The 230686-nt window shown below is 55.5% G+C and carries 203 protein-coding genes, 2 tRNA genes, 3 rRNA genes, 1 other RNA gene, 3 pseudogenes and 1 other annotated feature (1 of these 213 running past the window's edge); of the genes and pseudogenes, 118 read left to right on the top strand and 94 right to left on the bottom strand.

The window, feature by feature from the left end:
- On the top strand, positions 1 to 998 hold the 3' portion of the coding sequence (gshA, locus tag AC6I8I_RS14910) for a glutamate--cysteine ligase (protein ID WP_312057286.1). The gene continues 610 nt to the left of window position 1, outside the view; the window shows 998 of its 1608 coding nt (coding positions 611–1608); its start codon lies off the left edge, out of view; the stop codon is at positions 996 to 998.
- 150 nt (positions 999 to 1148) lie between these two features.
- A complete protein-coding gene (gene luxS / locus AC6I8I_RS14905; protein WP_312057284.1) occupies positions 1149 to 1664 on the top strand; it encodes an S-ribosylhomocysteine lyase in 516 nt (171 codons plus the stop codon).
- Between the two features lie 54 nt (positions 1665 to 1718).
- On the opposite strand, the gene AC6I8I_RS14900 is transcribed toward luxS, so the two are convergent.
- Together AC6I8I_RS14900 and AC6I8I_RS14895 are read right to left on the bottom strand one after the other, a co-directional pair.
- Positions 1719 to 3005, bottom strand: coding sequence for an HlyC/CorC family transporter (locus tag AC6I8I_RS14900; RefSeq protein WP_312057283.1), 1287 nt, complete (start codon positions 3003 to 3005; stop codon positions 1719 to 1721).
- A 15-nt stretch (positions 3006 to 3020) separates the two neighbouring features.
- Positions 3021 to 3821, bottom strand: a complete 801-nt coding sequence (locus AC6I8I_RS14895) for a cytochrome C assembly family protein (protein ID WP_312057281.1) — start codon at positions 3819 to 3821, stop codon at positions 3021 to 3023.
- Between the two features lie 165 nt (positions 3822 to 3986).
- On the opposite strand from AC6I8I_RS14895, the gene ffh reads away from it, so the two are divergent.
- The 5 genes from ffh to rplS all read left to right on the top strand — a co-directional run bounded on the left by ffh (position 3987) and on the right by rplS (position 7495).
- Positions 3987 to 5348, top strand: a complete 1362-nt coding sequence (ffh, locus tag AC6I8I_RS14890) for a signal recognition particle protein (RefSeq protein ID WP_312057280.1) — start codon at positions 3987 to 3989, stop codon at positions 5346 to 5348.
- A gap of 141 nt (positions 5349 to 5489) precedes the next feature.
- On the top strand, positions 5490 to 5738 hold the full coding sequence (rpsP, locus tag AC6I8I_RS14885) for a 30S ribosomal protein S16 (RefSeq protein WP_003849041.1): 249 nt from the start codon (positions 5490 to 5492) through the stop codon (positions 5736 to 5738).
- Positions 5739 to 5756: 18 nt separating this feature from the next.
- Complete coding sequence (rimM, locus tag AC6I8I_RS14880; RefSeq protein WP_046289605.1) at positions 5757 to 6305, top strand: ribosome maturation factor RimM; 549 nt, start codon at positions 5757 to 5759, stop codon at positions 6303 to 6305.
- A 35-nt stretch (positions 6306 to 6340) separates the two neighbouring features.
- The gene (gene trmD / locus AC6I8I_RS14875) at positions 6341 to 7105 is read left to right on the top strand and encodes a tRNA (guanosine(37)-N1)-methyltransferase TrmD (protein WP_031374777.1); all 765 of its coding nucleotides are present in this window, start codon (positions 6341 to 6343) and stop codon (positions 7103 to 7105) included.
- Positions 7106 to 7147: 42 nt separating this feature from the next.
- Positions 7148 to 7495, top strand: coding sequence for a 50S ribosomal protein L19 (rplS, locus tag AC6I8I_RS14870; protein WP_031374778.1), 348 nt, complete (start codon positions 7148 to 7150; stop codon positions 7493 to 7495).
- Between the two features lie 74 nt (positions 7496 to 7569).
- Here rplS and AC6I8I_RS14865 read toward each other — a convergent pair whose 3' ends face one another.
- The gene (locus AC6I8I_RS14865; protein ID WP_312057278.1) at positions 7570 to 8130 is read right to left on the bottom strand and encodes a GNAT family N-acetyltransferase; all 561 of its coding nucleotides are present in this window, start codon (positions 8128 to 8130) and stop codon (positions 7570 to 7572) included.
- Positions 8131 to 8419: 289 nt separating this feature from the next.
- Here AC6I8I_RS14865 and AC6I8I_RS14860 point away from each other — a divergent pair, with 289 nt between their 5' ends.
- A complete protein-coding gene (locus AC6I8I_RS14860; RefSeq protein WP_031374780.1) occupies positions 8420 to 9499 on the top strand; it encodes a 3-deoxy-7-phosphoheptulonate synthase in 1080 nt (359 codons plus the stop codon).
- Between the two features lie 5 nt (positions 9500 to 9504).
- Positions 9505 to 10626 carry a bifunctional chorismate mutase/prephenate dehydrogenase gene (gene tyrA / locus AC6I8I_RS14855; RefSeq protein WP_312057277.1) on the top strand — a complete coding sequence of 374 codons (1122 nt, stop codon included), beginning with the start codon at positions 9505 to 9507 and terminating at the stop codon, positions 10624 to 10626.
- Positions 10627 to 10659: 33 nt separating this feature from the next.
- Here tyrA and pheA read toward each other — a convergent pair whose 3' ends face one another.
- The 4 genes from pheA to bamD all read right to left on the bottom strand — a co-directional run bounded on the left by pheA (position 10660) and on the right by bamD (position 13411).
- Entirely contained in the window at positions 10660 to 11823 is a 1164-nt protein-coding gene (gene pheA, locus AC6I8I_RS14850) for a bifunctional chorismate mutase/prephenate dehydratase (protein ID WP_312760597.1), read from the bottom strand.
- Between the two features lie 22 nt (positions 11824 to 11845).
- Positions 11846 to 11970, bottom strand: a sequence feature (Phe leader region).
- Positions 11922 to 11969 carry a pheA operon leader peptide PheL gene (gene pheL / locus AC6I8I_RS14845; RefSeq protein WP_193387678.1) on the bottom strand — a complete coding sequence of 16 codons (48 nt, stop codon included), beginning with the start codon at positions 11967 to 11969 and terminating at the stop codon, positions 11922 to 11924. It overlaps the preceding feature by 48 nt.
- A 93-nt stretch (positions 11971 to 12063) precedes the next feature.
- Positions 12064 to 12399 (bottom strand): ribosome-associated translation inhibitor RaiA, encoded by a 336-nt coding sequence (gene raiA, locus AC6I8I_RS14840; RefSeq protein ID WP_312057274.1) that lies wholly within the window; start codon positions 12397 to 12399, stop codon positions 12064 to 12066.
- Between the two features lie 280 nt (positions 12400 to 12679).
- Positions 12680 to 13411, bottom strand: a complete 732-nt coding sequence (gene bamD / locus AC6I8I_RS14835; RefSeq protein ID WP_312057272.1) for an outer membrane protein assembly factor BamD — start codon at positions 13409 to 13411, stop codon at positions 12680 to 12682.
- 130 nt (positions 13412 to 13541) lie between these two features.
- On the opposite strand from bamD, the gene rluD reads away from it, so the two are divergent.
- The 9 genes from rluD to AC6I8I_RS14790 all read left to right on the top strand — a co-directional run bounded on the left by rluD (position 13542) and on the right by AC6I8I_RS14790 (position 25327).
- Entirely contained in the window at positions 13542 to 14519 is a 978-nt protein-coding gene (gene rluD, locus AC6I8I_RS14830; RefSeq protein WP_312057270.1) for a 23S rRNA pseudouridine(1911/1915/1917) synthase RluD, read from the top strand.
- Positions 14519 to 15247: a purine nucleoside phosphorylase YfiH gene (gene yfiH, locus AC6I8I_RS14825; protein ID WP_312760600.1), complete on the top strand. Its 729-nt coding sequence runs from the start codon at positions 14519 to 14521 to the stop codon at positions 15245 to 15247. Before rluD ends, yfiH begins: the two co-directional genes overlap by 1 nt.
- 113 nt (positions 15248 to 15360) lie before the next feature.
- Positions 15361 to 17946 (top strand): ATP-dependent chaperone ClpB, encoded by a 2586-nt coding sequence (clpB, locus tag AC6I8I_RS14820; protein WP_176035899.1) that lies wholly within the window; start codon positions 15361 to 15363, stop codon positions 17944 to 17946.
- A gap of 473 nt (positions 17947 to 18419) precedes the next feature.
- Positions 18420 to 19959 (top strand): 16S ribosomal RNA (locus AC6I8I_RS14815).
- A gap of 73 nt (positions 19960 to 20032) precedes the next feature.
- Positions 20033 to 20109: transfer RNA gene (locus AC6I8I_RS14810), tRNA-Ile, on the top strand.
- A 142-nt stretch (positions 20110 to 20251) separates the two neighbouring features.
- Positions 20252 to 20327: transfer RNA gene (locus AC6I8I_RS14805), tRNA-Ala, on the top strand.
- A gap of 210 nt (positions 20328 to 20537) precedes the next feature.
- Positions 20538 to 23444, top strand: a 23S ribosomal RNA gene (locus AC6I8I_RS14800).
- A gap of 210 nt (positions 23445 to 23654) precedes the next feature.
- Positions 23655 to 23770: ribosomal RNA gene (rrf, locus tag AC6I8I_RS14795) — 5S ribosomal RNA — on the top strand.
- The 16S, 23S and 5S rRNA genes sit together here with 2 tRNA genes alongside, the layout of an rRNA operon.
- 267 nt (positions 23771 to 24037) lie before the next feature.
- Positions 24038 to 25327: an MFS family transporter gene (locus AC6I8I_RS14790; RefSeq protein ID WP_312057546.1), complete on the top strand. Its 1290-nt coding sequence runs from the start codon at positions 24038 to 24040 to the stop codon at positions 25325 to 25327.
- Positions 25328 to 25349: 22 nt separating this feature from the next.
- Here the strand turns inward: AC6I8I_RS14790 and AC6I8I_RS14785 are convergent, their stop codons facing one another.
- The 5 genes from AC6I8I_RS14785 to trxC all read right to left on the bottom strand — a co-directional run bounded on the left by AC6I8I_RS14785 (position 25350) and on the right by trxC (position 31140).
- Positions 25350 to 25667, bottom strand: coding sequence for a YfiM family lipoprotein (locus AC6I8I_RS14785; RefSeq protein WP_312057548.1), 318 nt, complete (start codon positions 25665 to 25667; stop codon positions 25350 to 25352).
- Positions 25668 to 25693: 26 nt separating this feature from the next.
- Positions 25694 to 27049, bottom strand: coding sequence for a CDP-diacylglycerol--serine O-phosphatidyltransferase (gene pssA / locus AC6I8I_RS14780; RefSeq protein ID WP_312759143.1), 1356 nt, complete (start codon positions 27047 to 27049; stop codon positions 25694 to 25696).
- A gap of 117 nt (positions 27050 to 27166) precedes the next feature.
- Entirely contained in the window at positions 27167 to 29824 is a 2658-nt protein-coding gene (locus AC6I8I_RS14775) for a bifunctional acetate--CoA ligase family protein/GNAT family N-acetyltransferase (protein WP_312759124.1), read from the bottom strand.
- A gap of 137 nt (positions 29825 to 29961) precedes the next feature.
- Complete coding sequence (locus AC6I8I_RS14770; RefSeq protein WP_497828015.1) at positions 29962 to 30639, bottom strand: tRNA-uridine aminocarboxypropyltransferase; 678 nt, start codon at positions 30637 to 30639, stop codon at positions 29962 to 29964.
- An 81-nt stretch (positions 30640 to 30720) separates the two neighbouring features.
- On the bottom strand, positions 30721 to 31140 hold the full coding sequence (trxC, locus tag AC6I8I_RS14765) for a thioredoxin TrxC (RefSeq protein WP_312057556.1): 420 nt from the start codon (positions 31138 to 31140) through the stop codon (positions 30721 to 30723).
- Positions 31141 to 31298: 158 nt separating this feature from the next.
- Here trxC and AC6I8I_RS14760 point away from each other — a divergent pair, with 158 nt between their 5' ends.
- The gene (locus AC6I8I_RS14760) at positions 31299 to 32480 is read left to right on the top strand and encodes a tRNA/rRNA methyltransferase (protein ID WP_312759120.1); all 1182 of its coding nucleotides are present in this window, start codon (positions 31299 to 31301) and stop codon (positions 32478 to 32480) included.
- Positions 32481 to 32516: 36 nt separating this feature from the next.
- Here AC6I8I_RS14760 and emrB read toward each other — a convergent pair whose 3' ends face one another.
- The 12 genes from emrB to AC6I8I_RS14700 all read right to left on the bottom strand — a co-directional run bounded on the left by emrB (position 32517) and on the right by AC6I8I_RS14700 (position 45770).
- Complete coding sequence (emrB, locus tag AC6I8I_RS14755; RefSeq protein ID WP_312057558.1) at positions 32517 to 34052, bottom strand: multidrug efflux MFS transporter permease subunit EmrB; 1536 nt, start codon at positions 34050 to 34052, stop codon at positions 32517 to 32519.
- Between the two features lie 16 nt (positions 34053 to 34068).
- A complete protein-coding gene (emrA, locus tag AC6I8I_RS14750; RefSeq protein WP_312055195.1) occupies positions 34069 to 35241 on the bottom strand; it encodes a multidrug efflux MFS transporter periplasmic adaptor subunit EmrA in 1173 nt (390 codons plus the stop codon).
- A gap of 150 nt (positions 35242 to 35391) precedes the next feature.
- Positions 35392 to 35922, bottom strand: a complete 531-nt coding sequence (mprA, locus tag AC6I8I_RS14745) for a transcriptional repressor MprA (protein ID WP_031376453.1) — start codon at positions 35920 to 35922, stop codon at positions 35392 to 35394.
- Between the two features lie 306 nt (positions 35923 to 36228).
- The gene (locus tag AC6I8I_RS14740) at positions 36229 to 37416 is read right to left on the bottom strand and encodes an MFS transporter (RefSeq protein WP_312759116.1); all 1188 of its coding nucleotides are present in this window, start codon (positions 37414 to 37416) and stop codon (positions 36229 to 36231) included.
- A 146-nt stretch (positions 37417 to 37562) separates the two neighbouring features.
- Complete coding sequence (proX, locus tag AC6I8I_RS14735; RefSeq protein WP_312055193.1) at positions 37563 to 38561, bottom strand: glycine betaine/L-proline ABC transporter substrate-binding protein ProX; 999 nt, start codon at positions 38559 to 38561, stop codon at positions 37563 to 37565.
- 61 nt (positions 38562 to 38622) lie between these two features.
- A complete protein-coding gene (gene proW, locus AC6I8I_RS14730) occupies positions 38623 to 39717 on the bottom strand; it encodes a glycine betaine/L-proline ABC transporter permease ProW (RefSeq protein ID WP_497828014.1) in 1095 nt (364 codons plus the stop codon).
- On the bottom strand, positions 39714 to 40910 hold the full coding sequence (proV, locus tag AC6I8I_RS14725; protein WP_497828013.1) for a glycine betaine/L-proline ABC transporter ATP-binding protein ProV: 1197 nt from the start codon (positions 40908 to 40910) through the stop codon (positions 39714 to 39716). The genes proW and proV overlap by 4 nt, the downstream gene beginning before the upstream one ends.
- A 503-nt stretch (positions 40911 to 41413) precedes the next feature.
- The gene (nrdF, locus tag AC6I8I_RS14720) at positions 41414 to 42373 is read right to left on the bottom strand and encodes a class 1b ribonucleoside-diphosphate reductase subunit beta (RefSeq protein ID WP_497828012.1); all 960 of its coding nucleotides are present in this window, start codon (positions 42371 to 42373) and stop codon (positions 41414 to 41416) included.
- An 8-nt stretch (positions 42374 to 42381) separates the two neighbouring features.
- Positions 42382 to 44520, bottom strand: a complete 2139-nt coding sequence (nrdE, locus tag AC6I8I_RS14715) for a class 1b ribonucleoside-diphosphate reductase subunit alpha (RefSeq protein ID WP_497828011.1) — start codon at positions 44518 to 44520, stop codon at positions 42382 to 42384.
- Positions 44490 to 44903 carry a class Ib ribonucleoside-diphosphate reductase assembly flavoprotein NrdI gene (gene nrdI, locus AC6I8I_RS14710; RefSeq protein ID WP_312759110.1) on the bottom strand — a complete coding sequence of 138 codons (414 nt, stop codon included), beginning with the start codon at positions 44901 to 44903 and terminating at the stop codon, positions 44490 to 44492. Before nrdI ends, nrdE begins: the two co-directional genes overlap by 31 nt.
- A 4-nt stretch (positions 44904 to 44907) precedes the next feature.
- Positions 44908 to 45150, bottom strand: a complete 243-nt coding sequence (locus AC6I8I_RS14705) for a redoxin NrdH (RefSeq protein WP_312055189.1) — start codon at positions 45148 to 45150, stop codon at positions 44908 to 44910.
- A gap of 302 nt (positions 45151 to 45452) precedes the next feature.
- On the bottom strand, positions 45453 to 45770 hold the full coding sequence (locus AC6I8I_RS14700; RefSeq protein ID WP_031376460.1) for a DUF883 family protein: 318 nt from the start codon (positions 45768 to 45770) through the stop codon (positions 45453 to 45455).
- Between the two features lie 153 nt (positions 45771 to 45923).
- On the opposite strand from AC6I8I_RS14700, the gene AC6I8I_RS14695 reads away from it, so the two are divergent.
- The 4 genes from AC6I8I_RS14695 (at position 45924) to AC6I8I_RS14680 (ending at position 49247) form a co-directional block, all read left to right on the top strand.
- Positions 45924 to 46259: a DUF2002 family protein gene (locus tag AC6I8I_RS14695; RefSeq protein WP_031376461.1), complete on the top strand. Its 336-nt coding sequence runs from the start codon at positions 45924 to 45926 to the stop codon at positions 46257 to 46259.
- 136 nt (positions 46260 to 46395) lie between these two features.
- Positions 46396 to 47805, top strand: a complete 1410-nt coding sequence (gene mmuP, locus AC6I8I_RS14690) for an S-methylmethionine permease (protein ID WP_497828010.1) — start codon at positions 46396 to 46398, stop codon at positions 47803 to 47805.
- The gene (mmuM, locus tag AC6I8I_RS14685; protein WP_497828669.1) at positions 47795 to 48730 is read left to right on the top strand and encodes a homocysteine S-methyltransferase; all 936 of its coding nucleotides are present in this window, start codon (positions 47795 to 47797) and stop codon (positions 48728 to 48730) included. Before mmuP ends, mmuM begins: the two co-directional genes overlap by 11 nt.
- A 97-nt stretch (positions 48731 to 48827) precedes the next feature.
- Positions 48828 to 49247: a hypothetical protein gene (locus tag AC6I8I_RS14680; protein ID WP_031376463.1), complete on the top strand. Its 420-nt coding sequence runs from the start codon at positions 48828 to 48830 to the stop codon at positions 49245 to 49247.
- Here the strand turns inward: AC6I8I_RS14680 and speG are convergent, their stop codons facing one another.
- A complete protein-coding gene (gene speG / locus AC6I8I_RS14675) occupies positions 49248 to 49793 on the bottom strand; it encodes a spermidine N1-acetyltransferase (protein ID WP_009088567.1) in 546 nt (181 codons plus the stop codon). It abuts the gene before it with no gap.
- A gap of 278 nt (positions 49794 to 50071) precedes the next feature.
- Between speG and AC6I8I_RS14670 the strand changes: the two genes are divergently transcribed.
- Genes AC6I8I_RS14670 through AC6I8I_RS14660 form a run of 3 tightly spaced genes read left to right on the top strand, consistent with a single transcriptional unit; the run spans position 50072 to position 52618 of the window.
- Positions 50072 to 50968 carry an ABC transporter substrate-binding protein gene (locus AC6I8I_RS14670; protein ID WP_497820691.1) on the top strand — a complete coding sequence of 299 codons (897 nt, stop codon included), beginning with the start codon at positions 50072 to 50074 and terminating at the stop codon, positions 50966 to 50968.
- A gap of 13 nt (positions 50969 to 50981) precedes the next feature.
- On the top strand, positions 50982 to 51836 hold the full coding sequence (locus tag AC6I8I_RS14665) for an ABC transporter permease (protein WP_497828009.1): 855 nt from the start codon (positions 50982 to 50984) through the stop codon (positions 51834 to 51836).
- The gene (locus tag AC6I8I_RS14660) at positions 51833 to 52618 is read left to right on the top strand and encodes an ABC transporter ATP-binding protein (RefSeq protein WP_497820424.1); all 786 of its coding nucleotides are present in this window, start codon (positions 51833 to 51835) and stop codon (positions 52616 to 52618) included. Before AC6I8I_RS14665 ends, AC6I8I_RS14660 begins: the two co-directional genes overlap by 4 nt.
- Before the next feature lie 35 nt (positions 52619 to 52653).
- On the opposite strand, the gene AC6I8I_RS14655 is transcribed toward AC6I8I_RS14660, so the two are convergent.
- The 5 genes from AC6I8I_RS14655 to AC6I8I_RS14635 are packed head-to-tail and all read right to left on the bottom strand — an operon-like array spanning position 52654 to position 57618.
- Positions 52654 to 53331, bottom strand: a complete 678-nt coding sequence (locus tag AC6I8I_RS14655; RefSeq protein ID WP_312055187.1) for an ABC transporter ATP-binding protein — start codon at positions 53329 to 53331, stop codon at positions 52654 to 52656.
- Positions 53324 to 54154, bottom strand: coding sequence for an ABC transporter ATP-binding protein (locus AC6I8I_RS14650; RefSeq protein WP_497828008.1), 831 nt, complete (start codon positions 54152 to 54154; stop codon positions 53324 to 53326). Before AC6I8I_RS14650 ends, AC6I8I_RS14655 begins: the two co-directional genes overlap by 8 nt.
- Complete coding sequence (locus AC6I8I_RS14645) at positions 54144 to 55001, bottom strand: ABC transporter permease (RefSeq protein WP_094119797.1); 858 nt, start codon at positions 54999 to 55001, stop codon at positions 54144 to 54146. The genes AC6I8I_RS14650 and AC6I8I_RS14645 overlap by 11 nt, the downstream gene beginning before the upstream one ends.
- A complete protein-coding gene (locus AC6I8I_RS14640; RefSeq protein WP_312055185.1) occupies positions 54998 to 56050 on the bottom strand; it encodes an ABC transporter permease in 1053 nt (350 codons plus the stop codon). Before AC6I8I_RS14640 ends, AC6I8I_RS14645 begins: the two co-directional genes overlap by 4 nt.
- The gene (locus AC6I8I_RS14635) at positions 56050 to 57618 is read right to left on the bottom strand and encodes an ABC transporter substrate-binding protein (RefSeq protein WP_312055184.1); all 1569 of its coding nucleotides are present in this window, start codon (positions 57616 to 57618) and stop codon (positions 56050 to 56052) included. The genes AC6I8I_RS14640 and AC6I8I_RS14635 overlap by 1 nt, the downstream gene beginning before the upstream one ends.
- A gap of 659 nt (positions 57619 to 58277) precedes the next feature.
- Between AC6I8I_RS14635 and mgtA the strand changes: the two genes are divergently transcribed.
- Both mgtA and mgtU read left to right on the top strand, forming a co-directional pair.
- Entirely contained in the window at positions 58278 to 60980 is a 2703-nt protein-coding gene (gene mgtA / locus AC6I8I_RS14630; RefSeq protein WP_312759098.1) for a magnesium-translocating P-type ATPase, read from the top strand.
- Positions 60981 to 60987: 7 nt separating this feature from the next.
- Positions 60988 to 61077, top strand: coding sequence for a magnesium transporter protection protein MgtU (gene mgtU / locus AC6I8I_RS14625; protein ID WP_312055182.1), 90 nt, complete (start codon positions 60988 to 60990; stop codon positions 61075 to 61077).
- Between the two features lie 91 nt (positions 61078 to 61168).
- On the opposite strand, the gene AC6I8I_RS14620 is transcribed toward mgtU, so the two are convergent.
- From AC6I8I_RS14620 to AC6I8I_RS14550, 15 genes and pseudogenes are all read right to left on the bottom strand, one after another.
- On the bottom strand, positions 61169 to 62023 hold the full coding sequence (locus AC6I8I_RS14620; protein ID WP_497828007.1) for a PA4780 family RIO1-like protein kinase: 855 nt from the start codon (positions 62021 to 62023) through the stop codon (positions 61169 to 61171).
- A 350-nt stretch (positions 62024 to 62373) separates the two neighbouring features.
- The gene (locus AC6I8I_RS14615; protein WP_031378050.1) at positions 62374 to 62862 is read right to left on the bottom strand and encodes a cold-shock protein; all 489 of its coding nucleotides are present in this window, start codon (positions 62860 to 62862) and stop codon (positions 62374 to 62376) included.
- Between the two features lie 320 nt (positions 62863 to 63182).
- Positions 63183 to 63428 carry a YmjA family protein gene (locus AC6I8I_RS14610; protein ID WP_497828006.1) on the bottom strand — a complete coding sequence of 82 codons (246 nt, stop codon included), beginning with the start codon at positions 63426 to 63428 and terminating at the stop codon, positions 63183 to 63185.
- Between the two features lie 228 nt (positions 63429 to 63656).
- A complete protein-coding gene (locus AC6I8I_RS14605) occupies positions 63657 to 64619 on the bottom strand; it encodes a ribokinase (protein ID WP_497828668.1) in 963 nt (320 codons plus the stop codon).
- Positions 64619 to 65512, bottom strand: coding sequence for an allose kinase (gene alsK, locus AC6I8I_RS14600; protein ID WP_031376605.1), 894 nt, complete (start codon positions 65510 to 65512; stop codon positions 64619 to 64621). Before alsK ends, AC6I8I_RS14605 begins: the two co-directional genes overlap by 1 nt.
- Positions 65509 to 66201: a D-allulose 6-phosphate 3-epimerase gene (gene alsE, locus AC6I8I_RS14595; protein ID WP_031376606.1), complete on the bottom strand. Its 693-nt coding sequence runs from the start codon at positions 66199 to 66201 to the stop codon at positions 65509 to 65511. Before alsE ends, alsK begins: the two co-directional genes overlap by 4 nt.
- Complete coding sequence (locus tag AC6I8I_RS14590; protein ID WP_031376607.1) at positions 66201 to 67250, bottom strand: ABC transporter permease; 1050 nt, start codon at positions 67248 to 67250, stop codon at positions 66201 to 66203. Before AC6I8I_RS14590 ends, alsE begins: the two co-directional genes overlap by 1 nt.
- 15 nt (positions 67251 to 67265) lie before the next feature.
- Positions 67266 to 68255, bottom strand: coding sequence for an ABC transporter permease (locus tag AC6I8I_RS14585; protein WP_312759095.1), 990 nt, complete (start codon positions 68253 to 68255; stop codon positions 67266 to 67268).
- Positions 68248 to 69753 carry a sugar ABC transporter ATP-binding protein gene (locus AC6I8I_RS14580; RefSeq protein WP_256150930.1) on the bottom strand — a complete coding sequence of 502 codons (1506 nt, stop codon included), beginning with the start codon at positions 69751 to 69753 and terminating at the stop codon, positions 68248 to 68250. The genes AC6I8I_RS14585 and AC6I8I_RS14580 overlap by 8 nt, the downstream gene beginning before the upstream one ends.
- A gap of 1 nt (position 69754) precedes the next feature.
- Positions 69755 to 70738 carry a substrate-binding domain-containing protein gene (locus AC6I8I_RS14575; RefSeq protein ID WP_312055179.1) on the bottom strand — a complete coding sequence of 328 codons (984 nt, stop codon included), beginning with the start codon at positions 70736 to 70738 and terminating at the stop codon, positions 69755 to 69757.
- A 12-nt stretch (positions 70739 to 70750) separates the two neighbouring features.
- Complete coding sequence (locus AC6I8I_RS14570) at positions 70751 to 71587, bottom strand: DeoR/GlpR family DNA-binding transcription regulator (protein ID WP_312055178.1); 837 nt, start codon at positions 71585 to 71587, stop codon at positions 70751 to 70753.
- A 317-nt stretch (positions 71588 to 71904) separates the two neighbouring features.
- Positions 71905 to 72308, bottom strand: a pseudogene (locus AC6I8I_RS14565) (phage integrase central domain-containing protein); the annotation flags it as partial.
- A 612-nt stretch (positions 72309 to 72920) separates the two neighbouring features.
- Entirely contained in the window at positions 72921 to 73268 is a 348-nt protein-coding gene (locus AC6I8I_RS14560) for a DUF1493 family protein (RefSeq protein ID WP_312055177.1), read from the bottom strand.
- A complete protein-coding gene (locus AC6I8I_RS14555; RefSeq protein WP_312055176.1) occupies positions 73253 to 73702 on the bottom strand; it encodes an STM2901 family protein in 450 nt (149 codons plus the stop codon). Before AC6I8I_RS14555 ends, AC6I8I_RS14560 begins: the two co-directional genes overlap by 16 nt.
- A gap of 11 nt (positions 73703 to 73713) precedes the next feature.
- Positions 73714 to 74196: pseudogene (locus tag AC6I8I_RS14550) on the bottom strand (Hcp family type VI secretion system effector).
- A 214-nt stretch (positions 74197 to 74410) separates the two neighbouring features.
- Between AC6I8I_RS14550 and AC6I8I_RS14545 the strand changes: the two are divergent.
- From AC6I8I_RS14545 to AC6I8I_RS14525, 5 genes and pseudogenes are all read left to right on the top strand, one after another.
- Positions 74411 to 75524, top strand: a pseudogene (locus tag AC6I8I_RS14545) (IS3 family transposase).
- Between the two features lie 117 nt (positions 75525 to 75641).
- The gene (locus AC6I8I_RS14540; protein WP_497828005.1) at positions 75642 to 77489 is read left to right on the top strand and encodes a YaaW family protein; all 1848 of its coding nucleotides are present in this window, start codon (positions 75642 to 75644) and stop codon (positions 77487 to 77489) included.
- A 1228-nt stretch (positions 77490 to 78717) separates the two neighbouring features.
- The gene (locus AC6I8I_RS14535; RefSeq protein WP_129063576.1) at positions 78718 to 79626 is read left to right on the top strand and encodes a hypothetical protein; all 909 of its coding nucleotides are present in this window, start codon (positions 78718 to 78720) and stop codon (positions 79624 to 79626) included.
- 95 nt (positions 79627 to 79721) lie between these two features.
- Positions 79722 to 80105, top strand: coding sequence for a serine/threonine protein kinase (locus tag AC6I8I_RS14530; protein WP_497828004.1), 384 nt, complete (start codon positions 79722 to 79724; stop codon positions 80103 to 80105).
- A gap of 1 nt (position 80106) precedes the next feature.
- Positions 80107 to 82137 (top strand): hypothetical protein, encoded by a 2031-nt coding sequence (locus AC6I8I_RS14525; RefSeq protein WP_497828003.1) that lies wholly within the window; start codon positions 80107 to 80109, stop codon positions 82135 to 82137.
- A gap of 453 nt (positions 82138 to 82590) precedes the next feature.
- Here AC6I8I_RS14525 and AC6I8I_RS14520 read toward each other — a convergent pair whose 3' ends face one another.
- From AC6I8I_RS14520 to AC6I8I_RS14495, 6 genes are read right to left on the bottom strand one after another with little or no spacing between them, the layout of a single operon-like run.
- Complete coding sequence (locus AC6I8I_RS14520; protein WP_497828667.1) at positions 82591 to 84906, bottom strand: primase-helicase zinc-binding domain-containing protein; 2316 nt, start codon at positions 84904 to 84906, stop codon at positions 82591 to 82593.
- A 14-nt stretch (positions 84907 to 84920) separates the two neighbouring features.
- A complete protein-coding gene (locus tag AC6I8I_RS14515; protein WP_285720155.1) occupies positions 84921 to 85262 on the bottom strand; it encodes a DUF5375 family protein in 342 nt (113 codons plus the stop codon).
- A complete protein-coding gene (locus tag AC6I8I_RS14510; RefSeq protein ID WP_497828002.1) occupies positions 85249 to 85515 on the bottom strand; it encodes a hypothetical protein in 267 nt (88 codons plus the stop codon). The genes AC6I8I_RS14515 and AC6I8I_RS14510 overlap by 14 nt, the downstream gene beginning before the upstream one ends.
- Complete coding sequence (locus AC6I8I_RS14505; protein WP_497828001.1) at positions 85512 to 86039, bottom strand: host cell division inhibitor Icd-like protein; 528 nt, start codon at positions 86037 to 86039, stop codon at positions 85512 to 85514. The genes AC6I8I_RS14510 and AC6I8I_RS14505 overlap by 4 nt, the downstream gene beginning before the upstream one ends.
- 13 nt (positions 86040 to 86052) lie before the next feature.
- Positions 86053 to 86301 (bottom strand): hypothetical protein, encoded by a 249-nt coding sequence (locus AC6I8I_RS14500; protein WP_497828000.1) that lies wholly within the window; start codon positions 86299 to 86301, stop codon positions 86053 to 86055.
- Positions 86298 to 86555 carry a helix-turn-helix transcriptional regulator gene (locus AC6I8I_RS14495; RefSeq protein ID WP_497827999.1) on the bottom strand — a complete coding sequence of 86 codons (258 nt, stop codon included), beginning with the start codon at positions 86553 to 86555 and terminating at the stop codon, positions 86298 to 86300. The genes AC6I8I_RS14500 and AC6I8I_RS14495 overlap by 4 nt, the downstream gene beginning before the upstream one ends.
- Before the next feature lie 521 nt (positions 86556 to 87076).
- Between AC6I8I_RS14495 and sid the strand changes: the two genes are divergently transcribed.
- Both sid and AC6I8I_RS14485 read left to right on the top strand, forming a co-directional pair.
- Positions 87077 to 87793: a capsid size-determining scaffold Sid gene (gene sid / locus AC6I8I_RS14490; RefSeq protein WP_497827998.1), complete on the top strand. Its 717-nt coding sequence runs from the start codon at positions 87077 to 87079 to the stop codon at positions 87791 to 87793.
- On the top strand, positions 87790 to 88041 hold the full coding sequence (locus AC6I8I_RS14485) for an ogr/Delta-like zinc finger family protein (protein WP_497827997.1): 252 nt from the start codon (positions 87790 to 87792) through the stop codon (positions 88039 to 88041). Before sid ends, AC6I8I_RS14485 begins: the two co-directional genes overlap by 4 nt.
- Positions 88042 to 88334: 293 nt before the next feature.
- Here the strand turns inward: AC6I8I_RS14485 and AC6I8I_RS14480 are convergent, their stop codons facing one another.
- The 3 genes from AC6I8I_RS14480 to smpB all read right to left on the bottom strand — a co-directional run bounded on the left by AC6I8I_RS14480 (position 88335) and on the right by smpB (position 90606).
- Entirely contained in the window at positions 88335 to 89525 is a 1191-nt protein-coding gene (locus AC6I8I_RS14480) for an integrase domain-containing protein (protein WP_497827996.1), read from the bottom strand.
- A gap of 193 nt (positions 89526 to 89718) precedes the next feature.
- Positions 89719 to 90080, bottom strand: a transfer-messenger RNA (tmRNA) gene (gene ssrA / locus AC6I8I_RS14475).
- Between the two features lie 43 nt (positions 90081 to 90123).
- Positions 90124 to 90606, bottom strand: coding sequence for an SsrA-binding protein SmpB (gene smpB, locus AC6I8I_RS14470; protein ID WP_046288168.1), 483 nt, complete (start codon positions 90604 to 90606; stop codon positions 90124 to 90126).
- Between the two features lie 158 nt (positions 90607 to 90764).
- Between smpB and AC6I8I_RS14465 the strand changes: the two genes are divergently transcribed.
- Together AC6I8I_RS14465 and AC6I8I_RS14460 are read left to right on the top strand one after the other, a co-directional pair.
- Positions 90765 to 91199: a type II toxin-antitoxin system RatA family toxin gene (locus tag AC6I8I_RS14465; RefSeq protein WP_031376296.1), complete on the top strand. Its 435-nt coding sequence runs from the start codon at positions 90765 to 90767 to the stop codon at positions 91197 to 91199.
- Positions 91192 to 91485, top strand: coding sequence for an RnfH family protein (locus AC6I8I_RS14460; RefSeq protein WP_312055162.1), 294 nt, complete (start codon positions 91192 to 91194; stop codon positions 91483 to 91485). Before AC6I8I_RS14465 ends, AC6I8I_RS14460 begins: the two co-directional genes overlap by 8 nt.
- A 79-nt stretch (positions 91486 to 91564) precedes the next feature.
- On the opposite strand, the gene bamE is transcribed toward AC6I8I_RS14460, so the two are convergent.
- The 3 genes from bamE to nadK form a co-directional block, all read right to left on the bottom strand.
- Entirely contained in the window at positions 91565 to 91912 is a 348-nt protein-coding gene (gene bamE / locus AC6I8I_RS14455; RefSeq protein WP_031376294.1) for an outer membrane protein assembly factor BamE, read from the bottom strand.
- A gap of 186 nt (positions 91913 to 92098) precedes the next feature.
- Positions 92099 to 93760: a DNA repair protein RecN gene (recN, locus tag AC6I8I_RS14450; RefSeq protein ID WP_233987349.1), complete on the bottom strand. Its 1662-nt coding sequence runs from the start codon at positions 93758 to 93760 to the stop codon at positions 92099 to 92101.
- An 84-nt stretch (positions 93761 to 93844) separates the two neighbouring features.
- Positions 93845 to 94723 carry an NAD(+) kinase gene (gene nadK / locus AC6I8I_RS14445; RefSeq protein WP_031376292.1) on the bottom strand — a complete coding sequence of 293 codons (879 nt, stop codon included), beginning with the start codon at positions 94721 to 94723 and terminating at the stop codon, positions 93845 to 93847.
- 122 nt (positions 94724 to 94845) lie between these two features.
- On the opposite strand from nadK, the gene grpE reads away from it, so the two are divergent.
- Positions 94846 to 95427: a nucleotide exchange factor GrpE gene (gene grpE / locus AC6I8I_RS14440; RefSeq protein WP_031376291.1), complete on the top strand. Its 582-nt coding sequence runs from the start codon at positions 94846 to 94848 to the stop codon at positions 95425 to 95427.
- A 57-nt stretch (positions 95428 to 95484) separates the two neighbouring features.
- On the opposite strand, the gene ung is transcribed toward grpE, so the two are convergent.
- Positions 95485 to 96165: a uracil-DNA glycosylase gene (ung, locus tag AC6I8I_RS14435; RefSeq protein WP_312759046.1), complete on the bottom strand. Its 681-nt coding sequence runs from the start codon at positions 96163 to 96165 to the stop codon at positions 95485 to 95487.
- 243 nt (positions 96166 to 96408) lie between these two features.
- Between ung and grcA the strand changes: the two genes are divergently transcribed.
- Entirely contained in the window at positions 96409 to 96792 is a 384-nt protein-coding gene (gene grcA, locus AC6I8I_RS14430) for an autonomous glycyl radical cofactor GrcA (RefSeq protein ID WP_312055155.1), read from the top strand.
- A 216-nt stretch (positions 96793 to 97008) separates the two neighbouring features.
- Here the strand turns inward: grcA and srmB are convergent, their stop codons facing one another.
- Positions 97009 to 98337 (bottom strand): ATP-dependent RNA helicase SrmB, encoded by a 1329-nt coding sequence (gene srmB, locus AC6I8I_RS14425; RefSeq protein ID WP_312055153.1) that lies wholly within the window; start codon positions 98335 to 98337, stop codon positions 97009 to 97011.
- Positions 98338 to 98493: 156 nt separating this feature from the next.
- On the opposite strand from srmB, the gene trmN reads away from it, so the two are divergent.
- Entirely contained in the window at positions 98494 to 99243 is a 750-nt protein-coding gene (gene trmN / locus AC6I8I_RS14420; RefSeq protein WP_312055151.1) for a tRNA(1)(Val) (adenine(37)-N(6))-methyltransferase TrmN, read from the top strand.
- Here the strand turns inward: trmN and nadB are convergent.
- Positions 99228 to 100850, bottom strand: a complete 1623-nt coding sequence (gene nadB, locus AC6I8I_RS14415) for an L-aspartate oxidase (protein WP_069728760.1) — start codon at positions 100848 to 100850, stop codon at positions 99228 to 99230. The two genes, trmN and nadB, sit on opposite strands and share 16 nt — an antisense overlap.
- A gap of 412 nt (positions 100851 to 101262) precedes the next feature.
- On the opposite strand from nadB, the gene rpoE reads away from it, so the two are divergent.
- The 11 genes from rpoE (at position 101263) to acpS (ending at position 110729) form a co-directional block, all read left to right on the top strand.
- Positions 101263 to 101841: an RNA polymerase sigma factor RpoE gene (rpoE, locus tag AC6I8I_RS14410; RefSeq protein ID WP_031376285.1), complete on the top strand. Its 579-nt coding sequence runs from the start codon at positions 101263 to 101265 to the stop codon at positions 101839 to 101841.
- 27 nt (positions 101842 to 101868) lie between these two features.
- Positions 101869 to 102522 carry an anti-sigma-E factor RseA gene (gene rseA, locus AC6I8I_RS14405; protein WP_031376284.1) on the top strand — a complete coding sequence of 218 codons (654 nt, stop codon included), beginning with the start codon at positions 101869 to 101871 and terminating at the stop codon, positions 102520 to 102522.
- The gene (gene rseB / locus AC6I8I_RS14400; protein WP_312055148.1) at positions 102522 to 103478 is read left to right on the top strand and encodes a sigma-E factor regulatory protein RseB; all 957 of its coding nucleotides are present in this window, start codon (positions 102522 to 102524) and stop codon (positions 103476 to 103478) included. Before rseA ends, rseB begins: the two co-directional genes overlap by 1 nt.
- On the top strand, positions 103475 to 103939 hold the full coding sequence (gene rseC / locus AC6I8I_RS14395) for a SoxR-reducing system protein RseC (protein ID WP_312055146.1): 465 nt from the start codon (positions 103475 to 103477) through the stop codon (positions 103937 to 103939). Before rseB ends, rseC begins: the two co-directional genes overlap by 4 nt.
- Positions 103940 to 104158: 219 nt before the next feature.
- A complete protein-coding gene (lepA, locus tag AC6I8I_RS14390; RefSeq protein ID WP_312055144.1) occupies positions 104159 to 105958 on the top strand; it encodes a translation elongation factor 4 in 1800 nt (599 codons plus the stop codon).
- Positions 105959 to 105967: 9 nt separating this feature from the next.
- The gene (lepB, locus tag AC6I8I_RS14385) at positions 105968 to 106942 is read left to right on the top strand and encodes a signal peptidase I (protein WP_312055142.1); all 975 of its coding nucleotides are present in this window, start codon (positions 105968 to 105970) and stop codon (positions 106940 to 106942) included.
- Between the two features lie 133 nt (positions 106943 to 107075).
- Positions 107076 to 107756: a ribonuclease III gene (rnc, locus tag AC6I8I_RS14380; protein ID WP_069728695.1), complete on the top strand. Its 681-nt coding sequence runs from the start codon at positions 107076 to 107078 to the stop codon at positions 107754 to 107756.
- A 150-nt stretch (positions 107757 to 107906) separates the two neighbouring features.
- Positions 107907 to 108812 (top strand): GTPase Era, encoded by a 906-nt coding sequence (era, locus tag AC6I8I_RS14375; RefSeq protein WP_031376278.1) that lies wholly within the window; start codon positions 107907 to 107909, stop codon positions 108810 to 108812.
- A 4-nt stretch (positions 108813 to 108816) separates the two neighbouring features.
- Positions 108817 to 109545 carry a DNA repair protein RecO gene (gene recO, locus AC6I8I_RS14370; RefSeq protein WP_312055139.1) on the top strand — a complete coding sequence of 243 codons (729 nt, stop codon included), beginning with the start codon at positions 108817 to 108819 and terminating at the stop codon, positions 109543 to 109545.
- A 72-nt stretch (positions 109546 to 109617) separates the two neighbouring features.
- Positions 109618 to 110349 (top strand): pyridoxine 5'-phosphate synthase, encoded by a 732-nt coding sequence (gene pdxJ, locus AC6I8I_RS14365; RefSeq protein ID WP_312055137.1) that lies wholly within the window; start codon positions 109618 to 109620, stop codon positions 110347 to 110349.
- Positions 110349 to 110729: a holo-ACP synthase gene (gene acpS / locus AC6I8I_RS14360; RefSeq protein WP_031376275.1), complete on the top strand. Its 381-nt coding sequence runs from the start codon at positions 110349 to 110351 to the stop codon at positions 110727 to 110729. Before pdxJ ends, acpS begins: the two co-directional genes overlap by 1 nt.
- Here acpS and AC6I8I_RS14355 read toward each other — a convergent pair.
- Positions 110726 to 110974 (bottom strand): YfhL family 4Fe-4S dicluster ferredoxin, encoded by a 249-nt coding sequence (locus AC6I8I_RS14355; RefSeq protein WP_031376274.1) that lies wholly within the window; start codon positions 110972 to 110974, stop codon positions 110726 to 110728. The genes acpS and AC6I8I_RS14355 overlap by 4 nt on opposite strands.
- Before the next feature lie 55 nt (positions 110975 to 111029).
- Complete coding sequence (locus tag AC6I8I_RS14350) at positions 111030 to 111869, bottom strand: MurR/RpiR family transcriptional regulator (protein WP_031376273.1); 840 nt, start codon at positions 111867 to 111869, stop codon at positions 111030 to 111032.
- Between the two features lie 154 nt (positions 111870 to 112023).
- Here AC6I8I_RS14350 and yfhb point away from each other — a divergent pair, with 154 nt between their 5' ends.
- The gene (yfhb, locus tag AC6I8I_RS14345) at positions 112024 to 112662 is read left to right on the top strand and encodes a phosphatidylglycerophosphatase C (protein WP_312055134.1); all 639 of its coding nucleotides are present in this window, start codon (positions 112024 to 112026) and stop codon (positions 112660 to 112662) included.
- 63 nt (positions 112663 to 112725) lie between these two features.
- A complete protein-coding gene (gene tadA / locus AC6I8I_RS14340; protein ID WP_312055132.1) occupies positions 112726 to 113220 on the top strand; it encodes a tRNA adenosine(34) deaminase TadA in 495 nt (164 codons plus the stop codon).
- Between the two features lie 2 nt (positions 113221 to 113222).
- Here the strand turns inward: tadA and mltF are convergent, their stop codons facing one another.
- Entirely contained in the window at positions 113223 to 114680 is a 1458-nt protein-coding gene (gene mltF, locus AC6I8I_RS14335; protein ID WP_312055130.1) for a membrane-bound lytic murein transglycosylase MltF, read from the bottom strand.
- 268 nt (positions 114681 to 114948) lie between these two features.
- On the opposite strand from mltF, the gene purL reads away from it, so the two are divergent.
- The 5 genes from purL (at position 114949) to glnB (ending at position 123310) form a co-directional block, all read left to right on the top strand.
- Entirely contained in the window at positions 114949 to 118839 is a 3891-nt protein-coding gene (gene purL / locus AC6I8I_RS14330) for a phosphoribosylformylglycinamidine synthase (RefSeq protein ID WP_312759034.1), read from the top strand.
- Between the two features lie 572 nt (positions 118840 to 119411).
- Complete coding sequence (locus AC6I8I_RS14325; RefSeq protein ID WP_312055125.1) at positions 119412 to 120839, top strand: sensor histidine kinase; 1428 nt, start codon at positions 119412 to 119414, stop codon at positions 120837 to 120839.
- 3 nt (positions 120840 to 120842) lie between these two features.
- Positions 120843 to 121511, top strand: a complete 669-nt coding sequence (gene qseG, locus AC6I8I_RS14320; protein WP_497827995.1) for a two-component system QseEF-associated lipoprotein QseG — start codon at positions 120843 to 120845, stop codon at positions 121509 to 121511.
- Positions 121511 to 122845, top strand: a complete 1335-nt coding sequence (gene glrR / locus AC6I8I_RS14315; protein ID WP_409519781.1) for a two-component system response regulator GlrR — start codon at positions 121511 to 121513, stop codon at positions 122843 to 122845. Before qseG ends, glrR begins: the two co-directional genes overlap by 1 nt.
- Before the next feature lie 126 nt (positions 122846 to 122971).
- Positions 122972 to 123310, top strand: a complete 339-nt coding sequence (glnB, locus tag AC6I8I_RS14310; protein WP_003848647.1) for a nitrogen regulatory protein P-II — start codon at positions 122972 to 122974, stop codon at positions 123308 to 123310.
- A gap of 52 nt (positions 123311 to 123362) precedes the next feature.
- Here glnB and hmpA read toward each other — a convergent pair whose 3' ends face one another.
- Positions 123363 to 124547, bottom strand: a complete 1185-nt coding sequence (gene hmpA / locus AC6I8I_RS14305) for an NO-inducible flavohemoprotein (RefSeq protein WP_497827994.1) — start codon at positions 124545 to 124547, stop codon at positions 123363 to 123365.
- A 329-nt stretch (positions 124548 to 124876) separates the two neighbouring features.
- On the opposite strand from hmpA, the gene glyA reads away from it, so the two are divergent.
- Both glyA and AC6I8I_RS14295 read left to right on the top strand, forming a co-directional pair.
- Positions 124877 to 126130 (top strand): serine hydroxymethyltransferase, encoded by a 1254-nt coding sequence (glyA, locus tag AC6I8I_RS14300; protein WP_031376264.1) that lies wholly within the window; start codon positions 124877 to 124879, stop codon positions 126128 to 126130.
- A gap of 128 nt (positions 126131 to 126258) precedes the next feature.
- Positions 126259 to 127407: a 3-phenylpropionate MFS transporter gene (locus tag AC6I8I_RS14295; RefSeq protein WP_497827993.1), complete on the top strand. Its 1149-nt coding sequence runs from the start codon at positions 126259 to 126261 to the stop codon at positions 127405 to 127407.
- On the opposite strand, the gene csiE is transcribed toward AC6I8I_RS14295, so the two are convergent.
- Complete coding sequence (gene csiE, locus AC6I8I_RS14290) at positions 127389 to 128657, bottom strand: stationary phase inducible protein CsiE (RefSeq protein WP_312055117.1); 1269 nt, start codon at positions 128655 to 128657, stop codon at positions 127389 to 127391. The genes AC6I8I_RS14295 and csiE overlap by 19 nt on opposite strands.
- Before the next feature lie 156 nt (positions 128658 to 128813).
- Here csiE and AC6I8I_RS14285 point away from each other — a divergent pair, with 156 nt between their 5' ends.
- From AC6I8I_RS14285 to AC6I8I_RS14275, 3 genes are all read left to right on the top strand, one after another.
- On the top strand, positions 128814 to 129440 hold the full coding sequence (locus tag AC6I8I_RS14285) for a DUF1007 family protein (protein ID WP_312055115.1): 627 nt from the start codon (positions 128814 to 128816) through the stop codon (positions 129438 to 129440).
- Complete coding sequence (locus AC6I8I_RS14280; RefSeq protein WP_497827992.1) at positions 129431 to 130408, top strand: nickel/cobalt transporter; 978 nt, start codon at positions 129431 to 129433, stop codon at positions 130406 to 130408. Before AC6I8I_RS14285 ends, AC6I8I_RS14280 begins: the two co-directional genes overlap by 10 nt.
- 206 nt (positions 130409 to 130614) lie before the next feature.
- Positions 130615 to 131628: a TIGR04086 family membrane protein gene (locus AC6I8I_RS14275; RefSeq protein ID WP_312055112.1), complete on the top strand. Its 1014-nt coding sequence runs from the start codon at positions 130615 to 130617 to the stop codon at positions 131626 to 131628.
- 62 nt (positions 131629 to 131690) lie between these two features.
- Here the strand turns inward: AC6I8I_RS14275 and suhB are convergent, their stop codons facing one another.
- Entirely contained in the window at positions 131691 to 132494 is an 804-nt protein-coding gene (gene suhB / locus AC6I8I_RS14270) for an inositol-1-monophosphatase (protein WP_031376258.1), read from the bottom strand.
- Between the two features lie 132 nt (positions 132495 to 132626).
- Here suhB and trmJ point away from each other — a divergent pair, with 132 nt between their 5' ends.
- From trmJ to sseB, 5 genes are all read left to right on the top strand, one after another.
- Positions 132627 to 133379: a tRNA (cytosine(32)/uridine(32)-2'-O)-methyltransferase TrmJ gene (gene trmJ, locus AC6I8I_RS14265; RefSeq protein ID WP_031376257.1), complete on the top strand. Its 753-nt coding sequence runs from the start codon at positions 132627 to 132629 to the stop codon at positions 133377 to 133379.
- Between the two features lie 130 nt (positions 133380 to 133509).
- Entirely contained in the window at positions 133510 to 134007 is a 498-nt protein-coding gene (gene iscR / locus AC6I8I_RS14260) for a Fe-S cluster assembly transcriptional regulator IscR (protein ID WP_312055106.1), read from the top strand.
- 88 nt (positions 134008 to 134095) lie between these two features.
- Positions 134096 to 135250 carry an IscS subfamily cysteine desulfurase gene (locus AC6I8I_RS14255; protein ID WP_312055104.1) on the top strand — a complete coding sequence of 385 codons (1155 nt, stop codon included), beginning with the start codon at positions 134096 to 134098 and terminating at the stop codon, positions 135248 to 135250.
- A gap of 170 nt (positions 135251 to 135420) precedes the next feature.
- Positions 135421 to 136707: an aminopeptidase PepB gene (gene pepB, locus AC6I8I_RS14250; RefSeq protein ID WP_312055102.1), complete on the top strand. Its 1287-nt coding sequence runs from the start codon at positions 135421 to 135423 to the stop codon at positions 136705 to 136707.
- A 47-nt stretch (positions 136708 to 136754) separates the two neighbouring features.
- The gene (gene sseB, locus AC6I8I_RS14245) at positions 136755 to 137519 is read left to right on the top strand and encodes an enhanced serine sensitivity protein SseB (RefSeq protein ID WP_497827991.1); all 765 of its coding nucleotides are present in this window, start codon (positions 136755 to 136757) and stop codon (positions 137517 to 137519) included.
- 33 nt (positions 137520 to 137552) lie between these two features.
- Here sseB and sseA read toward each other — a convergent pair whose 3' ends face one another.
- Entirely contained in the window at positions 137553 to 138395 is an 843-nt protein-coding gene (sseA, locus tag AC6I8I_RS14240; protein ID WP_497827990.1) for a 3-mercaptopyruvate sulfurtransferase, read from the bottom strand.
- A gap of 145 nt (positions 138396 to 138540) precedes the next feature.
- Here sseA and AC6I8I_RS14235 point away from each other — a divergent pair, with 145 nt between their 5' ends.
- From AC6I8I_RS14235 to AC6I8I_RS14175, 13 genes are all read left to right on the top strand, one after another.
- Positions 138541 to 143433 (top strand): alpha-2-macroglobulin family protein, encoded by a 4893-nt coding sequence (locus tag AC6I8I_RS14235; protein WP_497827989.1) that lies wholly within the window; start codon positions 138541 to 138543, stop codon positions 143431 to 143433.
- A gap of 62 nt (positions 143434 to 143495) precedes the next feature.
- Entirely contained in the window at positions 143496 to 145763 is a 2268-nt protein-coding gene (gene pbpC, locus AC6I8I_RS14230) for a peptidoglycan glycosyltransferase PbpC (protein WP_497828666.1), read from the top strand.
- 175 nt (positions 145764 to 145938) lie between these two features.
- Positions 145939 to 146370 carry a nucleoside-diphosphate kinase gene (ndk, locus tag AC6I8I_RS14225; RefSeq protein WP_003848684.1) on the top strand — a complete coding sequence of 144 codons (432 nt, stop codon included), beginning with the start codon at positions 145939 to 145941 and terminating at the stop codon, positions 146368 to 146370.
- 185 nt (positions 146371 to 146555) lie between these two features.
- Entirely contained in the window at positions 146556 to 147725 is a 1170-nt protein-coding gene (gene rlmN / locus AC6I8I_RS14220) for a dual-specificity RNA methyltransferase RlmN (RefSeq protein WP_031377788.1), read from the top strand.
- Between the two features lie 80 nt (positions 147726 to 147805).
- On the top strand, positions 147806 to 148540 hold the full coding sequence (gene pilW, locus AC6I8I_RS14215) for a type IV pilus biogenesis/stability protein PilW (protein ID WP_312055202.1): 735 nt from the start codon (positions 147806 to 147808) through the stop codon (positions 148538 to 148540).
- Positions 148530 to 149552 (top strand): cytoskeleton protein RodZ, encoded by a 1023-nt coding sequence (gene rodZ, locus AC6I8I_RS14210; protein WP_312759015.1) that lies wholly within the window; start codon positions 148530 to 148532, stop codon positions 149550 to 149552. The genes pilW and rodZ overlap by 11 nt, the downstream gene beginning before the upstream one ends.
- A 37-nt stretch (positions 149553 to 149589) precedes the next feature.
- On the top strand, positions 149590 to 150711 hold the full coding sequence (gene ispG / locus AC6I8I_RS14205; RefSeq protein ID WP_312055092.1) for a flavodoxin-dependent (E)-4-hydroxy-3-methylbut-2-enyl-diphosphate synthase: 1122 nt from the start codon (positions 149590 to 149592) through the stop codon (positions 150709 to 150711).
- Positions 150712 to 150816: 105 nt separating this feature from the next.
- Entirely contained in the window at positions 150817 to 152091 is a 1275-nt protein-coding gene (gene hisS, locus AC6I8I_RS14200) for a histidine--tRNA ligase (RefSeq protein WP_312055090.1), read from the top strand.
- Between the two features lie 39 nt (positions 152092 to 152130).
- On the top strand, positions 152131 to 152748 hold the full coding sequence (locus AC6I8I_RS14195) for a YfgM family protein (protein ID WP_312759013.1): 618 nt from the start codon (positions 152131 to 152133) through the stop codon (positions 152746 to 152748).
- Between the two features lie 19 nt (positions 152749 to 152767).
- Positions 152768 to 153949 (top strand): outer membrane protein assembly factor BamB, encoded by a 1182-nt coding sequence (bamB, locus tag AC6I8I_RS14190; protein ID WP_031376481.1) that lies wholly within the window; start codon positions 152768 to 152770, stop codon positions 153947 to 153949.
- A gap of 172 nt (positions 153950 to 154121) precedes the next feature.
- Positions 154122 to 155612 carry a ribosome biogenesis GTPase Der gene (der, locus tag AC6I8I_RS14185; RefSeq protein WP_312055087.1) on the top strand — a complete coding sequence of 497 codons (1491 nt, stop codon included), beginning with the start codon at positions 154122 to 154124 and terminating at the stop codon, positions 155610 to 155612.
- 58 nt (positions 155613 to 155670) lie between these two features.
- Complete coding sequence (locus tag AC6I8I_RS14180) at positions 155671 to 155889, top strand: zinc ribbon domain-containing protein (protein ID WP_497827988.1); 219 nt, start codon at positions 155671 to 155673, stop codon at positions 155887 to 155889.
- 307 nt (positions 155890 to 156196) lie between these two features.
- A complete protein-coding gene (locus AC6I8I_RS14175) occupies positions 156197 to 158638 on the top strand; it encodes a glucose/quinate/shikimate family membrane-bound PQQ-dependent dehydrogenase (RefSeq protein WP_312055083.1) in 2442 nt (813 codons plus the stop codon).
- A gap of 43 nt (positions 158639 to 158681) precedes the next feature.
- Here the strand turns inward: AC6I8I_RS14175 and AC6I8I_RS14170 are convergent, their stop codons facing one another.
- From AC6I8I_RS14170 to xseA, 3 genes are all read right to left on the bottom strand, one after another.
- Complete coding sequence (locus AC6I8I_RS14170; RefSeq protein WP_312055082.1) at positions 158682 to 159014, bottom strand: protealysin inhibitor emfourin; 333 nt, start codon at positions 159012 to 159014, stop codon at positions 158682 to 158684.
- Positions 159011 to 160024 (bottom strand): M4 family metallopeptidase, encoded by a 1014-nt coding sequence (locus AC6I8I_RS14165; RefSeq protein WP_312055081.1) that lies wholly within the window; start codon positions 160022 to 160024, stop codon positions 159011 to 159013. Before AC6I8I_RS14165 ends, AC6I8I_RS14170 begins: the two co-directional genes overlap by 4 nt.
- A gap of 125 nt (positions 160025 to 160149) precedes the next feature.
- Positions 160150 to 161523: an exodeoxyribonuclease VII large subunit gene (gene xseA / locus AC6I8I_RS14160; protein ID WP_312055079.1), complete on the bottom strand. Its 1374-nt coding sequence runs from the start codon at positions 161521 to 161523 to the stop codon at positions 160150 to 160152.
- Between the two features lie 168 nt (positions 161524 to 161691).
- On the opposite strand from xseA, the gene guaB reads away from it, so the two are divergent.
- The 6 genes from guaB (at position 161692) to AC6I8I_RS14130 (ending at position 171616) form a co-directional block, all read left to right on the top strand.
- The gene (guaB, locus tag AC6I8I_RS14155) at positions 161692 to 163158 is read left to right on the top strand and encodes an IMP dehydrogenase (protein WP_312055077.1); all 1467 of its coding nucleotides are present in this window, start codon (positions 161692 to 161694) and stop codon (positions 163156 to 163158) included.
- A 72-nt stretch (positions 163159 to 163230) separates the two neighbouring features.
- Entirely contained in the window at positions 163231 to 164811 is a 1581-nt protein-coding gene (gene guaA / locus AC6I8I_RS14150) for a glutamine-hydrolyzing GMP synthase (RefSeq protein WP_069728709.1), read from the top strand.
- A gap of 789 nt (positions 164812 to 165600) precedes the next feature.
- Positions 165601 to 167040, top strand: a complete 1440-nt coding sequence (locus AC6I8I_RS14145; RefSeq protein ID WP_312759132.1) for an MFS transporter — start codon at positions 165601 to 165603, stop codon at positions 167038 to 167040.
- 62 nt (positions 167041 to 167102) lie between these two features.
- Complete coding sequence (locus tag AC6I8I_RS14140; protein ID WP_497827987.1) at positions 167103 to 168782, top strand: glycoside hydrolase family 43 protein; 1680 nt, start codon at positions 167103 to 167105, stop codon at positions 168780 to 168782.
- Positions 168783 to 169120: 338 nt separating this feature from the next.
- Positions 169121 to 170500, top strand: a complete 1380-nt coding sequence (locus tag AC6I8I_RS14135) for a carbohydrate porin (protein ID WP_312759005.1) — start codon at positions 169121 to 169123, stop codon at positions 170498 to 170500.
- Positions 170501 to 170842: 342 nt separating this feature from the next.
- Positions 170843 to 171616, top strand: coding sequence for a DUF3750 domain-containing protein (locus AC6I8I_RS14130; RefSeq protein ID WP_497827986.1), 774 nt, complete (start codon positions 170843 to 170845; stop codon positions 171614 to 171616).
- Positions 171617 to 171649: 33 nt separating this feature from the next.
- Here AC6I8I_RS14130 and AC6I8I_RS14125 read toward each other — a convergent pair whose 3' ends face one another.
- A complete protein-coding gene (locus tag AC6I8I_RS14125; RefSeq protein ID WP_497827985.1) occupies positions 171650 to 171829 on the bottom strand; it encodes a GDFGVC terminal motif YodC-like protein in 180 nt (59 codons plus the stop codon).
- 193 nt (positions 171830 to 172022) lie between these two features.
- Here AC6I8I_RS14125 and AC6I8I_RS14120 point away from each other — a divergent pair, with 193 nt between their 5' ends.
- Positions 172023 to 172268 (top strand): hypothetical protein, encoded by a 246-nt coding sequence (locus AC6I8I_RS14120; RefSeq protein WP_072051000.1) that lies wholly within the window; start codon positions 172023 to 172025, stop codon positions 172266 to 172268.
- Between the two features lie 20 nt (positions 172269 to 172288).
- Positions 172289 to 172786, top strand: coding sequence for a helix-turn-helix transcriptional regulator (locus AC6I8I_RS14115; RefSeq protein WP_069728712.1), 498 nt, complete (start codon positions 172289 to 172291; stop codon positions 172784 to 172786).
- Between the two features lie 3 nt (positions 172787 to 172789).
- On the opposite strand, the gene mgtE is transcribed toward AC6I8I_RS14115, so the two are convergent.
- The 5 genes from mgtE to ppk1 all read right to left on the bottom strand — a co-directional run bounded on the left by mgtE (position 172790) and on the right by ppk1 (position 178880).
- Positions 172790 to 174223, bottom strand: a complete 1434-nt coding sequence (mgtE, locus tag AC6I8I_RS14110; RefSeq protein WP_497827984.1) for a magnesium transporter — start codon at positions 174221 to 174223, stop codon at positions 172790 to 172792.
- 124 nt (positions 174224 to 174347) lie between these two features.
- Positions 174348 to 174533 carry a YfgG family protein gene (locus AC6I8I_RS14105; RefSeq protein ID WP_031375371.1) on the bottom strand — a complete coding sequence of 62 codons (186 nt, stop codon included), beginning with the start codon at positions 174531 to 174533 and terminating at the stop codon, positions 174348 to 174350.
- Positions 174534 to 174634: 101 nt separating this feature from the next.
- Positions 174635 to 175249, bottom strand: coding sequence for a tellurite resistance methyltransferase TehB (tehB, locus tag AC6I8I_RS14100; RefSeq protein ID WP_312055065.1), 615 nt, complete (start codon positions 175247 to 175249; stop codon positions 174635 to 174637).
- A 41-nt stretch (positions 175250 to 175290) separates the two neighbouring features.
- Complete coding sequence (gene ppx / locus AC6I8I_RS14095; RefSeq protein WP_312758999.1) at positions 175291 to 176814, bottom strand: exopolyphosphatase; 1524 nt, start codon at positions 176812 to 176814, stop codon at positions 175291 to 175293.
- A gap of 5 nt (positions 176815 to 176819) precedes the next feature.
- Positions 176820 to 178880, bottom strand: a complete 2061-nt coding sequence (gene ppk1 / locus AC6I8I_RS14090) for a polyphosphate kinase 1 (RefSeq protein ID WP_497827983.1) — start codon at positions 178878 to 178880, stop codon at positions 176820 to 176822.
- 150 nt (positions 178881 to 179030) lie between these two features.
- On the opposite strand from ppk1, the gene AC6I8I_RS14085 reads away from it, so the two are divergent.
- The 3 genes from AC6I8I_RS14085 to pstB are packed head-to-tail and all read left to right on the top strand — an operon-like array spanning position 179031 to position 183529.
- A complete protein-coding gene (locus tag AC6I8I_RS14085) occupies positions 179031 to 181118 on the top strand; it encodes an ABC transporter permease subunit (RefSeq protein ID WP_312758997.1) in 2088 nt (695 codons plus the stop codon).
- Positions 181115 to 182749 carry a phosphate ABC transporter permease PstA gene (gene pstA / locus AC6I8I_RS14080; protein WP_312055061.1) on the top strand — a complete coding sequence of 545 codons (1635 nt, stop codon included), beginning with the start codon at positions 181115 to 181117 and terminating at the stop codon, positions 182747 to 182749. Before AC6I8I_RS14085 ends, pstA begins: the two co-directional genes overlap by 4 nt.
- A gap of 12 nt (positions 182750 to 182761) precedes the next feature.
- Positions 182762 to 183529: a phosphate ABC transporter ATP-binding protein PstB gene (gene pstB / locus AC6I8I_RS14075; RefSeq protein WP_312055060.1), complete on the top strand. Its 768-nt coding sequence runs from the start codon at positions 182762 to 182764 to the stop codon at positions 183527 to 183529.
- Between the two features lie 285 nt (positions 183530 to 183814).
- Here the strand turns inward: pstB and purN are convergent, their stop codons facing one another.
- Complete coding sequence (gene purN / locus AC6I8I_RS14070) at positions 183815 to 184453, bottom strand: phosphoribosylglycinamide formyltransferase (RefSeq protein ID WP_497820390.1); 639 nt, start codon at positions 184451 to 184453, stop codon at positions 183815 to 183817.
- Positions 184450 to 185490 (bottom strand): phosphoribosylformylglycinamidine cyclo-ligase, encoded by a 1041-nt coding sequence (gene purM / locus AC6I8I_RS14065; RefSeq protein ID WP_031375378.1) that lies wholly within the window; start codon positions 185488 to 185490, stop codon positions 184450 to 184452. The genes purN and purM overlap by 4 nt, the downstream gene beginning before the upstream one ends.
- A 228-nt stretch (positions 185491 to 185718) precedes the next feature.
- On the opposite strand from purM, the gene upp reads away from it, so the two are divergent.
- The 3 genes from upp (at position 185719) to hda (ending at position 188597) form a co-directional block, all read left to right on the top strand.
- A complete protein-coding gene (upp, locus tag AC6I8I_RS14060) occupies positions 185719 to 186345 on the top strand; it encodes a uracil phosphoribosyltransferase (protein WP_031375379.1) in 627 nt (208 codons plus the stop codon).
- Between the two features lie 160 nt (positions 186346 to 186505).
- Entirely contained in the window at positions 186506 to 187789 is a 1284-nt protein-coding gene (gene uraA / locus AC6I8I_RS14055; RefSeq protein ID WP_312055200.1) for a uracil permease, read from the top strand.
- Positions 187790 to 187895: 106 nt separating this feature from the next.
- Positions 187896 to 188597, top strand: a complete 702-nt coding sequence (gene hda, locus AC6I8I_RS14050; RefSeq protein ID WP_180217190.1) for a DnaA inactivator Hda — start codon at positions 187896 to 187898, stop codon at positions 188595 to 188597.
- Here hda and arsC read toward each other — a convergent pair.
- Positions 188594 to 188941: an arsenate reductase (glutaredoxin) gene (gene arsC / locus AC6I8I_RS14045; protein WP_497827982.1), complete on the bottom strand. Its 348-nt coding sequence runs from the start codon at positions 188939 to 188941 to the stop codon at positions 188594 to 188596. The two genes, hda and arsC, sit on opposite strands and share 4 nt — an antisense overlap.
- A gap of 30 nt (positions 188942 to 188971) precedes the next feature.
- Positions 188972 to 190435, bottom strand: a complete 1464-nt coding sequence (gene bepA, locus AC6I8I_RS14040; protein WP_312055053.1) for a beta-barrel assembly-enhancing protease — start codon at positions 190433 to 190435, stop codon at positions 188972 to 188974.
- A 755-nt stretch (positions 190436 to 191190) separates the two neighbouring features.
- Here bepA and AC6I8I_RS14035 point away from each other — a divergent pair.
- The 4 genes from AC6I8I_RS14035 to AC6I8I_RS14020 all read left to right on the top strand — a co-directional run bounded on the left by AC6I8I_RS14035 (position 191191) and on the right by AC6I8I_RS14020 (position 195505).
- A complete protein-coding gene (locus tag AC6I8I_RS14035) occupies positions 191191 to 191796 on the top strand; it encodes a DsrE family protein (protein WP_497827981.1) in 606 nt (201 codons plus the stop codon).
- Positions 191797 to 191831: 35 nt separating this feature from the next.
- A complete protein-coding gene (locus AC6I8I_RS14030; protein ID WP_312055050.1) occupies positions 191832 to 192440 on the top strand; it encodes a DsrE family protein in 609 nt (202 codons plus the stop codon).
- A gap of 353 nt (positions 192441 to 192793) precedes the next feature.
- Positions 192794 to 194362, top strand: a complete 1569-nt coding sequence (locus tag AC6I8I_RS14025) for a sensor domain-containing diguanylate cyclase (RefSeq protein WP_312055048.1) — start codon at positions 192794 to 192796, stop codon at positions 194360 to 194362.
- Positions 194363 to 194446: 84 nt separating this feature from the next.
- Positions 194447 to 195505, top strand: a complete 1059-nt coding sequence (locus AC6I8I_RS14020) for an AI-2E family transporter (protein ID WP_312055047.1) — start codon at positions 194447 to 194449, stop codon at positions 195503 to 195505.
- 41 nt (positions 195506 to 195546) lie between these two features.
- Here the strand turns inward: AC6I8I_RS14020 and bcp are convergent, their stop codons facing one another.
- The gene (gene bcp / locus AC6I8I_RS14015; RefSeq protein ID WP_031375386.1) at positions 195547 to 196014 is read right to left on the bottom strand and encodes a thioredoxin-dependent thiol peroxidase; all 468 of its coding nucleotides are present in this window, start codon (positions 196012 to 196014) and stop codon (positions 195547 to 195549) included.
- 158 nt (positions 196015 to 196172) lie between these two features.
- Positions 196173 to 196754, bottom strand: coding sequence for a glycine cleavage system transcriptional repressor (locus AC6I8I_RS14010; RefSeq protein WP_409455984.1), 582 nt, complete (start codon positions 196752 to 196754; stop codon positions 196173 to 196175).
- A 143-nt stretch (positions 196755 to 196897) separates the two neighbouring features.
- Between AC6I8I_RS14010 and dapA the strand changes: the two genes are divergently transcribed.
- The 6 genes from dapA to ypfH all read left to right on the top strand — a co-directional run bounded on the left by dapA (position 196898) and on the right by ypfH (position 203392).
- A complete protein-coding gene (gene dapA / locus AC6I8I_RS14005) occupies positions 196898 to 197776 on the top strand; it encodes a 4-hydroxy-tetrahydrodipicolinate synthase (protein WP_031375388.1) in 879 nt (292 codons plus the stop codon).
- Between the two features lie 14 nt (positions 197777 to 197790).
- Complete coding sequence (bamC, locus tag AC6I8I_RS14000; protein ID WP_497827980.1) at positions 197791 to 198822, top strand: outer membrane protein assembly factor BamC; 1032 nt, start codon at positions 197791 to 197793, stop codon at positions 198820 to 198822.
- A 145-nt stretch (positions 198823 to 198967) separates the two neighbouring features.
- A complete protein-coding gene (purC, locus tag AC6I8I_RS13995) occupies positions 198968 to 199681 on the top strand; it encodes a phosphoribosylaminoimidazolesuccinocarboxamide synthase (RefSeq protein ID WP_497827979.1) in 714 nt (237 codons plus the stop codon).
- Positions 199682 to 199807: 126 nt separating this feature from the next.
- Positions 199808 to 200674 (top strand): KPN_02809 family neutral zinc metallopeptidase, encoded by an 867-nt coding sequence (gene ypfJ, locus AC6I8I_RS13990; protein WP_312758986.1) that lies wholly within the window; start codon positions 199808 to 199810, stop codon positions 200672 to 200674.
- Positions 200671 to 202638 (top strand): tRNA(Met) cytidine acetyltransferase TmcA, encoded by a 1968-nt coding sequence (locus AC6I8I_RS13985; RefSeq protein ID WP_497828665.1) that lies wholly within the window; start codon positions 200671 to 200673, stop codon positions 202636 to 202638. The genes ypfJ and AC6I8I_RS13985 overlap by 4 nt, the downstream gene beginning before the upstream one ends.
- Positions 202639 to 202711: 73 nt before the next feature.
- Positions 202712 to 203392 (top strand): esterase, encoded by a 681-nt coding sequence (gene ypfH, locus AC6I8I_RS13980; RefSeq protein WP_069728722.1) that lies wholly within the window; start codon positions 202712 to 202714, stop codon positions 203390 to 203392.
- 31 nt (positions 203393 to 203423) lie between these two features.
- Here ypfH and AC6I8I_RS13975 read toward each other — a convergent pair whose 3' ends face one another.
- The 3 genes from AC6I8I_RS13975 to AC6I8I_RS13965 are packed head-to-tail and all read right to left on the bottom strand — an operon-like array spanning position 203424 to position 205132.
- Positions 203424 to 203612, bottom strand: coding sequence for a YpfN family protein (locus tag AC6I8I_RS13975; RefSeq protein ID WP_031375834.1), 189 nt, complete (start codon positions 203610 to 203612; stop codon positions 203424 to 203426).
- Positions 203613 to 203634: 22 nt separating this feature from the next.
- Entirely contained in the window at positions 203635 to 204762 is a 1128-nt protein-coding gene (gene dapE, locus AC6I8I_RS13970) for a succinyl-diaminopimelate desuccinylase (protein ID WP_312055038.1), read from the bottom strand.
- A 1-nt stretch (position 204763) separates the two neighbouring features.
- Positions 204764 to 205132, bottom strand: coding sequence for an ArsC family reductase (locus AC6I8I_RS13965; protein ID WP_031375836.1), 369 nt, complete (start codon positions 205130 to 205132; stop codon positions 204764 to 204766).
- 402 nt (positions 205133 to 205534) lie between these two features.
- Between AC6I8I_RS13965 and ypfM the strand changes: the two genes are divergently transcribed.
- Complete coding sequence (gene ypfM / locus AC6I8I_RS13960; protein WP_139015967.1) at positions 205535 to 205597, top strand: protein YpfM; 63 nt, start codon at positions 205535 to 205537, stop codon at positions 205595 to 205597.
- 126 nt (positions 205598 to 205723) lie between these two features.
- Here ypfM and acrD read toward each other — a convergent pair whose 3' ends face one another.
- From acrD to narQ, 3 genes are all read right to left on the bottom strand, one after another.
- Positions 205724 to 208840, bottom strand: coding sequence for a multidrug efflux RND transporter permease AcrD (gene acrD, locus AC6I8I_RS13955; RefSeq protein ID WP_497820385.1), 3117 nt, complete (start codon positions 208838 to 208840; stop codon positions 205724 to 205726).
- A 171-nt stretch (positions 208841 to 209011) separates the two neighbouring features.
- Positions 209012 to 209644, bottom strand: a complete 633-nt coding sequence (locus tag AC6I8I_RS13950) for a response regulator (RefSeq protein ID WP_312055033.1) — start codon at positions 209642 to 209644, stop codon at positions 209012 to 209014.
- A 153-nt stretch (positions 209645 to 209797) separates the two neighbouring features.
- On the bottom strand, positions 209798 to 211483 hold the full coding sequence (gene narQ, locus AC6I8I_RS13945) for a nitrate/nitrite two-component system sensor histidine kinase NarQ (protein ID WP_312055031.1): 1686 nt from the start codon (positions 211481 to 211483) through the stop codon (positions 209798 to 209800).
- 253 nt (positions 211484 to 211736) lie between these two features.
- Between narQ and AC6I8I_RS13940 the strand changes: the two genes are divergently transcribed.
- The 4 genes from AC6I8I_RS13940 (at position 211737) to AC6I8I_RS13925 (ending at position 215772) form a co-directional block, all read left to right on the top strand.
- Positions 211737 to 212009: a YdgH/BhsA/McbA-like domain containing protein gene (locus tag AC6I8I_RS13940; protein ID WP_312055029.1), complete on the top strand. Its 273-nt coding sequence runs from the start codon at positions 211737 to 211739 to the stop codon at positions 212007 to 212009.
- Between the two features lie 281 nt (positions 212010 to 212290).
- The gene (gene ansP, locus AC6I8I_RS13935; RefSeq protein ID WP_312055028.1) at positions 212291 to 213787 is read left to right on the top strand and encodes an L-asparagine permease; all 1497 of its coding nucleotides are present in this window, start codon (positions 212291 to 212293) and stop codon (positions 213785 to 213787) included.
- Between the two features lie 144 nt (positions 213788 to 213931).
- Positions 213932 to 214510 carry a GDP-mannose pyrophosphatase NudK gene (gene nudK / locus AC6I8I_RS13930; protein ID WP_312055027.1) on the top strand — a complete coding sequence of 193 codons (579 nt, stop codon included), beginning with the start codon at positions 213932 to 213934 and terminating at the stop codon, positions 214508 to 214510.
- Positions 214511 to 214698: 188 nt separating this feature from the next.
- Entirely contained in the window at positions 214699 to 215772 is a 1074-nt protein-coding gene (locus AC6I8I_RS13925; RefSeq protein WP_312055025.1) for a DUF1176 domain-containing protein, read from the top strand.
- On the opposite strand, the gene ampH is transcribed toward AC6I8I_RS13925, so the two are convergent.
- From ampH to amiA, 6 genes are all read right to left on the bottom strand, one after another.
- The gene (gene ampH / locus AC6I8I_RS13920) at positions 215769 to 216932 is read right to left on the bottom strand and encodes a D-alanyl-D-alanine-carboxypeptidase/endopeptidase AmpH (RefSeq protein WP_497827978.1); all 1164 of its coding nucleotides are present in this window, start codon (positions 216930 to 216932) and stop codon (positions 215769 to 215771) included. The two genes, AC6I8I_RS13925 and ampH, sit on opposite strands and share 4 nt — an antisense overlap.
- 254 nt (positions 216933 to 217186) lie before the next feature.
- On the bottom strand, positions 217187 to 219187 hold the full coding sequence (gene tkt, locus AC6I8I_RS13915; protein ID WP_312055021.1) for a transketolase: 2001 nt from the start codon (positions 219185 to 219187) through the stop codon (positions 217187 to 217189).
- Positions 219188 to 219245: 58 nt separating this feature from the next.
- The gene (gene tal / locus AC6I8I_RS13910; protein ID WP_031375846.1) at positions 219246 to 220196 is read right to left on the bottom strand and encodes a transaldolase; all 951 of its coding nucleotides are present in this window, start codon (positions 220194 to 220196) and stop codon (positions 219246 to 219248) included.
- A gap of 624 nt (positions 220197 to 220820) precedes the next feature.
- A complete protein-coding gene (locus AC6I8I_RS13905) occupies positions 220821 to 221660 on the bottom strand; it encodes a class I SAM-dependent methyltransferase (protein ID WP_312055019.1) in 840 nt (279 codons plus the stop codon).
- A 213-nt stretch (positions 221661 to 221873) separates the two neighbouring features.
- The gene (gene hemF / locus AC6I8I_RS13900; protein ID WP_312055017.1) at positions 221874 to 222788 is read right to left on the bottom strand and encodes an oxygen-dependent coproporphyrinogen oxidase; all 915 of its coding nucleotides are present in this window, start codon (positions 222786 to 222788) and stop codon (positions 221874 to 221876) included.
- A gap of 88 nt (positions 222789 to 222876) precedes the next feature.
- Positions 222877 to 223728, bottom strand: coding sequence for an N-acetylmuramoyl-L-alanine amidase AmiA (amiA, locus tag AC6I8I_RS13895; protein ID WP_312055016.1), 852 nt, complete (start codon positions 223726 to 223728; stop codon positions 222877 to 222879).
- 207 nt (positions 223729 to 223935) lie between these two features.
- On the opposite strand from amiA, the gene AC6I8I_RS13890 reads away from it, so the two are divergent.
- From AC6I8I_RS13890 to cysM, 8 genes are all read left to right on the top strand, one after another.
- The gene (locus tag AC6I8I_RS13890) at positions 223936 to 224361 is read left to right on the top strand and encodes a GNAT family acetyltransferase (RefSeq protein WP_031375849.1); all 426 of its coding nucleotides are present in this window, start codon (positions 223936 to 223938) and stop codon (positions 224359 to 224361) included.
- Positions 224351 to 224818: a DUF2919 family protein gene (locus tag AC6I8I_RS13885; protein WP_312055197.1), complete on the top strand. Its 468-nt coding sequence runs from the start codon at positions 224351 to 224353 to the stop codon at positions 224816 to 224818. The genes AC6I8I_RS13890 and AC6I8I_RS13885 overlap by 11 nt, the downstream gene beginning before the upstream one ends.
- Positions 224819 to 224883: 65 nt before the next feature.
- Positions 224884 to 225504 (top strand): RpoE-regulated lipoprotein, encoded by a 621-nt coding sequence (locus tag AC6I8I_RS13880; protein ID WP_312055013.1) that lies wholly within the window; start codon positions 224884 to 224886, stop codon positions 225502 to 225504.
- Between the two features lie 249 nt (positions 225505 to 225753).
- Positions 225754 to 226770 (top strand): sulfate ABC transporter substrate-binding protein, encoded by a 1017-nt coding sequence (locus AC6I8I_RS13875; RefSeq protein WP_312055011.1) that lies wholly within the window; start codon positions 225754 to 225756, stop codon positions 226768 to 226770.
- Complete coding sequence (gene cysT / locus AC6I8I_RS13870) at positions 226770 to 227603, top strand: sulfate/thiosulfate ABC transporter permease CysT (protein ID WP_159861163.1); 834 nt, start codon at positions 226770 to 226772, stop codon at positions 227601 to 227603. Before AC6I8I_RS13875 ends, cysT begins: the two co-directional genes overlap by 1 nt.
- Positions 227603 to 228478, top strand: coding sequence for a sulfate/thiosulfate ABC transporter permease CysW (gene cysW / locus AC6I8I_RS13865; protein WP_312055008.1), 876 nt, complete (start codon positions 227603 to 227605; stop codon positions 228476 to 228478). Before cysT ends, cysW begins: the two co-directional genes overlap by 1 nt.
- Positions 228468 to 229556: a sulfate/thiosulfate ABC transporter ATP-binding protein CysA gene (cysA, locus tag AC6I8I_RS13860; protein WP_312055006.1), complete on the top strand. Its 1089-nt coding sequence runs from the start codon at positions 228468 to 228470 to the stop codon at positions 229554 to 229556. The genes cysW and cysA overlap by 11 nt, the downstream gene beginning before the upstream one ends.
- A gap of 84 nt (positions 229557 to 229640) precedes the next feature.
- Complete coding sequence (gene cysM, locus AC6I8I_RS13855; protein ID WP_312055004.1) at positions 229641 to 230522, top strand: cysteine synthase CysM; 882 nt, start codon at positions 229641 to 229643, stop codon at positions 230520 to 230522.
- The last annotated feature ends 164 nt before the right edge of the window (positions 230523 to 230686 follow it).

The following is a 230686-nucleotide window of genomic DNA, read 5'->3' as shown; positions in this document are numbered from 1 at the left end:
TTGGCTGGGTGATCCCGTATCTGTTCGGGGCGTCGCCTGCCATCAGTTCCAGCTTCCTGCAGGGGCGCGAGAGCGCGCTGCCGTTCGAAACCAACGATAAAGATACCCTGTGGCTGCCGTATGCCACCTCGCTGCGTCTGAGCGATTTGGGCTATACCAACAAATCTCAGAGCGCGCTGGGCATTACCTTCAATTCACTGGAAGGCTATGTCACTGCGCTGAAGAAAGCGATCAAGACGCCGTCGGAAGAGTATGCTGAGATGGGCACCAAAGATGCCGATGGCAACTGGCTGCAGCTCAACACCAACGTGCTGCAGATTGAAAATGAACTCTATGCACCTATCCGGCCGAAGCGCGTAACGCGCTCGGGTGAAGCGCCTTCTGACGCACTGCTGCGTGGCGGAATTGAGTACATCGAAGTACGCTCACTGGATATTAATCCCTTCTCGGCGATTGGTGTGGACGAAAACCAGGTGCGCTTCCTCGACCTGTTCCTGATTTGGTGTACGCTGGCTGACGCACCGGAGATGAGTGCGGATGAACTGCAGTGTACCCGTAAAAACTGGAACCGGGTGGTGCTGGAAGGGCGTAAACCGGATCAGAAAATTGCGGTCGGCTGTGGCGAGGCGGAGCATTCGCTGGTTGAAGTCGGTAAGACACTGTTTGCCGATCTGCGTCGGGTGGCGGAAGTTTTAGACAGCAACAACCAGGGCAGCACGCAATATCAACAAGTTTGCGATCAACTGGTGGCATCGTTTGACGATCCTGAGCTAACCTATTCGGCGCGTATCCTTCAGGCGATGAAGGACAATGGTGTCACCGGTACCGGCGTGGCGTTGGCGGAACAGTATCGCCATCTGCTGTGTGAAGAGCAGCTGGAAGTGTTAACCGAAGATGATTTCAGCCGTCAGGCGAAGGAATCTGTAGCGGCACAACAGGCGCTGGAAGCCGATGACAAGCTGGATTTTGAAGCTTATCTGGCGAGCCGGGAAGGGTAGAAAAGAAAAAGGCCACATCAATGTGGCCAAATTAACATCTCTGTTGTCAGGGATGATGATAACAAATGCGCGTCTTTCATATATTCAGACGTTGGGCGAACAGAAAAGTTTCATCGTTTTAAAAAAAATTCTTAAAACAGGAGGTGACGTATGCCACTACTGGACAGTTTTACCGTTGATCACACTATCATGGGCGCACCCGCCGTACGCGTTGCGAAAACCATGAAGACTCCGCATGGCGATACGATTACCGTTTTTGACCTGCGTTTTTGCCGCCCGAACATTGATATCCTCACTGAGCGTGGCATTCATACGCTGGAGCACCTGTTTGCCGGTTTCATGCGTAACCACCTGAACGGTGACGGCGTTGAAATCGTTGATATCTCGCCAATGGGTTGCCGTACTGGTTTCTACATGAGCCTGATTGGTACGCCAGACGAGCAGCGCGTAGCAAAAGCGTGGAAAGGGGCGATGGAAGACGTTCTGAAAGTTAAAGATCAGAACCAGATCCCTGAGCTGAACGAATACCAGTGCGGCAGCTACAAGCTGCACTCGCTGGAAGAAGCGCAGCAGATCGCCCGCAACGTGCTGGCGCATGATATCGGTGTTAACCGCAACGAAGATCTGAAACTGCCTGCTGAGAAGCTGAAAGAACTGCACATCTAGTCAGGACTTATCAGCTAAAAAAAACGCCGCATCATCGCGGCGTTTTTTTATGGCTTAAGAGCCGATGGATTTCTTTAACGGCGTGGTCGGTGTGATGCGGACCTGCTTAATCATGTTGTCCTGCACATCAAGAATGTCGATATTGTACTGACTGATTTGCACCCGGGTTTTCACCTCAGGAATCTCCTCCAGCGCTTCCAGCAGCATGCCATTGATGGTGCGGGCTTCCTGCTCCGGCAGATGCCAGTTAAACGCCTTGTTGATTTCACGCACGTTGGCGCTGCCTTCAACCAGTACTGAGCCGTCATTCTGCGGCATCACTTCTTCAGCCAGCGAGGGCGACATCGAGGTGGTGAAATCGCCGACGATCTCTTCCAGGATATCCTCTATCGTCACCAGTCCTTTGATATCGCCATACTCATCGACCACCAGTCCGGCTTTCTTCTTATTGCGCTGAAACTTCACCAGTTGGGTGTTGAGCGGCGTGCCTTCCGGGATGTAATAGATCTCATCGGCAGCGCGCAGCAGCGTCTCTTTGGTGAACTCTTTTTTCTCGGTCATCATGCGCCAGGCTTCACGCACCCGCAGCATGCCGACGCAGTCATCCAGCGAATCGCGGAACAGCACGATGCGGCCGTGTGGCGAATGACTTAACTGGCGCACCACCGACTTCCAGTCATCGTTGATGTTGATGCCGACAATCTCATTACGCGGCACCATGATGTCATCCACATTGACCTTTTCGAGATCGAGGACGGACAACAGCATGTCCTGATTGCGGCGTGATATCAGGTTACGCGATTCGTAAACGATGGTACGCAGCTCTTCTTTGCTTAGCGCCGAGTTGATTGAACCGTCAGTGCGAATACCTACCATCCGCATCAGCAGTCGGGTAATGGTGTTCAGTAACCAGACCAGCGGCAACATGATGTACTGCAACGGAGCCAGCAGAAAACTACTGGGATAGGCGACTTTTTCCGGGTAGAGCGCCGCCACGGTTTTCGGTAATACTTCGGCAAACACCAGCACCACGAAGGTCAGAACACCGGTGGCGATGGCGACACCGGCATCACCGTAGAGGCGCATCCCGACGATGGTACCGAGGGCGGAAGCAAGAATGTTGACCAGGTTATTGCCGATCAGCACCAGGCTAATCAGGCGGTCGGGGCGACGCAGCAATTTTTCGACGCGACGGGCAGCGCGGTGACCATTTTTAGCCTGATGGCGCAGCTTGTAGCGATTGAGAGTCATCATGCCGGTTTCAGAGCCGGAAAAATAAGCCGAAACCAGCACCATGATGATCAGCGTAACAATCAGCGTGGTGGTTGAAACATGTTCCAACGCAAAACTTCCTTTTTAACGAGAGGCAGGGATAAGCAGGTGCTGTAGGATGCGACTGCCAAAGTAGGCCATGGTTAATAACAATGCGCCGCTGCAGTTAAACCACACCACACGGCGTCCACGCCAACCTTCATGATAGTGCCCCCACAGCAAAACGATATAGACAAACCAGGCGATGATGGAGAGCACCGCTTTATCGACGTTTTCCGCGCTGAACAGATCCTGCATGTAAAACAGGCCGGTACACAGCACCAGCGTCAGCAATACTACGCCGACCTGGGTGATGTGAAACATTTTGCGTTCAATCGTCAGCAGCGGCGGCATATCCTGGGTAAAGGTCAGTCGCTTGTTTTTCAGCTGATAATCGATCCACGCCAGCTGCAGCGCATACAGCGCCGCGATGATCAGCGTCGCGTAGGCAAACAGCGAGAGGCCGATATGAATCATCATGCCGGGCGTGGTTTCCAGGTGGGTGATAAACGCATTGGGCACAAAAGTGGCAAAGGCGAGGTTAATCAGCGCGAAGCTATAAACAATCGGCAGCAGTAACCAGCCACGGTTGCGGGACGCCACAATGGTCATGATGGCACAGATCAACAGACTGACCAGCGAGCCGATATTGAGCAGGCTTAAGTTCTGCCCACTGTCGACGGCAAAAATCCGTTGCTGCAAGGCCACCGCGTGAGTAATCAACGCGACGCAGGCAGAGAGCATCGCCATTCGCCGCCAGCCGCCGTTACGTTTCAACAGGCTGGGAATGATCAGTGCAAGACTAAGGGAGTAGGCGAACAGCGCCACTATCGCGAAAACGAACATAGATCCTTTCGGGTATCAGTCAGATAAGGAAAACGGCAGTATAGCGCCAGCCGCAGCTGGCACCAAACGATCTGAGGGTCAATTGCAGAGATCGCTGAGGCTTCGTGTTATAATCCGCCGCATTCTGCCGATCAGGCGCCTCGCGATCTTTTTAAGTGAGAGACCATGTTTGATAATTTAACCGATCGTTTGTCGCAAACCCTGCGCAATATCAGCGGCCGCGGAAGGCTGACTGAAGAGAACATCAAAGAGACCCTGCGTGAAGTTCGCATGGCACTGCTGGAGGCAGACGTTGCGCTGCCGGTGGTGCGTGACTTCATTAATCGCGTGAAAGAGAGCGCGGTTGGGCACGATGTAAACAAAAGCCTGACGCCAGGTCAGGAGTTTATCAAGATCGTCCGTAACGAACTGGTTGCGGCGATGGGCGCAGAAAACAATGCGCTGGATCTGGCTGCGCAGCCGCCAGCCGTGGTGCTGATGGCCGGCCTGCAGGGTGCGGGTAAAACCACCAGCGTCGGTAAGCTGGGTAAGTTCCTGCGTGAGAAGCATAAAAAGAAAGTGTTAGTGGTTTCTGCCGACGTTTATCGTCCGGCGGCAATCAAACAGCTTGAAACGCTGGCGCAGCAGGTGGGCGTGGACTTCTGTCCATCCGATCTGAGCCAGAAGCCGGTCGACATCGTTAACAATGCGCTGCGCGAAGCACGCCTGAAGTTTTACGATGTCCTGCTGGTGGATACCGCGGGTCGTCTGCACGTTGACGAAGCGATGATGGACGAAATCAAGCAGGTTCATGCCGCGATTAATCCGGTAGAAACGCTGTTTGTGGTCGATGCCATGACCGGTCAGGATGCGGCGAATACCGCCAAAGCCTTTAACGAAGCGCTGCCGCTCACCGGGGTTATCCTGACCAAAGTGGATGGTGATGCGCGTGGTGGTGCGGCGCTGTCGATTCGTCATATCACCGGCAAACCGATTAAGTTCATGGGTGTCGGTGAGAAGACCGAGGCACTGGAGCCGTTCTATCCGGAGCGTATCGCTTCGCGTATCCTCGGTATGGGCGATGTGCTGTCGCTGATCGAAGATATCGAAAGCAAGGTTGACCGCGATCAGGCGGAGAAGCTGGCGAAGAAGCTGAAAACCGGTGACGGTTTCGACCTCAATGACTTCCTTGAGCAGCTGAAGCAGATGCGTAACATGGGCGGCATGGCCAGCCTGATGGGCAAACTGCCAGGCATGGGGCAGCTGCCGGATAACGTGAAGTCACAGATGGATGACAAGGTGCTGGTGCGCATGGAAGCGATCATCAACTCGATGACGCGCAAAGAGCGCCAGAAGCCAGAAATCATCAAAGGCTCGCGCAAGCGCCGTATTGCAACCGGCTCCGGTATGCAGGTGCAGGACGTTAACCGCTTACTGAAGCAGTTCGACGACATGCAGCGTATGATGAAGAAAATGAAGAAGGGCGGAATGGCGAAAATGATGCGCGGCATGAAAGGTATGATGCCGCCAGGTTTCCCTGGACGCTAAGTGTTCCACAAAAAAGCCCGAAAGGACGCGGTTTAGGTTGCTTTTTGCGCCAAAATGAGTAAAATTTTCGGGCTTTTTATACAGCACCCGGACCCCGTTCCTCGATGGGGGCCGGGTGTTTTATTAACTGAAGAGGATGTTATGGTAACAATTCGTTTGGCACGTCACGGCGCTAAAAAGCGTCCGTTCTATCAGGTCGTCGTTACTGACAGCCGCAATGCACGCAACGGTCGTTTCATCGAGCGCGTTGGTTTCTTCAACCCGATCGCATCTGGTCAGGCTGAAGGTCTGCGTCTGGACCTGGATCGTATCGAGCACTGGGTTGGCCAGGGCGCAACGCTCTCTGATCGCGTTAACGCGCTGGTCAAAGAAGCTAAGAAAGCAGCTTAATCTGTCACGGTGGTGAGCATGAGCAGACAACTTGCCGCACAGCCTCCCGTTAACCCACTGGTGTTGGGTAAAATGGGAGCCGCCTACGGTATTCGCGGCTGGCTCAAAGTGTTTTCCTCCACTGAAGACGCTGAAAGCATCTTCGACTACCAACCCTGGTTTATCCAGCGCGCCGGTAAATGGCAGCAGATCGAACTGGAGAGTTGGAAGCACCATAATCAGGACCTGATCATCAAAGTCAAAGGCGTTGACGATCGGGATGCGGCGGCTCAGTTAACCAATTGCGAAATTCAGGTTGACTCGACGCAGTTGCCATCGCTGGAAGAGGGTGACTACTACTGGAAAGACCTTATGGGTTGCCAGGTGGTTAACCTCGACGGCTACGAGATGGGCAAAGTCATCGATATGATGGAAACCGGCTCGAACGACGTTCTCGTCGTTAAGGCAAACCTGAAGGATGCGTTCGGTGTGCAGGAGCGGTTAATTCCGTTTCTTGATGAACAGGTTATCAGGAAAGTCGATCTCTCTACTGGCGTCATTGAAGTAGATTGGGATCCTGGTTTTTGATCTCCGAATCGAACGGTAACGTAACGGCGAAGACAATGTGGATTGGTGTAATTAGCCTGTTTCCAGAGATGTTTCGCGCTATTACCGATTACGGGGTAACTGGCCGGGCAGTAAAAAACGGTCTGCTCAGCATTCAAAGCTGGAGTCCTCGTGACTTCACGCACGACCGGCACCGTACCGTAGACGATCGTCCATACGGCGGCGGACCGGGAATGCTGATGATGGTACAACCCTTAAGGGATGCCATCTCCGCAGCGAAAGCAGCGGCAGGTGATGGGGCCAGGGTGATATATCTTTCACCTCAGGGGCGCAAACTGGACCAACAGGGCGTTTGCGAACTGGCGGCACGGGACAAGTTAATTCTGGTCTGTGGCCGTTATGAAGGGATAGATGAGCGCGTAATCCACGCCGAAATTGACGAAGAATGGTCAATCGGTGATTACGTCCTCAGCGGCGGGGAACTGCCAGCGATGACGATGATTGACGCAGTCGCCCGGTTTATTCCCGGCGTACTCGGCAAGCAAGCGTCAGCCGAAGAGGATTCGTTCTCGGAGGGACTGCTGGACTGTCCGCACTATACCCGACCTGAAGTGTTAGACGGTGTGGAGGTTCCGGCAGTATTACTGTCAGGCAACCATGCTGATATTCGCCGTTGGCGCCTGAAGCAGTCGCTAGGCCGTACCTGGCTGAGAAGACCTGAACTTCTGGAAAACCTGGCTCTGACTGAAGAGCAAGCAAGGTTGCTAAGTGAGTTCCAGCGGGAATTTCATCAGCAACAAAACGATGATGTGGAAGAGTGATCTTCCCCGACTATCAGTTTACCCAGGATATGAGATTTAATTATGAGCAACATTATCAAGCAAATTGAACAAGAGCAGATGAAACAGGACGTACCTTCCTTCCGCCCGGGTGATTCCGTGGAAGTGAAAGTATGGGTCGTTGAAGGTTCTAAAAAACGTCTGCAGGCATTCGAGGGCGTGGTTATCGCTATTCGTAACCGCGGTCTGCACTCTGCATTCACTGTTCGCAAAATTTCTAACGGCGAAGGCGTTGAGCGTGTATTCCAGACTCACTCGCCGGTTATTGACAGCATCACTGTCAAACGTCGTGGCGCTGTGCGTAAAGCCAAACTGTACTACCTGCGTGAGCGTACTGGTAAGTCTGCTCGTATTAAAGAGCGTCTTAACTAAGGTATCGCTAACGCGACATCTAAAAGTTAATAGCAAACAAGGGGTTGGCGTGATGCCAGCCCCTTTTTTTTAACTTACTGTCCAGCCAGTGACGCCGATTTAGTGGTATCCGGCCGCGGAAAATGATAAATCGCCGTATTTACCGCGCCATTTTCCAGCACAATCAGCCCGTAGCGGCAGCCAATAAACTCACCGCCACATTTCTCTGCCACCGCCCGACTGGCCAGATTCTCCTCGGCCGCCAGAATCTCAATGCCGCGCGTCTCAGGCCGTGAGAAGCCCAGCGTCAGCAATGCCATCACGGCCTGGCTGGCGATTCCCTGACGTTGTGCATCGCTGCGTACCCAGTAGCCTAACGCGCTGAAATCGCCGGGATGACGAGCGAACCGGATGCCGGCTCCCCCGAGCAGGCGATCGTATTGATCAACGATGGCAAATTCCTCTGCCTCCCCCTTAAGTCGTTGCCAGTGGGTGAAGCGGATCCAGCTTTCCGCTTCGTGTGGCTGATAATCCGGGTGTGCCCAGGGCATCCACGGCATCAGGCTTTCCAGCGAAGCGTTAACTGCGTGGGTGAATGTGTCTATGTCGTTGAGGGTAAAAGGGCGCAGGTGAATGTCTGCAGCGGTCTGTGGCATAACACGCTCGGGAGTCGTCAGGTTAATGACTTCATTCTGCCAGCGACGTGCGGGAATACAACACCCCTTAGTGTAAACTAAAGTGTACAAATAAATGACGATGCTAAAAGTAGGCCTTGTATTAATTGCCTGATATAAATCAATATTTTTTATTTATGGCGTAACGTCTGATTGTGGTGGTAATAAAAGTGTACGTTTAGAGTTGTATCGTGTATTTGCTGTGATACAGTGTGCTCCATCCTCCATGAGGATCCCATGACTGCATACACGAGCAAAAAGGATCGCCATCATGCAAAAAGACGCGCTGAACAATGTGCATATCGCCGACGAGCAGGTACTTATTACTCCGGAAGAGCTGAAAGCAAAATTTCCGCTGACCGCTGAGCAACAGGCGCAGGTTGCTGCCTCTCGTCAGACTATCTCCGATATCATTGCCGGCCGCGATCCGCGCCTGCTGGTGGTGTGCGGACCTTGTTCAATCCACGATACCGAAGCGGCTCTGGATTATGCTCGTCGTTTGCAAACTCTGTCTGAACAGCTGAAGGATCAGCTGTATCTCGTGATGCGCGTCTACTTTGAAAAACCCCGTACCACCGTCGGCTGGAAAGGGTTGATCAACGATCCTTACATGGATAACTCATTCGATATGGAAGCGGGCCTGCACATTGCCCGTAAGCTGCTAGTGAACCTGGTTGAAATGGGGTTACCGCTGGCGACAGAAGCGCTGGATCCTAATAGCCCGCAGTACCTTGGCGATCTGTTCAGCTGGTCAGCCATCGGCGCGCGTACCACTGAATCGCAGACGCACCGTGAAATGGCCTCTGGTCTGTCGATGCCGGTGGGCTTCAAAAATGGCACCGACGGCAGCCTGGGCACCGCGATTAATGCAATGCGCGCAGCGTCAATGCCGCACCGCTTTGTCGGCATCAATCAGGCGGGGCAGGTTTGCCTGCTGCAGACGCAGGGCAATCCGGATGGACACGTCATTCTGCGCGGCGGCAAAGCGCCTAACTACGGTCCGGAAGATGTTACGCAATGTGAAAAAGAGATGCTCAAGGCGGGACTGCGTCCGGCCTTAATGATAGATTGCAGCCATGGTAACTCTAATAAAGACTACCGTCGTCAGCCTGGCGTAGCGGAATCCGCTATCGCCCAGATCAAAGATGGAAACCGTTCAATTATTGGTTTGATGCTGGAAAGCCATATCAATGAAGGTAACCAGTCTTCTGAGCAGCCTCGCAGTGAAATGAAATATGGCGTCTCTGTCACCGATGCCTGCATCAACTGGGACGTCACTGAAACGTTACTGCGTGAGATGCATCAGGATCTGCAGGGAGTGCTGTCGGCGCGTCTGTCACACGAGGTGTAAGAGCAATGGTGGCTGAACTAAGCGCGTTACGCGATCAAATTGATAGTGTCGATAAGGCGCTGCTTGACCTGCTGGCCAGACGGCTTGAACTGGTCGCCGAGGTGGGCGAAGTCAAGAGCCGTTATGGACTGCCGATTTATGTCCCTGAGCGTGAGGCCTCTATGCTGGCCTCACGCCGTAAAGAAGCGGAAGCGCTCGGTGTCCCGCCGGATCTGATTGAGGATGTGCTGCGTCGGGTGATGCGCGAATCCTATACCAGCGAGAATGACAAAGGCTTCAAAACGTTATGTCCTGAACTGCGGCCAGTGGTGATCGTTGGCGGTAATGGTCAGATGGGGCGGCTGTTTGAGAAAATGCTACGGCTGTCGGGCTATACGGTGAAAACGCTGGATAAAGATGACTGGCCACAGGCGGAGAGTTTACTCAGCGATGCCGGCATGGTGATCATCAGCGTACCGATTCACTTAACCGAACAGGTGATTGCCCAACTGCCGCCGCTGCCAGAAGATTGTATCCTGGTCGATCTGGCGTCGGTGAAGAACCGGCCATTGCAGGCGATGCTGGCTGCTCATAGCGGGCCGGTGCTGGGTCTGCACCCGATGTTTGGCCCGGACAGCGGCAGCCTGGCAAAACAGGTGGTGGTCTGGTGTGACGGTCGTCAGCCCGAAGCCTATCAGTGGTTTCTGGAGCAGATTCAGGTCTGGGGCGCGCGCTTACACCGTATCAGTGCGGTTGAGCACGATCAGAATATGGCATTCATTCAGGCGCTGCGTCACTTCGCAACCTTTGCTTACGGCCTGCACTTAGCGGAAGAGAACGTTAACCTCGATCAGCTGCTGGCGCTGTCGTCACCGATCTACCGGCTGGAGCTGGCAATGGTCGGCCGATTATTTGCCCAGGACCCGCAACTCTACGCTGACATCATCATGTCATCAGAGAGCAACCTGGCGCTGATTAAGCGTTATTACCAGCGCTTCGGCGAGGCGATTGCCTTGCTGGAACAGGGGGATAAGCAGGCATTTATCGCCAGCTTCAATCGGGTCGAACACTGGTTTGGCGATCACGCGAAGCGCTTCCTGGTTGAAAGTCGCAGCTTATTGCGGTCGGCGAACGACAGTCGTCCTTAAACAGAAAGGCATCCCGCGGGATGCCTTTTTTGTCTATTCTCCCGGTTCGACCGGCACCACATTCTCACTGGGATAACAGCCCAGCACCTTCAGTGAACGGGTCATGGTCTGCAGCTCCTGCAGCGCCTGCTGCATTCTTTCCGACTGCAGGTTGCCCTGAACGTCGATATAAAACATCTCTTCCCATGGATTGCCGTTAATCGGCCGCGACTCCAGCTTGCTCATGATCAGATTATGCTGGCGCAGCACCAGTAAGGCATCAACCAGCGCACCCGCCTGCTGACCGGTTGCCATGATCAGCGTCGTTTTGGCCGGAACCTGATCAGAAACGTCGATCGCTTTGCGTGCCAGCACGATAAAGCGCGTATGGTTCTGTTGCTGGTTCGCCAGGTTACGCTCCAGCACCTGCAACTGGTAAAGTTCACCGCCGGCTTCACTGCCCAGCGCCGCCACTTTCGGTGAGTTAAGCGCCGCGACTTTCTCCATCGCTGCCGCGGTGCTTTCGGTATATTCGATTTTCCAGTGCGGGAATCGGTTAATGAACTGGCTACACTGCTGGAATGGCTGAGGATGGCTGTAGACCGTCTCGATCTGCTGCAAGTCAGTAGGGCCATTGACCAGTACGCAGTGGTCAATCGGCAGCGTCATTTCCCCGACGATCGATAAGCTGGTCTGCTGCAGTAAATCGTAAACGTCATTGATTGAACCTGAACTGGTGTTCTCAATCGGCATCACCGCGTAATCTGCGGTGCCGTTCTCTACCTGTTTAATTATGTCGTGAAACTTCAGGCAACCGCATTCAACCATATTGTCGAAATGACGGGCGGCATATTTGCGTGCCGCCAGATGCGAGTAAGAGCCTTTGGGGCCGAGAAAGGCGATGCGTGCCGCATGGGCATGAGGATGATTCAGATTTTTTTGTAATAACGCCTGTTGGGTTAACACCGAATCCTCGATCACCAGCTGAAACAGCCGGGTGATGTAATGCGCATCCAGATTATGCGCTTTGCCCAGCACAATCAGGTTTTCCAGCAGCGCGCGCTCACGTTCGACGTCGCGAATCGGGCGGTGGGTGGCCAGTTTGGCCTGCGCAACTTCCACTGCCAGCAGGCGGCGTTCGGCTAAAAGCGTCAGGAGTTTTTGATCAACTGCGCTGATTTTATCGCGTAGCGCCAGCAGTGGATTGTCGGGATTCATAAGGCTCACCTGTAAGCTGTCCAATAAAAAAGCCTCCCGGTTGGGAGGCTTTGTTGTTCGTCTTCGCTTTCGTTTTCACACGACGAATGGCCTCCCGTTCAGGGGAAGGTAAAAAAGAAAGCGAAGAAAAACAGGTCATGTTTCATAGGTATGTCCGGAAAAAGTCTGTTCTGAGAGTAACCGTACTGATTTAAAGCTGTCAATAAAAAACGCGCCCGCAGGCGCGTTAACCGAATCAGGTCAGGATTGTTCGTCCGCAGGGATAATGTCTTTCACGCTGGCACTGGCGCGGCGCGCTTCAGATTTATGCTGTACTTTATTCAGCTGGCGCTCGAGCTTGGCGATCAGATCGTTGATAGCGGTGTACATATCGTCGTGTTTGGCACTGGCCACCAGCGTCCCGTTAGGCGTATTGATGGTGGCATCGGCCACAAATTCTTTGGGTTCTTTAGACAGGACAATATGGGGATTAATCAGGTCGGTTTGCCATTTTTCAAGCTTGGCGAGACGGTCTTCAACATGGTTACGGATAGCCGCAGTGATTTCCATTTGTTTGCTGGTAATGTTCAGGATCATCAGTCTTACCTCTCTGTCATTTCCGTCTTGGTAGGTCCAGCATAGCGCGATAAAGGGTTAATTGCGTGATTTTGATCACGAAAAAATGTCACTTTTTGTCAAGCCAGACAATTTGTGAGAAAGGCAGAGAATGTGGCCGAAAAGCCTTGAAGCGAAGCGATTCTCGCGGCATCCTTGATGAGTTAACCTGCCAGCAAAATTCTGCGATTGGTTACGCAATAAGCAAAAAAAAAAGCAGCCCATTCAGGCTGCTTTTTTATGGCCGATAATCAACAGACCATCAGTTACTGTTCGCTGCAATGATTTTCGCTACTTTATCTGCTTCAGCGTTCAGCTGCAGATTGCGGTAAGCATTTTCCATCAACGGCAGCGCATCATGAGTTGCCTGCGTATCCGGATAATCGCGCATCATGCCTTCTACCCGGTTAACAACCGCGACATAAGCCTCACGCTTAGTATAGAATTGCGCCACTGAAAGCTCATATTTAGCCAGGCGATCTTTCAGGTAGACCAGACGTTTCTGAGCATCAGCCGCATACTGGCTGTTCGGGTAACCGCGCAGCAGCTGAGAGAAGTCGCGGAAAGCATCACGAGCGTGCGTCGGATCGCGGTCAGACCGATCGATACCAAAGAAGCCCTGCAGCGCCGAATCATCCAGCGCCATGTCCGTCAGACCTTTCATGTAGATGACATAGTCAATGTTCGGATGCGTCGGGTTCAGACGCATGAAGCGAGCGATAGCAGCCTGCGCCAGGGGCAGATCGGCATTTTTATAGTACGCGTAGATTAAATCCAGCTGAACCTGCTGCGAATAAGGACCGAACGGATAACGATTATCCAGCGCTTCCAGTTGCTTAATCGCGGCTTTAAAGTTACCGTCCTGCAGCTTTTGCTGCGCTGTAGCATAAATTTCAGAAGGCGGGCTGTCCGGTACCGCGTCATTTGAGCCGGAACAACCAACAAGTGCCAGGCTCAGTGTGGCAGCAGCCACCAGATGTTTCATACGCGTCATGACGAAGTGATTATCCTCAAAATGTTATGGCGGAAGCTGTCCGTATAGCTCCCGGTAATGACCAGGTACGATAGCACATTATATTAAACGGCATCGCCGTGAAAACCCAACGTTAACGAAGAAGCTGTATATGGCACAACAAGTTCAACTCACCGCAACGGTATCCGAATCACAACTCGGACAACGCTTAGATCAATCTTTGGCGGAATTGTTCCCTGATTATTCACGTTCTCGCATAAAAGAATGGATCCTTGATCGTCGCGTCACAGTCAATGGCGTAACGGTTGATACACCGAAAGAAAAAGTGTTGGGCGGCGAGCTGGTCGCCATTAACGCTGAGATCGAAGAAGAGCAGCGCTGGGAACCGCAAGCTCTGCCGCTCGACATTGTTTATGAAGATGAAGACATTATTGTCATCAACAAGCCGCGTGATTTCGTGGTGCACCCCGGCGCCGGCAATCCCGATGGCACGGTGCTAAACGCCTTACTTCATCACTATCCGGCGATTATGGATGTGCCGCGTGCCGGCATCGTTCACCGTCTGGATAAAGACACCACCGGTTTGATGGTGGTCGCGAAGACCGTACCGGCGCAGACGCACCTGGTGGAATCGCTGCAGATGCGCGAAATCACCCGTGAATATGAAGCGGTCGCGATTGGCAACATGACCGCCGGTGGCACCGTTGATGAGCCTATCAGCCGTCACTCGACCAAACGCACCCACATGGCAGTCCATCCGATGGGTAAGCCAGCGGTGACGCATTACCGCATCATGGAGCATTTCCGCGCGCATACCCGTTTGCGTCTGCGTCTGGAAACCGGTCGTACTCACCAGATTCGTGTGCATATGTCGCACATCAACCATCCGCTGGTGGGCGATCCGCTTTACGGTGGTCGTCCTCGTCCGCCAAAAGGGGCATCGGATGCGTTCATTGCCACCCTGCGCGGTTTCGATCGCCAGGCACTGCACGCCACCATGCTGCGTCTGTATCATCCGATCAGCGGTATCGAGATGGAGTTCCACGCCGCGATTCCGCAGGATATGGTCGATCTGATCGCAGCGCTGAAAGCCGATACTGAGGCTTTCAAGGACCAGATGGACTGGTGATGCAGATGATTATTCCTCAATGGCCGGCACCGGCGCGGGTCCGGGCTTGCTCGACGCAGCGCCAGGGCGGCGTCAGCCTGTCGCCCTGGGATGCACTCAATCTCGGCGGTCACGTGGGGGATAAGCCAGAGCACGTTGCACAGAACCGGCAGTTACTGGTTGAACAGGCGGGGTTGCCGGCGATGCCACAGTGGCTGGATCAGGTGCATGCCACTGATGTGGCGCGTCTGTCCTCGGGCGGCACGGTGCCGCTGCGGGCTGATGCCTGCATCACCGCCGAAGCAGGCGTGGTGTGCGCGATCATGACCGCTGACTGTTTGCCGGTGCTGTTCTGTTCGGCGGATGGCACCGAGGTCGCTGCGGCGCATGCGGGCTGGCGGGGATTGTGTGCCGGCGTGCTGGAAAATACTCTGGCGCAGTTCCGTGCGGCGCCGCACCAGGTTCATGCGTGGCTGGGACCGGCGATTGGTCCTGATGCGTTTGAAGTAGGGGCCGAAGTTCGTCAGGCGTTTATCGCACAGGACCCTCGCGCTGCTGCGGCATTTCGTCCAGTGGGTGAGAAGTTTTATGCCGATATCTGGCAGCTGGCGCGCTTACGTCTGCAGGCCGCTGGCGTGCAATCCATCAGTGCTGACAGCCGTTGTACCTTTACCGACGGTGACGATTTCTTCTCGTTCCGCCGCGATGGAATCACCGGGCGTATGGCAACTTTAATCTGGCTGTTATAACCTTACGCCATAAGACGGTCCAGTTAGCGTATTTTTTACTCAAATCTCAGGTCATTAACCTTGAAATTTTGAGGGATGACCTCATTTAATCTCCAGTAGCATTTTGACCTGTAATGGGAGGAATTATGCGTCTGGATCGTCTTACTAACAAATTCCAACTGGCTCTCGCCGACGCGCAGTCCCTGGCTCTGGGACACGACAACCAATTCATTGAACCTCTGCACCTGATGAGCGCACTGCTTAAACAGGAAGGCGGATCGGTTTCACCTTTATTGACGTCAGCAGGTATCGACGTTGCCTCATTGCGCACTCAGGTTGAGCAGGCTATCGATCGTCTGCCACAGGTGGAAGGCAGTGAAGGGGACGTACAACCCTCATCTGACCTGGTTCGGGTATTGAACCTGTGTGACAAACTGGCGCAGAAGCGCAACGACAACTTTATATCATCTGAATTATTTGTTCTGGCGGCCCTCGATTCACGGGGTTCACTGGCCGATCTGCTGAAAGCGGCAGGGGCAACCAGTGAAAAACTCACCAAGGCTATTGAACAAATGCGTGGAGGGGACAGCGTGAACGATCAGGGGGCTGAAGATCAGCGCCAGGCATTAAAGAAATACACCATCGATCTGACCGAGCGTGCTGAGAAGGGCAAGCTTGACCCGGTGATTGGCCGTGACGAAGAGATCCGTCGCACCATTCAGGTTCTGCAGCGCCGGACCAAAAACAACCCGGTACTGATTGGTGAACCCGGTGTCGGTAAAACTGCCATCGTTGAAGGGCTGGCGCAGCGGATTATCAACGGTGAGGTGCCTGAAGGCCTGAAAGGGCGGCGGGTACTGGCGCTGGATATGGGTGCGCTGGTGGCCGGTGCCAAATATCGTGGTGAGTTTGAAGAGCGTCTGAAAGGCGTGCTGAATGACCTGTCCAAACAGGAAGGCAACGTCATTCTGTTTATTGACGAGCTGCATACCATGGTAGGTGCCGGTAAAGCGGACGGCGCGATGGATGCGGGCAACATGCTCAAACCGGCGCTGGCCCGCGGTGAACTGCACTGCGTCGGCGCGACTACGCTCGACGAATATCGTCAGTACATTGAAAAAGATGCTGCGCTGGAACGACGTTTCCAGAAAGTCTATGTGGCTGAGCCCACAGTGGAAGACACCATCGCCATTCTGCGTGGGCTGAAAGAGCGTTATGAACTGCATCACCATGTGCAGATTACTGACCCGGCCATTGTGGCGGCCGCGACCTTGTCGCATCGCTATATTGCCGATCGTCAGTTGCCGGACAAAGCGATTGACCTGATCGATGAGGCCGCTTCCAGCATTCGTATGCAGATTGACTCGAAGCCGGAAGCGCTTGATCGGCTGGAACGCCGGATTATTCAGCTCAAGCTGGAGCAGCAGGCGCTGAAAAAAGAGGCGGACGACGCCAGCATTAAGCGTCTTGAAATGCTGGAAAGCGAACTCGACCAGAAAGAGCGCGAATACGCCGAGCTGGAAGATGAGTGGAAGGCGGAAAAAGCGTCTCTGTCCGGTACGCAGAACATTAAAGCCGAGCTGGAACAGGCGCGTCTGAATTTAGAGCAGGCACGTCGCCTTGGCGATCTCGCCCGCATGTCTGAGTTGCAGTACGGTAAAATTCCGGCGCTGGAAAAACAGCTGGCCGCAGCCACTCAGGCAGAAGGCAAAACCATGAAGTTACTGCGCAACCGCGTAACCGACGTGGAGATTGCCGATGTGCTGGCGCGCTGGACCGGTATTCCGGTGGCACGCATGATGGAAGGTGAGCGCGATAAACTGCTGCGTATGGAGCAGGATCTGCATGGCCGGGTGATCGGACAGGATGAAGCGGTAGAGGCGGTATCGAATGCGATTCGTCGTAGCCGTGCGGGCTTGTCAGATCCTAACCGTCCAATCGGTTCGTTCCTGTTCCTGGGGCCAACCGGTGTCGGTAAGACCGAGCTGTGTAAGTCGCTGGCTAACTTCCTGTTCGACAGTGATGACGCGATGGTGCGTATCGATATGTCCGAGTTTATGGAGAAACACTCGGTGTCGCGGCTGGTGGGTGCGCCTCCGGGATATGTCGGCTATGAAGAGGGCGGTTATCTTACCGAAGCCGTTCGCCGTCGTCCTTATTCTGTGATTCTGCTGGATGAGGTAGAGAAAGCGCATCCGGATGTTTTCAACATCCTGTTGCAGGTGCTGGATGATGGCCGCCTGACGGATGGTCAGGGACGCACGGTCGATTTCCGCAACACCGTGGTAATCATGACCTCTAACCTCGGATCGGATTTGATTCAGGAACGGTTTGGCGATCTGAACTACGCCGAGATGAAAGAGATTGTCATGGGCGTGGTCGGACATCATTTCCGTCCAGAGTTCGTTAACCGTATAGATGAAGTGGTGGTGTTCCATCCGCTGGCGGAGAAACACATCGCATCGATTGCCCAGATCCAGCTGCAGCGGTTGTACAAACGTCTGGAAGAGCGCGGCTATCAGCTGCATATCTCTGACGCGGCGATCAAGCTGCTGGGTGAGAACGGTTATGATCCGGTCTATGGCGCGCGGCCGTTGAAACGTGCGATACAGCAACAGATTGAGAACCCGCTGGCACAGCAGATTCTCTCGGGTACGCTGGTCCCCGGAAAAACTATCGAAATGGATGTGGAAAACGACGTTATCACCGCGCATCAATAAGGCAGCATGAAGAAAAACGGGCCTCTGGCCCGTTTTTCTTGTCTTTCAGCGGCTGTTTTGCTGGTTTTTTCGCCATGATGCACACAAAGTGAACGTTCAGTTAAAAAGTTTAAATTTGCACTTGTCAGCCTCCGGAAACTCCCTATAATGCGCCTCCACTGACACGGAACACCGGCTTACGGAGAGACGGGTCAGCAGGCACAGGAGACTGCGCCGCCGGAGAAAAGCTTCTGAAAAAGAAGTTGACTCTGAGGGAGGAAAGCGTAATATACGCCACCTCGCGACAGACGGTTAACCCGCTGTTCGCACTGCTCTTTAACAATTTATCAGACAATCTGTGTGGGCACTCGCAGGATTGATATCAGCGTCTCCGGACGTAAAAAATATCAAGTCTCACGAGTGAACACATAATGAAATTCATTATGACGTTTTACAGATGAGCACCGCTTAACTTGTTTAAGCAAATCAAACTTAAATTGAAGAGTTTGATCATGGCTCAGATTGAACGCTGGCGGCAGGCCTAACACATGCAAGTCGGACGGTAGCACAGAGAGCTTGCTCTTGGGTGACGAGTGGCGGACGGGTGAGTAATGTCTGGGGATCTGCCCGATAGAGGGGGATAACCACTGGAAACGGTGGCTAATACCGCATAACGTCGCAAGACCAAAGAGGGGGACCTTCGGGCCTCTCACTATCGGATGAACCCAGATGGGATTAGCTAGTAGGCGGGGTAATGGCCCACCTAGGCGACGATCCCTAGCTGGTCTGAGAGGATGACCAGCCACACTGGAACTGAGACACGGTCCAGACTCCTACGGGAGGCAGCAGTGGGGAATATTGCACAATGGGCGCAAGCCTGATGCAGCCATGCCGCGTGTATGAAGAAGGCCTTCGGGTTGTAAAGTACTTTCAGCGGGGAGGAAGGCGATGCGGTTAATAACCGCGTCGATTGACGTTACCCGCAGAAGAAGCACCGGCTAACTCCGTGCCAGCAGCCGCGGTAATACGGAGGGTGCAAGCGTTAATCGGAATTACTGGGCGTAAAGCGCACGCAGGCGGTCTGTTAAGTCAGATGTGAAATCCCCGGGCTTAACCTGGGAACTGCATTTGAAACTGGCAGGCTTGAGTCTCGTAGAGGGGGGTAGAATTCCAGGTGTAGCGGTGAAATGCGTAGAGATCTGGAGGAATACCGGTGGCGAAGGCGGCCCCCTGGACGAAGACTGACGCTCAGGTGCGAAAGCGTGGGGAGCAAACAGGATTAGATACCCTGGTAGTCCACGCCGTAAACGATGTCGACTTGGAGGTTGTTCCCTTGAGGAGTGGCTTCCGGAGCTAACGCGTTAAGTCGACCGCCTGGGGAGTACGGCCGCAAGGTTAAAACTCAAATGAATTGACGGGGGCCCGCACAAGCGGTGGAGCATGTGGTTTAATTCGATGCAACGCGAAGAACCTTACCTACTCTTGACATCCAGCGAACTTGGCAGAGATGCCTTGGTGCCTTCGGGAACGCTGAGACAGGTGCTGCATGGCTGTCGTCAGCTCGTGTTGTGAAATGTTGGGTTAAGTCCCGCAACGAGCGCAACCCTTATCCTTTGTTGCCAGCGATTCGGTCGGGAACTCAAAGGAGACTGCCGGTGATAAACCGGAGGAAGGTGGGGATGACGTCAAGTCATCATGGCCCTTACGAGTAGGGCTACACACGTGCTACAATGGCGCATACAAAGAGAAGCGACCTCGCGAGAGCAAGCGGACCTCACAAAGTGCGTCGTAGTCCGGATCGGAGTCTGCAACTCGACTCCGTGAAGTCGGAATCGCTAGTAATCGTGGATCAGAATGCCACGGTGAATACGTTCCCGGGCCTTGTACACACCGCCCGTCACACCATGGGAGTGGGTTGCAAAAGAAGTAGGTAGCTTAACCTTCGGGAGGGCGCTTACCACTTTGTGATTCATGACTGGGGTGAAGTCGTAACAAGGTAACCGTAGGGGAACCTGCGGTTGGATCACCTCCTTACCTGAAGATACCTTCCGGCGAAGTGCTCACACAGATTGTCTGATAAAAAGTAACGAGCAGAAAAAACCTCTACAGGCTTGTAGCTCAGGTGGTTAGAGCGCACCCCTGATAAGGGTGAGGTCGGTGGTTCAAGTCCACTCAGGCCTACCAAATTCGCACTCATGCTGCGTTATGTTTCCGGCTCGCATAGTTCACTATGCTGCGCGAAAACATGCCTTGCCTGAGCACGAATTGCATTTCTTACGGAATGTACTCGGTTGAGTGGTAGTAGTGGTCTCTGCAGTAACTGTATGGGGCTATAGCTCAGCTGGGAGAGCGCCTGCCTTGCACGCAGGAGGTCAGCGGTTCGATCCCGCTTAGCTCCACCATACCGTTTAACTGTTTTTTCTGAAAAATACTTCAGAGCGTACCGGCAACGGTGTGCTGCGAAGTATTATGCTCTTTAACAATCCGGAACAAGCTGAAAATTGAAACGACGCAGCGCGTTATTCCTCCGTAATAGGGAATAACAAGGCGATGCGTTCGAGTCTCTCAAATGCTTGCAGCACGCAGCGTTGAAAAACGCCTGTGGGTTGTGAGGTTAAGCGACTAAGCGTACACGGTGGATGCCCTGGCAGTCAGAGGCGATGAAGGACGTGCTAATCTGCGTAAAGCGACGGTAAGGTGATATGAACCGCTACAGCCGTCGATGTCCGAATGGGGAAACCCGGTGCACTCAGTGCATCATTGCAGCATGAATACATAGTGCTGCAAGGCGAACCGGGGGAACTGAAACATCTAAGTACCCCGAGGAAAAGAAATCAACCGAGATTCCCCCAGTAGCGGCGAGCGAACGGGGAGCAGCCCAGAGCCTGAATCAGCTTGTGTGTTAGTGGAAGCGTCTGGAAAGTCGCAGGGTACAGGGTGATACTCCCGTACACAAAAACACACAGGCTGTGAGCTCGATGAGTAAGGCGGGACACGTGGTATCCTGTCTGAATATGGGGGGACCATCCTCCAAGGCTAAATACTCCTGACTGACCGATAGTGAACCAGTACCGTGAGGGAAAGGCGAAAAGAACCCCGGCGAGGGGAGTGAAACAGAACCTGAAACCGTGTACGTACAAGCAGTGGGAGCCTTCTTTATGGGGGTGACTGCGTACCTTTTGTATAATGGGTCAGCGACTTATATTCTGTAGCAAGGTTAACCGTATAGGGGAGCCGCAGGGAAACCGAGTCTTAACTGGGCGTTAAGTTGCAGGGTATAGACCCGAAACCCGGTGATCTAGCCATGGGCAGGTTGAAGGTTGGGTAACACTAACTGGAGGACCGAACCGACTAATGTTGAAAAATTAGCGGATGACCTGTGGCTGGGGGTGAAAGGCCAATCAAACCGGGAGATAGCTGGTTCTCCCCGAAAGCTATTTAGGTAGCGCCTCGTGAACTCATCTTCGGGGGTAGAGCACTGTTTCGGCTAGGGGGCCATCCCGGCTTACCAACCCGATGCAAACTGCGAATACCGAAGAATGTTATCACGGGAGACACACGGCGGGTGCTAACGTCCGTCGTGAAGAGGGAAACAACCCAGACCGCCAGCTAAGGTCCCAAAGTCATGGTTAAGTGGGAAACGATGTGGGAAGGCACAGACAGCCAGGATGTTGGCTTAGAAGCAGCCATCATTTAAAGAAAGCGTAATAGCTCACTGGTCGAGTCGGCCTGCGCGGAAGATGTAACGGGGCTAAACCATGCACCGAAGCTGCGGCAGCGACACTTATGTGTTGTTGGGTAGGGGAGCGTTCTGTAAGCCGTCGAAGGTGGCCTGTGAGGGCTGCTGGAGGTATCAGAAGTGCGAATGCTGACATAAGTAACGATAAAGCGGGTGAAAAGCCCGCTCGCCGGAAGACCAAGGGTTCCTGTTCAACGTTAATCGGAGCAGGGTGAGTCGACCCCTAAGGCGAGGCCGAAAGGCGTAGTCGATGGGAAACAGGTTAATATTCCTGTACTTGGTGTTACTGCGAAGGGGGGACGGAGAAGGCTATATCAGCCGGGCGACGGTTGTCCCGGTTTAAGCGTGTAGGTGTGTGTTCCAGGCAAATCCGGTTCACTTTACACTGAGGCGTGACGACGAGGCACTACGGTGCTGAAGTGATAAATGCCCTGCTTCCAGGAAAAGCCTCTAAGCATCAGGTAACACAAAATCGTACCCCAAACCGACACAGGTGGTCAGGTAGAGAATACCAAGGCGCTTGAGAGAACTCGGGTGAAGGAACTAGGCAAAATGGTGCCGTAACTTCGGGAGAAGGCACGCTGGCGCGTAGGTGGAGGGACTTGCTCCCCGAGCCGAAGCCAGTCGAAGATACCAGCTGGCTGCAACTGTTTATTAAAAACACAGCACTGTGCAAACACGAAAGTGGACGTATACGGTGTGACGCCTGCCCGGTGCCGGAAGGTTAATTGATGGGGTTATCCGCAAGGAGAAGCTCTTGATCGAAGCCCCGGTAAACGGCGGCCGTAACTATAACGGTCCTAAGGTAGCGAAATTCCTTGTCGGGTAAGTTCCGACCTGCACGAATGGCGTAATGATGGCCAGGCTGTCTCCACCCGAGACTCAGTGAAATTGAACTCGCTGTGAAGATGCAGTGTACCCGCGGCAAGACGGAAAGACCCCGTGAACCTTTACTACAGCTTGACACTGAACATTGAGCCTTGATGTGTAGGATAGGTGGGAGGCTTTGAAGCGCGGACGCCAGTCCGCGTGGAGCCAACCTTGAAATACCACCCTTTAATGTTTGATGTTCTAACGTGGCCCCGTGATCCGGGGTGCGGACAGTGTCTGGTGGGTAGTTTGACTGGGGCGGTCTCCTCCTAAAGCGTAACGGAGGAGCACGAAGGTCAGCTAATCACGGTCGGACATCGTGAGGTTAGTGCAATGGCATAAGCTGGCTTGACTGCGAGAGTGACGGCTCGAGCAGGTGCGAAAGCAGGTCATAGTGATCCGGTGGTTCTGAATGGAAGGGCCATCGCTCAACGGATAAAAGGTACTCCGGGGATAACAGGCTGATACCGCCCAAGAGTTCATATCGACGGCGGTGTTTGGCACCTCGATGTCGGCTCATCACATCCTGGGGCTGAAGTAGGTCCCAAGGGTACGGCTGTTCGCCGTTTAAAGTGGTACGCGAGCTGGGTTTAGAACGTCGTGAGACAGTTCGGTCCCTATCTGCCGTGGGCGCTGGAGAATTGAGGGGGGTTGCTCCTAGTACGAGAGGACCGGAGTGAACGCACCACTGGTGTTCGGGTTGTCATGCCAATGGCATTGCCCGGTAGCTAAGTGCGGAAAAGATAAGTGCTGAAAGCATCTAAGCACGAAACTTGCCCCGAGATGAGTTCTCCCTGACCCTTTAAGGGTCCTGAAGGGACGTTGAAGACGACGACGTTGATAGGCCGGATGTGTAAGCGCAGCGATGCGTTGAGCTAACCGGTACTAATGACCCGTGAGGCTTAACCTTACAACGCCAGAGGCGTTTTTGAGGGACAGATTTTCAGCTTGTGACCGGATAAAGTTGTGTCCCGCGGAGTCATGTCCGCAGGATTCTGCGCTGAGGCAAGGCGGCAACCGAGCGATACGAAGGAGCATACTGACGTATGTGACGGAGTAGCGCGAGGGCGGCCAACGCAGCATCAGCACAGAAGACACAGGACAGAGCACAAAGAATTTGCCTGGCGGCTGTAGCGCGGTGGTCCCACCTGACCCCATGCCGAACTCAGAAGTGAAACGCCGTAGCGCCGATGGTAGTGTGGGGTCTCCCCATGCGAGAGTAGGGAACTGCCAGGCATCAAACAAGTGAAGAAGCCCCGCACGGAAGTGCGGGGCTTTTTTACGTCCGCAGATCGCTGATTTTCACCCCGTCTACCCATTCTGATACCACCTTTGTCAGGCAAAACTGGGGCAGGCAGCCCTGAACAACCCGCTGATTTTGCTGCAATTAGCGAGGCGGCTCACATTTATAATCTCAGAATAGACCGCCTTTACCTTCGGTGGGCTTAAATGCTTTACTCACTTCTTTAAATGCTGTTGATCAGCAAGGAACAGAGGCAAGGCATGACTCCTATAAATAATAAAGATCAGACAGACGATACGAAAAAGCGCATCTGGGCTATCGTTGGCGCGTCATCGGGTAACCTGGTCGAGTGGTTCGACTTCTACGTCTACTCATTCTTTTCACTCTATTTTGCCCACATCTTCTTCCCGCAGGGCGATACCACCACGCAGCTATTACAAACGGCTGGCGTCTTTGCGGCCGGATTCCTGATGCGTCCTATTGGCGGCTGGTTGTTTGGTTATATCGGTGACAAGCACGGGCGCAAGAGCGCGATGCTGATCTCAGTGTGCATGATGTGTTTCGGATCGCTGGTGATCGCCTGTTTACCCGGCTATGACGCCATTGGCATCGCGGCACCGATCATTCTGCTGCTGGCGCGAATGTTCCAGGGATTATCCGTTGGCGGTGAATATGGCACCAGCGCGACTTACATGAGCGAAGTGGCGCTGGAAGGACGCAAAGGTTTTTATGCCTCTTTTCAGTATGTCACCTTAATCGGCGGTCAGCTGGCCGCAGTGCTGACGGTAGTGGTGCTGCAGTTTGTGCTGAGCGATGCAGAGCTGCGCAGCTGGGGCTGGCGCATTCCATTTTTCCTCGGTGCTTTGCTGGCCGTGGTGGCGCTGTGGTTACGTCGCTCACTGGAAGAAACCTCAGACCAAAGCAGCCGTCAGCACCGCGATGCGGGCAGCGTGATAGGCCTGTTACGCAATCATACCCGCCCGTTCCTGATGGTGCTGGGCTTCACCGCTGGCGGATCGCTGAGCTTCTATACCTTTACCACCTATATGCAAAAGTATCTGGTCAACACTTCGGGAATGGATCCTAAGACTGCCAGCGGCCTGATGACCGGCGCGCTGCTGGTCTTCATGTTGCTGCAGCCGGCTATTGGTGCGCTGTCTGACAAAATTGGCCGTCGCACTTCAATGATGATTTTTGGTGCCGGTGCCGCTATTTGTACCGTGCCTGTTCTGACCTTGCTGCAAAGTGTCCAGAGTCCGGGCGTCGCGTTCCTGTTAATCATGCTGGCGCTGCTGATCACCAGTTTCTACACCGCCATCAGCGGCATTTTGAAAGCGGAAATGTTTCCTCCTCAGGTGCGGGCATTAGGCGTAGGGCTCTCTTATGCGGTAGCAAATGCCATCTTTGGCGGATCGGCGGAGTATGTGGCGTTATTGATGAAGCAGCAGGGGATTGAGACCACCTTCTTCTGGTATGTCTCCGCCATGGGCGCAGTGGCCTTTGTGGTGTCGTTGTTGCTGCACAAGCGGGGAAAAGGAATCAGCTTGTAACCGGCTCACTGGCTGAAACGGCTCACTGGCTGAGGTTCCATAAGGCGATGCCGCTGGCGGTACCGGCGGCATCCCAGGCAAAATCTTTCCAGCTCCAGCCGCTCCCTGATGGGCGGCTGTCATACCACTCTTTTCCCGCCCCGAGACTAAGCGAAAGCATAATCCCCAGCGTATGACTCTGACGGGTGGAGAGATGCTGACGCTGACCGTATTCAGTGCCCGCTGCGGCCAGAGCAGCAGAGGCAACAAAGTGTTGCGTTTTATCCCGCCCGGTCCACCGATCGTCTGCCATATGAGCACACCCACTACACAACAGCACAGCAAACAACAAAATTCGCATAGCGGATGCCTCGTCGGCGACGACGATTAAAGAATACGGCTGATTAACCGGTCGATGCGGATCCGGCGCAGACGACGTATCAACTTACGGACTTTAGCCGGGTAATCGGCAATGCTCTCCAGCTCGCGGAAATGCTTCACCACCGTGGTGTGCTGACGAATCAGCGTCAGCTCTTTTTCGCGTTGATCCGCCAGCTGTTGTAGTGGATCGTGGATCAACACCGCATTTTCCAGATCGAGCCGCCAGGCGCGCGGATTAAGGTTATTGCCGGTAATCAGCTGCCATTCGTCATCCACCCACATTCCCTTAAGGTGATAGCTGTTATCACCATCTTTCCATAACCGCACCACCAGCTGATCGTTAGTAACGTAGTACTGTAACCGGCTCATGAAGCGACGCAGGTTGATTTCATACAGATAGGGCAGCGCGCCAATAATTTTAAACGGCTGATCCGGGGCGATATAGAAGTCGTTGGCGGTCTTATCACCGACAATGATCTCAACCTGCTTACCCTGCCGCAGCAGATGGATAATATTGCGTACCAGTAAGGCTGGCAGGTTAAAGTAAGGCGTACAGATAGTCAGTTTCTGCTCGGCACAGGGCATCAGGTGGAAGATCGTTTTATTGAGCAGGCTATGCTTGCCCAGGCCGACCAGCGGCGTCACCGCCAGCTCTTCATTGCTGGCATTGCCCTCAAACTGATAGTTGAAGCCGCGTAAATCCTGTCGAAACTGACGCGTTTCATTTTTGATTTCCGGACTGGAAGGGCGCTCGGCAAAATCGAGCCGGTTGACGGCCTCAGCCTGCTTCAGGTTGAGGTTAATCCATGCATACATGGTGTCAGCCAGCTGCGGGTTGCGGATAATCTGGTAGCGGTCATAACGATATTTATCATGCTGATGCAGATAAACATCATTGATGCTGGCACCGCTGTAGAGCAGTTCGTCATCAATGATGAAACCCTTCAGGTGCAGCACGCCCAGCGCTTCACGCGTATTGACCGGAATGCCATACACCGGGATGGCAATATCAGCGTGTTGGGTCGCCAGATCACAATACCAGTCGGCATTGGTCAGGCCGCGCGCCGCGCCAATACGCCCACGCTGCGCCCGATGCCAGTCGACCAGGATAGAGATATCCAGCGCTGGCCGGGCCTGTTTTGCCGCATACAGGGCGTTCATCACCGCCCGACCCGCATCGTCGTTTTCAAGGTAAAGTGCAGCGATGCAAATACGGGACTGCGCTGCCGCGATTTTCTCCAGCAGCGTCTGACGAAATTCAGCAGGCGAGTAAAGCGTCGACACATCCGCAACGGATTGTGACAGTTTCGGCAACTGTGCGAGGTGTTGTTGGTGTTTATTACGTTTAAATTTAGACAACATCACAGTGCACTTCTTCTCTGTTCATTGCATGGCCTTTTGCCATTAAATCAGGGTCATAACGACAAATAATAACATCAACTGTCGCGATCCGGGCGTTTTTTACCTTTCTCTACAAGGTTAGCTTAACGCATCCTGCAGCGACAGTTTGAGGCTGACAATACCGTCATCCAGTTGAATATCAACATCAAAGTTGAGCTTGCGCGCCAGGGTAATCATGCCGCGATTATGCGGCATAGTGATACCGTTCAATTGTTGCAAGCCGTGATGCCGGGTGTAGCGGATCATCTTTTCCAGCAACCGTCGGCCCATGCCGAGGCCTTTGAGATCGGAGCGCACCAGCACCGAAAACTCGGCGTCAATATTGTCAGCATCGGAGATGGCACGCGTCACACCAATGATCTCCGACCGTCCCTGCTGCTGACGCACCGCCACAATCGCCATCTCACGGTCGTAATCGATTTGCGTCATATTGGCGAGGTCCTCATGGGTAAACTCGCTGATTTCACTGAAGTAACGGTAATAGAGATCTTCTTTGGTCACCTGGCTGATAAAGTCGCGCAGCAGCGGTTCATCTTCGGGCAGGATAGGGCGGAACAGGCAGCTTTGCCCATCCTTGAGCTGAACCTGCTCCTCAAGATGTTGCGGGTAGGGGCGTATTGCCAGGCGCGCTTCGTTATCGCCATGGAACGGTGCCAGCGTCAGGGTGACATCCAGCAGCGTAAAGTCGTTGCCCGCCGCCAGCAGCGGATGAATATCCAGCCGCTGAATCTCCGGGCAGTCAACCACCAGGTTGGAAACCTGCACCAATAGCTGGCTGAGGCCGGCAATATCCAGTGGATTCAGCGCGCTGCGGCTGCGAATTTTGCCGCTCTTGATTGCCTGAATCACCAGATAGCGCGCCAGGGTCATATTCAGCGGCGGCAGCGCAACGGCGGCTTGTTTATCGGCCTGCCACTCCACGCCGCCTTCGCCCAGCATAATGATCGGGCCGAATAGCGCATCCTGTTCTACCACCACCCGCAGTTCCTGAGCACCGGCACGGTTCGCCATACTTTGCACCAGCAGGCCTTCAATCCGCGCCTGCGGTAGCGTCTGCCTGACCCGATCAAAAATGGCTTCGGCCGCATGCGCTACCTCGCTGGCATTGCGCAGGTAGAGCATCACGCCCTGCACATCTGATTTATGCGCGATGTCCGGCGAGCGCAGCTTCAGCGCCACCGGATAGCCAATCTGATCGGCGATGGCTACCGCTGCGGCGCTGTCGCTGGCGATCCAGGTCGGCAGCGTTGCCAGCCCATAGGCCTGCAATACCGGCTGGACTTCGTGGGTATCGAGCGCCGTAATGCCGCGGTCGAGCGCCTGCGATAGCAGCTGGTGGGCATGGGCGCTGTCCTGGGTCAGGCTGGCCGGCAGGGCTGGGGTTTCACGCAGTTGCTTCTGGTTGCGTCGATATTCGACCTGATGCATAAATGCCGTCACGGTGCCTTCGGGCGTGCGCCAGGTCGGGATCCCGGCCTGGGTAAACGCACGACGCGCCGCCTGGGAGGAAAATTCGCCGCTCCAGTTAGTCAGCAGGGTGATTTGTTTGCCGCGCGGATGAGCAGCAATGGCGGCAATCAGACGCTCGGCGGTTTCAGTGGCGGGTGCCACCGCGCTCGGCGCATGAATAATCATCAGCGCATCCAGCTCATGACTGTCGAGCAGGCACTTCACGCAGGCCACGTAACGATCCGGCGTGGCATCATCCTTCAAATCCAGCGGGTTGCCGTGACCGGCACCGGCTGGCAGCAGGGTTTCCAGCTGTTGACGCATCTCATCGCTGAGCTGGGCCAGTTTACCGTTACGCGCGTACAGTTCATCCAGCGCCAGCGCGGCAGGTGCAGCACCGTTACTGATGATCATTAATCGCTCACCACGCAGCGGCCGCATGTGGCTCAGCGACTCGACGGCGGAGAACAGTTCATGAGTATCCTGCACCCGCAGCAGGCCAGCACGCTGAATGGCGGCATCCCAGGCCGCATCTAGCCCGCTGTGGCTGCCGAGCAGCGCCTGTGCCTGACGGCTGCGGCCGCTCTTGATCACCAGGATCGGTTTATTGCGTGATGCGCTACGCGAGGCGGAAACAAAGCGCCGTGCATCGCTGAGATGTTCGAGATAAAGCAGGATGGCGCTGGTTTTACCGTCGCGCGCCAGAAAGTCGAGCAGGTCATCGACATCGGTGTCAAGACTGTCGCCCAGCGCGATAAACCAGGAAAAGCCCAGATTACGCTGTTGCGCCCAGTCAAGAATGGTGTTGGAGACGGCGGCGGATTGTGAAATGAACGCAATGCGGCCTTTGGCAATCGGCACCGGCGAGAAGCTGGCGTTTAATCCCTGCCACGGTGCCAGCAGCCCGAGGCTGTTCGGCCCCAGCAGCCGGATCTGCCACTGGCTGGCGCAGGCCTGCAGCTCTTCCCGCTGACTGGCGGGAGCGGAGAGAATAATGCAGGCTTTGCAGCCTTTTTCACCCAGCTGCTGCAGCAGTGTCAGATTACGTTTTGAATGGGTGCAGATGATCGCCAGGTCCGGCGCGAACGGTAAACTGTCGATATCAGGCCAGGCCAGCACGCCGCTGACGGCTTTGTATTTTGGCGTCACCGGCAATACCGGGCCGCTAAAACCACCGGCCAGCAGATTGCGCATCATAAAGTAACCGGCACGTCCCGGCGTTACCGAGGCGCCGATTACCGCAATTGATTTGGGTCTTAACAGCGCTTCCAGTCCGCGTTGGCTCATCTCGCCCTCCAGAGATCGGGATTTGCGTGATTGTAAACGCTTTTCGCCGTCAGTGCTTTCGGGCAGATCGCAGGCTGAGCAACCGGAAGACCCTGCCGGATCGATCAACCGATCGATCCGCTGACTGACTGCATCGCTTACGCGGAGGGTGCGTGATGCGGTTTGCCCGCCAGATAGGCGGCACGGAACTGTTCAAAATGATGGGATAAAGCCCGAGCTGCCTGACTGTCGCCCGCCTGCTCCAGCAGCGCCGCCGCCACTTCAGCGGTACAGTGCTGGCCAACGCCGTGCGCCTCGCGCAGGGTATAGCGCGACGGGGCGGTAACCGTCAGCGACATCACCGGTAAGGCGTCGAGCCACGGACTTTTGCGGAACATTTTGCGCGCTTCGGTCCAGGTGCCGTCCAGCATGATAAACAGCGGTGGCTTGCCGCTCAAAGGCGGCGCGGTCAGCACCGGGCGATCGGCGTCGGCATAGGCGGCCGGGAACACCACCAGCGGCTGATAATCAGGATTGCGCACCGCCTCAAGCAGCAGCGGGTCCGGCTCAGTACGCGACCAGCCAAACGCCTGGGTATCGGGCAGGATATCGGCAATCAGGCGACCGGTATTACTCGGCTTCATCGGCTCGGTATCAAACATCACCAGGCAAAAGCGGCTGCGCGCGGTTTGCGGCACGATATCATCGCACAGACAGTTCTTCTCAGGCAGCAGACAGCCCTGGCAGCGTAACACGCGATTGCCGCGCGCAAGAAAAGGGCGGGTGGCACGGGCGAGGCGTTGGGTGCGCAAGCGCAAAACAGCATTATCAGACATGAGTATTCAGGGCAGGAAAAACCACAGTGTAATCGAAGCGCCGCCGAAAAGGAAAAGGCCAGCAGCGCTGGCCTTAGCGGATTAGAGTGACTCGTCCAGCCACTCGTTGAACGGCGCTTTGGGCATCGCGCCATTCAGCATGTCAACCATCTCACCGTTCTTAAACAGCATAATGGTCGGGATGCTGCGAATGCGAAAACGGCTGCTGAGTGCCGGTTCGGCCTCGGTATTCACTTTAATAAAGCGAACCTTGCCGCTGCGCTCGCTGGCAACCTCTTTAAACACCGGCGCGAAGTTGACGCACGGACCACACCACGGCGCCCAGAAGTCGACGACCACCGGCAAATCGTCCTGCAGTAACTTATCTAAGGTGGCGGCAGTCGCGCTCACCACTTCGCCATCAAATAATCCATTTCCACAGCGACCACATTTTGCGCCTTCGGCAAGCCGTTCTTCCGGAACGCGATTGGTTGCCTGGCAGGAAGCGCATACCGTATTCATAGAAACCTCTGATATTGGAATGTGTCATTCTGGTAATATTGTCCATTATGAAAGGGGGCGAATGCCCTCTCAATCTGGATCGCTCTATAGGTTCAATAGTTGATAGCTAAGCGCCAGCACATCAGGTAATCTGCGCGCTCTCAATGCAGGAGGAACATATGAACGACGAATTTAAAGGCAAAAGCGGCAAGGTCAAAGTGATGTACGTGCGTGGCGAGGATGATAGCAGCGCGCGTGCGCCAAATCCTCGTACCGGCAAAGGTGGCCGTCCCGCTGCCCGTCAGGATGATAATCGTCGTTCTTCTGGCCCCCGCACTGAACGTAATGAAGAGGGCGGACGCTCTGCCGGCCGTCGTAACGATGACGGTGCCCGCAGCGGTTCTGCCCGTCGCGACGAAGGCGGTCGTGGTGCGCCACGCCGTAGCGGTGAAGGTGCAGGCCGCCGTAACGAGCGCGCCGATGATAATCGCGGCGCTTACAGCAACAGCGACTCGCCGTGGCGTACCGTTTCGCGCGCGCCGTCAGAGCGTCCGGCTGCGACCGAAAGTGATAAGCCCGATCACGGTGGCATCAGCGGTAAGAGCTTTGTCGATCCCGAGCAGATCCGTCGTCAGCGTATGGAAGAGACGCGCGTCTATGGCGAGAACGCCTGTCAGGCACTGTTCCAGAGCCGTCCGGAAGCGATTGTGCGCGCCTGGTTTATTCAGGAAGTGACGCCGCGTTTCCGCGAAGCGCTGCGCTGGCTGGCGGCGAACCGCAAAGCTTACCACGTGGTCGAAGATGCGGAGATCACTAAAGCCTCTGGCACTGAGCATCACGGCGGCGTCTGCTTCCTGATCAAAAAACGTATGGGTATGGCCGTGTCAGAATGGCTGAGCCAGGCGAGCGCCAAAGATTGCGTGCTGGCGCTGGAAGACGTCAGCAACCCGCACAACCTCGGTGCAATCATGCGTAGCTGCGCGCATTTCGGTGTGAAAGGTCTGCTGGTCAACGATGCCTCACTGCTGGAATCGGGTGCCGCGGTGCGAACTGCTGAAGGCGGCGCGGAACACGTGCAGGCTATCAGCGGCGCGACCTTCGGTGAAGGTCTCGAAGCGTTCCGTAAAGCCGGTTACACCATCGTTACCACCTCCAGCCATCAGGGTACGCCGCTGGCGAAAGCGGAACTGCCGGCCAAAATGGTGCTGGTGCTGGGTCAGGAACGTGAAGGTCTGTCTGACAGCGCCTTCCAGCAGGGTGACATGAGCGTGTCGATTGGCGGCACCGGCAACGTTGAAAGCCTCAACGTTTCGGTAGCAACCGGCGTGCTGCTCGCCGAATGGTGGCGTCAGAACGCATAAAAAAACGGGCCGAAAGGCCCGTTTTGCTGTCTGAGGTTAGTGCGCGCCACCGCCGCCGCCGCCGGCACCAAACGGCGGACGGGCAAACCAAATCAGTATCAGCAGGATCAGGAACACCCCCGCCGACGCCCAGAAAATCTCATTTGCCGAGATAATCAACCCCTGATTGGTTATCTGCTGGGCGATATACGCTGACGCCTGCTGCTGCGTCATTCCCATACTTTCCAGCTGGCTGTACATCTGTTGTGAATTAACGTTGTACGGCGTAATCGACTCGGTCAGATAGCTATGATGCATCGACTCGCGATTGGTCCACATGGTGGTGGTGATCGAGGTACCAATCGAGCCGGCCAGCGTACGCACAAAGTTCGACAGGCTGGATGCCGCCGCCAGTCGCTCCGGGGCTAAGCCTGACAGCGTAATGGTGGTCAGTGGCATAAAGAAGCAGGCGACCGCAAAGCCCTGAATAAACTGCGGCCATGCCGATGCGCCAAAATCCATCCCCGGTTCAAAGGTGTAAGCGCGCCAGTAGAAGCAGACGGCATACATAATGAAGCTGAAGGTGACCAGCCGCCGCATATCGAGTTTATGGGCGAAACGACCAATAATCGGCGACAGGATCACCGGCAAAATCCCCACCGGTGCCGAGGCCAGTCCCGCCCAGGTGGCGGTGTAGCCGTAGACCTCCTGCAGCAGCTGCGGCAACAGTACGATCGAGCCGAAGTAGAGCATGTACGCCAGACTGATCGATAAGCAGCCGATGGTGAAGTTTCGCGACTTAAACAGCGACAGATCGACAATCGGGTGGTCGTCGGTCAGCTCCCACACCAGCAGCACAGCCAGCGCAATCACCGCCACCACCGCCAGAACGATGATCTCGGTTGAACTGAACCAGTCCAGCTCCTTACCGCGGTCCAGCATCACCTGCAGACAGCCAATCCCGACCACCAGCAACACCAGTCCGACCATATCGATCGGACGGATTTCAGTTTTGGTTTCCCGGCCACGCAGGGTTTGCAGCGTCAGCATCACCACCACTGCGCCAATCGGCACGTTGATGAAGAAGATCCAGCCCCAGTGATAGTTATCACTGATCCAGCCACCGAGTATCGGGCCGCAGATCGGGGCCACAATCACCGTCATCGCCCACAGCGACAGAGCGATACTGCGCTTGGCCGGCGGATAGTTGCTCAGCAGCAGACTTTGCGACAGCGGGATCAGCGGACCGGCAACGATCCCCTGCAGCACGCGGAAGAAAATCAGCATCTCAAGGCTTTCTGACATGCCGCACGCCCACGAGGCGATAGCAAACAGAATGGTAGCCCAGGTGAACAACTTCACTTCACCGATGCGTTTTGCCAGCCAGCCGGTAATCGGAATCGAAATGGCGTTGGCGACGCCAAACGAGGTGATGACCCAGGTGCCCTGCGAGTTCGAGGCACCGAGGTTACCGGCGATAGTGGGGATGGCGACGTTGGCGATGGTCGAGTCCAGTACCTGCATGAACGTCGCCAGCGACAGCGCAATGGTCATTAAGACCAGCGGCATCCCTTCAAGCGGTTTTTGTGCCATTACAGCCTCCGCGTCATCATCCGGCGTTGGCGCGGACGATATCGGTGATCAGCTGATTGACCGGCGCAAGGTCAATCGCCAGCGCATTGCTGCTGTAAGCCGCCTGCTGACGCACGCTGGTCGCCAGGGTGCTGCCCTCGGTGTTGGTGGTATCGATTTTCACCAGCGTCGACAGACCAATACGCAGCGGATGCTGCTCGATATCCTGCGGGTTAAGCTCGATACGAACCGGCAGACGCTGAACCACTTTGATCCAGTTACCGGTGGCGTTCTGGGCAGGCAGCAGGGAGAACGCGCTGCCGGTGCCCATATCTAACCCGACCACTTTGCCGTGATAAACCACGTCGTCGCCGTAGATATCAGCCACCACCGTAGCCGGTTGGCCGATGCGCACGCCCGCCAGCTGGGTCTCTTTGAAGTTGGCGTCGATCCACAGATTGGTCGCCGGCACCACCGCCAGCAGCGGTGTGCTGGGGGAGATTTGCGAACCGACCTGCACGCTACGGCGTGAGACAAAACCGTCCATCGGGCTGCGGATCTCGGTCCGCTGCAGCGCCAGCCAGGCGTCACGCAGTTCAGCGGCGCTCTGTTTAACCGCTGGCTGGTTTTCCAGCGAGGTATTGAGGATCATCGCCTGATTGGCGTTGTATTGCTGTACCGCCACGTCCAGCTCAGCTTTGGCAGAAGCCACTGCATCACGGGCGTGCTGTAACTCTTCACGGCCAATCAGATTCGAGGCACCCAGCGGCTCACGGCGTTTCAGATCCGCTTCTGCCTGAGCCAGCGCCGTCTGACGTAAGGTGATGGTCGCCTGATACTGCTTCGCGTTAATCATCAGCTGATGCGTCTGACGTACGCTGGTGGCCAGTGCGGTCTGTGCTTTTTCAAACGCCTGTTCCGCATCAGTTTTATCCAGCGAAACCAGCACATCGCCTTTTTTAACGAAGTCGGTATCTTCAAACCAGACTTTGTTCACGCTACCGGAAACCTGTGCCATCACCTGAACCTGGTTACCCGCAACGTAAGCGTCATCGGTCTCCTGAAAATGGCGCAGCACCAGGAACCAGTAGACGCCCCAGGCAATTCCAATCAGCACAAAGATCAGCGCCAGCACGATGAGCACACTTTTGCGCTTCTTCTTTTTGTTAGCTGACGGTTGCGGGCTTTGTGCTTCTGCCGTTGCACTCATGTCTTTCTCCACGTTTTCCATTTAGTCGGGATGCAGAAATCCATTCCCGCAAGCGCCCGAGTCGAAAAAGCCAGCGACTGAGCGCTGGCCGGATAAAAAAGGAAAGTAAAATAACGGTTTCGACAGGTGATTGTGTCGCACTTCTTGCTATTAGCGTGACAGCGAGGCGATCAATTGATCTTCGTCCATTTTATCGAGGCGGTTAAGTAACTTACGGGTGATACCTTCCAGCTGGGACTTCTCATCGACCGACAGTGACGACCAGAGATATTGCAGGCTCTGATGCTGTGGCGGCAGCAGCTGACGTAAGAACTCATTGCCTTTTTCGGTCAGGTGCAGGTGCAGACAGCGACGATCATGATCGCTTTCACGGCGCTCGATCCAGCCGCGTTTTTCCAGCTCATCAGCAATACGCGTGGCGTTGGTCCGTGATGATCCCAGGGCGGAGCTCAGCTCTGACGGCTGAATACTCTGGTTCTCCTGTGCATCCAGCGTAATCAATGCCATGAACAGGGTTTCGTTGATTCCCTGTGCCTTCAGCATCTTGTTGCGGTTGTCCAGCAGTTTACCCTGCATGTGCATACAGAGACGCGTAAGGATAATTTCCTGTAACGGAAAATCCTTATGGCGATTGGCACGGATGTTTAGCATCTGCTCAATGGGAGTAAACGAACTTTCCATTAAAAAAAACCTCACTAATTGCAACTTGTATAATAACTATGGTGACAGATTAAGCGTAGTCACATTTTCGGCAGATGAGTAGAACCAGGGTCACGCTGCCACCATCTGGCGATTCCAGGCCAATCCGTGGCCCTGGGTTAAAAACCCGTACGCCCGGCAACAGCGAATGCGCCGGGACGTGATCAATAAAAGGTGTCGAATTTAATAATTTCGCGAGGAAAAATAACTGAAGTGAATAGGTTTATCACTAACCATAACAAACCTAACCATATGTGACCAGACTCAATCAGCTGTCCGGCCTGCGCTTCAGCGCATTTTCGCTTGCTCATACCGCTGTCCGTTAAACCAAATCAACAGGTTAATCAGCGTCAGGACAGCGCCTGCGCTACACACACCGTACCAGCCGGACAGATGGTAGGCGGTGGCGGAAAGCAGCGAACCCGCTGCGCCGCCAATAAAATAACTGGTCATGTAGCCGGCATTCAGGCGGTTACGCGCGTCCGGCATCTGGGCATAAATCACACTTTGATTGGTGATATGGACCGCCTGCACCGCCAGATCCAGCAACAGAATGCCGATAATCAGTGCCGTAAGAGAGTGGGCACCGAAGGCAATCGCGATCCATGACAGCAGCATAATCAGCAAGCCGATGCGGGTAGTGAGCTTCGCCTTACCTTTATCTGCCAGCGAACCCGCCTGACGCGCCGCCAGCGCGCCGGCGGCACCTACCAGTCCCAGCAGACCAATTTCGCCCTCTGAAAAATGATAAGGCGCGGCTGAAAGCAAAAAGGCCATCGAGGTCCAGAGCAGGCTGAAGTTGGCAAACGAGAGGCAGCCGGTCCAGGCGCGGGTACGGATCACCCGATTGCTGGCGTAGAGCCTGAAAATTGACGCCAGCAGCTGGCGATAGCTCATCGTCACCGACACGCTGATGCGCGGCAGGAAGTGCCACAGCGCCAGCGCCATCACCGCCATCAACAGGCTGGCGGTCCAGTAGACCGTGCGCCAGCCGCCAAGTTGTGCCAGCCCGCCGGCGACGGTTCGCGCCAGCAGGATACCCAGCAGCAGGCCGCTCATCACCGTGCCGACAATTTTGCCGCGCCGCTCCGGCTCAGCCAGCGTCGCGGCCAGCGGCACCAGAATTTGCGCCGCCACCGAAAACAGACCGGTCATCAGCGTACCGAGCAGTAAAAACAGGAAAGAGCGGGAGAGGGCGATGATCACCATACCCGCTGCAGCCAGCAGGATCATGGTCACGATCAGGCTGCGCCGTTCGAATCGGTCACCGAGCGGCACCAGCAGCAGTAATCCGCAGGCATAGCCCAGTTGCGCGGTAGTAACGATAAAACCGGCGAGGCTGACTGAGAGATCGAACTGGTGAGCAATGGTACTGAGCAAGGGCTGAACGTAGTAATTGCTGGCAACGGACAGCCCGGTGGCTACCGACATCAACATTACTAAAGCAGGCGTCAGACCCTGACGGGAAGCATTCATAAACAACAACGGCAGCTAATAATCATAAGAGGTTAATAATAACTCAAAAAACTATTTCACACGCATCTTTATTAACAGGCCATACCAGTGTGTTTAACAGAAACAAAAAAGGGCGGAAAGATCCGCCCTGCAGGAAACCAGAAAACTTACTGCGCAGCCGCCTGAGCGTCGCTAACCCATTTATCGAATTCAGCCTGGTGTGCTTTGATCCAGCCATCGACGTGACCGTTGATCGCCTCTTCTGACGACTGGCCGGCATGCATCGCGGCGTTTTCAGCGTTGATATCCGCCAGCGGCAGCTTCATTTCAGCGAACAGTCTGGCCGCCGCCGGGTTTTTCTCAGCCCAGGCTTTGTTGGCCACAATGTGCATGGTATTCACCGGGAAGCCGTAGTTCGCGCCGTTTGGCAGTTTGGTATCGACATTTTTCTGCTCGCCCGGCATTGAGGAGAACGGCACCTGCAGCCAGGTGACATCGCGACCCGGCTTCATCACATCGCTGACCCAGTAAGGTGTCCAGGTGTAATAAAGGATAGGTTTAGCCTGCTTAAAGCGGGTAATGGTGTCAGCAATCATGGCGGAATAGTTACCCTGATTGTGTTCAACGGTTTTACTCAGGCCAAACGCCTCGATCTGATGATTAATCACCGCTTCACAGCCCCAGCCAGGGGTGCAACCGGTCAGATCCGCTTTGCCGTCACCGTTGGTATCAAACAGCGCAGCGATTTTTGGATCCTTTAACTGCTCAATATTGGTGATGTGATACTGCTCAGCGGTTTTTTTATCAATCAGATAACCCTGGGCGGCACCGGTGACGTAAGTGCCCTGACGGTAGAACTTCGCATCGCCGCCGGCGGCTTTGTACATATCATCGTGCAGCGGCTGCCAGTTGGTGGCGATAAAGGTCGCATCGCCAGCAGCGATGGTGGTGTAGCCGACGTTGTAATCCACTTCGCTCGGTTTTTCGACCTGATAACCGAGCTTTTCCAGCGCGCGGCTGACAATCAGGGTCTGAAAAGTCTCTTCAGAAATGGTGCTCTGAATCGGTTTCACCGTAATCCCTTTGCCGGGTAGATCGGCTGCAGAAACCTGTGAAACGGCAAAGGTGGCTAACACGGCGGCCAGCAGAGGAGCTGTCTTGCGCATAGTAATTCCTTATTTTTTCGATTGTAGCGGAGCGGGCGACACGCGGGTGTCGCCCGAAAACTCATTTCTTACGAAACGGGGAGAGGAGCAGACCAATCGGGCCGCTGTGGTACCAGTGACGGTTGCCACGACTGCGGTTATCACGGCCGAAGGATTGGGTCAGGCGATCGAGAATAATGGCGAGGATCACAATGCCGACGCCGCCGACCGTTGCCAGCCCCATATCGAGACGGCCAATGCCGCGCAGTACCATCTGGCCGAGTCCGCCGACGGCGATCATTGAGGCAATTACCACCATCGACAGCGCCAGCATCAGCGTCTGGTTAACGCCAGCCATAATGGTCGGCATCGCCAGCGGCAACTGCACTTTGAACAGCAGCTGGCGCGGACTGGCACCGAACGATTCGCTCGCTTCGATCAGGTCAGCCGGCACCTGCTTAATCCCGAGAATGGTCAGGCGAACAATCGGCGGCAGGGCGAAGATAATCGTCACCACCACCCCAGGCACGTTACCGATACCAAACAGCATCACGATCGGCACCAGATAGACGAAGGCGGGCGTGGTCTGCATCGCATCCAGCAGCGGCCGGATAATGCGTGCGGCGCGCTGACTGCGGGCCAGCCAGATCCCTAGCGGCAGGCCGATCAGAATACAGAACAGCAGCGCGGTGAGGACCAGCGCCAGCGTCACCATCGCCTGCGACCAGGCACCAATCGCGCCAATCAGTACCAGCGAAATCAGCGTGGCAACTCCCATCGCCGGGCTGGCGATCTGCCAGGCAATCAGCGCGAAAACCACAATCGCGACCGGCGCGGGCATGCCCAGCAGCAGTTGCTGAAAGGCGCTGAGAATGTAATCGACCGGCACCCGGATACCCTGGAACAGCGGCCGGAAATGATTCACCACCCAGTCGATACCGTCAGTTACCCAGTGATCGAGCGGAATCCAGGTTTTGTGGAACGGGTGCAGAATATTGAAGTGTTCAGGCTGGGCCGCCGGTGCGCTGTGCAGCCAGTCACTGCTGGCCGCATCCGGTGTTGTACTGCCATCCGGCGTGCCCCATGCATCGGTGCCGCCGCTGCTGGCGGGCGCGCTCTGACTGCTGGTGGAGGCGGCGCTGCCGCTTTCCCACGGATTGCTGGTGTCCTGACTCATGGCTGGGCTCCTTCACGATCTAATGCGCGCAACAGCGTGCTTTTGGAAATGATACCGACGTACTGATTCTCCTCACCGACCACCGGCACCGCGCAGGGGGCCTGGGCAACGTGAGAAAGTAAATCGTTCAGTGAGGTATCTGCGGGAACCGCAGCCGGTGCGTCGAGCAGCGCGCTGTCTATCCCTTCGCCGGCTGCCAGCGCGGCTTTCAGCGAATCGGTGGAGACGACGCCGATAAATTTCTGCTTTTCCAGCACGTAGCCGTAATCGCGATCTTCATCCTGCAGCAGTTTGATGGCGGAGCGTGGACCGAAACCGGCCGCCTTACGGATTAGCGCGCCGGCGCTGCGACGGGCGATATCTTTGGCGCTGAAGACATGGCTGATATCCACCCCACGGAAGAAGGTGCGCACATAGTCATTGGCCGGATTATTCAGGATTTCATCCGGGGTACCAACCTGGACTACTTCGCCGCCCTGCATAATGGCAATCCGATCGCCAATACGCATTGCTTCATCCAGATCGTGGGAAATAAAGACGATGGTACGCTGTTGCCGCGCCTGTAATTTGACCAGCTCATCCTGCATCTCGGTACGAATCAATGGATCCAGCGCAGAGAAGGCTTCATCCATTAATAATATATCGGGATTAATCGCCAGCGCGCGGGCTAATCCGACGCGCTGACGCATGCCGCCGGAAAGTTCATCCGGGTAGGCGTGGGCATAATTCTCCAGCCCGACCTGACGTAACGCGTCTAATGCTTTTTCCTGCCGTTCAGCCAGCGGTACTCCGGCTAATTCCATGCCGAACGCACTATTATTCAGTACATTCATGTGCGGCATTAACGCAAATGACTGGAATACCATACTGATTTTATTTCTGCGCACCTCGCGCAGTTCGCTGTCGGATATTTTTGCAATATCGACACCGTCAATAATCACCTGGCCGCGTGTCGGCTCTATCAGACGATTGAGAAGGCGAACCATGGTCGATTTTCCTGAACCGGATAACCCCATGATGACGAATATCTCGCCTTCTTCAATGGCCAGACTGGCGTTCTTTACCCCGAGAGAGAGACCGGTCTTCTCAAGGATCACTTCTTTGGTTGCCCCCTTTTCAATATATTTAAATGCGCGGTCCGGATTATCACCAAATATCTTATAGAGATTTTTTACTTCGAGTTTAATTGCCATGCAGTAATTAAATCCTGGTTGGTATATTTACTATTTATCTGCCTGTTCCACTGAAATTTGAGCAGGCCATACCGTAGCACACTGAGATCATCTGACAACCCTGCTGACCAATATTGGCGTGGCGTCAGGCCAGCCAATGCCGATTATCGTCAGTGCTCACAAGGGATCAGCGCAGATTAATTTTTTATGAATTGAACGCGAAATTATTGGCATTTCGGCCGCTTTTCCACGGCAAAGACGGAAAATGGGCGCTCGTAAACGGCAAATATTGCCAGAATAAAGGTGACCGATAGTAGGAAATAATCGTCTTAGTCATCGACTTTTTGCAGCAGAATAATCGCCGTTGAAAAACCGATATTATGCCAGTCTCAGTGTTGGTGAAAAAGGCCAATTACGGCAAGGCGGCGTGGAGTGAATACGCAGGGGTAAAACCGCAGCGGGCGGGCCGGGAAGGGGAATGAAAAGGGCAGTACCGGGCGCGGCATGGCTGCACCCGGCAGGGATCAGAAGTTCCAGTCTTCGTCTTCGGTTTCGACCGCTTTTCCCATCACATAGGAGGAGCCGGAACCGGAGAAGAAATCGTGGTTTTCGTCGGCATTTGGCGAGAGCGCCGACAGAATGGCCGGATTCACCGCCGTCAGCTCGGCCGGGAACAGCGCCTCATAACCCAGATTCATCAGGGCTTTGTTGGCGTTGTAGTGTAAGAAGGTTTTCACCTCTTCAACCCAGCCGACATCGGCATACAGCGCTTCGGTGTAGGCGATTTCGTTCTCATACAGCGCCAGCAGCAGGTCGTAAGCGAACTGTTGCAGCTCTTCGCGGCGCAGATCATCCGCCGTTTCCAGCGCTTTCTGGAACTTATAACCGATGTAGTAGCCGTGTACCGCCTCATCACGAATAATCAGACGGATCAGATCGGCGGTGTTGGTCAGCTTACCGCGGCTTGACCAGTACATCGGCAGCCAGAAGCCGGAGTAGAACAGGAACGACTCAAGGAACACGCTGGCAATCTTCTTCTTCAGCGGGTCATCGGCCCGGTAATGCTCAAGAATGATGCGCGCTTTATTTTGCAGCGGCGCATTCTCTTCGCTCCACTGATAGGCCGCATCGACATCCTGCGTGTTACACAGCGTCGAGAAGATCGAACTGTAGGAGCGGGCATGGACCGCCTCCATAAAGCTGATGTTCGACAGCACCGCCTCTTCGTGTGGCGTCAGCGCATCGTCCATCAGGCCCGGCGCACCAATCACATTCTGAATGGTATCGAGCAACGTCAGGCCGGTGAAGACCCGTATAGTCAGCTGCTGTTGCTGCGCATCCAGCGTCTGCCAGGCGGGCAGATCGTTGGAGAGCGGCACTTTTTCCGGTAGCCAGAAGTTGCTGGTCAGGCGGTTCCAGACCTCAAGATCTTTGTCATCCTGAATCCGGTTCCAGTTAATCGCTTGAATCTGTTTTAGTTGCATAGTTTTTATCACAGTGCGCAGGAGACGCAGCCCTGAACCTCTGTGCCTTGAAGCGCCATCTGGCGCAGTCGGATGTAATAGAGCGTTTTGATGCCTTTTTTCCACGCGTAAATCTGCGCTTTGTTGATGTCACGGGTGGTGACGTCATCGCGGAAGAACAGCGTCAGTGACAGGCCCTGATCGACGTGCTGCGTGGCTTCGGCGTAGGTATCAATAATCGCTTCCGGCCCAACCTGATACGCATCCTGATAGAGATCGAGATTGTCGTTGGTCATAAACGGCGCGGGATAATAGACGCGACCGGTTTTGCCCTCTTTGCGGATCTCAATGCGTGACACGATCGGATGAATGCTGGAGGTGGCATGGTTGATGTACGAGATCGAACCGGTCGGTGGAATCGCCTGCAGGTTCTGATTAAACAGACCGTGCTGCATTACCGCCTCACGCAGCGCCTGCCAGTCCGCCTGGGTTGGCAGCGTAATACCGGCATCAGCAAACAGTTGCGCCACCCGTTCGGTGCGCGGACGCCATGCCTGCTGAAGGTATTTATCGAAGTAGCGGCCGCTGGCGTACTGTGAATCAGCAAAGCCGTCAAAACTCTGCTGCCGTTCCCGCGCCAGCTGGTTCGAGGTGCGCAGCGCATAGTAGGTGATGCAATAGAAGTAGAGATTGGTGAAGTCCAGCGCTTCCGGTGAACCGTAGGCCATGCCTTCGCGCGCCAGATAGCCGTGCAGGTTCATCTGACCGAGGCCAATCGCATGTGAGCGGCGGTTGCCTTCGGCCACGGACGGCACCGAGCCGATCTCGCTCATCATGGAGACGGCGGTGAGGGCGCGGACCGCCACATCGACGGTGCGTGCCAGGTCACGCGAATCCATGGCGTGGGCAATATTCAGCGAACCGAGATTACAGGAGATATCTTTGCCGACCCGGCGATAGCTGAGATCGTCAAAATATTCGCTGGCGCTGTTTACCTGCAGAATTTCGGAGCACAGGTTACTCATATTGATGCGGCCGGCGATCGGGTTACTGCGGTTCACGCTGTCTTCAAACATGATGTAGGGATAGCCCGACTCGAACTGGATTTCGGCCAGCGTCTGAAAGAAGTCGCGCGGCTGAATATAGGTTTTGCGGATGCGATCATCCGTCAGCATCTCGTGATACTTTTCGCTGATGCTAATGTCGCCAAACGCCTGGCCGTAGATACGCTCCACGTCATAGGGTGAGAACAGCGCCATCGGCTGGTTCTCTTTCGCCAGCTGGAAGGTGATATCGGGGATCACCACGCCGAGCGACAGGGTTTTAATGCGGATCTTCTCATCGGCATTTTCACGTTTGGTGTCGAGGAAGCGGAAAATATCGGGATGGTGTGCGTTGAGCCACACCGCGCCCGCGCCCTGGCGTGCACCGAGCTGATTGGCGTAGGAGAAGGCATCTTCCAGCATTTTCATCACCGGGATCACCCCCGATGACTGGTTTTCGATGCGTTTGATCGGTGCGCCTGATTCGCGCAGGTTCGACAGCAGGAAAGCGACGCCGCCGCCGCGCTTCGACAGCTGTAGCGCCGAGTTCACCGCACGGCCAATCGACTCCATATTGTCTTCAATACGCAGCAGGAAGCAGGAGACCAGCTCGCCGCGCTGCTGCTTGCCGCAGTTAAGGAAGGTCGGTGTAGCGGGCTGGAAGCGGCCGCTGAGTATCTCTTCCAGCAGTGAACGCGACAGGTTTTCATCACCCTGCGCCAGCGTCAACGCGACCATACAGGCCCGCTGCTCAAAGCTTTCGAGGTAACGTTTGCCGTCAAAGGTTTTCAGCGTGTAGCTGGTGTAGAACTTCCAGGCACCGAGAAAGGTTTTGAATTCAAAGCCCCAATTTTCCGCCACAGCGTGCAGTTTAAGCAGGAAGTCAAAATCGTACTGGTTCAGCACCTCAGCTTCGTAATAGCCCTCCGCCACCAGATAGCGCAATCGCTCGGTGTTACTGGTGAAAGGCACGGTATTGGGCTGCACGTGCTGCAGGAAGAACTGACGCGTCGCTTCGCGATCCTTATCAAACTGAATCCGGCCATCGGCGTCGTACAGGTTGAGCATGGCGTTGAGCGCGTGGTAGTCCAGCGTCACGGTGTTGAGGGTATCTGTTGTTGCCAAAATTGGGTTACTCCCGCTTTAACTTTCGCGATATCGTCAGGCGTTCCCATCAGCTCAAAGCGGTAGAGACAGGGAACCTGACATTTTTTTGCAATGATGCTGCCGGCCAGGCAGTAACCGGCACCGAAGTTACGGTTACCGGCTGCGATCACCCCACGGATGCCGCGGCGGTTAGCTTCATCATTAAGAAACTGAATCACCTGACGTGGCACTGCGCCACGGCTGCTGCCCCCGCCATAGCTCGGCACCACCAGAATGTAAGGCTGGTCGGTGTGCAGTGACTGTGTCGCATCGAGCGGGATGCGCCGGGCCGGTAAGCCGAGGCGCAGGATAAACCGGTGGGTGTTTTCCGACTGGCTGGAAAAATAGACCAGTGGGAACATCGCTTTACCCTCCGACAGCGGCGAGCTGGCGCAGCGAGGCGATTTTGTCCGGACGGAAGCCGCTCCAGTGATCGTCATCCGCCATCACCACCGGCACCTGGCGGTATCCCAGTGATTTCAGGTTGTCGATCGCCTCTGGCTGGCTATCCAGGTTGATCAGCTGATAGGTAATACCCTGGCGATCCAGCGCGTTTTTGGTGGCGTTGCACTGGACACAATTATCTTTAGTGTAAATAATAATGCGCATGATTCGTATTTCCCTCTGTATGCGGAGCGGATGCCGGGAAACGAAGCAGGCGCCGCAGGTGGCGGGCTTCGTTCAACGGGACATCGGGCGTCGTGCTGATGAGATAAATACTAGATGTAGCGTTTTGTATGGTCAAGCCCACTAGATATAGGGTTTTGCGATTTGCATTTGCGTCAGTGCGGCAAAGCCAGTGGCAATGCGCCTTCAGGGGCAGGGAATTGATTTGTAAATTTTAACGCTCAAAAAACGGGCATAAAAAAGCCCCGCACGGGGCGAGGCTCGGATGATATAAGGCAGTGCGCTTAGCGGCGTGAAGCCAGCAGCACGCCGAATACCAGACCAATGGCGGCACCGACGCCGACACCGTGCCATGGTTTGTCATGCACATAAGTATCAACCTGCGCGCCAGCGTCACGGGCAACCTGAGCCACACGGTTGCTGCCGCCGTTCAGGCGTGCGCGCGTCTGCTTCAGCAACGCTTCTGCCTGGCTGCGTGCAGAATCGACTTCATCTTTAGCATCGCTGCCGTAAGATTTCAGCAGTGCTTCAAGTGAGTCAGCGAGTTCGTTAACATCCTGATTGATATCAATGTCATCGTTTTTTACGGTTCGATTAAACATTTTTTGGCTCCCTTTGATTTAAAACGTAATACTTAGTGTAGACGACCTTGCGATAAACGAGACGCGAGAATGGGCTTTAGGGAAAATTCCGAATGCCCACTCTGTCATGCTGAGGTAAGGTTGCGAAGCTTTTGAAAGAGGAGAGGATCGAGCATGTATTTACGACCAGATGAGGTAGCGCGCGTACTGGAAAAAGCGGGTTTCGAAGTGGATGAGATCACCCCACGGGCTTATGGTTATCGCCGTGGTGACAACTATGTTTATGTGAATCGTGAAGCGCGTATGGGGCGCACGGCACTGGTGATTCATCCGACACTGAAAGAGAAGAGCCAGCCGTTCGCTGAACCGGCTTCTGAAATGAAGACCTGCGATCACTACACCCAATTCCCTCTCTACCTGGCGGGTGATTCTCAGGAACATTACGGCATCCCGCACGGATTCAGTTCCCGCATGGCGCTGGAACGTTATCTACAGAGCGTTTTCGGCTAACGCATCAGGCCCCGCCGCGACGGGGCACTGAACCCCTCTCCCCAATCCTACCCCCGGCAATTCATTGCAATTCACCGCTGTGACGCGTATAAAACCCTTCACTATAGATGTTTAGACGTCCATACGGATAAAAGTGATGAGTGAACAGCAAACCCCCGCGCAGGATCAATTCAAACGCACTATGAAAGTGCGCCATCTGGTGATGTTATCGCTGGGCGGTGTCATCGGCACCGGGCTATTTTTTAACACCGGCTACATCATCTCCACCACCGGCGCGGCCGGTACGCTGCTGGCCTACCTGATTGGTGCCTTAGTGGTGTGGCTGGTGATGGTCTGCCTCGGCGAACTTTCTGTGGCGATGCCGGAAACCGGCGCGTTTCACGTCTATGCGGCGCGCAATCTGAGTCCTGCCACCGGTTATACCGTGGCCTGGCTCTACTGGCTGACGTGGACCGTGGCGCTTGGCTCCAGCCTGACGGCGGCCGGCTTCTGTATGCAGTACTGGTTTCCTCAGGTGCCGGTCTGGATCTGGTGTCTGGTGTTCTGCTGTGCCATCTATCTGCTGAATGTGATCTCAACCCGCTTCTTCGCGGAAGGGGAGTTCTGGTTCTCGCTGATTAAAGTGATCACTATTATTGCCTTCATCCTGCTCGGCGGTGCCGCAATGTTCGGTTTCATCCCGATGAAAGATGGCACTCCCGCGCCCGGCTTAAGCAATCTCACCGCGCACGGCTGGCTGCCGAACGGCGTGTTGCCGATTCTGATGACCATGGTGGCGGTTAACTTCGCTTTTTCCGGCACCGAACTGATTGGTATCGCGGCGGGTGAAACCCAGCAGCCAGAGAAAGTGCTGCCGCTGGCGATCCGCACCACCGTGGCGCGGTTGATCATCTTTTTTATCGGTACGGTGTTGGTGCTGGCAGCGCTGATCCCGATGGATCAGGCCGGGATCGTTAAGAGTCCTTTTGTGCTGGTGTTTGAAAAGATTGGTGTGCCCTGGGCTGCGGATATCATCAACTTTGTCATCCTGACCGCCATTCTGTCAGCCGCCAACTCCGGTCTGTATGCATCGGGCCGCATGCTCTGGTCACTGGCGAATGAAAATACGCTGCCGCGCGCTTTTGCCCGGGTGAATAAACGAGGCGTCCCGCTGCTGGCGATCACCGTCAGCATGATTGGCGGATTGCTGGCGCTGATCTCCAGCGTGGTCGCGCCCGATACGGTATTTGTGGCGCTGTCGGCGATATCCGGCTTTGCGGTGGTCGCCGTCTGGCTCAGCATCTGCGCCTCACATTTTGTCTTCCGTCGCCGCCACCTGCAGCAGGGAAAATCGCTGGCGCAGCTGGGCTATCGCGCGCCGCTCTATCCGCTGACGCCGGTGCTCGGGTTTCTGCTCTGTCTGCTGGCCTGCATCGGACTGGCGTTCGACCCGACCCAGCGCATCGCCCTGTGGTGTGGCATTCCGTTTGTACTGTTCTGCTACGCCGCTTACCATCTGACCCATAAATCATCGCCGAAGCCTGAGGAGGCCAATGATGTCGCATAATCCTGTCGCGCAGGCCCTGTATGAATCGCCGCTGCTGATCCTCGATGGCGCGCTGGCCACCGAACTGGAAGCGCGCGGCTGCCAGCTGGCCGATGCGCTGTGGTCAGCGAAAGTCCTGATGGAAAACCCGGAGCTGATCTACCAGGTTCACTACGACTATTTTGCCGCAGGCGCCCGCTGCGCGATTACCGCCAGCTATCAGGCGACGCCGCAGGGCTTTGCCTCTCGCGGGCTGGATCAGGCGCAGTCGCTGGCGTTAATTGCGCAGAGCGTCGAACTGGCGCGACGCGCGCGTGAAGATTATCTGGCTACCCAGCCGGACGCCAAAACTCTGCTGGTGGCTGGATCGGTTGGGCCATACGGTGCGTTTCTGGCGGATGGTTCGGAGTATCGTGGCGACTACGCGCTGCCGGAAGCGGAGATGATGGCGTTTCATCGCCCGCGCATCGCAGCGCTGCTGGCGGCCGGGGCCGACCTGCTGGCCTGTGAAACCCTGCCATCGTTTGCCGAAGCGCAGGCGCTGGCAACACTGCTGACTGAATTCCCGGACAGCACTGCCTGGTTCTCATTTACGCTGCGCGACGCGGGCCACATCAGCGACGGCACGCCGTTATCCGAAGTGGTCGGCTGGCTTAACACCCAGCCGCAGGTGGTAGCGCTGGGCGTCAACTGCGTGGCGCTGGAGAGCGTGACGCCGGCGCTGCAGCAGCTGCAGCAGCTGACCGACAAGCCGCTGGTGGTCTATCCCAACTCCGGCGAACAGTATGACGCCAGCAGCAAAACCTGGCATTCGGCGCCGTCGGGCTGCAGCCTGGAGCACAAGCTGGATGAGTGGCAGCGGGCAGGCGCGAAGCTGATTGGCGGCTGCTGTCGCACCTCACCCCAGGACATCGCGGCTATTGCGCACGCTTGTCAACCGCAATAAGGCGGTTGAATCGGGCGATGATAGCCCGATTGAGGCACGTGAAAAGGCGGGAAGGGCGGTTTACACTGTGCTTCCTGACCTTTTTGCGGAACCCTTCATGAAACAGCGAATTCTGGCTCTGGCCGCCGCGCTGCTGCTAAGCGGCTGTGCCACCATTGTCGGCAATGAAACCCAATCGGTACGCATCGACTCCCTGCCGCAGGGCGCGCGTTTTACCGTGCAGGATGAGCGCGGTTTCGCGGTCGCACAGGGTTTCACGCCGCAGACCGTTGAGCTGGAGAAATCCACCGGTCGCTACTTCGGCAAAAAACACTATCTGCTGATGCTGGAAAGCCCGGGCTATGTGCCGGTGACCATGCCGATCGAAGCGCGCGCCAACCTGTGGTATCTGCTGGGCAATATTCCGCTGGGCGGCTTCCCCGGCTGGCTGCTGGTCGATCCGTTCTATGGCGGCATGTACGACCTGAAGCCCGAGCATCCGCGTCCGTTTATGAATCCGGTCGGCGCGCGCGGCTGATTACTGCGCGGTCGGTTTCACCATGCCGCCTGGCGTTTTGTGGCGCTCCAGATACTGATGCTGGAAAATGCACATGCGGATGGTGTTACGGTATTCCCCGTTGATAAAAAACTCATGCTTTAGCACGCCTTCAATCTCGAAGCCGAGCTTGGTATAGATGTGGATCGCTTTCTCATTCTCCTGATCGACAATCAGGTAGAGCTTATACAGGTTCAGCACCGAGAAGCCGTAATCCATTGCCAGCTTTGCCGCCTGGGTCGCCAGACCTTTGCCCTGATGCGCCGGATCGATAATGATCTGAAACTCGGCGCGGCGATGCACATGATTAATTTCCACCAGCTCGACCAGCCCCGCTTTCTGCCCGTCATGCTCCACCACAAAGCGCCGTTCCGTTTGATCGTGAATGTGCTTGTTGTAGAGATCGGAGAGTTCAACAAAAGCCTCATACGGCTCCTCGAACCAGTAACGCATCACGCTGGCGTTGTTATCCAGTTGATGAACAAAATGCAGATCTTCCCTTTCCAGTGGACGCAGTTTTACCGTCATGCTCTTTTCCTTTCGTTAGGCGATTGCCGCGAGTATAACGCACCAGCCTGCGGCCGCGCTGCGCTCAGTTGCACCTTAACGGTGCGCGACGGCCTCTGCTGGCAGGTCTGAAACCATTTTTCAGGCGCGTTTGGCGTTCTGGCACAGCCATTGCTTGGCTTGTATAGATAAGACTATACAACCTTGAGATGTTCACCTTGTGACGGGAGTGAAAGATGAATCAGCAAATCAGGCGGGCGGTCAGTGCAGTGGCGTTATCGGTAGCGATCGGCAGCACGATGATGGCGCAGGCGGAAGAAACCCCGGTCGCCATCGGCATTTCGGGCTGGACCGGGTTTGCACCGCTGACGCTGGCGGACAAAGCGGGCATCTTTAAAAAGCATGGTCTGGCGGCGGAGGTCAAAATGATCCCGCAAAGCAGCCGTCACCTGGCCGTGGCATCCGGCACCATTCAGTGTGCCGCCACCACGGTGGAAACCTACATCTCGTGGAACGCGGCCGGTGTGCCGATCAAGCAGATTGTCCAGCTCGACAAATCCTACGGTGCTGATGGTCTGGCGGTGCGCGGCGGAATCAACAGCATCAGCGATCTCCGGGGCAAAGTGGTGGGCGTTGACGCACCCGGCACCTCACCTTATTTCGCGCTGGCGTGGATACTCGATAAAAATGGCATGACGATGAAAGATGTCCGGCTGGCCACCCTGTCGCCGCAGGCCGCCGCACAGGCATTTACCGCCGGGCGAAACGACGCCGCCATGAGCTATGAACCCTATCTCTCCACCATCCGCAAACAGCCAGCGGCCGGGAAAATTATCGCCACCACTCTCGACTATCCGATGGTGATGGACACGTTGGGCTGCACGCCGGCCTTCCTGAAAGCCCATCCGCAGGCGGCAAAAGCGCTGGTTGAGAGCTACTTCGATGCGCTGGAGATGATCAAACAGCAGCCGGAAAAATCGTACCAGATTATGGGCGCGGCGGTGAAATCGAGCGGCAAAGCGTTCGCCGAATCTGCGAGTTATCTGCGCTGGCAGGGACGTGAAGAGAACCGGGCATTCTTCAACGGCGGCATTCAGAGCTTCAGTGATGAAGCGGGCAAACTGCTGCTGCGCGCCGGCGTAATTAAAACCATGCCGGATATCAACAGCCTCTACGATGCCAGCTTTGTCCAGTAACCGGAGATCGCCGATGGAGATCAGTAAACCTCAGCCAGCCACGCCGCCGGACACGCTGCCGGACGCACCGAAGCGCTGGCACAATCCCTTAATGGCGCCGCTAAAACCGGTCGCTGTGCGGCTGCGTATCGGCCTCGGCATCGGTTTTTTCGTGCTGTTTGTCGCGGTCTGGGCGCTGGTGACGCTGGGCGGCATGGTGTCGCCCACCTTTCTCGCCGATCCGATCACCATGCTGCAACAGGGCGTGACGCTGTTCACCGAGTACAATTTTGCGCTGGATATCGGCATGACGGTGATGCGGGTGCTGTCGGGGTTTGTACTGGCGGCGGTAATCGCGGTGCCGCTTGGCATCATGATGGGCGCATTCAAAACCTGGGAAGCGTTTCTTGAGCCTTTCGTTTCGTTTTGTCGTTATCTGCCGGCGTCCGCCTTTGTGCCGCTGCTGATCCTCTGGGCAGGCATTGGCGAGATGCAGAAAATTTTGGTGATCTTCATTGGATCATTTTTCCAGATCGTCCTGATGGTGGCGGTAACGGTCAGCAGTGCCCGACGCGATCTGGTGGAAGCCGCCTATACGCTGGGCTGCAGCAACCGATCGATAGTGCGGCGGGTGTTGATCCCCGGCGCGGCACCCGGCATTGCGGAACTGTTGCGTCTGGTACTGGGCTGGGCCTGGACCTATGTGATCGTCGCGGAGTTGATCGGATCGGAAAGCGGCATCGGCCATATGATCGTCGACAGTCAGGCGCTGCTGAATACCGGACAGATCATCTTTGGCATTATCGTCATCGGCCTGATTGGGCTGCTGTCCGATTACCTGTTTAAGCGGGTCAATCGTCGGCTGTTTGCATGGAGTTACCCGGCATGAAACAGAGCAAACTTAACGTACGTGGCGTCGAACGCTGGTTTCCCGGGCCGCAGGGTGAGCAAACCCAGGCGCTGCAACCGATCTCCTGGCGGGTGGAGGAGAACGACTTCGTCACCATTCTCGGCCCGTCCGGCTGCGGCAAATCGACCCTGCTGCGGATTATCGCCGGACTGGACAGCCCGACGCGCGGTGAGATCTGGCTGGATGGCGCGCCGGTCGACGGGCCCGGCGCAGATCGTGGCATGGTCTTCCAGAGCTACACCCTGTTTCCGTGGCTGACGGTGGAAGAGAACGTCTGCTTCGGCCTGCGGGAACGCGGCATCAGTACCGCACAGCAGCGGCAGCGCTGTGACTACTATCTGCATCAGGTGGGGCTGCACGGCTTCGCCCGTCACTATCCGCGCCAGCTCTCCGGCGGTATGCAGCAGCGCACCGCCATCGCCCGGGCGTTAGCCAACGATCCGAAAGTGCTGCTGATGGATGAGCCGTTTGGCGCGCTGGATAACCAGACGCGGGTGATGATGCAGGAGCTGTTACTGTCGGTCTGGCAGCAGTCACGCAAAACGGTGCTGTTCGTGACTCACGATATTGATGAGGCGATTTTCATGGCCAACAAAGTGGCGATCTTCAGTGCGCGGCCGGGGCGGATTAAACAGGAGGTGGCGGTTAACTTCGGCATTGAGCGTGATTACACCCTGAAAACCTCGCCGGCCTTTATGGCGCTCAAGGCGGAGATTACCGAGTCGATCCGCAGTGAAACGCGGCAGGCGCTGGAGCACTAAGTGCCGGACGGCAGGTGAGCACCGTCCGGCCGCTTTCAGGCACCGATCTGTTCGATGATCCGACCCTGCGCCATCCGTACCGCCCGATCGCACATGTGATCGATAACGTCAGGATCGTGGCTGACCAGCACCATGGTTAAGCCATCCTGACGCTTCAGATCGTTGAGCAGATTGAGGATCTCCGCCTGTACCGACATATCCAGCGCCGAGGTGGGTTCATCCAGCAACAGGATCTTCGGCTGCAACAGCAGGGCTCGCACAATCGCCACGCGCTGGCGCTGACCGCCGGAAAGCTGGTGCGGATAGCGATCGGCCAGCGCCGGATCGAGCCCGACGTGGCGAAAGCCCTGGTCGATGCGATCGTTGATGTTGTCACGTTTAATCAGCTTCAGCGGCTCGGCCAGCGTCCGGCGCAGCCGATGACGGGGATGCAGTGAGGCATAAGGGTCCTGAAACACCATCTGCACTTCCTGACGCAGCGCGCCGGTAAAGGCTTTGCCCGGCTCCACCTGATGACCGGCTAATTGCATCCGGCCCTGCCAGTGGGGATTCAGACCGGCCAGCACCCACAGCAGCGACGACTTCCCGCAGCCAGAGGGCCCCACCAGACCAAAACATTCCCCGGCATTAACCTCAAGGTTGACCTCGTGAACCACGGTGCGCAGCTCGTAACCCTGCTTGTGGGCGACGCTGAGATCCTGCAACTTAATCATGGTGTGCCTCCAGCGCCGCACGATCCAGCACCGGCAGCTGCTGGCCGTGGGTCGCTTTACCCGGACGGCAGGCCCACAGCGTGCGGGTATAAGGATGGGTCGCCCGCGGCAGTTCGGCGGCGGGCAGGGTATCGAGCAGACGGCCTTTGTACATCACCATCACCCGCTCACAGTGTTCCGACACCTGCTGCAAATCGTGACTGATCAGCAGCAGCCCCATATTACGCGCTTCGACCAGACCGCGAATCAGCGCCAGCACCTGATCGCGCATTGCATGATCGAGTGCTGAGGTCGGTTCATCGGCGATCAGGAAATCAGGATCGGTAATCAGGGCGATCGCCAGCATCACGCGCTGGCCCATGCCGCCAGAGAGCTGATGAGGATAGTGCTGCATCAGGCGACGTGGATCGGGCAGGCCGACCGCGTCCAGCATCTCGCAGACCTTCTCTTTACGCTCGGCGCGGCTCAGGCGACGGTGCAGAATCAGCGGCTCTTCAACCTGCCAGCCAATGGTGCGCGTCGGGTTAAGCGCATATTTCGGGTCCTGCATCACCATCGCCACCCGGTTACCGCGCAGCTGGCCCCAGCGGCGCTCCGTCAGCGTCAGCGCATCCTCGCCCGCCACCTGCAGCTGCGTAGCCTGCAGATGCAGAGCGGGGGACAGCAGCCCCATCAGGCTGCGGGCGGTCAATGATTTTCCTGAGCCGGATTCACCCACCAGCGCCACGCGCTCGCGGCCCATAGAAAAACCAATGTTGTCGACCAGCAGCGCATCATCGCTACGGATGGTCAGCCCTTGGGCGTGCAGCAGATTATCTGGCATGACGGGTATCCAGTCGGTCGCGCAGGCCATCGCCTGTCAGGTTAAAGGCCAGGCTGGCAAACAGAATGGCAGCGCCCGGAGCAGCGGCGACCCACCATTGATCGAAAATGACTTTACTGCCTTCGGCCACCATCGATCCCCATTCGGCGGTTGGCGGTTGTACGCCCATGCCGAGGAAACCGAGACCGGCAGCGGCCAGAATGATGCCGCCAAGGCTCAGTGCCGCACGCACTACTGCGGTCGGCAGACAGAGCGGCAGGATATGGCCGAACATCAGACGAAAGCCGGTGATACCCTGCATCCGCGCGGCGGCAAGGTAATCGCTACGGCGCAGCGCCAGCGTTTCGGCACGCGCCTGGCGGGCAAACGGCGGCCAGCTGGTCAGCGCCAGCGCCAGTGCGCCGTTCATCAGGCCAGGACCGAGAATCGCCACCAGCGCCAGCGCAATCACCAGATTGGGCAGCGACAGGAAGATATCGGTAATCCGCATCAGCAGGCGCTCAGTCCAGCCGCCGACGTAACCGGCGGTAATGCCGATCAGCAGGCCGGCCGGAATGGTCAGCACCAGAATCAGCGACACCAGCAGCAGGGTCGGACGCGCGCCGTAAATCACCCGCGACAGCAGATCGCGACCAAAGCCGTCGGTGCCGAACCAGTGCTGCGCCGACGGCGCCAGCAGCCGGCTCGACATGGTTTGCAGATTAGGATCGAACGGCGCAATCAGCGGTGCCAGCAGCGCCATCAGGATCAGGATGGCGACCAGCGTCAGCCCAACGGTTAACGAGGTAACGCGTTGACGGCGACGGCGTGGCCGCAGCGTTTCGAGTTCAGAAAGTTGTTGCGTCATCGGGTTCTCGGGTCGGTTAACCAGGTTAAAACATCCGCCAGGGTGTTGATCAGGATAAAGCAGCTGCCGATCAACAGGGTGGAGCCGAGAATCGCCGGCACATCGCCGGAGAACAGGGCATTGGTCATATAGCGGCCGACACCCGGCCAGGCGAAGACGGTTTCTGTCAGCACCGAGCCTTCCAGCAGCGTGGCGTAGGAGAGGGCGATCACCGTCACCAGCGTGCCCAGCACGTTCGGGAAAATGTGGCGCAGCAGGATGCGGACCCGACCGGCGCCTTTGGCCCGTGCCAGTACCACATACTCTTTGCTGCTCTCTTCCAGCAGTGCGGCCCGCAGCAGACGGGTAATTCCGGCCATTGCCAGCAGCCCGAGGATCACCACCGGCAGCCAGAGGTGAGCGATAGCGTTGCGGAACATCTCCGGCTCACCCGACAGCCAGCTGTCGATCAGCACGAAGCCGGTTTTCGGCTCAAGGGTGTAGACCCAGATATCGTCCAGTCGTCCCGGTCCGGCAGACCAGTGCAGCACTGCATAAAACAGCAGCAGACCCAGCAGGCCGAGCCAGAACACCGGCACCGAATAGCCGAGCAGGGAGATGAAGCGGGCCAGATTATCGATCCAGCTGCCCGGTTTCCACGCCGCCAGCAGCGCCAGCGTGACGCCAAATACCACGGCGAAAATCATCGCGCAGGTTGCCAGCTCAATGGTGGCGGGGAAGGTGGTCATCAGATCGCTGCTGACTGACTGATTGGTCAGCCGCGACACGCCAAGATCGCCCTGCGCCAGATGCGCAATGTAGCGCCAGAACTGCACCAGCACCGGCTGATCCAGTCCGAGATCGTGGCGCACCTGGGCATAAGTCGCTTCACTGGCGTGATCGCCGGCGATCTGCTGCACCGGATCGATCGGCGACAGATGCGACAGCATAAAGGTGAAGGCGAGCAGGCCAAGCAGGGTGACCAGCAGCGACAGGATGCTGCCGATCAGTCGCCCGCCACGCTGCCAAAAAAGCCGGGCGAACCCGGCTGTAGCAACAGACTGTGCCATTACTTGGTGACCTGCGAGTAGTACACCATGTCAGGGTTGATGCCCTGGACATAGCCTTTCAGGTTGTCACGCAGGGCGATCAGGTTCTTCGCCTGCATACCAATCACGTAAGGGGAGTTTTTCATGACTTCACGCTGCATCGCTTCATACAGGGCGACGCGTTTTTTCGGATCGCTTTCCGCCGTCGCCGCCACCACCTGCTTGTTCAGCTCCGGAATGCGCCAGTCGGAACGGAAGGCGATGGTTTTGCTGCCATCTTCCGGGTTATAGGCAAACGAGGCGGCGTTGGTGTTGGGATCAAAATAGTCCGAACCCCAGGCGTTCAGCGTGGCTTCATACTTATGCGCTTTGACGTTGGTTGAGACTTCGGAGCTCAGGCCCGGAACCACCTCGACCTTCACGCCACCTTTGGCAAAACTGCCCTGCAGCGCCTGTGCGATGTCGAGATAAGGCGGCTGATTGCTGGTGGAGAGCTTAAAGCTGACGTTGGTCAGGCCGGCTTTTTTCAGAATCGCTTTGGCTTTCTCAGGATCGTAGCTGTAAGGCGTGTCGTTGATCGCACCGAGGAAGCCTTTCGGCAGGAAGCTCTGGTGCACGTCGAACTGGCCTTTCAGCAGCTCATTGGCGATGCCTTTGTAATCCCACAGGTAACGCGCCGCTTCCCAGAACGCCGGGTTCTTCATCGTCTCGTTGGCACCGATGTTGAACTGGATGTAGTAGAGCGAGGCCATCGGAATCGCTTCGGTCTTCACGCCTGGTTTGCCGTTCAGCGCCGCGATCTGATCGGCTCCGAGGTTGCGGGCGATATCGGCATCACCCTGTTCCAGCAGCAGACGACGCGCGGCCGGTTCCGGCACGTTCTTGATCAGGATGTTTTTCATTTTTGGCGCACCGGCTGGCGAGGTCGGGTTGGCGCTCAGCAGCACCACCTGATGCATCACCACTTTGCGGATCTGATACGGGCCGCTGCCGGCTGAATGGGTTGCCAGCCAGCCGTTGCCGAAATCGCCATTTTTCTGATTCGCCATCGCGGTTTTCTCGTCGACGATCGACGAAACCGGAGCCGAAAGCAGGCTCAGCACGTAGGTCGGGCTGACGTCGGCGGTCCAGCTGATCTGCACGTGATTGTCATCGACCTTCTTCAGGAAGCCATCGACGTTATCTTTGGTCCAGCCGAGCTGCGTCAGGATGAAAGAGGGATCGAGGTTCAGTTTCACTACCCGGCCCAGCGAGAAGATCACATCTTCCGGACGCAGTGGGTTGCCGCTGGAGAATTTCGCGTCTTTACGCAGTTCAAAGGTCAGGCTGCGGTTGTCGCTGCCGGGCTGCCATGAGGTGGCCAGCGTCGGTTTCAGGTCGACCGGATTCTGCGGGTCAGACTGGACCAGGCGTTGATAAATATTGGTAAAGGCCTGCACGCTGGTGAGTTCAAACCCTTTGGCCGGATCGAAGCTATCCGCATCGTCGGTGGACTGCGCAATCACCAGTGTATCTTTGGGCGTCGCAGCCTGAGCAGAGAAGGCGGCAGCCAGCGTCAGCGCCAGCAGTGATGGAATTATAGTTTTCATGAAATTTCCTTGCCTTAAAAAAGTTACGCGAGTTTACGAAAGGGCTGATGCGAAGAATAGTCGAATATGGGCTAATCATATGCCAAAAAGGTATAAGACAAAGGTTGTGGTTATAAGAAGGTAACGTATTTGTTGCGTTATTTCCGGCGGTGCAGAAACGGAACATCAACGAAACGGTAATTGCTATTATTTACGCTTTTACCACGACCCTGCGCTGATTATAATAGCGACAAATTATTTCAGGAGAATTCAGTTGGACAGTCACCCTCGATTTATCTTTATTCTGGCAAGCTGAATTCTTTTCGCTGCTTGCCAACCGGCGGGCAGCAATCCCCTCTGTTAGTGACGGTTGCGCTCCTTATTTATTATCCTGTTAGCTGAATGAGTGCGCGTTATGCTGCTGTTTATCTTAGCCCTTTTCCCTCCACCCCGACTGGCGTAGCCCAGGCTGCGCCCGATCTCTGCTTTCTGACACCTATTACGCTGCGCTAATTTCGCGTCGCGCGAAATTCTGCACGCCCTTATTTCTGAATACAGGAGGGATATATGGACGATCCCCGAAGGTCACCTAATTAAATAACCCGGCAACGCCAGGTCTTCTCCGCATACCTTATTGAGTGTGCAGGATAACTATTGCTTTAAATCAGGGAGATGTCGAAATGAGCGACATGAAACTGGAACAGGTTGTGATCAAATCTGACGATCAGCGCACAACCAGGAAAAACAAAAAACTTTTTGCTATCGCCGGTGAAGCGGTCCAGCCGGTCGAGGTTACGCTGGCCAACCTGCGCAGCGACCGTGACGGACTGACTCACGCAGAAGCCGCAGCCCGTCTGACACAGTTCGGCCCGAATGAGGTGGCGCATGAAAAAGCCCCTCCGGCGCTGATTCAGCTGCTGATGGCCTTCAACAATCCGTTTATCTACGTATTACTGGTGCTGGCGCTGGTCAGCCTGTTTACCGACTATCTGCTGCCGCTGCGCGCCGGGGAAGAAACCGATCTTTCGGGGGTGATCATCATTTCCACCATGGTGCTGCTGAGCGGACTGCTGCGCTTCTGGCAGGAGTTTCGTACCAATCGTGCGGCGCAGGCGCTGAAGTCACTGGTGCGCAGCCAGGTCACAGTGCTGCGGCGTGATAGCGCCAGTGAAACTGCACAGCGTCACGACATTGATATGCGCGAACTGGTGCCGGGCGATGTCATTCTGCTGAGCACCGGCGATCAGGTGCCTGCCGATGTCCGGCTGCTGAGTTCTCGTAACCTGTTTATCAGCGAAGCGGTGCTGACCGGGGAATCCCTGCCGGTGGAGAAACAGAGCGGCAATATCACCGTCGATCCGCACGGTAAATCTGCCCAGGAGCTGCTGGCGCTCAATAACATCTGCCTGATGGGCACCAGCGTCGCCAGCGGCACGGCGAGCGCAGTGGTAGTGGCGACGGGCGGCGACAGCTGGTTTGGATCGCTGGCCGCCTCGCTGGTGGGCAGCCGGCCGCAGACCGCCTTTGATCGCGGGGTTAACAGCGTCAGCCGGCTGCTGATTCGTTTTATGCTGGTGATGGTGCCGGTGGTGCTGCTGCTTAACGGCTTCAGTAAAGGCGACTGGATGGATGCCACGCTGTTTGCACTGGCGGTGGCGGTCGGCTTAACCCCGGAAATGCTGCCGATGATTGTCAGCGCCAACCTGGCCAAAGGCGCGATTGCGATGGCGCGACGCAAAGTGATCGTTAAACGGCTGAACGCCATTCAGAACCTCGGCGCGATGGATGTGCTGTGCACCGACAAAACCGGCACACTGACCCAGGACACTATCCTGCTGGCGCACCACCTCAGCCCGATGGGAGAGGAAGATGGGCAGGTGCTGTTGCTGGGCTGGTTAAACAGCGGCAGCCAGAGCGGCGCGAAAAACCTGATGGATCGGGCGGTGCTGATGGCGGGCGACAAAGTGATCTCGCAGACCCGGCGCAGCCAGTTTCATCTGATTGATGAGCTGCCGTTCGACTTCACCCGCCGCCGGGTCTCGGTGCTGGTTGAAGATCTGGCGCGCCATCGCTCGCTGCTGATTTGCAAAGGCGCGGTGAAGGAGATGCTGGCGGTGAGCAGCGCGATTCGTCAGGGTGAGACGGTGGTTGCGCTGGATGAGCGGCAGCGGGCGGAACTGCTGGCGCTGACCGAACGCTACCATCAGCAGGGCTATCGGGTATTGCTGGTGGCGACGCGCGAAGGTGATTTGCACGCGCCGCTCAGCAACAGTGACGAGCGTGAGCTGACGCTGGAAGGGCTGCTGACCTTCCGCGATCCACCAAAAGCCAGTGCCGGCAAGGCGATTCAGGCACTGCGCGACAGCGGGGTAGCGGTTAAAGTGCTGACCGGCGATAACCCGCTGGTGACCCGGCGCGTCTGTCAGGATGTCGGGCTGAGCGATCCGGCGATGCTGACCGGCGACCAGATTGAGGCGATGGATGATGCGCAGCTGGCGCAGGAAGCGGAGCGTTGTACCCTGTTTGCTCAGCTGACGCCGCAGCAGAAATCACGCGTGGTGCGCCTGCTGCAACACAATGGCCATACTGTGGGTTTCCTTGGCGATGGTATCAACGATGCGCCGGCGCTGCGGGCGGCCGACACCGGAATTTCTGTTGATAGCGCGGCGGATGTGGCGAAAGCCTCGTCCGATATTATTCTGCTGGAGAAAGATCTGCAGGTGCTGGGTGAGGGCGTGCTGAAAGGACGGGAGACCTTTGGCAATATCATCAAGTATCTCAACATGACCGCCAGCTCAAACTTTGGCAACGTGTTCTCGCTGCTGATCGCCAGCGCCTTTATTCCGTTTCTGCCGATGCTGTCGATTCATCTGCTGATTCAGAACCTGATGTATGACGTCTCCCAGCTGGCACTGCCGTGGGACAAAGTAGACCGGGATTTTCTGCGTAAGCCACGCAAATGGGATGCCGGTAACATTAAACGCTTTATGTTATGGATGGGGCCAACCTCGTCGATTTTTGACGTCACCACCTTTGCGCTGATGTGGTTCATCTTCAGTGCCAACCACGCTGAGGTGCAGTCGCTGTTCCAGTCAGGCTGGTTTATTGAAGGTCTGCTGTCGCAGACGCTGGTGGTGCACATGCTGCGGACCCAGAAGATTCCGTTCATCCAGAGTCGCGCCACCTTACCGGTGATGCTGACCACCCTGACGGTAATGGTGCTGGGCATTCTGATTCCGTTCTCGCCGCTGGGCGCGATGGTCGGACTGGTGCCGCTGCCATGGCAGTACTTCCCGTGGCTGCTGCTGACGCTGTTCAGCTACTGCCTGGTGGCGCAGGGGATGAAGCGTTGGTATATCCGCCGTTTCGGCCAGTGGTTCTGAGGAGGCGATGATGAAAAATGGCCGGATCGATAAGGTGTTCGTCGGCGTAATGACCCTCGGTGTTGTGCTGATCATGCTGACGGTAATTCTGCGCTAAACAGCAGCCGCGGGAAGACTCGCGGCCTGCAGCAATCAAAAAGGCGGCTCAGAAGGCCGCCTTTACTGTTGATTCACGCCGCTTTCAGCGTTTACTGCTCGTCGCGTTCCCGGCTGGCGCGCTGGCGTTCGTAGTATTCATCTTCTGCGGTAATGATCTCATCCAGCAGCGAATCCATATCTACGTTGTGCTCTTCTTCAACGAACAGACCGGTGAGCGGCGTTTCAGGGGTTAATTTGCCGTCTTCATACAGCAGCCAGATCTCTTTGGCATAGCGCGTCTGCAACAGCTGCGGGGCGAACTGACCGTAGTAGGCGGTGATATTGTTAACGTCACGCCCGAACATCGATTCGGCATGGTTGTTCGCCGCGGCATCGACCGCCTGTGGCAGATCGATAATCACCGGACCGTCGGCATCAAGCAGCACGTTAAATTCTGACAAATCGCCGTGCACGATACCGGCACAAAGCATGCGCACGATATTGCGGATCATGGTGTGGAAATCAGCGATGGCGTCCGCTTCTGACAGGGTGACATCACTCAGCCGTGGCGCAACCGCGCCGTCTGCATCGGTCACCAGCTCCATCAGTAACACACCGTCAATGCACAGATAAGGCTGCGGCACGCGGACACCGGCGTTGGCGAGGCGGAACAGCGCATCCACTTCTGCCGTCTGCCACGACTCTTCCTGCTGCTTGCGACCGAATTTAGTACCTTTCTGCATCGCACGCGCGTTACGGGTGTTACGGGTTTTACGTCCTTCCTGATACTGCACTGCCTGCTTGAAGCTACGCTGGGTTGCCTCTTTATAGACTTTGGCGCACTGGATCTTGTCACCGCATAACACAGTGTAGACGTCAGCTTCCTTGCCACTTTTCAGTCGCTGGAGCACGTCGTCAATCAGGCCATCATCGACCAGAGGTTGGATTCTGTTTGGGATTTTCATGCGGCTTTATACCTTATTTCAGCCCCTTTTCGTATCAATAACACCAACGGCGATAATAGAAAAAAATTGGCAACGTCTGAAGGAAGTGACTAATTCTACCCTGGAAAAAGGTTTTAGGAAGGTGATCCTTTATTGACCGGCCAGCATTAGGCGAGTTTAAGCGGAGTCAGGCAATTTGACGGGCTGATTGATGACAATCGGTAAAACGCTTTACCGTCGGCGGGCAATCCTGACGCTATCGCTTTTTAATCAGAATCAGGATTAGCGGAACGAGCAACAGAGTACCCTGAAGAAAAGGCTATGACGAAATCCTGCGGCTGAATGGCAGGATTTCGACCAGCGTCACCGGGTTACTTCAGACCTTTGAGCAGTTTCACCGTGCTTTCGATGTCGATCTCATCTTCGGTGAAGATTAAGGTCGAACCCTGGAAGGTAGTGATAGCCAGCTTCTTCAGCGATCGCATTTCACCGGGCTTCACGTCTGATTTCGGTCGGATATTGCTTAACAGCACGCCTACCGACAGCACCGGATTCTCTTTATCGATGCGGGTGTCGACCGGCACTTCTTCGCTGTAGACCAGGTAAGATTTGATCGCGGTGATCTTGATGCGCTCGCCGGCGATAAAGATGTATTTGCTTTCCGGCACCACTTTCACCGCATAGGCCGACAGACCTTTGTTGTTGGTGGTGGGTTCAAAGGTGACGGCAGCGTCTTTCTTGATCAGATCAGGGTTGGCGACCTTAATCACATGAAAATAGCGGTTCTCACCGTTTTCATCTTTGATAAAACCAAAACCCTTATCTTTGAACCAGGTTGTGATTGTTCCGTTCATCGCCATTACCGCCTGTTTAATCGTTTATCTACTCAGTTTTTTACAGCGCGCAGTGTAAAGCACAATGCCTGCGCAGACTATATCAGTGTGGATGATAAATTTTGGTCTGTAAGAGAGCAAGCCGGTGAAGCAGCGCTAAACGGTGCCGGGATAATCGCGGGTCAGGCGTTGTGAAAAAGTTCACCACGCAGTTGCAAAGAGAAGGGACGTTGGCCTGGTCTGGACAGTACGCGGATAAGCGCTGCAGATGATGATACCGGTCGCATGATCCGGGCAGGTGAGGTCACCATCGTAACCTGCCGCCTGCCCGGCGCGTTCGGGTAAGGTTACTCGTTACCCCATTGGTTAAGGAAGGTCGCGATCTCATCGATACGCTCTGCATCGATGCCCGCTTCAGTGGCCATCTGCTGCTGCGATTCTTCACTGATCTCTTCATTGTTCATCAGACGGGTGATCAGTAACTGGAAGTAGTGCGCCAGCGGTGTGCGTTCTGCGTCGCTCACCGGCTTAGCGGATTCGGTCGCATACTCATCTGCGACGTCATAGTACTTGAGGGAAATATCGTTAGTCATAAAGAGTCCGCTAAGTTGAGGTTCCGTTCAGGTGCTGCCTGCGCTATGTGGCGCAGATAGCCGGGGTATTATTTCGTGTTTGGGTTGGGGCTGTAAAGGGGGAGGGCTACAGCGGGCATTGTTGAATTCATCAGTAACAACAGCCCGGTAAGCGACCTCACTTAAAGTCATGCGCGAATTAGTCTGGTTCCAGAATTGAAATTCTGCAGAGCAGAATAGCGCGATGAATTATGCGGATACGTTCTCAATCTGTTCCACTTTACACTCCGGATGAGCCTGCAGTCGCGCTAAAGCCTCGGCATAAGAGGGCATCGAATCAGCGGCACCAGCGCGTTCAACGCAGAGTGAGGCAAATGCCGCAGCGAACCGCGCCGCCTGCGGCAAATCGTCGCCGGAAGCGAGCCTGGCGGCGAGCGCGCCATTGAACGCGTCGCCGGCGCCGGTGGTGTCGCGCGGCTGTGCCGGAAATAGCGGAATGCGCTGCTGTTGCGAGGGCGTGGATAGCAGGGCGCCGGCAATGCCTAGCGTAATGATTACCTGTCGCGCACCCTTACGATGCAACACCTCGGCGGCACGGCGCGCGCTGGCAAAATCCGTTACCGTTACGCCACTGAGTTGAGTCGCTTCGGTGCTGTTCGGCGTCAGCAGGTCAATTTTTGCCAGCAGCGCATCGTTGATTTTCTGCCACGGTGCCGGATTGAGGATCACAAACGTGCCGCTGGCGCGGGCGTTATCAATCATGCGCTGAATAGCGTTGAGGTTATTCTCCAGTTGTACCAGCAGAATATCTGCTGCGGCTACCGTGGGCTGGCAGCGCGTAACCTCAGCGGCGGTCACGGTGGTATTGGCACCCGGATAGACTGAAATCATATTTTCGGCGTCGTCGCCTGCTACGTAAATCAGCGCGTTACCGGTGGGCTTCTCTTTACAGGTAAACAGCGTAATCGCGTCAAAGCCGGTTTTCTCCAGATGACGTCGCGCAAAGAGGCCAAAATCGTCATTGCCCACTTTACCGATGTAGTGCACCCGCGCACCGGCACGCAGTGCCGCCGTGGCCTGATTTGCACCTTTACCTCCCGCACCCATCATACTGTGGTGCGCCGTCAGCGACTCTCCCGGCAGCGGAAAGCGACGCATGACTGCAACAATATCGAGATTAAAGGAACCGAAAACACACACTTTTCCTTTCATCATAGGCTCCTGAACCGGCGTTCAGCGGCGAGACAGGCACCGCGACAGCCCGTATAGTCGGTTGAGTGGCTGAATATAATCTTCAGATTTTCGCGCGTGACCGGTGGCCGCAAATGCTGTTGAATCTGGTTGCGCAGCAGCGCCAGCGGAAAATCAGCCATCGCCAGCACGCCGCCGCCGAGGATCAGATACTCCGGATCGAGAATATTCATCTCGGTGGCGATCAGCTGAGCCAGCCGCCGCACAAACGCCTGCAAATCCGGTTGTTCGCCGTGGCGGGTAAACAGCGCTGATATGGGCGTGTCGGCGGCGTTCAGTGCCGCCCAGTGGCTCAGCCAGTGCCCCGACGTCAGCGTTTCCGCACAGCCGTGGTTGCCGCACGGGCAGGGGAGATCGTTTCCCGCTACCGGCACATGCCCCAGTTCGCCCGCGCCGCCGTGCTCGCCGTGATAAAAGCGGCCATTCAGCCACAGACTGTTGCCCATCCCGGTGCCGGGGTAGAGGCCCACTGCGTTATCCGGCAGCTGCTCCAGCTGCAGCAGATCCCACAACATAAGATGGTTAACATCTTTGTCCATCGCCACTGGCATACTGAGTTGAGCTGCCAGGCGTGCCGCCACTGGCTGATGATCCAGCGCCTGAATAAAGGGCAGCGAGATCACCTGCTTTCTGTCGCGGCTGAGGATACCCGGCAGACCCAGCATAATGCCGCTGACCGGCTGCTGCTCCAGCGTCTCATCAATGAGCTGGCCAAGCGCCAGCAGCGCGTCAGGCTGCTGCGCCCAGCTGGCGGTAGGCACCTTGCGAAAGCTGCTCCAGACGCCTCCCTCTTCCATCAGCTGCAGCCGGGTACCGGTGCCGCCAATGTCGATACCAAGCCAGCGTGATCTCATGCGGACACCTGCGCCAGCCCCTGGGCCTCATCAATGCTGTCGCGCATCATCTCCCACGCGGTGGCTAAATCGTCATGGATGTTAAACAGGCCGGAGGTGCCGACAATCAGCACTTCGGCGCCTGCGCCGATCAGCGGGTTATAGGTGCGGGTATTGCAGGAGCCGTCAATCTCAATCAGATAGTGATAGCTGTGCTGTTGCTTCAGCGCTTTCAGCTCGCGTACCTTTTCAACCATCTCCGGAATAAAGGGCTGGCCGGCGTAGCCAGGATCCACCGTCATCACGGTGATCTTATCGAGCAGATGAATATAATGCTGAATGTAGGAAACCGGCGTGGCAGGATTCAGCACCACGCCCACTTTTTTCCCGAAGCTACGGATCAGGTTAATGACGCGAAATGCATCTCGGTTAATGGTCTCAGCGTGCGGACAGATAAAGTCAGCCCCTGCTTTTGCGACCGCCTCGATAAAATCAGTCGGCTCTTCCACCATCAAATGCACGTCGATCGCCACACGGGTATAAGGACGGATCTGCTCAATAAAGAAGGGGGAGAGCGTAATGTTTTTTACGTAGTGACCATCCATGATATCCACGTGAAGAAAGTCAGCGCGCGAGTCGAGAACCTGCAGCTGGTGCTTGATCTCCATCAGGTTCATACACATCAGTGACGGGGAGATTTGAGTACGCATCATACTTCCTTCTTTTCAGTCAGAGGATTAAGCACCGCGGCCAGCTTGCTGAGCTTTACTGCACGGTGTTCGTTGAATCGGGTTTTGAATTGTTTAAAAGCGAGTACCACAATCAGCACTGCCCCCCACATCGCCAGACTGACGTGCTGGCTGATGTTCATCAGATTGAAACCGGTGGAAAGCACCTGTAGCGCAATCAGTGCCAGCACCACGCCCGTGACGCGTCCGAAGCCGCCGTTGGGATCCGTGCCGCCAAGAATAATCGCCAGCACCGTCAGCAGCAGATAGGCGTCGCCGTAGCCCATGCGCGCGGAGTTAAAGCGCGCCATCATAATCAGGCCCGCCAGGACGCAGAGCAGGCTGGAGATCACGTAAACCAGCATCACCATGCGATGGGTATTGATGCCGCTGAACCAGGTAGCGTTGATGTTGCTGCCGCCCATGTAGATACATTTACCGGCGCGGGTTTTACCGAGAAACAGCGCCAGCAGCGCGGCGGCAATCAGGAACACCCAGAGCGGCAGCGGCATACCGAGCAACGTGTCCGCACCCAGTGCCTGCACCACCGGCGGCATACCGCTAATGGCGGCACCTTTGGTCAGCCAGATTCCAACGCCGTTTAGCGTCATCATCGTTGCCAGCGTTACCAGAATCGGGTGTGCGCCGATTCGCGTCACCATCAGACCCGTCACCACACCGATCGCGGCGGCGATCAGCATGGCGCCAATGATGGCGATAAACAGCCAGAGCAGCTGCAACGCCATGCCGGCATTGGCGGGCAGCGCGCTCATCAGCGTCCAGGCGACAAACAGTGCCGTGAGGTTAGCGGTAGCGATAATGGCAAGGTTCAGGCCGCCGCTGAGAATGGCGATAAACATCGCCAGCGTGAGTAAACCCAGTTCCGGCAGCTGAAACGCCATACTCATAAAGGTTGAGTCGGTCAGGAAGCGACCCGGTAACATTAGCGTAAAGGTGGCAAGCGCCAGCGCGATAAGCAGCATCAGGCCGATGTTGGTGCCGTCTGGGCGCAGTGCAGTCAGTGATTTCATCATCAGTGCCCTCTGTCACACGAAACTGACATCAGTTTCTTTGCGTTTTTTGTAGTGCGTCACGGCGATCGCAATCATGATGGTGCCGCCTACCACGATGTTCATGAAGTAATTCGATACCCCCACCAGGTTGAGGCCGTTCTTCAGAATGGCGATCAGGAAAACGCCCATCAGCGTGCCGCTGACTGTGCCTTTGCCACCCATCAGACTGGCTCCGCCCAGCACCGTAGCCGCCAGCACATCAAGTTCGCCGCCAACCAGCGCATTGGGAACGACTTCTCCCATACGATAGACTTGCACCAGCCCGCCAATCGCCGCCATTGCGCCCAGCCAGCCGTAGGCGAAAACGTGGATCAGGCCGACGCGGATACCAATACGGCGCGCAGACTCCGCATCACCCCCCACGGCATAGAGCTGGCGTCCGAGGTTGGTTTTGTTCAGCAGTAAGGCAGTAATGGCGGCAATCAGCAGCATAGTGGCCAGCGGCAGGCCGACCTGAAAGCTCTCCCCCTGCCAGCTGAACGGCAGTACATTGCGCAGCGTGATCCACCACTCCGGCAGTGAGTAGAGGCTACGACCACCGGTGACCCACATCAGTAGCCCGAACAGCAGCGACTGCATGCTAATGGTGATGATGATGGAGACCACCCGCAGCGTGGTGATCAGTAACGCGTTTATCACCCCGAACAGCGTGCCGCACACCACTGCCAGCAAAATGCTGAGCAGTGCATTATCGAACTGGTACTGTACAAACAGTGATGCGAGCAGGTACTGCACCACTGAGGCGACTGCCGCGAAGGAGATATCGATACCGCCGGTAACCAGCACGACAAACAGACCTAGCGCAAAGATGCCGGTGACCGCGTAGCTCTCCGCCAGATCCAGCAGATTCTGCATGGTAAGAAACTGCTCGCTGGCAACCGAGAAAAACAGAATGAACGCCAGTAGCACCCAGGCGAGCCAACCCTGACTGGAGCGCGGACGAAAACGAGAAAAGTCAGGCATTGATCACCTCCGCCAGCTGCTGCTGCTCGACGCTATCGGGTTGATACTCGGCATGGATCGTGCCATTACGGAAATGCAGAATGCGGTCGCAGTTGTACCAGACCTCTGGCACCTCATCGGAAATCAGAATGATCGATAGCCCCTCTTTTGCCAGCTCGTGGATCAACTGGTAAATACTGGCTTTTGCACCTACATCTACGCCGACGGTGGGTGAGTCGAGGATCAGAATGCGCGGCTGCGTCAGCACCCATTTCGCCAGCACAATTTTCTGCTGATTACCGCCGGAAAGCGTGGAGATAGCGAGATTTGGATCGGCGACGCGGACGCCAAGCTGCTGAATCCACTGCAGGATCAGCTTGTTTTTACGGTATTCATCAATCAGATGAAACCGGTTTTGCAGCTTGTCGAGGATGGGCAGCACCATGTTGTCTGCCACCGACTGCTGCTGCACCAGGCCCAGCGTCAGACGATCTTCCGACACGTAGCCGATACCCGCTTTGATCGCATCTTCATGACCACGAAAGCGCACCGGCTTACTGTCGAGCCAGATTTTACCGCTGTCGGGACGTGTCATGCCAAACAGCGATAGCGCCAGTTCAGTGCGCCCGGAACCGAGCAGGCCGCACAGCCCGAGCACCTCGCCTTCATACAGTTTAAAATTGACGTCGTGATACTGGCCGGCGCGGGTTAAATTTTCTATCTCCAGAATGGCGCGATTGCCGTTGCGCGTCGGCGCTTTCAGCTGGTAGTCGAGTTTCAGGCCGGTCATCAGCTCTGTCAGGTGGTGCGGTGTCATCTCGCGCGCGGGCCAGCAGCCCATTTTGTGTCCGTCGCGAATCACCGTAACGCGGTCAGAGATCTCCAGCACCTCATCCAACCGGTGGCTGACAAATACCACGCAGATATTTTTATCTTTAAGGTAGCGCACGGTTCGCAGCAGTTGATTCACCTCGGTGCGGGTCAGGGAGGCGGTCGGCTCATCCATGATCACCAGTCGTGCATCGGCGACCAGCGCACGGCAGATCGCCACCTGCTGCCGCTGAGCAATAGAGAGCGCGGCGACCTTCTCATCCAGATCGAGATCAAACTTCAGTTCGGTAACAATGCTGTGCGCGCTTTCACGCAGGCGTGCGCTGTGGTGCCATCGCAGCAGGCCATTGAGGTTATGCTCGAAGGCGATATTCTCTGCCACACTGAGATTGGGAAACAGCGACAGATCCTGATAAATCACCTGGATACCGAAGTCCCGCGCCTGTCGGGTTGTGAGGCGTGGCTGCGGCAGGCCGTCGCCCAGTGTGATGCAACTGCCACTGTCCGGGGCGTGTACCCCTGAGATAACCTTGATCAGCGTGCTCTTGCCGCAGCCGTTGGTACCAGCGAGACAGTGCACTTCGCCTGCCAGTAAGGTCAGTGAGATATCGCTCAGTGCGCGGTTGCCACCAAATGTTTTCGACAGATTCTCGAGCACAAGCAGTGTCTGTGGAGTGACCTCTTGCATATCAGAGCCCCATTTTTACCAGTTTTGGCAGATTTTCTTTATCCAGGCTCTCTGTGTTGTTACCGAGAATGGTGTGCGTGGCTTCATCCACTTTTACTTTGCCCAGCCCTTCAATCGTTATGCCGTCAGTAATGGGCTCTTTCTTATGCATCATGTCTGCGATACGCACAAAGACTTCGCCCGCAGTCTGCGGATTCCAGATGTAGCCGCCTTTAATGGCGTTACGCTGCACCAGGGAGGCACCTTGTCCCGGACTGAATGAGCCGATCACGCACACCTGGTCGATTTTTTTACGGTTCATGACCGCACGCCCGGCGCCAATCGGTCCCTGTGAACCAAACGCCATGATCCCTTTCAGATCGGGATATTTGGACATCAGCTCATTGGTGGTGCGAATGGAGTCATCCAGCGATTCGCCGACGCCAAATTTGTCGATCACCAGCTGCATTTTGGGATAGTGCTCTTTTTGATAATTGAGTGCAGCGTCGGTCCACTGTTGATGCAGTGGCACCGTCAGGCTGCCAACATACATGGCGTATTTGCCTTCGTCGTTCATGCACTTCGCCAGCGCTTTCATATGGTTAATGCCATGCGTAGCCGCATCGACCAGTTCGAAATCCCAGTTGGCGCCCTGCTGGCCGGGTGACTCATGGGTGATGACTTCGATGCCAGCATTGCGCGCCCGTTTCAATACCGGCTCCAGCACTTTTGGATCGTTCGGTACGACGCCGATGATATCGACTTTCTGCGCAATCAAATCTTCGATGGCGCGCACCTGTAGTGCCGGATCAGCCGCGGTGGGCCCTACCATCCACGCATCAATTCCGCGCTTCGCTGCTTCACTTTTAATTCCTGCTTCCATGGCATTAAACCAGGGAATACCGCCAATTTTGACCACAATACCCATACGCAATTTGTCAGCGGCTTGCGCACCGGTGGCGGCAAAGAGGGCAAGCAGAGAGCAGGCGATAAGATGCTTTTTCATACAGACTCCTGATTAGTTTTTAATTAGCTGCATGGACTGAAAACGCTGAGAACAAACGATAACGTTAACGCCATTCCACGCCAGTTCCTGTTCCAGTTCTTTATCTTTTAATTGGTCAGTAATAAGAAAATCGACGTCGCGGTAATGGCATATACGGGCAAAAGAGGGCCGCAGAAATTTACTGCCATCCATTAAAAGATGTTTTCTTTCAGCGGCCAGCAGCATCTGCTGCTTCAGATGTGCATTATTTTCATTACCTTCGCGCAAATATCCGTCGTTACCCAGACTGCTACAGGAAAAAAATATTTTATTTATCTGAAATTCGCGCAGCGGCTGCTCAGCCACCACGCCGTGAAAATCTTCATCCCGATCGGAATATTCACCGCCCAGACAGATAGTGCGAATACTGCCGCGTGCCGCCAGCGTCTGCACGATGCGCAGAGAATTGGTTAATACCGTTAATTCAATGTCGGGCAGCTGTCGCGCCAGATACCAGCAGGAAGTACTGCTATCCAGCAAAATACAGTCACCGGGACTGATAAAGTCGAGCGCGCGTTTGGCAATCATCATCTTGGCATCAACGTGCTCATTAATACGCTGACGAAACGATAATTCGTTATGGTCTTCATTAGCCGTTCTGCTATTTCCCTGAATGCTGGCGCTCTGTTTTTTTATCAGAACGGCGCCGCCATGGCTGCGTTGCAATAATCCTCGCTTTTCCAGCTGGTTTAAATCACGGCGAATAGTTTCCTGTGAAACCTGACATAATGTGACCAGCTCTGAAGCAATTACACGACCATTTATATTAAGTTCATTAATAATTCTTTGCTGTCTTTCAATCGGCAACATACTTATCCTCCGATGACTATAAATTACTGGAAGCGAACACGGGAAAATGTGGACTGGGCAGGAGTCCACGTGGGTAAATAGGGCTGGCTTTTATTAAGTGATAGAGTCGAAATATTTTATGCAAAGTAGTGCAATGCATTGCATGTAAAAGTGATCTTCCTCACGTATTTTGCTTCTCCAGGCTGGTGGCGAGTACAAACAGGGTTAACAAACTATATAGGCATCGTTGCTGTGACGTGACTGTTTATGACCGTTTGTGTGGATTTGACCGTTTAAACTCAGCCTTTGGCTCTCCTGGGCATCGAAGTAAGCCACTTCAGGTGGCAAACAGTTTCTGGTGCGACTCTGGCCTGAACTGGTTGAATTGCTTTAACCAGGTGTGAGCCTTGATCTCAGTAACACTGATATCACCTATTGCCGGAAATACATCTTTCTCAAGCGAGCGCCAGATATCCTCTGCGTAGTCTTCGGTCACGCTGGCTTTCTTGACATTCCACCAATGCTCCGCAACTAACAGGAAAGTGTTGGTTTTGTACTCTTGAGAATTTCTCACCTGTTCTTTCTGATGTTCCTGAGCATCAATATCTTTCGCCAGCAGTGCTCGGGATTCCGCTCTGAGTTTACGCACATCAGAAAGTGAGACGGCAGGGTAGGCACCGAAGCTTTGCTTGGTTCGCTGCTTTGTCAGAGGTCGATAGTAACGGAACTGCCAGAGCTTACTGATCCTACCCGCGAATAGTGGACACAGGAATAAAATTATTATTTTCGAGGGTTTAATTCAAAACCTAAAGATAACAGGTAAATTGAATTTTTTAAAAATATAGTATTCCTAAAAATATAGGGGGGTATGTCTCCTTCTACAAAATACGTATATTAAATGTAGAAACTGAAATGATAATTTTATTAAATAAAGCAAAAAATAAATATTTAACATGGTGGAACAAAAAACTATAGGAGCAAGTCGTTTTGATTGTCCTTGTTCCGATTGTATATGGATTTTGGTTAATAATAAAATCTGGTGAGTTAATGGCTTAATTCTAAAAGTTCTTTTTTTATGCTGAGAGTTATTTACGTTCTTAACGGAGTTTAATATGAGTGCTAATAATATAGCAATAATTGCAATGCAGGCGAAGATAACGTATTTCTTCGCTTTTAATTGATTTTAAAATGTGAGCTTTTCGATATTTCACTATGATAAAAAAGAATGCAACTATTAAAATAAACTTCCCAGATTAAGTGGTTTTAAATAAAGAAATTAAAATACTCTGCATATAGCCCTAACTTATTGATGAAATCCATAACTACCCCCTCTCATTAACATGTTGTATTTATATCAGTCATAAAGCCACTTTCCTGCTTTCGCTGATTCGGAAAACATTCTGATTGTTAAAGGTTTACGAGTTCGTTCTACATCTTTCCGTTTTAATTTAAACCATCTTGTAAGCAGTGGAGTATTCTCCCAAGGGAAATAATACGCCCATTTAACCTGTGATAAATCCACATTAAATTTTTTTTCAAATTTATCTAAAGCTTCATGCAGGTCATCGCCTGGAGCTTCAAATAAATCAGAGTCAAGTTCTAAAGGAATTTCTTTCCAATTGCTGTCTAAATATCCGGGGATCTCTTCACGGAAGAGTGTTAACACCTCTTGCTGAATTGTATCCATCAAAAGGATGTCCATTGTATACGATCTTTAGGGCGTGCTATTAGGTTGTATTTTGCCTGGGTTTTCCTTGATACCTGGTAAATTGAATTCACAAGACCAACCCATCCTAACCACGGAACATATCGTGCTATGACTGCGGCAAGATTATTTGTTTTTCGCATTCTTACACCAACTGGTGTAGGAACTCTGATACCAAAAGGAGTTCGTGCATTTCGTAAAAGTATTCTCCCATATCTGGAAATAACACTTGTCCCTTTGATTGCCTCTCCCGGTTTCGTTCTGGTTTTTAACCAGGGTTGACCAGCGAGGATAGCAGCACCTGACTCAATGCCAATCTCAGGTTCATCACAAAATTGCTCAAGGAAAATTACATCAAATAGTTCACCTGCTGACAGGTTCAATTGTCCGTGGTAGAAGTAGGTTCCGTTTAATTTTTCTGTCGTATCCATTCAATCACCTGTCAGGCTGTTTGCCGTTCATTCCAGGCATCGGTGAAAATTATGTTTCCATCACAATGCTTCCAGGTGATTTTCTCATACCTTAGCTCCACAGATTCAAGATGGTTGTTGTTCTTGTCTTCTGGGGAAGCCATTGTAGGGGAGATTGATACGATCCGAACTCCTTCAAGTAGCATGTTGAAGTATTCCACTTCCTGACCAGCATCGTTGATTTTGTACCATTTGATCTCAGCAGATTTCAGGTTTTAACCAGTAGCAACGGCTTTGTATAGGTATGGGCTGGAATAGTCGAATTCTTTTACGATGATCATTGGAGAATGCTGACGAGTGCCAGTAGGTTTGCCAGTGGCATTATCAGTGGGAATGGAGAGATTATGGTGAAACCCCTTAAACTCTATACTGAACTCCCTGTCTGCAACATCACAGCCACCTTTAATTAGTGCTCCGCCATCGTCATAGAGCCACATATTACCGGGAATAGCCATGTTCTGTTTTCCTTATGTCGTTGTAAATCCCTGTAAATAGTGTATCTACTGAGTGAAGGTGAGTAAATAACCAATGTGTTGTTTTTTTGTTCTCTGGAGAGTTAGCTATCTGCTTCTAACTAACCGTACCCACATTTCCCAAAATGTATCCTGAATCGCCACGGGTTTAACAGACACCTCAGAGTCATTAAAGATGACCTGAAGAGAGGTGCCCATGAGCGGTAAGCGTTACCCCGAAGAGTTTAAAATTAAAGCAGTCAGACAGGTTGTTGATCGCGTTCATTCTGTTTCCAGCGTTGCAACAAGTCTTGATATTACCACCCACAGCCTTTACGCCTGGATAAAGAAATACGATCCGGACTCATCGACTAATAAAGAACAGTCAGATGCTCAGGCCGGGATCCGCCGTCTCCAGAAAGAGCTGAAGCGGGTTAACGACGAACGGGGCATATTAAAAACAGCCGCGGCGTATTCCGCAAAGCTGTCCGACTGAGGTACGCCTCTATCCGTGACAACACCTGTTGCTGGCCTGTTCGCCTGCTCTGTCGGGTGCTGGATGTTCATCCCGGTGGCTTTTACGCCTGGCTTCAGCAGCCGCATTCACAACGTCATCAGACAGCTCTGAGACTGATGGGACAAATCAAACAGTTCTGGCTTGAGTCAGGCTGCGTGTATGGTTATCGCAAGATCCATCAGGATCTGCGTGACACCGGGCAACAGTGCGGAGTAAACCGGGTCTGGCGGCTGATGAAGCGTGCCGGAATAAAAGCTCAGGTCGGGTACCGGAGCCCTCGGGCACGTAAAGGTGAAGCCAGCATAGGGGCACCCAACAGGCTCAATCGGCAGTTCAATCCGGATGCTCCGGATGAGCGTTGGGTAACGGACATAACCTAGATCAGGACCCACGAAGGCTGGCTGTATCTGGCCGTGGTTATTGATATGTTCTCACGCAAAATTATCGGCTGGTCCATGCAATCCCGGATGACAAAGGACTTTGTCCTGAATGCACTGCTGATGGCTATATGGCGGCGTAATCCCCAAAAACAGGTGCTGGTTCACCCGGACCAGGGCGGTCAGTACACAAGCCATGAGTGGCAGTCGTTCCTGAAATCACACGGCCTGGAGGGCAGCATGAGCCGTCGCGGTAACTACCACGATAATGCGGTTGCAGAAAGCTTTTTCCAGTTGTTGAAACGCGAACGATAAAGAGAAAGATCTATGGAACGCGGGAAGAAGCCTGCAGTGATGTTTTTGATTACATCGAAATGTTTTATAACAGTAAGAGTCGGCATTGTTCTGGCGATCAGATGTTACCGGCAGAATATTAAATCCAGTATTATCAACGGCTTGTAAGTTTCTGGATTATCCGTGGCGATTCAGTCAGTGTATTAATGAGATATTCATTTTTAATAGATTGTGGTGATGAACATGACTGGGGTGTTGTGATGAGCGAGATAGATATCAAGGGTGATGAGGCTCTGGTTAAACTGCTGCTGAACGCGGATAAAGGCGATATAGATCTGCTGATTGATTACATCACCAACACGGGTAAGTTTGGTTTTTCCATGTCGAACAGCGTCAGGAAAGTATTGCAGGACGCCAAACTTTACGATGAGCCCGATGATGAAACATTGCGTCTGCTTGTACGAGAGTTACAGTATTTTGGTGGTAATACATTCGTGAATCTGTTTCGTCGCAATGGTTTTAGCTATAGCGAAATTGTAGATGACGTTGCTGCACGTCTGAAAATTAAAGCCCCTATCGCTGCCTCCGTAGCAGAAAAAGAAGCGCTGATTATTGACAGTGTGTTTGCCTCGACATGGCAAAAAATGTCGGATGATGAACGTAACCAGATCCTGCGTGATATGGACATTAGCTCTCTGGTCAGTAAGGATATCCCGGTCTGGCAGAAAGCAGCATTAGTCGCCAACGGTCTTGCACAAACTACAGCAGGTAAGGTATTACCTTTAATTGCAGGACTTGGGATCGGGCGTGTTTTGGGCGTTTTAACGGGGCCGGTTGGCCTGGCTATTACAGGTCTGTATACCGCCTATGATATCTCTAATCCGGCATTTCGAGTGACACTGCCCTGCGTGGTACAAATAGCCTGGATTCGCTTAAAAAATTCCCGCCAGTTCCGACTTGCCAGCCAATCAACAGCATCCACAATGTCAGCTTTCACCTACGATCAGCGCTGGGGTTTTGGATATGATGTTAACCAACCTGCGCTTACGGTTTCGGCAATTCAACCTTCACAAATTACTAGCACGGCAGCGATGCAGCAACAGAGCATTACCGCTATTTCACGCCTGAGTCCGCTGCTGCAGATGCTACCCTCGCTGGCTACGTCTGCACACATTTCCAGTCATCAATATATGGAAGTCATCATCAATGGCTCTCTGGCGAATGTAAAAGACGGCACAGGGTTTCGTGGATTCAGTATGGGTGTAAAAGGGATCAAAGAGCATGCCGTTCTGCTGAATCCTGACAGGCTCCTTCAACTTGTTAACGCTGGTTTATTGTTAAATGTGGCGTCTGCTGTGTTAGCGCAAAAGCATCTGGCAGATATCAGCAAAAAATTGACGGAGATTATCGAGGCGGTACGTGAAGTCTCAGCATTTCAGACCAATGCACGTAAGTCGGAGATCATTGGAGCCATTCAATATTTGCAGCAAATTACCCCTGTGGTACTTGAAGGGGAATGCTCTCCTGCAATACGTCAAAAACTCGAGGATATAGAAGTTCATTTTTCCGGCGTGCAGGCACACTTGCTAACTGATATTTCTAATGCTGGCGACAACATTTTGAAGCTTAGAGACCGTGGGCTCTTTGGCAGTACGGATATTACAAATAAGATCCAAACCGAACAAAAGATTCTTAATGAACGAATCCATGAATGGGACCTGGCAATGAAGGTTCGTGCGCAAGCGTTGCATCTACTGACCCGTACCGAAGGGAACACAAAACTCGTTAGTCAGCGCCAGCAAACCATTGTTCAGAACTATCAGCAGTTTGAGAATATTATTGACAAAGTTGAGCGTCAGTTAGAACAGAGAATACAAAACATCACTGCGTTGGCAGAACAAAGCAATACCACCAATGCTAATAAATTATTGCTGCGGAAATGGACAACAACCACCTTATTGCCACAAAAGGTAGCAATTGAAGAGACACAAATGTCTTTTGATAAATTTCAACAAGTGTTGTTATCTGAGCAACCACAATCGGCACGTTTACTGGTGGAACTGCAGGATGGTAAACCAGTGAAGTGTTTTGAATTGCCGCTGGCGTAAGTCATTCACCTTCATCAGAATGAGTAATCTAATGGAAGAATGCATTACTTCGATGATTGAGTAGATACTGGCATTTCTTCAACTATCTCCGAAAAATGGAGCAGATAAACGTGTATCTTATGTCACTGAAGCCGGGGCATGTCTGGGCCTGTCAATAGACTAAAAAGGTTCGGATTTAATTAGTTCTCTTCGGACTTCGCGGGACAAATTGAGGGCACAAAAAAGCCCGCAAGGCTTGTGCCGTGCGGGCTTTCAGGACTTCAGCGGATACATATGGTAATCGCCGAGGAATATTTTTGGGCTGGCGGAATCTGAATAAGTATCGCAAGATTATGAAAATAATTGTTTTTAGCCAATTCAACTTTTGTACGTGTACCTAAGCGTGTACCAATTATTGGATCTCACACCCCTTAACGGCATGGCAAGGATAACGAATGCCCGGCGCTAAACCCAAAATAAAATGATTTTGGGGAAAAGTGTTCACACTGTTCACTTTTGGTTTTTGTTTATTAAATTCATGGCGTTAAATAGTGAACGGTTTGTGGTGTGATGCACGCTAGTGTGCAATTTTGGTGATCGCTTTAGCCAAGATGACAAAAAGCTACCTAAGCCACTATGCGTAATGAGATAGGCGCTACTATTGTCAATGGTCCGCTTTGTGCCAGAAGCGGATATTGCTTACATCGTGCTATATTAGTTTACTGGAAGCAGGTCTGGATGAGATGACCCCGAGGTCGTGACGGTACTTAGAGATGGATTGACGCACGTATGCTATGAAAAGGTTTTAGCATAAACGTTGAACATGACGAATTCTGTTTTGATAACTCGACCATCTTAGGCAAACAAAATCAAAGGCGATAGTGTGGTTTAAATCAATCTGATGCGAGCTTTAAATACATCCTATCTAATTTTTAATAGAATATTATCTGCAATAAAAAATACATACATTTTAAATAATTTCTATATGAAACTTAATGAGTTCTAAGGCTTGTGTCTAATGATAAAAGATGATGAAGGGTAGAGTTCTGGGTTAAGGTAAAGAAAAACATACGGTTAGTAATGTCTATCAAAAAAACCGTAGAAATAGCTAGTAATTACAACTGTATGTATATACAGTTGTTAGCGTGGTTAACATAGTTATATTCAATGCTGTAAATGTGAGCGCTCTGGTTTACTCACTATAGAACAAGGGGTTATAATCTGAAAAAGTAATCTCTATGGACTAGGAATGTTTACTGACCCGAACAGCGACCCGAAAGTATGGGAGCAATATTTTAAGAGCATTATCCGTTTACACTATAAGCCAGCTAATTGCTGCGATTTGCCTGATTCGCAAAATGGTGATTTCGGCATTGAATGTTACACTCTATCAGGCCATGTTTTCCAATGCTACTTGCCCGAGCAATCAAGCGATGTTGAAAAACTAGTTAAAGCACAGCGTAGAAAAATAAGTACTGACATTTTAAAGTTCACAACTAAGTATAAAGCTGATCTTGAATTGTTGTTTGGTGAAACTAAAGTTAGTAGATGGATTTTGGCTACACCTTATAGTAAATCTGCAAAACTTACGCAATATTGTACTCAGAAATCCTTAAAAGTAAGAGGACTGAAATTACCGTATGTTACAGATGACTTCCAGATTTTGGTGCAAACAGATAGTGACTATATAACTGAGAGGGCACTTCTTCGAAGAACGAACTATCAGTTAAATTTAGATCTTAGTAACTCTACTATTGATCATGCAGTATCATTTATTAATGAGCATGTTGATTTTTTGAATAAGTTAAATTTGAAACTTCCAAAAATTGATCTTTCAGAATCAGTACAGGAAACTTACAGACGTTTTCTAATACAAAAATATCTTGATTATCAGAACCTTATCGATGAATTAAAGCAGAATTGGGTTGATATTTATGAAGTTGTATACAAATGCATTCAACAAAGAGAAACGAACTTGGTTGGACTTTCTATGCTTACATCTTCAAGTGCGCAACCTGGCGATAAGATGATGAAACAAATGGAAGTTCTCAAAGAAAATATCGAAAAGGAAATACCCACGCTCAAAGAATCAGATTTAGAAAAAATAAATTGGGGTGTAATATCGGATTGGTTAATTAGGTGTCCGTTAGATTTTTAACATGGTGAAAAATGAATATTAAAATAGAAGATATCATCGGACGACCTTTCACATTTACGCGGAGGCCGGAACATCTCCCATGTGAAATGAGACCTATGTGGCGATCTAGCCTTGTTTTAATAATATTCTTACTTGTTGCTGCAAGAACTGGTTCATGCACATTGAAAAAAATTCATGTTGTCAATTGGTTGTTAAAGTCAGAAAAAAACACCACTGATTTTGCATTTTGGGTTTTGAATAAAGATAGTGCTAAGCCTGAAGTCAGAATGGATCCGACTTTGGATAGGGCCATTGAGCTTTTACTGGCCGATGGTTTTCTCACTCGCGAAAATGACAAGATGAAGTTGACAGACAAAGGCGATATTTGTGCGACCAATTTACTTGCATTAGACGTCTTTAAAAAGGAATGTATTTCCTTAAGAAAACATAAAAAAGGTTTGACAGAGACTAATATAACCAAAATATTTCAGGCGGGATGATATGTCTTTTGAAATAATTTCTCTTAAAATAACAGTTAATACTATAGATGGACTATATGGCATTGATATCCCTTTCTCAACCGGCCTGTTTCTTTTACGCGTTGAAAACTCACATGGTAAATCAACGTGCATGAATGCCATTGCTTATGCACTTGGAATGGAAAAGGCTTTAGGCTTAGGTGGTGCTAAAATACCCTTCCCCCCATCCTTAACTAGAGCACTGACTAATAAGGATGGTAAAGAAGTCAGTGTGGTTAAATCATATGTTGAATTAACAATAAAAAATAATAAAAACACTGTTGCGAAACTAAAGAGAAATATAGCAGGTTTTGAAAATGACAATCTTATAACTATTGATGAGGTTAGTTCTGGGGGCGATCAAACTAATGGCTCATATTTTTTACATCTTGAAGGCGATACTAAAAGAGAAAGGGGCTTTTACTTTTGGTTTTCTAAATTCCTTGGTTGGGAACTTCCACAAGTTCCGAATCATAATGGTAAAGATACCCCCTTATATCCGTCGGTTCTTTTTCCTGCATGGTTCGTTGAGCAGAAAAAAGGTTGGTCATCTATCCTTGCTACAATACCAACTCAATTTGGCATAAAGGAATCAAAGAAAAGGGCTTTAGAGTTCTTACTTTCTTTAGATGTCAATGATAATGTATTAGAGCGAAGCACCATCAAAAATGAAATAGATACTATAGGCTTTCAATGGAAGCTTATAAGGCATAATGCGGAGATTGTTGCAGCTAAAGTTTCTGCAATTGTTTCAGGAATCCCTGAGCAACCCGAAGTAAAGTTCGATACTTATAAAATGGATCTGATTTTAAAGGAAAAAGATTCCATTATTGCAGCGATTGATTATCGGGTTAAACTCGAAGCCCAGCTAAAAACTCTTAATAGTGAGTATGTTCGCCCTGTGGATGATGAAGAACTTCAGAAAGAGGTTGTCGGTATTATTAGTTCTAAACTGGATGAAATTAATTCATTAGAGCTCGATTTGCAAAAAATAAGCGATCATAAGAGCTACATAGCGCATCAAATCACCTCTACAACAGGCAGGCTAAATAATCTTTTGGATGATAAAAGGAAATATGAAGATCTTAAAAAAATAGCTTCCTCAACTGTTTTTGATAATACTCATTTGAACAGTAATGAGTGCCCGACTTGCGGGGCTCCTTACAGTGATAACTTGCTAGATCTTTCACCGCAAGATAATCTCATGACTTATGAAAGTAGTTTAAATTTCATTAAAGATCAGATTAAAGCTTTTGAATTTGTTTTGGAAGATAGCAAAAACCAACTTAAATTTAAAACATCAGAACAGATAAAAACACAAGAGACAATCGCCGCCATAAAAGTCGATATAAATAGACTAAAGAAAAGAGATGACTCATCACTTGCCTTGCAAGAAGATATTTTGAGAAGAAAAATAAATTTAGAAAATTCAATTGATAATATAACCAATGCCTATGCGGCACTGGCTGAAATAAAACTTGAATTAAATGCTTTGCATGCAAAATACGTCAAGCTTATTTCTAAAAGAAAAGCACTGCCGCAGAGCGTACTCTCAGCTAAAGATGTTGAAAAATTGAATCTACTAAAGTCCGGAATGGTAAATAGACTTAATAAGTATAATTTCACCAGCTTTGCTGCAAGTCTTATTAGCATCTCAGAAGATACATACCTCCCTACTAGGGAGGGCTATGACATTGGCTTTGACACTTCGGCTAGCGACGGAATAAGAATTATCTGGGGGTATTTGTTAAGCTTGTTCTCTGTTAGTAGAGCATATTCTACAAATCATCCTGGGGTGGTTATTTTTGATGAGCCACGCCAGCAAGAAGCAAATAAGGTGAGTTTTGCAGAGTTATTAAGAGATGCGGCGAGATCGGCTTCAAGTAGTGGACAAATAATTTTTGCGACATCAGAGGAAGAGAGTGTGCTTGTTGATGCATTAAAAGGCCATAACTACAAGATAGTATCTTTCGATAAAAATGACGGCAAGCTGATTCGTAAACTGGATGCATAAATAAGCTACATTTCTTTGCATGTAATCCGAAATGACTGATCTATTATGCTCTGCCAGCTCTGAGGCTGGTTAGAGCACATAATGCCACTGCATTAAAACCCAGCTCTGAGGCTGGTTAGAGCACATAATGCCACTGAATTAAAACCCATCTCTGAAGTGGGCAGGCGTGATGGGGTGCTAATTATTATTTATTCGTGTCTGAGTGCCTCGCTGTGAGGTTGTTTAGTATTGCTTTTTGCGCAGTGATGTCGGCGTGTGGCGTTGCTGAAGGGCTTCTGATGCGGGATAGTTAAAAGCCCTCTTATAGCGGCTGCGCGGTTTTGGTTGAACATGCGTAGAATGATTTCTGTACAAAATGTCCGCTTCTCGCTCTTAGCGAACCTTGGCTGACATTAATAATTGCATCAAATATAAAAAAAACCGGCCTAAGCCGGTTTGCGTGTAATGATGTTATCAGACACTACATGTGGGCAACCAATCCGCTTCGCTGTCTTCATGTAGTGTGAGATTAGTTTGTATACCGTTATGCGTTCTGCGCTTGAGCAGTACCCGCTCATACTCTTTCAGTGTCTGCGGCACAGCCTGGCCAAAAGCCGTCAGACTGAGCGGGTGCTGATGCCCCCGCGATTCCATAAACGACAGATACGCATGATAGAGATAGCGCTTCGGGTTTATTGGCCGAATATTCGCGTTACCAATAAACAGCCCGTTTGGCGTGCTCAGCGGCATCAGGTATCCACAGAAATCAACCAGCGGATCGGCCTGTCGTTTGATATCAAGCGCCTCGCCAGACGTCTGCTGCGCCTGTAGCAACTCGCGCGCTTCGTTTGGTGATGAGAAGCGCTGCATCAGGTGACGAACAATCACCGCCAGCTCGGTGCTGATTTTGTCCAGCAACTGAGGATCACGCTCTTTTGCCGGTATCACCTCCGGGAACGTCAGGATAACCCGGCGGCGCGAAACGCCGCCGCTGCGGTCGCTGAAGCGCATCGGGTTGTTGTTCACCGCCAGAATGACCGCCGGGATGTGCGTTGAATAGGCGTCGCGATATTTCGGATCGATGGCTACCGCATCGCCGCCGGTAATCGCCTTGATGCCCGCGCCGTCGCCGCTCCATTTCTCCTGGTCAGGCAGGATAATCAGAGAGAAGCCCACCACGCTGGCGCGCTCGCGGGAGGATTCCAGCGTGTCGATGGTGGCTGACGTGGTGTTGTCTTTTCCGGCCAGCAGAGTGGCAATCGAGGCCATGACGCTTTTACCGCTGCCGCCGGGGCCGGTCACCTCAAGAAACATCTGCCAGTCATAGCGGTTTGCCAGCACCATAAATAACGCCGCGAGAATGCGCTCCTGCTTGTCGTGATTATGCCCGGCGGCCCGCATTAACCAGCGCCAGAAAGCCGGGGCGTGGTCTGCGAGATTTTCACCAGGACGTGGCGCGGTGTAGTCCACGCTGTTGACGGTGCGCAGCCAGTGCTCACGGCGGTGAGGGCTGAAGGTGCCTGTTGTGGTGTCATACACGCCGTTACGGAAGCCAATCAGGCGGCGGGACGTTTCACCCATCTGCGGCACCATCAGCTTGAGCGTATCCAGCACGCTGCCGATACCGGCGGCCGAGAACGGTGCGCGCACCTTCTGAAATAGCGCAGCGATTTCCCGGCGCAGCGTCTTCGCCTCCATCACCTGCCATGCGCCGTTCTCATAGCGGCAGATTTCCTCCCCGACCGGCGGCACGGCCAGCGCCTCCCCGTAATGGGCGACCAGCAGCTCGGCCTTCTGGCTGGCGCTCATGGCCTTCAGGTCGGCCTCGCTGACGGATTCAAACGGGCTGAGTGGCTGCGGCTGCGTAAAGGCGGTGAGCTGCGCCAGCGTGGCGATATCGCCCTGCGCCTGCCACACGTCGTTCCAGTCACCTGTAACCGGCGGCAGTGCGGCTCTCCCGCCGCAGGCTTTCGCCGCTTCCTCTGCCTTTAACTGGCCGGTTCCGTTGTCGTCACGGTCGGCGGCAATCAGCATCATCGCATCAGGGTGTGACTCACGCAGCCGCTTTGCCAGTGAGGGCAGGTTATTGGCGCTCAGCGCCACGTATACCGCCTGGCCGGTCAGCCGGTACACGGTCAGGCCGGTTGCGTATCCTTCAGTGAGCCACAGCGTTTTGCCATCCGGCTCGCCTGCCAGCCAGTATGTGCCTTTCACCTGTCCGCCGGGCAGGGTGCGCTTGTCGCCTGCGGCGCTGATGAGCTGCACGTTTACGGCCGTACCGTTTTCGCCGGTCAGCGGGATGAGCACATCCCCGGTGGCAAAGCTGATGCCACCACAGCGCAGCGCATCAGCAAGTGTGAGCGCCTGTATACCGTGCAGCCCTTTTGATGAAAGGTAGGCGTTGTCCGTGCGGCTGACGGCGGCGGTGATAAGCGCCTGCGCCCGTGCGGCTGCGTCTGCCTGCGCGCGGTTTTTGTTTGCGGCTTCATCATGCATAACCGGGGCTGACTCCGGCAGCGTGCCGAGCATTCCGGCCACCTTCATGGCGGCCTCTTTAGCGCTGAGACTGAGCGCCTTTTCCACCAGGTTAAGGCCGTCACCGGCCCCGCACTGGTTACAGAGCCACGTTCCGCGCCCGTTCTGATTGTCAAAACGAAAGCGGTCTTTGCCGCCGCACGCCGGGCAGGCTCCGTGCCGCCCTCCGTCGAGCACGCTGATACCGAGGGCAGGCAGAAGCTGCGGCCAGAATCCGGTGGCCGCCTTTACGGTGTCAGAGACGATATGTTTCATCTGCATGTTCTCCCTTAGTGCAGCGTGATGCGGCTTGCGGCCGCAAGCTGGCTGCGGAAAAGTTCATCCATCATGGTGACGCCGAGCTGCGTCAGGCGCGGCGGTGCGGTCAGCAGGTCCGGTTCAACCATATCGCCCAGCATGGTGCAGGCCATTTCCATGCCTGCATCAGGGCCGTGACGGCGCACATAGAAGCCTTCCAGCTCAAGGGCGATGGTCATCTGAAGCTCATCGAGCGTCGCTGACACGGTGATGCCGAGGTTTTTGCAGGCATTCAGGTAGCCCTGCGCCAGCGCGCGGCGGTAAACGGCGGTGCGTACCTCAACAGGCAGGCAGGAGTGATTAACGGTCATCATGGCGGGCCTCCGTGGCTAACATGCGGGATTCACAGGTTTCAACAACTTTACTGAGCTGGTCGGTGAGCAGGGCGACGACCGAGGCAAGCGCCGCGCCGTCCGGCACGCAGCCGCGCGCGCTCATGCCGTTCACCGAGTCGAACATATCCAGCACGGTCACGCCGACCGTGTGCGCGTGCAGCAGGCGCAGATAGTCAGCGTGGGGAATAGGGTAGGTGTCATGGTTATTCAGGTGTTGAGAAAGGGTATTCATGCCGCCACCGCCTTAACCGGCAGACGACCGGCAAAGGACAGGACGTAATCACGGGCGAGGCTGGCGCGGGCGCTGCGCTCATCGCCAGCCATGGTGCGCAGCATGCAGGGACGGGCGGCGGCATCAGTGCGGCGCACGGCGGCAAAAATAAAGGTGAATTCGGGGTGAGAGGCAGTAAGGGCCGTTGTCATGAGGACAATCTCCATTGAGTAGCGGTTAACGCCACCACCGGAGCTGCAAATCTCATGGGTGGTGGCCCGAACGGGGTTTGCAGTACCGGCCTCAATGGATACCGGCCAGCCCGAAGGCTGCCCCGCCCGGGCCACCATTATTTGACAGCGACTGCGGTCTAAGAACCACAGCCTGAAAAATGGGTAAGCCAGAGCAATGACACAAAAAAACACGCATGGCGCGTGCTGTGTCGCCATTGAGTTACACGGGCTGCAAATCCCGGCTGCCGATTTTGCGGCAGCACGAAAACTGTATAACGGCCGCTCGCCAGAGAAAAGCCTTTTTATAAACATCGGGGCGATTTCCTCAGCAACCGGTCAGGACGTGATCGGATTGCGGCGGATTTGATCGGAATTCCCCGTTCTCTTTCTTCACTTGCTGCCTGGCAGGCTTCGCTTTTTTACCCATAACGGAAATGTGACCGTGCATTCCGCTGGTTAAGGCCGGTGCGGTTACTGGGCTGCCGCTGACGACTGACGTCGGGCTTTCCGCGAAAAAAGCGGCTTCTTCGCGGGTTAGCGGACAGGTTTTCGTGCCAAAATTCAGCGAAATCACTCCGCACTTCCGGCACGCTGTGCGATGCGGGCCTGCATCCAGCTGTCAATCTCTGACGCCAGCCAGGCGACGTTTTTACCGCCAAGCGAAATCTGCGAGGGGAACTGCTCCCGGCTGATTAAGTCGTAAATGGTCGAACGTGACAGACCGCAGGTGCTGATGACTTCCGGCAGGCGCATAAAGCGGTCGCGCGGGTAAACGGCATCGCGGATTACGGGAATGGCAGGGGCTGGTACGGATGGAACTGCGTGCATGGTGTTACCTCATTATGAGTCCGGCCGGTGCTGTCCGGTTCCGGTGGTGTCTTCAGGTAACCCCCTATTCTGGTTATATTTCTGGTGAAGTAAACAACCCCCTGATTGCTGAAAAATGAGCAAAAAGCATTTCTCTTACCTCCTGTTTGCCTTTGTTTGCCAACGTTTGCCAGTGTTTGCCTTTTAAGAGCTTTCAGCGATTAAAAAGCTTTTATTAATAGAATTAAAATCTGAAAAAGGCTCGCCAGAAAAAAGCTCTTATCTGAGACTGTGTGCATACCTGTGAATACTCAGTGAAGACTTAGTTTTAAAGTATTCACTGCCTTAATGACTGTATTTACTATCTTTTTTATCTCAGTGAATACCAGTGAACAGTTATATAAGAAATATCATCAGTTAGGGGGCTATCCCGTACCGGTTATGCCTTTGTTTGTTCATCAGCAGGCGGAAAGCAATGAAATGCGCTGTCCTGTGGTACACGACAGAATGGCCTCATCCTTTACAGACGATGAGAGACAACCATGACCATGCCTGAACAGAAACCTGCATCACTGGAACGCTTCGAGAAAGCCCGCGCTCAACATACCGAAAGGATGAAAGCCTATAACGGCATCTGCGCCGATATCGCCCGCTGTGAAAAAGAACAGCAGGCAGCCATCGAGGCAGGGAAAGAAGCCGAGAGCAACTGGCGCACGAGCTTTCGCAACCTGCGAGGCAATCTCACCGACGAGCTGCGCGCCGAACATTCTCAGCGCATCGCCAGCCGGGAACTGGCCGAGGAGTTTGGCGGGCTGCTCAAAGAGCTGGCGCTGGATAAGCAGGAGGCGATGCTGAAATGCTGCGGCAGTGGGAAAGAGTACGTTGAATCACACCGCGAGTCGTTTACGGGGTTTGCGGATTCGCATTGGCAGTCAGCCCTGCGTAACGTGAGTCCATCGCTGTTATGGGCCATTAAGCTGCGTATCCACTGTGAAGAACTTTCCCCGACGTTTGCCGGTGAAGACCGCGACCGGATTAAGGACGTAGCTTATCTGGTTGGTGAAGCGCTTACTCAGGCGGCTGCGGCCCTGCCGGACAGCGTGCTGAAAGAGGCACCGCTACTGGAGAATATCGGCCTGCACCGCCCGGCCCTGACGGGTATTGATATGGATCTATATACACGTCCTCTGCGCCGCCAGAAGCTGGCTGAATCAATCCGGGCACAGCGTGCCAAACTTCAGGGGGGCAGCCAGAAATGATGCACTGCCCATACTGCAAAAGCGCGGCACATACCAAATCGAGCCGCTATATGTCAGAGCAGGTAAAAGAGCGTTATCACCAGTGCACTAACCTCGACTGCTCCTGTACTTTCAAGACGAATGAGAGCATCACAAAGGTCATCACCGCACCGCCACAGCCGGAGAAAGTACCAGAGGCACCACCGGAATCGGTCAGGGAACGTCAGACGCTGGGCCGTTATGGCTCTTCATTCCGCCAGGTTCATTAATCCCGCACAGCCGCTGCCCGACCAGCGGCTTTTTTGTGCCTATGCTTTGTCTTTCTGATGCCTTTTTCTGGCCAGCCGCCTTGTTGAGAGCAATGCATGCATAGCGTGCATGGATCTGCATGCAAAAACATGCATGGCCTTGCCTCGTTCAGGCTATGCCGGGCGCGGCCAGGCCCGTAGCATGCACCTGCATGAAAAGTGATGCATAAAGCGGGCAGGCGTGGCGGGGATAGCATTGCGCGCTGGCCTCTTTCTGCAATTACTGGATGCAAATAGCTTCCTTCCATGTTGAGCTAATTTTTATAGGTGAAAGTACCCCACCAACTCATCATCTCTTTACGCTGTTCGAGATAGGTAGAACGGTTGTACGCTCGCCTAACTTCGTTTTTATCAGTATGTGCAAGCGCTGACTCGATGACATCAGGATTAAAGCTGGCTTCGTTGAGTGCTGTACTCGCTATGGAACGCAAACCATGAGCAACCAACTTGCCGCCATAGCCTATGCGCTTTAATGCAGCATTCGCAGTTTGGCTATTCATTGGTTGTTTAGGATCGTTACGGCTTGGAAAAACATATTGTCGGTTAGCGCTTATAGGCCGCATAACCTCGAGAATTTCCAAAGCTTGTTTTGATAAAGGAACGATATGTTCGCGCTTGGCCTTCATGCGTTCTGCAGGAATAACCCAAAGTTTCAAATCAAGGTCGATTTCTGCCCATTCTGTTCCAGAGGCTTCTGACGGTCGTACAAGGGTAAGAAGCTGCCACTCGATTAAACAACGGGTGGCGACTGAGAGATTGGACATCACCAATGAACGCATCAGCTTGGGCAGTTCTTCCGGCCGCAATGTTGGCATGTTTTGTTTTTTTGGCTTTTCGAAAGCCATCCCAACACCAGAAGCAGGATTCGCATCAATCAACCCTGTGTTGACTGCATAAATCATGATCTCATTAATGCGCTGCACCAACCTGCGAACTGTCTCAAGTGCCCCGCGAGCTTTAATCGGCTCCAGTGCTTCAACGATCGTTCTGGCCTTGAGCGCCTGAACAGGAATTTCACCGATAGAAGGGAAGATGTCCTTCTCCAGCGATCGCCAAATATCCTTAGCATAATCCTCGGTAACGCTTTTGCTCTTAAGCAGGAACCACCTACCGGCAACAACTGAAAAAATACTGTCCAGTTCGATTTGTCGTTGCTCTGACACTTCCTCTTGCTGTTTCTGCGGATCGAGCCCTTGCGCAAGCAGCGACAGATATTGGTCACGCATCTGGCGTGCGACAGCGAGTGTTAGAGCAGGGTAGGAGCCAAGACTAAGATTTGTACGGCTGCTACTTCTAGGACGTTGATAGCGGAAACGCCACAGCTTTTTACCGGATGTTTTGACGAGCAGGAAAAGTCCGTCACCATCATGCAGCGTGAAGTCTTTCTCTTGAGGCTTAGCTTTGAGGATTTCGTTATTGGTGAGGGGGCGTGTCATCCGCGCCATGACTGGTTTCCGTCCATAATTGGTACACGATTTTGGCCCACATACTAGCGTGTACCTAAACGTGTACCAATTATCTCTGGATTCAGGCGGATCGCCCAGGAAGATTACAGACACAAAAAAGCCCGCAGGGCTTGTGCCGTGCGGGCTTCTAGGACTTCATCGGATGACTCTGGTAATCACCGATGGAGAATTTTGGTGGAGCTGGCGGGAGTTGAACCCGCGTCCGAAATTACTACACCGTCGGCACTACATGCTTAGTCAGTTTTTACATTCGCCGGTTAGCTGCGAACAGACACGCCACTAACAGACTAGCCTGATTGGATTTAACGCTTCAACCCCAGGCAAGGCATCCACGCGATCTCTTTTGGGTTTGACTTCTCTTGATCCCCGTCTTAAGAGCGGAAGCTAGGGAGAGAAGGCTCTAAGCAGGTTATTAAGCTGCTAGTGCGTAGTTTTCGTCGTTTGCGACTATTTTTTTGCGGCTTTTTACGAGGCAAACCGCCCCTCGGCATGCTCCTAAGGCTTCACAATCCCGTCGAATCCAGAATCAGCCCCAGAACTTCAAATACTAGCAAAAAAGCAGGTCAGAATCCAGCGCTTAACGCTTTGAATTCTTCATGATACGTGCTTTATCCAGTTGCCATTCGCGGTCTTTGATATCGTCACGTTTATCATGCTCTTTCTTACCGCGTGCAACACCAATCTTCAGCTTACACCAGGCGTTCTTCCAGTAGAGCGAGAGCGCTACGATGGTATAACCTTCGCGATTGACGCGGCCATACAGTGAATCCAGCTCACGTTGCTTCAGCAGCAGCTTGCGGCTACGCGTGGGATCGCACACCACATGGGTGGAGGCAACGGCTAAGGGTTGAAAGGTTGAACCAAACAGGAACGCTTCGCCATCGCGCAGCAGAATATAGCTGTCGCTGATGTTGGCTTTGCCGGCACGAAGTGATTTAACTTCCCATCCTTGCAACGATAATCCCGCTTCATACTCCTCTTCGATGAAGTATTCGTGGCGGGCGCGTTTGTTCATGGCAACAGTGGCAGAACCGGGTTTGTGTGATTTTTTCTTTGTCATAGTGCGGCGTATTTTACATCACTTAGTCGGTTATCGCATCCCCAGTCCAGCGGGGCAGCAGGAAACGGGATATTCTAGCACACCCTTACTCGGGGGCATTTTTGTTTAATCGCTGAAAATGCTATTATTCAGCGGTTTCGTGATGAACAGGAACCATTATGGCTCAGATTAGTCGTTCGGCGCTGGTCCCGTTTAGTGCCGGGCAGATGTACAAACTTGTAAATGATGTGGATGCTTACCCGCAATTTCTGCCGGGTTGCACCGGAAGCCGCGTGCTGGATGCGTCAGAGAATCAAATGACCGCGTCCGTGGATGTGTCGAAAGCAGGCATCAGCAAAACATTTACCACCCGCAATACCCTGACGGATAACCAGAGCATTCATATGCAGCTGGTTGACGGGCCGTTCCGTAAGCTGACCGGCGGCTGGAAATTCATCTCGCTGGGCGATGACGCCTGCAAGGTTGAGTTAAGCCTGGAGTTTGAATTCACCAACATGCTGGTAGAGATGGCCTTTGGTCGGATCTTCAAAGAGCTGGCCAACAGTATGGTGCAGGCCTTCACCCAGCGTGCCAAAGAGGTTTACAGTGCCTGATATTTCGGTTGAGGTGGTCTACGCGCTGCCTGAAAAGCAATACCAGCTCTACGTCAAAGTGGAGCAGGGCAGCACGGTAGAGCAGGCGATACAGCAATCCGGAATTCTGGAACTGCGCCGTGAAATTGACCTCAGCAGTAATAAAGTGGGTATCTACAGCCGGGCAGTGAAGCTCAGTGATGTGGTGGACGAAGGCGATCGGATTGAAATCTATCGACCGTTGATCGCCGATCCTAAAGAGCTGCGTCGTCAACGTGCAGAGCGTTCAGCATCCGCTAAAAAGTAAACAGCAGGCAGCAATAACCTGTTGATTGGCAGCATAAAAAAAGGCGCTCAGTGCGCCTTTTTTGCTGTCTGTCGTTTAGTTAGTCGCTTTTTTGCGCCAGATTCGGCTTGTTGTCGATATTGGTCAGCACGCCGTTACCATCAAAGTTGAGCGTCAGCGTCTGCTGCTGAACGCGCTCATGGCCTGGTTCCTGACGGAAAACGTAATACCAGACGTTGCTGCCGAACGGATCTTTCATCATTGGCGTACCGAGCGTGTAAGCCACCTGCTGCTGGGTCATACCGGTGTGAATCTTGGCCACATCATTGGCAACCAGATAGTTACCCTGGTTGATATCAGGACGATATACCACGCGCTCTAAGGTGGAACATCCGGCGGTCATCATCAACATTACCACTGCCGCGGCAGTCAGCGTTTTACAGCGCATCTATACATTCCTTTTCCGGGGCCAAACGCCTTTTACAGGCTGTTTTTTTGCCAACAAAATCTGAACTCTGCCTGCGGCAGGCTTTATTACTTTGGCGACATAAGTGCCGATGATAATAAACCTTTTCGCTATTGGAAACCTCTACAGAGCATGCATATGACCACGGCAGGTTAAAAAAGTGCGCCATCAGGCGGCTAAAAGTTCTTTGGCGTTAGCCAGGGTGTTGCGTGTGACCTCGCTACCGCCCAGCAGTCGCGCCAGTTCCTGCAGCCGCGCGCGCTTGTCCAGCGGCTGCATATGGGTTTCGGTCATTGCGCCATCGGTTTCTTTGCTGACAAAGAAGTGCTGATGGCCACAGCCTGCTACCTGCGGCAGGTGAGTCACACACATCACCTGGGTTGATTCGCCCAGCTGGCGCAGCAGTTTGCCTACTACGGCGGCGGTCGGACCGCTGATCCCGACATCGACTTCATCGAAAATCATCGCTGGCGTTTCCATTTTCTTCGCGGTGATGACCTGAATCGCCAGCGCAATACGGGACAACTCACCGCCGGAGGCGACTTTGCCGAGCGGCTGCAGCGGCTGGCCTGGGTTAGTCGTCACCTGAAAGTCGATGCGGCTGGCACCTTCCGCAGTCAGCTGATCCGGGTTAAAGGTCAGGGCAATCTTAAACTGGCCGTGCGGCATTGAGAGCAGATGCATGCTCTGGGTAATCAGCTGCTGCAGCTCCTCGGCGTACTGAGTGCGTTGCTGATGAAGCTGCTCTGCGCTTAACAGGGCTGCCTGATAGTGCTCGCCAACCAGTGACTGCAGGCTCTCCTGATCGCTTTCATGCTGTGACAGCAGCTCCGCTTCCGCCAGCAACTGCTGATGCAGTTCAGGCAGATTTTCCGGCGTAACATGATGCTTACGCGCCAGAGCGATCTGGCGTGAAATACGCAGCTCCAGTTCATACAGGCGATTTGGATCGAGATCGAGGCTGTCGCAGTAATGACGCAGCTCGTCGCTGGCTTCACTCAGCTGAATCGCCGCTTCTTCCAGCAGGTTATAAACCCCGTTCAGTTTCTCATCCAGCGAGGTCAGCTCAGACAGCATCTCACGCGCGCTGTAGAGCAGGCTGCAAAGATTGTTATCGTCGCTATCCGCGAGCAGTTGCAGCGCCTGCTGACTGGTCGACAGCAGCTGTCCGCTGTTTGCCAGCCGCTTGTACTCTTCGTCAATCTGCTCATATTCACCAGCCTGCGGTGCAAACTCGTTCAGCTCTTTCAGCTGATATTGCAGCAGTTCGCGACGCGCTTCACGCTCCTGAGCCTGCTGCTGATGCAGCGCCAGGGTGCGGCAGCTCTGATGCCAGGTCTGATAATGAGTACGCATGCGCTGCAGCAGATCGTCATGACCGGCGTAGGCATCCAGCAGATGTTTCTGGTGCTCAGGTTTGAGCAGCAACTGGTGCGCGTGCTGGCCGTGAATCTGAATCAGTAACTGGCCGAGGTCGCGCAGCTGCGACAGCGGAACCGCCGTGCCGTTGATGAACCCGCGTGAGCGTCCGTCCGCGCTAATCACCCGACGCAGCAGACACTCATTGCCATCATCCAGATGGTTATCCACCAGCCAGCGCTGAGCAGAAGGGGAGGACTTAAGCTGGAAGCGGGCGCAAAGATCGGCCCGGCTGGCGCCCTGACGCACCATGTCGGCATCTGCGCGACCGCCGAGGCATAATCCCAGGGCATCAATCGCGATAGATTTACCGGCACCGGTCTCACCCGTGATTGCTGTCATACCGCGTTGGAAATCAATGTCGAGCTCACGAACGATAGCGAAATTACTGATGGTCAGTTGGGCCAGCATAGGTTCACCTGTATGAATAAACACATATGGTTTTTCATACAGTATAAACTGGAATTTTATCCAGTAAAGAGGCGGCACGGCTTTTCAGAACAATTTTTTTGACCAGCCCAGTTTCGAACTCAGCGTATTGAAATAGCTGTAATTTTTAGGGTGAATCAGATTCAGGTGACTGGCACTGCGCCGAATCAGCACATCCTCGCCTTCCTGGATCGGCAGCGCAATCTGGCTGTCGCAGCTGATCTCCAGGTCGCTCCGGCGCGAAGAAAAGCGCAACCGGATGGTACTGCTGCTGTTAATCACCAGCGGACGGGCCGACAGCGTGTGCGGGAACATCGGCACCAGCACAATTGCTTCCAGCGAAGGGGTGAGTATCGGGCCGCCGGCCGAAAGCGAGTAGGCGGTGGAACCGGTTGGTGTGGAGATAATCAGGCCATCTGAGCGCTGGGAAAAGGCAAACACTTCATCGATATAGACTTCAAATTCGATCATGTGCGCCACTTTTCCGGGATGCAGCACCACTTCATTGATCGCCGAGCCAATGCGTGGCGAACAGTCTGATTTACACACCTGGGCTTCCAGCAAAAAGCGGCTCTCAACGAAGTAGTTGCCCTGCAATACTTCATCCAGCTGCTGCTGCGCATTATCCGGGTCGAGATCGGTCAGAAAGCCGAGGTTGCCGCGGTTAATGCCAATCACCTTGATGTCATAGCGCGCCAGCACCCGGGCCGCGCCCAGCATATTGCCGTCACCGCCGACCACCACCGCCAGATCTGCCTGTTGACCAATCTCAGCCAGCGTCCCGGTCTGAACGTCATGTAGCGCCAGCTCCTGCGCGATTTGCTTCTCCACGATCACTTGATAACCTTTGGCGGTCAGCCAGCGCCAGAGCATCTCATGCGTGGTTAACGCGGTGGGATGGCGTGGATGACCCACAATACCAATGCAGTTAAAGTGTTTGTTCATCGAGTGGGTGTTCCTTATAAGCCAAAACGGCAAGGCAATGTGATAGGTTCCCTTGAAACCGTCAAACCGATCCCCATAATAAGCCAACCAGCGAAATGAATGTGCAAAACGCGGAGAAATTCATGAGTAGTAAAGAACAGAACACCCCAAACGAGCAAGTCTCAGACGAAATTCAGCAGGATCAGCAACAACCTCAGGAAGCGGAGACAGCGGCTGAGGTGGATCCGCGTGATGAGCGTATTGCTCAGCTCGAAGCTGAATTAGCGCAGTCGCAAACCGGCGTGCGTGATGCACAACTGCGTGCGCAGGCTGAAATTGAGAACATTCGTCGCCGTGCCGAAATGGACGTTGAGAAGGCGCATAAATTCGCCCTGGAGAAATTTGCCAACGAATTGCTGCCGGTGATCGACAGTCTTGAGCGTGCGCTGGAAGTGGCGAACAAAGAGGACGCGCAGCTGGCTCCGATGATCGAAGGGATTGAACTGACCCTGAAAGGTCTGCTCGGCGCAGTGCGCAAATTCGGCGTAGAAGTGGTTGGCGAAACTGGCGTGCCATTCAATCCCGAAGTGCATCAGGCGATGTCGATGATGGAGTCTGAAGAGTTTGAACCAAACCAGGTGATGCTGGTGATGCAACGTGGCTACACGCTGAATGGTCGCTTACTGCGTCCGGCGATGGTAGCGGTTGCCAAAGCGAAAGGCTGATTTCACGCCTGAATCCGTTCCACGGCCGCGCAGTGTCGCGGCCGTGTGCCTTGCTGCTTATTCAGGCAGTACCGGCGTCCAGTCAATCGGTTCCTGACCGGCTTCACGCAGTATGGCGTTAGTTTTCGAGAAATGCTGACAGCCAAAAAAGCCCCGATGCGCCGAAAGCGGCGAAGGGTGCGGTGCCTGCAATACGTGATGACGCTGACGGTCAATAATGCTGCCTTTCTTCTGCGCGTGAGATCCCCACAGCAGGAACACCACCCCTTCACGATGCTGATTAATCGCGGCAATTACATTATCGGTAAAGGTTTCCCAGCCAAAGCGCGCATGGGAATGGGCCTTGCCCGCTTCCACTGTTAGCACCGTATTCAGCAACATCACGCCCTGTTTGGCCCAGCTTTCGAGAAAACCATGGTCCGGCTTCTGAAAGCCCGGAATGTCCTGCAACAGCTCTTTGTAGATGTTTTGCAGCGATGGCGGTACCTGCACACCGGGCAGCACCGAAAAGGCCAGTCCGTGCGCCTGATTAGGGCCGTGGTACGGGTCCTGACCCAGAATCACCACTTTGACGTCGCCTAACTCAGTCAGGCGAAAGGCATTGAACACATCCTTTTGCGGTGGGTAAACCGTCACGCCTGCAGCACGCTCATCCGCCACTAATTTCAGCGTCTCGGTAAAATAGGGTTTCTGTTTCTCTTCAGCCAGCACGTCGTGCCAGGTCAGCTTTTCAGCCATAATCCACTCCCTTAACGTTTGTGCCGTAAGCTTAGCCGTTCCTGCATCTGAGCTGAAGGGCAAAAATATTTTTAATAATGCAAAAAAAGTTAATGTCAGCAGCGTTTTTAGATCAGTCAGTTAGCGAAAATGAGCGATGCGCGGCGGATGAAAATTGACCCAGGTCAAAGCTGACGATACGGGAGAGTGCTATACCGGAGCCTCAAATTTGATTCATTCACGCATTGCCCTGGAGGCGCTGACATGATTACTGGTATCCAGATCACTCAAACTAATAAACCCCAACTGCTGAACTCTTTCTGGCTGTTAGACGAAGAGAAAGCTCAGGCTCGCTGCCTGTGTGCCAAAGGCGGCTATGAAGAAGATCAGGTGGTTGCGCTTAGCGAACTGGGTGAATTCACCTACCGTGAAGTGCCGGTAGAAATTAAACCGCAGGTGCGGGTCGAAGGCGGTCAGCATCTGAACGTCAACGTTCTGCGTCGTGAAACACTGGAAGATGCCGTTAAGCATCCTGAAAATTATCCGCAGCTGACCATTCGCGTTTCCGGTTATGCGGTGCGTTTTAACTCACTGACGCCAGAGCAGCAGCGCGACGTGATTGCCCGTACTTTTACTGAAAGTCTCTGAGTGACATCAGTTAACCGGCGCTGAAAATTAACGCAAAGCGCACACAGCAATTTTTATCAGAATATTAATAAGATAGCAGCCAGACCGGCTGCAGGTGCGGCAGCGGTTATCACCGAATAGCCGTCAGGCAGTGAAAATGGCATCAACTGCCTGTTACCGATGATTAAATCAAAAAAATCGCCTCATCAGAGGCGATTTTTTTATGCATGCGATGATTTATTCCGCATTCTCATTAGTCGGTGTACTGCCGCTCGGCTTGCGGCGTTTACCGATATTTTTGGCATCGCGGTGACGTTTTTTCACCCGCGGTTTTTCAGCTTCGCTGGATTTCTTCTCAGCGCGCTTCGCCAGCGTCTTTTTCGACGGTTTTCCGGTGGTTTTGGCGTGCGGCGCGCGCGTCTCAGGACGCAACTCATCCACCACGCGGGCTTTCAGCGGTTCATTAACGTAACGGCTGATTTTACCCAGCAGCACGTAATCATGCGCTTCGACCAGCGAAATCGCGATCCCTTTGCGTCCCGCACGGCCGGTTCGGCCAATACGGTGCAGATAGGTATCGGCGGTGCGCGGCATATCAAAGTTAAAGACGTGGCTAACGTCTTCAACATCAATACCCCGTGCCGCGATGTCGGTGGCGACCAGCACATTCACCCGGCCCTCACTCAGACGCTTAATCGCTTCATTACGCTTGGCCTGCACCATCTCGCCTTCCAGATAGCTGCTACGAATCCCCGCTTCGTGCAGCCAGCTGACCAGCTCATGCAGACGCTCACGTTTACGCACAAACACGATGCAGCGCGTCACTTCCGGCTGTTTCAGCAGGTGAACCAGTAATTTGGTTTTATGCGCCAGGTCGTCAGCGCGGTAGTACCACTGCTGGATCTTTTTACGTTCACGGCGGCTGGGATCGGCTTCCAGTTCAACCGGATCGTTCAGCAGACGCTCGGCGAAGTCTTTGATGTTTTCGCCTTCCAGCGTGGCGGAAAACAGCAGCGTTTGCTTGCGCCAGCGGGTTTCTGCCGCGATGGTTTCGATATCCTGGGCGAAACCCATGTCCAGCATGCGGTCCGCTTCATCGAGCACCAGCGTTTCAACCGCGCGGCAGTCAAAGTTCTCTTCTTTGATGTATTGCAGCAGACGACCGGTGGTCGCTACCACAATGTCCTGGTTTTCGCTGAACACTTCAGCGTGGTTCATATAGGCCACGCCGCCGGTGATGGTGGCGATATCCAGATGGGTATGTTTCGCCAGTTCACGCGCCTGGTCGGCGACCTGCATCGCCAGTTCGCGGGTTGGTGTGACGATCAGAATGCGGGGCGGGCCAGATTTCTTACGGGGGAAATCAAGCAGGTGCTGCAGCGCCGGTAATAGATAGGCGGCAGTTTTCCCGGTCCCGGTAGGTGCCGAACCCAGAACGTCGCGGCCCTCAAGCGCGGGCGGAATTGCAGCAGCCTGAATCACTGTTGGGCGCGTAAAGCCTTTTTCCTGCAGCGCTTGCAACAGGCTTTCGTCGAGTTCGAGTTCGGAAAATGTGGTTACTGTCATGGTCTACCTCAGTTTGGGGCGCTGATTATAGACAGATCAGACATAATCTTCATCTGTTAATCCGCCAGGTATGCTCTGCTGCGTGAATTCCCTTACCTGTCACGTTACACTTATGCGCTGCCGCACGGCAGAAAAAAAAGTAAACGGTAGCGACCCATGATGCACGACAAGCCGCGTGAGCGGGCCCGGTTAAACAAGAACGGATTTACCTTTAAACAATTTTTTGTCGCGCACGATCGTTGTGCGATGAAAGTCGGTACCGATGCCATTCTGCTTGGTGCCTGGGCGCCGGTGGCTGGCGTCAGGCGGATTCTGGACATTGGCAGCGGCAGTGGACTGATCGCGCTGATGCTGGCGCAGCGCACGCCGTCGCCGGTTGAGATTGATGCGGTCGAGTTAGACGCTGAGGCGGCGCAGCAGGCAGGCGAGAATGTACAGCAGTCGCCGTGGCCGCAGCGTATTCACATCCATCAGCAGGATATCGCCCGCTGGGCCGAAGACTGCGAGCAGCGTTATTCGCTGATTGTCAGCAATCCTCCGTACTTTACGCCTGGCGTCGCCTGTTCCACTGCGGCGCGGGACAGCGCCCGTGCGACCCGCACCCTCGATCATCAGACCCTGTTACGCAGCGCAGCGTTGCTGATTGAAGAAGAGGGGATGTTCTGCGTGGTATTGCCCACCGCGACCGGCGAAACGTTTATCAGCCAGGCGCTGGCTGATGGCTGGCATTTACGCTTTCGGCTGGACGTGGCGGAATATGCCCATCGCCCGCCGCATCGCGTGCTGCTGGCTTTCTCTCCGCAGGCCGGCGAAACGCTGCTGGAGCGTCTCGCCATTCGCGCGCCCGACACCCATTATTCTGAAGACTGGTGTTGCCTGACGCGGGCCTTCTATCTGTTCCTGTAGCCGGGCGGCGTCAGGATGGTCGGCAGCGCCTCGGGTAACAGGTCGGGATAGTCGCGGATGTAGTGCAATCCGCGGCTCTCTTTTCGCTCCAGTGCGCAGCGCACCATGAGATCGGCGACCTGCACCAGATTCCTCAGCTCCAGCAGATTGTTGGAGAGGCGGAAGTGATGGTAATACTCATCAATTTCCTGCTGCAGCAGCGTGATACGACGCAACGCCCGCTCAAGGCGCTTGGTGGTGCGCACAATGCCGACGTAATCCCACATAAACAGCCGCAGTTCGTGCCAGTTATGCTGAATGATCACCCGCTCATCGGCATCATCGACCTGGCTCTCATCCCAGCCGGGCAGGGTCGTTACCGCTTCGACGTCGGGCAGGGTGCGAATCAAATCTTCCGCAGCTGACCAGCCATAAACCAGACACTCCAGCAGTGAGTTGGACGCCATCCGGTTAGCGCCGTGCAGGCCGGTATAACTCACTTCACCAATCGCATACAGGCCATTGAGGTCGGTACGCCCCTGCTGATCGACCATCACGCCGCCACAGGTATAGTGCGCGGCAGGCACAATCGGAATCGGCTGTTTGGTCAGATCAAAGCCAAAGGTCAGCAGCTTGTCGTAAATCATCGGGAAGTGAGCGCGGACAAACGCTTCCGGCTGATGACTGATATCGAGATACATGCAGTCTACGCCCAGCCGTTTCATCTCGTGGTCTATCGCCCGGGCGACGATATCGCGCGGCGCCAGTTCAGCCCGCTGATCAAAATCGGGCATGAAACGGCTGCCGTCAGGACGCAGCAGCCAGGCACCTTCGCCACGTAATGCTTCGGTTAACAGGAAATTCTGTGCCTGCGGATGAAACAGGCAGGTCGGGTGAAACTGATTAAACTCCAGATTGGCGACCCGGCAGCCGGCACGCCACGCCATCGCGATCCCATCGCCAGAGGCAATATCGGGATTGGTGGTGTATTGATAGACTTTGGCTGCGCCGCCGGTTGCGACCACCACGGCGCGGGCGCTACAGGTTTCCACCTGCTCGCGATTGCGGTTCCAGATCCACGCACCCACAGCACGGCGTGGTCCGGGCAGGCCCAGTTTGTCTGAAAGAATCAGATCGACCGCGTTAGTGCGTTCCAGAATCCGGATGTTGGGATGGCTTAGCGCCTGACTGACCAGCGTGGTTTCTACCGCGCGGCCAGTGGCATCGGCACTGTGCAGAATGCGGCGATGACTGTGGCCGCCTTCACGGGTCAGGTGATAGCGCATCTCGCCTGCCGCCTGCGGATCGATATCAAAGGCGACCCCGTTATCAATCAGCCACTGCACGCAGTGACGGGCATTGCTGGCAATAAACGAAACGGCGTCGCGATCGCACAGGCCGGCGCCGGCAATCAGCGTATCCTCCACGTGCGACTCAATGCTGTCGGTTTCATCGAACACCGCCGCGATACCGCCCTGCGCATAAAGAGTGGAGCCCTCATTGACCTGCGCTTTGCTGAGCACCAGCACCTGATAATGTCTGGCCAGACGTAACGCCAGCGACAGGCCGGCGGCACCGCTGCCCACAATCAATACATCACACTGATAATCCGGATTTGCATTTGTCATGGTGTTTAATTTACTAAACAAGAATAGGCCTGAGCATAAGCGTTAAGCCGGTTGTTGTGAAGTATTTTGAACAAGTTTTCAGCGCGCCGGACAGCTTCAGGCTAAATGTCGCTAACAATCAGCAGGTTAAATTGGTGCTGGTTTAAAAAGTGTTTTTTATACCAAACTTAATTAAGCGCAGGGATTTAAAGATGAAAAAGCCGTTGTCATAGGTTACTCTGCCTGCGATTTACGCTCCCTGTACTGAACGAAAATGAACAAGCCGGATAATCTCCAGCGGAGCGGTAAATAATTGGGCGATAAGTGAACTTCGCACCACATCACAACTCTAAGCGCATGCTTGCTCAGAACCATTGAGATGTGCTGGCAGTTACTTTACGCGTATAAAAAATTTGGGGAGACATTACCTCGGATGAGCGAGCAGTTAACGGATCAGATCCTCGTTGAACGGGTACAGAAGGGAGATCAAAAAGCTTTCAACTTACTGGTAATTCGTTACCAGCATAAAGTGGCGAGCCTGGTTTCACGCTATGTACCGTCGGGCGATGTGCCTGATGTAGTACAGGAATCGTTTATTAAAGCGTATCGCGCACTGGACTCTTTCCGGGGCGATAGCGCGTTTTATACCTGGCTGTACCGCATTGCGGTTAATACAGCGAAAAATTACCTGGTTGCTCAGGGGCGACGTCCGCCATCCAGCGATGTGGATGCGATTGACGCAGAAAATTTCGAAAGTGCGGGTGCATTAAAAGAAATTTCGAACCCTGAGAACTTAATGTTGTCTGACGAATTGAAACAAATTGTCTTTCGTACCATCGAGGCGCTACCCGAGGACTTGCGTATGGCAATCACCCTCAGGGAACTGGACGGCCTGAGCTATGAAGAGATCGCCGTCATTATGGATTGCCCGGTAGGCACTGTTCGGTCACGTATCTTCCGTGCGCGAGAGGCCATTGATAATAAAGTTCAACCGCTTATCCAACGTCAGTGATAACGGCTACTGGAAGGGTACATAGGCATGCAGAAAGAAAAACTTTCCGCTTTAATGGATGGTGAGACCTTAGATAACGAGCTGTTCTCAGCCTTGTCGAAGGATGCAGATCTACAGAAAAGCTGGGAAAGCTATCATCTGATTCGCGATACCATGCGCGGCGATGTTGGCGAGTTCCTGCATTTCGATATCTCTGCACGCGTTGCCGCTGCCATCGAAAAAGAACCGCTGCGTACTGTTACACCGCTGATCCCTGAAGCGCAGCCAGAACCTTCCCGCTGGGAAAAAATGCCGTTCTGGCAGAAAGTGCGTCCATGGGCAGCGCAGTTAACTCAGGTCGGCGTGGCTGCCTGTGTTTCTCTGGCAGTGATCGTTGGCGTCCAGCACTATAACCAGCCTAACGGCGGCACGGCTGAATCGTCTGATTCACCGGTGTTTAACACCCTGCCGATGATGGGCAAAGCTTCACCGGTCAGCCTCGGCGTGCCTTCTGATGCGTTTGATACCAACAGCGCTAATCAGCAGGTTCAGGACCAGCGCCGTCGCGTTAATGCGATGCTGCAGGATTATGAACTGCAACGCCGTTTACATGCCGATCAGCTGCAGTTTGAAACCGATGCACCGAAACAAGCACAGGCTGATGTTCCCGGAAACCAATCCTTAGGACTCCAGCAGCAGTAATGAAGCCGCTTTGGTATGCTGTTAGCCTGCTGACAGGCAGCCTGTTGTGGTCATCTGCCGCCCCGGCGCAACCTTCTGCGTCCGGGGCGTTATTGCAGCAGATGGAGCAGGCAAGTCAAAACCTCAACTACGAATTCGCCTATATCAACGTCTCCCGCCTCGGCATTGAATCGTTGCGTTATCGTCATGCTGTGATTGATGAGCGTATTTTTGCTCAGCTGTTGCAGATGGACGGCCCGCGACGTGAAGTGATCCAGCGTGGCAATGATATCAGCTACTTCGAACCTGGCCTTGAGCCGTTCTCGCTGCCCGGCAACCACATTATCGATGCGCTGCCGTCGGTGATTTTTGCGGATTTCGCCAAGCTGGGCAGTGCGTACGATTTCATTACCGTAGGCCGCTCGCGTATCGCCGATCAGATGTGCGACGTGTTGCGCATCGTGTCGCGTGATGGCACCCGCTACAGCTATGTAGTCTGGCTGGATGTGGATACCAAGCTGCCTCTGCGGATTGACCTGCTGGATCGCGACGGTGAAACGCTGGAGCAGTTCCGCGTCATCAGCTTCGCGGTGGATGAAGGGGTGCGTAACCTGATGCAGGGGCTGGAGAAAGCCAACCTGCCGCCATCGCTCTCGGTGCCGAAAGGCGATGCGGTGAGGCTTAACTGGCAGCCAGGCTGGATACCCGCCGGCATGACGCTGGTCTCGCAGAATCGTCGTACGTTGCCCGCGCTGAACAAAAACATGGAGTCGCGTCTCTACAGCGACGGCCTGTTCAGCTTCGCCATTAATATCACTCCGGCCGATAAAAGCAGTACCACCCAGACATTGCGCACTGGACGTCGTACGGTACAAACGGTTGTGCGCAATAATAGCGAGATTGCGGTGGTCGGCGAATTACCGCCTTCGACAGCAAAACGCATTGCGGACAGCATCGACCTGGGGTCACAAAAATGATGAGAGAATGGGCCACCGTGGTGGCATGGCAGGATGGCATCGCCACTCTGCATACTGAAGCGAAAACCTCCTGCAACAGTTGCCAGGCGCGTAAAGGCTGCGGCAGCCACATGCTGAACAAGCTCGGCCCGAAAAATGCCCACGTAATGCAGATCGCCAGCAGCAAACCGCTGCAGCCGGGTCAGCGCATCGAACTGGGTATCCGCGAGAGCAGCCTGCTGGGTTCGGCATTGCTGGTTTACATGACCCCGCTGTTTGGCCTGTTTGTGGTGGCAGGGCTGTTTCAGGCGCTGTTCAGCAGCGATCTGGCGGCTGCCTGTGGTGCGCTGCTGGGCGGGATTGGCGGCTTTATTATCGCCAAAGGCGTCTCGATGAAACTGGGCGATCGCGAAGCCTTTCAACCGGTGATCCTGAACATCGCATTACCTCCTGACGCGCTGCGCGTTGAAAGCGAAGCGTAACGTATCTCCAGGCCGCGCACTCCGCGGCCTTTGTCTGTTCTCCCTTAGGCAAAACTCTGTTTCGCTTCCACAACGTTCCATTCTTTTATGCGCGGCGTTAACAGTGTAATATGCGTCGTCATTAATGAGGCTGACAGGATTGTGGGTAAAGAGCGATCTTCCTGAATGTGTCTGTGCTCAGGTTTTCAACTGATTCTCTATGCGAAGATATTCATATAAATGAAGCACATAAGAAATTTCTCCATCATCGCCCACATCGACCATGGTAAATCTACGCTCTCTGACCGCCTGATTCAGATTTGCGGTGGCCTCACCGCCCGTGAGATGGCCGCCCAGGTTCTTGACTCTATGGATCTGGAACGCGAGCGCGGTATTACCATCAAAGCACAGAGCGTAACGCTCGATTACCACGCGAAAGACGGCGAAACTTACCAGCTCAATTTCATCGATACTCCGGGGCACGTTGACTTCTCCTATGAAGTTTCCCGCTCACTGGCGGCCTGCGAAGGCGCTCTGCTGGTGGTGGATGCCGGGCAGGGCGTAGAAGCGCAGACCCTGGCGAACTGCTACACCGCGATTGAGATGGATCTGGAAGTAGTGCCGGTTCTGAACAAAATTGACCTGCCAGCGGCCGATCCCGATCGTGCGGCGCAGGAAATTGAAGATATCGTCGGCATTGATGCCACTGACGCGGTGCGCTGTTCGGCAAAAACCGGCGTTGGCGTACCGGAAGTGCTGGAACGTTTAGTGCGTGACATCCCGCCGCCAGAAGGCGATCCGGATGCACCGCTGCAGGCGCTGATTATCGACTCCTGGTTTGATAACTACCTCGGTGTGGTATCGCTGGTGCGGGTTAAAAACGGCACCATGCGCAAGGGCGATAAAATTAAGGTCCTGAGTACCGGCCAGGTGTATAACGCTGACCGTCTCGGCATCTTCACCCCGAAGCAGGTCGATCGTACCGAGCTTAACTGCGGTGAAGTGGGCTGGCTGGTCTGTGCGATTAAAGACATCCTTGGCGCGCCGGTAGGGGACACCCTGACCACCGCGCGTAACCCGGCAGACAAAGCGCTGCCAGGCTTCAAAAAAGTGAAGCCGCAGGTGTATGCCGGTCTGTTCCCAATCAGCTCTGACGACTATGAAGCGTTCCGTGATGCGCTCGGCAAACTGAGCCTGAACGACGCCTCGCTGTTCTATGAGCCAGAAAGCTCAACGGCGCTGGGCTTTGGTTTCCGTTGCGGCTTCCTTGGTCTGCTGCACATGGAGATCATCCAGGAACGTCTGGAGCGTGAATACGATCTCGATTTAATTACCACGGCACCGACCGTGGTGTATGAAGTGGTTACCACCAGCGGCGACGTGGTCTACGTCGACAGCCCGTCTAAGCTGCCCGCGCTGAATAACATTGAAGAGCTGCGTGAACCAATCGCTGAGTGTCATATGCTGCTGCCGCAGGAGTATCTGGGCAACGTCATTACGCTGTGCATTGAGAAACGTGGCGTTCAGACCAATATGGTTTACCACGGCAATCAGGTTGCGCTGACTTACGAGATTCCGATGGCAGAAGTGGTGCTCGACTTCTTCGACCGTCTGAAATCCACCTCACGCGGCTATGCTTCGCTGGATTACAACTTTAAACGTTTCCAGGCCTCTGACATGGTGCGCGTCGACGTTCTGATTAACTCCGAACGTGTCGATGCGCTGGCGCTGATTACCCACCGTGAAAACGCACCGTATCGTGGACGCGATCTGGTTGAGAAGATGAAAGAGCTCATCCCGCGTCAGCAGTTTGATATTGCGATTCAGGCGGCAATCGGCAACCACATTATCGCGCGTTCAACGGTTAAACAGCTGCGTAAAAACGTTCTCGCCAAGTGTTATGGCGGCGACGTCAGCCGTAAGAAGAAACTGTTGCAGAAGCAGAAAGACGGTAAGAAGCGAATGAAGCAGGTCGGTAATGTTGAGCTGCCGCAGGAAGCCTTCCTCGCGATTCTGCATGTCGGTAAGGACAGCAAATAAGGATTTCCAATGGCTAATATGTTCGCCCTGATACTGGCGATAGCGACGCTGATTACTGGCATCGTCTGGGTTATTGATCGTTTTAAATGGGCACCGCAACGTCGGGCTAAACAGGCGGCGGCTCAGGCGCAAACCGGTAATACGCTCGACAGCAAAACGCTGGCGAAAGTATCGTCGCAGCCGGGCTGGGTTGAAACCACCGCCTCGGTGTTCCCGGTACTGGCCGTGGTGTTCATCGTGCGTTCGTTTATTTACGAACCGTTCCAGATCCCATCGGGCTCGATGATGCCGACGCTGCTGATTGGCGATTTTATTCTGGTGGAGAAGTTTGCCTACGGCATTAAAGATCCAATCACCCAGACCACGCTGATCCCAACCGGTCAGCCTAAGCGCGGTGACATTGCGGTATTTAAATACCCGAAAGATCCGAGCCTCGACTACATTAAACGCGTGATTGGTTTACCTGGCGATAAAGTGATCTATGATCCTTACAGCAAAACCCTGACGGTTAAGCCAGCCTGTACCGACGGTAAAGCCTGTGACACCGCGTTAGCGGTGACCTACACCGACGTTGAGCCGAGCAAGTTTATTCAGACCTTCAGCGGCTTTGATGGCAACGAAACCGGCAACGGTTTCTATCAGGTGCCGCAGGGCGATACCATGCGCGGAGGCTTACGCCTCGGCACCCGTAAAGAGACGATTGGCAACGTGACCCACGACATCCTGCTGGTAAACGAAGCGCAGAGTCAGGCGGGCATGTATTACCAGCAGCCGGGTCAGCCACAGGCGAGCTGGGTGGTGCCGAAAGGGCAATATTTCATGATGGGCGATAACCGTGATAACAGCGCCGACAGCCGCTATTGGGGCTTTGTCCCGGAGCGTAATCTGGTCGGTAAAGCGGTCGCTATCTGGATGAGCTTTGAGAAACAAGAAGGACAGTGGCCTACCGGCGTGCGATTCAGTCGTATCGGCGGCATTCACTAAAAAATTATTGTCTGATTAACAGGCAAATCGGGTGGCCTCCTGCGGGAGGCCACTGCACACCAAACGGAAAGTGTTGGATTCTCAGCCCTGTTTGGTATGCAGAGTCACAGACGCAACAAAGAACTGGAATCGCATGAACCCCATCCTGATTAACAAGCTTCAGCGCAAACTGGGCTACACTTTTACTCATTCGGAACTGTTACAGCAGGCCCTGACTCACCGCAGCGCCAGCAGTAAGCACAACGAGCGTCTTGAATTTCTCGGCGATTCCATTCTCAGCTATGTGATTGCGAACGCACTTTATCACCGCTTCCCGCGGGTTGATGAAGGTGACATGAGCCGCATGCGTGCCACGCTGGTGCGTGGTAATACGCTGGCGGAAATGGCGCGTGAATTTGATCTCGGCGAATGCCTGCGTTTAGGACCTGGTGAGCTGAAAAGCGGCGGTTTCCGTCGCGAATCGATCCTGGCGGATACGGTGGAAGCGCTGATTGGCGGTATCTTCCTCGATAGCAGTATCCAGACGGTAGAAAAACTGATCCTCGACTGGTATCAGAGCCGCCTCGACGAAATCAGTCCTGGCGACAAACAAAAAGATCCAAAAACGCGCCTGCAGGAGTATCTGCAGGGGCGTCACCTGCCGCTGCCGAGCTATCTGGTGGTCCAGGTGCGTGGCGAAGCCCACGATCAGGAATTCACCATTCACTGTCAGGTGAGTGGCATGGCCGAGCCGGTGGTGGGCGTAGGCTCCAGCCGCCGTAAAGCAGAACAGGCAGCCGCCGAACAGGCGCTGATTAAACTGGGTCTCGAATAATTCCCCTGACCCCGGCACCGGCAACGGTGCCCGCTATATCATGACCTGACTGCCTGCTGGCCCTGGCGTCTGAACCGGCGCTGAATCAATCATGACCCGAATATGCACTATCCCGGCGCCTGAACAGGCGCTGAATAACTCAGGACTCGAATGAGCGAAAACGTAACTTATTGCGGCTTTGTCGCGATTGTCGGCCGACCTAACGTCGGCAAATCCACTTTACTGAACCAGTTGCTGGGGCAGAAGGTGTCGATCACCTCGCGTAAGCCGCAAACCACGCGCCACCGCATCATGGGCATCCATACCGAAGGCGCTTATCAGGCGATCTACGTCGATACGCCTGGCCTGCACATGGAAGAGAAGCGCGCGATTAACCGTCTGATGAACCGCGCTGCCAGCAGCTCAATTGGCGACGTGGAACTGGTGATCTTCGTGGTTGAAGGCACCCGCTGGACGCCGGATGATGAAATGGTGTTAGGCAAACTGCGCGACGGCAAAGTGCCGGTGGTGCTGGCGATCAACAAAGTCGATAACATCCAGGATAAAAGTATTCTGCTGCCGCATCTGCAATTCCTGAGCCAGCAGATGAACTTCCTCGATATCGTGCCGATCTCGGCGGAAAGCGGGAAGAACGTCGATACCATTGCGGCAATTACCCGTAAACATCTGCGCCAGGCCGATCACCACTTCCCGGAAGATTACATCACCGACCGTTCACAGCGCTTTATGGCGTCGGAGATCATCCGTGAGAAGCTGATGCGTTTCCTCGGCGCTGAACTGCCTTACTCGGTGACGGTAGAAATTGAACGCTTCGTCTCTAACGAACGCGGCGGCTACGACATCAATGGCCTGATTCTGGTTGAGCGTGAAGGTCAGAAGAAGATGGTGATTGGTAACAAAGGCAGCAAGATCAAAACCATCGGCATTGAAGCGCGTAAAGACATGGAAGATATGTTCGAAGCGAAAGTGCATCTCGAACTGTGGGTTAAGGTGAAATCGGGCTGGGCGGACGACGAACGTGCGCTGCGCAGCCTGGGTTACACAGACGATCTCTGATTCGATGGAAGGCTGGCAACGCGCCTTTGTGCTGCATAGTCGTCCCTTCAGTGAGACCAGTCTGCTGCTCGACCTGTTCAGCGAAAGCGAAGGGCGGGTGCGGGTGCTGGCGAAAGGGGCGCGTTCACGGCGCTCCCAGCTGAAAGGAGCGCTACAGCCTTTTACCCCGCTGCTGGTTCGCTGGAGCGGGCGGGGCGAGGTTAAAACCCTGCGCAATGCCGAAGCAGTGTCGCTGGCGTTACCGCTCAGCGGCATCACGCTTTACTGCGGACTCTACGTCAACGAACTGATATCCCGCGTCCTGGAGCAGGAATTCCCCTTCTCCGAGCTGTTCTTCGATTACCTCAACTGTCTGCAAAGCTTAGCCTCATCTCAGGGGTCGCCAGAACCTGCGCTGCGCCGCTTCGAACTGGCGCTGCTCGGCCATCTTGGCTACGGCGTCGATTTCCTGCACTGTGCCGGCAGCGGCGAGCCGGTCAGCGACGAGATGACCTACAGCTACCGCGAAGAGCGCGGCTTTATCGCCAGCCTGGTACTGAATCAACGCAGTTTCACCGGTCGCCAGCTGCGCGCCCTGTGTGAGCGTGAGTTTCCCGATGCCGACAGTCTGCGAGCGGCCAAGCGGTTCACCCGTATCGCCCTGAAACCTTACCTCGGCGGTAAGCCGCTCAAGAGTCAGGAGCTGTTTCGTCAGTTTATCCCGAAAAAAAAACCTGACGAAGCGGCTGAATAGCGCTGGTCGTACCGCTTGCCGGACGCAACGCGGTACACTCAACATTATGATGAATAAGAAGGGAGAATGGTCATGGCTGAGTTGCTGTTAGGCGTCAATATCGATCACATTGCCACGGTACGTAACGCGCGCGGGACAAACTATCCCGATCCGGTGCAGGCGGCGTTTATCGCTGAGCAGGCAGGCGCGGACGGTATTACCGTGCACCTGCGCGAGGATCGTCGTCATATCACCGATCGCGATGTGCGTATTCTGCGAGACACCATCCAGACGCGGATGAATCTGGAGATGGCGGTCACCGATGAGATGATTGGTATCGCCTGCGATATCAAGCCGCAGTTCTGCTGTCTGGTGCCGGAAAAGCGTCAGGAAGTGACCACCGAAGGCGGACTGGACGTGGCCGGCCAGCAGGACAAGCTGAATGCGGCGGTCAAGCTGCTGAGTGAAGCGGGAATCCTGGTTTCACTGTTCATTGATGCCGATCACCGCCAGATTGAAGCGGCGGTGGCCAGCGGGGCGCCGTACATCGAAATTCATACCGGTGCCTACGCTGAAGCCCCGGAAGGTCTGGCGCGCGACGCGGAACTGGCGCGCATCCGTCAGGCGGCTAGCTTTGCGGCCAGCCTCGGTCTGAAGGTCAACGCCGGCCACGGTCTGACCTATCACAACGTGCTGCCGATTGCCGCACTGCCGGAGATGCATGAGCTGAATATCGGTCATGCGATTATTGGGCGTGCGGTGATGAGCGGATTGCCTGACGCAGTCCGGGAGATGAAGCAGCTGCTGCGTGAAGCGCGTCGCTGATGGCAATTCTCGGGCTGGGCACCGATATCGTCGAAATCGAGCGTATCGCCGGGGTGATTGAGCGCTCCGGCGATCGGCTGGCACGTCGGGTGCTGAGCGAAGCGGAATGGCAGCAATATCAGGCGCACCAGCAGCCGGTGCGCTTTCTCGCCAAGCGTTTTGCCGTCAAAGAGGCGGCGGCCAAGGCATTTGGCACCGGCATTCGCGGCGGTCTGGCCTTCAATCAGTTTGAGGTTTATAACGATGCGCTGGGGAAACCGGGGTTACGTTTTTTCCAGCATGCGGATGAACTGGCACAGCGACTGGGCGTGAAAAGCGTTCACGTGACGCTGGCTGACGAACGTCATTACGCCTGCGCCACGGTAATTATCGAAAGCTAGCCGTGCAGCACCACAAACTTATCCCACAGCGCATCGCGTGATTCGGTGTGCTGTGGATCAGTGATAATGGTGTTATCGATCGGGCAAACCCGCTGACAGGTTGGCTCATCATAGTGTCCGATGCACTCGGTGCAGCGGCTGACGTCAATTTCATAAATCGCATCACCCAGCGAGATGGCCTGGTTCGGGCATTCCGGTTCGCACATATCGCAGTTAATGCATTTGGCCGTGATCAACAGCGCCATTTTTCCCACCTGGTTACAACAGAAAAAGCGCGGCTATTATACGCCCTCCGGCTGATCAGACCAGCTTTTTCACCAGTGCTTCGCTGTGACGAATATGGCTGGAGGCGCGTTCCGGATCGTTTTGTACCAGCGCCATAAACAGCAGGTCAGTTAACGCCAGCTGCGCGGTGGTCGAAGAGATCGCCGCGCTGCGGGTGCTTTGCTCTTCCGCCACGGTATAGAGACACTGACTGGCGCTCTGTTGCAAAGTATTCGGGGTAAAGCCGGTAAAGGCCACCACGTCGGCACCCACCTGGGCGGCTTCCTGCGCGGCCAGATTGATCTCACGCCGTTCACCGGTATAGGAGATAGCGAGCAGCACGTCGCCCGGCCCCATCGCCTGTACGCTGGCCAGCAGGGCGTGCATATCCTGTTCGGCGACCGCATTGATCCCGATTTTCATCAGCTTCCATGAAAAATCTTTCGCCACCAGGCCTGAAGCGCCAATTCCCACCAGTAAAATGCGCCGGGCATTCTTTAGCAGCTGCAACACCTCGTTGAGCTTCTCCTCGCTGTTGATATCCAGCGTGGCGCGAATCGCCGACAGCTTTTCAGCCAGCAACTTCTCACCCACCATCTTAAGCGGATCATCGCTGAGAATATGGTTATGCACGGTAATGGCATCTTTGTCAGCCAGTGACTCACTCAGAGCCAGTTTCAGCGCCGGAAACCCCTTGTAGCCCAGCTTCTGGGCGAACTTGACCACGCTCGACTGACTGACGCCTGACTCTTCGGCCAGCTTTTGCGAACTCAGATGGCGGGCCCGATCGGGTTGTGACAGCAGAAAATCAGCCAGCCGGCGTTCGTTTAGCGCCAGGCGGGGATAAAGCTGGCGAATGCGCAGCAATGAACTCATGCCCAATCCTCATGATTCAGGAGTAATTTGCGAAGAATAAACTATTCATCTGGCATTGTAGTCATCGGAATTAAAAATGACAGCCATCGCCGTGCCGCCTGATGATGGCTACAATAGAGTCTATTGGCGCAAAATCAGCGAAAAGGAGAGTTGTTTGACCAAGGGTACACAACGTCGCATCGTATTTTTCGACCTGGACGGCACGCTGCATCAACAGGATATGTTTGGCACCTTCATGCGTTATCTGCTGCGACGCCGGCCGCTGAATCTGCTGCTGGTGGTGCCGTTGCTGCCGGTGGTGGGGCTCGGATTGCTGTTCAAAGGCCGGGCGGCACGCTGGCCGATGAGCCTGTTGCTGTGGTCGATCACCTTTGGTCATTCAGAGCGAACCTTGCTGCGTCTGGAAGCTGATTTCGCGCAATGGTTTCGCCTGCGGGTGAAAGCGTTCCCGGTGGTGCAGCAGCGGCTGACGGACTATCTCGGCAGCGACGACGCCGATGTCTGGCTGATTACCGGCTCACCGCAGTCGCTGGTCGAACAGGTTTACTACGACTCCGCCTTTCTGCCGCGGGTGAAAATGATTGCCAGCCAGATGCAGCGCGGCTGGGGTGGACGAGTGCTGGCGATGCGCTGTCTCGGCCATGAGAAAGTGGCGCAGCTGGAGGAGAAAATCGGCACGCCGCTGCAGCTTTACAGCGGGTACAGCGACAGCAAGCAGGATAACCCGCTGCTGTTTTTCTGCCAGCATCGCTGGCGTGTCACGCCGGCGGGTGAACTGCAACAGCTGGAATAAGTTTCACCCGCGACCGCGAGACCGCTATAATGCGCCGCTTTTCTGTTGCCGGGAGTGGCCTGCATGAATCAACAACGCGATGAATACTGGATGCGCCACGCCCTCAGCCTGGCGCGATTAGCCTGGGAGCAGGGCGAAGTGCCGGTCGGTGCGGTGCTGATACAGGATGACCGGGTGATTGGCGAAGGCTGGAATCGCCCGATTGGTCAGCACGATCCGACCGCCCATGCCGAAATGATGGCGCTGCGGCAGGGCGGTAAGGTACTGGAAAACTATCGATTGCTGAACACCACGCTCTACGTGACGCTGGAACCGTGCGTGATGTGCGCGGGCGCGATGGTCCACAGTCGCATTACCCGGCTGGTGTATGGCGCGCATGATGTCAAAACCGGAGCGGCAGGCTCGCTGCTGGATGTACTGGGCCATCCCGGCATGAATCATCAGATTGAATTGCACAGCGGCGTGCTGGCAGCAGAGTGTGCCGCCATGCTGAGTGACTTCTTCCGCATGCGGCGCGAGCAGAAAAAAGCGCTGCGTCAGGCGCAGCGCCAGAGTTAGCCCTAGTTCATCGCGATGCTCGGTTCAACCGCCGGATAGCCTTTTGCCAGTTCCGCTTGCGCAGCTACCTGCTGTGCCAGCCGCTTCTCCTGCTCCTGCAGATAGCCCACCAGGCTAATCTGATACTTACGAATGTTCTCGACGTAGTTATACGCCTCGTGACCGCGCGCGTAGCCATAGGTGGTCTGGGTGTAGTAACGCTTCTGGCTCAGCATCGGCAGCCGCAGCTTAACGTCCGCCCAGCTATCCGGATTGCCGCCCTGACGCGCCGTCAGTTTGCGCACATCGAGCATGTGGGCATAGCCCATGTTGTAGGCCGCCAGCGCAAACCAGATGCGTTCATCTTCCGGGATGGTCTGCGGCACTTTTTCCATCATATTCTGCAGATACTGACTGCCACCGCGAATACTCTGCTCAGGATCGGTGCGGTCGCCAACGTCCAGGCTCTCAGCGGTATTGCGGGTCAGCATCATCATGCCGCGCACGCCGGTCGGCGAGGTAGCCTGCGGATTCCAGTGCGACTCCTGATAAGAGATGGCGGCCAGCAGGCGCCAGTCGATGCTGGTGGCATACTTCTCAAACAGCGGCTTGATGTCGGGCAGGGTGCTGTCGATAGCGCGCAGGAAAGTGCGGGTATCGACATAGTCAAAGGTCCCGACGTGACCGAGATATTTCTCCTCCAGTCGCGCCATCGCGCCTTCTTCACCCATGCCGTTAAAGAAGTCGAGCATCGCCGCATTCAGGCTGTCATCGTCGCTCTGCTTCATATACCAGGTCACTGGCTCTTCATCGGTGACGTCAAACGCCACCGCCAGCTGAGGATAGATGCGCTGCAGCAGGGCGATTGTCACCGAGTCGCCGATGGTGTAGTCGAGTTTGCCATCCGCCACCGCTTCCAGCAGCGCTTTCGGGCTTTGATCGGTGGAGATTGCCCAGTCCAGATCGGGGAACTGGTTTGAGCGGGCGCTTTTCAGGCTGGAGAGGTACGCCGATCCCGAGGCGACCGTCAGCCGCCCCTTGAGATCACCGAGGTTTTTCGGGCGTGGCTTATCCACGCGATACACCAGCTGTTGCGAAACGTTGTAGTAGCCGGGCCCGGTTCGATACCGTGCCAGGCGCTCGCTGTTGTAATTCAGGCCCGCCGCCAGCACATCGGCTTTGCCTTCATCAAGATCGTCAAACAGGTCACTCAGGTTCGGGCGCACCGTCACCTTCAGTTTAACGCCCAGATAATCGGCGAAGCGTTTTGCCAGCTCGTAGTCCATACCGGCTGGAGCCTGATTAATGGTGTAGTAAGTCAGCGGGGAATTGATGGTGCTGACACGCAATACTCCCCGTGATTTAATCTGTGAAATCGTGTCCTGCCCACCGCCGTACCACGGAATGGACGGCCACAATGCCATGGCTAACAGCACGGCGACCAGACCGATAAACAGATAATTAAATTTTAGGCGTTTCAAATAGTTATCTCTCGCTGGCTCTAAGGCCTCTGTCTTTTAAAGGCAGTATTTATCTTCTTTGAACTCCCAGAGCGAGGGGCATTTTGCGCAACAAAGCGAAGCTGAGCAACTCATATAGCAGGTTTTGCGCAAATTTCAGGCAAATCCGGTGGGCCATAAATTTTGCGCAAACGGTTTCGTCGCGAGGTCGCTTTCTCTATAATACGCCCCGTTTTCCCCTGTTGCGCCCAATGAAGCGTCGCCCGGCGTTTCGAAGACGAGAGATCTTATGATGGAAATTCTGCGTGGTTCGCCCGCCCTGTCGGCATTTCGTGTAAACAAACTGCTGACCCGCTTTCAGGACGCTCACCTGCCGGTGAGTGATATTTACGCTGAGTACGTCCATTTTGCCGATGTCAGCGCGCCACTGAGCGCCGACCAACAAACCCGTTTACAGCGTCTGCTGAAATATGGTCCTTCTCTCGCTGAACATGCGCCACAAGGGCGTCTGCTGCTGGTGACACCGCGTCCTGGCACCATTTCGCCATGGTCATCGAAAGCCACCGACATTGCCCATAACTGCGATCTGCCGCAGGTTCGTCGCCTCGAGCGCGGTCTGGCATTTTATGTGCAGGCACCTCAGTTAACCGAGGCGCAGTGGCAGTCGCTTGGCGCACTGCTGCATGATCGCATGATGGAGACGGTCTACAGTGATCTGGCGCAAGCTGAGCAGCTGTTCGCTCACCACTCACCGCAGCCGGTGAAAAGTGTCGATGTGCTGGGTGAGGGCCGTCAGGCGCTGGTTCAGGCTAACCTCTCGCTGGGTCTGGCGCTGGCAGACGATGAGATTGATTACCTGCTGGCGGCGTTCACCCGTCTGGGTCGCAATCCGAATGACATCGAACTCTATATGTTCGCTCAGGCTAACTCTGAGCACTGTCGCCATAAGATCTTTAACGCCGACTGGATTATTGATGGCGAGAAACAGCCGAAGTCGCTGTTTAAGATGATCAAGAACACCATGGAGCAGACGCCGGACTACGTGCTGTCTGCTTACAAAGACAACGCTGCGGTAATGGAAGGCTCCGAAGTGGGGCGTTTCTTCGCCGACGCGGCAGAAAGCGAATACCGCTGGCATCAGGAAGCGGCACATATCCTGATGAAAGTGGAAACCCACAACCATCCCACGGCGATTTCTCCGTGGCCTGGCGCGGCAACCGGCTCCGGGGGTGAAATCCGTGACGAAGGGGCAACCGGACGCGGCGCTAAGCCAAAAGCTGGGCTGGTCGGCTTCTCGGTGTCGAACCTGCGTATTCCTGGCTTCGGGCAGCCGTGGGAAGAGGATTTCGGTAAACCGGATCGCATCGTCAGCGCGCTGGAGATCATGACCGATGGCCCACTGGGCGGCGCGGCATTTAACAATGAATTTGGTCGTCCGGCACTGAACGGTTACTTCCGTACCTATGAAGAGCAGGTTACCAGCCACAATGGCACCGAGCTGCGCGGCTACCACAAGCCGATCATGCTGGCGGGCGGCATTGGCAATATCCGTGCTGACCACGTGCAGAAAGGTGAAATCACCGTCGGCGCTAAGCTGGTGGTGCTGGGCGGTCCGGCGATGAATATCGGTCTGGGCGGCGGTGCCGCTTCTTCGATGGCGTCGGGTCAGTCTGATGCCGATCTCGACTTCGCCTCGGTTCAGCGTGACAACCCGGAAATGGAGCGTCGTTGCCAGGAAGTGATCGATCGCTGCTGGCAGCTCGGCGATGACAACCCGATTCTGTTCATCCATGACGTGGGCGCGGGCGGCCTGTCGAATGCGATGCCTGAGCTGGTCAGCGATGGCGGCCGCGGCGGTCAGTTTAACCTGCGCGATATCCTCAACGATGAGCCGGGCATGAGTCCGCTGGAAGTGTGGTGCAACGAATCACAGGAACGTTATGTGATGGCGGTGGCACCCGAGAAGCTGGCTGAGTTCGAAGCGATTTGCCAGCGTGAGCGCGCACCGTTTGCGGTGATCGGTGAAGCCACCGAAGAGTTGCATCTCAGCCTGAGCGACAGCCATTTCGACAATAAACCGATCGACATGCCGCTCGACGTGCTGCTGGGCAAAACGCCGAAGATGACGCGTGACGTCGTGACGCAGCAGGCGCAGGGCAGTGAACTGCAGCGTGATGGCATCACTCTGGTGGATGCGGTGAATCGCGTGCTGCATCTGCCCGCCGTGGCCGAGAAAACGTTCCTGATCACCATCGGTGACCGCAGCGTGACCGGCATGGTCGCGCGCGACCAGATGGTCGGTCCGTGGCAAATCCCGGTCGCCAACTGTGCCGTGACCACTGCCAGCCTCGACAGCTATCACGGTGAAGCCTTTGCGCTGGGTGAACGTGCGCCGGTTGCGCTGCTCGATTTCGCCGCCTCCGGCCGTCTGGCGGTAGGTGAAGCATTAACTAACCTCGCGGCCACCGCTATTGGCTCGCTGAAACGCGTCAAACTGTCGGCTAACTGGATGTCGGCTGCCGGTCATCCGGGCGAAGACGCCGGTCTGTACGCTGCGGTAAAAGCGGTCGGCGAAGAGCTTTGTCCGGCGCTGGGTATCACCATCCCGGTGGGTAAAGATTCGATGTCGATGAAAACCCGCTGGCAGGAAGGCACCGAACAGCGCGAGATGACCTCGCCGCTGTCGCTGGTGATCACCGCGTTTGCGCGGGTTGAAGATGTGCGTCGTACCGTTACGCCGCAGCTGCAGCCCGATGGTGAAAACCTGCTGCTGCTGATTGATCTCGGTAACGGGGCCAATACCCTCGGCGCTACGGCGCTGTCACAGGTTTATCGTCAGCTGGGCGACAAGCCTGCTGACGTGCGTGATGCCAGCCAGCTGGCGGGCTTCTTCAACGCGATACAGGCGCTGGTGGCGCAGCAGAAACTGCTGGCTTACCACGATCGTTCCGACGGTGGCCTGTTAGTGACGCTGGCAGAGATGGCCTTTGCTGGCCACTGTGGCGTTGAAGTGGATATCGCGGCGCTGGGCAATGACCCGCTGGCCGCCTTATTTACTGAAGAGCTGGGCGCGGTAATTCAGATTAACGCGGCCGATCGCGCGGCGGTGGAGCAAATCCTGGCCGATCACGGTCTGGCCGACTGCAGTCATCTGCTGGGCCACGCGCAGCCGGGCGACCGCTTTGTGATTCGTTCGGGCGACAGCGCGGTTTACAGCGAAAGCCGGACCACGCTGCGCACCTGGTGGGCAGAAACCACCTGGCAGATGCAGCGCCTGCGTGACAACCCGGCCTGTGCCGATCAGGAACACGAAGCGAAAAAGAACGACAGCGATCCAGGCCTTAACGTTACGCTGACCTTCAATCCACAGGAAGATGTCGCAGCCCCAATGATCGCCACCGGCGCGCGTCCACGGGTTGCGGTGCTGCGTGAGCAGGGCGTCAACTCACACGTTGAAATGGCGGCGGCGTTTGACCGGGCCGGCTTTACCGCGGTTGATGTGCACATGAGCGACCTGCTGGCCGGACGTCGTAGTCTGGAAGAGTTCCAGGCGCTGGTTGCCTGTGGCGGTTTCTCTTACGGCGACGTGCTGGGCGCCGGCGAAGGCTGGGCAAAATCAATCCTGTTTAACGCACGGGTGCGTGACGAGTTTGAGACCTTCTTCCACCGTCCGCAGACCCTGGCGCTCGGCGTCTGCAACGGTTGTCAGATGATGTCCAACCTGCGTGAGCTGATTCCCGGCAGTGACCTGTGGCCACGCTTTGTGCGTAACCAGTCTGAACGGTTTGAAGCCCGTTTCAGCCTGGTCGAAGTGGCAGCCAGTCCGTCGCTGTTACTGGATGGAATGGCCGGCTCGCATATGCCTATCGCGGTTTCCCATGGTGAAGGGTTCGTTGAAGTGCGCGACCCGGCGCATCTGGCCGCGCTGGAAGCGAAAGGACTGGTGGCGCTGCGCTTTATCGATAACTTCGGCAAAGTGACAGAAACCTATCCGGCTAACCCGAACGGCTCGCCAAACGGTATTACCGCGGTCACCAACGAAAGCGGCCGCGTCACCATCATGATGCCGCACCCGGAGCGGGTGTTCCGCACCGTCAGCCACTCCTGGCATCCGGCAGAGTGGGGCGAAGACAGCCCGTGGATGCGTATTTTCCGCAACGCACGTAAACAGCTGGGTTAATTAATCCGCTGATAACAACAGGAGGCCACTGCGCCTCCTGTTTTATTTTCAGGCGGCTGTTGGCAAATGACGACAGTCGCCGATCAACGGTGTCGCTATCAGGCGACATTTATCCTGATGATTTATATCAGATAGTTTAGCGACCCTGCTGAGTGTTGCTGTCAGGCGACAATTTTTAGCGGCTTTCGCGGTTCGCTAACGCCGCCGGTGGTCCGGGCAATCTGACAATTTACTGAAAAACATCACTATTTATTAAGTGGCATGAAACTTGCTATACTCCATGCGCTGCTCATTCACCTGTTTATGATTGCCCCGCACCGCGGAAAAGAGCTCATAAAATCCGAATGACGCACCAAACGGAGCCTGCCGTCCACCTCATCGATAATCGTTTGCTTTGCAACGTTATCAAACGCCGGACGTAACGTTGAGTAAGGCTCCACCCATTGTTCCGCGATGCCGCTGGCGTCGCGTCAACGGCAGGCCAGCGCGCCTGCCGTTTTATTTTCTGCCCCTTTCTTCCTGCATCAGACTCCGCTAGCATCCAGACAGCATTTTTCTAAGGAAGCGGCCGCGTGAAAAGATGGCGTTTATTTCCCCGTTCTCTGCGCCAGCTGGTGCTGATGGCGTTTGTGCTGGTGCTGTTACCGCTGCTGGTGCTGGCGTGGCAGGCGTGGGAAAGCCTCTCGGCCCTCAGCGAACAGGCGGCGGACACCAACCGCAACACTTTCACCGACGTGCGCCGCAGTGAGGCGATGGCGCGCACGGCGGTTGAGCTGGAGCGCAGCTATCGCCAGTACTGCGTGCTGGATGACGCCTCGCTGGCGCGGCTCTATCAAACGCAGCGCACCCGCTACAGCCAGATGCTGAGCGCTCACAGCGCCAGCCTGCCGGAACTGCCAGCTTTCCAGACGCTGCAAGCCACGCTGCCCCTGCTGACTCAACCACAGTGCGACAATGGCAACCCGGTGCCGCGCGCCGCCGAAGCGCTGGATCGCTTCTCGGCCACCAATGCCCGGATGGTGCAGGACACGCGTGAGGTGGTGTTCTCACGCGGCTTACAGCTGCAGCGTGAAATTGCCGATCGCGGCCAGTTCTTCGGCTGGCAGGCGCTGATTCTGTTTATTATCAGCCTAGCGTTAATGATGCTCTTCACCGGCATGATCATCGGGCCGGTGAAACGCATCGAACGGATGATCAACCGGCTGGGTGAAGGACGCGAACTGGGCAGCAGCGTAGAGCTTCGCGGCCCGCGCGAGCTGCGGTCACTCGGTCAGCGTATTCTCTGGCTGAGCGAACGGCTGGCCTGGCTGGAAACCCAGCGTCATGAATTCCTGCGTCATCTCTCCCACGAACTGAAAACGCCGTTAGCCAGTTTGCGCGAAGGCACCGAACTGCTGGCGGATGAAGTGGCCGGATCGCTTAATAGCGAGCAGAAAGAGGTAGTGTCGATTCTGGACAGCAGTAGCCGCCATCTGCAGCGGCTGATTGAGCAACTGCTGGATTACAACCGTAAACTGGCCGATGGCCCGACCCGACTGGAAACGGTCAGGCTGGATGAGATTGTGGCGCGGGTAGTTAGCGCCCATGCGCTGTCGGCGCGAACCAAACTGATGCAGACGGTGCTGGAGCTCAACGCGACCCACTGTCTGGCCGAGCCGACGCTATTGATGCGGGTGATCGACAACCTCTATTCGAACGCCGTGAACTACGGCAGCGAATCCGGTACCATCTGGCTGCGCAGTCAGCAGCAGGGCGATCGGATCTGGATCGAGGTTGCCAACAGCGGCACCCCGATTCCGCCGGACGAGCAGAAGATGATATTCGAGCCGTTCTTTCAGGGCAGCCAGCAGCGTAAAGGGCCGGTGAAAGGCAGCGGGCTGGGCCTGAGCATCGCCAAAGATTGCCTGCGTCGGATGCAGGGCGACCTGTCGCTGGTCTCCAGCGATCGCACCGGCGTCTGTTTTCGCATTGAACTGAATACCACAGCCGGGAATGTCTGACTGATGAAATATTTACCCGCTTTGCTGTTGAGCACGCTGACCACGCTGCTGCTCAGCGGATGTACTACTTCTCCGGCCACCTCATCGCTGCCGTCGGGCCATCCGGTGGCAGAGCCGGAGGTCAAAATAGCCGATTATCTGGCCACCCGCTGCAGCGACGTGTGGCAGATTGAGAACCACGCGGCGCTGGCGAATCCGCTCTACTGGATGCGCGCCATCGACTGTGCAGAACGGCTGTCGCCCGCCGAAGCCCGCGCCGAAGCGCACCGCTGGCCGGCTGACGGCTGGTCACGCGCCTTTAAGCAGGGCGTGTTAATGGCTAACGGCAACGTCACCCCGGTGGAGCGACGCCAGTATGTCGCTGCCCTGGACCGCTACAGCAGTGATTTTCCTGCGCCGGTTCGTCCGCTTATTCAGCTGTGGCGCAGCAATCAGGCGGCGCAACTTGACCTCAGCGAAGCGCGAACCCGTTATGCACATCTGCAACAAAGCAGTGATGGCCAGCTGGAGACGCTCCGGCAGCAGATGGTCAGGCAGCAACAGCAGCTGAGTGATACGCAGCGTAAGCTGGAGCGACTGACTGACATTGAGCGCCAGCTATCATCCCGCAAAGCGCCGGATGTCTCTGACAGCAGTCACGGCACCGCACTGCCGCAGGACGAGGAGCAATAATGGTTAAACAAGCCGCCCGGCTGCTGCTGGTCGATGACGATCCCAGCCTGCTGAAGCTGCTGGGCATGCGTCTCAGCAGCGAAGGTTATCAGGTCACTACCGCTGCCAGCGGCCCGGAGGCGTTGCGCCTGCTGCAGAAAGAAAAAATTGATCTGGTTATCAGCGATCTGCGGATGGACGAAATGGACGGTCTGGCGCTGTTTGGCGAAATCCAGAAACGCCACATGGGGCTACCGGTAATTATCCTGACCGCGCACGGCTCGATTCCGGATGCGGTCTCCGCCACTCAGCAGGGGGTGTTCAGCTTTCTGACCAAGCCGGTGGATCGTGATGCGCTCTATAAAGCGATTGATGAAGCGCTGGCGCAGCAGGCGCCGATCAGCGATGACCGCTGGCGCGAAGCTATTGTCACCCGCAGCCCGCTGATGCTGCGGCTGCTGGAGCAGGCGCATATGGTGGCGCAGTCTGACGTCAGCGTGCTGATTAACGGTCAGAGCGGCACCGGTAAAGAGATGCTGGCACAGGCGATCCATGCTGCCAGTCCGCGTCACGGCAAGCCGTTTATCGCCATCAACTGCGGCGCGTTGCCGGAACAACTGCTGGAGTCGGAGCTGTTTGGCCACGCCAAAGGAGCGTTTACCGGCGCGGTCAGCGCCCGTGATGGGCTATTCAAAGCGGCCGGTGGCGGCACGCTGTTTCTGGATGAGATCGGCGACATGCCACAGGCGTTGCAGGTTAAGCTGCTGCGGGTGCTGCAGGAGCGCAAGGTCCGGCCGGTCGGCAGCGATCACGACATGGATATCGACGTGCGTATCATTTCCGCCACTCACCGCGATCTGCCTAAGGCGATGGAGAAAAAAGAGTTCCGCGAGGATCTGTTCTATCGTCTCAACGTGGTTAACCTGAAAATTCCGGCGCTGCATCAGCGGACGGAAGATATCCCGCTGCTGGCGAATCATCTGCTGCGTCAGGCGGCGGAACGGCATAAGCCGCAGATCCGCAGCTTTTCTGTCGATGCGATGAAACGCCTGATGGCCGCCAGCTGGCCGGGCAACGTGCGTCAGCTGGTCAACGTGGTTGAGCAGTGTGTGGCACTCAGCGCGTCACCGGTAATCAGTGATGCGCTGGTGGCGCAGGCGCTGAGCGGTGAAAACAGTGCGTTGCCCACCTTTGTCGAGGCGCGCAATCAATTCGAGCTGAACTATCTGCGTAAGTTACTGCAGATGACCAAAGGCAATGTGACCCATGCTGCGCGTCTGGCTGGACGCAACCGTACTGAGTTCTATAAGCTGCTGTCTCGTCACGAACTGGACGCCAGCGATTTTAAAGAGTAGCGTGCGCCGCCAATCCGCAGGGCAAAGCGTGATCCGCATGGCGGATATTAGCTGCCCGGCCACGCCAGCAACATTTATACTTGATAAACCCTTCCGACCACGGAGGGAGAGAGAAAAGGGTCTGACATGAAAAAGATTGATGCGATTATCAAACCATTCAAACTCGATGATGTACGTGAAGCCTTAGCTGAAGTCGGCATCACCGGCATGACCGTGAGTGAAGTGAAAGGATTCGGCCGCCAGAAAGGCCATACCGAGCTCTATCGTGGCGCAGAGTATATGGTCGACTTTCTGCCGAAAGTAAAAATTGAGATGGTGGTCGGCGACGATATCGTCGATACCTGTGTTGAAACCATCATGCGCACTGCGCAGACCGGTAAAATCGGTGACGGTAAAATCTTTGTCTTTGACGTCGCGCGCGTAGTGCGTATTCGTACGGGCGAAGAGGATGAAGAGGCGATTTGAGTTCGCCAGATTAAAAAAGCCCGCGGCGATGCGGGCTTTTTTTATGGCGCAATCACATGCCTTTATGCGGCCCGAACAGTTCGTAATGGATGCGTGCATCCTCGACGCCAGCATCACGCAGCTGCGCCACCACATGCTGCATAAAGCCCAGCGGGCCACACAGGTAGAACTGCGTCTGCGGTGACTGTAAACGTGCTGCCAGCGCCGTCACGTCCATCATGCCCTGCGCATCAAACGCGCCGGCATCCTGCGGGGCAGGCTGACGATACCAGACCTGCGAAACGAAATCGCTGAGCCGGGCGCCGGTCGCTGTGACTTCGTCGGCAAAGGCGTGCTGCTCGCCATTTTCCGCAGCGTGCAGCCAGCTTACCGCCGCAGGATGCTGCTGCGCGGCCAGCGCATGCAGCATGGCCAGCATCGGGGTCTGACCGACGCCCGCCGAAATCAGCGCCACCGGCGTTGCAGACTCAGCCTGCAGGAAGAAATCACCGTGCGGCGCAGCCAGCTGCACTTCATCGCCCACCTGACCATACTGATGCAGCCAGCCGGAAACCGTGCCTTTGTCCTCACGTTTCACCGCAATGCGGTAATCTTTACCGTTACTCAGGTTAGTCAGGGAATATTGACGAATCTGATGATGTTCGAAGCTGGCGGGCTGCAGGTGCACCGTCAGGTACTGACCCGGCTCAAATGCGGCCACCGGTCCGCCGTCGACCGGCGTAAAGGTGAAACTTTTAATCACCGCACTCTGTTGCTCAATGGCGCTGATGCGGAAAGCGCGGGTACCCCGCCAGCCGCCGGTTTGCTGTTCTGACGCCTGATAAATCTGCTCTTCACGCTGGATAAATACCTCTGCCAGTACGCCATAAGCCCGGCCCCAGGCCGCCAGCACCTCTTCACCCGGATCCAGCAGCTCTTTGATGGTCGCCAGTAAATTTTCGCCGACGATGGCGTACTGATCGGGCTGAATATTCAGGCTGGTATGCTTCTGGGCAATTTTCTCCACCGCCGGCAGCAGCACTGCCAGATTTTCCAGGTTAGCACCGTAGGCGCAAATCGCATTGAACAGCGCTTCACGCTGATCGCCAGTGCGCTGATTATTCATGTTGAAGACGTTTTTCAGTTCGGGATGGTGCGACAACATGCGGTCATAAAAGTGGGCGGTGAGTTTCGGACCGCAGGCCGCAATGGCGGGCAGAGTCGATTTAACGGTCGCGATGGTTTGCGCATCAAGCATAGGAAGAACCTCACATGTAAAGTTGCATTTTAAATGCATCTTATAGCGATACCCGCTGCGCTGTAAATAACCGCATCAACTTTCTGGCGGCTGGGCAGGTCGCGAACTGCCGCTGGAGGAGGAAATCTCCGTCACATCCTGAAGAAAAATCGTGATGCAGTTTCGCCAGAAAAAAGCGTAAAAATCCCGTGCCGCTGCATAGCCAATCGTTTGCGGAAAAAGAGGGGATTCACCCTACCTTCACCTGATAAAACGGTTTACACTGTGGGCCTTCGCCCCGGTGGGGCTTAAACTGCCGTTAAAAAAGTTAGCTGAGTCAGGAGATGCGGATGTTAAAGCGTGATATGAACATTGCCGATTATGATGCCGAGTTGTGGCAGGCGATGGAGCAAGAGAAAGTGCGTCAGGAAGAGCACATTGAACTGATTGCTTCTGAAAACTACACCAGCCCGCGCGTTATGCAGGCGCAAGGTTCGCAGCTCACCAACAAATACGCCGAAGGCTATCCAGGCAAACGCTACTACGGCGGATGTGAATATGTTGATATCGTTGAGCAGTTAGCGATTGACCGCGCTAAACAGCTGTTTGGCGCTGATTACGCTAACGTGCAGCCGCATTCAGGTTCACAGGCGAACTTCGCGGTGTACACCGCACTGCTGCAGCCGGGCGATACCATCCTTGGCATGAACCTGGCCCACGGCGGACACCTGACCCACGGCTCACCGGTTAACCTTTCTGGCAAACTCTACAACGTAGTCGCTTACGGCATCGATGAAACCGGCAAGATCGACTACGACGAGCTGGCTGAATTGGCCAAAACGCATAAGCCGAAGATGATCGTCGGCGGTTTCTCTGCCTATTCCGGCGTATGTGACTGGGCAAAAATGCGTGAAATCGCCGATAGCGTCGGCGCATGGCTGTTCGTTGATATGGCGCACGTTGCCGGTCTGATCGCCGCTGACGTCTACCCAAGCCCGGTGCCGCACGCGCACATCGTGACCTCGACCACCCACAAAACGCTGGCGGGTCCTCGCGGCGGTATTATCCTGGCGAAAAACGGTGACGAAGAGCTGTATAAAAAACTGAACTCCGCGGTGTTCCCGGGTGGACAGGGCGGTCCTCTGATGCACGTGATCGCCGGTAAAGCGGTGGCGTTCAAAGAGGCGATGGAGCCGGAATTCAAAACCTATCAGCAGCAGGTCGCGAAAAATGCCAAAGCGATGGTCGAGGTGCTGATCGCACGCGGCTACAACATCGTCTCTGGCGGCACCCATAACCATCTGTTCCTGATCGATCTGGTGAGCAAAAACCTGACCGGTAAAGAAGCCGATGCGGCGCTGGGTCGTGCCAACATCACGGTAAACAAAAACAGCGTGCCGAACGATCCGAAGAGCCCGTTTGTTACCTCGGGTATTCGTATCGGTACCCCAGCCGTTACGCGTCGTGGCTTTAACGAAGCGGACGTGCGTGAACTGGCGGGCTGGATTGCTGACGTGCTGGATAACATCAACGACGAAGCGACCATTGAGCGCACCAAACAGAAAGTGCTGGAAATCTGCAGCCGTCTGCCGGTCTATGCTTAAGCGTTAACCTGTTGTGTAACCGCATAAAAAGGATGGCATCAGCCATCCTTTTTTATTGTCTGAGGTGCGGCGATCTGCCAGAGTAGCGCCGACTCTTACTGCCAGGCAGCACACTTGCTGGAGGGAATATGGCAATCGGCTCCGCCAGATGGCTCGGATTGGGCTACTTCACCTACTTCTTCTGTTACGGCATCTACCTGCCTTTCTGGGGCGTATGGCTCAAAGGCACCGGTCTCGATGCGGAAAAAATCGGTCTGCTGCTGGGCTGTGGCATGGTGGCGCGCTTTGTCGGCAGCCTGCTTATCGCCTCTCAGGTAAAGAATCCGGCACAGTTAATTACCGCACTTCGCCTGCTGGCGCTGATGACCTGCCTGTTCGCCATTGGCTACTGGGTCGGGCAACAGTGGATGTGGCTGATGGCGGTGATGATTGGCTTTAACCTGTTCTTTTCGCCGCTGGTGCCGCTCAGTGATGCGCTGGCCGCCACCTGGACGCAGCAGATTGGCCTGGCTTACGGTCCGGTACGGCTGTGGGGATCGCTGGCGTTTGTCATCAGTTCGGCGCTGACCGGGGTGCTGGTCAGTGCTTACTCCTCGCAGGCAATATTGCTGCTGCTGTCGGTAGGGGCATTTAGCATGCTGGCCGGAATGATGCTCACGCCAGCCACTCATCCACAGGGGAATGAGCGGCAGGGCGCATCAGGCGGTGGCTGGCCGGTCTGGCGTGACCTGCTGCGTGAAAACGCGGTCTGGCGCTTTATGCTGTGCGTAACGCTGCTGCAGGGGGCGCATGCCGCCTATTACGGCTTCAGTGCTATCTGGTGGCAGGAGAGCGGCTATTCGGCCTCAACGGTGGGCTATCTCTGGTCGCTGGGCGTGGTCGCGGAGATCATTATTTTTGCGCTCAGCAACCGCCTGTTTCGACGCTGGAGCGCGCGCGATTTGCTGCTGCTGTCAGGCATCTGCGCACTGATCCGCTGGAGCCTGCTGGGAGCCAGCACCGCGCTGCCGCTGCTGATTGTGGCGCAGATTCTGCACTGCGGCAGTTTCACCGTCTGCCATTTGGCGGCGATGCGCTTTATTGCTGCCCGTCAGGGCGCTGAGGTGATCCGGCTGCAATCGCTCTATTCCGCGCTGGCAATGGGCGGCGGGATTGCGGTGATGACTATGATTTGCGGCGTGCTGTTTACCCATCTGCAGGGGCATCTGTTTTGGGTAATGGCATTGGTGGCGCTGCCGGCGCTGTTCCTGCGCCCGCGTTACGACTCGAGTAAATAACGGATACGCTGCTGATGGTGCGCCGTCAGCGGCAGTTCCGCATGTATCAGCGGCGGTGAGTAGAGCGGCAGGGAAGTGGCGTAGGGTGAAATAATCAGGTCAACTTCGCGCGGCGCGCCATCGCGCTGAAAACTGCTCACCTGCTGGTAGGTAATATTGATCGGCAGCAGGGTGATTTCACGGATCTGCTGCTCGACATCCTGCTCCAGCTGCGGATCTTCGCCGGTTAATATCAGTACCTGCTTCTCCTGCAGCGCATTTTCCTGCATCAGCCAGGCACCAAAAATCACCGTAATCAGGCTCACCTCTTCCGGGGTAAAAGCGATCTGGTATTCATATTCAAAAGCGCGCAGCGCCAGCTGGGTGGTGCGTAACAGGCGCGGATAGAGGCGGCTGACATCCAGCGCCACGCTGTTGTCGATACCGATGGTGAAATGGGTGCGATCCAGCGCCTGCGCCAGATGGGTATAGAGCTGCTGCAGCAGATCGTCGCGGTCGGCAAAGGTCACCGCAGCACACTGCTCAAAATCGGCAATCAGCTGTACTGTCGCCGCCATTAATCGCTGCTCGCAGGGATGCTTTACCCGATCGGCCTGCGGGGTGTGGATCAGACTGAACAGCAGCGTCCAGAAATCCGTTTCGCTGATGTGCGGTGCCAGATGGCAGCGTTTGCGCCAGTGATGGATCACATCTTCAGCCGCCTGCCGTTCTGCCTTATGTTGCAGCCAGACGCGCTGAGCCTCGCTGAACAGCGCGGGCTGACGCTGACACAGCCCATACTTCATAAAAATCTGCAAGAACAGCCGATCCCGTTCGCTAAAATCGCGGTCCAGCCGCAGTCCGCAGTGCTGAATTAACGCCTGCAGATTGGTCTCATCGTAGAGCGCTTTCTCTATCTTCATCACTTTCAGACGCTGACGCAGCGGACCGGCAAAATGCTCACAGACAAAGGTCTGCGACAAACGCAAACTGCGTCGCAGGTTGTGCAGCAGGCAGAGGCGCCGATCCAACTCTGTTCCATGAAGACGAAAGCTGCCATCCACCATCTGGTGCAGTTCCAGCCGGTGATATCGCTGTATCTCGTCACCCACTTCCGCGATATCCTGTCGGGCAACCGCAGGATCAACGCCATTTAACTGGCAGACTTTTTCAAGCGTAAGCGCGGGAGTCGGCAGAAATAGCAGCAATAAAAGATGGCACTGTCGCTGTGAACGGGTGAAGAGTGGTGCCAAAGGGGTAGCAGAACTCATCAATCAGATTTCCAGCAGGCTAGTTTGAGCTAAGAATAGCCAACCCGGTCAGTCCCGGTAGCTGTCAGGCGGTTTTTTTAGTCAGAGGTTTAAGGCGGGTCACAAAATTTTGTTACTTATAGATTCTTTTTATCGGGAACGTTACTTTATAACATTATGAAACGCACACGCTTTGTATTACTGATGGCCTTAAGTCCGGCGGCACTGGCGCATCCACACAGTTTCATCGACATGAAAACTGAACTGGTGGCGAAGGGGGATACCTTCACCGGCTTAAAAATGACCTGGACCATGGATGAGATCACCTCTGCCGATCTGCTGTATGACGCTGGCGAGGCGAAGCCAGGCAGCGTGGTGTGGAAGAAGCTGGCGGCCGGCGTGATGGCTAACGTGCTGGGCCAACACTACTTCTCAGAAATCTGGCATAACCAACAGCGGGTAAAATTTTTGAATCTGCCTGACGAATATAATCTTTCGCGTAACGGTCATAAGGCGGTGCTGGAGTTTATTCTGCCGCTGGCGGAACCACCGGTACTGACCGGGCAGCGTTTCGACATTCTGACCTTCGATCCCACTTATTTTGTCGACATGTTTTATGACAACGCCAGCGCCCTGACGCTGCCTCCGGCCCTGCAGGAGCGCTGTAAGTTTACGCTTAACACGCCAAAGCCCAACGACTCGCTGAAACAGTATGCGCTGTCGCTGGATAAGGCCGATGCGCCGGCAGAAGAGCTTGATTTGGGCCGGCAGTTCGCGCAGACGGTGAGGCTCACATGTCAGTAATGTCCACTCCGGGCGGCGTCTCACGACTCTGGCCGCTGTGGCTGCTGGCGGCGCTGCTGCTGACTGGCGGCACGCTGCTCTGGCTTAACTGGCCGCAGATTCTGCTGCAGAGCGTGTTGTGGCAGAAAGATCTGCATCAACAGATGACTCAACTGTTACAGCAGGTGGCTGAGCAGCCGCAGCAGGCCGGGCTGTCGCTGGTGCTGTTCAGCCTGCTGTATGGCGTTTTGCATGCGCTGGGGCCGGGCCATGGCAAAGTGGTGATTACCACGTTTCTGGCAACCCATCCGGCCAGAGTCAAAACCAGTATTAAGCTGACGCTGCTGGCCTCGCTATTGCAGGGCTCGGTGGCGATCGTGCTGGTCACGGTGATGCTGGTGCTGCTGCAAACCACTTCACGTCAGCTGCATCTCAGCAGCTTCTGGCTGGAAAAGGGCAGCTTTCTGCTGGTGATCGGTCTGGGGGCCTGGATCGGTTACCGCGCGCTGGGAACGCTGTGGCAGATGCGACGTCCGCGCCCGGCGCTCGCTTTTCGCACGCTGCGTCCCGATCACCAGCATCACGCACACTGTGGTTGCGGACATGCGCACCTGCCGTCACCGCAGCAGATACGCGAGGCGGTGAGTGTGAAAACCCAGCTGCTGGTGGTCGTGTCCATGGGGCTGCGGCCCTGTTCCGGGGCGATCATGATGCTGCTGTTTGCCAAAGTGATCGGCGTCTATGCCTGGGGCGTACTCTCAGCGGCGGCGATGGCGCTCGGCACCGCATTGACCATCTCGCTGATTGGCTTGCTGGTCCAGCGCGCCCGGATAGTGGCGCAACGGCTGGCCCAGCCGCGGCACAATCGACTGGCGCAGCTGCTGGTTCCAGTGCTGACCTTAATCAGTAGCCTGATATTAATTGTGGCCGGTATCGCTTTATGGCAGTCAGCACAGCCCGCTTTCAGCGGCGGAATTCGACCTTTCTGAACTTTAACAAACGCAGCGGGAATTAAATTTCCGCTGCGTAGCTTATCTCGCTAATTTCTGTAAATTCACATCGTTATTTTTTTCTCACTTCCCGATGGTGGTGAAATGACTATTCACTGTCTACGCTGTTAATACCAAAACGGCATTCTCTGCCGGGATGATAAAAAACCAAAGCACCTTTCTGTTTTTTGCGAGGAGTATATTTCATGGCTGATACCCGTATTAATAATGGCTATACCGAAACGCTGGCCACCGGGCCGGCAGGATTGCCACTAAAGCGTATTTCCTGGAGCGCCGTTTTTGCCGGGGTAATTTGCGCGTTGATCGTTCACATCATATTGACGCTGCTGGGAACGGCAATTGGCGCGACCAGCGTAGATCCGATGAAGGAACAGAATCCATTAGACGGACTGGGTACTGGCGCACTGGTCTGGACCGCCATTGAAATGCTGGTGGCGATGGCGGCCGGTAGCTATGTGGCGGGTCGTCTGGCACAGCGTGAAGGCGCGCTGCACGGCTTACTGATGTTTGGCCTTAGCACAATTTTCACTATTTACCTGGCGATTGCGCTGGCGAGCAGTGTATTGGGTGGGGCGATGAATATTGTCGGTTCTGGTTTCCAGGCATTGGGTAGCGGTATTTCCGCTGCTGCGCCATCGGTCACTCAAATGGCGAAAGATAAACTGCAGGAAAGCAATATTAATTTAGATGACCTGCAAAACGAGCTGGAAACCACGCTGCGTCAGACCGGTAAACCGGAATTACAGCCTGAGAACTTAAAACAGGATGCAAATAACGAAGCGCAGAATGCAGAGAACCAGGCTAACAACACCGCTAACCATCCACAGACGGCGGATACTGATCTGGCTAACTGGTTAAAAGGCGTGATGAATCGTCATTCAGATACATTACAGGCTGCCGATCGTGATGCGCTGAAAAATATTATCAAAGCGCGTACCGGTAAAAGCGATCAGGAAGTCGATCAGATTGTTACCCAGACTGAGCAGAGCTATCAGCAGGCGATGCAGAAATATCAGGAAGTGAAGCAGCAGGCCGAGCAGAAAGCGCGTGAAGCAGCAGAGAAAGCGGCAGCGGCCACGGCAAAAGCCAGCTGGTATGCGCTGATTCTGTTGATTATCGAAGCGGTGCTGGCCGGTGTGATGGGGATGGTGGGCCGTCGTACTCAGCCTCGTCAGGTGCTGTCACACGAACGTCGTTAACCGACGCGAAAAACAGGCAATAAAAAAGGCGGCTGAGAAGCCGCCTTTTTCTGTGCTGTGACTTAGCGTTTTAACGCTTCGCTCAGCTCTTCACGCATGTTGGACAGCATGGCTTTCACTACGCGTGGGTTACCGGCAACGATATTACCGGAATGCAGATAACCGTGGTTACCGGTGAAGTCAGTGACCAGACCACCCGCTTCACGCACCAGCAGTTCACCCGCCGCGAAATCCCATGGCTTCAGGCCAATCTCAAAATAACCATCGACGCGACCGGCTGCAACATAGGCCAGATCCAGCGCCGCTGAGCCGGTACGGCGAAAATCGGCGCACTGGGTAAACAGTTTGGTCAGGATGTTCATGTAGGCTGGCGCGTGCTGCTTCAGCTTGAACGGGAAGCCGGTAGCCAGAATGGTGCCATCCAGGTCGCGAGCGATGCTGCCGCGCAGACGGTATCCATTAAGCTGGGCGCCCTGGCCGCGTACGGCGCTGAACAATTCATTACGCATTGGGTCGTAAACCACCGCGACTTCAGTGCGGCCTTTGATGCGCACGGCGATGGAAACAGCAAAGTGGGGCAGACGTTTGATGAAGTTGGTGGTGCCATCCAGCGGATCGATAACCCATTGAATGTCCTGATCCTCACCCGCCAGTTCACCGCTTTCTTCGGTGATGATGGTATGTTTCGGGTAAGATTTACGAATCACTTCGATAATCAGGCGTTCTGCTTCGCGGTCAACATTGGTTACGAAGTCGTTGCTGCCTTTCTGGCTGGCTTCGACGGCGTCCGGGGTTTCATAATTCTTGGCAATTAAATTTCCGGCCTTGCGCGCTGCGCGCACGGCAATGTTGAGCATTGGATGCATCGGTATCTCTCGCTGGATGTTAAAGAACGGGGAAAACGGCGCGGAGTATAGCAGCGTGTTCGGTAAATGTCCTGCTTTATGTTAGCATTCGCGCTACTGATTTTACTGACCCGCTGCTGAGACTCCTCAATAATGCTGCAAAATATCCGTATCGTGCTGGTTGAAACCTCTCACACCGGCAACATGGGCTCCGTCGCCCGCGCCATGAAAACCATGGGCCTGACCAACCTTTATCTGGTTAACCCGCTGGTCAAACCCGATTCACAGGCGATCTCCCTCGCCGCCGGGGCCAGTGATGTGATTGGCGACGCTAAAATCGTCGACTCGCTGGACGAAGCTATCGCCGGCTGCAGTTTAGTAGTGGGCACCAGCGCACGTTCCCGTTCGCTGCCGTGGCCGATGCTTGATGCCCGCGAATGTGGCGTGAAAAGTGTCGAAGAGGGCCAGCAGGCGCCGGTGGCGCTGGTGTTTGGTCGTGAGCGCGTCGGCCTGACTAATGAAGAGCTGCAGAAGTGCCACTATCACGTCGCGATTCAGGCCAACCCGGAATACAGTTCGCTAAACCTGGCGATGGCGGTGCAGATCATCGCTTATGAAGTGCGGATGGCCTGGCTGCAGGCGCAGGAACAGGCCAGCCCGCAGCCGCAGTATGCCGAATCCCCTTATCCGCTGGTAGATGACCTTGAGCGCTTCTATCAGCACATGGAACAGATGATGCTGAATAGCGGCTTTATCCGTGAAGCTAACCCGGGTCAGGTGATGAGTAAACTGCGTCGTCTTTACACCCGTGCCCGGCCGGAACGTGATGAACTAAACATCCTGCGCGGCATGCTTTCGTCGTTTGAAAAGCGAAAAAACGAGAAGAAAGAAGACGATAATAGTTGAGTAAATTACCAGGTTAAATACTTGAGTGTTTTACCTGGTTAAATAGTTGACCAAATTACTCGGGAATGTCAGACTTGCCGACATCTTTTGCTAATCCTCCGATAACCGGACGCTATTGAGGTCGTACGCTATGAGACTGACATCCAAAGGACGTTATGCCGTAACTGCTATGCTGGACGTTGCCCTTCATTCCCATGAAGGCCCGGTTCCGCTGGCTGACATTTCCGAGCGTCAGGGCATTTCGCTGTCGTATCTCGAGCAGTTGTTCTCCCGCCTGCGTAAAAATGGCTTAGTTGCCAGCGTACGGGGACCGGGCGGCGGTTATCTGTTGGGTAAAGAGTCGAATGCTATCGCGGTCGGTGAAGTGATCACCGCGGTCGATGAGTCGGTTGACGCCACCAAATGCCAGGGCAAAGAAGGCTGCCAGGGCGGCGAACGTTGCCTGACCCACGTCCTGTGGCGCGATCTGAGCGTGCGCATCAGTGACTTCCTGAACAATATTTCGCTGGCTGAGCTGGTGAATAATCAGGAGATCCTCGACGTGGCCGATCGTCAGAACGCCAATGACAATCGTCGCTTCCAGAGCCCACGCGCTCAGGAAATCAACGTCAATCTGCGCGCCTCGTAATCCCCGCTGTTGCGGCCCTAACTGCTAACGCGGGCAGGGCCGAATCTGCTATAAAGACGTATGATTTTTTATACGGAGCTGTAGCGCAATGAAATTACCGATTTACTTGGATTATGCCGCCACCACGCCGGCCGATCCGCGTGTAGCCAGCAAAATGATGCAGTTTCTGACGCTGGATGGCACGTTCGGTAATCCGGCCTCCCGTTCTCACCGTTTTGGCTGGCAATCTGAAGAAGCGGTCGATGTGGCGCGCAATCAGGTGGCCGAACTGGTTAATGCCGATCCGCGTGAAATCGTGTTTACCTCTGGCGCCACCGAATCTGACAATCTTGCGATTAAAGGCGCAGCCCACGCCCATCAGGCGCGCGGCAAACATATCATTACCAGCCAGACTGAACACAAAGCGGTGCTCGACAGTTGCCAGCAGCTGGCGCGTGAAGGCTTTGATGTCACCTACCTGAAACCGGCCGCCAACGGCATTATCAGCCCTGAAATGCTGCGTGACGCCCTGCGTGACGACACCATTTTAGTCTCGATCATGCACGTCAATAATGAAATCGGCGTGATTCAGGATATCGCTGCTTTCGGCGAGCTGTGTCGTGAACGCGACATTCTGTTTCACGTTGACGCAACCCAGAGCGTCGGCAAACTGCCGATCGATCTTAGCCTGTTGCCGGTCGATTTAATGTCATTTTCCGCCCACAAACTCTATGGCCCAAAAGGGATCGGCGCGCTCTATGTCCGCCGCAAACCTCGGGTGCTGATCGCTGCCCAGATCCATGGCGGTGGCCATGAACGCGGCATGCGTTCCGGCACTCTGCCGGTCCACCAGATTGTCGGAATGGGTGAGGCCTACCGCATTGCAGCGGAAGAGCGTGAGACCGAGATGGCGCGCCTGCAGCGCCTGCGTGACCGGCTGTGGCACGGCATCAGCCAGCTGCCGGACGTCACGCTGAACGGTGACCTGCAGCACAGCGCTGCCAACATCCTTAACCTCAGTTTTGCCAACGTTGAGGGCGAATCGCTGATCATGGCGCTGAAAGACCTGGCACTCTCCTCCGGTTCGGCCTGTACCTCAGCCAGTCTGGAGCCCTCTTATGTCCTGCGGGCTTTGGGAGTCGGTGAAGAGCTGGCGCACAGTTCGCTGCGCTTTTCGCTTGGCCGCTTTACCACCGAAGAAGAGATCGATTACGCCATCACGCTGGTGCAGAAATCAGTGACGCGACTGCGTGCCTTAATGTAATCGGCCGGATACCCGGCCAGATTCTGGAAACCGCGCCATAATATGCGCCAGGCTGGCATCCTCTGACGGAATCTGTTATCAGGTCTGTCTGTGCATTACATTTAACATCTTATTAAAGCCGCTTTAACAATCGGGCTGGATGAAACGAATAACGTCTATGGAGCTTCGCGATGACCACACAACCGATGAACATCACTCTTAGCAGCCAGCCCGCCGATGCGCGCTGGGGCGAAAAAGCCATACTGAGCAGCAACGACAGCGGCATGACCCTGCACCTGATCGGTGCGGATGCGCTGATGACCATTCAGCGTGCCGGTCGCAAACTGGATAGCCAGGGTATTCGCCACGTGGCGCTGGCCGGCGAAGGCTGGCACCTTGAACAGTGCTGGGCATTCTGGCAAGGCTACCGCGGCCCGAAAGGACAGCGTCAGGTTGACTGGCCAACGCTGGGCGAGCACGAGCAGGCAGAATTTGATCGCCGGCTGAAAATTATCGACTGGGTGCGCAACACCATCAACCTGCCAGCCGAAGAGCTGGGACCGGAGCAGCTGGCGCACACCGCCATCGACCTGATCAGTGAAGTGGGCGGCAGCGCCGTCAGCTATCGCATCACCAAAGGTGACGATCTGCGGGTGCAGGGCTACATGGGCCTGCATACGGTAGGGCGCGGCTCCAGCCGTCCGCCGGTGCTGCTGGCGCTCGACTTCAATCCGACCGGTGACGACAACGCGCCGGTGTACGCCTGTCTGGTCGGCAAAGGCATTACCTTCGACACCGGCGGCTACAGTATGAAGCAGAGCAGCTTCATGGACTCAATGAAGTCTGACATGGGCGGCGCGGCCACCGTGACCGGCGCGCTGGCGATGGCGATTGCCCGCGGCCTCAACAAACGCGTGAAGCTTTACCTCTGCTGCGCCGACAATATGGTCAGCAGCAACGCCTTTAAACTGGGCGATATCATTCGCTATCGCAATGGCAAATCGGTGGAAGTGATGAACACCGACGCCGAAGGCCGACTGGTGCTGGCTGATGGCTTAATCGACGCCAGCGAGCAGCAACCGACGCTGCTGATCGATGCTGCCACCCTGACTGGCGCAGCCAAAACCGCGCTGGGCAATGATTACCATGCGTTATTCACCTTTGATGAGGTGCTGGCGCAGTCGCTGATGGGCAGCGCAGTCAGTGAAAACGAGCCGTTCTGGCGTCTGCCGCTGGCCGAGTTCCATCGCAGCCATCTGCCGTCTAATTTTGCCGATCTGAATAACATTGCCAGCCCGGCACATGCGGCCGGTGCCAGCAGCGCGGCGGCGTTCCTCTCTTATTTCGTCAGCAACTACCAGCAGGGCTGGCTGCACATCGACTGCTCTGCGACCTACCGCAAAAGCGCGGTCGATCAGTGGGCAGCCGGTGCCACCGGCCTTGGCGTGCGGACGCTGGCTAACCTGTTACTGAAATAACTGCTATTCAGCGGTGGCGGGTGCCGCCGCGTTTTTAGAGAGTGAATATGAACCGTCTTGAAGAGGTGCTGAAGCTGGCCGCTACCGAGCCCGCTCACCGGCCCGAATTTTTTCAACTGTTGCTGGAATCAGACGTCTGGGTGCCGGGCGAAAGCACGTCGCAGCAACTTGATGCCAGCACGCCGGTCGATCTGCAGCACTGGGAAAAAGAGGATGGCAGCAGCATCATTCCGTTTTTCAGTTCAGAACAGGCGATGAGCGACGCGGTCAGCAGCGAGCAGGCTTATCTGCGTCTGCCGGTGCGCACGCTGTTTGAAATGACCCGTGGCGAAACGCTGTTTCTCAACCCTAAATTACCGACCGGCAAAGAGTTCTCGCCTGCCGAAATCACTCATCTGCTGACGGAAGAGGGCAACGCCCTGAGTCAGCAAACGGTGCTGGAAGGCGGACAGTCGCTGCTGTTGTCTGAAGTGGCGGAACCGCCGGCGCAGATGGTTGATTCGCTGACCCAGCTGTTCAGCAAATACAAGCAGGTGCGCCGCGCATTTATCGCCAGCATCCGTGAGCGGGCTGATGAAACGCCGAACCTGCTGATTGGTATTGAAGCGGACAGCGATATTGAAGCGATCATTCAGGCGGCGGGCAGCGTAGCAATGGATACGCTGCCGGACGATGCGCCGGTCGACTTATGCGAAGTGACGGTGGAGGATCGCGGCATCAGCCATTTCTTCACTGCCCATATTACCCCGTTCTATGAACGTCGCTGGGGCAGTTTCCTGCGCGACTTCAAAGGCAGCGAACGCATCATCTGATGGAAAAAGAGCGGCGCACTGGCCGCTCTTTTTTTATTTCGCAATCGGCAGATCGTTGCGGCTGCCCCATTCGCTCCACGAACCGTCGTAGATGGCGGTGTGACGCGCGCCCAGCGCGGTCAGCGCCAGAATCACTACCGCTGCCGTGACGCCCGAACCACAGCTGGCCACCACCGGTTTGTCCAGCTCAACCCCGGCGCGGGCAAACAGATCGCGCAGTTCAGCCAGCGGCTTCAGTTCGCCATTCACCACCAGGCTATTCCACGGCACATTCAGGCTATTTGGAATGTGGCCGCGCAGCAGACCGGGACGCGGTTCATCCACTTCGGCGTTAAAACGGTTGGCCGCACGCGCATCCACCAGCTGTGCGCCACCTTCATGACTGATCAGCAGCACATCATTCAGCCGACGGACCTGGCCTTCATCATAGCTGGCTTCAAACTCACCTTCCGGCAGTGATACCGGGCCGCTCTCAAGGGCAAAACCGGCCGCTTTCCAGCCCTGCAGGCCGCCAGCCAGAATCGACACCTGGGCAACGCCATACAGGCGCAGCATCCACCAGGCGCGTGGGGCCGAGAACAGATTTCCCTCGTCATAGACCACCAGATGTTTGTCGCTGCTGATACCCAGTTCACGCATTGCCACGGCAAAACGCTCGGGGCGCGACAGCATGTGCGGGTAAGGGCTGGTGTGATCCGACAGCTCTTCAATGTTGAAAAACGGTGCATCAGGCAGATGGCCCGCCAGATATTCGGCATTCACATCCCGCACCGCTTCCTGACCAGACGGCAGCATCCGGCTGTCCAGCACCTGCAGGTTTTCATCGTGATAGTGTTCCTGTAACCAGTCGGCGGACACAAACAGTGGCGTCGTCATAACAACCTCATCTCAGTTATCTGTGCTGTCAGTGTCGGGCAATGCGGGCGCCATCTCAAGAGAAGCGTTGATTAAATGCGAGCATTGAGATGAAATTGCGCAGCGTTATAAAACAACTCCTCTGGGACCCGGTGAAGGATTTACCATGAAAAAACGCATTAACCGACTGCTGATCGGCCTGCTGATCGGCGGTTCGCTGCTGGCGACCGCAGCCGTACCGATTTACCCTGTCAGCGCAGCGGAAACCCCCGCCACGCAGGTCAGTAAGCCGCTGACGCTCTCCGACCTCTCTGAACTTCAGCTTGATGGCGCTGCCGCGCTGGTTTTAACCTTTAATCAGCCGCTGGATGATAAGCAGGATCTGACGCAAAAAGTCAGGCTGACCGACGATAAACAGGGGCGGGTAGACGGTGGCTGGGAGCTGTCTGACAACCGCAAAACGCTGCGTTTTCGTCATCCCCAGCCGTCGCATCAGTTTACCGTCACGGTGGAAGCGGGCTTGCGCGCGGCCAGCGGAGAGACGCTGGCGGCCGGCTTCAGCAAAAAAATCACCACCCGGGATATCGAACCGATGGTCGGTTTTGCCAGCCGTGGTTCGTTGCTGCCGCTGCGCCTTACCCAGGGGTTACCGGTGCTGGCGCTGAATATCGACCAGGTTGATGTGGATTTTTTCCGGATAAAAAATGCCGGTCTGGCGGCGTTTCTTGCCGAGTGGAATGACGGCAATAACCTCTCAAGCTGGCAATCTCAGTCGTTATTAAAAAGCAGTCAGCTGGTTTACAGCGGACGTTTTGAACTCAACCCGGCTCGCAATACCCGTGAAAAACTGCAGTTGCCGCTTCAGAATATTAGCCCGCTGCAGCAGCCGGGCGTCTATCTGGCGGTGATGAAACAGGCGGGCACCTATCACTACAGCATGCCCGCCACGCTGTTTACCCTGAGCGATATTGGTCTGTCACTGCATCGCTTTCCCACCCAGCTTGAACTGTTCGCCCAGAGCCTGGAAAACGGCAAGCCGCTTGCTGACGTCAGCGTCAGGCTGCTGAACGAGAAAGGCCAGGTGCTGCAAAATGGCACCAGCGACAGCAACGGGCATCTGCGTCTGAAAGCGGATGAGAAGGGCCGCTTTCTGCTGGCGATGCAGGGCGAGCAGACCTCGCTGATCGACCTGGCGCGTCCGGCGCTGGATCTGGCGGAGTTTCCGGTTACCGGGCCACAGGGCTATGACAAACAGCTGTTCGTGTTTGGCCCGCGAGATATCTATCGCCCGGGCGAAACGGTGATCGTCAATGCGCTATTACGCGATGCCGACGGTAAACCGTTGCCGGCCCAGCCGGTGAAAGCCGAGCTGGTCCAGCCCGATGGCCAGCTGGTGCGTACCTTTGTCTGGCAACCGCAGGACGGTTTTTATCAGCAGCGTTTCACCCTGCCCGACGCGTCGATGACCGGTGACTGGCAGCTGCGACTGAATGCCGGTGACAATCTGAAGCGTCAATGGGCTTTCCACGTCGAGGATTTTCTGCCGGAACGCATGGCGTTGACCCTGAAAACCGATCCCCAGCCGCAGCCTGCCGATGCCGACATCGCCTTCAATATTGAGGGGCGCTACCTGTATGGCGCACCGGCTGCCGGTAACGCGCTGCAGGGCGAGCTTTATCTGCGCCCGGCACGGGAGGCGGTCGCGGCGCTGCCGGGTTACCAGTTTGGCGATATTACCGAACAGGGCCTGAAGCGCACGCTGGATGAAGTCGATCTGAAGCTGGATGCCAGCGGCAAGGCCCGGCTCACGGTCGATAATCAGTGGGATCAACTGCATTCACCGCTCAACCTGATTCTGCAGGCCAGCCTGCTGGAAACCGGTGGCCGGCCGGTCACTCGCCGTGCCACTACCGCCATCTGGCCAGCCGCCGCGCTGCCCGGCATTCGTCCGCTGTTTGCCAGTAAAGCGGTGTATGACTACCGCAGCGACAGCTATCACGACGAGCCTACCGTGCCGGAAAACAGCCTGGCGGAATTTGATCTCGTTTACGCCAACAGCCAGGGCGTAAAGCTGGCGGCTGACAAGCTGGTGGTGCGATTAATCCGCGAACGGCGCGATTACTACTGGAGCTTTTCTGACAGCGAGGGCTGGCAATCGCGTTACGATGCCAAAGATCTGCAGGAAGATGAACGCGTCATCACCGTTCCGGCGGGTGGCAGCAGTAAGGTGAGCTTCCCGGTAGAGTGGGGCAGTTACCGGCTTGAGGTGCAGGCGGACGAAAAGATCGTCAGCAGCGTACGTTTTCAGGCGGGTTATGACTGGCAGGATAATACCAACGGCACCGGGGCACTGCGTCCGGATCAGGTGAAACTAAAACTGGATAAAGCGGCGTATCAGCCTGGTGAAACGGTCCATCTGCAGGTGGAGTCCCCGACAGCCGGTAAAGGCTATCTGATGGTGGAGTCAAGCAGCGGCACGCTGTGGTGGCAGCCGTTAACCGTGCCGCAGGGGGGGACCCAGGTTGAGGTGCCGATTGCCGATAGCTGGCAGCGTCACGATCTCTACTTCAGTGCCATCGTGGTGCGCGACGGCGATAAGGTCAGCGGGGCGACGCCAAAACGCGCGGTCGGACTGCTGCATCTGCCGATGGCGACCGAGGCGCGGCGACTCAACCTGACGCTGGAAACGCCCGCGACCATCCGGCCAGAGCAGAACCTGACGGTAAACCTGCAGGTCAGCCGCGACGGCGGTCCGCTGCCTGATAAGGTGCAGGTGCTGCTGTCGGCGGTCGACAGTGGCGTGCTGAGCGTGACTGACTACCAGACTCCCGATCCGTGGCAGGCGTTTTTCGGTCGTAAACGCTATAACGTCGATCAGTATGACGTGTTCGGCCAGCTGATTGAGGGCGGAGGCCGACTGGCGACCCTGCGCTTTGGCGGTGATGGCGAAGATCCTTCCAACACCCGCGGCGGTAAAAAGCCGGTTACCCACGTCAATATTGTGGCGCAGCAATTACAGGTTGTGACGCTGGATAAACAGGGCAAAGGCACTCTTACGCTGCCGATCCCGGCGTTTAACGGTGAGCTACGACTGATGGCGCAGACCTGGAGTGACGACAGCTTCGGCGCTGCCGAACGCAAAGTAGTGGTGGCAGCACCGCTGGTCAGTGAACTGGCGACACCGCGCTTTCTTGCCAGCGGCGACCAGGCTTCGCTGGCGCTGGACATTACCAACCTGACCGATCTGCCGCAGACCCTGAAAGTGGATGTGGCAGCCAGTGGCCTGGTCGGGCTGGCGGGCGCCGCCAGTCAGACTATCAGCCTGGCAAAAGGCGCTCGCACCACCCTGCAGATACCGGTAATGGCGAAAAGCGGTTTTGGCGACGGCGAGATCGCGGTGCAGATCAGCGGGCTGAATCTGCCTGGTGAGCAGCTGCGGCCGAGCAAACAGCAGTGGAAGATCGGCGTCAGGCCGCCTTATCCTGCCCAGACCCTCAATTTTGACGCGGTGATTACCCCCGGGCAGCCGTGGCAGGTGGCGGCCGCGGCGCTTACCGGTCTCGACAGCCAGACGCTGAGCGGGCAACTGACGCTGAGTAACCGGCCGCCGTTAAATCTCGCCAGCTATATCAGTGCGCTGTATGCCTATCCTTACGGTTGTCTGGAGCAGACCGCCAGCGGCCTCTGGCCTTCGCTCTACACCAGTCAGGCGCAGCTCAGTGCGATGGGAATTAAAACCAGCACTGATGAGGCGCGGCGGGCGGCGGTAGAAACCGGCATTGCCCGGCTGGCAGGCATGCAGCGCGCGGACGGCAGCTTCGGCTTATGGGGTAAACAGAGCGAAGAGGAGTTCTGGTTAACCGCTTACGTGACTGATTTTCTGCTGCGTGCCAGCGAGGCCGGTTATGCGTTACCTGACGACCTGATCACCCGCGCTAACGCCCGGCTATTGCGCTACTTACAGGACCCGGCGCAGATCACCGCCAGCGGCGGTAACCAGCCTGAGGCATTGCGCTTCAGCGTGCAGGCTTACGCCGGCCTGGTACTGGCGCGGCAGCAGCGCGCGCCGCTGGGTGCGCTGCGTGCGCTGTATGAAAAGCGTGACCAGAACCGCTCAGGGCTGGCGCTGATGCAGCTCGGCATCGCGCTGAAGCTGATGGGTGATACACCGCGCTCGCAGCTGGCGATCGTGCAGGCTGCCAGTCTGACGCGCCCTGACGATCGCTGGATTGGGGACTACGGCAGCACGGTACGCGATCAGGGCATGATGATTGCGCTGTTAGCGGAAAATCAGCTGCAGCCGGACCTGCAAAACAGCCTGCTGCTGTCGCTGTCGAAAGAGCTCAATGGAAAACGCGGGTTCTCGACGCAGGAGAATAACGCCCTCTATCTGGCGGCGCGCACCCTGCAAACGGCTCAGGGCCAGCGCTGGCAGGCGAACCTTGCGGGCGATCCACAACCGCTGACCGGCAATGCGCCGTTAAACCGCGGGCTGAGTGCCCGGCAGCTGACGCAGGGCGTGACGATAAGCAATCCGGGTCCGGCGGCCCTGTATGGCAACCTGAACGTAGTGGGATATCCGCTGACCCCGCCAGCGCCGGTCAGCCAGCAGCTGGCGATCAAACGGGAGTACTTCACCCTCGATGGCAAAGCTGCCGATCTCAGCCAGCTGCGCAGCGGTGAGCTGCTGGTGGTGCGTCTGACCGTTTCAGCCAGACGCGACATCAGCGATGCGCTGGTGGTGGATTTACTGCCTGCCGGACTAGAGCTGGAAAACCAGAATCTGGCGGACAGCAGCGCCAGCCTGGGCGACAGCGCGGATGCGTTAAAAGAGAGCATGATGGATATGCAGCAGGTAAATATTCGGCATATTGAGTTCCGTGACGATCGTTTCGTCGCCGCGCTGGCGGTTGATAGTTATCGTCCTGCAACGCTGATCTATCTGGCGCGGGCCGTCACGCCGGGCACTTACCAGATGCCACCGCCGCAGGTGGAATCGATGTATGTTCCTGAATGGCACGCCATCGGCAGTACCCCGCCGCCGATGAACGTCCGGTAAGCGGATTGGTGTTGAATATCCGCCCGGCTAAAAAGCGGTGGCTGGCGCTGCCGCTGTTTTTAATGACGCTGCTGCTGGCTCTGTGGGGGCTGGATCGGCTCTCTCCGTTACCGCTAAAGCAACCGCAGCCGGCGCGCGTGGTGGTGGCCGCCGACGGTACGCCGCTGTGGCGCTTCGCCGATCGCCACGGGATCTGGCGCTATCCGGTCACGCCAGAGGAGGTTTCGCCGGCCTATTTGCAGGCACTACTGACTTACGAAGATCGCTGGTTCTGGTATCACCCTGGCGTCAATCCGCTGGCCCTGCTGCGCGCCGCCTGGCAGGATCTGCGGCACCGTAGCGTGATTTCCGGTGGCAGCACCTTAACCATGCAGGTGGCTCGGCTTATCGACCCCCAGCCGCGGACGCTAAAGGGCAAGCTGATTCAGGCGTGGCGCGCGCTGCAGCTGGAGTGGCACCTTTCTAAACGCGATATCCTGACCCTCTATCTCAATCGGGCACCCTTTGGCGGCACGCTGGAAGGCGTCGGCGCGGCAAGCTGGAGCTGGCTGGGAAAATCGCCCGCTGAGCTGACCCGCGGCGAGGCCGCCTTGCTGGCGGTATTGCCACAGGCACCCAGCCGGTTACGGCCGGATCGCTGGCCGGCGCGAGCCGAAGCCGCCCGCAACAAAGTGCTGGATCGGCTGGCGCAGTACCGCGTCTGGTCGCCTCAGCAGGTGGCTGAAATCCGTCAGGAGCCGGTCTGGCTTCCGCCGCGACAGATGCCACAGATGGCACCCTTACTGGCCCGGCGTCTGCTGTCGATGACCGACCGTGACAAGATTGTCTCAACCCTCGATCCGTCGTTACAGCGTCAGCTGGAGAGCATGGCGCTGAACATTAAAAGTCAGCTTCCACCGCGCACCTCACTGGCGGTGCTGGTGGTCGATCACACCACCATGGCGGTGCAGGGGTATGTCGGTTCCGCCGACTTTGGCGATGACAGCCGCTTTGGTCAGGTGGATATGATCGCCAGCGTGCGCTCGCCCGGCTCGGTGTTAAAACCCTTTGTCTATGGCATGGCGATCGATGATGGCCTGATCCATGCAGAGTCCCTGTTGCAGGATGTGCCGCGTCGCGTCGGCGACTACCGGCCGGGTAACTTCGACAGCGGTTTTCATGGTCCGGTCAGCGCCAGCGAGGCATTAGTGCGATCGCTTAACCTGCCTGCCGTTCAGCTGCTGGAAGCGCTGGGGCCGAAAAATGTGGCGGCCCGTTTGCGTAACGTCGGGCTCAACTTACGCTTTCCAGCCGGTTCCGGACCTAATCTGTCGCTGATCCTCGGCGGCACCGGGGCACGGATGGACGAGGTGGTAGCGGCCTACAGCGCCTTTGCCCGCCACGGCAACGCCGGTCAGCTGCGCTGGTTGCCCGAGCAGCCGTTGCAGCAGCGACCGTTACTGTCACCTGGCGCGGCGTGGATTATCCGCCGCATTCTGGCAGGCGAGGCGCAGCCAGCGGCGAACGGCAGCGAACCGGCGGTGGTTCCGCTGGCGTGGAAAACCGGCACCAGCTACGGCTACCGCGACGCCTGGGCGGTTGGGGTGAATCCGCGTTACCTGATTGGCATCTGGGTTGGACGCCCGGATGCGACGCCGGTGGCCGGGCAGTCAGGCGTGGCCTCGGCGGTACCGGTGCTGAATCAGGTTAACAGCATCCTGATCAGCCGTTTAGCCGGCCAGGAATGGCCTGCCGATCGGCGTCCGGCCTCGGTGACGGTCGCCGCTATCTGCTGGCCAGGCGGTCAGCCACTGCCGGTGGGCGACCAGAATTGTCGGCAACGGCGGCAGAGCTGGGTGCTCAACGACACGCTGCCGCCCACGCTGCTGGCTGCCGGACAGGAGAGCCTCAGCGGCCTGCGGTTACGCTACTGGCAAAACGATCGGGGATTGCGGGTGGCAGCGGATTGTCCGCAGGCCAGCAGCCGTGAACGCCTGATGTGGCCGCTGCCGCTCGAAGCCTGGCTGCCACCTCAGGAGCGGCGGGCGCAGCGCTTACCGCCAATCGATCCACACTGTCCGCCGTTAGAGCAGGGCAGCAGCGCACCGCTGATCGTCACCGGCGTGATTGACGGACAGCGGGTGCAACCGCTGCCGGGCAATCCGCTGCTGCAACTGCCGGTGGCAGTGCAGGGCGGGCAGGGCACGGCGCGCTGGTGGTTTCTCAACGGTCAACCGCAGCAAAGCCAGAGCGGTACATTGTCGCTGCATCTTGATCGTCCGGGCGACTATCAGCTGGTGGTGATGGACGAAGCGGGTCAGCTGGCCACCGTCACCTTCAGTCGCCTGTGATATTTTGATGCGCTAAATCAGAATTGCGGCCGCTTTGCTTCGATTCAGATCAAGATTTTTCAATAAATTGCGGATCTCTGATAGGCAACGCCAGGCTCTGCCCCTATAATCGGCGCCGTTTCTTAGCCGGGGCGTGCGCCCCCGGTTTCTTCAGGACGTCAAGACAGAGGTCATCATGGCAATCGAACGTACTTTTTCTATCATCAAGCCAAACGCCGTCGCTAAAAACGTGATCGGTGCCATCTACAACCGTTTTGAAAGCGCAGGCTTCAAAATCGTTGGCGCAAAAATGCTGCAGCTGAGCAAAGAGCAGGCTGAAGGTTTCTACGCTGAACATCAGGGCAAGCCATTCTTCGACGGTCTGGTTGAATTCATGACCTCTGGTCCGGTAGTAGTTTCTGTACTGGAAGGCGAAAACGCCGTTCAGCGTCACCGTGACCTGATGGGTGCGACTAACCCGGCAAACGCACTGGCCGGCACCCTGCGTGCTGACTACGCTGACAGCTTCACCGAGAACGCGACCCACGGTTCAGATTCTGCAGAATCCGCTGCCCGTGAAATCGCTTACTTCTTCGGCGAAAACGAAATCTGCCCGCGTACCCGTTAATCGTCTGGCGATAAACCACCGGCTGGCTTTACAAAAATCTGCCTGAGGGAGGCGACTCCCGCCTGTTATCAGGCCGCAGATGTTGTACAATATTGCGCCTTCATTAACTCCGCTTGATGAAGGCGCAATTTTTTACCTATTCCTGAACAGCGCCATAACGTGTAACAACGAGGCCAGAGAACATTATGTCCGAACAGATTGTGACGTCCGCGTCCGCATCCCCGATTGTTGTTTCCCCCAAGAGCCAAAAAATTAACCTGCTGGATCTCAACCGTCAGCAGATGCGCGAATTCTTCCTGTCGCTCGGTGAAAAACCGTTCCGCGCTGACCAGGTCATGAAGTGGATCTATCACTACTGCTGCGACGACTTCGAGCAGATGACCGACATCAACAAAAAGCTGCGTACCCGGCTGATGGAGCTGACGGAAATCCGCGCCCCGGAAGTGGCGGAAGAGATGCGCTCCACCGATGGCACCATTAAATGGGCGATCCGCGTTGGCGATCAGCTGGTGGAAACCGTCTACATCCCGGAAGGCGACCGCGCCACGCTGTGCGTCTCTTCACAGGTGGGCTGTGCGCTGGAGTGTAAATTCTGTTCGACCGCTCAGCAGGGCTTTAACCGTAACCTGCGGGTTTCAGAGATTATTGGTCAGGTATGGCGCGCGGCGAAAATTGTCGGCGCGGCCAAAATCACCGGCCAGCGTCCGATCACCAACGTGGTGATGATGGGCATGGGTGAGCCACTGCTCAACCTCAACAACGTGGTACCCGCGATGGAGATCATGCTGGATGACTTCGGTTTCGGCTTATCGAAGCGTCGTGTGACTCTTTCGACCTCCGGCGTGGTGCCGGCGCTCGACAAACTCGGCGATATGATTGACGTCGCGCTGGCGATCTCGCTGCATGCGCCGAACGACAAGTTGCGTGACGACATCGTCCCGATCAACAAAAAATACAATATTGAAACCTTCCTGGCGGCGGTGAAACGCTACATTGGCAAGTCGAATGCCAACCAGGGTCGCGTCACTATCGAGTACGTGTTGCTGGATCATGTTAATGACAGCACCGACGATGCGCATGAGCTTGCCGCATTACTGAAAGATACGCCGTGCAAAATCAACCTGATTCCGTGGAACCCCTTCCCGGGCGCACCGTACGGCCGCAGCTCTAACAGCCGCATCGATCGCTTCTCTAAGGTGCTGATGGACTACGGTTTCACGACTATCGTGCGTAAAACCCGTGGCGATGATATTGATGCCGCCTGCGGTCAGTTGGCGGGTGAAGTTATCGACCGTACCAAACGTACTCTGCGCAAAAAGATGGCCGGTGAAGCGATATCTGTGAAAGCGCTCTGAAAGACTGACGGTTAACGTTTCCTGAAGGTGTGACGCGTGGCAGGCTGTACGCTGCTAAAGCCAACCGGATGGAAACGATGATGGCTAAGGGATTACCGGGGATTTTACTGGCCCTGTTTGTTGTAAGCGGGTGTGTCAGCCACACTCAATCGCCCGGCGCGGCGGAACTGCGTCTACAGTTAGGGATGCATTATCTGGCGGGCGGCGATGAGGCGGCGGCAGAACGCAATTTCCTGCGGGCGCAGGCGGCGGCACCGGATGATTATCGGGTCTCGCTGGCGCTGGCCCGACTGGCGCAGCAGCAGGGTAATCGTGCGGCAGCGCGTGCCCATTACCAACTGGCGCAGCAGCAGGCGCCGTTGAATGGTTTTGTTGCTAACAATTACGGTGCGTTTCTTTGCGCTTTAAGGCAGTATGGCGAAGCGCATCAACAGTTTAGTCGGGCAGGCGATGCGCAGCAGATTGACGCCCGTATCGATGCGCTTGAACTGGCGGGATTTTGTTATCTGCAGGCAGGCGATTTTGCTGCCACACGCCGTGTATTGCGGCAGGCCATTGAGACGGACGATCGCAAAGCCGGGGCGGTACTGGCTGAAGCTGAAAAGCTGATGGCCGATAATCAACTGGCTAACGCGCAGATTTTGCTCGATATTTACCAGCATCAGCGGCCCGAAACGGCACGCAGTCTGGCGTTATACTTACGTTTCGCCGCGCTACAGGAAAATGCCGTTGACGTTTCACGTTATGGCGACCGGTTAGCGCGACGTTTTCCGCAATCGATACAGTACCAGCGTTATTTAGCTAATGAATACTGAAGCCACTCAAGAGAATTCTGCAGTACATTCAACAGGTGAACGCCTGCGTCTGGCCCGTGAGCAGCTGGGACTGACGCAGCAGAACGTCGCTGAACGCCTGTGTCTGAAACTTTCTACCGTGCGTGACATTGAAGAAGACAAATCGCCTGCTGATTTGGCCTCTACCTTCCTGCGCGGCTACATTCGCTCCTACGCGCGACTGGTGCATATTCCTGAAGAGGAACTGCTGCCAATGATGGCGAAACAGACGCCGGTTCGTGCTGCAAAAATTGAACCGATGCAAAGTTTCTCGCTGGGTAAGCGCCGCAAAAAGCGTGACGGCTGGTTGATGATTTTTACCTGGCTGGTGCTGTTTGTGGTGGTGGGTCTGACGGGCGCCTGGTGGTGGCAGAATCACAAAGCTTCTCAGGACGATCTGGTGTCGGTGACCGATCAGAATGGCAGTAGCGGTGACGGTCAGTCTATTCCGCTGGGGGAGTCGAGCGGTGACAGCACCGTTCCGGCTGCGCCAGATGAAAGCAACACCGCGCCAGCAGCAGATAACAGCGCTGCCGGCACCAGCACGCCAGCCACTTCGGCCCCGGCCGCCAGTGCCAGTACTGCCGCGCCTGCTGCTCAGTCAGACACGACCAGCAATGCAGTGGTGTCACCCAGCCAGGCACCGGTAGACACCGGCGCAGCCGCGCCAGCAGCCACCACGAACACCGCCAGCACCGCCCCGCAGATGCCGGTCGGCGCAGCAGCGGTCAGTGAACCGGCTGGCGATCCTAACGCGGTGGTAATGACCTTCAATGCCGACTGCTGGCTGGAAGTCAGCGATGCAACCGGTAAAAAACTGTTCAGCGGCTTGCAGCGCAGCGGTGGTAAACTCAGTCTCGCAGGAACCGCTCCGTATCGTCTGAAAATTGGCGCTCCTGCCGCGGTTCAGGTGCAATATCAGAATCAGCCCGTTGATTTAAGTCGTTTTATCCGTAATAACCAGGTTGCTCGCCTGACGTTGGGTGCGCAATAACAGCGTATCGCGTACCGGGCAATTGTGGAGAAGAAATATGCATAACGAAGCACCCATTATCCGTCGTAAATCCAAACGCATTTACGTCGGCAAGGTGCCAGTCGGTGACGGCGCGCCAATCGCTGTTCAGTCGATGACCAACACCCGCACCACTGACGTGGCGGCGACGGTAAATCAGATCAAAGCCCTTGAGCGCGTCGGTGTCGATATCGTCCGCATCTCGGTGCCGACGATGGATGCCGCTGAGGCATTCAGACTGATTAAGCAACAGGTGAACGTCCCACTGGTGGCCGATATCCATTTTGACTACCGCATCGCGTTGAAAGTGGCCGAATATGGCGTTGATTGCCTGCGAATTAATCCCGGCAACATCGGTAATAACGAGCGTATCCGCATGGTGGTCGACTGCGCGCGCGATAACAACATTCCGATTCGGATTGGCGTAAACGCCGGTTCGCTGGAAAAAGATCTGCAGGAAAAATATGGCGAGCCGACGCCGCAGGCACTGCTTGAGTCGGCGATGCGCCATGTCGATCACCTTGATCGCCTTAACTTTGATCAGTTCAAAGTCAGCGTAAAAGCGTCGGACGTCTTCCTCGCGGTCGAATCGTATCGTCTGCTGGCGAAGCAGATTGAGCAGCCGCTGCACCTCGGTATTACCGAAGCGGGCGGGGCGCGAGCCGGTGCGGTAAAATCTGCTATCGGGCTCGGTTTACTGCTGTCCGAAGGGATTGGCGACACGCTGCGTATCTCGCTGGCGGCCGATCCGATTGAAGAAGTGAAGGTCGGTTTTGATATCCTGAAGTCACTGCGCATTCGTTCGCGTGGTATTAACTTCATCGCCTGTCCAACCTGTTCACGGCAGGAATTTGACGTTATCGGCACCGTTAACGCGCTGGAACAGCGTCTGGAAGATATCATCACGCCGATGGATGTCTCGATTATTGGCTGTGTGGTTAACGGACCGGGTGAAGCGACCATCTCTACGCTGGGCGTCACCGGCGGCAACAAGAAAAGTGGCTTCTACGAAGATGGCGTGCGTCAGCGCGATCGTCTCGACAACGACGATATGATCGATCAGCTGGAAGCGCGTATTCGTGCCAAAGCGTCGATGCTTGATGCCACGCGCCGTATTGATGTGCAGCATCTGGAAAAATAATGGCGCGCGCGGCCTGCGTGCGTGACTTTTTTGACTGAACCTGTGCGGTTTCACCCTTATAAGGTATGATGCCGGACAGGTTTTTTTGCATTAAGAGATTCTAACGTGGCGAAGAATATTCAGGCGATTCGCGGGATGAACGATTACCTGCCTGCGGATACCGCCATCTGGCAACGGATTGAAGGCGTTCTCAAGCAGACGCTGGCGAGCTACGGTTACAGCGAAATTCGCTTACCGCTGGTGGAGCAGACCCCGCTGTTTAAACGTGCCATCGGTGAAGTTACTGATGTGGTTGAAAAAGAGATGTACACCTTTGAGGACCGCAACGGCGAAAGCCTGACGCTGCGTCCGGAAGGGACGGCAGGCTGTGTACGCGCCGGTATCGAGCACGGTTTACTCTACAACCAGGAACAGCGTCTGTGGTACATGGGCCCGATGTTCCGCTATGAGCGCCCGCAGAAGGGCCGCTACCGTCAGTTTTACCAGATGGGCGTCGAAGTGTTTGGCCTGCAGGGCCCGGACATCGATGCTGAATTGATCATGCTGAACGCGCGCTGGTGGAAAGCGTTGGGCATCGCCGATCACGTTCGCCTTGAACTGAACTCCATTGGCTCCCTTGAAGCCCGCGCTCGCTACCGCGATGCGCTGGTGGCTTTCCTTGAGCAGCATAAAGAGGTGCTGGATGAGGATTGCAAACGCCGCATGTACAGTAACCCGATGCGAGTGCTGGACAGTAAAAATCCTGAGATTCAGCAACTGCTGAACGATGCGCCGCAGCTCGGCGACTATCTTGATGACGAATCACGCGAGCATTTCAACGGCCTGTGCGCGCTGCTGGATGACGCCGGTATCGCCTACACCATCAACCAGCGCCTGGTGCGCGGGCTTGATTACTACAATCGCACGGTGATTGAGTGGGTGACCGACAGCCTCGGTTCACAGGGCACGGTGTGCGGCGGCGGACGCTATGATGGGCTGGTTGAACAGCTCGGCGGACGCGCAACCCCAGCCGTAGGTTTTGCTATGGGCATGGAGCGTCTGGTGCTGCTGGTTCAGGCGGTGAATCCCGATTTTGAACCGACGAGCAATGTGGATGTCTATGTAATCGCTTCGGGTCAGGGCGTGCAGTCTGCTGCCATGCAACTGGCAGAGAAACTGCGTGATGAAGCGCCAGAACTGCGGTTGATGACCAACTTCGGCGGCGGCAACTTCAAAAAGCAATTTGCCCGCGCTGACAAGTGGGGCGCTCGCGTCGCGCTGGTATTAGGCGAGGATGAAGTGAAGGCCGGACAGGTGGTGATTAAAGATCTACGCCGTGGCGAGCAGCAAACGCTGGCTCAGGCAGAGGCTGTTGCTGTTTTGCGTACGCTGTTGCAGTAAGCGTGGCGTAGCACCAACCATAGAAAGGAGAGGGATTGCGTGGAAGTGTATAGCAATGAGAACGAGCAGACCGATGCGCTGCGCCGCTTTTTTGCCAATAACGGCAAAGCGTTAGCGGTTGGCGTAGTCATCGGCATTGCTGCGCTTGGCGGCTGGCGTTACTGGGCCAGTCATCAGGAAGATACGGCGAAATCAGTATCGGCGCAGTATCAACAGCTCACCAGCGCCATGCAGGCGGGCAAGCCAGAAACGCTGGAAGCGGTGAACACCTTTGCCAATGAAAACAGCAACACCTACGGTGCGCTGGCGGCGATGGATCTGGCAAAACAGTATGTTGACACCAACCAGCTGGACAAAGCCGCGACGCTGCTGCAAAACGGCCTGAAAGATACCAAAGATGCCAACCTGCAGGCGGTGATTAACCTGCGTCTGGCACGCATTCAACTGCAACAGAATCATGCTGATGCGGCGCTTAAAACCCTTGACGCTGTGAAGGGTGATGGCTGGACAGCCATTGTGGCCGATATCCGTGGTGAAGCGCTGCTGAGCAAAGGCGACAAGCAGGGCGCGCGCGATGCATGGAGCAAAGGGGTTGAATCTGACGCCTCTCCGGCATTGAAGCAAATGATGCAGATGAAGATGAATAACTTAAGCTAAGCCAGTCAAGAGAGAGCGCATGGAATTACGTAAATACCTGCTGCCGGGGCTGATTTCAGTCACTTTGCTCAGCGGTTGTTCGCTGTTTAGCGGCGAAGAAGATGTAGTAAAAATGGCCCCGCTGCCCCAGGTGGAAAATCAGTTCACGCCACAGGAAGTGTGGAGCACCTCGGTGGGAGATGGCGTCGGTGATTTTTACTCCAACCTGCATCCCGCCTGGCAGGACACCACCGTATTTGCGGCCGATCGTTTCGGTATCGTAAAAGCGCTGGACGCCGCCGACGGTAAAGAAAAATGGAAGGTCGATCTCTCTGAGAAAACCGGCTTCTTCTCGAAAAATCGCTCAGCGCTGTTGTCAGGCGGCCTGACGGCGGACGGCGATCGTCTCTATGTCGGCAGCGAGCGCGGTCAGATTTATGCGCTGAACAGCAGCGATGGCAGCCTGGCGTGGCAGACCAAAGTGGCGGGTGAAGCACTCTCTCGTCCGGTGGTCAGCGACGGCCTGGTACTGGTACACACCAGCAACGGTATGTTGCAGGGGCTGGATCAGAGCAGCGGCGCCATCAAGTGGAGCGTCAACCTGGATATGCCCGCGTTGTCACTGCGTGGCGAATCTGCGCCAGCGGTCGCGTTTGGCGGAGCCATCGTCGGTGGCGACAATGGCCGCGTCAGTGCGGTTATCCTGAATCAGGGACAACTGATCTGGCAGCAACGTATTTCTCAGGTCAGCGGCGCGACCGAGATCGATCGTCTGAATGACGTTGATACTACGCCGGTTATCGTCAACGGTGTGGTTTACGCACTGGCCTATAACGGCGATTTGACGGCGCTGGATCTGCGTTCCGGCCAGATTTTGTGGAAACGCGAAATCGGCGGCGTAAAAGATCTGATTGTTGATGCCGGCCGCATCTATCTGGTCGATCAGGATGATCGGGTGATTGCGCTTAATGCCGATGGTGGCGTGGCAATCTGGCGCCAGAGCGATCTGCTGCACCGTAATCTGACCTCACCGGTGCTCTACAACGGCTACCTGGTGGTCGGCGATAGCGAAGGCTACCTGCACTGGCTGAACACCACCGATGGTCGCTTCGTCGCGCAGCAGAAACTGGACAGCTCCGGCTTCCAGACCGAACCGGTGGTCGCCAGCGATAAGCTGCTGATCCAGTCGAAAGATGGCGAGGTTTATGCGATTACCCGCTAACGGGTAAACGTCTGGCAGGTGAAATCCTCCGTTCTGACGGCTCCTGATTTAATCAGGGGCCGTTTCGTTTTTAGTCAGGCATGGTATTCTTTGCGCCTTCAGCCTGAACTTAACGGCCAGAGCCGTTATAATCACGCCATTCGGGCGATTAATTATTTATTGAGGCATTGTTATGGTACCTGTGGTCGCGCTGGTTGGGCGTCCCAATGTGGGAAAATCTACGCTATTTAACCGTTTAACCCGCACTCGTGATGCGCTGGTAGCGGATTTTCCTGGACTGACTCGCGATCGCAAATATGGTCGCGCCGAAGTGGAAGGGCGCGAATTTATTGTTATCGATACCGGTGGTATCGACGGCACCGAAGAGGGTGTTGAAACGCGGATGGCCGAGCAGTCACTGCTGGCGATTGAAGAAGCGGATGTGGTGCTGTTTATGGTCGATGCGCGCGCCGGAATGATGGCCGCCGATCAGCAAATCGCTAAACACCTGCGCTCACGTCAGAAAGCCACTTTCCTGGTGGCGAATAAAACCGACGGACTCGATCCCGATCAGGCAGTAGTGGATTTCTATTCCCTGGGCCTCGGCGAGATCCATGCCATTGCGGCGTCGCATGGTCGTGGTGTTACCAGCCTGATCGAAACGGCCCTGCTGCCGTGGATCGACAAGGTTGAGCCGGTCGAACTCACTGAAGAAGAAGAGAACCAGGCTTACTGGAATGCGCTTGACGCCGAACAGACTGCTGAGCAGGAAGCCGCAGAGGAAGAAGAAAACTTCGACCCGACCGGTTTGCCAATCAAGCTGGCGATTGTCGGTCGTCCTAACGTAGGTAAGTCAACGCTTACTAACCGTATTCTCGGCGAAGATCGCGTGGTGGTCTACGACATGCCGGGCACCACCCGCGACAGCATCTATATTCCGATGGAACGTGATGGACGCGAGTATGTGCTGATCGACACCGCAGGTGTGCGCAAGCGTGCCAAAATTTCTGACACCGTAGAGAAATTCTCGGTGATCAAAACGCTGCAGGCGATTGAAGATGCCAACGTCGTGATGCTGGTGATCGATGCGCGTGCCGGTATTTCCGATCAGGATCTTTCACTGCTGGGCTTCATCCTCAACAGCGGCCGCTCGCTGGTTATTGTGGTCAACAAGTGGGATGGCCTGTCGCAGGAAATCCGTGATGAAGTGAAAGAGACGCTGGACTACCGTCTGGGCTTTATCGATTTCGCCCGCATCCACTTTATCTCTGCGCTGCACGGCAGTGGTGTCGGCAACCTGTTTGAATCGGTCACCGAAGCCTATGACTGTTCAACCAAACGTGTGAACACCTCAATGCTGACCCGTATCATGAACATGGCGGCCGAAGATCATCAGCCACCATTGGTTCGCGGTCGTCGCGTTAAGCTGAAGTATGCGCATGCCGGGGGTTATAACCCGCCGATCGTGGTGATCCACGGTAACCAGGTTAAAGACCTGCCGGACTCATACAAACGCTACCTGATGAACTACTTCCGTAAATCACTGAACGTCATGGGAACGCCGATTCGTATCCAGTTCAAAGAGGGTGAGAACCCGTACGAAGGTAAGCGCAACCTGCTGACGCCAACCCAGCAGCGTAAGCGTAAGCGTCTGATGGCGCATATGAAGAAAAATAAGCGTTAAGCGAAAGAGGGCCGGAAGGCCCTCTTTTTTTGTCCTGATAGTGAGCAAGAGGCTAATCATGACCATCATCTGTGAAAACTGTCAGCAGCCGCTGCAGCTCAGCGACGGCGAATTTATCTGTCACGGTTGTGGCGCACACACGCCGGCGCAGGCGTGCTGCCCGGATTGCCATCAGCCGCTGGAACGGCTTTCTGCCTGTGGCGTAGTGAACTACTTTTGTCACCATGGACACGGCCTGATCTCGAAAAAGCGGGTCGAATTTCAGCCACAGCGCTAACTACGCGGCAGCAATCCGGCGGATGCCCCCGGCATTCACTACAATTGTTTGTAGCAAAAATGCTATTGCAGCGTAACAACCGGGTTATAGATGTTCACTCTGTAATGTACCAGGTGGTACAATCCTGCCGCGTCGTGGGGATGGGCCAGCCACACCAGGTCTTTTCCGGTCCGGATCTCTCCATGGACGCGGGTCTGTTTATATTTGATTTGAAACAGTGCGGCACTCCGCATGTCCCTTTGACAAGGTTGCGCAGTTCAGGCGGCAACCGGCGTGGACGCTCTGTTTATTCAGGAGAGTTAGTGTTATGGCTGAAACATCGTCCCGCTCCGCTAAGGGGCTGGGAATAGTATCCGTGCTGCTCGGGCTGGTGCTACTGGCTACCGGCCTGTTCTTCGCGATAGGCGGCGGCAAACTGGTTGCCCTCGGCGGCAGTTGGTACTTCCTGATTGCCGGTATCGTTACCGTTTTATCAGCAATTCAGTTCTTCCGTCGCAAATCATCGGCGGTGGTACTGTTCCTGCTGATGTTTGTCGGCACCCTGATCTGGTCGCTGTTTGATGCTGGCATCGAGTTCTGGCCGCTGGTTTCGCGCCTGATGGTGCCTACCGGCCTGATGATCGTCGCCTTCCTGCTCTGGCCTGCGCTGCGTAAGCGTGAAGGCAAAAGCTCGCTGGCTAAGCCCGCTTATGGGCTTTCTGCGCTGCTGGCAGTCGGCATGGTAGTGACTTTCGTACAGATGTTTCAGCCTCATCCTACCGTTGCGTTTTCCGGCGAAGAGCTGCCGCTGATTCCGGTGGATAAAGCGAAACAGCAGAAAGACTGGGATAACTATGGCAACACCCCGCAGGGCAGCCGCTTTGTGGCGCTGGATCAAATCACTCGTGATAACGTGAAAGATCTGCAGGTCGCCTGGACCTTCCGGACCGGCGATATCCCGGACAGCCCAACCGGCAACGGCGCGGAAGATCAGCAAACCCCATTACAGGTCGGCAATACCCTTTATCTCTGCACCCCGCACAACAATGTTATTGCGGTCGAAGCAGACAGCGGTAAGCAGATCTGGAAACGCGAAATCAATGCCCAGGCGGAAGTCTGGCCGCGCTGCCGTGGTCTGGCTTATTTCGATGCCACTAAACCGCTGCAGCAGCCCACTCAGCCAGGCTCGACGCCGGTTCCGGCCGTCACGCTGCCAGCCGGTGACAGCTGTCAGCGCCGCATCCTGATGAACACCATCGATGCACGTCTGATTGCCATCAACGCTGACAACGGTGAGTTCTGTGAGAGCTTTGGTAATCACGGTATCGTTGACCTGAAAGCCGGTCTCGGCCAGGCGCCCGATCCGCAGTATCAGCTGACGTCGGCACCGACGCTGGCAGGCACCACCGTGGTAGTGGGCGGCCGTGTTGCTGACAACGTCCAGACCGATATGCCGGGTGGCGTATTGCGTGGTTTTGATGTCGTCACCGGTCAGATGCGCTGGGCGTTTGACCCGGGTAATGTCGATCCGAATGCGGTGTTAATGCCGGGCAAAGAGTACGCCCGCAGTACACCGAACTCGTGGGCACCGATGTCCTACGATCCGGCGATGAACACCGTGTTTATCCCGATGGGCAGCTCATCTGTCGATCTGTGGGGTGCGAACCGCACCGAACTGGATCACAAATATGGCGCATCCGTGCTGGCGCTGGATGCCACCACCGGTAAAGAGAAGTGGGTTTATCAGACCGTACATAACGATCTGTGGGACTTCGACCTGCCGATGCAGCCAAGCCTGATCGATTTCCCGCTGAAGGATGGCACCACTAAACCAGCGGTGGTGATTGGCGGTAAAACCGGCATGATCTTCGTGCTCGATCGCATGACCGGCAAGCCACTGACCAAAGTCGAAGAGCTGCCGATGCCGCAGGGACATATCCCGAACGAGCAGTACACCAAAACCCAGCCTCATTCGACCGGTATGCCGCAGATTGGCAACCAGACGCTGAAAGAGTCTGACATGTGGGGTGCTACGCCGTTTGATCAGCTGGCCTGCCGTATTGGCTTCAAATCGATGCGTTATAATGGCCTGTTCACCGTACCGGACACCGATAAGTCGCTGAGCTTCCCGGGTTCGCTGGGCGGGATGAACTGGGGCAGCATGTCGACCGATCCGAACAATCATCTGCTGTTCGTCAATGACATGCGTCTTGGCCTGTGGGTACAGATGATCCCGGCTGACACCAATAAGATTTCACGTGGCAGCAACGGCGGTGAAGCGATCAACACCGGTATGGGCGCGGTGCCGCTGAAAGGCACACCGTATGCGGTAAACAAAAACCGCTTTATGTCACCGCTGGGCATTCCTTGCCAGAAGCCACCGTTTGGTACGCTGTCGGCGATTGACATGAAAACGCAGAAAATCGTCTGGCAGGTGCCGGTCGGAACCGTGCAGGATACCGGACCTTTCGGCATCAAAATGCGCATGAAAATGCCGGTTGGTATGCCAACGCTGGGCGGTACGCTGGCAACCCAGGGTGGCCTGGTGTTCATCGCCGGTACTCAGGATTACTACCTGCGCGCCTTTGATGCTTCAACCGGTAAAGAAGTATGGAAAGCACGTCTGCCGGTTGGCAGCCAGGGCGGCCCGATGAGCTACGTTTCGCCGAAAACCGGCAAACAGTACATCCTCATCTCCGCTGGTGGTGCGCGTCAGTCACCAGACCGCGGTGATTACGTTATTGCTTACGCGCTGCCAGACAGCAAGTAAGTTCACCAGTGAAAAGGGCCGACATTGTCGGCCTTTTTTTTGCTTATTCACCATCACGCCACAGCGCCTGCAATTCTGGCGGCGCCACCTGTTCCGGAATCAACAGCACAATGGTGCCGACCTCGCGGTGGGTCGCATACTGAATCTGAATGCGAAAATAGCGTTGATCGCCACGTCCCACCTCAGGTGCTTTCTCTTCCGGTTCGCCCAGCGGCATCGCCTGCTCAAGCGCACGACAGACCCGCTGCTTTTCCGGCGGCGGCAGTTCACCCAGCGAAAAACGGCGTTCAGCACGCAGGCCCGGCATAAAAGCGAGGCCTCCTTCACGCGCCACGATGATGATGGCGTCATCGGTGAGTTCGGGCAGATCACTCATAGCACACCGACCTCTTTCCACGCCTGCTCAATCGCGCTGGCAACGGAGCGGTTAAAGCGTTTTTCGCCATGCTGAACGGTAAAGCGGGCAAAGGTTTTAAAATCGGCATCCTGCGGCAGTTCGTCATCGCACAGGGTGTCATACCAGGCGTGACCCGCCAGTTCCCACGCATAGCCGCCCAGCGCTTTCGCCGCCAGATAGAAGGCGCGGTTAGGAATACCGGAGTTGAGGTGCACGCCGCCGTTATCTTCGCGGGTCTGAACGTAATTATCCATGTGCGCCGGCTGCGGATCTTTGCCCAGCATCGGGTCGTCATAGGCGGTGCCGGGGGCAGACATCGACCGCAGCCCTTTGCCATTGATACCGCTGGCCAGCAGACCTTCACCGATGATCCAGTCAGCCTGATCGGCACTCTGTTTTTTACTGAACTGTTTGACCAGCGAGCCAAACACATCGGAGAGTGACTCGTTCAGCGCACCCGCCTGCTCAAAGTAGATCAGACCGGCTTCATTCTCGGTCACGCCGTGCGTCAGTTCGTGCGCCACCACGTCGATCGCAATGGTAAAACGATTAAAAATCTCGCCGTCACCATCACCGAATACCATCTGCTGACCGTTCCAGAAGGCGTTCTGGTATTTATCGCCGTAGTGGACCGTCCCGAGCAGTTTCAGCCCCTGGTTATCCAGCGAGTTGCGCTGATAGGCCTGCCAGAAAAAGTCATAGGTGGTGCCGAGATAATCCCAGGCTTCGCCAGCGGCGACATCGCCGGTTTCCGGCTGGCCTTCCTGACGAATCAGCTTACCGGGCAGGGTTTGCTGATTTTGCGCATCATAAATTTCGCGATCCACATGGCCGCCCGCTGCCGTTTTCGCCACGGTCGGCTTTTGCCAGTGTTCAGCCATCAGATGCTGTACATGAGTCAGGGTGCGTCGCGCCTGTTCCTGCTGGTGGCCGGAGCCGTGCGCGATAATTTTGCGGAGGATATAGGGAGGAATAACGCTAAAGGCCATATGAAACTCCTTGGCAACAGGGATGTGCCAAAAAGTATAGACCGGTCAGTAAAGATACACCTCGTCGATGCCTTAACCGGCAACACCATACCCGGTGAGCTGCCGGTCTGAAACCAGCAGGGCGATCAGGAAGCGGCTTTGCGGCGACGCTTTTTCTCCGGCAACAGCTGGGTCACCTGGCTCTCAACCCAGCCATCATCCAGACGGGTGCGCAGCAGATCGCCATTCTGCAGCTGCTGGGTTTTTTTCACTACCTGACCTGCGGTATCGGTGGTGACGCTGAAGCCGCGCGCCAGGGTCGCTAACGGACTGACGCCTTCCAGCTGCGCCACCCGCTGGCCGAACTGCTGCTTATTGGCACTTAGCTGTTTCTGCATACTCTGCTGCAGACGATAGTGCCAGCTTTGCAGCTGCTTCTGCGCTTCAAACAGACGCTGCTGCGGCTGCTGTGCCGTCAGCCGGTGCGTCAGGCGATCCTGCTGCCGGCTGGCGTGGCGCAAGCCGGTTTCCATCGCGTCAGTCAGTCGCTGCTGCAGGCGGAACAGGGCGGTCTGCTGGCGGGCGAGTCGTAACTGAGGATGCTGCTGTTGCAGACGGTGCTCCAGCCGGCTGTAGAGCCGCTGCTGGCGCGCCAGATAGTAGTCCATCGCCATCTCCAGCCGCTGTTGCTGCGACTGCAGCTGACGCAGCAGCTCAAGCTGATTACGGCTGACGATCTCGGCGGCGGCCGAGGGCGTAGGCGCGCGCAAATCTGCCACAAAATCGGCAATCGTGACGTCAGTTTCATGGCCGACGGCGCTGACTATCGGAATACGGCTGGCAAAAATCGCCCGCGCGACCCGTTCGTCGTTAAAGCTCCACAAATCTTCCAGTGAGCCGCCGCCACGGCCGACAATCAATACGTCGCACTCATTGCGCAGGTTAGCGATCTCAATCGCCCGGACGATTGCGGCAGGCGCATCAACGCCCTGAACCGGCGTGGGATAGATCACTACCGGCAAGGAGGGATCGCGGCGATGCAGCACCCGCAGCACATCGTGCAGCGCCGCGCCGGTTGATGAGGTGATCACCCCCACCTGGCGCGCCGGATCGGGTAGCGGTTGCTTATGCTGCGGTTCGAACAGGCCTTCGGTCGCCAGCCGCGCTTTCAGCAGTTCAAACTGCTGCTGCAGCAGTCCTTCACCGGCCGGATGCATACTTTCGATAATCAGCTGATAGTCGCCGCGCGGCTCATACAGCGTGATGTTGGCGCGAACCAGCACCTGCTGACCATGCTGCGGACGAAAGGTGACGCGACGGTTGCTGTTGCGGAACATGGCGCAGCGCACCTGGGCACCGTCATCCTTCAGGGTGAAGTACCAGTGACCGGAAGCGGGTTGGGTGAAGTTGGAGATCTCGGCGCTCAGCCAGACCAGGCCCATCTCTTTTTCCAGCAGCTGACGCACTGTGGTGTTAAGACGGCTGACGGTAAAAATATTGGCGACGGGTGGCAGCGACATGTGACGAAGATCAAATTCCAAATCAGTAGGTTAATTCATCGATACTACAGGGCTGATAGCGCGGATCAAGCGTTTTTCTGAAATAATGCTGGAGGCAATCGGTTACGGCCTGTATAATGCCGCGGCAATATTTTATCTATTCTCATTCACCCGAGGTGGAGTATTGCCATGTTAAGAATCGCTAAAGAAGCACTCACTTTCGACGACGTTTTGCTCGTTCCTGCACACTCCACCGTCCTGCCGAATACGGCCGATCTCAGCACTCAGCTGACCAAAAACATCCGTTTAAATATTCCGATGCTCTCCGCTGCAATGGACACCGTGACCGAAGCGGGTCTGGCGATTGCGCTGGCGCAGGAAGGTGGTCTTGGCTTCATTCACAAAAACATGTCAATTGAACGCCAGGCGGACGAAGTGCGCAAGGTGAAGAAACATGAAAGCGGCGTGGTGACTGAGCCACAAACCGTGCTGCCAACTACACCGCTGGCCGACGTGAAAGCGCTAACCGAGCGTAACGGTTTTGCCGGTTACCCGGTAGTAAACCGCGACAACGAACTGGTCGGCATCATTACCGGTCGTGACGTTCGCTTTGTTACTGACCTCTCCCAGCCGGTATCTGCGGTGATGACCCCGAAAGATCGTCTGGTGACGGTGAAAGAGGGTGAAGCGCGCGACGTAGTGCTGCACAAAATGCACGAAAAGCGCGTTGAAAAAGCACTGGTGGTGGATGACAGCTTCCATCTGCTGGGCATGATCACCGTAAAAGATTTCCAGAAAGCCGAACGTAAACCTAACGCCTGTAAAGATGCGCAGGGCCGTCTGCGTGTCGGTGCCGCCGTGGGTGCCGGTGCCGGTAACGAAGAGCGTATCGATGCGCTGGTTGCGGCTGGTGTTGACGTGCTGCTGATTGACTCCTCGCACGGCCATTCCGAAGGCGTGCTGTCACGTATTCGTGAAACCCGCGCCAAATATCCTGACCTTGAAATCGTTGGCGGCAACGTGGCGACCGGTGCTGGCGCACTGGCGCTGGTAGACGCGGGCGTCAGCGCCGTGAAAGTCGGTATCGGCCCGGGCTCCATCTGTACTACCCGTATCGTCACCGGCGTCGGCGTGCCGCAGATTACCGCCGTTTCTGATGCGGTAGCTGCACTGGAAGGCACCGGTATTCCGGTCATCGCCGATGGCGGTATCCGCTTCTCTGGCGACATCGCTAAAGCAATTGCTGCGGGTGCATCCTGCGTGATGGTTGGTTCTATGCTGGCCGGAACCGAAGAATCGCCGGGCGAAATCGAACTCTATCAGGGCCGTTCGTTCAAATCTTATCGCGGCATGGGTTCACTGGGCGCGATGTCGAAAGGCTCATCTGATCGTTACTTCCAGACTGATAACGCCGCCGACAAACTGGTGCCGGAAGGCATCGAAGGCCGCGTGGCCTATAAAGGCCGCCTGAAAGAGATCGTACACCAGCAGATGGGCGGACTGCGCTCCTGTATGGGCCTGACCGGCTGCCCGACCATTGATGACCTGCGCACCAAAGCGGAATTTGTCCGCATCAGCGGTGCCGGCATCAACGAAAGCCATGTCCACGATGTGACCATTACCAAAGAGTCACCGAACTACCGCATGGGATCGTAATCCCGTAAGATTTCCCGCCCGGCTTCAGCCGGGCGCTTTTATTTATCAAGTCACCGTTCTGGAAACCCCTCAATGACGACGGAAAATATCCATAAGCATCGCATTCTGATTCTCGATTTCGGCTCTCAATATACTCAGCTGGTGGCACGTCGCGTGCGCGAACTGGGTGTCTACTGTGAACTCTGGGCATGGGACGTGACCGAAGAGCAGATTCGCCAGTTCAATCCGAGCGGCATCATCCTCTCTGGCGGTCCGGAAAGCACCACCGAGCTGAACAGCCCGCGTGCGCCTGAATATGTCTTCAGCGCTGGTGTGCCGGTGCTGGGCGTCTGCTACGGCATGCAGACCATGGCGATGCAGTTGGGCGGTAAAGTCTCCGGTTCCAGCGAGCGTGAGTTCGGTTATGCGCAGGTTGAAGTGACCACCCCAAGCGCGCTGGTACGCGGTATTGAAGACGCGATCAGCGCCGCCGGTAAACCGCTGCTGGATGTCTGGATGAGCCACGGCGACAAAGTGACCGCCATTCCGGCTGACTTCGTCACCGTTGCCAGCACCGAAACCTGTCCGTTTGCCATCATGGCCAACGAAGAGAAGCGTTTCTACGGCGTGCAGTTCCACCCGGAAGTGACCCATACCCGTCAGGGGCTGCGGATGCTTGAGCGTTTCATTATCGATATCTGTGAATGTGAAGCACTGTGGACGCCGGCTAAGATCATTGAAGATGCGGTTGAGCGCCTGCGTGAGCAAGTCGGCAATGACAAGGTCATCCTTGGCCTGTCCGGCGGCGTTGACTCCTCTGTGACCGCGATGCTGCTGCACCGCGCCATCGGCGATCGTCTGACCTGCGTATTCGTGGATAACGGTCTGCTGCGCCTGAACGAAGCGCAACAGGTGATGGACATGTTTGGCGACCACTTTGGTCTCAACATCATCCATGTGCCGGCTGAGATGCGCTTCCTGGATGCACTGGCGGGTATTGATGAACCAGAAGCTAAGCGTAAAACCATCGGTCGCGTCTTTGTGGAAGTCTTTGACGAAGAAGCGCTGAAACTGCAGGACGTTAAGTGGCTGGCACAGGGCACTATCTATCCGGACGTGATTGAATCGGCCGCCTCTGCCACCGGTAAAGCGCACGTCATCAAATCGCATCATAACGTCGGTGGCCTGCCGAAAGAGATGAAGATGGGACTGGTTGAGCCGCTGAAAGAGCTGTTCAAAGATGAAGTGCGCAAGATCGGTCTGGAGCTGGGCCTGCCGTACGATATGCTTTATCGCCATCCGTTCCCGGGCCCAGGTCTGGGCGTGCGCGTGCTGGGCGAAGTGAAGAAAGAATATTGCGACCTGCTGCGCCGTGCCGATGCGATCTTCATTGAAGAACTGCACAAAGCCGATCTTTACAACAAGGTCAGCCAGGCCTTCACCGTCTTCCTGCCGGTACGTTCGGTCGGTGTGATGGGCGATGGCCGCAAATATGACTGGGTGGTTTCACTGCGTGCAGTGGAAACCATTGACTTCATGACTGCACACTGGGCGCACCTGCCGTATGAATTCCTCGGCCGCGTCTCTAACCGCATCATCAATGAAGTCAACGGCATCTCCCGCGTGGTGTATGACATCAGCGGCAAGCCACCGGCGACCATCGAGTGGGAATGATTTCGCGTCTGGCAACAGCCGGCACGGTTAAGCAGTAAAGCCCCTCTAAGCCCGCGTAACTGCGGGCTTTTTTGTTTTTGTGTCTGGCACTTTCTGGCAGCGGTTAGCAACGGGAAGCACGGTTTTTTCAATGACATTCAGGAGCAACGCTCTAACGTTAATGACCGTAATGACCGTAATGACCGTAATGACCTTATTAAATTTTTCTTTTCAGCCAGCCGGGTGATTGCTCACAAAAACCTTTGCCGGTAGCACGGATTATATCCTTCCTTCGCACTACGATTCCGATACGACTAATGAGTCGCGCTACGTTAAACCGGCTTTTGGCGCTGACTTATCATTTGGCATAGAAACAAGGGTAGGCGTCGCCTGAGTTTGCATAAAGAACTCCGTAATTAAGAATGCGCTAAATAAAGGATTGTTACCTATCCTCTGTTTTCATCGCTGGTGGCTCAATTACGTTATTTCACTCTTGTATTGAGATAATTATCAAGTGTGAGCTATGCCGCAAAATTACGCTTAGATATTGATTTTGCTTTATCACAGAGATTAGGTAAAGCTAAATAATTGTCTATTTAGTATGGTAGTTGATTTGCTTGAAATATCGTCAATGCATGGTCAGACAACCCTTATGCACCGCTAAATGACTTTTGTTTTGATGATCACATTAATAAAAAAACATAATTAATTAGTTCAAAAACGTAATAGATTCTCCTGGGTTAGTTGTGTCAGAAAGTGTTCCACCCAGACAAAAGAACCGGAGATCGGACCAGAATGAGCAATAACATAATGCAAAGCCGGCATGATGAATATCATAAATTAACCCGCGGAGAGCGTATTGGTTATGGAATGGGCGACTTTGCGCAAAACCTGGTGTTCGGTACCATAGGTGGCTTTCTGGCGCTTCACATGTTGACTGTAAATACAATCAGTACAGCCACAGCCGGGTTTATATTTCTTTTTGTCCGTATTGTTAACGTGTTATGGGACCCGATGGTCGGGACTTACGTTGATAAAAGAAGCTCACTTGCCGGCAAATATCGTCCCTGGCTTTTAAGAGCAGGGGTTCCGCTGGTTATTCTTTCTGCTCTACTTTTTGCTCCCATTCCCGCTATCCAGGGTTCTGTCCCTTTTGCATTTGTGGTTTATTTAGCCCTGGATTTGGTTTATTCCGTAGTGAATATTCCGTATGGTTCACTTAACGCTTCCCTAACCAGAGATCCTGAATCTATTGATAAACTGACCAGCACACGTATGATGCTGGCTAATAGTGCCAATCTTCTGGTCTATACGCTATTCCCAATGTTTGTACAAATGGCTTCGCCGAAAGATCGAAGCCTGAAAGATACCGGTTTCTTTGGCCTTGAACTCAATATGGGCAACTATACCGATCCCTCAGCTAGCTACGCGTGGTTTGGGGTTTACGCAATCTATATGCTGATCGGCGCAGTGGCTCTTTTCATCTGTTATAAATTTACTAAAGAACGTGTTGTTGCGACGGCAGAACAAACCGCCAACGTAAAAGCAACAGATTTGTTCCATGAACTCAGACATAATCGGCCGCTGGTCATCCTCGGACTGTTTTTTATGCTGGCCTTTACCTTCATGTTTTTCATGAATACCGTAAATGGCTTTTTCAACCAATATGTTGTTGGCCACTCAGAGTGGATGGGTGCTATCGGCCTGGTCGCCTCAATTCCCGGTATTGTCTTCCCTGTTTTCTGGCCCAGGCTGAAGAAAATTTTTGGCAAAAAAGGCTTCTTCCATCTGTTCCTCGGCATGTTTATTGTCGGTGAACTACTGACGTACGTCTGGTCACGCGAAGCAATGCATGATGCACTTTGGCTGGCTTATATCTCAACATTCATTAAGCAGTGGGGATTAAGTTCAGCGACCGGCTTTATGTGGGCGCTTGTCCCTGAAGTTGTTGCATATGGCGAATTAAAAACAGGAAAGCGAAACGCTGCCATTATTAATGCCATTATGGGACTGTTTTTTAAAATCGGTTTTACCCTGGGTGGCGCGATTCCACTTTGGTTACTGGCAGCCTATGGTTTTAACGAAAAAGGGGCTCAGCAAAGTGCAAATGCTATCGATGGAATAATTATTACAGCGATTTGGGTCCCCATAATGTTAGCTGCCGTTTCAATGATCATCATTCAGGTTTATCCCATCTCAGACAAACATGTCACAGACATCAATCGTCAGCTTGATGAAGTACGTGTGTAGGTTGAATAAGTCACGATAACATTCAAAAGATATACAGCTTAAACTTAAAAAGGTGTGATTATATGTCTCTGATTCAAAACCCTATCTTACCTGGATTTAATGCTGACCCGAGCATTATCCGGGTAGAAGACACCTACTATATTGCAAACTCTACATTTGAATGGTTCCCGGGTGTTCGTTTACATGAGTCAAAAGACCTGGAACACTGGAACCTTCTCCCAGCCCCCTTATCAACAACCGCGCTTTTAGATATGAAAGGAAATCCTTCCTCCGGCGGGATTTGGGCGCCAGCGCTTTCTTATGCGGATGGCAAGTTCTGGTTAGTTTATACCGATGTGAAAGTTACAGAAGGCGCCTTTAAAGACATGACGAATTATCTGACTACAGCCACTAATATTCGTGGTCCATGGACAGATCCGATTAAACTGAATGGTGTCGGCTTTGACGCCTCACTTTTCCATGATGATGATGGCCGTAAATATATCGTTCAACAAACCTGGGATCATCGGGAGTATCATCATCCTTTTGATGGCATCACGTTAACTGAGCTTGATACACAGACGCTGAAATTAAAACCCCAGACTGCGCGAACGATTTATCGCGGCACTGCTGTTGCCCTGGTTGAGGGGCCACATCTCTACAAACTGAACGGATATTATTACCTTTTTGCCGCTCAGGGCGGAACCGTTTTCACTCACCAGGAAGTTGTGGCGCGTTCAAAAACATTAGATGCCAATAGTTTTGAAACACAGCCCGGTGAAGTGTTCTTAACCAATTTTGATACGCCAGACAGCTATATCCAAAAGCAGGGGCACGGCTCGCTGGTCTCCACCCCGAAAGGGGAATGGTATTATGCTTCACTTTGCGCGCGTCCGTGGAATCGTGCCGGTGAGTCCGCCTACGACCCGCGTGGCTGGTCTACCCTGGGAAGAGAAACCTCTATTCAGAAAGTGTATTGGGATAAAGATGGCTGGCCACGCATTGCAGGAGGTCACGGTGGACGGACGTTTGTCGAAGGTCCAACCGATGCGATTTATACCGAAAGCACAGGAGATCATAGCCAGTACGATGAGTTTATAACAACGACACTCGATCTCAACTGGAATACGCTCCGGGTCCCGTTCAGCGAAAAAATGGGATCGACGGGCGATGGAAAGTTAACCTTAACAGGCCAGGGATCGTTAGCCAATACTCATGACCTATCGCTGATTGCCCGACGCTGGCAAGCCTTTTATTTTGATGCGCAGGTTAAAGTCAAATTTGAGCCATTTAATTATCAGCAAATGGCGGGATTAACCCATTATTACAACGACCGCCATTGGAGTTTTATTTTTATTACCTGGAATGAAATTAATGGGTCAGTTATTGAAATTGGTGAGAATAACCGTGGTAAATACACATCCTATTTGAAAGATGATGCCATTAAGATCCCAGAGGATACGCAGTATGTCTGGTTTCGCACCAGGGTTCGGAAGGAAACTTATACCTACGAATATAGTTTTGATGGCGTCAGTTTCACTGAAATCCCTGTCAAATTAGATTCGGCTATTCTTTCAGATGATTATGTACTGCAAAGTTATGGTGGGTTCTTTACTGGCGCATTTGTTGGCCTCGCTGTGGTTGATTATTCAGGTTATGCAGCCAGCGCAGAATTTTATCATTTCAGTTATCAGGAGCTTGGCGATTTCCTACTTGAAAATAACAGGTACAACTGGGAAGCCAGTGAGTCACGATTTAATTAAATAATAAAGTCTGAACTCAGACAATAAGTGCAACGCCAGCCTTGATGCTAAGGGGGCGTTGCACCTGAAGAACGCACCAGCCTGAGAGCTTGATTGACTGTACGCACAGAACTCACCAATCAACGCTTTGCTGGCGAGTGAACGAATGGAATAGAGTATCTGCCTTTATCAACCATCCTGTTTGATCATTCTGACTACGGAGACACCTATTACGCTAATTATTTAATTTTACCTCTGCGAAATAAAAAAATAAAATCCACTTGTTTTGGTAGAGTTGTTTCTGTTAATACCGAAACAGGATGGTTATTGTCTGAAGATATAATTAAATTGAGATAGCCATGAAAAGTTTAAAAACACGCCCTTTAGCATTGGCGATAATTACCGCACTGTGCCCGGTTTCCGTTCTGGCACAGGAATTTACTCAGGAACAGATTGACGCCATTGTCGCCAAAGCGGTTGATAAAGCCCTGGCCGAGAGGCAGGCAAAAATCACTGCTGCCGCCGATAAAAATGTCGACGTTATTACCAACCCGCAAACCACTGCAGCCTCCCCGGATTTAGAAATTCCATTTGGTCTTAAATTCAGCGGTTACGCCCGTTACGGCGCCCACTTCCAGACGGGCGACCAGAAATATGTTGGCGTCGACGGATCCTATAACGGCGCCTCGGCTATCGGCCGTCTGGGTAACGAAAGTAACGGCGGTGAATTCCAGTTAAGCAAAGCCTTCAAAAGCGACAGAGGGGCTATCTGGGATCTTAATGTCATGTTTGACCACTGGAGCGACGAAGTGAACCTGAAAAAGGCCTATGTAGGCGTTACTAACGTCCTCGAATCGAACCCGAATGCCTATATCTGGGCTGGCCGTGATTTCCATCAACGTCCGCAACAGGGGATCAACGACTACTTCTGGATGAACCATGACGGCCAGGGGGCCGGGGTGAAAAATTTTGATATTGGCGGTATTCAGTTTGACGTGGCAACGGTGTCGCAGGTGAAATCCTGTAGCCCGGAAGTGTCGGCCGATGAGACTAACCCTTCACGTATCACCTGTACCGGTAGCTCCGACACCGGTGATGACGGTCATTATGCGCTGACCACCAAAACCCACGGCATCAAGGCCGGGCCGATTGACGTCGAAGTGTACGCTAACTACGGCTTTGACTCGAAAGCGATAGACAACGATGAGCAGCTTGATGCCTGGCAGGGCGGTCTGGTGCTGAGCCACACTAACGACAGCGGAGTGAATAAAGTCATTTTGCGCTATTCCGATAACGCAGATAACAGCGTCTACAACAAAACGGACGATCTGACCACGGTCTATGCCAGCTTCGAGGGCAGTCATAAGTTTACCCGGCAGGCGCAGCTCGAATATTTGCTGGCCTTCCATGACTACGATGACGGCAAAGACAACACCGACAACCGTAAAAATTATGCTGCCATTGTACGACCGATGTATTTCTGGAACGACGTGCATTCAACCTGGCTGGAAGCTGGCTACCAGCGGGTGGATTACGATCGGGGCGGCGATAACAAAGGCTGGAAGCTGACGTTATCGCAGAACATAGCCATTGGCATGGGGCCTGAATTCCGTCCGATGTTGCGCTTCTATGTGACTGGCGGTCAGGTGGACAACACGCATATCACCAGAGTCGATGGTGCCAGCAACGAGCAGCTGGATTCGCTGAACGTCGGCGGCATGTTTGAGGCATGGTTCTAAGTGAGCTTATTAACCCCCCTGCCTGCCGGAATGGAGCGACATACCACCGACTGAATCCTGAGTGTTCTTAAGCCCGCCGCACAGCGGGCTTTTTACGGGTTGCTGCCGGCCGGACAGGTCATTCTGCCCGCAGTTTTAACCTTTCAGCGCATCCCCGGCCGCCGCTGGCGTTTTATTGTTCACTTTGACGAAATTTGCGCTATTCTGCTCTGCAGTAGAGAGACGCGCGCCAGACTTGTCGCCAGCCTTTACCCGCCGCTTTCGCTCACTATCCCAAAGCCGCCCCTTGTGAATCCGTCTGCTCAGCAGGCGTTGCCATTTTTTGTCTTCAGGAATGTTGTCATGCTTTCACTTAAAGTGTTCAGCCTGTTTTTTGTTGCCGTCTTACTGTTATCGCTGGGTGCCAGCATCGCGCAGGCCACACGCCACAGTGATAACAGCGAAAAGGGGGGCTGGTGGTCGGCCCGCCGTGATTCGGCCGGTATGGCGCCCGATCCGCGCGCTATAGCCAACCTCGCTATCGTTCAGGTCTATGCCGCGCCGACCTATGGCTGGAAAGGTGCAGTTGCGGTTCATCCGTGGATCATTTTCAAGCGTGCGGGCGAAAGCCGGTATAACCGTTATGAGGTGATTAGCTGGGGCAGCGGCGATAAAGTCCGCCGCAACACCAATATCCCGGACGGTTACTGGTATGGTGCGAAACCGCGCCTGCTGGTGGAACACCGCGGTCCGGCGGCGGAAGCGATGATCCCGCAGATTGAAGCAGCAATTAAATCCTACCCGTGGCCGACCACCTATCACGCCTGGCCGGGGCCCAACAGTAATACCTTTCTGGCACACATTGGCCGTGAGGTACCGGCACTGAAGCTTGATCTGCCCGCTAATGCGCTCGGCAAAGATTACCGACCGCTGTGGCGTCCGATTGGGTTACCGCCATCGGGACGCGGATTGCAGGTGTCAATACTGGGCGTGGCGGGCGTGACAGTCGGCGCAGAAGAGGGCTTTGAAGTGAACCTGCTGGGGTTAAACATGGGGCTGGATTTCACGCCTTTCCGGTTACGTCTGCCGTTTATCGGCGGCCTCGGCCACGACAACCTTCAACAGAATAACCCGTAACAGTCCGGCCCCGTTCATCGGGGCCAGTTTTTATCAGCAGACGCCGAAGTCACCTTCTTCGTGATACAGATTCACGCTATCAGCCTTCACTTCAATCTCTTTTTTGGTCGCATCGTCTGTGCGTGCGCACCACAAAGTCTCGCCTTCAACTCGCAGCACCTGCATTTTTGGACCGCCGGTCTTTGACTGGACAAAATCATCCGGTTTAAACATGTTGCCTCCATAGTTTGTTGTTCATTCTGGTCGCATAAATCCACTGTTGATGATTTTTTGCGTGCCGTTTTCCAGTTTATACCCTGACTGTTTTACCGCGAGAAAAAGTCTGCCCATGCTGAGCCGCATAATCTCCACTTTAACAAGTTGTCAGTTGACAACCCACTGGTTTCACGTCACGCTAGAGGCTCAAATGGTCAGAAAGCGACATCACAGTAAAGAGATTGAATCGGCTTTATGTTACGCCGAATCCCATGGATGGCGGGTAGTACCGGGCGGCCATCATGCGTGGGGCAAGATGTACTGTCCGAAAAACCTGATGACCTGTCGGTGCGGCGAGTTTTGTCTGACCTGCATCTGGAGTACGCCGAAGAGTGCGCAAAACCATGCCAATGCCCTGCGCCGCGTGGTTGATCATTGTCACTTTCTTACGGCCTGACACAGCAAAAGGAGCGGCTCATGGAATACCGTTTTACTTTACGATTTAGCCTGCCAGCGGAGCACGCCACGCAGGATGAGATGCTGGAGAATCTGGCACTGGCGGGCTGTGATGATGCGCTGGTCGGGCTCGGCGTACCTGGCAGAATTGCGCTGGAGTTTAGCCGTGAAGCCTCTTCTGCCAGTGAGGCGTTGATGCGCGCCGAAGCGGAGGTCATCGGCGCCATACCCGGTGCCATGCTGGCGGAAGCCGCGCCCGATTTTGTCGGACTGACGGATGTGGCGGAATTAACCGGCATGTCGCGGCAGAATATGCGCAAACTGATGCTCAGCCATCGCCCGCCGTTTCCGTTGCCGGTGCATGACGGCAAAACCGCCATCTGGCATCTGGACGATGTGCTGAAGTGGTTAAGCCAGCGCGGCACCTATGCGCTGCCAGCCGCCATCGGTGAACTGGCGCAGGTGACGCGCCAGCGTAATCTCAAGCGAGCATTACAATGCAACCCGGGCCGCGCCTGAGGCTCAGTGCGGCAGCAGGAACAGGGTAGCCAGTCCCAGGAAGATAAAGAAACCGCCGGTGTCGGTGATAGCGGTGATCAATACGCTGGAGCCGACGGCGGGATCGCGCTTCATTTTGGTCATCACCAGCGGTACCAGCACGCCCATCAGCGCTGCCAGCAGCAGATTCAGCGCCATCGCCAGCATCATCACGCCACCCAGCGCCAGGTTGTCATACATCAGCCAGGTGATGCCGCCCATAATCCCGCCCCAGAACAGGCCGTTGATCAGCGCCACGCCGAGTTCACGGACAATCAGGAACGAGAAGTTTCCCGGCTCAACCTGATGTAGCGCCAGAGCACGCACAATCATGGTGATGGTTTGATTACCGGTATTGCCGCCGATGCCAGCGACGATCGGCATCAGAGTGGCGAGCGCCACGATTTGCGAGATAGTGCCTTCAAACAGCCCAATCACTCGCGAGGCGACAAAGGCGGTGCAGAGATTAATCGCCAGCCATGCCCAGCGTTTACGCACTGACTTCCGCACCGGCGCAAACACGTCCTCTTCCTGACTGATACCGCCCATTTTACGGATATTGCTTTCGTTTTCGGCATTCACCAAATCGATAATGTCTTCAATAGTGATACGGCCAATCAGGCGGCCCTTTGCATCAGTAACGGCCGCGGAGATCAGGTTATAACGTTCGAAGGCGCTGGCGGCATCTTCCGCCTTATCGTTAAGCTGGAAGGTGGTGGGGCGGGCATTCATTACCTCACTGACCAGCGTTTTCGGCTTGTTCAGCAGAATATCGGTCAGCAGCAGTTCGCCAAGCAGCAGATTATCGTCATTGGTGATAAAGATTTTATCGGTGCCGCCCGGCATGCTTTTGTGCTTACGCAGATAGCGCTGTACCGTGGCCAGCGTCACGTCGTCACGCACCGTCAGGATATTGAAATCCATCACCCGACCGACGCGGTCGCGGTCAAACTCCACCACGCTCAGCATGCGGGCGCGCAGGCCCGGTTCCACGGTCGCCAGCAGGCGGCCCGTCAGGTCACGGGGCAGATAACGCGCCAGCCACACCTGGTCATCAATATCCAGCGGTTCGATGGCACGCAGAATATCGCGATCGCTCATCTCTTCGGTCAGGCTGGCCCAGACGGTTTCTGACGCCTCCACCAGCACCAGACCGCGCCGTTCGTTCGGCACCAGTCGCCACAGCGCCTGACGTTCTTCTTCCGGTAATGCTTCCAGGATATCGGCAAGGTCGGCAGCGTGCAGCTGACGAATATCCTGTTCCAGCGCGTCACGCTGGGTCGCATTTTCACGTTGCTGTTCAGGAGTGAGGTCGCTGGATTTATCCAGTAACGCATCAACCAGATCGTGCTCGTTGAGCAGCAGCGTCAGAATGCGATGACGTATTTCACTTAAACGTTGAGAGTGTGAGGCAGACACATTGAATCCCTTTAGTCTGTAAGCACCAGCACGAAGTGTAGCGTTTCGCCTGAAAAAGGGATGCAAAAAATGGCGCAGTCAACCGGACGGCGGGGCAGTTTTTCAGGCGAAAAAGTCGTGTTCGCTAACGCGTATCGCCAGAACTGACGGCAACCGGTTCAGGCAGCGATTTTTGTTGCTGATGATGTTCGAAGGCAGCAGGCAGGATAAAAATCAGGCGGCTAAACAAAATGATAAAACTGATCAGCAACACGATACGGGTCATGGTGCCGGTCTTTTGACGTCTTCGGGGAGAAATAGCGCTGTTCACGCGGGGTGGTTCCTGTAATGACCCAAAGCTGGGCGACCGCAACATTTAGTCACAGTCGCCAGACGAAATCAATCGCTGTTGAAAAAAACAGCAGGCAAAGATCAGTAACTGGCTTTTTGCGCCAGCAGCGTGGCGAAGCGGCAGTTAATGCGATTGCCATGTTCATCTTTGCGGTGCAGCTGGCCAGGATTTTCGTTGTACTTCACGATATGCCAGTTACGGTAGTAATTGCTCAGCTCACCCGATTTAAACGCAAAGGTAAAATCGTCCGGGCACGGCATATCGTCGGTGTTCATCGCCGCCACGATCAGGTTGTAGCCGTTCTTCACCGTGCAGGCCTGCATATCAGCAATCAGCTGCGGAATGCTCTGCGGCTGCAGGAACATCATCACCACGGTCGACAGGACAAAATCGTAGCCACCGTTAAAGCGGGTCTGGTTCAGATCGCGTTGTTCGGTATGGATACCGCTCAGACCTTCCCGCTCGATAATATCGTGCAGACGCGCCAGGCTCTGCGGATTATGATCCCAGGCGGTGACGTCGAAACCGTGCTGATTAAGATACAGCGTATTACGTCCGCCGCCACAGCCGAGGTCGAGAGCCTTACCGACGTTGAGCTGGGGCAGCGCCGCCACGACTTCAGAGTGGGGCGGCGTCAGGCCGTAGGTTTCGGCGAAATAGTGTTCGTCACGCAGACGTTCGGTATGTTGTGTCATGATTATCAGTTCAGTTAAATGGGTGCCAGGCACCCACGTTATCAGGCCTCTTCGAGGATCAGTTTCCATCCGGTGACGTCGTTCCAGTAACCCTGTTCGCGCTCGAGATCGAGCTGCACCAGAGTGTTCTGACTGAAGTAGCCCGCGGGGAAAATCAGCGTCCAGTGACCGTCGTCGCACTTCAGCTCCAGGGTATCCGGCCGCGTAGTGGCCTGGCGCTGATTATTCAGCAGGGTACCCAGACGCAACAGGAAAATCAGCGGCACGAACTGCTTCTTCTTAAACAGCGTCACCCGCGGCAACTCATCGAGTTTCACCGCTTTCCGATGGAATCTTACCAGCGCCGCCAGCAGCATTTGCTGATCCTGATTAAAGCCAGGCATATTGGTGTTTTGCAGAATGTAGGCTGAATGGCGCTGCAGACCGCTATGGTTGATGGTCAGCCCGACTTCATGCAGCATCGCCGCCCACTTCAGCAGCGCCGCCAGTTGCGGATTTGCCAGCCTGGGATTCTGATCGCGCCACTGTAGATAGAGCTGTTCGGTGGTGTCGAGCACGCGTCGCGCCTGATCGCTGTCAATCGCGTAATGATTCGCCAGACTCTGCGCGGTGCGGCTGCGGATATCCTGATGGCGGAAGCGGCCTTCCATTTCGTACAGCACGCCTTCGCGCAGCGCGCCATCGGAGAGGCGCAGCTCGCGAATCGCCAGCGCGTCGAACACGCCACACAGAATCGCCAGTCCCGGTACAAACACCCCTTTACGTTCTTCCGACAGGCCTGGCAGACTCAGCGCGGCAAATGACTTGTGCTTAATCACTTCATCATACAATTTGTCGAGACGTTCAGGCGTAATCAGCTTCTCTTTCTCATCCATCGCCTGCAGCACTTCGCAGGCGGCTTTGATGGTGCCGGACGCGCCCAGCGCATATTGCCAGCCGTGCAGGCGATACTGCCACGCCAGCGTTTCCAGCTTCTGCGCGGCGGCTAAGCGGGCGCGACGGAAATTCTCGCGGCTGATTTCACCGTTGGGGAAATAGAGCTGCGCGAAACTGACGCAACCCATGCGGCGGCTTTCCACCAGCTGCGGCTCAAAATCCTCGCCAATCACCAGTTCGGTTGACCCGCCGCCGATGTCAATCACCAGCTTGCGACCTTTCTCCGGCTGAGTATGCTCCACGCCCATAAAGATCAGACGGGCCTCTTCATGACCTGAAATCACCTCAATCGGGTAGGGGATCACCTCGGCGGCCCGTTGCAAAAAGGTTTCGGCGTTGACCGCCTGGCGCAGCGTATGGGTGCCGACAATAGTGACATTGCTCGGGCTGAATCCCTGCAGACGTTCCGCGAACAGCGCCAGGCAGGTTAATCCCCGCTCCATCGCCTCTTCGCTCAGGCGATTACTGGCATCCAGCCCGTCAGCCAGATGGACGCGCTGTTTCAGGCGACCCAATACCTGCATCGCGCCATCCACCACCCGGGCGATGACCATATGGAAGCTGTTCGATCCGAGGTCGATCGCCGCAAACTCCTGGGGTTTTGGCGTACTTTTATGGGAAATTGGCATAGGATTTATTCAGGTTGTTCCAGGTTCTTGATGTAATCATAAATGGCCAGCTGCGATCGCACTTTGCGACGATTGCCGCGCTGGACGTAATGGTTACTCAACTCTTTATCGACGATGCGGGCTTTTACCGTATCACTTAACTGAATAGCAATAATGTCGAGTATGCGCTGCTTAATACGTGGATCGAGAATCGCCACCGCCACTTCGATGCGGTAATCAATGTTACGCGTCATCCAGTCAGCCGAGGAGAGGAACACTTTTTTATCGCCGCCATTGTCAAAAATATAGACGCGATCGTGCTCCAGATAACGGTCAACGATACTGATGACGCGAATATTTTCACTGATCCCCGGCAAATCGGGAATTAATGAGCACATGCCGCGGACCAGCAGATTGACCTTAACCCCCACGCTGGAGGCTGTATAAAGCCGGTCAACCAGTCCTTTGTCCACCAGATTGTTGATTTTCAGAGTAATGCCGGACGGCTTTTTCTGCTGCGCATTGGCGATTTCGTTATCGATCAACTCATACAGCATCCGGCGTGAGTTCTGCGGCGACACCATCAGATGATCGAAGGTGACCGGCCGGTAAGGGTTCTCGATAAAGTTAAACACCCGGCGCACTTCGTTGGTGATGCGCGCATCGGCGGTCAGCAACGAGTAGTCGGTATAGAGGCGGGCGGTTTTTTCGTTGAAGTTGCCGGTCCCGATATGCGCGTAACGCACAATCTCTTCACCTTCACGGCGCGAAATCAGGAACAGCTTGGCGTGAATCTTTAGCCCCGGCGCAGAGAAAATTACGTGCACGCCCGCTTCAGTCAGGCGCTTAGCCCAGTAGATGTTCGCCTCTTCATCAAAGCGCGCCTGCAGCTCAACCACCACCGTCACTTTTTTGCCGTTATAGGCCGCATGGATCATCGCATCCATGATGCGTGAGTGCTTGGCGACGCGATAGATATTGATTTTAATGGCTAACACGCTGGGGTCGAACGACGCCTGACGCAGCAGTTCCAGCACGTGCTCAAAGGTATGGTAAGGATAATAGAGCAGCACATCGCGATCGCGAATGGCATCAAAGCCGTTGCGGAAGCCATCAAATCCGATATGGCGAATCTGCGGCAGCGGCCGGTTCACCAGGTTGTTTTTGCCGACGTTCGGGAAACCGATGAAGTCTTTAAAGTTGTGGTAGCGTCCGCCGGGCAATATGGAGTCGAAGTTGGAGATTGAGAGCTTGTGGCACAGCAGTTCCACCATCGAATCAGGCATGTCGCGCTGGTAGACAAAGCGGACCGGCTCGGCGGTCAGTCGTTGCTTCAGGCTGGACGACATCAGCTCCAGCAGGCTCGATTCCATCTCCGTCACCAGATCGTACTCGGCGTCACGCGTCATCTTCATCGAGTAAGCGTTCAGCGCGTCGTAATCGTAAAAGCCTTTGAAAATATCGTCCAGGCAGTAACGTAAAATGTTATCCAGCAGGATCATCGGTTTACGACGACGCGGCGGCTCAGCCGGCAGATTAATGAAACGCGGCACTTTATCGGACGGGATCTCCAGCAGCGCATAACGAATGTTATCGCCACGGATAATTTCCACCGCCAGATAGGTGTAATCGTCTTTCAGAAATTCGGTCAGATCAGTTTCATGGGTGATCAGAATCGGCGAGATGTGCTGGCGCAGTTCGTGTTTGAAATAGTGGCGCAGCCACGCCTGCTGATTTGGCGAGAGCTGGCGCTCGTTGATCAGGAAGATCTGATTACGCGCCATCTCCAGCAGCAGATCGTTATACAGCGCGTCAAACTCCTGGTCAGACTTCAGGACGCGCTGCTGGATCTTCTTAAATAAATGACGTGGCGTACTGGCGGAACCCTGCTCTTCACCAATCAGAATACGGCGTTTCAGGTCGGCGAAACGCACCTTGTAGAATTCGTCGAGGTTATTGGAGTAGATACCGAGAAAACGCATCCGCTCAATCAGCGGATTACTTTTGTCCGCCGCTTCCTGCAAAACCCGTTCGTTAAAGGATAACCAGCTTAATTCTTTTTCAATATAAAGCTTTACCTGACCCATTCTCACTCCATATAGCGGTTGCAGGACTGAAGATCCAGTGTCCCTGATCATTATGGCGAGAGTATGGCAGCGTTGTCCAACGTCAATAGTTGTCTTATCAACCGGCTACGGGCAACATAGCGGCTTGTTTTAGCCTGCTACCGGAACCGCATGAGCGTAAACCACATCCCAGTCCAGTTCAGCGACCGTAAGCGTCGTGCCGTTGACCGTCTGACACGGCGGCTGGTCACGTCCTGTGGCATTGCGATTCTGCTGTTAATGCTGCTGCTGTTTTGCTGGCTGATTGGCGTGGTATTGCCGTTGTTTAGCGCACCGGGCCTGCAGATTGCCAGTACTCAGCAGCTGTGGGATCGCGCGCCAGCGTTAGCGCTCGGCAATGATAGTCGTATCGGCTGGCGTATCAGCGCGCACGGCGCGGCACGGTTTATCCCGCTGGATGGGCAACCGGCGGAACCGGCGCTGGCGTTATCGCCGGCACCGCAACAGGTGGTGCGCAGTGCCGACAGCCAGACGCTGCTGCTGAATATGCAGGGCGCGCTGATGCTGATGCAACCGACAGCGGAACAGCAGTGGCGTTTTCCGCTAGGCGACAAACCGTTTCACCTGCCGCACGGCGCGGTGACAAAAATGGCTCTGGCGACCCGTCACCCGGGGCAGTGGCGTATCGCCGCGCTGACCAGCCGCGGCCTGACGGTGCTGACGCTCGGCACTAATCAGCATGCCGCGACTATCGACCTGCCGCAGCCGCCGCCGGACCTGCTGACACTTTCTCCGGCAGGCGATCTGCTCTACACCACCGAAGGCAACGTGCTGCGCGTCTGGCAACTCGACGAGGATCAGGCGCGATTGCGTGAAACCCAGACGCTGCCGCAGCGCCCGCAAAGCCTGCATCTGCTGGTAGGCGGTAAGAGCCTGTTAATTCAGGATCAGAGTGGCATCAGCCAGTGGTTTGCTATCGCCAGTGCCCAGGGGCCGCGTCTTCAACGCATCCGGACCTTTGCACACAGCGCAGGACCGGCGAAAGTGGTTACCGAATCACAACGTCGGGTGTTCGCTACCGTCAGTGAGACTGGCCTGCTGCGCCTGTTCGCCAGCAAACAGGACGGCCCGATTCTGCAGCGCCAGCTGGCGCCTGGTATTCTCGACGCGCAGTTCTCGCCGCGTGGCGACAGTCTGCTGATTGAGCGGGCTGGCAGCTGGCAAACCCTGCGGCTGGATAACCCGTGGCCTGATGTCACCTGGCGTAACTTCTGGCAGAAAATCTGGTACGAAAATTACCCGGCACCGGACTGGATCTGGCAGTCGACCGCAGCGGGCGACAGCTATCAGGGCAAGTTCAGCCTGGTACCGATGGTGGTCGGCACGCTGAAAGCCGCCAGCTTAGCGCTGCTGTTTGCCACGCCGCTGGCGCTGGCGGCGGCCATGTATACCGCATTTTTTATGGCACCGGGACTGCGTCGCTGGGTGAAACCGGCTATCGAAATGATGGGCGCGCTGCCGAGCGTGGTGGTGGGACTGATTGCCGGTGTCTGGCTGGCACCGCACATCAGTCAGGCGCTGATTGGTGTGCTGTTGTTGCCGCTGACGCTGGCCGCCAGTTTGCTGCTGTGCGGGGGGCTCAGCGCGCGTTTACCGGCGCGCTGGCGACAGCCAGGCCGGGAGGTGCTGATTCTGCTGCCGCTGCTGCTGCTGGTTACCTTACTGACGTTGTGGTTGCCAACGCTGTTTATTCCTGACGCAGGCGACTGGCTACCAGATTATGAACAGCGCAACCTGCTGGTGGCGGCGCTGGCGATGGGCTTTGCGCTGGTGCCACTGATTTTTACGCTCTCTGAAGATGCGCTGTTCAGCGTGCCTGCGGCGCTGGGGCAGGGGTCGCTGGCGCTGGGCGCGACGCCGTGGCAAACCCTGACCCGGGTGGTGCTGCCAGGCGCCTCGGCCGGAATTTTTGCCGCCCTGATGATCGGTCTGGGCCGCGCAGTGGGGGAAACGATGATTCTGCTGATGGCGACCGGCAATACGCCGCAAAGCCAGGGCGGATTGTTCAGCGGACTGCGCGCCCTGTCAGCCAATATCGCCATTGAGATGCCGGAAGCCGCCGCCGGCAGCGCCCATTATCGCATCCTGTTTCTCAGCGCCCTGATGCTGCTGCTGTTCACCCTGGTGATCAATACCGTGGCGGAGCTGATTCGTCAGCGGCTGCGTCAGCGCTACAGTCAGCAGGAGGAGCAGGTATGAAGGTGATGCGACAAAACGATCGCTGGCGCTGGTTAACCGCCGGTGCCGTGGCGGTCTGCCTGTTAGCCTTTACCCTGCTGATTGGGCTGCTGGCCTGGCAGGGCGTTCGGGCTTTCTGGCCGCAGCGGGTCGACCTTTACAGCTTCAGCCAGCCTGACGGGCGCGAGGTGCGTCTGCTGGGCGAAACCCTTGAGCATCAGCCGCGCTTTCCCGCCCCGGTGGATGAGCAGGGCAACAGCGGTGGAGAGGTTCATCGCTACCTGATTAAAACCGGCAACCGCGACTGGGACGCGCCCGATTTCCGCGTGGTCTACAGCCGGGAAGCGGCCAGCGTCAGCCAGCCAAAAGCGATCATGGTGTTGCAGCGCCGCAGTCACGGCCAGGCTTACGGCTGGTTTATCGGCCTGCGCGAGGATAATGAGGTCTTAACCGCCCGCAATCCCGATGCGCTGCTGCATCAGCGACTGGCGCAGGTGCAACTGCTGGTGCGGCAGGCCAGTCAGATTCGCCGGGTAGAGATGGCGCGCGTCAACAGCCAGCGTGAGCAGCTGGATGAGCAGGCCGCGCAGCAGCGCGCTGCCGGTCGCTTTGATCTCCAGACCCAGTCGGAATACCAGGCGAATCAGGCGGCCTTGCAGCGTCGTTTCGATCATCTCAGTGAGACGCTGGCCAGCCTGCAACAGCAGAGCCAGCGCGACGCTCTGATCCTGCGCGATGTGCACGGCATCGACCACACGATTCCGTTAACGGAAATTGTCGATAGCTGGAAACCCAACGCAATGACGCTGGGCCAAAAAAGCCGCCATTTCCTGCAGCAGCTATGGCGCTTTGTCAGCGACTCGCCAGCTGACGGTGGCAGCGAATCCGGTGCGTTCCCGGCGATCTTTGGCACCGTGCTGATGGTGTTGCTGATGTCGATTGTGGTGATGCCGCTTGGGGTGATTGCCGCGATCTGGCTGCATGAATATGCCGGCCGCAACGCGTTGACCCGGCTGGTGCGGATTGCGGTGGTTAATCTGGCCGGGGTGCCTTCAATTGTCTATGGCGTCTTTGGCCTCGGCTTTTTTGTCTGGCTGGTCGGCGGCACGCTCGATCAGCTGTTCTTTGCCAGCGCACTGCCCAATCCAACCTTCGGCACGCCGGGCCTGCTGTGGGCGGCGTTAACGCTGGCGTTACTGACTCTGCCGGTGGTGATCGTGGCGACAGAAGAGGGGCTTTCGCGCATTCCCAATAGTCTGCGTCAGGGATCGCTGGCGCTCGGTGCCACTCAGGCGGAAACCCTGTGGCATGTGGTGCTGCCGCTGGCGGTGCCGGCAATGCTGACCGGACTGATCCTCGCCGTGGCACGCGCAGCGGGTGAAACCGCACCGCTGATGCTGGTCGGGGTGGTGAAAATGGTGCCGGAATTACCGATCGATGCGGTGTTCCCCTATCTGCACCTCGACCGCAAATTTATGCATCTTGGCTTCCAGATTTACGATCTGGCGTTTCAGAGTCCGAATATTGAAGCCGACCGGCCGCTGGTGTTTGCCACTGCGCTGCTGCTGGTGGTGATTATTCTGTCGCTCAATTTGCTGGCGATGAGCCTGCGTCACCGCCTGCGTGAACGCTATCGCCTTATGACTCAATAACAGGCTATGACTATGACGCCCGACACTGACATTGCGCTCACCGTTAATCATCTTTCACTGTGGTACGGCGAGCGCCAGGCGCTGCAGGATATTTCGCTGCAGGTGCCGAAAAACCGTATTACCGCGCTGATCGGCCCGTCCGGCTGCGGTAAATCGACCCTGTTGCGCTGCTTCAATCGGATGAACGATGTGATCGATCACTGCCGGGTCGAGGGTGAAGTGCTGCTGGGCGCAGTGCCGATCATGCGGCCGGATCAGGATCTTTCCGCGCTACGTCGGCGCGTCGGCATGGTGTTTCAGCGGCCGAATCCGTTTCCGAAGTCGATCTATGAAAATGTGGTTTACGGCCTGCGCTTGCAGGGCGTTCGCGATCGGCGGGTGCTGAACGAAGCCTGCGAACGTGCGCTGCGGGCGGCGGCGTTATGGAGTGAAGTGAAGGATCAGCTGGGGCAAAATGCGCTGACGCTCTCGACCGGACAGCAGCAGCGGCTGGTGATTGCGCGGGCGATCGCTATCGAACCGGAGGTACTGTTGCTGGATGAACCGACCTCGGCGCTGGATCCGATCTCTACCCTGGTGATTGAAGAGCTGATGACCACGCTGAAGCAGCACTTCACGCTGGTGCTGGTCACCCACAATATGCAGCAGGCGTCACGCGTCTCCGACTATACCGCGTTTATGCATCAGGGCGCGCTGGTGGAGTTTGATGATACCGATCGGATCTTTACCGCGCCGAAACAACGACGCACCGAAGATTACATTACCGGCCGCTACGGCTAAGGAAAGGGGAGAAGAGCGGGGTTGGTGAGGTGTGGATCACGCACCGGCTCAGGGAGCCGATGCCCTCCGTAAAGACGTAAAAACACTCTCCGTGGCGGCTCAGCGCGGGCGATTACGCACCTCATCCCTGAGGTGCTCCCGTAGCCGGGCCAACGCTTTGCGTTGTTCAAAAACGCACCCGACGTTTTTATCCATGGCCCGCGATGCTTTACTACGGGCCTGGGCTCCCTGAGCCTTTATTCTGCCAGCACTTCAGAAGAAACGATGGCTTCTGCTGCCAGAGCGTTAGTCGTTTGCATAACCCTGCGGCGGCAGGGGTTCACCGTCCAGCCAGGCTTTTCCGTCACGCATCCTGAGGCGTCCGTCGATAAACCAGCTAATCACCAGCGGATAGATCGCGTGCTCCTGATGCTGCACCCGCTCAGTAATCTCCGCTTCGCTGTCGTCCGGAAATACCGGCACTTTGGCCTGTAGGATCACCGGGCCACCATCCAGTTCATCGGTGACAAAATGCACTGAGGTACCGTGTTCGCTATCGCCATTCTCCAGCGCCTGACGATGAGTATGCAGGCCAGGGTATTTCGGCAGCAGCGAAGGGTGAATATTCAGCAGGCGGTCATGAAAATGCGCAACAAACCCACTGCTGAGGATCCGCATATAGCCTGCCAGCACCACCAGATCCGGCGAGTACGCCTCGATCTCGTTGATCAATTGCCGATCGAAGGCGTCGCGGTCAGCGAAGTCGCTGGCGGCCAGCGCTTTGGCGGGAATGCCCGCCTCCTGCGCCCGGGTCAGGCCATAGGCCGCAGCGCGGTTGCTGATAACGGCAGCGACGCTGCCGTTAATCCGCCCGCTGGCGCAGGCGTCAAGGATGGACTGAAGGTTAGTTCCGTTGCCGGAAATCAGTACAACCAGCTTTTTCATCCGTTGATGACCACACGCTCTTCCGCATCGGAGGCCTTGATCACGCCCAGCTTCCACGCTTTTTCGCCGGCAGCCTGCATCAGCGCGACGGCTTTGTCCGCCTCGTCCGGGCTCAGGGCGATGATCATCCCGACGCCGCAGTTAAAGGTGCGGTACATCTCAAAGCGGCTGACGTTGCCCGCCTGCTGCATCCAGCTGAACACCGCAGGCCACTGCCAGCTCTTCTCGTCAATCACCGCCTGGGTGTTGTCGGGCAGCACGCGCGGAATGTTTTCCCAGAAGCCGCCGCCGGTCAGGTGCGCAATCGCATGCACATCGACCTGCTCAATCAGGCTGAGGATATTTTTCACGTAGATGCGGGTCGGTTCCAGCAGGTGGTCAGCCAGCGGTTTGCCTTCCAGCTGTTCAACCAGCGGGTCGGTATTGCTGACTTCCAGAATCTTACGAACCAGCGAGTAGCCGTTAGAGTGAGGACCGCTGGAGCCGAGCGCGATCAGCACGTCACCGTCCTGCACTTTACTGCCGTCGATGATTTCTGATTTCTCAACCACGCCGACACAGAAACCGGCCACGTCGTAATCTTCACCGTGGTACATGCCCGGCATTTCAGCGGTTTCGCCGCCGACCAGAGCACAACCCGACTGCAGACAGCCTTCGGCAATGCCGGTGATCACCGCAGAAGCGGTATCAACGTCCAGTTTGCCGGTGGCGTAATAGTCGAGGAAGAACAGCGGCTCTGCGCCCTGAACTACCAGGTCGTTGACGCACATCGCGACCAGGTCAATGCCAATCGCATCGTGGCGCTTAAGGTCCATCGCCAGACGCAGCTTGGTGCCGACGCCATCGGTGCCGGAGACCAGCACCGGTTCACGGTATTTTTGCGGCAGCGCGCAAAGCGCACCGAAGCCGCCCAGTCCACCCATTACTTCCGGGCGACGCGTCTTTTTCACTACGCCTTTAATACGGTCAACCAGGGCGTTACCAGCATCAATATCAACACCGGCGTCTTTGTAACTGAGAGAGGTCTTGTCGGTCACTGCGAGGTCCCCACGCGAGTTGCGGTTGGTGGTTTAAATAAAGCGCGGCAATTCTACCAGCGCAGGCAAACGTTTGCGAGTCCGGGATTGCGCACCAGACGATTTTCATCAATCCTTATTTTGTCCCGGTAAATGCCGCCGCCTTGCGCAAGGATAAGTGGCGCGAAGGCAAAAAGGCGGTATAATCCCGCGATTTTTTTTAGCTCAACTCATTCCGGGAGAACACCAATGAAGATCGTGGAAGTCAGACACCCGCTGGTCAAACATAAACTGGGCTTGATGCGTGAGCATGATATCAGTACCAAGCGTTTCCGCGAGCTGGCATCAGAAGTAGGCAGCCTGCTGACCTACGAAGCCACCGCCGACCTGGAAACCGAAAAAGTGACTATTGAGGGCTGGAACGGCCCGGTGCAGATCGATCAAATCAAAGGTAAAAAAATTACGGTGGTCCCGATTCTGCGTGCCGGTCTTGGCATGATGGAAGGCGTGCTGGAGCATGTTCCCAGCGCACGCATCAGCGTGGTGGGCGTTTACCGTGATGAAGAAACCCTGGAACCTGTTCCGTATTTCCAGAAGCTGGTCTCGAACATTGAAGAGCGCCTGGCGCTGGTGGTAGACCCGATGCTGGCGACCGGTGGCTCGATGATCGCCACTATCGACCTGCTGAAAAAAGCCGGTTGCAGCAGCATTAAAGTGCTGGTGCTGGTGGCCGCACCTGAAGGGATTGCCGCTCTGGAAAAAGCGCATCCTGACGTCGAGCTTTACACCGCCTCGGTCGATCAGGGACTGAACGACAAAGGTTACATCATTCCTGGGCTCGGTGACGCCGGGGATAAGATTTTCGGAACCAAATAAATCGCACAGCCGGCCGCAGAGTCGGCTTTTTTTTGGCAAAAAAAGCATCATCCCCAATCGGATAACACCCGCCGTCTGGCGTCAGCGTCACGCATGCTGCGTGACGCTGCGTCGGCGCGGGTGTCAGCCAACGGGGAAAACGAACGCAAGGGGATAAATGATGACTCGTCGCGCCATTGGCGTCAGTGAACGACCGCCGTTACTGCAAACCATTCCACTCAGTCTGCAACATCTGTTCGCCATGTTTGGTGCCACGGTGCTGGTGCCGATTCTGTTCCACATCAACCCGGCTACCGTACTGTTATTCAACGGCGTCGGCACACTGATTTATCTGTTTATCTGTAAGGGCAAAATTCCCGCCTATCTCGGCTCAAGCTTTGCTTTTATCTCGCCGGTGCTGCTGCTGTTGCCACTGGGCTACGAGGTGGCACTGGGCGGATTTATTCTGTGCGGCGTGCTGTTCTGTATCGTGGCGTTGATTGTGAAACGGGCCGGTACCGGCTGGCTGGATGTGATGTTTCCACCGGCGGCGATGGGCGCGATAGTCGCGGTAATCGGTCTGGAGCTGGCTGGCGTGGCGGCGAATATGGCCGGTCTGCTGCCGGCTGAGGGCAGTTCGCCCGACAGCACCACGGTAATTATCTCGCTGGTGACGCTGGCGGTGACGGTGTTTGGTTCAGTGCTGTTTCGCGGCTTCCTGGCGATTATCCCGATTCTGATCGGCGTGCTGGTCGGCTATACGCTCTCGTGGTTTATGGGCATCGTCGACTGGCGTGGGGTAGAAAACGCGCCGTGGTTCGCGCTGCCCACTTTCTATACGCCACGCTTCGAGTGGGTCGCGATGCTGACCATTCTGCCGGCGGCGCTGGTGGTGATTGCCGAACACATCGGCCATCTGGTAGTGACGGCTAATATCGTCAAGAAAGATCTGATCCGCGACCCGGGTCTGCACCGCTCGATGTTCGCCAATGGCTTATCAACGGTGATCTCCGGTTTCTTTGGATCGACGCCCAATACCACCTACGGTGAGAACATCGGCGTGATGGCGATCACCCGCGTCTACAGCACCTGGGTGATTGGCGGCGCGGCGATCCTCGCCATTCTGCTGTCGTGTGTCGGAAAACTGGCGGCGGCGATTCAGGCGATCCCGGTGCCGGTGATGGGCGGCGTCTCGCTGCTGCTGTACGGGGTGATTGGCGCGTCCGGTATCCGGGTGCTGATCGAATCCAAAGTGGACTATAACAAAGCGCAGAATCTGATCCTGACCTCGGTGATCCTGATCATCGGCGTCAGCGGTGCGAAGGTGCATATCGGCGCGGCGGAGCTGAAAGGCATGGCGCTGGCCACCCTCGTCGGCGTGGGATTAGCGCTGATCTTCCGCGTGATTTCACTGCTGCGTCCGGAAGAAGTGGTGCTGGAAGCTGACGAACGCCAGGATTCCTGATCGTTAGTCGCTTGCTGAGATCGGGGCAGGGACGCTCCATTCATCTCTTTCTGAAAACTGTGGTAGACTTGCCCGGTTTTTTGCTTGTTCTCTTGCTGAGGTGCTTCTGAACACGCCGGCACAATTGTCATTGCCACTCTATTTGCCTGACGACGAAACCTTCGCCAGCTTCTGGCCGGGGGAGAACCCGTCGCTGATTGCCGCGCTGAAAGGTGCTCTCAACCAACAACATGGCAGTTATCTCTACTTCTGGTCGCGCGAAGGCGGTGGCCGGAGCCATTTGCTGCACGCCGCCTGCGCAGAAATGTCAGCGCGCGGTGCGGCGGTCGGCTATGTGCCGCTGGATAAGCGCACCTGGTTCGTGCCGGAAGTGCTGGAAGGGATGGAGCAACTGTCACTGGTCTGCATCGATAATATCGAGTGCATTGCCGGCGAGCCGGAGTGGGAAATGGCGATCTTCGATCTCTACAACCGCATTCTGGAAACCGGCAATACCCGCCTGTTTATCACCGGCGATCGTCCGCCACGTCAGCTTAATCTGCAGTTGCCCGATCTGGCTTCGCGCCTCGACTGGGGGCAGATCTACCGTCTGCAGCCGCTCTCCGACGAAGATAAGCTGCAGGCGTTGCAGTTGCGGGCCGGATTGCGCGGTTTTGAGTTGCCGGAAGACGTTGGCCGCTTCCTGCTGAAGCGACTCGATCGCGAAATGCGCACGCTGTTTGATACGCTGGATCGCCTCGATCGCGCCTCGATCAGCGCCCAGCGCAAACTGACCATCCCCTTTGTTAAAGAGACGCTCGGCCTTTAAATAATCCCCAGTACCGCTTCGGGTGGGCGGCCGATGCGCGCCTGGTCGCCATTAATCACAATCGGTCGCTCAATCAGGCTGGGATTGTCGACTAACGCGGCGATCAGTTCAGCCTCACTCTTCGTTTCCTCCGCCAGCCCCAGCTCATGATAAAGCGGCTCTTTGGTGCGCATCAGCTGGCGTATACTCTGCATGCCCAGCTTCTGCAGCAGGATTTGCAGCGTGTCGCGGGTCGGTGGAGTTTGCAGATAGAGCACCACCTTAGGTTCAATGCCGCGTTGCTGTAACAGCGCCAGCGTTTCGCGACTCTTGCTACAGCGCGGATTGTGATAAATCGTCACCATTTCAGGCGATCTCCTCTGATAACAGGCCAGTTAGCCTTTCTGATATTGTTTAAAGCGCTGCTGCAACTGCCGCAGCTGATCGATACGGGCATCGTAACGCGCCTGCTTCAGGCTGCCGAGCGGCACCTGGGCGCTGGCGCTGCTGAGAGTGGTGATCGCTTGATCTAGCTGGCCGTTGAGCGCCAGGCTTTCAGCGCGCGCCGACAGCTCTTCATCGTTCAGTCCCTGCTGGGCTGATGCCTGTGCCAGTAAATCCCAGCCGTTAGGATCATCTTTATTGGTCCAGGTGTAGCGATTCAGAATGCGGCTGGCGTTGGCCGGTTGTTTCGCTTCAACGTAGGCGTTTGCCAGGTTGAGCTGTACTACCGGGCTGTTCTTCGCGCTGGTTGCGCCGGTAAGCAGGGCGATCGCCTGTTGCGGCTGGTTCAGTCCGATGTCGATATCCGACATGATATCGAGGAACCAGACGTTATCCGGCTGCTTCGCCAGCAGCGGAGTGATGATCCGCTTCGCATCGGCGTAGCTTTTCGCCTGCAAAAACTGCACCGCCTTACCGTACTGCGACGCCAGCTGTTCGCGGGTGTTGCCGCTGGCGTACTGGTTCAGCAGTTCATCGGTCAGCTGATTGCGGCCGGTGGCGTACATCCCCAGCGCACGCACCTTCGCCAGATAGAAATCCTGACTGGACTGCACCACCACCGGTCGCATCTGGTTGGCGCGGTTGCGCGCATCAGCCAGACGGCTGTCAGGCAGCGGGTGCGTCAGCAGAATCTCCGGCGGCTTCGACGAGAAGCGGCTCTGATCGGCCAGCTTCTGTAGAAAGTTTGGCATCGCCTGGGGATCAAAACCGGCACGTTGCAGCACCTGAATCCCGATGCGATCCGCCTCCTGCTCGTTACCCTGGGTGAAGCTGATAATGCCTTGCTGGGTTCCCGCCAGCGTCCCGGTTAGCGCCGCCATACCGGCCTGCGGATTGGCCATCGCCAGCAGGATTGAGCCCAGCGCGCCGACCCAGGTGAGTGGGGCATTACGCTTTTGATCTTCCATGGCGCGAGCCAGATGGCGCTGGGTCACGTGGGAAATTTCATGCGCCATCACCGAGGCCAGCTGGCTTTCATTTTCGGTGAACCGGAACAGCGCAGAGTGCAGCACCACATTGCCGCCAAAGAAGGCAAAGGCGTTGAGTTCATCGTTCTGAATCAGAAAGAAGTGGAACGGCGTCTTAACCGAATCGGCGTGTGACACCAGCCGCTGGCCAAGCTGATTGATGTACTGGTTAAGCAACGGGTCGTTGATCAGGGGAGCACTGGCGCGCAGCTGGCGAACGTAGAAGTCGCCCATCTGTAATTCCTGATTAATCGACAGCGTTGAGCCCGCCGTGGTCCCCATATCGGGCAGTGAATCACTGATGTCGGCCCAGGCAGGTGCCAGACTGGTTAACATCAGCGTCGGGAGCAGTGCGGCAATCAGCGTTTTTTTTAACCGGTTCAACATGCCTTAATCCTGTAAAGAGGCCCTGAAACTGGCCAGGTGCGCAGCGGTAAGCTTCCGTTTTTTCGCAGCTAACAGCGGTTCGCAACCATCTTAACCACAGCATGATAAGAAAGGAATGGGGTATTCTGCGCCGAATGGTGTCTGTTTTGTGCAAGATCGCCTTTTCTGACGAAAAAAATTGAATATGTTAACAACCTAAACCGCAGTTAAACGAAAAAACGCCGGCCGCCTGAGCTGAGGGTAATGGACGAAAGGATTCCGGCTTATTCAGGTTTTCCCGATGTAGCTGATGGAAATAAAGCAGATTATGCTGAGAGCGAATTAAATCGCCCCGGGCACTTAATTTAAAGTTATGTAAATTCACTCAAAAAAACTGAATATGGCATGAATTTTTCCAGGTTTACTCCGAAAAAAAGGCCGTTTTGCGCGCTTTATGCCCATGGCCTCGATTGATTAATTAAATCTTCCTCATCAGCTAACCGTTATTCGCTCCAGTAAATAATGGTATTTTATTCATCTGAAGTCATAAAGCCTGCTGGCAATTAACGATTATATTAAGGTCCATATATTATTCACTTTACATTGCCCGCTAATGAAAATTTTCGATTGATTAAGCTCTGACATTATTTCGTTCATCACCCAGGCTGTGCTGACGCACATTTACTCAGGCGCTGAATATCGATGCGCTGTGATATAGATATTGCCCGGATTCAGAATATGGATCTGTAACGCGTTATTTGCCGGAGAGGAGTGTTATGCGTTCAGCGGTTGCTTACGTGTTAATTGCCATTGTGGGCGGTGTGGTCGGCGCGGTTGTCACACAAAGCGGCAATATCTATGACAAAGTTACGCGGCATTTTTCGTCTGAGCCACCGGAGCCTGAGGGTTTCTGGAGTACGCCAGCGATTGAGGGTTACGGCAAAATTCATTATGAGGCTGACGCCGCTTTTAAACCGGTAGCGGGGCTGAGCAATAAAATTGTTTTCCAGATTACCCGCAGCGACGGTGCGATGACCGCGCCAAATCTGGGGCTGGAGCGGGTCGCGCGGGTAGTGAATCTCTATATCGCCTCAGGCATTCCGGCTGACCAGTTGAAATTTGTGGTCTCAGTAACCGGCGACGCTACCCCGGCGATGCTGGATAACGCCCATTTCAGGCAGTTCTATGGCATTGATAATCCGAACCTGCAACTGATCGATGAGTTAAATAAATCCGGCGTGAAAGTATCGGTCTGCGATCAGTCGGTGGCCTTCCATCACTATCCCAATAACTGGATTGATAAGTCGGTGGTGCATGCGCTTTCCAGTCCGACCACGGTATCGACCCTGCAAAATCAGGGTTACGCGTGGCTGGCAATGTAATTAATACTTTGTCTAATACATCAGGAGAATAAGTGATGCGTCCAGCAGCTTTTATTGTGGTCGCCGCCGTGGCGGGGTTTATTGGGGGTAATGTTTTACAGTTGCCGGAATTATTCGATAAGGTCAGCGGTAAAGTGGCGGATAATAAAACCCAGCCGGCAGATTTCTGGAGTACGCCAGCCATTGAGGGCTACGGAAAAATACATTACGTCGATACGCCAGCCTTTAAACCGGGCACCACGCCAGGCCTGAGCAATAAAATCGTTTTCCAGATCAACCGCAGTGAAGGCGATATCCGACAGCCGAACCTGGGACTGGAGCGGGTTGCTCGCGTGACTAACCTCTATTATGCGGCGGGCGTCCCGCTCGACCAGCTTAAATTCGTGGTGTCGATCAACAGCGACGCGGTTCCGGCTGCCTTAACCAATGCGCAGTTTCATAAAGCTTACGGCGTCGACAACCCGAACCTTAAATTGATCGGTGAACTGAAAAAAGCCGGCGTTGAAGTGTCGATTTGCGATCAGTCGGTGGCGTTCCATCAGCTGGAGCGCGAATGGATCGACCCGATGGTCACTCATACTATCTCCAGCGGCACGACCGTCGCTACGCTGCAAAATGAAGGCTACGCTTTCCTGATGCTGTGATCCGGCCAGCGGCGACAGCGCCGCTGTGCTCTTATCGTCAGGTTCCCGCACCCTGCCTGCCCGCTAAGTGGGACTGATTTTCTGCTGCAACGCTGGCTGGCATCGCAGGCAAGCGTGACCCCGACCTGCGGTGTTGACCACGTTTCTTCACTATGCCCGTCTTATACTCGCCAGCCGCTGGACAATCAGGGCCAGCTAAATTTGAATTTAGTACGCTGCCGACGGCCTTAAACCTGCTCAAATCCTCCGCCAGGGTGTAGACTTACGCCCGGAATCATCTGCACATCCGGCACACGCTAAAAACAATAATCAGGCGCGTAAGACATGACTTTTTCTCCTGCGGCGGCAACGCCATGCTAAGGCGTTTTCGGCCCAAAACCGATCTACGCAATCTAATCGCACTGCTGGTTATGGTCAGCATCGTCATTACGCTGGCCAATACCCTCTACGCGACCTGGCGGGTACAGCGTCAGGTATTGATTGAAAGCACCCTTGAGGCTAACCGGGCTTATGCCGCTAAACTGGCCTCCACCAGCGAGATTTTCTTCCAGCTGGCGCAGTCACAGCTGCATTACAGCGCCAATCAGCTCAGTAATAATTTTAATAACGAGACGCTGCTGCAAAACGAAGTCAACCGCCTGCGCGAGCAAACCACCAGTTTTAACTCGGTGGCGGTGGTGGATGAGCAGGGGATAGTAAAAGCCATCTCGCCGGAGTCGCTGACGCTGAAAGGAATGCATCTGACCAGTGAAGCGTCACGCGAAGCGCTGGAGATGCGCCAGCCGAACATCAGTAAACCCACTCTTTCTGCAGCAAACAATTTGCTGGTATTTGTCTCCTGGCCGATCTGGAGCCGCGATGGCGACTATCTGGGCTATGTGGGCGGCACCATCTATCTGAAGAAAAAGAGCATTCTGAACGCGCTGCTGGGCGAACAGTTTTATCGTGATGGCACCAGCGTCTACGTGCTTGATAGCAATAATCAGGTGCTCTATCACCAGAATCGGCAGCTGATTGGCAAAGTGCTGCCCGCCATCATCGGGCCGCGTGAGGAGCAGAGCAATGGCTCGCTGATGCTCTCGCAGTCGGGTGAAGTTAAGCAACTGGCAGGTTATGCCGTGGTGCCGACCACCGGCTGGACGGTAGTGGCGCTCAAGCCGATCAATGTCACGCTGCAGCCGCTTTCCGGGCTGTTGCTCAAGGTATTGAAAAACTCCGTGCCGTTTGCGCTGCTGACGCTGCTGGTAGCGGTGGTGCTGGCCCGGCTGATTGCGCTGCCGCTGTGGCAACTGGCCCGTAAAGCCAGCCGGATGGATGCGCAGGGCGTGTCAAGGGAGATTGGCGGCATCAGCGCCTGGTATTTTGAGGCCGCGCAGGTCAAACGCGCACTGCTGACCGGCATTGGTCTGGTGCAGGACAAAATTGGCCGGCTCAACTCGGAAGCGCAAACCGATCCGCTGACCCAGTTACTGAACCGTCGCGGTCTCAACGCGGTACTGGACTATTACCAGACGCTGCGCCAGCCGTTTTCGGTGCTGGCACTGGATATCGATCACTTTAAAAACGTCAACGACAGCTGGGGACACGACGTTGGCGATCGGGTGATCCAACAGGTGGCGAGTACCCTGCGAGCCAGTGCCCGTCAGTCCGACGTGGTCTGCCGCAGCGGCGGCGAGGAATTTCTGATGCTGCTGCCGGGCACTCCGCTGGAAGAAGCGCTGATCATCGCCGAGCGGGTGCGGCTCGGCATTGCCGAAGCCTGGCTCACCGACGTTGGCCGTATCACCTTATCGATTGGCGTCTCGGCATGGAACGGTCAGCAGGAGGTGTCGCTGGAAGCCAGCTTAAAGCAGGCCGATGCCGCACTGTATCAGGCGAAAAACGGCGGACGTAACTGCGTGATTGCGGCGCCCGTCAGCTAGCTGCGCGCCAGCAGGCAACGCCCTGTTCAGGCTGCTCATATCAGGTACAATCGTCCTCCTTTTGGCTGTATTGGATCGGAAGTTATGCTGGCTTTATTATTTCAATGGTACAAACGTCGCTTCAGCGATCCGCAGGCCATCGCCCTGCTGGTGATCCTGCTGGCGGGCTTCTGTATCCTGTTTTTCTTAAGCGATCTGCTGGCACCGCTGCTGCTGGCCGTAGTGCTGGCCTACCTGCTGGAATGGCCAACGGCGCGACTACAGCGCGTCGGTTGCAGCCGAAGCTGGGCCACCTCGATTGTGCTGGTGCTGTTCGCCGGTATTCTGCTGGTAATGGTGCTGATTGTGGCGCCGGTCGCCTGGCAGCAGGGGATTAATCTGACCCGCGACCTGCCCAACATGCTCAATAAGCTCTATCTGTTTTCCGCCGGGCTGCCGAAGCGTTTTCCGGCACTGATGGATGCCGGCATCATCGATCTGATAGCTGAGAACCTGCGTAGCCGGCTGAGCGGCATGGGTGATTCGCTGGTCCGCTACTCTCTGGCGTCGCTGGTTGGCCTGATGACGCTGATGATCTACCTGGTGCTGGTGCCGCTGATGGTGTTCTTCCTGTTAAAGGATAAAGAGCAGATGCTGAACGCGGTGCGTCGGGTATTGCCGCGCAATCGCGGTCTGGCGGGTGTGGTGTGGCTGGAGATGAATCAGCAGATCACTAACTATATTCGCGGCAAAGTGCTGGAGATGGTGGTGGTCGGCATCGCCAGCTGGCTGGCCTTCCTGTTTCTCGGCCTCAACTATGCGCTGTTACTGGCGGTACTGGTGGGGATTTCGGTGTTAATTCCCTATATTGGCGCGATGCTGGTCACCCTGCCGGTAATCGGCGTTGGGCTGTTTCAGTGGGGGATGGGCAGCGAATTCTGGACCATGTTTATCGTCTATCTGGTAATTCAGGCGCTGGATGGCAACATTCTGGTGCCGATACTGTTCTCGGAGGCGGTCAATCTGCATCCGCTGGTAATTATCTTATCGGTGGTGATTTTTGGCGGGCTGTGGGGATTCTGGGGCGTGTTCTTTGCCATTCCACTGGCGACGCTGGTCAAAGCGGTGGTGCATGCCTGGCCGGATGAGCACCGGACGGCGTAATAAGCCGGGCGCGGCAAGTGAACTGCCGCGCCCGACAGCCATCAGGCGGACTTAACGTAATCCAGCACGATGTCGTGGTGATTTGAGGTTTTGAAGTTATCGAATACCTTTTCCACCTTGCCATCCGCATCCAGCAGGAAGCTGATGCGATGGATGCCGTCATAGGTTTTACCCATAAAAGTCTTTTCACCCCAGACGCCGAATGCCTTACAGACCTCATGATCTTCGTCCGACAGCAGGGTGAAGTTCAGCAGCTCTTTTTCGACAAAGCGTGACAGTTTTTCCGGTTTGTCAGTGCTGATGCCCAGCACTTCGACGCCCGCTTTTTTCAACTCATCCATATTGTCACGCAGACCACACGCCTGGACGGTGCAGCCTGGCGTCATCGCCTTCGGATAGAAATACACCAGAACGCGCTGTCCCTGGAAGTCGGTCAAATTAACCTGTTCGCCGTCCTGATCGGGCAAGCTAAATTTCGGTGCGGTATCACCGGCTTTCAGTGGATTCATCACATCTCTCCATTTTTTATTCAGGCTGTCGGTAATACACCATCCGGCCGGAAACTGCCAAACGGAAAATTACCATCAGGGGGTATTTCACCACATAGCCGCGCACGTTTGGCTGACAGTAATGTGGAGAAATAGCTCCGGTATCGTGACCTGGGCCGTTAGCGTGCCGGGCTGATGGCTTCACTGCTGTCGGCATCCGACGCACTGTAAAGACGCAGCGAACCCTGGGCATTCAGCTCATGACACAGCGTATTAAAGGCCTGCTCAAACGACGTGCCTTCGGTCCGCGTTGGACTGTGGGCGGTCATTTGAATATAGAGCGTTGGGGGTAAATCGTGTTGCCCCGGCGTGATCCGTGACACCAGTTCGGCAACGTTCATCTGATGTTTATCGATCAGATCGGTAAAGCGCTCAATGATGTGCGGCGAATCCGCCACCTCAACCTGAATAAACGCGGTATCCGGCATCGGCGGACGCTGACGGGCATTGGTGCGCTTCATCACGATCAGCAGTTCCAGTTCGGCACCTTTCAGCGGCAGAGTGGATTCAATCAGCGTAATGGCGTTCCAGCTGCCGGAGAGCAACATGATAAAGGTGAACTCATCCCCGAGCATGGCGAGACGGCTATCTTCGATATTGCAACCGCAGCTGCTGACGTGTCGGGTAATGGTATTGACGATACCCGGACGGTCAACACCGAGCGCGGTGATCACCAGATGATGGGGCTGAGATTGCGGCAAAATGGCTTTTCCTGTGCTTTCGCTAATAACCATAAGGTAAACATAAAAAAAACTGCTGACAAGCGCGGGAATAGCGTGGCTTGCTTGCTTTTCCCTAAGTGTAAAACGTACCATGAAGCACTTGTTTGTCGAGGGGATCGCCAATGTTTACGGGAAGTATTGTTGCACTCGTTACGCCAATGGATGACAAAGGTAATGTCTGCCGTGCGAGTCTGAAAAAACTGATTGATTATCATGTCGCCAGCGGCACCGCGGCGATTGTTTCCGTCGGCACCACAGGCGAATCGGCCACGCTAAGCCATGAAGAACACGGCGATGTGGTGATGCTGACCCTGGAGCTGGCCGATGGCCGGATCCCGGTGATTGCCGGAACCGGGGCGAATGCCACCGCAGAAGGCATCTCTCTGACTAAACGTTTCGAACACTCCGGCGTGGTCGGCTGTCTGACCGTTACGCCGTACTACAACCGTCCGACGCAGGAAGGGTTGTTCCAGCACTTTAAAGCCATCGCCGACAGCACCAGCCTGCCGCAAATGCTGTATAACGTTCCCTCGCGCACCGGGTGTGACATGCTGCCGGAAACCGTTGCCCGTCTGGCTGAAATAAAAAATATTATCGGAATCAAAGAGGCAACCGGGAACTTATCGCGGGTTAGTCAGATCCAAGAGCTGGTTAATGAAGAGTTCATTCTGGTGAGTGGCGACGACGCTACCGCACTGGACTTTATGCAACTGGGCGGCAAAGGCGTCATTTCGGTGACTGCGAACGTGGCCGCGCGCGAAATGGCCGAGCTGTGCACACTGGCGCAGCAGGGCAATTTCGTCGAGGCTCGCCGCCTGAATCAGCGTCTGATGCATCTGCACCAGACGCTTTTCTGTGAACCCAATCCTATCCCGGTAAAATGGGCTGCGAAACAGCTAGGATTAATCGCTAACGACACGCTGCGTCTGCCAATGACGCCACTGACTGCAGCCGGCCAGCCGAAAGTGGAGCAGGCGCTGGTGAAAGCGGGTTTGCGATAATTTAGGGAGTTTGAATGAATTACTCAGTAAAGCGGTCAACGGTAGCTACCGTGGTGGGGCTTTCCACCCTGATGCTGTTGTCGGCCTGTTCGAGCGACCAGCGCTACAAGCGCCAGGTCAGCGGTGATGAATCTTACCTGCAAGCCAGCGAATTACGTGAACTGAAGGCCCCTGCCGGAATGATCCTGCCGGTTCAGCGTGGCGATTTTGACGTGCCGCGCACCAGCAGTCAGGCGCCGACCGGCAAGCAGCTCGATATCCGTCCACCGGCCCAGCCACTGGCGCTGCTGAACGGAACGCGCGCCCAATACAGCAATAATACCGGCGCGCTGATGATTGAGAACAGCCGTGGCTCTGTCTGGTCACAGGTGGTTAATGTGGTGCAGTCTTACAAATTCCCGATTGCGTCACGTAATGACGCGGGACAGCAGCTGACCACTGACTGGGTGCAGTGGAATCGGGCTGATGAAGATCAGCAGTACCGTGGCCGCTACCAGATCAGCGTGCAGTCGCAGAGCTATCAGCAGCTGCTGACGGTGCGCCTGCTGGAACTGCAACAGGATGGCAAAACCATCACCTCGCCGGCGCAAATCCAGCGTTATACCGCGCAGATGCTCAACGACATCAGCACCGGTCTGGATAAGATCGAAACCGCCAGCGAAAACGCCGCTTCAGGTCGGGTGAATGGTGCGATTGATGTGCAGAGTGGCGCAGATGATACCGGCTTGCCGTTGCTGATCCTGCGTACGCCTTACAACGTGGCATGGCAGCGTCTGCCAGAGGCGATGAAACGCGTCGGCATGGAAGTGACGGACACCACCCGTTCAACCGGCAGCATGAAGGTGACCTATAAATCACCGGGCAGCAGCAGCTGGGATGAAGTGGGCGCGAAAGATCCGGAATTGCCAAACGGTGATTACAAAGTGCAGGTCGGCGATCTCAATAACCGCACCAGCCTGCAGTTCATCGATCCGAAAGGGCACGTGCTGACCCAGGCGCAAAATGATGCGCTGGTGGCGGTGTTCCAGGGCGCGCTGAACAAATAAAGTGATTAACGGCCGGAGATTCTCCGGCCTTTTTATTTTGTTTTTGGCATAATAGCGCGCGGCGAAGTAATCGATTGCGTCCCGCCAATCGCCGCAGCGGCACAGGCCGTTGAACACCCGTTATTTCAAGTCTGGAGTTAACAAGATGCAAAAGCGAGCTGAGTTGTATCGCGGTAAAGCGAAAACCGTATACAGCACCGACAATCCGGATCTGCTGATACTCGAATTCCGCAACGATACGTCAGCCGGTGACGGCGCCCGAATCGAGCAGTTTGATCGCAAGGGAATGGTGAACAACAAGTTTAACCATTTCATCATGACTAAACTGCAGGAAGCGGGTATCCCGACCCAGATGGAAGCGCTGCTGTCTGATAACGAAGCGCTGGTGAAGAAGCTGGAGATGGTGCCGGTTGAGTGTGTGGTTCGCAACCGTGCCGCGGGTTCACTGGTCAAGCGTCTGGGCGTGGAAGAGGGGATGGTGCTGAATCCACCGCTGTTCGATCTTTTCCTGAAAGATGATGCGAAACATGACCCGATGGTCAATGAATCCTACTGCGAAACCTTTGGCTGGGTCAGCAAGGCAAACCTGGCGCGGATGCAGGTACTGACCTTCAAAGCCAACGAGGTGCTGAGCAAGCTGTTTGATGACGCTGGCTTAATTCTGGTCGACTTCAAGCTGGAGTTTGGTCTGTTTAACGGCGAAGTGACGCTGGGCGATGAGTTCTCGCCAGATGGCGCGCGCCTGTGGGACAAACAGACGCTGGATAAAATGGACAAAGACCGTTTCCGCCAGAGCCTCGGTGGCGTGGTGGAAGCCTATGAAGCGGTGGCTCACCGACTGGGCGTGAAGCTCGATTAAGTCGTACAATACCGCAGAAAAAGGAGAGCCCCGGCTCTCCTTTTTTCATTTTGGCGTAAAGCTGGTGATTGCATCGGCACACAACTAAAATCATGCCATCTGAGTAAACTGCTAAGGGAGTAAAGCATGCGCTGGCAAGGGCGTCGCGAAAGCGACAATGTAGAGGACCGTCGCGATCAATCGTCCGGTTATGGCGGAGGCCGCCAGATTCGTCTGCCGCGCGGCAAAGGCGGTATCGTTCTGCTGATTGTGGTGGCAGTGGCGGGCTATTATGGCTATGACCTGACCGGCTTACTGACCGGGGGTGAGGTGGCACCGACCAGCCAGCAACAGCAACGCAGCGTCAGTCCGAATGAGGATGAAGCGGCGAAATTTACCAGGGTGATGCTGGCGACCACTGAAGATACCTGGGGAAAACTGTTCCAGCAGATGAACAAACAGTATGTCGCGCCGAAGCTGGTGATGTATCGCGGTGCCACTCGCACCGGTTGCGGTACCGGCCAGTCAGTGATGGGGCCGTTCTACTGTCCTGCCGATCAGACGGTCTATATCGATCTCTCGTTTTATGATGAGATGAAAACCAAACTCGGTGCCGGCGGCGACTTTGCTCAGGGCTATGTGATTGCGCATGAAGTAGGCCATCACGTGCAAAAACTGCTGGGTATCGAACCGAAAGTACGCGAAATGCAGCAGGGTGCCAGCCAGACCCAGGTGAATCAGCTGTCGGTCAAAATGGAGTTACAGGCTGACTGCTTTGCTGGCGTCTGGGGACACTATATGCAGCAGGAAAATATCCTTGAAGTTGGCGATCTGCAGGAAGCCCTGAATGCCGCTGAGGCGATTGGCGACGATCGGCTGCAGCAAAAAAGTCAGGGCCGGGTGGTGCCGGACAGCTTTACCCACGGCAGCTCGCAGCAGCGATACAGCTGGTTCAAGCGCGGCTTTGATGGCGGTAATCCAGGGCAATGCAACACCTTCGCCAGCAACCAGTGACCCTGCAACACCTCACCGCACAGATGCAGCAGGCCGGCATTCGTCGGCTGGCGGTGATCAGCGGCGATGCAGAGTGGTGTCTGGCGCGGGCGAGGGCGTGGCGTGACGCGCTGGCGGGTGACTGGCTGACGCTAGGCGACAGCGCACTGTTTCCCGGTCCACACTGTGTGCCGGCGGCGGTGCGTACCCTGCTGGGACGCGAATTCCATCATGCGATTTTCGATGCCCGGCAGGGCTTTCATGCCGAAGCCTTCGCGGCGCTGGCTGGAACCTTAACCGCCGGTAGCTGGCTGCTGCTGCTGCTCCCGCCCTGGGCAGATTGGCCGCAACAGCCTGATACCGATAGCCTGCGCTGGGCGGACGTCGCCGAGCCGATCGCCACGCCTCGCTTCGTTGACCATCTGCAACAGCTGATTCTGGACGATGCTGAAGTGTTGCTGGAGCAGCAGCATCAGCCCTGCCGTTTGCCGCCGCACACCGACTGGCCGCAGTGGCAGTGTCAGGCACCGCAACAGCAGCAGGCGGTGCTGCAACATCTGCTGGCGCTGCCGTCCGGCGTGGCGGTGCTGACCGCCGCCCGCGGGCGCGGGAAGTCGGCGCTGGCGGGAATGCTGGCGCGCCAGCAGGAGAACTGTCTGGTGACCGCACCGGCCAGGGCGTCCACCGGCGTGCTGGCCGCGTTTGCTGGCGATCATTTTCACTTTATGGCACCGGATGCGCTGCTGGCGCTGGTGCCGCCGCCGCCCGTTACCTGGCTGATTATTGATGAAGCCGCCGCCATTCCCGCGCCGTTGCTGCAGACGCTGGTCAGCCGTTTTTCCCGGGTATTACTCACCACCACGGTGCAGGGTTACGAAGGCAGCGGACGCGGTTTTATCCTGAAATTTTGCGCCGGACTGCCGCAGGTGCGCTATTTCACCCTCGATGAACCACTGCGCTGGTCGCGCAACGATCCGCTGGAACGCTGGCTCAACCAGGCGCTGCTATTTGACGATGCCGCTGCCGTCGCGCCATCATCCTCAGCGCTTCCGCATCGGGCGTCGCGCAACGATTTTACGGCGCTGCAGGCGGCCTATCGGCTGCTGACCAGCGCTCATTACCGCACCTCGCCGCTTGATTTACGCCGTCTGCTGGATGCGCCCGGCATGCAGCTGTGGCTGACGGGTGACGCGTTGGCGTTGCAGGGCGCGCTATGGCTGGTGGAAGAGGGCGGGCTTGATCCTGCCCTGGCAGAGGCGGTATGGGCCGGAACCCGACGCCCGCGCGGTAACCTGGTAGCCCAGTCGCTGGCGGCGCACGCCGGACTGGCTGAGGCGGCCACGTTACGCTCACTGCGCATCAGCCGCATTGCCGTGGCGGCGGAGAGTCGTCGCCGTGGTGTTGGTCAGCAGCTGGTGGCTGCGGCCCGTCACGCCGCCGCGGATTACGACTATCTTTCCGTCAGCTTCGGCTACACTGAATCTCTTTGGGCTTTCTGGCGCAGCTGTGGTTTTACCCTGGTACGCATCGGCAGCCAGCGTGAAACCAGCAGCGGCTGCTACGCCGCAATGGCAATGCTGGCCTGTTCTGCTGCCGGTGAGGCGTTACAGCGGCGGGCCGCTCACCAGCTGGCCCGCGACTGGCCGGTGCTGCGTCAGCATATCGCGCTGGACCCGGACATCACTGCGTGCCGGGAGGCTGGTTTCACGCCGCAGGATGCCCGACTGGCGGCCGGTTTCGCCTGGGCGCAGCGGCCACTGGAGGCCAGCTTGCCGGTGTTGCAGCGGCTGACCAGGATCTCTGTTCAGCCATTACCGCTGATCGAGGCCGCCATCGCTGCCCCTGAGGCGCTGTCTGCGCTGGCCCGACAGGCGGGACTGAGCGGCCGTAAAGCGTTAATTGCCGCACTGCGTCAGCAAGCCGCTCTCGCGCTTGAAACGCTGCCGGAGGTTGATGCTGACGTCTTACGTCGGTCGTTGAAATAATTCGACCGGCGGCTTCAAATATTCCTCATATCATTTCGCGCCCGGCGGCGTAGAGTGACAACAGGAGGTCAACATGACACTGAAATATGTAATCGTTCAACAGCCTGCCACCGCGGCCCAGCTGTTCCTGCTCTATCACGGCGTGGGCGACAACCCGGATTCAATGGGCGAGATCGGCAGCTGGTTTGCCCGCACCTTTCCTGAGGCGCTGGTGGTTTCGGTGGGATCGCCTGCCGCTGGTCGTCAGTGGTTTACCGAAGCGGAATTACACGACCAGACGGTTCAGCAGCGGGTAGATGCCGCCATGCCGCAGTTTGTTGAGTCGGTGCGTCACTGGCAGCAGCAGAGTGGTGTGCGGGCGGAAGCCACGGCGCTGATCGGCTTTTCGCAGGGGGGCAGCATGGTACTGGAAGGAGTGAAAGCCCACGCCGACCTGGCGGGGCGCGCGGTGGTGTTCAATGGCCGTTTCGTCACTCTGCCAGAGAAAGCCAGCACCCGCACCACGGTGCATCTGATCCACGGCGATTATGATGAGCAGATCCCGCTGCATCATGCGCAGCAGGCAGAGCAACGCCTGACGGCATTAGGCGGCGATGTGACGCTGGATATTGTCGACGATTTAGCCCACGCGATTGACCATCGCAGTATGGAGCTGGCGCTTAATCATCTGCGTTATACGGTTCCGAAACGCTACTTTGATGAAGCGTTAAGCGGGGCGAAACCCGGTGATGACGATGTGATTGTGATGATGTAAAAATGCCCTCGCACGGCGAGGGCATCCGCGATTACTTTTTCTTCGGCCAGTCGTCGTCATCGTCCCATTTATCGTTAAAATCACGATGCGGCGGCAGGTCCGGTTTGTTATCCATAAATTTTTTGTGATCGATGCGTTTCAGATCTTTATACACATTCATCAGCACGCCAACCATCAGCAGGATCACCAGGATCCACCAGTAGTCTTTAATAAACTCCATTTCCCGCTCCTTAACATCGCACTCAGGCGATCAGTTGTTCCATGATGCGTTGATACATCCGGCTCAGCATCTGCAGGTCGGAGGCTTTCACACACTCATTGATTTTATGAATGGTGGCATTCACCGGCCCCAGTTCTACTACCTGCGCACCCATCCGGGCGATAAAACGGCCATCAGAGGTGCCGCCGGTGGTCAGCAGCTGCGGCTTAATCTCATTATAGTGCGCCACCGCTTTCACCACCGCATCGACCAGCTTACCGCGATCGGTCAGGAACGGCTGACCTGAGAGTTTCCACTCAATGGTGTAGCGCAGCTGATGACGATCCAGCAGTTCTGCTACCCGCTGGCGGATCATCTCATCGGTCAGCTCAGTGCTGAAACGGAAGTTGAACTGCACGAACAGCTCGCCAGGGATGACGTTGTTGCTGCCGGTTCCGGCCTGTACGTTGGCAATCTGCATGCTGGTTGCCGGAAAGAAGGCGTTGCCCTGGTCCCACTCGACGGCCACCAGTTCGTTCAGCGCCGGCATCGCCCGATGCACCGGGTTATCGGCCAGATGCGGATAGGCGACATGACCCTGAACCCCATGCACCGTCAGATTGGCGGTGATTGAGCCGCGCCGGCCATTTTTCACCACGTCGCCCACCACTTCGGTACTGGACGGTTCGCCGACCAGGCAGTAATCAAGCCGTTCCTGGCGTGCCATCAGGCGCTCAACCACTTTAACGGTACCGTTAGCCCCGCTGGCCTCTTCGTCGGAGGTAATCAAAAACGCCAGCCGGCCTTTATGCTGAGGATGCACGGCGACAAAACGTTCCGCGGCCACCACCATCGCCGCCAGCGAGCCTTTCATATCGGCCGCACCGCGGCCAAACAGCATGCCGTCGCGAATGGTCGGTTCAAAAGGGGGATTGATCCAGCGGTTGGCATCGCCCGCCGGCACCACGTCGGTATGACCGGCAAACGCCAGCGTTTCGCCTTCACCGCGGGTCGCCCAGAAATTCAGGGTGTCACCGATGTTCATGGTCTCGATGTGAAAGCCAATCGCCTGCAGGCGGGCGATCAGCAGAGCCTGACAGCCGGCATCATCGGGGCTGAGAGACGGGCGACGAATAAGCTGTTGCGTCAGCTCAATGACCGGGCAAAACATATTATGACTTCTCCTGGATAGCATTCTGATAGGTCGTCTCACTAAAGCCGGCCAGCAAAGTGCCATCCGGAGTGCGTAACAGCGGGCGTTTAATCATCGCAGGCTGGGCCAGCATCAGCGCTTTGGCGCTGTCTGCATCGGTAACGGCCTCGCGCTCTGCCTCGGGCAATTTACGCCAGGTGGTGCCGCGGGTGTTGAGCAGGGTGGTATAACCCAGCGCATCAATAAATTCCTGCAGCTGCGCGTCACTCAGGCCATCAGCACGGTAGTCATGGAACCGATAGTCGATGCCAGCAGCCGTTAAAAAGCCCCGGGCTTTTTTTATCGTGTCGCAATTTTTAATCCCGTACATCACCCACTGCGCGCTCATTGCCTGATCCTTATTATCCTGTGAAACGTTGAAGCTGAAAAAAGCAGCCAAAGCGCGAGTTTAGCATAGTGCGATCCGTTGCGGCATCTCACCCGGCGGGCCAGACCCGTCAATTATCGTCACCGGCAGGCACCAGGTAAACGTTATCAATTTCAGCCGTAATCATTACCTGGCTTATCATTGGGTAATTAAGAATTCCGCCATGTTGGGAAAATAAGCTACCGCTGGGGTTATTAACTAATAATTGCAGACGGGTTAAGCAGTTGCTGAAATGTGCGTCAGCTACCAAATCCGATAAATCTCAGGTTTTATTCACCGCTGCCGATAGTGATAACAGGTGTAAACGTATTCACCTGATGAAAAAAAGCGCGTAACATTGCCATCACAATAAGAGAGGGCATTATGATTGACACTGAAATGGGGAACTGGAAAGAATTTATCGAAGCGATGTTACGCAACAAGTAACACGTGACGAGAAAAGCAGGGCGTTTCCCTCTTGCTGCAATTCTTACCACACACAGAAATAAGGCGGTCACTGATATCAGTGGCCGCTTTTTATTTCTGCTGCGATTGCCGGTTGAGCCAGCCGGCTTAATCGTGCGGCTTCTCTTTCAGCGGGAAGCGACGGCGTACCAGCACAAAGAACAGCGGCACGAAGAAGATCGCCAGCAGCGTGGCGGAGATCATGCCGCCCATCACCCCGGTGCCGACCGCATGCTGGCTGCCGGAGCCGGCACCGCTGCTGATCGCCATCGGCAGTACCCCAAAGATAAAGGCCAGCGAGGTCATCAGAATCGGCCGCAGGCGCTGGCGTGCGGCCTCCAGCGTCGCGGCCACCAGTTCGCCGCCTTTGCTGTTGATCTCATTGGCAAACTCAACAATCAGGATGGCGTTCTTGGCGGAGAGGCCCACTACCGTCAGTAACCCCACCTGGAAGTAGACGTCGTTTTCCAGCCCGCGCAGCCAGGTGGCGATCAGCGCGCCAACCACGCCGAGCGGGACCACCAGCATCACCGAGAACGGAATCGACCAGCTCTCATACAGCGCGGCGAGACAGAGGAACACCACCAGCAGCGAGATAGCATACAGCGCCGGTGCCTGCGAGCCGGACAGCCGCTCCTGGTACGACGCGCCGCTCCACTGGAAGCCGACGCCCAGCGGTAAGGCGTTGACCAGCTTTTCCATCTCATCCATCGCGGTGCCGCTGCTGACGCCATTGGCGGCTTCGCCGACAATCTCCAGCGAGGAGTAGCCGTTGTAGCGTTCCAGCCGGGGGGAGCCGGTCTCCCAGCGGCTGGTGGCGAAGGCGGAGAACGGCACCATGCCGCCGCTGCTGTTGCGCACGTACCACTTATTAATATCGCCCGGCAGCATGCGGAATTGGGCTGCCGCCTGCACGTAGACTTTTTTCACCCGGCCACGATCGAGGAAGTCATTCACATAGCTTGAGCCCCAGGCGGTGGTCAGGGTGTCGTTGATGGTATCGAGCGAAACGCCCAGCGCCTGCGCTTTACGCTCATCGACATCGATTTGCAGCTGCGGGCTATCGTCGAGGCCGTTGTGCCGCACCCGCGATAACGATTTATCACTGGCGGCCATCTCCAGTAGCCTGTCGCGCATCGCCATTAACTGCGTATGGCCGAGCCCGGCGTGATCCTGCAGCTGCAGGTCAAAGCCCGACGAGCTGCCCATGCCGGTAATGGCTGGCGGACTGCTGGCTATCACCCGGCCCTCTTTAATTTTCTGAAACGCCTTAGTGGCGCGATCGATAATCGCGAACGAGGTGCGATCGGCACCGGGACGATCTTCCCAGTTTTTCAGTCGGACAAACAGCCGCGCCACGTTCTGGCCATTACCGCCAGGTCCTGCGCCGATGGTTGAGAACACCGACAGCACATTGGCCTGCTCTTCGGTCAGATAGTAATTTTCGACTTTTGCCACCACGGCGGCGGTCTGCTCTAAAGTCGATCCGGCCGGAAGCTGAACCTGGGTCAGAAACACCCCGCGATCTTCCAGCGGCAGGAACGAGGTTGGCAGACGCAGAAACAGGAAGGCCATCAGCCCGATAAGCGCAAGATAGAGCAGCAGCCAGCGGCCGCCCTTACGCAGAATGCCCGCCACGCCGTGCTGGTAGCGGTCCGCGTTTTTATTGAAGTGACGATTGAACCAGCCGAAGAAGCCGCCACGACCGTGCGGCTCGCCCTGCGCCACCGGCTTAAGCAGTGTGGCGCACAGCGCCGGGGTCAGTATCATCGCCACCAGCACCGACAGCACCATCGCCGACACAATGGTGATCGAGAACTGGCGATAAATGGCCCCGACCGTGCCGCCAAAAAAGGCCATCGGCACGAAGACGGCCGAGAGCACCAGCGCAATCCCGACCAGTGCGCCCTGAATCTGCCCCATCGATTTGCGCGTCGCGGCACGGGGCGACAATCCCTCTTCGCTCATCAGGCGTTCCACGTTTTCCACCACCACGATGGCGTCGTCCACCAGCAGGCCGATCGCCAGCACCATGGCGAACATCGTCAGGGTATTGATGCTGAAACCGCAGGCGTAGAGCACGCTGAAGGTGCCAAACAGCACCACCGGCACGGCGATGGTGGGGATCAGTGTGGCGCGGAAGTTCTGCATAAACAGGTACATTACGCCAAACACCAGCACAATCGCTTCCAGCAGCGTCTTCACCACATCAGTAATCGACGCTTTGACAAACGGCGAGGTTTCATAGGCAATTTTGGCTTCCAGCCCGTGCGGGAAATAGTGGGACAACTCCTCAATCCGCGCCCGCACCAGCTTGTCGGTATTCATCTCATTGGCGCCCGAGGCCAGTTTGACCCCCAGACCGGAAGCGGGCTGGCCGTTATAGCGGCTGAGGTAGTCATATTTTTCTGCGCCCAGCGCCACGCTGGCGACATCACCCAGCGTCACTACCGAGCCATCAGGATTGTTCTTCAGGGTAATCGCCCGGAACTGCTCTGGCGTCTGCAGCATCGACTGGGCATTCACCGTGGCGTTAAGCGCCTGCTTTTCTACCGATGGCAGGCCGCCGACCTGGCCGACGGCGACCTGGGCATTCTGCGACTCGATAGCGCTGACCACGTCATCGGTGGTCAGCGAGTAGGCGATCAGCTTGTTGGGATCGAGCCAGATGCGCATCGCATACTGTGAACCATAGGCATCGACCTGGCCGACGCCATCAATGCGGCTCAGCGGGTCCTGGATATTACTGGCGACATAATCGGCAATATCCTGCTTATCCATGCTGCCGTCGGTTGAGACAAACGCCACCATCAGAATGTTGCTGTCACCGGTTTTATTAACCGTCACGCCCTGCGACTGTACTGCCTGGGGGAGTTTTCGCAGCGCGGATTGCAGCTGGTTTTGCACCTGCTGGCGCGCTTCATCCGGATCGGTGCCGGCGGTGAAGGTGAGGGTTATCTGCGCCTGGCCGGTGTTGCTGCTGTTAGATGACATGTACATCAGGTTATCGATGCCGGTCATGTTTTGCTCGATCACCTGGGTAACGGTGTTCTCCAGCGTCTCGGCGGAGGCGCCAGGATAGTTAGCGGTGATCCGCACGTTAGGCGGCGCCAGGTCGGGATACTGTTCAACAGGCAGCGAAATAATGGAAAGGGTGCCGCAAAGACACAGCAAAATCGCCAGAACCCATGCAAAGATGGGTCGGTCGATAAAGAAATTCGACATTAAATCGACACTCCTCAGTGCTTTTTTATCAGGAACGGGGGCCCAGGAAAGGGTGCACCGGCAGAGCAACCGGATGAGCTGTCCCACGATTTCCTGCCGACACTTACTCTACGTGTGGGGGTTCAGGGAATCGTGGAGAAATTGTGGAGAAAGTGTAAATTCTCCGATTATTTAACGATGGCGGCTTTCAAGCCAGAGCACGGTAGCGGCAACGCGCGAACGTACATCCAGTTTACGCAACAGGTTGCGGATATGCACTTTTACCGTCTCTTCTGAAATATGCAGAATGGCGGCAATTTCTTTATTCGACAGACCGCGCGCCACCTCCTGCAGCACATCCCGCTCACGCTCGGTCAGCTGGCGCAAAGGATCGGCACTATGCTGGCGATTGGCAAGATAACGCGCGACGCTTTCGCTGAACACTTTTTCGCCCTGCGAGGCCTGCAGAATCTGCCCCAGCAGGATCTCCGGCTCGCTGTCTTTCAGCAGATAGCCATCGGCACCGGCATCGACCATAGCAAAAATATCACTCTGGGCGTCAGAGACGGTCAGCGCCAGAATGCGCGAGTTGATGCCTTCGTGGCGCAGGGCTTTAAGGGTATCCAGCCCCGACATGCCTTTCATGTTCAGGTCGAGCAGAATCACATCCGGCTCCTGCTGGCGAGCCTCTGCCAGCGCTTCAGTGCCGTTGTTGGCTTCTGCGATTACCACCAGCCGGGGATCGAGCGCCAGCAGCTGACGAATTCCCCGGCGCATCAGCGGATGATCGTCAACAATCATCAGAGTTAATGTGGGCTGTTGCATGTTCTTTTCCTTTCCCCGAACTGTTTCAGGCTGTTATGCATGAAGGATGTCACCTGCTGCTGGCACAGAAATGTGCACCGCAGCGGCTCTGTTGTCGCCATTAGCCTGAAGCAGGCTGGCGATCGCTTATAAAGAGTCGGTTACCCCGCGCCGCTATCCGAACTGACGCGGACGCGGCGGGAAACGCAGCGCGACCTGGGTGCCGCGTGGCTGGGCGTTGATGCTCAGGTTGCCGTTTAAGCGCTGCGCACGCTCCGCCATAATAGTCAGTCCGTAGTGGCCTGGCGGTTCATCGGTGTTGCTGATACCCACGCCGTCATCGGTAATCGTCAGTAAGTGCTCACCTTGCTCACTGTGCTGATAATCAATGGTGATGCACTGCGCGCTGGCGTGACGAATCCCGTTCAGTAACGCTTCGCGGGCAATCTGTAAAACATGGACCTGCTGCTGCGCTTCGAGACTCTCCAGGCCCGGCTGATAGTTGAAGAGAATCTGCGCGCCGGTCTGCTCCTGCAGCGAGGCGATCATCGCCTGCATCGCCGCCACCAGATCCGCCTGTTCAATGGTCAGGCGAAAGGTGGTCAGCAGTTCGCGTAACTGTCGGTAGGCATCAGCCAGCGCCTGGTCAAAGTCGGCAATGATGCCGTGGGCAGCCTGGTCAGATTTATCGACGGTACGTCGCAGCAGCGTAAGCTGAATGCGTAAAAATGACAGCGACTGCGCCAGCGAATCATGCAGTTCGCGAGCGATGGTGGTGCGCTCTTCAATCAGCAGCATCTGCTGATGCTGTTTCTGGGTCTGCCAGATCCAGATGGCGCGTCCCAGCATCGCTGCCAGGCTGCGCATTAACTCATCCGCCGGCGCAGGATGGCGCGCCCGCCAGCGCAGTTCACCAATCTGCTGGTCGCCCTGCTGCAACGGCAGCCGTTGCCAGTCCGCTGCAGTTTCGTATTCACCGGCGTGAAAATGAAACTGGTCGCTGTCGAGCTTAATCGCCGCCAGTTTCTCGCGGCTCAGGACATTATTAAGCACCGCTTCAAACAGGGCTGGCTGCAGCGGGCTGGCGGTCAGCATCTGCGAGCTGTCATACAACAGTGACAGCGTATGGTTGGCCTGAGTGAGATCTTCGGTTTTGGCGCGCACCGTACTTTCCAGCAGCTGATAGTGCGAATGCAGACGGGTCGCCATGCCGCTAAACGCTTGCGACAGCACCTTCAGTTCGTTCTGCGGCTCCACCCTGAGCGGCGGAAAATCAAAATTGCCGCTCTCAACATAGCGGCTGGCGGTGACCAATGCATTGAGCGGGCGCACGACTTGTTGCCGGGTGAAGCGAATTGTCAGCAGCGCCAGTGCCACAATCGCGATGACACCGGCCAGGCTGCTGGCCGCCACCAGTTGCATTTTCAGTTCGGTATAGCGCTGGAGACCCAGCACGAAACGGTCGATCTCGCCGACGTAAAGCGGCACCTGCTGCTGATAAGCCAGCGCATCACCCTGTTCCAGCCGCTGCTGCAACGACGGCCAGCCTGCGCGCAACCGCTGATAGAGCAGCTTGACCTCGCGCGGTACCCAGGGGCGATCCAGCTTTTGCAGCACCGGCGCGTCGAGCGTCTGCCGGAACAGCACCAGATGTTGAGCCAGCTGTTGTGGCTGACTGCTGGCATCCCAGGCCATACGGTAACTCTGCATCCGCAGCGAGCCAGCCAGATTGATCGCTTCGGCATCGCGCTGACTACTGAAGAGGGTGACCAGTGCCAGACCGGTGGTGAGCAGTGAGAGCAGGACGATGGCGCTTAACGCCTGCGCAATGCTGTGGGTAACGGAACGTTTAACAATCACATGAATAGCCCTGTAGGGAGTGCGGGATTATAAGAGAGCGGTGGCGCAACGCAAAGTCCCAATCCCCTGTTTATTACACAGGCCGTTACACAATGTACATAAAATGACCGTAACTGACCGTTGCCAGGAGAGGGTAGATAAAGAAGTCTAAAAAATAATCAGCTTTACGCCAGCCAGAGGTTGCCTTTCATTGCAGCGTTGATAATTCATCCAGTCATTAAATCACTCACCAATCACATTTCAGGAGCATCTGATGAAAAGACTGAATGCAGTTCTGGCTGGTGCCCTGCTGGCGACCGCCTCATTTTCAACTTTCGCCGCGCTACCGGTTGACCGTGAGCAGGCGCAGAGTATGCAGAGCATCGGCAGCGTTTCTGTCTCCAGCGTCCGTGGATCGCTGGACGATGCTAATCGCCAGCTGTCGCAAAAAGCGGAAGAGATGGGTGCCAGCCACTATCGCATTATCGGTGTCGATAACCCAGGCGACTCCAGCCTGTGGACCGGCACCGCTGAGATTTACCGCTAAACCCACCCTCCTGGTTTCCATCCCTGTAGCTTTTACCGGCCCGTTTGTGGCCGGTTTTTTTGTTTTTGTGCATCACAACCGATTCTTACAAATCAACCCGTGCAGCTCCCCACTATATTTTGCTTCGTTCTTGCAGAACGGGTAGGATTCATCGCCGTTAATTCCCGCGCTGCTTTCGCTAACTCACAGGCAGACGCACAGAGGAAAATACCCCATTTCGCATAGCATCACGCAATCGTTTGGATGTGCTGCGAATGATGGTCAGGACAAACAGGAAGGCTATGAAATCGAATAAAAAATCTGCGGCCGAGATGCGTGCTGCAAAAAGACGCTGGCTGAATTCGCACGACAGCGGCTACCAAAAGGCGATGGGCAACCGTCACGTACAGATGATCGCTATCGGTGGTGCGATTGGCACCGGTCTGTTTCTTGGAGCCGGTGGCCGCCTGCAGGCCGCCGGACCGGCGCTGGCCATCATCTACCTGGTGTGTGGCATTTTCTCGTTCTTTATCCTGCGTGCGCTTGGCGAACTGGTATTGCATCGTCCCAGCAGCGGCAGCTTTGTCTCTTATGCGCGTGAATTCCTCGGTGAAAAAGCGTCATACGTCGCAGGCTGGATGTATTTCGTAAACTGGGCGATGACCGGTATCGTCGACATCACCGCCGTCGCGCTCTATATGCACTACTGGGGCGCGTTTGGCGATGTGCCGCAGTGGGTCTTCGCGCTGGGCGCGCTGGCCATCGTCGGCACCATGAACATGATTGGCGTGAAGTGGTTCGCCGAGATGGAGTTCTGGTTCGCGCTGGTTAAAGTGCTGGCGATTGTGCTGTTCCTGGTGGTGGGTGTGGTGTTCCTTGGCACCGGCAAACCGCTGGATGGCAACAGTACCGGTTTCCATCTGATTAGCGACAACGGCGGCCTGTTCCCGCATGGCTTACTGCCGGCGCTGGTACTGATTCAGGGGGTGGTGTTTGCCTTCGCCTCGATTGAACTGGTCGGCACCGCAGCAGGCGAATGTAAAGACCCGAAAACCATGCTGCCGAAAGCGATCAATAGCGTGATCTGGCGTATCGGCCTGTTCTATGTCGGGTCAGTGGTGCTGCTGGTGATGCTGCTGCCGTGGAATGCTTATCAGGCCGGTCAGAGTCCGTTTGTCACCTTCTTCTCGAAGCTGGGTGTGCCTTACATTGGCAGCATCATGAATATCGTGGTGCTGAGCGCGGCGCTCTCCAGCCTGAACTCCGGTCTTTACTCGACCGGACGTATTCTGCGCTCGATGTCGATGGGGGGATCGGCACCAAAATTCATGTCAAAGATGAACGGTCAGCAGGTGCCTTATGCCGGTATTCTGGTCACCATCGGCGTCTACGTGATTGGCGTGGTGCTTAACTACTATGTGCCTTCTCAGGTCTTCGAGATTGTCCTGAACGTCGCGTCATTGGGGATTATCTCTTCCTGGGCGTTTATTGTGGTGTGCCAGCTGCGTCTGCGTAAGGCGATTAAAGAAGGCAAAGCGGATGACGTCAGCTTTAAGCTGCCAGGCGCGCCGTTTACCTCGTGGCTGACGCTGCTGTTCCTGTTCAGCGTGCTGGTACTGATGGCGTTTGATTACCCGAACGGCACCTACACCATCGCCTCAATCCCGCTGATTGCGGTGATTCTGGTGCTGGGCTGGTTTGGCGTTCGTAAACGCGTCAGCGCTATCGCCGAAACCGAGCACGATCACCATGAAGAAGAGCCGAAGCCAACCCGACTGGCTGATGAAAGCGCGCGCTAATCTCAGCGTGTTGTGAAGAAGCCAGCCTGCGGGCTGGCTTTTTTATGGCCGTTTATCCAGCGCGGCGACAGGCGAATTCAGATAGTTTTCCCGACGGCTTCATCCTATGATGGAAGACTCCCTTTATGCCGTAGCGGAGTCTGCATGTCGTTTAAGATCAATGTCATTAAGGATAAGTTGCTGTCTGATAACTGGTTTGTGCTACGCAACTTCACCTACGAAATCACCGACCGGCGTGACACAGTGATTCGCCATAAACGCGAAGTCTACGATCGCGGGAACGGGGCGACAATCCTGCTGTATAACCGCGAAAAGAACAGCGTGGTGCTGACGCGTCAGTTTCGCATTGCCACCTACGTCAACGGTAACCAAAGCGGCATGCTGATCGAAGCCTGTGCTGGCTTACTCGACGACGATTCACCCGAAGATTGCATTCGCAAAGAGGCGATTGAAGAGACCGGTTATGCGGTGGGCAAGGTGGAAAAACTTTACGCCTGCTACATGTCGCCGGGCGGCGTAACCGAGCTAATACACTTTTTCGCCGCTGAGTATAATGATTCGCTGCGCGACAATGCCGGCGGTGGCGTTGAAGATGAGTTGATCGAGGTGCTGGAGATGCCTTTTCCGCAGGCGCTGGCGATGGTCAAAGATGGCCGCATCTGCGACGGAAAAACCGTGATGTTGTTACAGCATGCGCAGTTGGCGGGCTGGTTAACGCCGTAACCCAGGCAGTAAATCGATCCGATTTTATCCTGAGCGGCGACCGTCAATGCGGCATTTTTTTACTGACTCATGCCTGATTTTTAAGCAGTTAACCGCGCTTTCTGGACGGGTTCACAGAATGCGGCCGCCGTCGGGCCCGCTGATGCGCTATCATCTCCACTCTGAGTATTCGGGGATCGATTTTCTTAATGTCGTATTGGATGAAATCGCTGTGGCTGTCGTCTTCATTGTTGGTTGCCTCTGTGCAGGCCGAACCGTTGCAGAAGTCGTTTAATGACTGGCAAATGACCTGCAACAACGCGGCATTCTGCGTGGCACGCAATATTCCGGGCGACAAAGGATTAGTCATGACTATTTCGCGCCATGCGGGGGTTAATGACCGGCCGCTGCTGCGTATTGACTATGGCAGCGCCTACAGCGGTGAGCTCAAGGGCGGGCCGCTGCAGGACAATCTGTTGCTCGACCAGCGTCGCCTTAAACCCGATCTGAAACACTGGACGGTAGAACCTCATCATCTCGCCACCAGTAACGCCATCGCCATTGATGAATTCCTTGATTTGGTACTGGATGCTAAAACCGTGCAGCTCACCTACGATCCCAACGCTCTGATTTCGCTGCGCGGCATGAAAGCGGCCCTGCTGCTGATGGATGACGTGCAGGGCAGGGTGAACGGCATGAGTGCCTGGGTTAAGCGCGGCGATCGGGCCAGCTGGGATGTACCGCCTTCACCAACCCTGCCGTCGTTACCGCCTGCACCGCCTCAGCCTGCTGCGCTGACCCGCGAAGAAACCAGCGGATTGATCGATTACGGCACCTGGCGGATCAACACCGATTCCTGTTCGCTGGACCCGATGCGACGCCAGGTGAGCGTGGCGCCGCTGACCGACCAGAAAGCACTGCTACTGGTGAGTTGCGAAATGGGGGCCTACAACGTGATTGATCTGGCGTTTGAAGTGACGCGCAGTCAGCCTTACGTGGCGCGCGGCATGACGCTGACGCTGCCGTTTACGCCGCCAGGCTCCAGTGAACGCCAGCTTGAGCTGATTAATGCGGATTATGATGCGGCCACCGGCCAGCTCTATACCTTTGGCAAAGGACGCGGATTAGGAGACTGCGGCAGAGCGACACGCTGGCAGTTCGACGGAACGCGTTTTGTGCTGGCGGAGTATGCGGAAGAATCGACCTGTGATGCCTGGCACAGCAGCGATGACTGGCCCACCCTGTGGGTAAGCCAGTCCGCCAGTGCGGTGCAGCAGCGTTAACGAATCGCCTGCACCATCATCGGCGATCCCAGCTGGTTGCCCACCAGCTCGGCCAGCATGTTGTTCACGCCATCGCTCATCGGCGTAAAGCGGGTGAGCGGTGAGCGGGTAACTACCACAAAGACTCCCACATTATGCTGCGGCACCATCGCCATATAGGTAATGAAACCGCCGCCACCGCCGGTTTTCTGAATGATGCCGGGGCGTCCGGATTTGGGTGCCATATAGACCCAGCCCATCCCCAGCGCGTCGGCTTTGCCGGGCACATCCATTCCCTCAACTTTGCGCAGCTGGTCGCGGCGATAAATCAGCGTCTGCAGCCGATCGATCTGCGGCGTGCGGTGGTTGACCGACGAATTCAGGAACTGCTGCATCCAGCGGCCCATATCATCCGGGGTGGAATAGACGCCACCGCTGCCAATCGCGGCCAGCGTATTGTTACAGGGGCTGGCACCTTTCTCGGCCACCATTAACCGGCCACACTGCTCTGGCGACGGGGTAAACGTGGTGTCTTTCATACCGAGCGGCCGGGTAATCAGCTGCTGAAACAGCGCCGGATAAGGCGTACCGGCTGCCCGTGACAGCACATCGCCCAGCAGATCGTAACCCAGGTTGGAGTAGGCAGCATCGCTGCCAGGCGCTGATTTAAGCGTGGCACCAGAGAGCCAGTTCCAGCGCTCACCGCGGGTGGGCCAGACAAAGACCGGACGATGCGGCTTACCGCCGGGCTGCTCACGCGGCAGACCGCTGGTATGGGTCGACAGGTTAATCAGCCGAATCGGCTGGCCGTTGTAGCTCGGCACCCGTGCACCCGGTGGTGCATATTTACTGAGCGGATCGTCGAGGCGGATCTGGCCGCGCTCTGCCAGTTTCACCATCACTTCGCTGGTCATGAGCTTACTCAGCGAGGCGATGCGAATCAGCGAATCTTTCTGCGGACGCACATTGTTGCCTGGCCGGGTTTCACCAAAGCTGGCGAACACCCGCTGATTACCATCAATGGCAACCAGCGCCATGCCGGTCGCACCGCTGCCGTAGAAAATATGTTCCGCATAGCGATCGACAATCTGTGACGCCAGCAACGGATCGGGCGCGACCTGCGCCATGCTTTTTAATGGAAGCAGAGAAACCATTAAGGCCAGTAAATAAGGTGTGCGCATGTTCAACGGAAAGGGCTTCGCTATTCAATCGGCGGAAAATGGCTGCCTTAATATTTCAGGATGTCACCGACAGCAAACCGCTGCATTCCATCAGACAGGAAGCTGCGGGCGGCCAGCAGACAGGCAGCGTAAAATAGGACAAGTCTATAGTAATCAGTTTGCGTGAGGCGTGAAGAGGGGAGAACGGATTTTTTTTCTGTTTCAGGCTATCAGCCGAAATGGCCCTTCCCGATCGGCCGGGAAGGGCAAAAGCATTAGACTGGCTTGAGTAATGCTTCAGCGTGGCTGACGATGTTTTCAATCGTGAAGCCAAACTCAGGGAACAACTTACCGGCTGGCGCTGATTCACCGAAGGTGGTCATCCCGACAATCGCACCATCCAGTCCGACATACTTGAACCAGTAGTCAGCGATACCGGCTTCAACCGCCACGCGCGCTTTCACGCCGCTCGGCAGCACCGATTCACGGTAAGCGGCATCCTGCGCATCAAACAGGTCAGTAGACGGCAGCGAGACGACCCGGACTTTATGGCCGCCGGTGGTCAGTTTCTCTGCGGCACCGAGGGTGATCTCAATCTCTGAACCGGTGGCGATCAGAATCACTTCTGGCGTACCGTCGCAATCTTTCAGCACATAACCGCCACGCTTGATGTTCTCAATCTGCTGTGGCGTGCGCTCCGGTTGCAGCAGGTTCTGACGAGACAGAATCAGCGCCGTCGGGCCGTGATGGCGCTCTACCGCCGCTTTCCATGCCACTGCCGTCTCAACCTGATCGCACGGACGCCAGACGCTCATGTTCGGCGTCAGGCGCAGGCTGGCGATCTGTTCAACCGGCTGGTGCGTCGGACCATCTTCACCCAGACCAATCGAGTCATGGGTATAGACCAGAATCTGCCGTGCCTTCATCAGTGCCGCCATACGCGCTGCATTACGGGCGTACTCAACAAACATCAGGAAGGTGGCGGTGTAAGGCACGAAGCCGCCATGGTGAGCGATACCGTTACCAATCGCCGTCATGCCGAATTCACGTACGCCGTAGTGAATGTAGTTACCGGCCGGATCGTCTTTGATCGACTTCGAGCCTGACCAGATGGTGAGGTTACTTGGGGCCAGGTCAGCCGATCCGCCGAGGAACTCAGGCAGTAATTTGCCGTAGGCTTCCAGCGAGTTTTGCGACGCCTTACGGCTGGCAATTTTCTGTGGATTGGCCTGCAGATCGTTGATGAATTTGGTGGCTTCCGCTTCCCAGGTAGAGGGCATTTCGCCATTCATCCGGCGCTCATATTCCAGTGCCAGCTCAGGATGGGCCTGCTTATAGGCGGCAAATTTCGCATCCCAGGCTTTTTCGCGTTCTGCACCGGCGGCTTTGGCATCCCACTGCTGGTAGATATCTGCCGGAATTTCAAACGGCGGATAGTTCCAGCCGAGCTGCTTACGCGTCAGCGCCACTTCTTCCTCACCCAGCGCCGCGCCGTGCGACTCCTCTTTACCGGCTTTGTTCGGCGAACCGAAACCGATAATGGTGCGGCAGATAATCAGTGACGGCTTGTCAGTTACGCTCTGCGCTTCTTTGATCGCCTGGCTGACCGCGTCCGGATCGTGTCCGTCAATGTCGCCAATCACGTGCCAGTTGTAGGATTCAAAGCGTTTATGGGTGTCGTCGGTAAACCAGCCTTCGGTTTCGCCATCAATCGAAATACCATTGTGGTCGTAGAAGCCGATCAGTTTGCCGAGGCCGAGGGTACCGGCCAGCGAACAAACTTCGTGCGAGATCCCTTCCATCAGACAGCCATCGCCCATGAAGACATAGGTGAAGTGGTCAACGATGTCGTGATCCGGGCGGTTAAACTGCGCCGCCAGCGTGCGCTCAGCAATCGCTAAGCCGACAGCATTCGCCAGTCCCTGACCCAGCGGGCCGGTGGTGGTTTCAACGCCGGGGGTGTAGCCGATCTCCGGGTGGCCTGGCGTCTTTGAGTGCAGCTGACGGAAATTCTTCAGCTCTTCAATCGGCAGGTCATAACCGGTCAGGTGCAGCAGGCTGTAAAGCAGCATTGAACCGTGACCGTTGGAGAGGATAAACCGGTCGCGGTCGAGCCAGGCGGGATTGGTTGGATTGTGCTTGAGGAAGTCGCGCCACAACACTTCAGCGATATCTGCCATGCCCATTGGCGCACCCGGGTGACCTGAGTTTGCTTTCTGTACTGCATCCATACTCAGTGCACGAATCGCGTTTGCCAACTCTCTGCGTGAGGACATAAAGTTCTCCCTTGTTAAGAATCAGGGCGGGAAATTCCCGCCCGACTAAAAATGAACACTACAGGCGTGCGGCGAGCACATCTTCCAGCTTCTGCTGGTCAACCGCGAACTGACGGATACCGTCAGAGAGTTTTTCCACCGCCATCGGATCCTGGTTATGCTCCCAGCGGAACTCAGCTTCAGAGAGCGGTGACGGCTGATGGAAGCCTTCGGTTGACGGCTCGAGTTTACGTTCCAGCGGCGCATCGCTGTTCTGCAGCTCTTCCAGCAGGTTAGGCGAAATGGTCAGGCGGTCGCAGCCGGCCAGTGCCACAATCTGCTCCACTTTACGGAAGCTGGCGCCCATGATGATGGTGCTGTAGCGATGCTTTTTATAGTAGTCGTAGATGCGACGAACGGATTTCACGCCCGGATCTTCGTCGACCACATAAGGGTCCATTGGTTTGCGGCTGTTGTACCAGTCATAAATACGGCCGACAAAAGGCGAGATCAGGAACACGCCCGCTTCGGCACAGGCCCGCGCCTGAGCAAAGGAGAACAGCAGCGTCAGGTTACAGTTGATGCCGTTTTTCTCCAGCTCTTCCGCCGCACGAATGCCTTCCCAGGTTGAGGCCAGCTTGATCAGAATACGTGAGCGGTCGATACCGTGCTCTTCGTACAGGCGAACCAGTTTCTCTGCTTTAGTCACACACATGCCACGATCGAAAGAGAGGCGCGCATCCACTTCGGTCGAGACACGGCCCGGTACGCTTTTCAGAATCTCCATACCGAGGTTAATCGCCACTTTGTCGCTGGCATTGATGATCTGCGTCTCTTTGCTGCCGCCCTGCTTTTTGGCGTAGTCGATGGCATCATCGATCAGATGTTTATAGGCATCCAGACTGGAGGCTTTGAGGATCAGTGACGGGTTAGTGGTGGCGTCTTCCGGGTGGTAATTGCGAATTGATTCGATATCACCACTGTCCGCCACCACGGTGGTGAACTGTTTAAGGGCTTCTAGCTGGTTCATTTCTTAACTCCTTGAAAAGAAAACATGAAAGCGAAAAGGGAGCACCTCAGGCCTCGTAGCCAGTCTGTGGCGTGCTCTGCTACCGGGAACGCGAACCCATAACATTGCAACAGACACTTTCCGATGAAAATGCGGTTTCTCTGATTGTTGCGCTGCGAGGCGGTGCGAAGGAAGCCGTCATGCGGTTTTAACCGTGGGGTGCGCCATATTCCACCTCTAAGCATAGCAGGCAGGACAAATGACGCAGGCAACACTGTAGCAATCCGTGCCGTATCAGAAACACCGGCAGCGTTAGCGGACAGCGCACCGCGATTGATGTAGGGATGATAGGGGTGTGCTCCGGGCGCGTTAAGAAGGCAATAGAGGACGCGTCGCTGCAGGGCGGCGGCAGCGGGAGCGCTGCTAAGCAGATAGTAATCAGGACCGGTTTTTTAGCGGGTGAGTGTATGCTGGAAAAGCGGGGCGCTGAAAACCCGCCGCACACCGAGGCGGCGGGAATATCGGCATCTTCTTAACCGGTTAATAACGGCTAACCGGTTCAGAAGCGTGTTATATCTTCAGGATGAAGCCTTACGGCCGGGGAAACGTATCGAATCCGGCGAGCGCAGCGAAGACGTAGCAGCCTTATAGCGTCTCGAAAAACTGTGATAACGCGATTTTCGGATGCGGATAGTGGAATTTATTATGGCTCAGTGGAATATACATTCCTTCAGGCTCGCCCGGCATATAATAATTGCCTTCCCACTTATTAGGCTCGCAAACCCGGCTGTCATGATAAACGCTGCCGATAGGTGCGTAGGTGACATCCCGGCCGAAAATAGCATAGACGGCCGCGTCGACAAAATTAAAGAACTTAGGCACGCCGCGTAAATGGGTATCCTGAATCAAAACGCTGTGCAGTTTATCTTTTAAATAAGCGAGGCTGCCGAGGTCACGAATTACCTGTTCAAAAGAGTGAGCGCCGTCATGATGGACAATAATTTTGACATCCTCTTCTTCCATCAGCACGTCTCTGACGTACTCCGGCAGCGTGCCGTGAAACATCCTGACCCGGCTTTCGACGGTTTCAGGGTAACTTCTTCTGGCGCGTTCGTGGGCAAACCGTAAAAAGTCAGGGTTGATATCGATTAAATCGAGTTCGATGCCGAGATAATGCGCGCATCCGGCTAATATTGAGGTACTGCCGCCCATAAATACGCCGACTTCAACAATTCGGCTCGCTTCGCCCAGCGTCGATTTAATCGTATTGAAAATGTCATAGTAATATTTTGCTGAACATTGATCTTCATAATGGTCGTTACTGTGATCTCTTTTAGCAACGATATCGTCGAAGAGAATATTTTTACCCAGCCACGGGGTCAGGTTGGGTTTAAAACCACTTTTTAATGCAATATTGAGTCGTTCAGCAACGTCAGTAAAGCTAAGTGATTGAAGTGTTTCGTCTGGATTAATAAAAAGGGCCATTGCCGTTATCCTTGTCGCGGGGCTTTTATTATATCAATCAAACGAGAAGCACAATTGGATGAGCATCAAACGGAAGTGAAGGCTATTTTGGTTTTATTCGGCCAGGAGAACCGGTAACAGAATGGCTTTATTGTTGGCCGCGGTAAAACAGCCCATTTAACGCTGCAACGGTGATTTAACCGCAGCGCAGGGCCGCGCTGCGGAGTCATGCGATCAGGCGGGCAGATTGAGCCAGTTTTTTACCGGTAGGAAATCACGGTAGAGCGCGGCTTCAGGGGAATCTTCCGCCGGCTGGTAAGCATATTCCCAGCGCACCAGCGGCGGCATCGACATCAGGATCGACTCGGTACGGCCGCCGGTCTGCAAACCAAACAGCGTGCCCCGATCCCACACCAGATTGAACTCCACGTAGCGGCCGCGACGATAGAGCTGGAACTGGCGTTCGCGGTCGCCCCACGGATGATCTTTGCGCCGTGTCACAATCGGCTGATAGGCTTCGATAAAGCCGCGGCCCACCGCCTGCATAAAGCTGAAGCAGTGCTCAAAGTCAGGGGTATTAAGATCGTCAAAAAACAGGCCGCCAATGCCGCGCTGCTCATCACGATGTTTGAGATAAAAGTAGTCGTCGCACCACTTTTTATAACGGGGATAGATATCGTCGCCGAACGGCTGGCAAATATCGAAGGCGGTCTGATGCCAGTGCAGCGCATCCTCCTCAAAGCCGTAAAACGGCGTCAGGTCAAAGCCGCCGCCAAACCACCACACCGGATCGGCGCCCGGTTTCTCAGCAATAAAGAAACGGACGTTGGCATGGCTGGTGGGCACGTAGGGATTATGCGGGTGGATCACCAGTGAGACGCCCATCGCTTCAAAGCTGCGGCCCGCCAGCTCGGGCCGGTGTGCGGTTGCCGAGGCCGGCATCTGATCGCCATGCACATGCGAAAAGTTGACGCCCGCCTGTTCAAATACCGCCCCGTTGCGCAGCACACGGCTCTGCCCGCCGCCGCCGCCGGGACGCTGCCAGCTATCTTCAGCAAACTGTGCGCCGCCATCTTCAGCCGCCAGTCGGGTACAAATCTCATCCTGCAGGGCGAGCAGGAATGCTTTTACGCGGGAAATATCAGCCATCTCTTCGCTTATTGTTGGTCAAAGTCTGCCGCGATTATACGCAAAATCTGGCGGCGTGCATGGTTGCGGCCGTCACAGTGAGCCGCAATCAGGCATTGCGGCGATCGAATTCATCGAAGTAATTGACGATCCCGCTGGCAATGGCGGCGGCAATTTTCTGGCGGAACGCGCTGGTGCCGAGCAACTGTTCTTCACGCGGATTGGTGATAAAGGAGGTTTCGACCAGCACTGAGGGAATCGACGGTGACTTCAGGACCGCAAACGCGGCCTGTTCGGTGTGCTGGCTATGCAGATGGTGCACCGGCCGGATCTGATCCAGCACGTGCTTGCCGAGCGTCAGGCTGTTTTTGATGGTATCTGTCTGCACCAGATCGAACAGAATCTGCTGCAGATAGTGATCCTGCTGTTGTACCGCAGCACCACCCAGTTTGTCGGCATCATTTTCCCGCTGCGACAGATAGCGCGCCATTGAACTGCTGGCGCCGCGATTGGAAAGGGCAAAAACCGAGGCGCCATTGGCGTCCGGGCTGGTGAAACCATCGGCATGGATCGACATAAACAGATGCGCGCCGTGCTGATGCGCAATCTCGACCCGCTGATACAGCGGAATAAAATGGTCGCTGTCGCGCGTCAGCCGGACCTCAATGCGCGGATGACTCTGTAACTGTCGCTGCACATTGCCGGCGATCTCCAGCACGATGTGCTTCTCTTCCGATCCCTCTTCGCCGACTGCGCCGGAGTCAACGCCGCCGTGGCCGGGATCAAGCATAACGATGCGCTTACCATTTTTGGCTGGCGGGGCAGGGCGCGGATGACGCGTACTGTTCTGCAACCCGGCAGACTGCTCTTTGGCCTGAACGGCACGCGGCGATAAAATGGCCAGCGCCAGCCCGGAAAGCAGTAACTGGCGACGGTGAATCAAACGTTTAAGCAAATGCATGTGCGGGTCCGTTCAGAAGAATGTTGCCGATGTTATAGCGTAACGCTATGCCAGCTGCGATCTTTGAAACATTTCAGGGCATTACTTTGTATTTCAGTCCGCGAACAGAAAATTTGCGTTTTTTGTTTGTCGCCAGCGTGGCGAGGGTTGCGTGTGTCGAAGAATGCGTGATAATCAGCAAATTGTGGTTAGTTGCAGGTAAAGAAGATGGAAATCCGCGCCTTCCGCCAGGAAGATTTTGAAGAAGTGATCACCTTATGGGAACGTTGCGATTTGTTACGGCCATGGAACGATCCGGAGCTGGATATCGAACGTAAGATGCATCACGACCCCGATCTTTTCCTGGTCGCTGAAGTCGGCGGCGTAGTCGTAGGGACGTTGATGGGAGGCTACGATGGCCATCGCGGTGCTGCTTACTATCTGGCCGTCCATCCTGATTATCAGGGCCGCGGCTTTGCTAATGCCCTGATGAACCGGCTGGAGAAGAAGCTGATCGCCCGCGGTTGTCCGAAGCTGCATCTGATGATCCGGGAAGAGAACGATCAGGTGGTGGCGTTTTACGAGAAGCTTGATTACGAGCCGGTCGATGCGCTGCTGTATGGCAAGCGTCTGATTGAAGATCGTGAATATTAATCCGTCACCCGACTATCTGCCGGATGAGTATGATGGCAAAGGGCAGCTGCGGCTGCCGTTTCTTTTTTGGCTGATCCTGCTGCTGCAGGCGCGAACCTGGCTGCTGCTGGTGATGGCCGGCGCCTCACGTCAGCAGGGTAACGATCTGCTCGCGCTGTTCTATCCTGACCGGCAGGCGTTCTGGATCGGTCTCGCGCTCGGGTTACCGGCGCTGGCGGGACTGCTGCTGACCGGCTACCGGACGCGCTGGCCGCGGCTGTGGCAACACTGGCGCAGCGTGCTGGCGCTTTCACTGCTGGTGAATTTACTCTGGCAGGGCGTGCAGTTTATTCAGGGCGATCTGCTCAGCTCGCCGCTGCCGCTGTTACTGACGCTGTTTGACCTGCTGGCGTTGATCTGGCTGCAAAGCAACCGGCGACTGCGCGACTGCTTTCTGCCCGAACACCATCTTAAATAAACTTTTTGCCGCTTTGCGACTCCAATCAGTTCCGCCTTACCGGCATCGCATTAACAGGAGTTTTCATGAAAGCTGTTCGTTCCACGCTATTGATGGCCGCCGTTGTGTTGAGTGGCTGCGCCAGCAACGCCGGTTCCGGCGCTGACAGCAGCCAGCAGGTAAGCTGGTGGAATCCGCTGAGTTATCACTGGTCATCAACGCTGCCGTGGAACTGGTTTGGCTCCTCACTGACCGTGACTGAGCAGGGCGTGGGCGGCTTAACCGCTTCGACCGCCATGAACGAAAGCGCCATTAATGACGGACTGAATGGCGACTATAACCTGCGTCAGGGGATGCGCAGTCAGAACGGCCAGGTGGTTTCTTTCTGGCAGGCGCTGAAAGATGGCGAGGTCAAAGTGGTGGTGTACGGTCAGTCACAGCCAGAACGCATTGAAGTGATGGACAGCAATATTGTCAGCGCTGACGGCAGCAAAGTCGGCGATCTGTTCAGCAATAAATTCAGCAAAGCTTTCGATAACTGCACGCTGGCCAGCGGAACCGATAGCCGCGACGTCGCCTGCCGCGTGCCCGGCAGCCAGCATCTGACCTACGTTTACCACGGCGACTGGCACGGCCCGGCAGGCTTAATGCCTTCAGACGACACGCTGAAGAACTGGAAAATCAGCAAGATTGTCTGGCAGCGTTAAACCCGGCAGCGGCGCGCTGCCCGGCAGTCCGCCGCTGCCCTGCATGCTTACCTCAATCCCCCTGCGGACGCGACCTGTCGTCCGCCTCGTCTTTTGCTGAAAACTGCATAAACTTCGCCGTCGTCTTATGCTTTTTTCGACTTTGAAATCATCAAACGATATATAAAACCGTTACTGGTTTTCACACAGTTATAAATAAACTGGTACCTCAGCGGGTGAGATCCGCATCAAACTTTTTCAGGGTGCCAAATGACATTACAAGCGATGAAAAAAATCGTGAGCGGTATCGCCTTGTCGCTGAGCGTGGCCGGCGCAGCCCATGCTACTGAATTACTGAATAGCTCCTATGATGTGTCACGTGAGCTGTTTGTTGCCCTGAATGCGCCGTTCATTAAACAGTGGGATGCCAGCCATCCAGCCGATCCCCTGACCATTAAGATGTCACATGCCGGCTCGTCGAAGCAGGCACTGGCGATCCTGCAGGGGCTGCGCGCGGATGTGGTCACCTACAATCAGGTTACTGACGTGCAGGTGCTGCATGACAAAGGCAACCTGATTGCGGCCGACTGGAAAAACCGACTGCCGAACAGCAGTTCGCCGTTTTACTCCACCATGGCGTTCCTGGTGCGTAAGGGCAATCCAAAGCAGATTCATGACTGGTCAGATCTGGCCCGCAACGACGTGAAGCTGATTTTCCCTAATCCAAAAACCTCCGGTAATGGTCGTTATACCTACCTGGCTGCCTGGGGCGCTGCGGATAAAGCCGATGGCGGCGATCAGGCCAAAACCCGCGCCTTTATGACGCAGTTTCTGAAAAATGTTGAAGTGTTTGATACCGGCGGCCGTGGCGCGACCACCACTTTTGCCGAACGTGGCCTCGGCGATGTGTTGATCAGCTTTGAGTCGGAAGTTAACAACATCCGCAATCAGTACGGTAAAGACCAGTATGAAGTGGTGGTGCCGAAAACTGACATTCTGGCGGAGTTCCCGGTGGCGTGGGTAGATAAAAACGTCGCCCACAACAACACCACCGACGCGGCCAGCGCATACCTCAATTATCTCTACACCCCGGCAGCTCAGGCGATCATCACCCGTTATTACTATCGGGTGAACAATCCACAGCTGATGGCGGAGCAGAAAGATCGTTTCCCGCAAACCTCGCTGTTCCGGGTGGAAGAGGCCTTTGGCGGCTGGGATAAGGTCATGCAGACCCATTTTGCCAGCGGCGGTGAGCTCGACAAATTGTTAGCGGCGGGGCGTGGATAATGTTTGCAGCCAGCCAGAAACGCGTGTTGCCCGGCTTTGGTATCAGCCTGGGCACCAGTCTGCTGTTTACCTGTTTAATTCTGTTGCTGCCCATCAGTGCAGTGATCATGCAGCTGTCGCAGATGACACTGCAACAGTACTGGGATGTGGTCACCAATCCGCAGCTGATTGCCGCCTATAAGGTGACGCTGCTCTCTGCGGGCGTGGCTTCACTGTTTAACGCGGTGTTCGGCATGCTGATGGCGTGGATCCTCACCCGTTACCGTTTTCCTGGCCGCACGCTGCTGGATGGCCTGATGGATCTGCCGTTCGCCCTGCCGACGGCCGTAGCGGGGTTAACCCTCGCCGGCCTGTTTTCGGTCAACGGCTGGTATGGGCAGTGGTTCGCCCATTTTGATATCAAAATTTCCTACACCTGGATCGGTATCGCCATCGCGATGGCGTTCACCAGTATTCCGTTTGTGGTGCGAACCGTGCAGCCGGTGCTGGAAGAGTTAGGCCCGGAGTATGAAGAAGCTGCTGAAACCCTGGGCGCCACGCCGTGGCAGAGTTTCCGCCGCGTGGTACTGCCGGAGGTCGCGCCTGCGCTGCTGGCTGGCACCGCCTTGTCGTTTACCCGCAGCCTGGGAGAGTTTGGCGCGGTGATCTTCATTGCCGGCAACATCGCGTGGAAAACCGAAGTGACCTCACTGATGATTTTTGTCCGCCTGCAGGAGTTTGATTATCCGGCCGCCAGTGCTATCGCCTCGGTGATTCTGGCCGCCTCGTTGATTCTGTTGTTCGCGATTAACACACTACAGAGCCGCTTTGGCCGTCGTCTGGGAGGCCACTAATGGCAGAGGTTTCGCAACTTAATCATGCTGCCCGCCAGCCGGTAAACTGGGGCAAATGGCTGCTGATTGGTATCGGGACGCTGTTCTCGGTACTGCTGCTGGTGGTGCCGATGGCCTCGATCTTCTGGGAAGCACTGAACCAGGGATTGGGCGTAGCGCTCGGCAATCTGGCGGATGGCGACATGCTGCATGCGATCTGGCTGACGGTGCTGGTGGCGCTGATCACCGTGCCGGTCAATCTGGTGTTCGGTACGCTGCTGGCGTGGCTGGTGACGCGTTTTACCTTTCCGGGACGACAGCTGCTGCTGACGCTGTTTGATATTCCGTTTGCCGTCTCGCCGGTAGTGGCTGGCCTGATGTATCTGCTGTTCTGGGGCGTCAACGGCCCGGCTGGCGGCTGGCTGGATGCGCATAACATCCAGATTATGTTTGCCTGGCCCGGCATGGTGCTGGCGACGGTGTTTGTGACCTGTCCCTTTGTGGTGCGCGAGCTGGTGCCGGTGATGCTGAGCCAGGGCAGCCACGAAGATGAAGCAGCGGTGCTGCTGGGCGCTTCTGGCTGGCAGATGTTCCGTCGCGTCACGCTGCCGAATATCCGCTGGGCGCTGCTGTACGGCGTGGTGCTGACCAACGCCCGCGCGATTGGTGAATTTGGTGCGGTCTCGGTGGTATCGGGATCGATTCGCGGTGAGACCTATACCTTACCGCTTCAGGTTGAATTACTGCATCAGGACTACAACACCGTTGGCGCGTTTACCGCCGCCGCGCTGTTGACGCTGATGGCAATTGTTACGCTGTTTCTGAAAAGCATTGTGCAATGGCGCTTAGCGCATCAGCACAACCGCTTGCAACAGGAGGGAAATCATGAGCATTGAGATTAACAAGATCAACAAATCCTTTGGTCGCACGTCGGTGCTGAACGATATCTCTCTTGATATTGCCTCGGGCGAAATGGTGGCGCTGCTGGGCCCGTCTGGTTCGGGTAAAACTACGCTGCTGCGCATTATTGCCGGGCTGGAGCATCAGAACAGCGGCCAGATCCGTTTTCATAACCATGACGTCAGCCGGCTGCACGCCCGTGACCGTCAGGTGGGGTTTGTGTTTCAGCACTATGCGCTGTTCCGTCATATGACAGTGTTCGACAACATCGCCTTTGGCCTGACGGTGCTGCCGCGTCGTGAGCGTCCCTCCACGGCGGAAATCAAACAGCGCGTGACCCGTTTGCTGGAGATGGTACAGCTGGCGCACCTGGCGAATCGTTTTCCGGCTCAGCTGTCGGGCGGACAGAAGCAGCGTGTGGCGCTGGCGCGTGCGTTAGCGGTTGAACCACAAATCCTGCTGCTGGATGAGCCGTTTGGCGCGCTGGATGCGCAGGTGCGTAAAGAGCTGCGCCGCTGGCTGCGCCAGCTGCATGAAGAGCTGAAGTTTACCAGCGTGTTCGTCACCCATGACCAGGAAGAGGCGATGGAAGTAGCCGATCGGGTTGTGGTAATGAGCCAGGGCAATATTGAACAGGTCGGTACGCCCGATGACGTCTGGCGCGATCCGGCGACCCGCTTCGTGCTGGAGTTCCTTGGTGAAGTTAACCGCTTTGATGGCGAAATTCAGGGCTCACAGTTCCACGTTGGCGCGCATCACTGGCCGCTGGGCTACACCTCGGCGCATCAGGGCGCGGTAGAACTGTTCCTGCGGCCGTGGGAGATTGACGTTTCACGCCGAAGCAGTCTGGAAACGCCGCTGCCGGTTCAGGTGCTGGAGGTCAGTCCGCGCGGCCATTTCTGGCAGCTGGTAGTGCAACCCGCTGGCTGGCAGAGCGAACCGTTCTCACTGGTGTTCGAAGGCGAGCAGACAGCGCCAATTCGTGGCGAACGCCTGTTTGTTGGCCTGCAGCAGGCGCGCCTCTATCAGGGTGACACCCCGCTGCGCGCAGTTGCCTTTGCGCAGAGCGCCTGATATTTTCTCATCAACACCGGGCGGGAGTGTGACTCCCGCCTTTTTTTTGCCATTTTTCTTTTGCCTTACGCCAGGAACGACACCGTGACGACTCTCGAAGATACCATCGGCAATACCCCGCTGATTAAGCTGCAGCGCCTGACGCCCGCCAACGGCAGTGAGGTGTGGCTCAAGCTGGAAGGCAATAATCCGGCGGGATCGGTCAAGGATCGCGCGGCCTGGTCGATGATCAATCAGGCTGAGCTGCGCGGTGAAATTACTCCCGGCGATCAGCTGATTGAAGCCACCAGTGGCAACACCGGCATTGCGCTGGCGATGATCGCCGCGCTGAAAGGCTACCGGATGCGCCTGCTGATGCCGGATAACATGAGTCAGGAGCGGCAGGATGCGATGCGCGCATACGGCGCGGAACTGGTGCTGGTGTCGCGCGAGCAGGGGATGGAGGGCGCGCGCGACCTGGCGCAGGCGATGGCGGCGCGCGGTGAAGGCCGGGTGCTCGACCAGTTCAATAATCCGGATAACCCGCTGGGCCATTATCAGACCACCGGCCCCGAGTTATGGCAGCAGTCAAACCAGCGGATGACCCATTTTGTCTCCAGCATGGGCACCACCGGCACCATTACCGGCGTCGGACGTTACCTGAAAGAGCACAATACCGGGGTGCAGGTGATTGGTTTACAGCCCAGCGAGGGCAGCAGTATTCCGGGGATCCGCCGCTGGCCGCTGGCCTATCTGCCGGGCATTTACCGGCCCAATCTGGTTGATGACGTGATTGATATGTCACAACAGGAAGCGGAAGAGACGATGCGCGCGCTGGCGCGACGTGAAGGAATTTTCTGCGGCGTCAGCTCCGGCGGCGCGGTGGCGGGCGCCTTACGGATCGCCGCGGCCCATCCCGGCAGCGTGGTGGTGGCGATCGCCTGCGATCGCGGCGATCGTTATCTTTCGACCGGCCTCTATCAGTAACGTTATCTCTGCCTGAACCGGCCTGCGCGCGCGTCTTCGCTGCCCGCAGGCTTTTTTTTTGCGTGGCCTTATGCCGTCGGCAGTGCTAAATCTGTAAGGATCGCGTAAATCAGGCTGCGCCCTGCTCCGGCTCAGGACAAAATAGCGGCAATTTTGTACGAGAG

The organism is Pantoea sp. X-Soil-YNGN-775, from assembly GCF_059730575.1.
Note: the sequence above shows the minus strand (reverse complement) of the source record. Positions and strands in the feature narration are given on the sequence as shown.

Bases quoted from the DNA above. Each gene is read 5' to 3' on its own strand.
- luxS (WP_312057284.1), top strand. From the start codon at position 1,149: ATGCCACTACTGGACAGTTTTACCGTTGATCACACTATCATGGGCGCA.
- AC6I8I_RS14895 (WP_312057281.1), bottom strand. From the start codon at position 3,821: ATGTTCGTTTTCGCGATAGTGGCGCTGTTCGCCTACTCCCTTAGTCTT.
- ffh (WP_312057280.1), top strand. From the start codon at position 3,987: ATGTTTGATAATTTAACCGATCGTTTGTCGCAAACCCTGCGCAATATC.
- rpsP (WP_003849041.1), top strand. From the start codon at position 5,490: ATGGTAACAATTCGTTTGGCACGTCACGGCGCTAAAAAGCGTCCGTTC.
- rimM (WP_046289605.1), top strand. From the start codon at position 5,757: ATGAGCAGACAACTTGCCGCACAGCCTCCCGTTAACCCACTGGTGTTG.
- trmD (WP_031374777.1), top strand. From the start codon at position 6,341: ATGTGGATTGGTGTAATTAGCCTGTTTCCAGAGATGTTTCGCGCTATT.
- rplS (WP_031374778.1), top strand. From the start codon at position 7,148: ATGAGCAACATTATCAAGCAAATTGAACAAGAGCAGATGAAACAGGAC.
- AC6I8I_RS14865 (WP_312057278.1), bottom strand. From the start codon at position 8,130: ATGCCACAGACCGCTGCAGACATTCACCTGCGCCCTTTTACCCTCAAC.
- AC6I8I_RS14860 (WP_031374780.1), top strand. From the start codon at position 8,420: ATGCAAAAAGACGCGCTGAACAATGTGCATATCGCCGACGAGCAGGTA.
- tyrA (WP_312057277.1), top strand. From the start codon at position 9,505: ATGGTGGCTGAACTAAGCGCGTTACGCGATCAAATTGATAGTGTCGAT.
- pheA (WP_312760597.1), bottom strand. From the start codon at position 11,823: ATGAATCCCGACAATCCACTGCTGGCGCTACGCGATAAAATCAGCGCA.
- raiA (WP_312057274.1), bottom strand. From the start codon at position 12,399: ATGATCCTGAACATTACCAGCAAACAAATGGAAATCACTGCGGCTATC.
- bamD (WP_312057272.1), bottom strand. From the start codon at position 13,411: ATGACGCGTATGAAACATCTGGTGGCTGCTGCCACACTGAGCCTGGCA.
- rluD (WP_312057270.1), top strand. From the start codon at position 13,542: ATGGCACAACAAGTTCAACTCACCGCAACGGTATCCGAATCACAACTC.
- yfiH (WP_312760600.1), top strand. From the start codon at position 14,519: ATGCAGATGATTATTCCTCAATGGCCGGCACCGGCGCGGGTCCGGGCT.
- clpB (WP_176035899.1), top strand. From the start codon at position 15,361: ATGGGAGGAATTATGCGTCTGGATCGTCTTACTAACAAATTCCAACTG.
- AC6I8I_RS14790 (WP_312057546.1), top strand. From the start codon at position 24,038: ATGACTCCTATAAATAATAAAGATCAGACAGACGATACGAAAAAGCGC.
- AC6I8I_RS14785 (WP_312057548.1), bottom strand. From the start codon at position 25,667: ATGCGAATTTTGTTGTTTGCTGTGCTGTTGTGTAGTGGGTGTGCTCAT.
- pssA (WP_312759143.1), bottom strand. From the start codon at position 27,049: ATGTTGTCTAAATTTAAACGTAATAAACACCAACAACACCTCGCACAG.
- AC6I8I_RS14775 (WP_312759124.1), bottom strand. From the start codon at position 29,824: ATGAGCCAACGCGGACTGGAAGCGCTGTTAAGACCCAAATCAATTGCG.
- AC6I8I_RS14770 (WP_497828015.1), bottom strand. From the start codon at position 30,639: ATGTCTGATAATGCTGTTTTGCGCTTGCGCACCCAACGCCTCGCCCGT.
- trxC (WP_312057556.1), bottom strand. From the start codon at position 31,140: ATGAATACGGTATGCGCTTCCTGCCAGGCAACCAATCGCGTTCCGGAA.
- AC6I8I_RS14760 (WP_312759120.1), top strand. From the start codon at position 31,299: ATGAACGACGAATTTAAAGGCAAAAGCGGCAAGGTCAAAGTGATGTAC.
- emrB (WP_312057558.1), bottom strand. From the start codon at position 34,052: ATGGCACAAAAACCGCTTGAAGGGATGCCGCTGGTCTTAATGACCATT.
- emrA (WP_312055195.1), bottom strand. From the start codon at position 35,241: ATGAGTGCAACGGCAGAAGCACAAAGCCCGCAACCGTCAGCTAACAAA.
- mprA (WP_031376453.1), bottom strand. From the start codon at position 35,922: ATGGAAAGTTCGTTTACTCCCATTGAGCAGATGCTAAACATCCGTGCC.
- AC6I8I_RS14740 (WP_312759116.1), bottom strand. From the start codon at position 37,416: ATGAATGCTTCCCGTCAGGGTCTGACGCCTGCTTTAGTAATGTTGATG.
- proX (WP_312055193.1), bottom strand. From the start codon at position 38,561: ATGCGCAAGACAGCTCCTCTGCTGGCCGCCGTGTTAGCCACCTTTGCC.
- proW (WP_497828014.1), bottom strand. From the start codon at position 39,717: ATGAGTCAGGACACCAGCAATCCGTGGGAAAGCGGCAGCGCCGCCTCC.
- proV (WP_497828013.1), bottom strand. From the start codon at position 40,910: ATGGCAATTAAACTCGAAGTAAAAAATCTCTATAAGATATTTGGTGAT.
- nrdF (WP_497828012.1), bottom strand. From the start codon at position 42,373: ATGCAACTAAAACAGATTCAAGCGATTAACTGGAACCGGATTCAGGAT.
- nrdI (WP_312759110.1), bottom strand. From the start codon at position 44,903: ATGTTCCCACTGGTCTATTTTTCCAGCCAGTCGGAAAACACCCACCGG.
- AC6I8I_RS14705 (WP_312055189.1), bottom strand. From the start codon at position 45,150: ATGCGCATTATTATTTACACTAAAGATAATTGTGTCCAGTGCAACGCC.
- AC6I8I_RS14700 (WP_031376460.1), bottom strand. From the start codon at position 45,770: ATGTTTAATCGAACCGTAAAAAACGATGACATTGATATCAATCAGGAT.
- AC6I8I_RS14695 (WP_031376461.1), top strand. From the start codon at position 45,924: ATGTATTTACGACCAGATGAGGTAGCGCGCGTACTGGAAAAAGCGGGT.
- mmuP (WP_497828010.1), top strand. From the start codon at position 46,396: ATGAGTGAACAGCAAACCCCCGCGCAGGATCAATTCAAACGCACTATG.
- mmuM (WP_497828669.1), top strand. From the start codon at position 47,795: ATGTCGCATAATCCTGTCGCGCAGGCCCTGTATGAATCGCCGCTGCTG.
- AC6I8I_RS14680 (WP_031376463.1), top strand. From the start codon at position 48,828: ATGAAACAGCGAATTCTGGCTCTGGCCGCCGCGCTGCTGCTAAGCGGC.
- speG (WP_009088567.1), bottom strand. From the start codon at position 49,793: ATGACGGTAAAACTGCGTCCACTGGAAAGGGAAGATCTGCATTTTGTT.
- AC6I8I_RS14670 (WP_497820691.1), top strand. From the start codon at position 50,072: ATGATGGCGCAGGCGGAAGAAACCCCGGTCGCCATCGGCATTTCGGGC.
- AC6I8I_RS14665 (WP_497828009.1), top strand. From the start codon at position 50,982: ATGGAGATCAGTAAACCTCAGCCAGCCACGCCGCCGGACACGCTGCCG.
- AC6I8I_RS14660 (WP_497820424.1), top strand. From the start codon at position 51,833: ATGAAACAGAGCAAACTTAACGTACGTGGCGTCGAACGCTGGTTTCCC.
- AC6I8I_RS14655 (WP_312055187.1), bottom strand. From the start codon at position 53,331: ATGATTAAGTTGCAGGATCTCAGCGTCGCCCACAAGCAGGGTTACGAG.
- AC6I8I_RS14650 (WP_497828008.1), bottom strand. From the start codon at position 54,154: ATGCCAGATAATCTGCTGCACGCCCAAGGGCTGACCATCCGTAGCGAT.
- AC6I8I_RS14645 (WP_094119797.1), bottom strand. From the start codon at position 55,001: ATGACGCAACAACTTTCTGAACTCGAAACGCTGCGGCCACGCCGTCGC.
- AC6I8I_RS14640 (WP_312055185.1), bottom strand. From the start codon at position 56,050: ATGGCACAGTCTGTTGCTACAGCCGGGTTCGCCCGGCTTTTTTGGCAG.
- AC6I8I_RS14635 (WP_312055184.1), bottom strand. From the start codon at position 57,618: ATGAAAACTATAATTCCATCACTGCTGGCGCTGACGCTGGCTGCCGCC.
- mgtA (WP_312759098.1), top strand. From the start codon at position 58,278: ATGAGCGACATGAAACTGGAACAGGTTGTGATCAAATCTGACGATCAG.
- mgtU (WP_312055182.1), top strand. From the start codon at position 60,988: ATGATGAAAAATGGCCGGATCGATAAGGTGTTCGTCGGCGTAATGACC.
- AC6I8I_RS14620 (WP_497828007.1), bottom strand. From the start codon at position 62,023: ATGAAAATCCCAAACAGAATCCAACCTCTGGTCGATGATGGCCTGATT.
- AC6I8I_RS14615 (WP_031378050.1), bottom strand. From the start codon at position 62,862: ATGGCGATGAACGGAACAATCACAACCTGGTTCAAAGATAAGGGTTTT.
- AC6I8I_RS14610 (WP_497828006.1), bottom strand. From the start codon at position 63,428: ATGACTAACGATATTTCCCTCAAGTACTATGACGTCGCAGATGAGTAT.
- AC6I8I_RS14605 (WP_497828668.1), bottom strand. From the start codon at position 64,619: ATGAAAGGAAAAGTGTGTGTTTTCGGTTCCTTTAATCTCGATATTGTT.
- alsK (WP_031376605.1), bottom strand. From the start codon at position 65,512: ATGAGATCACGCTGGCTTGGTATCGACATTGGCGGCACCGGTACCCGG.
- alsE (WP_031376606.1), bottom strand. From the start codon at position 66,201: ATGCGTACTCAAATCTCCCCGTCACTGATGTGTATGAACCTGATGGAG.
- AC6I8I_RS14590 (WP_031376607.1), bottom strand. From the start codon at position 67,250: ATGAAATCACTGACTGCACTGCGCCCAGACGGCACCAACATCGGCCTG.
- AC6I8I_RS14585 (WP_312759095.1), bottom strand. From the start codon at position 68,255: ATGCCTGACTTTTCTCGTTTTCGTCCGCGCTCCAGTCAGGGTTGGCTC.
- AC6I8I_RS14580 (WP_256150930.1), bottom strand. From the start codon at position 69,753: ATGCAAGAGGTCACTCCACAGACACTGCTTGTGCTCGAGAATCTGTCG.
- AC6I8I_RS14575 (WP_312055179.1), bottom strand. From the start codon at position 70,738: ATGAAAAAGCATCTTATCGCCTGCTCTCTGCTTGCCCTCTTTGCCGCC.
- AC6I8I_RS14570 (WP_312055178.1), bottom strand. From the start codon at position 71,587: ATGTTGCCGATTGAAAGACAGCAAAGAATTATTAATGAACTTAATATA.
- AC6I8I_RS14560 (WP_312055177.1), bottom strand. From the start codon at position 73,268: ATGGACATCCTTTTGATGGATACAATTCAGCAAGAGGTGTTAACACTC.
- AC6I8I_RS14555 (WP_312055176.1), bottom strand. From the start codon at position 73,702: ATGGATACGACAGAAAAATTAAACGGAACCTACTTCTACCACGGACAA.
- AC6I8I_RS14540 (WP_497828005.1), top strand. From the start codon at position 75,642: ATGAGCGAGATAGATATCAAGGGTGATGAGGCTCTGGTTAAACTGCTG.
- AC6I8I_RS14535 (WP_129063576.1), top strand. From the start codon at position 78,718: ATGTTTACTGACCCGAACAGCGACCCGAAAGTATGGGAGCAATATTTT.
- AC6I8I_RS14530 (WP_497828004.1), top strand. From the start codon at position 79,722: ATGTGGCGATCTAGCCTTGTTTTAATAATATTCTTACTTGTTGCTGCA.
- AC6I8I_RS14525 (WP_497828003.1), top strand. From the start codon at position 80,107: ATGTCTTTTGAAATAATTTCTCTTAAAATAACAGTTAATACTATAGAT.
- AC6I8I_RS14520 (WP_497828667.1), bottom strand. From the start codon at position 84,906: ATGAAACATATCGTCTCTGACACCGTAAAGGCGGCCACCGGATTCTGG.
- AC6I8I_RS14515 (WP_285720155.1), bottom strand. From the start codon at position 85,262: ATGATGACCGTTAATCACTCCTGCCTGCCTGTTGAGGTACGCACCGCC.
- AC6I8I_RS14510 (WP_497828002.1), bottom strand. From the start codon at position 85,515: ATGAATACCCTTTCTCAACACCTGAATAACCATGACACCTACCCTATT.
- AC6I8I_RS14505 (WP_497828001.1), bottom strand. From the start codon at position 86,039: ATGTTTATAAAAAGGCTTTTCTCTGGCGAGCGGCCGTTATACAGTTTT.
- AC6I8I_RS14495 (WP_497827999.1), bottom strand. From the start codon at position 86,555: ATGCACGCAGTTCCATCCGTACCAGCCCCTGCCATTCCCGTAATCCGC.
- sid (WP_497827998.1), top strand. From the start codon at position 87,077: ATGACCATGCCTGAACAGAAACCTGCATCACTGGAACGCTTCGAGAAA.
- AC6I8I_RS14485 (WP_497827997.1), top strand. From the start codon at position 87,790: ATGATGCACTGCCCATACTGCAAAAGCGCGGCACATACCAAATCGAGC.
- AC6I8I_RS14480 (WP_497827996.1), bottom strand. From the start codon at position 89,525: ATGGCGCGGATGACACGCCCCCTCACCAATAACGAAATCCTCAAAGCT.
- smpB (WP_046288168.1), bottom strand. From the start codon at position 90,606: ATGACAAAGAAAAAATCACACAAACCCGGTTCTGCCACTGTTGCCATG.
- AC6I8I_RS14465 (WP_031376296.1), top strand. From the start codon at position 90,765: ATGGCTCAGATTAGTCGTTCGGCGCTGGTCCCGTTTAGTGCCGGGCAG.
- bamE (WP_031376294.1), bottom strand. From the start codon at position 91,912: ATGCGCTGTAAAACGCTGACTGCCGCGGCAGTGGTAATGTTGATGATG.
- recN (WP_233987349.1), bottom strand. From the start codon at position 93,760: ATGCTGGCCCAACTGACCATCAGTAATTTCGCTATCGTTCGTGAGCTC.
- nadK (WP_031376292.1), bottom strand. From the start codon at position 94,723: ATGAACAAACACTTTAACTGCATTGGTATTGTGGGTCATCCACGCCAT.
- grpE (WP_031376291.1), top strand. From the start codon at position 94,846: ATGAGTAGTAAAGAACAGAACACCCCAAACGAGCAAGTCTCAGACGAA.
- ung (WP_312759046.1), bottom strand. From the start codon at position 96,165: ATGGCTGAAAAGCTGACCTGGCACGACGTGCTGGCTGAAGAGAAACAG.
- grcA (WP_312055155.1), top strand. From the start codon at position 96,409: ATGATTACTGGTATCCAGATCACTCAAACTAATAAACCCCAACTGCTG.
- srmB (WP_312055153.1), bottom strand. From the start codon at position 98,337: ATGACAGTAACCACATTTTCCGAACTCGAACTCGACGAAAGCCTGTTG.
- trmN (WP_312055151.1), top strand. From the start codon at position 98,494: ATGATGCACGACAAGCCGCGTGAGCGGGCCCGGTTAAACAAGAACGGA.
- nadB (WP_069728760.1), bottom strand. From the start codon at position 100,850: ATGACAAATGCAAATCCGGATTATCAGTGTGATGTATTGATTGTGGGC.
- rpoE (WP_031376285.1), top strand. From the start codon at position 101,263: ATGAGCGAGCAGTTAACGGATCAGATCCTCGTTGAACGGGTACAGAAG.
- rseA (WP_031376284.1), top strand. From the start codon at position 101,869: ATGCAGAAAGAAAAACTTTCCGCTTTAATGGATGGTGAGACCTTAGAT.
- rseB (WP_312055148.1), top strand. From the start codon at position 102,522: ATGAAGCCGCTTTGGTATGCTGTTAGCCTGCTGACAGGCAGCCTGTTG.
- rseC (WP_312055146.1), top strand. From the start codon at position 103,475: ATGATGAGAGAATGGGCCACCGTGGTGGCATGGCAGGATGGCATCGCC.
- lepA (WP_312055144.1), top strand. From the start codon at position 104,159: ATGAAGCACATAAGAAATTTCTCCATCATCGCCCACATCGACCATGGT.
- lepB (WP_312055142.1), top strand. From the start codon at position 105,968: ATGGCTAATATGTTCGCCCTGATACTGGCGATAGCGACGCTGATTACT.
- rnc (WP_069728695.1), top strand. From the start codon at position 107,076: ATGAACCCCATCCTGATTAACAAGCTTCAGCGCAAACTGGGCTACACT.
- era (WP_031376278.1), top strand. From the start codon at position 107,907: ATGAGCGAAAACGTAACTTATTGCGGCTTTGTCGCGATTGTCGGCCGA.
- recO (WP_312055139.1), top strand. From the start codon at position 108,817: ATGGAAGGCTGGCAACGCGCCTTTGTGCTGCATAGTCGTCCCTTCAGT.
- pdxJ (WP_312055137.1), top strand. From the start codon at position 109,618: ATGGCTGAGTTGCTGTTAGGCGTCAATATCGATCACATTGCCACGGTA.
- acpS (WP_031376275.1), top strand. From the start codon at position 110,349: ATGGCAATTCTCGGGCTGGGCACCGATATCGTCGAAATCGAGCGTATC.
- AC6I8I_RS14355 (WP_031376274.1), bottom strand. From the start codon at position 110,974: ATGGCGCTGTTGATCACGGCCAAATGCATTAACTGCGATATGTGCGAA.
- AC6I8I_RS14350 (WP_031376273.1), bottom strand. From the start codon at position 111,869: ATGAGTTCATTGCTGCGCATTCGCCAGCTTTATCCCCGCCTGGCGCTA.
- tadA (WP_312055132.1), top strand. From the start codon at position 112,726: ATGAATCAACAACGCGATGAATACTGGATGCGCCACGCCCTCAGCCTG.
- purL (WP_312759034.1), top strand. From the start codon at position 114,949: ATGATGGAAATTCTGCGTGGTTCGCCCGCCCTGTCGGCATTTCGTGTA.
- qseG (WP_497827995.1), top strand. From the start codon at position 120,843: ATGAAATATTTACCCGCTTTGCTGTTGAGCACGCTGACCACGCTGCTG.
- glrR (WP_409519781.1), top strand. From the start codon at position 121,511: ATGGTTAAACAAGCCGCCCGGCTGCTGCTGGTCGATGACGATCCCAGC.
- glnB (WP_003848647.1), top strand. From the start codon at position 122,972: ATGAAAAAGATTGATGCGATTATCAAACCATTCAAACTCGATGATGTA.
- hmpA (WP_497827994.1), bottom strand. From the start codon at position 124,547: ATGCTTGATGCGCAAACCATCGCGACCGTTAAATCGACTCTGCCCGCC.
- glyA (WP_031376264.1), top strand. From the start codon at position 124,877: ATGTTAAAGCGTGATATGAACATTGCCGATTATGATGCCGAGTTGTGG.
- AC6I8I_RS14295 (WP_497827993.1), top strand. From the start codon at position 126,259: ATGGCAATCGGCTCCGCCAGATGGCTCGGATTGGGCTACTTCACCTAC.
- csiE (WP_312055117.1), bottom strand. From the start codon at position 128,657: ATGAGTTCTGCTACCCCTTTGGCACCACTCTTCACCCGTTCACAGCGA.
- AC6I8I_RS14285 (WP_312055115.1), top strand. From the start codon at position 128,814: ATGAAACGCACACGCTTTGTATTACTGATGGCCTTAAGTCCGGCGGCA.
- AC6I8I_RS14280 (WP_497827992.1), top strand. From the start codon at position 129,431: ATGTCAGTAATGTCCACTCCGGGCGGCGTCTCACGACTCTGGCCGCTG.
- AC6I8I_RS14275 (WP_312055112.1), top strand. From the start codon at position 130,615: ATGGCTGATACCCGTATTAATAATGGCTATACCGAAACGCTGGCCACC.
- suhB (WP_031376258.1), bottom strand. From the start codon at position 132,494: ATGCATCCAATGCTCAACATTGCCGTGCGCGCAGCGCGCAAGGCCGGA.
- trmJ (WP_031376257.1), top strand. From the start codon at position 132,627: ATGCTGCAAAATATCCGTATCGTGCTGGTTGAAACCTCTCACACCGGC.
- iscR (WP_312055106.1), top strand. From the start codon at position 133,510: ATGAGACTGACATCCAAAGGACGTTATGCCGTAACTGCTATGCTGGAC.
- AC6I8I_RS14255 (WP_312055104.1), top strand. From the start codon at position 134,096: ATGAAATTACCGATTTACTTGGATTATGCCGCCACCACGCCGGCCGAT.
- pepB (WP_312055102.1), top strand. From the start codon at position 135,421: ATGACCACACAACCGATGAACATCACTCTTAGCAGCCAGCCCGCCGAT.
- sseB (WP_497827991.1), top strand. From the start codon at position 136,755: ATGAACCGTCTTGAAGAGGTGCTGAAGCTGGCCGCTACCGAGCCCGCT.
- sseA (WP_497827990.1), bottom strand. From the start codon at position 138,395: ATGACGACGCCACTGTTTGTGTCCGCCGACTGGTTACAGGAACACTAT.
- AC6I8I_RS14235 (WP_497827989.1), top strand. From the start codon at position 138,541: ATGAAAAAACGCATTAACCGACTGCTGATCGGCCTGCTGATCGGCGGT.
- pbpC (WP_497828666.1), top strand. From the start codon at position 143,496: ATGACGCTGCTGCTGGCTCTGTGGGGGCTGGATCGGCTCTCTCCGTTA.
- ndk (WP_003848684.1), top strand. From the start codon at position 145,939: ATGGCAATCGAACGTACTTTTTCTATCATCAAGCCAAACGCCGTCGCT.
- rlmN (WP_031377788.1), top strand. From the start codon at position 146,556: ATGTCCGAACAGATTGTGACGTCCGCGTCCGCATCCCCGATTGTTGTT.
- pilW (WP_312055202.1), top strand. From the start codon at position 147,806: ATGGCTAAGGGATTACCGGGGATTTTACTGGCCCTGTTTGTTGTAAGC.
- rodZ (WP_312759015.1), top strand. From the start codon at position 148,530: ATGAATACTGAAGCCACTCAAGAGAATTCTGCAGTACATTCAACAGGT.
- ispG (WP_312055092.1), top strand. From the start codon at position 149,590: ATGCATAACGAAGCACCCATTATCCGTCGTAAATCCAAACGCATTTAC.
- bamB (WP_031376481.1), top strand. From the start codon at position 152,768: ATGGAATTACGTAAATACCTGCTGCCGGGGCTGATTTCAGTCACTTTG.
- der (WP_312055087.1), top strand. From the start codon at position 154,122: ATGGTACCTGTGGTCGCGCTGGTTGGGCGTCCCAATGTGGGAAAATCT.
- AC6I8I_RS14180 (WP_497827988.1), top strand. From the start codon at position 155,671: ATGACCATCATCTGTGAAAACTGTCAGCAGCCGCTGCAGCTCAGCGAC.
- AC6I8I_RS14175 (WP_312055083.1), top strand. From the start codon at position 156,197: ATGGCTGAAACATCGTCCCGCTCCGCTAAGGGGCTGGGAATAGTATCC.
- AC6I8I_RS14170 (WP_312055082.1), bottom strand. From the start codon at position 159,014: ATGAGTGATCTGCCCGAACTCACCGATGACGCCATCATCATCGTGGCG.
- AC6I8I_RS14165 (WP_312055081.1), bottom strand. From the start codon at position 160,024: ATGGCCTTTAGCGTTATTCCTCCCTATATCCTCCGCAAAATTATCGCG.
- xseA (WP_312055079.1), bottom strand. From the start codon at position 161,523: ATGTCGCTGCCACCCGTCGCCAATATTTTTACCGTCAGCCGTCTTAAC.
- guaB (WP_312055077.1), top strand. From the start codon at position 161,692: ATGTTAAGAATCGCTAAAGAAGCACTCACTTTCGACGACGTTTTGCTC.
- guaA (WP_069728709.1), top strand. From the start codon at position 163,231: ATGACGACGGAAAATATCCATAAGCATCGCATTCTGATTCTCGATTTC.
- AC6I8I_RS14145 (WP_312759132.1), top strand. From the start codon at position 165,601: ATGCAAAGCCGGCATGATGAATATCATAAATTAACCCGCGGAGAGCGT.
- AC6I8I_RS14140 (WP_497827987.1), top strand. From the start codon at position 167,103: ATGTCTCTGATTCAAAACCCTATCTTACCTGGATTTAATGCTGACCCG.
- AC6I8I_RS14135 (WP_312759005.1), top strand. From the start codon at position 169,121: ATGAAAAGTTTAAAAACACGCCCTTTAGCATTGGCGATAATTACCGCA.
- AC6I8I_RS14130 (WP_497827986.1), top strand. From the start codon at position 170,843: ATGCTTTCACTTAAAGTGTTCAGCCTGTTTTTTGTTGCCGTCTTACTG.
- AC6I8I_RS14125 (WP_497827985.1), bottom strand. From the start codon at position 171,829: ATGTTTAAACCGGATGATTTTGTCCAGTCAAAGACCGGCGGTCCAAAA.
- AC6I8I_RS14120 (WP_072051000.1), top strand. From the start codon at position 172,023: ATGGTCAGAAAGCGACATCACAGTAAAGAGATTGAATCGGCTTTATGT.
- AC6I8I_RS14115 (WP_069728712.1), top strand. From the start codon at position 172,289: ATGGAATACCGTTTTACTTTACGATTTAGCCTGCCAGCGGAGCACGCC.
- tehB (WP_312055065.1), bottom strand. From the start codon at position 175,249: ATGACACAACATACCGAACGTCTGCGTGACGAACACTATTTCGCCGAA.
- ppx (WP_312758999.1), bottom strand. From the start codon at position 176,814: ATGCCAATTTCCCATAAAAGTACGCCAAAACCCCAGGAGTTTGCGGCG.
- ppk1 (WP_497827983.1), bottom strand. From the start codon at position 178,880: ATGGGTCAGGTAAAGCTTTATATTGAAAAAGAATTAAGCTGGTTATCC.
- AC6I8I_RS14085 (WP_312758997.1), top strand. From the start codon at position 179,031: ATGAGCGTAAACCACATCCCAGTCCAGTTCAGCGACCGTAAGCGTCGT.
- pstA (WP_312055061.1), top strand. From the start codon at position 181,115: ATGAAGGTGATGCGACAAAACGATCGCTGGCGCTGGTTAACCGCCGGT.
- pstB (WP_312055060.1), top strand. From the start codon at position 182,762: ATGACGCCCGACACTGACATTGCGCTCACCGTTAATCATCTTTCACTG.
- purN (WP_497820390.1), bottom strand. From the start codon at position 184,453: ATGAAAAAGCTGGTTGTACTGATTTCCGGCAACGGAACTAACCTTCAG.
- upp (WP_031375379.1), top strand. From the start codon at position 185,719: ATGAAGATCGTGGAAGTCAGACACCCGCTGGTCAAACATAAACTGGGC.
- uraA (WP_312055200.1), top strand. From the start codon at position 186,506: ATGACTCGTCGCGCCATTGGCGTCAGTGAACGACCGCCGTTACTGCAA.
- arsC (WP_497827982.1), bottom strand. From the start codon at position 188,941: ATGGTGACGATTTATCACAATCCGCGCTGTAGCAAGAGTCGCGAAACG.
- bepA (WP_312055053.1), bottom strand. From the start codon at position 190,435: ATGTTGAACCGGTTAAAAAAAACGCTGATTGCCGCACTGCTCCCGACG.
- AC6I8I_RS14035 (WP_497827981.1), top strand. From the start codon at position 191,191: ATGCGTTCAGCGGTTGCTTACGTGTTAATTGCCATTGTGGGCGGTGTG.
- AC6I8I_RS14030 (WP_312055050.1), top strand. From the start codon at position 191,832: ATGCGTCCAGCAGCTTTTATTGTGGTCGCCGCCGTGGCGGGGTTTATT.
- AC6I8I_RS14025 (WP_312055048.1), top strand. From the start codon at position 192,794: ATGCTAAGGCGTTTTCGGCCCAAAACCGATCTACGCAATCTAATCGCA.
- AC6I8I_RS14020 (WP_312055047.1), top strand. From the start codon at position 194,447: ATGCTGGCTTTATTATTTCAATGGTACAAACGTCGCTTCAGCGATCCG.
- bcp (WP_031375386.1), bottom strand. From the start codon at position 196,014: ATGAATCCACTGAAAGCCGGTGATACCGCACCGAAATTTAGCTTGCCC.
- dapA (WP_031375388.1), top strand. From the start codon at position 196,898: ATGTTTACGGGAAGTATTGTTGCACTCGTTACGCCAATGGATGACAAA.
- bamC (WP_497827980.1), top strand. From the start codon at position 197,791: ATGAATTACTCAGTAAAGCGGTCAACGGTAGCTACCGTGGTGGGGCTT.
- purC (WP_497827979.1), top strand. From the start codon at position 198,968: ATGCAAAAGCGAGCTGAGTTGTATCGCGGTAAAGCGAAAACCGTATAC.
- ypfJ (WP_312758986.1), top strand. From the start codon at position 199,808: ATGCGCTGGCAAGGGCGTCGCGAAAGCGACAATGTAGAGGACCGTCGC.
- ypfH (WP_069728722.1), top strand. From the start codon at position 202,712: ATGACACTGAAATATGTAATCGTTCAACAGCCTGCCACCGCGGCCCAG.
- AC6I8I_RS13975 (WP_031375834.1), bottom strand. From the start codon at position 203,612: ATGGAGTTTATTAAAGACTACTGGTGGATCCTGGTGATCCTGCTGATG.
- dapE (WP_312055038.1), bottom strand. From the start codon at position 204,762: ATGTTTTGCCCGGTCATTGAGCTGACGCAACAGCTTATTCGTCGCCCG.
- AC6I8I_RS13965 (WP_031375836.1), bottom strand. From the start codon at position 205,132: ATGAGCGCGCAGTGGGTGATGTACGGGATTAAAAATTGCGACACGATA.
- acrD (WP_497820385.1), bottom strand. From the start codon at position 208,840: ATGTCGAATTTCTTTATCGACCGACCCATCTTTGCATGGGTTCTGGCG.
- AC6I8I_RS13950 (WP_312055033.1), bottom strand. From the start codon at position 209,644: ATGCAACAGCCCACATTAACTCTGATGATTGTTGACGATCATCCGCTG.
- AC6I8I_RS13940 (WP_312055029.1), top strand. From the start codon at position 211,737: ATGAAAAGACTGAATGCAGTTCTGGCTGGTGCCCTGCTGGCGACCGCC.
- ansP (WP_312055028.1), top strand. From the start codon at position 212,291: ATGAAATCGAATAAAAAATCTGCGGCCGAGATGCGTGCTGCAAAAAGA.
- nudK (WP_312055027.1), top strand. From the start codon at position 213,932: ATGTCGTTTAAGATCAATGTCATTAAGGATAAGTTGCTGTCTGATAAC.
- AC6I8I_RS13925 (WP_312055025.1), top strand. From the start codon at position 214,699: ATGTCGTATTGGATGAAATCGCTGTGGCTGTCGTCTTCATTGTTGGTT.
- ampH (WP_497827978.1), bottom strand. From the start codon at position 216,932: ATGCGCACACCTTATTTACTGGCCTTAATGGTTTCTCTGCTTCCATTA.
- tkt (WP_312055021.1), bottom strand. From the start codon at position 219,187: ATGTCCTCACGCAGAGAGTTGGCAAACGCGATTCGTGCACTGAGTATG.
- tal (WP_031375846.1), bottom strand. From the start codon at position 220,196: ATGAACCAGCTAGAAGCCCTTAAACAGTTCACCACCGTGGTGGCGGAC.
- AC6I8I_RS13905 (WP_312055019.1), bottom strand. From the start codon at position 221,660: ATGGCCCTTTTTATTAATCCAGACGAAACACTTCAATCACTTAGCTTT.
- hemF (WP_312055017.1), bottom strand. From the start codon at position 222,788: ATGGCTGATATTTCCCGCGTAAAAGCATTCCTGCTCGCCCTGCAGGAT.
- amiA (WP_312055016.1), bottom strand. From the start codon at position 223,728: ATGCATTTGCTTAAACGTTTGATTCACCGTCGCCAGTTACTGCTTTCC.
- AC6I8I_RS13890 (WP_031375849.1), top strand. From the start codon at position 223,936: ATGGAAATCCGCGCCTTCCGCCAGGAAGATTTTGAAGAAGTGATCACC.
- AC6I8I_RS13880 (WP_312055013.1), top strand. From the start codon at position 224,884: ATGAAAGCTGTTCGTTCCACGCTATTGATGGCCGCCGTTGTGTTGAGT.
- AC6I8I_RS13875 (WP_312055011.1), top strand. From the start codon at position 225,754: ATGACATTACAAGCGATGAAAAAAATCGTGAGCGGTATCGCCTTGTCG.
- cysT (WP_159861163.1), top strand. From the start codon at position 226,770: ATGTTTGCAGCCAGCCAGAAACGCGTGTTGCCCGGCTTTGGTATCAGC.
- cysW (WP_312055008.1), top strand. From the start codon at position 227,603: ATGGCAGAGGTTTCGCAACTTAATCATGCTGCCCGCCAGCCGGTAAAC.
- cysA (WP_312055006.1), top strand. From the start codon at position 228,468: ATGAGCATTGAGATTAACAAGATCAACAAATCCTTTGGTCGCACGTCG.